Here is a 230,686-nt window from a genome sequence, read left to right on the forward strand (position 1 = left end):
CTGGGGCGGCAGGCGATCGACCCGCCGGGCCAGGCCAAGCCGGACCTGTGGATCATCCAGCAGCTCGCGCAGCAGCTGGGGCTGGACTGGAACTACGGCCACGTGTCGGAAGTGTTCGACGAGATGCGGCACAGCATGCCGAGCATTGCCGGCATCACTTGGGACCGGATGGAGCGCGACAATGCGGTGACGTACCCGTGCATGAAGGAAGGCGACGCCGGCGAGCCGGTGGTGTTCGTCGAGGCGTTCCCGACCGAGAGCGGGCGGGCGCGGTTCGTGCCGGCCGACATCATCCCGGCAGCGGAGCGGCCGGACACCGAGTACCCGATGGTGCTGATCACGGGGCGGCAGCTGGAGCACTGGCATACCGGCAGCATGACGCGGCGGGCGGCGGTGCTGGACGCGCTGGAACCGGACCCGGTGGCGCTGGTGCACCCGCTGGACCTGGCGGGGCTGGGCGGCAAGCCGGGCGACGTGATCACGATTGCGTCGCGGCGGGGCGAGGTGGCGCTGTATGCGCGGGCCGACGAGGGCACGCCGCGGGGCGCGGTGTTCGTGCCGTTCTGCTACTACGAGGCGGCGATCAACCGGCTCACGAATGCGGCGCTGGACCCGTTCGCAAAGATCCCGGAGTTCAAGTACTGCGCGATCCAGGTCACGCTGGGTGGCGAGGTGGCCGAGCAGAGCAGCTATGGCGGCGGGCAGGCCATGCTGAACGCCAGTCACTAGCCCGGATTCGGCCCGACCGGCCCGGGCTAGGGCTGGGCCGAATCCGCCCTGGAAAAACCGTCGTCAGATGACGATGCAGGCGCAGCGCGACTGGCCCCTGCCTTTCGCCGCCATCCAGCTTCGCACTGCGCCCGGGGTATCGCCGTCGGACATGCCAACGTGGCAGAACAGGTCGATCAGGTCGCCTTTGGAAATAAACCCGCCATCGGTCAGTTTTTTATCGAAAGTACGCGCACCGGCAAGGTCTGGTCCCCTGCCTCCCAAGCTCAGCAAAAGACAGCTGGTGATAAGCAAACACAATGCCAATGCTGGTTGATGATGGTTCCACGGCCCGATATCGATGGAATCGGGGAGCATGCTGGACACATGCAAAGCAATAGTCATGGTCATCAGCTTTTCTTTTGGAAGCCGATATTTGACGCCGGAATAAAGGACGTTCAAAAGCGAAAAATAAGCGGGCCGAACGGCTAAGTAATTCGGTTTTGGCCCACGCGCGAGGGGATCCAGAATGTCAAACAGGTGACGGGATAACAGCGCCTGAAAAAATCCTTTCAGGATGCCGGAACGGCTGGCATGGTCGTCGGTCGCCAGCGACGGGAGAATGTCTATTCGATGCGCGATAGGCAGGCGCCTGAATGCATCGCCAAGTTGCGCCAGGCAAAGCGCGACGGCAGCGTCCTGTTCAAAACGATCGAGCGCTTCGGGCGAACCATGCTGCCGGTATTGTTCGATCAGATGCTGCCAGCGTCCTGCGATTACCATGCCGGCGATCACGCCCATCCATGCATTTCCGCTGGCGCCATCGCAAAAGCGTGTCAATTGCCTGTTCGCAGAAACGCCGTCGGCTAACTGCTGCCCACGCTGCGTGGCCATTCTTAAATGATTGCTCGCACGCGTGGCGCCGGGTGACAGGAGGGCAAACTGCAAAAGTCGCGCATTTCCTTCGCCTTCCTTTTGCTGGTCGACGAGGAACTGTTCCCAGCCTCGATGAGAAATCGCATCCGCACAGCTTCGAATAAAGGACGGAAATCGCTTCCACACTGCCTCGCCATCCGCCGTCGCTAGGTCGGCAAGTTCCTGACCAGCCCAAGCCCTGACAAAGGCGCGGTTCTGGTCCGTGCTGTGTTCAAGAACCTGGACCAGGCTGAGAAGATCAGGCCCCGGCAAGCGCGAAAAAATATTGGGCAGGACGTCGGCGGGAAGTGCGTGTAGCTGAAGTCCTGGATGAGCGGGAATCAGCTCGTTCCTGACTGAAATCGTATCGGCTGGAAAAAACATCATTGCCTTTATCGAGACTTGGTTTAACGACCAGTTCAATCCCCGCCTGGCTCATGCAACTAAAAGCTTGTGTATGCGAAGTTGGCCATTAGAAAGGACTGTCCTTGTGTTGGAGCCAGGCTCAGAGCAAGACGCACGGGGTTTTCTCTTGTTGCGCCACCTGGTTGCGGTATGCAAGGTGACCGCCATTCTTAAAATGGGCTTCCGGTGGAATCGTCGCGTTTGGAACGTCATTTTCCGCTTTGGGAGCCGACCTGAAGCACGGGCAGTAGGTAGGGTTCGTTTTTGCGTCCGCTTCCTTGATCACCGCGTGATGGGGCAAGGCCAGGACCTTCCCGGTCATAAACATACTGCTGGAATTGCTTCGACCTTCCGCCATGCGCGCCGATATTTTTCTGGCAGAAGATCCTTGCGCAGATGAACTCGATGTTTCTGGTGATGAATAAGCGCGTTGTTCTCCACGAGTATCCTTGCTTTGAGGTAATGCGCTGTCCATGGTGGAGCCTTTGCCAAAAGTGAGAATGAAGCTAGTGGCCATGCAGTCATTTCAGTTCGACCGCGGCGATTGCAAGAATTGATCGTTATCGATCGCCGAAGCGCGCTATTGAGCGGCGCAGCATGCAGATACGGCTTTTCTCAGCGTCTACCGATTGCAAGCGCCGATGCCTGGAACAGGTTCGCGGTGCGTTCCAGCCGATGTCTGGCTTTATTCTTTGAAATGGCTGCGCGACGAACTGCCGGTCCGAAGGCGAGCATGTCACTTCACTGGCAGACTGAAAACGTCGCAGGTCAGGGTGTTGTCCTGCCCAGGCAAACGATTCAACTGATCGCGCATTTGCCGGCTGCTCTGTTGTCGTCAAGCCACCTGCTGACGGCAATCTCCAAGGTCATTCCGCGGTCCATGCGCGCGTTCAGGGCTTTTACAAAATGGTCGAATTCTTTGCCTGTAATAAAGCGACGTAAAGCCAATGATTTGATGAAACAGGATTGAGCGTCCGGCGTTGCCCTGTTTCCGCAAATCTCGGCAGCCAGCAGGCGAAACACGAAATTGCATGTTCCGAGGGTGCTGTCCTTCCAGGACAGGCAGTCGGGAAAGTTCGACTGCCGTGTTGCATACATCGACACGAAACAGGCGCGTTCGCCGACTGAGGGAGTGAATGTATAAAAGTCGGCCAGGACCGTGTAATAGGCGTCGAGTTCCTTGACGGAATAATCGTCAGGGGCGAAAAGGAAATCCTTATCTTTTACCAGCTTGCCAATATGGGCAATCACCAGCTCTTCGAATGCCAGATGGATGTCGGGCGCATCCCAAGCCGCTGGTCGAATGTTTAAAAGAATCCTTACCTGCGTACTAGTCTCGCATTCCTTAAAGACGGCAGTTAATTTTGTCCATCCCCGCCTCTCGGCAAGCGAGCGGGTATTCGTCGTCGGATTTTTATTGCAACGCGCCACATCGAACATCTCCGTCGCGCCAGTTTGAAAGATAAACTTCCTGGCAGCAGCCCGGCGACGATCGAAGTTGCGGTCCGGTATCAAGTCACCGTAGCTGGTTCTAACAGGCGGCTTTTCATGCGGTTCCGGAAGGGCAGGTATCGTGGGGAGCACAATGTCGTCGGCGGCAAACGCAAAAAGCAGGACTTCGAACAACTGGCGGTCGATTCCCTGGGCTGCCGTTTTATTTAAAAGTGCAAGCCAATTTGCATTGGAAATCCCGGCGCAGCCGTTTCTGAAAAAGGCGGCGAGTCTCTCCAGGGAGTCCTGATACTCGTCCACATTGAAATTGTCGAAAAGGCTGATTGCCTTCGGCATGAGCAAGGTTGCGCTTGCCTGCCTGGCTTCCCTGTTGAGGCGACTGAAAGTCAATAGGTCGGATACCGGCAGCCTGGAGAAAATGTTTGGCAAGACGTCCGGCAGCATCGACGTCAGCGTTGGGGTTTGGGAAGAATGGACCGCGGCGGTTGGATATTGGACGGATTGTGAGCAGCGCACGGCATTTTCCTTGCATCAGGTGGGATCGGGCCTCGGTAACCGCTCGAATTGCCAGGTTGCGCCAGTGTCCGGAAGCTGATTGAAGAGTCTGATTGAACCCGGCGCCGGGCTGCATCCGCTACGCGGGCAGAACATCGGGCAGGGTGCATCCGACGCCAGCTGATCCCGATGATGTACCGGGACTGCCGGCAGGTGGACCACCCGGCGGTGCGGGCCGCCTTGGAGCGGCTCCTGGATTCCCACCAGTCGGATACGCGCGATCACCGTGGCCCCGTGCCCCGCCCGTTAGCTGATGACGCAACGAGATCCGACCAGGTTTTCGGTAATCCACAAGCTGACTGCGTCTTCCAGTCTCATTTCCCGATTGATGCAGTCTTTCATGGTTTCGCTGAAATCTTCGAATTCCAGGTGGCTCAGATAATCCGGTCTGACGTGGGACCAGATTGCATTCGACCATCGGGTACCGCCATTACTGTCGCGAGCGAGATTGGCAAGCGTTTCGTACGCCAACAGGCGAAGCACGAAATTGCAATGCTCCGGCGTGTCATTTTTCCAGTGCCCTGAAACAAGCCCGCCAGCTCGCTTGCCGCATATTTTCTGAAAATAGGTAATGTCGCTTCCCGGCGGAGCAACAGCGCAGGCGTCGGACAACAGCTTGAAATACGCAGCGCAAATGTCTGGCTCCTTCAAAACCCGTGCGCTTATTTCAAAAAAATTATTTGATTCCAACATATTGGCGAGATGGTTGGCGACAAGCCCGTCGAACGCGCGACGGTTGCCTTCCCTGTCCAGCGCCTGCGGTCGCACGGATAAAAGCAGTCTGAGCTGCGAGACAGGAAAAAGAGGCTGGTAAAGTTCGACCAGGTACTGCCACCCGCGGCTGTTTTTCAACTGGACAGGTTGGGCGTCGCCCGGGTTACGCCGCGCTTCCAGGCGCATGAGCTGTTTCATGCCGGCCGCGCAAACGCGCACGACACATCCCCATCCGTTGATGAGCGAAGAATATTTTTTTTGACTTGCAGCAGCAAGCGTATCCGGATGTTTTCTCAGCGCGGCATCCTCTGTCGCCAACGAGAGCAGCAAGGCCTGCAGCAGGAGGGGACTGATGCCGGCGTCGCCGGCACTTTGCAAATACTTCGTCCAGTCTTCTTCAGCAATATGCTGGGCGCCTGCAGAAAGCAGCGCACAGAGCGGCTCCACGAAATCGCCGGCCGGCGTCGGCGTGAGCCTCAGGAGCTCACGCCTGGTAACGTCGCCCAGCTGGGCTCTTACCATATGCTGCATTTGCCCGCTGACGCTAGCCAATGCGAACAGCTCGGATGTCGGCAGGCGGCTGAAGATACTGGGAAGCACGTCATTCGGCAGCATTGCCAGGCCAGGGGCATCGACAGCTGTTTCGGCTGCGTGAAAAAAAGCATTCGCTCGCGAAGCGGAGTTCATAAACGTTCTCGGACAGGGAAAGATGGCTGAGTAACGAACCAGGACAGTGGTTCGAGGCGCGCGGTTGGCTTCCCTTGCCTGTATCCCGCCGCCAACCTTCCTGCCGCCTGCCTGGCGCCCGATGCGGCGGATTTGCGGAAACCCTGCGCCGGGATTCGGAGTTCTCGGCCCGACGGCCGCGCCTTTCCTGCGAATCGTTTACACTCCCGCTTAATTTTCCAGGAGATCGAATGAGCATTACCGTTGAAGCTGTGAAGGCCGCGCTGGCCGCCGTCATCGATCCCAACACCGGCCGCGACCTCGTCAGCGGCAAGTCCGCCAAGAACATCCAGGTCGACGGCAATGACGTCGCCTTCGATGTCGAGCTGGGCTACCCGGCGAAAAGCCAGATCGACCCGATCCGCCGCGCCGCCATCGCCGCCGTGCGCGCGGTCCCCGGCGCCGGCAATGTCAGCGCCAATGTCCACAGCAAGATCGTTGCCCATACCGCGCAGCGCGGCGTGAAGCTGCTGGCGAACGTGAAGAACATCATCGCGGTGGCGTCCGGCAAGGGTGGCGTTGGCAAATCGACCACCGCGGTCAACCTGGCGCTGGCGCTGGCCGCCGAGGGCGCGCAGGTCGGCATCCTCGACGCCGACATCTATGGCCCGTCGCAGCCGATGATGATGGGTATCAACGGCCGCCCGGAATCCACCGACGGCAAGACCATGGAGCCGATGGAAAACCACGGCCTGCAGGTGTCGTCGATCGGTTTCATGATCGACCCGGACGAGCCGATGGTATGGCGCGGCCCCATCGTCACCCAGGCGCTGCAGCAGTTGCTGGAGCAGACCAACTGGCGCGACCTCGACTACCTGATCGTCGACATGCCGCCTGGCACCGGCGACATCCAGCTGACGCTGTCGCAGAAGGTGCCCGTCACCGGCGCCGTCATCGTGACCACGCCGCAGGACATCGCGCTGCTCGACGCCCGCAAGGGCCTGAAGATGTTCGAGAAGGTCGGCATCCCGATCCTGGGCATCGTCGAGAACATGAGCACCCATATCTGCAGCAACTGCGGCCATGCCGAGCCGATTTTCGGCGAAGGCGGCGGGCAGAAGATGTGCGCGGAATATGGCGTCGATTTCCTAGGCGCGCTGCCGCTGACGATGGCGATCCGGGAGCAGACCGACAGCGGCATGCCGACCGTCGTCGCCGACCCGGACGGCAAGGTGGCGGCAATCTACCGCGACATCGCGCGCAAGGTGGCCGTCAAGGTCGCGGAAAAGGCGCGCGACATGTCCGGCAAGTTCCCCAACATCGTCATACGCAACGACTGATCAGATGCACACAGAAGCATTGCGCGTGGGCGTGGTGATGCAGCGGCGGCGGCTCGACAACCGCTGGCAGTCGCACCAGTGGCGTCCGCTGGAAATCGTCGCCGACATCGGCCTGCCGCCGGGCCTGCACTGCCTGCGCGACGACGACGCCGACAGCCGCTGGCTGCATACCGGCTTCGAAGTCGCGCTGTACAGCGACGAGGGCGAGGGCTATCACCTGAATGTCAATGCGCCGGTCCCGTGCTGGTTCATCATGTGGCGCATGGACGAGCGGGACGGCGCCGAATTCGCGCTGCCGAAGTCGGTCACGCTTTCCTATAATGAAGCGGCGCGGCTGATGGATGGCGGCGAGCAGGTCGATACGCTGCCATTGTCCGACGACATGATAGAAAGGGTGGCTGCATTCGCCGCCGAGCACTACCGGCCCGAACCCAAGCGCAAGCGGCGCAAGCCGTCGTTCGAGGGCGGCGCTGCAGTGCAGCAGATGGCGCGCGAGGAAAAAGGCACGCAATGAGCGCAGGCGATTTCTTTAGCCGTTGGTCCAGGCGCAGTGCCCAGGGCGAGCCGGAGGCTGTGCCGACGGACGCGCAAGGCCCTGCCCAGCTCGCCGAACCGGCGCCCGAACTGCCGCCGCCGACGCTCGACGACGTTGCGGCGCTGGGCCACGACGCCGACTTCAGGCGTTTCGTGAAGCCGGGCGTGGACGAGGCGGTGCGGCGCTCGGCAATGAAGAAGCTGTTCACCGATCCCCATTTCAACGTGATGGACGGGCTGGACATTTATATCGGCGACTACAACACCTTCGAGCCGATTCCGCCTGCGATGCTGGCGATGCTGACGCACGCGAAGCAGCTGCTCGACCCGCTGGGCCACCTGCAGCAGCCCGCGATGCGGATGCTGGACCGGATCGAGCAGCTTGCGCCAGCCGCACCGGCGGACGCAGCGGCTGCAAGCGTCGACGACGCAGCGCGCGTCGATGCGGAGGCGGGCGCGCCAACACTGGCCGACAGCCACACAGGCGACGACCCGGCCATCGACGCCAGGCCCGCCGATACACCGATAGACACACCGACAGATACAGATACCCCGGCCGACGACGCCGTCGCCACTTCCAGAGATCCCGCAACACCCGAAGATGACCACACAATTTAAAGTCTGTAACTGCAACCGGACCATGCCGCTGGACGCCCGTTCGGGCGAAGCGCTGGGCGCTGCCCTCGGCACGCAAGCGCTTCCCATCGCCTCCGAGCTGTGCCGCCGCGAAGTCGGCGGCTATCTGGGCGCCATCGACGGCGTCGACGATGTCGTCGTCGCCTGCACCCAGGAACAATCGCTGTTTTCCGAACTGGCCGCCGAGCGCAACTCGGTGGCGCCGCTGCGCTTCGTCAATATCCGCGAAACCGGCGGCTGGGGCAGCGACGCGAAGTCAGCGCTGCCCAAGATGGCCGCGCTGCTGGCCGCGGCCGCTTTGCCGCAGCCGGAGCCGGTGCCCACCGTCAGCTACGAGTCGGGCGGCCACGTGCTGGTCGTCGGCCCGGCCGCGCGCGCGCTGCCGTGGGCGCGGCGGCTGGCCGACCAGCTCGACGTCAGCCTGCTGCTGACCTCGGGCAGCGACCAGCAGATGCTGGAAGAGCGGACCTTCCCGACCTTTTCGGGCAGCCAGATCGAAGTGGACGGCTGGCTGGGCGCCTTCAACGTGCGCTGGCGCCAGGCCAACCCGATCGACCTGGAAGTTTGCACGCGCTGCAACGCCTGCGTCGATGTCTGCCCGGAAGGCGCGATCGACCTGACCTACCAGATCGACATGAGCAAGTGCACGTCGCACCGCGACTGCGTCAAGGCCTGCGGCGCGATCGGCGCCATCAGCTTCGTGCGCGACGATGATGCCCGCGACGGCCGCTTCGACCTCGTTTTCGACCTTTCCGACGCGCCGGTGCTGCGCATGCACCAGCCGCCGCAAGGCTATTTCGCGCCCGGCGCAAGCGAGATGGCGCAGGCCGAGGCGGCGCTGGCGCTGGCGCAGATGGTCGGCGAATTCGAGAAGCCGAAGTTCTTTGCCTACAAGGAAAAGCTGTGCGCCCACGGCCGCAACGGCAAGGTCGGCTGCACCGCCTGCATCGACGTCTGCTCGGCGGAGGCGGTCAGCCACAACGGCAACCTGATCAAGGTCAATCCGCAGCTGTGCGTCGGCTGCGGCGCCTGCACCACCGTGTGCCCGTCCGGCGCGCTGACCTATGCCTACCCGCGGGCGCCTGACAATGCGAAGCGTTTCAAGACGCTGCTGTCGACCTATTTCCAGGCCGGCGGCAAGGCGCCGGCGCTGCTGCTGCACGGCCACGAACGCGGCGCCGAGATGGTCAGCCAGCTCGGTCGGATGGCCCGCGCCGGCGGCCGGCTGCGCGGCATGCCGGCGCGCGTGATCCCGGTCGGCATCCATCATGCGGCGTCCACCGGGCTGGACCTGTGGCTTGCCGCGATTGCCTACGGCGCGACGAACATCGCCATCCTCATCACCGACCAGGAAGCGCCGCAGTACGTGACCGCGCTGGAGGAGCAGATGGCGGTGGCCCAGTCCATCGTCAGCGGGCTCGGCTACCGCGGCGCGCATTTCTCGCTGCTGCGCGCAAGCACGGCGACCGGCCTCGACGCCGGCCTGGCCGCGCTGGCGCCTGCCGAAGCGCCTGCGCGGCGCGCCGGCTTCAACGGCGCAGCCGAAAAGCGCGGGACCCTGGACCTGGCGCTCGACCACCTGCTGAAGGAAGCGCCGCAGCGTCCGGAGCAGATCGCGCTGCCGGCCGGCGCGCTGTATGGCGCCGTCAACGTGAACAAGGCCGCCTGCACGCTGTGCATGTCCTGCGTCGGCGCCTGCCCGGAGTCGGCGCTGATGGACAACGCGAACGCGCCGCAATTGCGTTTCGTCGAAAAGAATTGCGTGCAATGCGGTTTGTGCGAGAAGACTTGCCCGGAAAATGCGATCACGCTGACGCCGCGGCTGCTGCTGACCGAGGAAGCGCGGCTGCCGGTGGTGCTGAACGAAGCGCAGCCTTTCCACTGCGTGCGCTGCAATGCGCCGTTCGGCACGCTGCAGATGATCGAAAACATGGTCTCCAAGCTGTCGCAGCATGGCGCTTTCGCCGGCAACATCAACCGCATCAAGATGTGCGCCGACTGCCGCGTGGTGGACATGATGGAAAACAAGCGGGAAGCGACCATCACCAACCTGACGCGGCCCCAATAGAAGAATGCAACACGAGCACACACGGCAATGACGACAACCCAGACGCTGAAATTCGAAACACCCGACCAGGGCGAGGAAACCGCGCGCGCCGACCTGTACGGCCTGCTGGCGACGCTGTACAGCGCGCCGCCGTCGCAGGACCTGATCGTCACCATCGCCTCCGCCCGCAGCGAGGGCGACGGCGTGCTGCAGCATGCGTGGGCGGAACTGGTCTCCGCCTGCCGCACCGCGCAGGCGGAGGAGGTGCGCGACGAGTATGAAACCCTGTTCATCGGCGTCGGCAAGCCCGAGGTGATGCTGTACGGTTCGTACTACCTGTCGGGCTTCCTGATGGAGAAACCGCTGGCGGCGCTGCGCACGGACCTTGCAAACCTCGGCCTGGAACGCGACGAATCGGTGCCCGAAACCGAGGACCATATTGCAATGCTGTGCGAAGTGATGCGTTATTTAATTGCGTCCAATGATATTGGACAGGATAGCCTTGCGGGCCAGCAGGCATTTTTCGCAAACCACATGCAACCGTGGCTGATCCGGTTGTGCGACGCAATAGACGCGCATCCGTCGGCCCGCTTCTACCGCGCCGTGACGGGGCTTGCGCGCAGCTTCTTCGAGGTGGAGATACAGGCCTTCGACATGGCATGACGCAGGGGCGCAGATCGCGCCGTAACCGGGTGCGAAATCGTTAAGGGTTTCTACTTATGGACGAGGTTGCGCCTTTGCATTTATTGGGTTTCTCCCTACAATGGTGCTAGTTAATAAGCACTATGGCGAAATACCAAAACGAGAACGTCGCCGCTGCTGGCGGACAGCCGCTACAGCAGCAAATTCCTCTCATTCACCGGGACTTACCATGGCAGAACAAACAAAGATCGCACGCAGAAGTTTCTTTGCGGGCGTAGGGCTGGTCGCCGCAGCGGGTGTCGCAGTCAAGCTGGCGCCGTCGGCGGCCGTCGAGGCGCTGTCCGAGCAGCCTGCAGAACCCGAAGGCAAGAGCTACCGCCTGAGCGAACATGTCAAGAAGTACTACCGCACTACCACTATTTGAATTCGAGGTGACTCCATGCTGTTGACCCGCAAAGGCCAGTCCGGCCAGCGTTCGTCCACACGATTTTCGTCCAGCCTGGCCGACACGCTTTCGCGTGCGCTGCCGACGATGGACAGGCGCAAGTTCCTGAAACGCTCCGGCATCGGCGTGGGCGCCGGCATCGCCGCCGCCCAGCTCGGCCTGATCCGCAAGTCGAACGCGGCCGACGGCGCCAAGCCCGGCGCGGCCGGCGGCAAGATCGAGGTGCGGCGCACCGTCTGCTCGCACTGCTCGGTCGGCTGCGCGGTCGATGCGGTCGTCGAGAACGGCGTCTGGGTGCGCCAGGAGCCGGTGTTCGATTCGCCGATCAACCTCGGCGCGCATTGCGCGAAGGGCGCGGCGCTGCGCGAGCATGGCCACGGGGAGTACCGGCTCAAGTATCCGATGAAGCTGGTCAACGGCAAGTACCAGCGCATCAGCTGGGACGCCGCCTACAACGAGATTTCGGCCAAGCTGCTGGAAACCCGCAAGACCAGCGGCCCGGATTCGGTGTTCTGGGTCGGCTCGTCCAAGCACAACAACGAGCAGGCGCAGCTGCTGCGCAAGTTCGTCTCCTTTTTCGGATCGAACAACTGCGACCACCAGGCCCGCATCTGCCACTCGACCACGGTCGCCGGCGTTGCCAATACCTGGGGCTACGGCGCGATGACCAACAGCTACAACGACATGCAGAATTCGAAGGCGGTGATGTATATCGGCTCGAATGCGGCGGAAGCCCACCCGGTGTCGATGCTGCACATGCTGCATGCGAAGGAAAACGGCTGCAAGGTGATCGTCGTCGATCCGCGCTACACCCGCACCGCGGCGAAGTCGGACCAGTACGTGCGCATCCGTTCCGGCACCGACATTCCGTACATCTACGGCATGCTGTACCACATCTTCAAGAACGGCTGGGAAGACAAGAAGTACATCAGTGACCGCGTCTACGGCATGGAAGCGGTCAAAGAGGAAGTGATGAAATGGACGCCGGACCTGGTCGAGGAGGCCTGCGGCGTGCCGGAAGCCGAGGTCTTCAAGGCGGCCCAGACGATGGCGCTGAACAAGCCGTCGACGGTGGTCTGGTGCATGGGCCAGACCCAGCACACGATCGGCAACGCGATCGTCCGCGCATCGTGCATCCTCCAGCTCGCGCTGGGCAACGTCGGCATTTCCGGCGGCGGCACCAACATCTTCCGCGGCCATGACAATGTGCAGGGCGCGACCGACGTCGGCCCCAATCCCGATTCGCTGCCCGGCTACTACGGCCTTGCAACCGGCGCCTGGAAGCACTGGTGCACGGTCTGGGGCGTCGATTACGAATGGGTGAAGAAGCAGTTCGCGTCGCAGGCGATGATGGAGAAGTCCGGCACGACGGTGTCGCGCTGGGTCGACGCGGTGCTCGAAAAGAACGAGATGATCGACCAGGACAGCAATGTCAAGGCGATGGTGTTCTGGGGCCATGCGCCGAACTCGCAGACCCGCGGCCTGGAAATGAAGAAGGCCTTCGACAAGCTCGACCTGCTGGTGGTGATTGACCCGTATCCGTCGGCAACCGCGGCAATGGCGGCGATGAAGGTCGACGGCCAGGAGCTCAACCCGAACCGCGCGGTCTACCTGCTGCCGGCCGCGACGCAGTTCGAGACCTCCGGTTCGGTGACTGCCTCGAACCGCTCGCTGCAGTGGCGCGAGAAGGTCATCGAGCCGCTGTTCGAGTCCCGCACCGACCACATGATCATGTACCAGTTCGCCGAGAAGCTCGGCTTTGCCAAGGAACTGGTCGCGCGCCTGCGGATGGTGCCGGGCAAGGGCGGCATGATGGAGCCGGAGCCGGAATCGATCCTGGAAGAAATCAACCGCGGCACCTGGGCCATCGGCTACAGCGGCCAGTCGCCGACGCGGCTCAAGGCGCACATGCGCAACATGCACCTGTTCGACGTGAAGACGCTGCGCGCCAAGGGCGGCAAGGACGCGGCGACCGGCTATGACATCACCGGCGACTACTTCGGCCTGCCGTGGCCGTGCTTCGGCACGCCGGAGCTGAAGCACCCGGGCTCGCCCAACCTGTATGACACGACGCGCCACGTGATGGACGGCGGCGGCTGCTTCCGCGCCAACTTCGGCGTCGAGCGCGACGGCGTGAGCCTGCTGGCCGAGGACGGTTCCCACTCGGTCGGTTCCGACATCACTACCGGCTATCCGGAATTCGACCATATCCTGCTGAAGAAGCTGGGCTGGTGGGACGACCTGACCGACGCCGAAAAGAAGGCGGCGGAAGGAAAGAACTGGAAGACCGACCTGTCCGGCGGCATACAGCGGGTGGCGATGAAGGTGCACGGCGTGCATCCGTTCGGCAACGCCAAGGCGCGCGCGGTGGTCTGGAACTTCCCGGACCCGGTGCCCAAGCACCGCGAGCCGCTGTACGGCACCCGGCCCGACATGGTCGCCAAGTACCCGACCCATGACGACAAGAAGGCGTTCTGGCGCATGCCGACGCTGTACAAGTCGGTGCAGGACAAGAACGTCGAGCAGAAGCTGTACGAGAAATTCCCCATCATCCTGACCTCGGGCAGGCTGGTCGAGTATGAGGGCGGCGGCGAGGAAACCCGTTCCAACCCGTGGCTGGCCGAGCTGCAGCAGGAAAACTTCGTCGAGATGAACCCGAAGGCGGCGGCGGACCGCGGCATACGCGACGGCGAGTACGTGATCGTTTCCACGCCGACCGGCGCGCGCATCAAGGTCAAGGCCATGGTGACGCCGCGGGTCGGGCCGGACACCGCGTTCATTCCCTTCCATTTCTCGGGCTGGTGGCAGGGCCGCGACATGAAGGAGTACTATCCGGAAGGCGCGGCGCCCATCGTGCGCGGCGAGGCGGTCAACACCGCCACGACCTACGGCTACGACTCGGTGACGATGATGCAGGAAACCAAGACCACGATCTGCAACATCGAGAAGATCGTCGCCTGACGCAGTAGCGAAGCGCGAGAAAAAGAGGACATCAAATGGCAAGAATGAAATTTATCTGCGACGCCGAGCGCTGCATCGAGTGCAACAGCTGCGTCACAGCCTGCAAGAACGAGCATGAAGTGCCCTGGGGCGTGAACCGCCGGCGCGTCGTCACCATCAATGACGGCGTGGTCGGCCAGGAGAAATCGATCTCCGTGGCCTGTATGCACTGCTCGGACGCGCCATGCATGGCGGTCTGCCCGGTCGACTGCTTCTACCGCACCGACGAGGGCGTGGTGCTGCATGACAAGGACATCTGCATCGGCTGCGGCTACTGCTCGTATGCGTGCCCGTTCGGCGCACCGCAGTTTCCGGCCAATGGCGCATTCGGCCTGCGCGGCAAGATGGACAAGTGCACCTTCTGCGCCGGCGGACCGGAAGCCGACGGCTCCAAAGCCGAGTTCGAGAAGTACGGCCGCAACCGCCTGTCCGAGGGCAAGCTGCCGGCCTGCGCCGAAATGTGCTCGACCAAGGCGCTGCTGGGCGGCGATGGCGACGTGGTGGCGGATATCTTCCGCAACCGGGTGCTGCGCCGCGGCAAGGGCAGCGAAGTCTGGGGCTGGGGCACCGCCTACGGCAAGTCGCCGAATGCGGGCGCCGCGCCGCCGGCCGTTGCGCCGCAGGGGAAGAAATCGTGATGCGGCGGCCATTGTCCGTCGTTTCCATCGTCTCCGTCGCGGCGCTGCTGGCGCTGTCGGCCTGCGGCGAGCGCGACCAGACCCTGGCCGCCGGCCGGCACAAGTCGCCGGACGAGCCGTGGCGCGGCGCGCAGAACGCCTTCGTTGCCAAGACCTGGACGCCGACCGACAAGGCCGGCTGGGAAACCCAGCTGCGCCAGCGCGCGCAGACCCAGAACGAGTACAACAAGACCAACTGATGTCGACCCGTGTCGACTGCAGGAGTAGCCCATGAAGAAAATCATCGCCGGCCTGGCGCTGGGCCTGTCGCTGCTGGCGGCAGGCGCCGCCATTGCCGAGATCAAGACACCGGTGCCGGCCGAAGGCATCGTCGTCAGCACGCCGCCGCAGGTGCCGCCCGGCGTCGCATCGGCGCCCAGCCCGGGCTTCCCGGGAATCGAGTCCGACGACATCCTCAAGCAGAACCAGGCGCAGCGGAACGAGGTGCAGCCGGGCAATGCGTCGCCGACCTGGCGGGTAATCAAGGAAGGCACGCATAACTATTCGAGCCTGCCGGCGCTGGAGGCGGGCGTGCTGATCCAGCCCAAGGCGCAGTTTCCCGGCCAGGCCCGCGCGACGACCGCCGGCGAGGCATGGCGCCAGTACCGCAATGGCCCGCTGACGACCTTCGGCGGCTGGCTGCTGATTGCCGCGGTGGTCGGCCTGGCGCTGGCCTATTTCATCGGCGGCAAGATCAGGATGAAGGCCCCGATGACCGGGCGGCTGATCGAACGCTTCACGTCCTTCGAGCGCATCGTCCACTGGACCGTGGCGATCACCTTCGTCACGCTGGCATTCACCGGCATCGCGATCCTGTTCGGCAAATACGTGGTGCTGCCGATCTTCGGGCATACGCTGTTCGGCTGGATTGCCTATGCCGGCAAGAATATCCACAACTTTGTCGGACCGGTGTTCGCGGTTTCCCTGCTGGTGATGTTCGTCACCTATGTGCGCGACAACCTGCCGACGCTGACCGACCTGAAATGGATGACACGGCTGGGCGGGCTGATCGGCAAGGGGCATGCACACGCGGGCCGCTTCAACGGCGGCGAGAAAGTCTGGTTCTGGTTCGGCGTCGTCGTGCTCGGTCTCATCGTCAGCGCGTCCGGCTTCGTGCTCGACATGCTGGTGCCCGGGCTGGTGTACAGCCGCGGTAACATGCAGGTCGCCAACCTGATCCACCTGGTGGCCGCGGTGCTGGTCAGCGCGATGTCGCTGGGCCACATCTATCTCGGCACCATAGGCATGGAAGGCGCGTATGCGGCAATGCGGCACGGCTATGTCGACGATACCTGGGCCAAGGAACATCACGACCTGTGGTACGACGACGTTGCCAGCGGCAAGGTGCCGCGCGTGCGCAGCCCGGAAGGCGCAGCCCGCGTCGGCGCGCCGGTCAAAGCGGTTTAGATTCAAGGAGGCAGTTGGATGAACAAGTTATTGATAGCCGTGCTGGGCATGGCGCTCGCAGGCGGCGCAGCCGCCAAGCTGCCGGCGCCGAGCCCCGAGGCGGCCGCGAAGGCCGAGGAAGCGAAGCAGAAGACCGCGTGGACCGACAAGGTCGCGGCCTACCAGCTGTGCAAGGCGCAGGACCGGGTCGCTGCGGAATACAAGCAGAAGAAGGCCAGCCAGCCGTCGCCGGCCGCGGCTGCCGCACCTGCTGCTGCCCCTGCTAGCGCTGCTGCACCTGTTAGCGCTGCTGAACCCGCTGCGGCCCCTGCCACGGCCGCGGCTGCGCCGGGAACTGCCGCGCCGGCAGCCGCGCCCGCCGCGACTTCGGTTGCCGCTGCGCCGACGATCCCATCCTGCCAGGACCCGGGACCGTACGTCGCCGCGGCCGAGGCTGCCAAGGTCGGGGTCGCCGACTCGCTGCCGGTGCCCGCTGCCGGCAAGCCGCCGACCGCAGCCGAAGCAAAGAAATAGCGCATTGCGCGCTCCGGACATGCCTGGTAACCGCCCGCTGCTCAGCAATGCCGCTGCCCCTCTCACCCATGAAGTCGATATCCTGGACGAGCGCGGCCGGGTGTCGACCATACACATCCCTGCCGAACGGCCGCTGACCGTCTATGTCGACAAGCGAGAGCTGGTCACGCTGATGACGCTGGGCGGCGCGCCCGAGGCGCTGACCCTGGGTTACCTGCGCAACCAGCGACTGGTGAAGTCGCTGGAGGAAATCGAATCGGTGCAGGTGGACTGGGCGGTCGAAGCGGTGGCCGTCAAGACCCGCAACGGCATTGCCAATGTCGAGGAACGCACTGCCAAGCGCGTCGTCACCACCGGCTGCGGCCAGGGCTCGGTGTTCGGCGGCCTGATGGACGAGGTCGACAGCATCGCGCTGGACCCGGACGCGCGGCTCAGGCAGTCGACGCTCTATCGCATCGTCGACACGATCCGCACCCAGCAGTCGATCTACAAGCAGGCCGGCTCGGTGCATGGCTGCGCGCTGTTCTCGGCCGACGGCGACCTGATCCATTTCGTCGAGGACGTCGGCCGCCACAACGCGGTCGACGCCATCGCCGGCAAGATGTGGCTGGACGGCATGGGCGGCGCCGACAAGGTGTTCTATACCACCGGCCGCCTGACGTCCGAGATGGTGATCAAGGGCGCGCAGATGGGCATACCGTTCCTGCTCTCCCGCTCCGGCACCACGCAGATGGGCCACATGGTGGCCGAACGGGTCGGCATGTCGCTGCTGGCGCGCTGCAGCGGCAAGCATTTCCTGCTGCTGACGGGCAAGGAACGGATGGTGTTCGAGCCTGCGCTGCTGGAAGATGCGCGCCGCCTCGCCTGAGCCGCCGCCGCCGCCGATGCAATGCCGCTGATCGAGGCCGTCAAGGAAGCGTTCGCGCTGCTGGTCTCGGGCGACGCAACGCTGTGGCAAATCATCTGGGTGTCGGTCAAGACCACCGTCCTTGCATTGCTGATCGCCACGCCGCTGGCCGTCGGCTGCGGCTATGCAATCGCGTCCCACGCCTTTCCCGGACGCCGCATCGCGATCTGGCTCGCCCAGGTATCGCTGTCGCTTCCCACCGTCCTGATCGGCCTCCTGCTTTACCTGCTGCTGTCGCGCCGCGGCCCGCTGGGCGACCTCGGCTGGCTGTTCTCGCAATCCGGCATCGTCGCCGGGCAGGTGGTCATTGCGCTGCCGGTGCTGGTCGCCTTCACGCTGGCCGCGGTGCAGGCCGCCGATGTGCGCCTGGCGGAGACCGCCATCACGCTGGGCGCGTCGCGCTGGCGGGTGATGCTCACCGTGCTGCATGAAGTGCGCTTCGGCGTGATGGCGGCGGTGATCAACGGCTTCGGGCGGGTGATCTCCGAGGTCGGCTGCGCGATGATGGTGGGCGGGAACATCGCCGGCGAAACCCGCACCATCACCACCGCCATCGCGCTGGAGACCAGCAAGGGCGAATTCGCGCAGGGCATCGCGCTGGGCATCGTGCTGGTCAGCATCGCGCTGGTGATCAACGCCGGCCTGATGCTGCTGCAGGGCGACGCCCACGCGGCGCCGGCGGTGCGATGAGCATGTTGCTGGAAATCGGGGGCCTCACCAAGCGATTCGGCGACCGGCGCCTGTTCGATATCGACCGGCTGGAAATCGAGACCGGCGCCGCCTATGTGCTGACCGGCGCCAACGGCGCGGGCAAGAGCACGCTGCTGCGCATCCTGTGCGGGCTGGAGCGTGCAGAGGTCAGGGGGCTGCGCTTTCTGGGCGAGCCGCTGTCGCTGGCGCCGTATCCGCGCAGCATGCGGGATGCGATCGCCTATGTGCATCAGCATCCGGTGATGTTTTCAACGAGCGTGGCCGACAACATCGGCTATGGCCTGAAGGCTCGCGGCCTGCCGCGCGATGAAATACGAAGCAGGGTAGAGGAAGCGGTGGACTGGGCAGGCATCGGCCATCTGCGCGACAGCCCGCCGCAGACCTTGTCCGGCGGCGAGAAACAACGCGTCGCGCTGGCGCGGGCCAGGGTGCTGCAGCCGCGCTTATTGCTGCTCGATGAGCCTACCGCGAATCTCGACGGACAGGCGCGCGAAGCGGTGATCGCGTTGATACCGACGCTGCTCGACAGCGGCGTCAGCGTGGTGATGGCCTGCCATGACCGTGATCTTATCGGTCTGCCCGGCGTGCGGCGGATGAAGCTGAGAGATGGACGCCTGACCTTGCGTTAGAACGCGAACCCGAGGCGACGCGGAACGAGTGGACGGGTAGGGTCGCCCAGGCATGAAAGTCAACATCGGACGACATAAGGCTGCGCCACCCCGGCCTGACCAGCAGGGGATCAACGCGAACCCGGCCAACCCGGCGTGGCCGATCGCAGGGTGTTCCCCGACCGCACCCGCACCCATCCATACAATTTCTTGCCAGCCCGGACTATTACGACCCAGCATCCCGCGATGACAGCCTTTATCTCCCAAAATAATGCTGCTGATTACGCTGGGCGAATTATTTCCTATATTAATCCTATGTTTTTCTCGATAAACGGTCCATGGGAAGCCACCTGAAAATGGTGCTGAAATGGAAGGCGATAATTAATTCAAATAAATTGCTGGTATCAATAGTCGGGAAAAATTGTTGGGAGCAATTGAATTCTACTGGCTGACCGCCGCCCGCCAACTTTCACTGAAAAACATGCCGAAAGATGATGCGCGATCGGGCGAGTCGCGACGATAAGTTATTTCCATGCCTGGCGAAAGCTTATTTTGCATGGCATGGCGGTAATAATATTATTAAGATAAATTAACAATTATTGGGTGTCCTGCAGTTGGCCGATATTGTTCAAAAAGGCTGTGATTTGTTTCACGGTCTTTTGCAGAACAATTTGTTTTGCAAAAATCCTTGATAGGGAAAATATCATGACTGCATTGGCTAAAAAAGTGCTGGAAATGAAAGACGCTCTGAAAGCAAAGTTGCTGGAAGTCGGTTCTGAGGAGTCGGCATCCTCGGAAGATGCGCCTGATTCTGGTGCAGAATAAGCCTGATTGTTTAGGGTAAGCTAAGCATGGCTATGGTTCCTGCCTTAGGGGGGAACCATACATTGCATGGATGTCGCTCGTGCTGGATCCTCACTTCATTATGGAAACAAGAAAAATATATTCCTAGTCTAGTCATTAGCGCCGCGCTGAATTAAACACAAGATTCGGGAGCTATCATAGTGAAAAAAAAGAATGCTCCGAATTTTCCCCTGCCCGACGCGACCGAATTGATGAGCTACCAGATCGTCAGAATGATTGCACGCGGTAGTTCCTCGTTCGTTTATCTTGCGAAAAACCAGCACGATCAGCTGGTCGCAATCAAGGAATACCTGCCGCATAAACTGTCCCTGCGGAAGGAGGCGCAAATCGATCTCACCATTCCGGCCAAGAATGCTGGCGAATTTCGCCAGTCTTTGAGAACTTTCCTTTCAGAGTATCGCACTCTGTCCCAAGTAACGCATCCCGGGATCGTGCGCCTCATTGATTTCTTTCGTGCGCATAATACTTTTTATCTGGTCACAAATTATGAGCCTGGGTCCTCATTGAAAGACGTTATATCGCGTCGCCTATACAGGAAGTTGGGTTACAAGGAAGATTCTTTACTGCATGCCTACCTTTACTACCGATGCTATAAAAAGAAAATAATTGGCTCTCGCCAGGTTGTTGGAGAGCGCTTGATTAAAAAAATTTTATTTAACGTGATTGATGCGATAAGCATGCTGCACGATCAGGGGTTCCTGTATCTGGACTTAAAGCCCGCAAACATCTATTTACGCCATGATGGCACTCCCTTTCTACTTGATTTCGGTGCGGCCCGGCGTACCCAGGAAAAAAACCGGAGACATTTGAACTGGGTATCCACCCAAGGATTCGCAGCGCCGGAGTTAACACAGCGGCGACTAGCCTGGATGGGGCCATGGACCGATGCTTACGGCATAGGAGCAACAATTTTTGCATGCATGTGCGGCTTTCCACCGCAATCGGCGCATCAACGCGAAACGCATGACAGACTGCCCCAAACCTTCAAACTACTCCGCACCAGGTATTCCAGCGATCTTATTGACCTGCTTGAGTGGTGTCTTCACCTCGATCGTGAACAACGGCCCCAAACGATGGCAGTCCTGCAGCAGCGCTTGCTGGAATGCAGGACCAACCATACACCCACCACGAAAAGAAAACTCGTCCGCCGCTTTTCGCATTGGTTCAGCAAGACAATGAAACCCGGTTCATTGATCGCAAAATTAAAATGAACCCAGGGAAACTGTAAAGATTCCGGCCAGGAGCAGAGTGAAGACGTACTTCAGGACGCGACAACGATGCCATCTGATCCGAGTTTGCACTCGGGCAGCGATCATTTATGGCAGACCCTAAGTTGATTCCTGTTTATGCCAGCAAAGCACCTCGTGAAAGGTCAGGCAGAGAGATGTTTTTTAAAGAAAACAGCGGGCCGTATTCCGGCTGGGTCATTATCCGTACTCTTTTGCCCTATATCCTGATCTATAAAAAAAGCGTGTTGCTCGCGATGTTATGCCTGGTCTGCGTGAAACTGGCCAGCCTGATGATACCCATTACATTCAAGCATATTATCGATTATTTTTACGCTAGGGGATCTCAATCCGCACTGCTGGTCGTGCCCATAACGTTAATTTGTACGTATGGCTTGTTGCGTCTGGCAGTAAATATTTTTGGCGGTATGCGCGACGTTTTATTTGATCACGTCAATAGGGCAACCACCCGTATTGTCGCTTCAAATACATTTCATCATCTGCACACGCTCAGTCTGAATTTTCATCTCAGTCGGCGAAGTGGAGGAATCACGCGCGAAATTAGCTTGGGAATGGCTGGCATTAAAACATCAATGAGTCGTTTTCTGGGTAATATTTTGCCCGTAATCATTGAGATTACCTTGGTGCTTGCCTATCTGGCCTGGCATTACCAGTTCCAGTTTTTTATCATCATATCAGTCAGCATGGCTGCCTATGTCTTGTTTACTGTCGTGGTTACAAATTGGCGCACCCATTATAAACGCCAGCTCAACCTGTTTGATGCGCAGGCAGCAGCATGTGCAGCCGACAGCCTGGTGAATTTTGAAACGGTCAAGTATTTCAATAACGAGATTTATGAAAGGCAGCGTTACGACGCTATTTTGGAAGAGAAAGAAAAGGCTGCAAGTCTGGTCCTGCATTCGTTCAAATTTCTCAGCGCCGGGCAGCAGCTGATCATCGTAGTGGCGATGGTTCTGGTCCTGTGGTATGCCGCGAGCGGTGTTGTTCAACATACCCTGAGCCTGGGTGATTTGGTGTTGATCAACACATTCCTGGCGCAATTGTATGTGCCACTGAGTTCGCTTGGCGTCACCTACCGTGAAATCAAGCAAGGCCTGATCGATCTGGAGAAAATGTACCAGATATTAAATAGCCAGCCCGAGGTGACCGATCATCCTTCGGCTTTTCCCCTGCAGTGCCAAGGGGGAGAAGTTCATTTCAGGCAGGTCGATTTTTCTTATCAGCGGGGTGACAGGAAGATTCTGCATGGAGTTGAATTCACGATTCCTGCCGGTCATACGGTCGCCGTGGTGGGACATAGCGGCGCAGGAAAATCGACGTTGGCAAAACTGTTATTCCGTTTCTACGATGTCGAAAGCGGACAGATTTTAATCGATGGACAAGACATCCGTTCGGTAACGCAAGCTAGCCTGCGGCAAGCCATTGCCATCGTCCCTCAGGACACTGTGCTTTTTAACGACACGATTGCGCACAATATCGCTTATGCCAAGGTGGGAGCAAGTCAGCTTGAAATCGAAACTGCAGCGCGCTCCGCGCATATTCATCAATTTATTGTGAGCCTCCCGCAAGCGTATGAAACCATGGTGGGCGAGCGCGGCTTGAAACTGTCCGGCGGGGAAAAACAGCGTATCGCCATTGCCCGTGCCTTGCTTAAAAATCCCGAAATTTTGATTTTCGACGAAGCGACGTCTTCACTCGATTCCAGGGCAGAGCAGGCGATCCAGCTCGAACTCGACTATCTGGTGCAGAAGAAAACAACCCTGATCATTGCGCATCGGCTGTCCACTGTCATCCATGCCCACCAGATTTTGGTGATGGACCAGGGGCGCATCGTCGAACGCGGAACGCATGCGGAGTTGCTTGCCAGGGGCGAGAGTTACGCCGCATTGTGGTTTGCCCAGCAGAATGGGCGCTATGCCGAACGCGATGTCGTTGCGACCTGAGCGGGCAGGGAAAGGCGCTCCTGGCGCGTTTCAGTTCTCGACGACGGCCTGGCTGCGGTCTTGCGAAATGCTTGCCGTAGCCCGCGCGAAGTGATCAGCGCATGCTTGAGCTGGCTTATGGCGGAAGGCGGCTGTCGGTTGTAATCGAATCCGACAATCCAGGCCGCCTCTATGACGTCCACCGCCTTCGGCCCGTCATCGTTCAGTAGTCCTTCGCCGCGCCAGCGCGACCGTCTCCTTCGCCAGCATCGCATATAACGCGCCCTTGTCCGCATCCCACGCCGTGACCGCCGCCTGCTGCGTCGCCACCGTCGCCATGTCGCCGCGTGCAATCGGGCCTGAAAGGGCCGCCGTGGTTCCAGCGTTAAACGTCTGCTCGACGGTTTTGTTCACCAGCGGCGCCATCATCTGCATCGCGACGGCTTCCGGTATGCCCGCATGGCGATAGGCCTGCAGCGCGACATCGAGCAGGGTCACCAGGTAGTTGCAGGCGAAGACCGCCGCGGCGTGATAGACGGTCTTCGCCGCCGGGTCGATGTCCACCAGTTGCGCGCCGATGCCGGTGAACAGGGGTCGCAGCACGGCAAGCGCGGCCGGGTCGCCTTCGGCGCCGCACCAGGTACCGGCAAACGACTGCGCCACCTGTTCCGGCGATGCGAAGCTGCGTATTGGGTGAATGCTGGCAGTCAGCGCGCCGCGCTCCGCGGCCGCCGCCAGCACCGTGGAGGGAAGGGCGCCGCTACAGTGGAACACGACTGTGCCCGGCCGGATGACGCCGCTTGCCGCCAGCTGTTCGCAGCAGCCGGCGATCTGGTCGTCCGGCGTTGCGATCAGCGTGATATCGGCTGCAAACAGGTCCGCGTAATCATCGACCGGCCGGCCGCCGCCGATGAATGCGCAGGCGGCTTTGGCATTGCCGGCGTTGCGGCTCAGCACGTCGCGGAGTTCGAGGCTGCGATGGCCCTGCCAGAGCCTGCCCAGCGTCTGGGCAAGGTGGCCGCTGCCTATGATGTTGAGAGTTGGCTGCATGTCTTACGGTCGGAAGGGAAGCCGTCGAGTGTAGCACCGGGGCCGCCATGCCTCCGCCCTGATCGCGGCGAACCGCTATCGCATCATGAACTCAGGCGTATGCGCTGTTACCGACCACCTGTTAACGCCGGCGGCGTTTCCCCTCATCCTTCCGTTCTTGCATTCTTTAACTGGCCCAGAAAAATCATGTTCGATGCAGGCAGCGCCACCCGGCCCAAGAGCATTTCGTCGCTAACCGATTCCCACAAATCTTCCCCCACCGGTCCCGTGCCGCCCGCACCGACCACGCAGGCGATGATTATCCAGCAACTGCGCGCGGCCAGCCGTCCCCCGCACGACCGTGCCAGCTACGACTTGCCCGACCTGGCCGCTGCGCAGACTACACGCCTCGCCGAGATCGAAGTCCGTCTGGACGCCGAGAGGGCAGCGTGCCGGTACGAGCCTTCTGAGAAGGCGGTTGAATTGCTCGGCGAGCATCACCGGCTATTACTGATGGCGACAAGAGAAACCGTCCAGGATTTTTTCGATACCGGTCGCTGTCCGGAGGCAGACATTGAACGAAAGGCGCTTGCGCTTTTTCTGCTGAACAACAAGCTCCTCGGGGCGCTGACATGGCTGGTTGCCCAGTCCGACCCGCCCACGCTTGACCTGGGGCATGCCGATCTGCTTGATCAGCATGCGGGAATGATTGCCGAATGGGCCACGTCCCTGCCGTTCATGATCAGGCTCGACCTCTCGGGCAACCGTATCGATGCCGCAGGCGTTCGCTTTCTGGCATCGGCATTGAAGGCAAATACCATTGCAGCGCTCAACCTCGGTGCAAACCCGCTCGGCGCAGAGGGCATGCAGGCTGTTTGCGAAGCAATGCTGGACAATTCAAGCATGCTCTCGCTTGGACTTTCCTCCGTCGGCGCGGGATCTGCCGGCGTGCGGGCAGTCGCTGTCATACTCGGCATCCATCCGTCGCTGAGCACCCTCTCCATCAGCGACATGCGGTTCGATGACGCCGCAGCGGCAATTCTGGCCGACGCGCTGGCGCATAACAAGACACTGGTCAGCGTCGTCATGAGGCACCTCGACGCGTCCGATGCCGGTCTTTCCATGCTGGTCAGCGCGCTGAAAACCAATACCGCATTGAAATCGATGACGATTTTTGGACTGGGATTCGAGCAGCAACGCCTGCCATTGGCGCTCGCGGAAGCGCTGGCGGTTAACCGCACGCTGACGCACTTCGAAGGCAATCTGCAGTCGCTTACGTCCGAGGCCGGCCAGCGGCTAGCCGAGGCGGTCGATCGGAACACGGCACTCCTCGCGTTCGGATGCGGCATGTCCTTCTATGAAAGTAACAAGGAAGCTGCCGTATTCGACAAAAGGATCCAGGACAAGGTCATGGCGAACGGGCTGATCGAAGCGGGCGGGAATGTATTGGCCGACCCTGGGCGCAGGGTCTAGGTGTGGCCAGTCTGGCGTGCGCATGGGGCAGGCCGGATCCACAGCCGCGCGGCTGCGGCTGGGAAGCAGATCGAGGACAAGCTCGGGGCAAATGCATCGATCGAAGCAGCCGGCAAAGCCTAGACCGGCCTTTCACGTCAGCCTGAGTTGCCAGTTGCGATTCTGGACGAAATAGGGCGGTCCATTGCCGGATTCGTAGCGCAGCTAGCGGTCGATGAAAACAGGCCGGCGGCGATGAAGTGCGTGATCCAGGCAGAGCCGCCGGGTTCGCGCATCCCATTTGTACAGGAACAGTAAAGCTTGGCGATCAGCGCATATGCAATCGATAGCAGCATGCGTCTGCGGAACCGCGTAGTAAGCGGGGTCACTTAATGCCCCGCAAATTCATCCAATGCCAGCGCGTTCCACCGCATCTAACCCGACGAAAGCAAGCAATGAGTGATCCAGTCCGTTCCATTTGCCCCACCGGTTATCCCGTTTCCGTTTCCGATGCCAGTTCGTCGTCATCCAGCCTGCGCCTACCGTCGACACCGGTTCCGCCGGATATCAGGCTGCAGCAATTACGCGATTCAGCGCTTCCACCGTGCGACCACCACGAATTTACGCTGCCGGAAACATCCGCTGGCGGCCCTCATTGGCTGGAGCGATACCACGACGTTCCCGCAAGCAGCTATCTCGGCCATCTGATCTATATGGCAAAGCAGGCGCCTAAAACGGTCACCCGGGAACTGGTGCTGGGCTTCCTGAATGATGGACACCGCCCGGTGCTTGCGCGGGAATACAAGGGACTCGCCTTGTTCCTGTTATCGAACCGGCTTTTCGGTGCGTTGACCTGGCTGCTGGTCCATTCCGCTCCCGACACGCTTGTCCTCGACAACTGCAAACTGGGAAATGGCGGCGCGGCAAAGATCGCCGAGTGGCTGACAACCATACCGTTCAAGGTCAGGGTCGACCTGCGCGATAACGAGATCGGTCCACCGGGCGCCGGCCTGCTGGCAAGTGCGCTTGCGGCAAACACGGTCGTCGATCTCAATCTGGGCTTTAACCCGTTGGAAGAGGAAGGCGTGCAGGCGCTTTGCAAGGGGCTCCTTGAAAACACGAGCGTGCTGTCGCTCGACCTGCGCCATGTGGGGGCGAGATCAGCAGGCATGACGGCCATTGCCTATGTTCTGGACAGCCATCCATCACTTTCCATGCTCTGCGTGGACTCGAATGCATTCGATGACGCCACCGCCGCGGTTTTCTCAGTCGCACTTGGCCGGAGCAAGAACCTGGCCGAACTTCAAATCCATCTTTTCGATGCGTCCGACCACGCACTCTCCCTGGTGGGCGCTGCGCTCAAGGTCAATATCGGGCTGAAGTCCCTGTCGATCTCCGGCGCACTCGATGAACCGTACGACCTTCTGGGCCATGCGGTGGCCGATGGGCTGGTGTCCAACCAGACCCTGACGGACTTGGACCTGCCTGCCGATTCCATGTCGGCTGCCGGCTTGAAAAGCCTGGCGACGGCGGTGGAAAGTAATACGGCGTTGAGGCGTATCAGGTTAAATTTGGGCGGTTATGAAAAAACCAGCGAAACCGGGGCAGTCGACCGGCGAATCCGCGACAAGGTGAAGGCCAATGGATTGATCGAAGCCGCCGGGCAGGCATTGAGCGACTTGTCGAAAATGCCTGAATGGCCGGTCCAGGTTCCGGATGAAGTGGGACAGTCGATTGCCGGTTTTATCGCGCGGATTGCCGCTGGCGACAGAAAAAAGGAGGCGATGCGCGCTATCGTCCGGGCGGGTCCATTGGTGTAGCCTGGCCGATACGGATGAGAGCGTAAAAGTCCGTTACGCCTGCACCGTCTCCAGCGCTTCCTGCTGCTCCAGCCATTCCATTTCCAGCTGCTCCAGCGCCTGGGCGCAGGCCGCCTGGTCCGCCAGCAGCGTCCTCAGCGCATCCTTGTTGCCGGCTTCGTAAACGGAGGGATCGGCCAGCCGCGTGTCGAGGTCGGCCTTGCGGGCGGTTGCCGCCTCCATCTGCTGTTCAAGCTTCTTGATCCGGTTCTCGATCGGTTTTCTCAGCGCCGACAGCCGCTGCCTGTCCTGCGCCTCGGCGCGCTTCTGGCCGCGCCGGTTTTCGCCGCCGGCTTCCTTCGGCGCTTCCGCAGCGGCCTCGCGGTTGGCGAGCTTGGTGCGGAACAGCCAGTCGCGGTAGTCGTCGAGGTCGCCGTCGAAGGGCGTCAGGCGGCCGTCGGCGACGATCAGGAATTCGTCGGTGGTCGCGCGCAGCAGGTGCCTGTCATGGGACACGACCAGCAGCGTGCCCTCGAACTGTGCGAGCGCCTCGGTCAGCGCCTCGCGGGTTTCCAGGTCGAGGTGGTTGGTCGGTTCGTCCAGCAGCAGCAGGTTGGGGCGTTGCCAGACGATCAGCGCCAGCGCCAGCCGCGCCTTCTCGCCGCCCGAGAAGGGCGCGATCGGGCTGGTCACCATGTTGCCGGGAAAGTTGAAGCCGCCCAGGAAATTGCGCAGTTCCTGCTCGCGCACATCCGGCGCGATGCGGGCCAGGTGCCACAGCGGCGATTCCTCGTGCCGCAGCATTTCCACCTGGTGCTGTGCAAAATAGCCGATGGCCAGGCCCTTGCCGAAACGGGCATCGCCGGCCAGCGGCTGCAACTCGGCGGCGATGGTCTTGATCAGCGTCGACTTGCCGGCGCCGTTGATGCCCAGCAGGCCGATGCGCTGGCCCGCCTGAAGTGAAAACGTGATTCCGCCGACGATGGTCTTCGTCGTCACCGCATGGGTGTCGGGCTGCTCGATGCGGTAGCCGGCGTCGACGCCATCCATCACCAGCAGCGGGTTGGGGGCATTCTGCGGCTCGCGGAAGTTGAACGAGAACTCGGCGGCGGCGCGCAGCGGCGCAAGCTCGTCCATCTTGGACAGCGCCTTGATCCGGCTCTGCGCCTGGCGCGCCTTGGTGGCCTGGGCCTTGAAGCGGTCGATGTAGGACTGCAGGTGCGCCCGCTCGCGGGTCTGCTTCTCGATCATGCTCTGGGTGAGCACCATCTGCGCGGCGCGCTGGCGCTCGAAGGCCGAGTAGTTGCCTGAATAGCGCTTGAGCTTGCGGTCGTCGATATGCACGATGACATTGACCACGCCGTCGAGGAAGTCGCGGTCATGCGAGATCACCACCAGCGTGCCGGGATAGCGCTTCAACCAGTCTTCCAGCCAGATGATGGCGTCGAGGTCGAGGTGGTTGGTCGGCTCGTCCAGCAGCAGCAGGTCCGACGGGCACATCAGCGCCTGGGCCAGGTTCAGGCGCATGCGCCAGCCGCCGGAAAAGCTGGCGACCGGGTTGCCCATCTGCTCCTGGGTGAAACCCAGTCCGGTCAGCAGCTGCTCGGCGCGGGAGCGCACCGTGTAGGCGTCGGCGTCGGCCAGCGCCGTGTGCAGTTCGGCGATGCGGTGGCCGTTGTCGGCGCCTTCCGGCTCGGCTTCCAGCGCGGCCAGTTCGGCTTCCAGCCGGCGCAGTCCGGCGTCGCCGTCGATCGCGTAGTCGAGCGCGGTGCGGTCCAGCGCCGGGGTTTCCTGGGCGACGTAGGCGACCCGCCAGGAGGACGGAAAGCCGGCGTCGCCCTGGTCGGCATGCAGCTCGCCGCGCAGCAGGCCGAACAGGCTGGACTTGCCGGCGCCGTTGGCGCCGACCAGGCCGACCTTCTCGCCGGGGTTGATGGTCAGGTCGGTATTGTCGAACAGGGGCTTGACGCCCCGCATCAGGCTGACTTGCTGGAAACGGATCATGGCTTGCTTATGGTTGCTGGATGGCGGCGGCTCAGCGCACGCCCAGTTGGCTGGCGGTCACCAGGAACACCATGTCGTCGCCGGCGCTGGTGGACATCCAGGTCAGTTCGAGGTCGGGAAACGCGGCCTCCGCGTGGGCGCGCTCGTTGCCGACTTCCACCACCAGCACGCCGCGCGGCTTCAGCCGGCTGCGCGCGCCGTCTACGATGCGGCGCACCAGGTCCATGCCGTCTTCGCCGCCGGCCAGCGCCATCTGCGGCTCGTGCCGGTACTCGGGCGGCAGCTTGGCCATCGATCCGGCATTCACGTAGGGCGGGTTGCTGACGATCAGGTCGTAGCGCTTTTCCGGGAGCAGCGCGTCATACAGGTCGGACTGCATCAGCGCGATGCGGTCCTGCATCTGGTAGTCGGCGACATTGCGCTGGGCGACCGCCAGCGCGTCGTCCGACAGGTCGAGCGCATCGACATGGGCGGCCTCGAACGCGTCGGCCAGCAGGATGGCGAGGCAGCCCGAGCCGGTGCAGAGCTCCAGCACGTCGCTGACTTCGTCCGGGTCGCTGATGAAAGGCGCGAACTGCTCGGGGACCAGCTCGGCGATGAAGGAGCGCGGCACGATCGCCCGCTCGTCGACATAGAAGCGGTAGCTGCCCAGCCAGGCTTCATGGGTGATATAGGCGGCCGGCACGCGGTCCGCCGCGCGCCGCTCGACCACTTTCAGCAGCGCCGCGACCTCTTCGGGCAGCAGGCGGGCGTCGAGGAAGGGATCGAGCCGGTCCAGCGGCAGCTTCAGCGTGTGCAGCAGCAGGTAGGCGGCTTCGTCGTAGGCATTGGTGCTGCCGTGGCCGAAGAACAGGCCGGCGCCGTTGAAGCGGGTGGTGGCGTAGCGCAGCACATCGCGCAGCGTGGAAAAATAGGTGACGGTCATGGCAGGAATAGGGGTAGGAAGGGCAGCGCCCGGCGGGCGCTGCGTGAACGGGGACCGGAAAGGCGGAGTTTACAGCAGCAGGTTTTCCAGCGTGCGGCGGTAGATGTTTTTCAGCGGGTCGATCGCGGCAACCTCGATGTGCTCGTCGATCTTGTGGATGCTGGCGTTGACCGGGCCGAACTCGATGACCTGTGGGCAGATGGCGGCGATGAAGCGGCCGTCCGACGTGCCGCCGCTGGTCGACAGTTCGGTCGTAATGCCGGTCTCGGCCAGGATCGCGGAAGACAGCGCGTCCGACAGGCTGCCGCGCGGCGTCAGGAAGGGCAGGCCGCCGACCGTCCACTTGAGGTCGTATTCAAGGCCATGGCTGTCGAGAATGGCGCGCACCCGCTGCTGCAGGCCGTCCACCGTGCTCGCGGTGGAAAAGCGGAAATTGAAATCGATGACGACTTCGCCCGGAATGATGTTGGACGCGCCGGTGCCGCCGTGGATGTTGGAAACCTGCCAGGACGTGGGCAGGTAGTATTCGTTGCCCTCGTCCCAGACCGTCGCGGCCAGCTCGGCCAGCGCCGGCGCGACCTGGTGCACCGGGTTGCGGGCCAGCTGCGGATAGGCGATGTGGCCCTGTATGCCCTTGACCGCCAGCTTGCCCGACATGGTGCCGCGGCGGCCGTTCTTGATCATGTCGCCGATCCTGTCGACCGAGGTCGGCTCGCCGACGATGCAGCAGTCCAGCTGTTCGCCGCGCGCCTTGAGCATGTCGCAGACCACCACGGTGCCGTCGGTCGCCGGGCCTTCCTCGTCGCTGGTGATCAGGAAGCCGATCGAACCCTTGTGGCCGGGGTGGGCGGAGGTGAATTCCTCGACCGCGACCACCATCGCCGCGATCGAGGTCTTCATGTCGGCGGCGCCGCGGCCGTACAGCTTGCCGTCGCGCAGCGTTGGCTTGAACGGGTCCGAGGTCCAGGAAGTCAGCGGGCCGGTCGGCACGACGTCGGTATGGCCGGCAAACACCACCAGCGGCTGCGCGTCGCCGCGCCGGGCCCACAGGTTGGTGACGTCCCCCGACTGCACGCTTTCGCAGCGGAAGCCGAGCGGCGCCAGCAGCTCGGCCAGGCGGCGCTGGCAGCCCTTGTCGTCGGGCGTCACGGAAGACAGGGCAATCAGTTCTTCGGTCAGGGCCTGGGTCCTGCCGGCGGTGCGGGTTGGTGTCGATGTCATGGCATGGCCGGGATTACCGGGATGAATGGTGGAGCGCTTCGGTGCGCGATTCTAAACCATGGCAGCGCGGCTGCCGGTTTCAGGCCGCCGCCTGCGCATCGAACAGCTGCGCATACTGCTGCGCCGAGTAGCCGACGTGGCATGCGCCGCCGGTCGCCAGCACCGGCCGCTTGATGACCGACGGCGCGGCCATCATCAGCGCGATGGCGCTGTCGGCGTCGACCACCGCGTCGCGCTGCGCCTGCGGCAGCGCGCGCCAGGTCGTGCCGCGCATGTTGACCAGCGACTCCCATGGCAGGCTGGCCAGCCAGGACGACGCCAGCTCGCGGCTGGCGCCTTCCTTCTTGAAGTCGTGGAAACGGTAGGCGATGTTCCTGTCGGCCAGCCACGCGCGGGCTTTGCGGACGGTGTCGCAGTTGGGTATGCCGTAGAGGGTGGTGTCCATGGATGCGTGCGGCGGCTCAGATGTTGAGCGTGAATTCGGTGAAGGTCGCGCCTTCGTCCTGGGCCGGCTTGTCGGCCGGCTTGGACTCGGCGGCCTGCTCGTTGTTGAGCAGCCAGTACAGGTTGCTGGCGGAATCGGCATGCGCCAGCGCCTCTTCCTGGGTGATCACACCGTCCCGGATCATCAGCATCAGCGCCTGCTCGAAGGTCTGGGAGCCGGCCGACATGCTCTTTTCCACCGCCTCGCGGATCTGGGCAAGCTCGCCCTGTTCGATCAGCTCGGCCACGTGGCGGGTGTTGAGCATGACTTCCACCGCGGCGCGTCGGCCGCCGTCGATGGCCGGAACCAGCCGCTGCGACACGATCGCGCGTATCGTGGCCGCGAGATCGGCGTACAGCGACTGCCGCGTCTCCATCGGGAAGAAGCTGATGATGCGGTTCAGCGCCTGGTAGCTGTTGTTCGCATGCAGCGTCGCGACGACCAGGTGGCCCGACTGCGCATACGAGAGCGCGGCGGCCATCGTGTCGCGGTCGCGGATCTCGCCGATCATGATGCAGTCCGGCGCCTGGCGCAGCGCGTTCTTCAGCGCGATGCCCAGGCTCAGCGCGTCGGTGCCGATCTCGCGCTGGTTGACGATGGAACGCTTGGCGGAAAACAGGAATTCGATCGGGTCTTCCAGCGTCAGGATATGGCCGCTGGACATCGCATTGCGGTAGTCCAGCATCGACGCGATGGTGGTCGACTTGCCGGAGCCGGTCGCGCCGACCACCAGCAGCAGGCCGCGCCGCGCAAGGATCAGTTCGGTCAGCACCGACGGCAGGTTCAGTTCGTCCAGCGGCGGGATCACGTAGGGCACGTAGCGCAGCACCGCCGACACCGATCCGCGCTGGATGAAGGCCGACAGCCGCAGGCGGCCGATGCCGATCGCCTGGATGCCGAGGTTCAGCTCATGCTCGCGCTGAAGCTCGGCCAGCCGTTCGGCCGGCACCACTTCGCTCAGCAGCGCCAGGATGGACGCCTGGTCCATGCGCTGCTGGTTGACTGCGACCAGCTTGCCGCTGATCTTCACCTGGATGGGCGAATTCACCGCGAGGAACAGGTCCGACGCTCCCTTGTCCTTCATCAGCTGGAACAGGCGTTCCATGGCCATAGTCGGCTCCCGCGTTGACGTTATTGGTCGTTCGATGGGGCCCGGCGCGGTCGCGCGCCGGGCCAGGCTGCTTACGCGTCGCGCAGCAGTTCGTTGATGCCGGTCTTGGCGCGGGTCTTGGCGTCGACGCGCTTGACGATGACGGCGCAGTAGAGGCTGTACTTGCCGTCGGCCGACGGCAGGTTGCCCGACACCACGACCGAGCCGGCCGGCACGCGGCCGTAGCTGACTTCGCCGGTCGCGCGGTCATAGATCTTGGTCGACTGGCCGATGTAGACGCCCATCGAGATCACCGAATTTTCCTCGACGATCACGCCTTCGACGATCTCGGAGCGGGCGCCGATGAAGCAGTTGTCCTCGATGATGGTCGGGTTGGCCTGCATCGGCTCCAGCACGCCGCCGATGCCGACGCCGCCGGAAAGGTGCACGTTCTTGCCGATCTGCGCGCAGGAGCCGACCGTGGCCCACGCGTCGACCATGGTGCCTTCGTCGACATAGGCGCCGATGTTCACGTAGGAAGGCATCAGCACCACGTTGCGGGCGATGAAGCTGCCGCGGCGGGCCACGGCCGGCGGCACCACGCGGAAGCCGCCCTTGATGAAGTCCTCTTCGGTGTAGTCGGCGAACTTGGTCGGCACCTTGTCGTAGAACTGCAGGCCGCCGCCGGCCGGCATCACGACGTTGTCCTGCAGCCGGAAGGACAGCAGCACCGCTTTCTTGATCCACTGGTTGACGCTCCAGCTGCCGTCGATCTTCTCGGCCACGCGCAGCGTGCCGGCGTCGAGCTGTTCAAGCACGTGGGCGACGGCGTCGCGCACTTCCGCGGGCGCCGATTTGGAGGAAATGTTGGCGCGGTCTTCCCATGCCTGGTCGAGGAGCTGTTGCAGTTGTTGGGTCATGTTGTCTACTTAGTGGTTATGAGTTTGCACATCGGAGTTTGCACATCGCGGCTTGCGCATCGGCGGCCATTCAGCGGCGGGCGAGCTTGCCGGTGAATTCGACGATGCGGTGCGCGGCTTCCAGGCATTCGTCGACTTCGGCGACCAGCGCCATGCGTATCCGGTTCTGGCCGGGGTTGATGCCATGCGCGTCGCGGGCCAGGTAGCTGCCCGGCAGGACCGTGACATTATATTCGGCGTACAGGCGTTTCGCATATTCAACATCCGAGATGTCGCACAGCTTGTCGACCCTGGCCCAGAGATAGAAACCGGCGTCCGGCAGGTCCACGTCCAGCACCTGCTGCAGCAGGGGCGTGACCTGGCTGAACTTGGCGATGTACTTGGCGCGGTTTTCGACGACATGGCCTTCGTCGTTCCAGGCGGCGATGGACGCGGCCTGCACCGGCGGGCTCATCGCGCCGCCGCTGTAGGTGCGGTACAGCAGGAAGCGCTTCATCAGCGCGGCATCGCCGGCGACGAAGCCCGAACGCATGCCGGGCACGTTGGAACGCTTGGACAGGCTGGAAAACGCGATCAGGTTGCGGAAGTCGGCGCGGCCCAGCTTGTGCGCCGCCTCCAGGCTGCCGAGCGGCGCTTCCGGCTTGAAATAGATTTCGGAATAGCACTCGTCGGCGGCGATGACGAAGCCGTAGCGGTCGGACAGGTCGAACAGCTCCTTCCAGTCGTCCAGCGACAGCACGGCGCCGGTCGGGTTGCCGGGCGAACAGATGTAGAGCAGCTGCACCCGTTTCCATGCGTCCGGCGGCACGCTGGCGAAGTCGGGCGCGAAATTGCGCGCCGGGTCGGAATTAGCGAAATACGGCGTGGCGCCGGCCAGCAGCGCCGCGCCTTCGTAGATCTGGTAGAACGGGTTCGGGCAGATCACCAGCGCGTCGGCGCGCGGGTCGATCACGGCCTGGGCCAGCGCGAACAGCGCCTCGCGCGAGCCATTGACCGGCAGCACCTGCGTCGCCGGATCGATTTTCGGCAGGCCGTAGCGCCGCTCCAGCCAGCCGGCGATCGCGCCGCGCAGCGGGTCGGTCCCCGGCGTGCTCGGGTAGACCGCCAGGCCAGCCAGGTTGCCGGCCAGCGCATCCTTGATGAAATCGGGCGTCGGATGCTTGGGTTCGCCTATGCCCAGGCTGACCGGGCGTTGCGGGCCGGGCTGCACGCCGTTGAGCAGCAGGCGCAGTTTTTCGAATGGATAGGGCTGGAGCTTGTCGAGAAGTGGATTCACGGGAGGCAGAGGTTCTGGGCGAAGGCGCCATTATATTGCCATTCACACCGCCGCTGGCAGCCGGGCCGGCCGCCGCGCCGGCAGGGGTTCAGACCGCCCCGGCCCCGGTGGTATCATCCCGGGCTTGCCGGCAGCGCCCGGCAGCCAGTTTGCAATCAGCTCGTCCGGGAACGTCAGAAAAGTGCGCCTAACCTCCATCAAATTATCCGGCTTCAAGTCCTTCGTCGACCCGACCAACTTCCAGGTGCCCGGCCAGCTGGTCGGCGTGGTCGGGCCGAACGGCTGCGGCAAGTCCAACATCATCGACGCGGTTCGCTGGGTGCTGGGCGAATCGAAAGCGTCCGAGCTGCGCGGCGAATCGATGCAGGACGTGATCTTCAACGGCAGCACCAACCGCAAGCCGGCCGGGCGCGCATCGGTCGAGCTGGTGTTCGACAACGGCGACGCACGGGCCGCCGGGCAGTGGGGCCAGTATGCGGAGATCGCGGTCAAGCGCACGCTGACGCGGGACGGCGCCTCCAGTTATTACATCAACAACCAGGCAGTGCGCCGGCGCGACATCCAGGACATTTTCCTTGGCACCGGCCTCGGTCCGCGCGCCTACGCGATCATCGGCCAGGGCATGATCTCGCGCATCATCGAGGCGCGGCCGGAAGACCTGCGGATTTTCCTGGAGGAAGCGGCCGGCGTGTCGAAGTACAAGGAACGCCGCCGGGAAACCGAGAACCGCCTGCAGGACACCCGCGAGAACCTGACCCGGGTCGACGACATCCTGCGCGAACTGAACGCCAACCTGGAAAAGCTGCAGGCGCAGGCCGCCGTGGCCCGCAAGTTCCACGAGATGCAGGCCGAGCAGGGCGACAAGCAGAAGCTGCTCTGGCTGGTCCGCCGCAACGAGGCCAAGGCCGAGCAGGAGCGGCATTTCCGCGACATCGAGGTCGGCCAGGTAATGCTGGAGGAGCAGACCGCGAAGCTGCGCCACGTCGAGGCCCAGCTGGAGCAGATGCGCCAGGGACATTACGCGGCCGGCGACCGGATGCACCAGGCGCAGGGCCACCTGTACCAGACCAATTCCGAGATCGGCGGGCTGGAGGCGCAGATCCGCTTCGTCATCGAGTCGCGCGGCCGGCTGCAGTCGCAGCTGACCTCGCTGGCCGCCCAGCGCGACCAGTGGCAGCGCCAGCATGACGCGCAGATGGAGGAACTGGCCGAAGCCGGGATCGTGCTGGAAGAGCAGGCCGCCCGGGTCGAGCAGGCCGAACAGGCGGCGCAGCAGCAGGACGACCTGCTGCCCGGGCTGGAGCAGGCCTGGCGCGACGCCCAGGCCAGGAGCGGCGAATCGCGCGCGCAGATCATGCAGGCGCAGCAGCGCATCGAGCTCGAAGCCGCGCAGCAGCGCAATGGGTCGCAGATCCTGTCTGGGCTGGTGTCCCGGCGCGAGCGGCTGGCGCAGGAAAAGAACGGTTTGCAGCTGCCCGATACCACGCACCTTGCCAACCTGCGCGCGCAGACGGAAGAAAAGCAGGCGACGCTGGAAGAAGCCCGCATGCTGCTGGAAGAAGCGCAGGAGCAGCAGCCCGCGCTGGAAGCCGAGCGGCGCGACGCGCAGTCCCGGGTGAATGCGGAAACCGCGGCCAATGCGCAGCTCGAGGCGCGGCTGGCGGCTTTGCGGCAGCTGCAGGAACGGGTGCAGTCGCAAGGCAAGGTGCAGCCTTGGCTGAAGAAGCATGGCCTGGACAGCCTGCCGCGGCTCTGGCAGAAGCTGCAGGTCGAGCCGGGCTGGGAAACCGCGCTCGAATCGGTGCTGCGCGAACGCGCCACCGCGCTCGAGGTCAGCAAGCTGGACTGGACCCAGGGATTCTTCGGCGACGCGCCGCCGGGCAAGATCGCACTGTATACAACCGACGTGGTCGAGGCGCGCAGCGAGCCGGGCCCCGGCCCGAACAATGGCGCTAACAGCGGCCTGAAGCCGGCCCTCAGCCTGCTGCAGATCCGGGACCCCGGCCTGCGCGCGCTGATGCAGGACTGGCTGCACCAAATCTATGTGGTCGACAATGCCGCCGAAGCCTATGCCGGGCGCGAGCGGCTGCCGGTCGGCGCGGCCTTCCTGACCCGCGAAGGCCACCTGGTGGGCCGCGCCAGCGTGCGTTTCCACGCGGCCGACGCCGAACAGGACGGCATGCTGGCGCGGCAGCAGGACATCGAGAACATCGGCCGCCAGCTGCGGGCGCAGCAGATGCTGGCCGAGGAGGCCCGTAGCCGCGCGTCGCGCGCCGAAAGCGCGCTGTCGCAAGGCAGCCAGCGGCTGCAGGAACTGCGCCAGCGCGTCGCCGCGCTGACCCAGAGCGTCCATGCGCTGCAGATCGACCTGCTCAAGCAGACCGAGGTGCAGATGCGCTACGACCAGCGGCATGCGCAGATCGGCGCCGACCTGGCCGAGATCGCCGCGCAGGAAGCCGAGCAGCTGCAGGCCGGCGCCGAGTCCGAGGCGCGGCTGGAGGAACTGGACCTGGATCTCGCCGCATTGCAGGAGCAGCACGAGGCCGGCCAGAACGACTACCAGGAGCGCGAGCAAAGGCTGGCCGACGCCCGCCAGCGGCTGCGCGACCTCGAGCGCGCGGCGCAGGAAGCGCAGTTCGCCGAAAAGTCGCAGCGCAGCCGGATCGACGAGCTGCGGCGGGGCATCGCCACCGCCGCCGAGCAGGTCATGCAGCTGGGCGCGTCGATGCACGCGGGTCAGAGCGAGCTGGCCGGCCTGGACGACCAGGCGGCGCAGGACGGGCTGCAGGAATTGCTGGACCGGCGCGGCCAGCAGGAACGCGCGCTGGCCGACGCCCGGCATGAGCTCGACCAGCTCACGCAGAAGCTGCGGCACCTGGAAGAATCGCGGATGCAGACCGAGCGCAGCCTGCAGCCGCAGCGTGAAAACATCATGGCGCTGCAGCTGAAGGAACAGGCGGCGCGGCTGAACCAGGAACAGTATGCGCAGCACCTGTCCGAGGCCGGCGCCGACGAGGCGGCGCTGTCCGCGCTGCTGGACGGCGACATCCGCCCGTCATGGCTGCAGGGCGAGGTGACCCGGCTGACCAATGCGATCGCCGCGCTCGGCCCGGTCAACCTGGCCGCGCTGGACGAGCTGGAGCAGGCGTCCGAGCGCAAGCATTTCCTGGACGCCCAGACCGCCGACCTGACCGAGGCGATCACGACGCTGGAGGACGCGATCCACCGCATCGACAAGGAAACCCGCGAACTGCTGCAGGATACCTTCGACAAGGTCAACCATCATTTCGGGGAATTGTTCCCGGTGCTGTTCGGCGGCGGCAATGCGCGGCTGATCATGACCGGCGACGAGATCCTGGATGCCGGGGTGCAGGTGATGGCGCAGCCGCCTGGTAAGAAAAATGCCACTATCCATCTGCTGTCCGGCGGCGAAAAGGCGCTGACAGCGACGGCGCTGGTATTTTCGATGTTCCAGCTTAACCCGGCGCCGTTCTGCCTGCTCGACGAGGTCGACGCGCCGCTGGACGATGCGAATACCGAGCGTTTCTGCAAGATGGTGCAGCGGATGTCCTCGCAGACCCAGTTCCTGTTCATCTCGCATAACCGGATCGCGATGGAAATGGCGCAGCAGCTGATCGGCGTGACGATGCAGGAGCAGGGCGTCTCGCGCATCGTGGCCGTCGACATGGAAGCGGCGGCCGGCTTTGCCAGCGAAGCCCGGGCGGCCTGACCAGGCGCGCCGGGCGACCGGCCGCCGGCGGACTACGTCAGTGGGTGCCCATCCACTGCGAACGGGCGAGGATGGCTTTTTTCTGGAAATAGGCGGCGTTCTGCTGCGCTTCCCTGGCCCGCGCCTGTTCGACATCGGCGCAGATCAGGTAATGCGCTTCCGCGCGCTTCCACCACCAGCGCTGCACCAGCGACCGGATCGGGTTCAGGGGCAGCATCGTGAGTTCATGCAGTTTCAGGGACTTGGCATCTGACATGATGTTCTCTCTGGAAGGATTCGCCTGTCTGGGCGGTCATGGGTTGTCTTGTTTATTTTTGGCTGTCCGCAGTGTGTAACGGCATGCGGCCAGAACTTCATTTTATGGTCAAATCGACAAAAAGAATTGATTGGCGTCAATCTTGTCATTCTGTCTTCATAATTTGCGCCAAACCTGCGTTTGGCCGGCAAATTCCGGGAATAAGGCCAGCTTGACAAGTTTACATATGAACACTTACCCTAACGCGGTTGACGCCAGCCGCGAATTCGCGGCACCCCAAACCGCTGTAACGGCACTGGACAAACGCCACAGCCTGTCAACTTTCTGGAACCGATAATGACCCGATCCGATTTTCCCGCCTGGGGCGCTTTACGAGACCGCGAGGCGCCCGCGGCGCTGGCGCCCGTCCGTTCGACCAAGGCAGCTGCATGACCGATTTACAAGCAAGCCTGATCGCCATCGGCATCGCCATCGTGGTCGGTGTCATTTCCTATAACAAGTGGCAGGAGTACAAGACCCGCAAGACGGTCGAGCGCGCGTTCTCCAACGACCAGCATGACGTGCTGATGCACGGCGAGCATGCGCCTGCGCAAGAAAGGCGGGTCGAGCCGGGTTTTGCCGAGCAGGCCGGCCACGCCGAGCCTCCCGGGCATCCCGAGCATCTGCCGCCGGAAGCCGGGGCCGGTCCGCTGCTCGACGATGTGCCGGCGCCGCCGGCGCCCGAACCGACCGCGATGCAGGAAACCGTGCTGCATGCGCCCCGCCTCGACCTGCCGGTCGACCAGCTGATCGACTGCACCATCGCGCTCGGCCTGGAAAGTCCGCTGCGCGGCGACCGCGTCCTCCCGGTCACGCACACGCTGCGCCATGTCGGCAACAAGCCGGTCCATTTCATCGGCCTGGCCGACGACGGCCACTGGGAAGCACTCGCGCATGGCCGCACCTACACGATGCTGCAGGCCGGCATACAGCTGGCCAGCCGCACGTCGGCGCTCAACGAGATCGAGTATTCCGAATTCGTCAGCCGCCTGCGCCAGGTCGCCGACGAGCTCGGCGCCGAGTGCGACGTGCCCGACATGACCCGCATCGTCTCGATCGCGCGCGGCCTGCACCAGTTCGTCGCCGAATACGGCGCACAGCTGAGCGTCAACGTGCAGTCGAACCGGGCGCCATGGCAGATCAGCACGCTGCTGGCGGCGCTGACCCGGCAGGGTTTCGAGCTGCGCCCGGACGGCCGGCTGATCATGCCGGACGGCGACGGCGGCACGCTGTTCTCCATCTCCACCAATGCCGGCGGCGGCGACGAGACCACGTCGCGGCTGACGCTGCTGCTCGATGTCGCGCTGGTCGCCGCGGCCCGAGACGGCTACGGCGCGATGATCTCCTGCGCCAGGTCGCTTGCCACCCGTCTCGACGGCACCGTGGTCGACGACTCCAGCCAGCCGCTGACCGACGACACGCTGGCCGAGATCGCGACCCAGGTGCAGGCTTTCTACGGCGACATGGAAAACTCCGAAATTCCGGCCGGATCGACACGGGCGCTGCGCCTTTTCGCCTGATCGATGTCCAGCGATTCCCCAGCCATTCCGACGGCGGCACTGGAGCGCGCAGCCCAGCTGCGCGCCGAACTCGCCCGGCATAATCACGCCTACTACGTGCTCGACAATCCGACCATCCCGGATGCCGAGTACGACAAGCTGTTCCGCGAACTGCAGGCGCTCGAACAGGCGCACCCGGCGCTCGTCACCAGCGACTCGCCGACGCAGCGGGTCGGCGGCGCGCCGCTGCCGCAGTTCGAGCAGGTGCGCCATTCGCTGCCCATGCTGTCGATCAACAATGGCTTCCGCGACGATGACATCGTCAATTTCGACCGCCGCGTCCGCGAAGGCCTGAAGACCGACGAGCAGGCCGAATATCATTGCGAACTGAAGTTCGACGGCCTCGCCATCAACCTGCGCTATGAAAACGGGCTGCTGGTGAATGCCGCGACCCGCGGCGACGGCGCGACCGGCGAGAACGTGACCTCGAATATCCGCACCGTGCGGGCCATCCCGCTGCGGCTGCAGGGCGACAACCCGCCGGCCGTGATCGACATCCGCGGCGAAGTGCTGATGTTCAAGGCCGACTTCGCGCGGCTGAACGCGCGCCAGCGCGACGCCGGCCAGCGCGAGTTCGCGAACCCGCGCAACGCCGCCGCCGGCAGCCTGCGCCAGCTCGATCCGCGCATCACCGCGCAGCGTTCGCTGCGCTTCTTCGCCTATGGCATCGGCGTGCTGGAAGGCGTGGAGCTGCCGCCGTCGCATTCGGCGCTGCTGGACTGGTACGTTCAGCTCGGCATCCCGGTCGCGGCCGAGCGGCGCATCGCGCATGGCGCGGAGGGGCTGCTGACTTTCTATCGCGACATCGGCCTGCGCCGGGCGCAGCTGCCGTATGAAATCGACGGCGTGGTCTACAAGGTCAACGCGGTCGCGCAGCAGGCCCAGCTGGGCTTCGTCTCGCGGGCGCCGCGCTTCGCGCTGGCGCACAAGTTTCCCGCCGAGGAAGCGATGACCATCGTCCAGGACATCGGCCTGCAGGTCGGCCGCACCGGCGCGATGACCCCGGTGGCCAGGCTGGCGCCGGTGCTGGTCGGCGGCGTCACGGTCACCAATGCGACGCTGCATAACGAGGACGAAGTCCGCCGCAAGGACATCCAGATCGGCGACACCGTCATCGTGCGGCGCGCCGGCGACGTGATCCCGGAAGTCGTTTCCTTCGTGCCGGAGCTGCGCCCGGCCGACGCCCGGCCGTTCGTGATGCCGGCGCTGTGCCCGGTATGCGGCTCGCCCATCGTCCGGCCGGAGGAAGAAGCGGTGGCGCGCTGCTCGGGCGGCTGGGTCAAGTGCCCGGCGCAGCGCAAGGGCGGGCTGCTGCATTTCGTTTCCCGCCGCGCAATGGATATCGAAGGGCTGGGCGACCAGCTGGTGGACCAGATGGTCGAGCGCAATGTCGTGACCACGGCCGCCGACCTGTACCGGCTGGGCCTGGGCTCGCTGGCGACCATGGAGCGCATGGCCGACAAGTCGGCCGCCAACGTGCTGAAGGCCATCGAAAAGTCGAAGTCGACCACGCTGGCGCGCTTCGTCTACGCGTTGGGCATACGGCATGTCGGCGAGTCGACCGCCAAGGAACTGGCCCGTCATTTCGGCGGCATGGACGCGCTGCAGAACGCTGACGAAGCGCAATTGCTCGATGTGCCCGACGTCGGGCCGGTGGTGGCGCGTTCTATACTGCAGTTCATGGCCGACCCGATGAATGTCGAGCTGATCGCGCAGCTGCGCGCCAACGGCGTGCACTGGGAAGAGGGCGCATCCGGCGCGCGTCCCAAGCCGCTGGCGGGCCTCACCTTCGTGCTGACCGGCACGCTGCCCACGCTGACCCGCGACGACGCGGCCGAGCGGATAGAAATGGCTGGCGGCAAGGTCGCCGGCTCGGTATCGAAAAAGACCAGCTATGTCGTCGCCGGAAGCGACGCCGGCAGCAAGCTGGCAAAGGCGGAGACACTGGGCGTTCCTGTCATCGATGAAGCGGCGCTGCTCGACATGCTGCCGCCATCCAACGAAAGCGAGTCATGAGAAAGATTACCAAGGCAGTATTCCCCGTCGCCGGCCTGGGCAGCCGTTTCCTGCCCGCCACCAAGGCGCAGCCCAAGGAAATGCTGCCCATCGTCGACAAGCCGCTGATCCAGTATGCGGTCGAGGAAGCAGTGGCCGCCGGCATCACCGACATGGTCTTCATCACCGGGCGCAACAAGCGCGCGATCGAGGACCATTTTGACAAGGCGTACGAGCTGGAGTCCCAGCTCGAGGCAGCCGGCAAGAAGCAGTTGCTGGACCTGGTCCGCAACGTGATCCCGAAACATATCAACTGCATCTTCATCCGCCAGTCCGAGGCCCTCGGCCTGGGCCACGCGGTGCTGTGCGCCAAGCCGGTGGTCGGCGACGACCCGTTCGCCGTGCTGCTGGCCGACGACTTCATGGACGTGCCGCCCGGCGAAAAGTCGGTGATGGCGCAGATGGTGGACGTCTATGCGCGCGAGGGACTGAGCGTGCTGGCGGTGCAGGACGTGCCGCGCGCGGAGACCCGCCAGTACGGCATCGTCAGCGCCAACGAGTACCAGCCGGACCTCGAGCGGGTCAACGCCATCGTCGAGAAGCCGGACCCGGACAGCGCGCCGTCGACGCTGGCCGTGGTCGGACGCTATGTGCTGACCAACCGGATTTTCGAATGCATCGAAAACCTGGAGAAGGGCACCGGCGGGGAAATCCAGCTGACCGACGGCATCGCCGCGCTGATGCAGCGGGAGTCGGTGCTGGCCTACCGCTACAAGGGCCAGCGCTTCGACTGCGGCTCCAAGCTGGGCTACCTGAAAGCCACCGTGGAAATGGGCCTGCGCCACCCGGAAACCGGCGAAGGACTGGCGCAATACCTGCAGGCAAGGCAATGACGGTCCGCGAGATCCTCAAGATGGGCGACCCGCGGCTGCTGCAGCGGGCCGAACCCGTGACTGAATTCGACACGCCGGCCATGCGCGAACTGATTGCCGACATGTTCGACACGATGCATGCGGCCAACGGCGCCGGGCTGGCGGCGCCGCAGATCGGCGTCAACCTGCAACTGGTGATCTTCGGCTTCAAGCAGAACCAGCGCTACCCGGATGCGCCGCCGGTGCCGGAAACCGTGCTGGTGAACCCGGTGCTGACGCCCCTGTCGCAGGAAACCGCGGAAGACTGGGAAGGCTGCCTGTCGGTGCCAGGGCTGCGCGGCATCGTGCCGCGCTGGACCAGGCTGCGCTACGAGGGCAGCGACCAGTTCGGCGCGCCGATCCGGCGCGAGGTGGAGGGTTTCCACGCGCGCGTGGTCCAGCACGAGTGCGACCACCTGGCCGGCATCCTCTACCCGATGCGGGTGCGGGATTTCACGCGTTTCGGCTATACCGACGTGCTGTTCCCCGGCATGGACGACGCCGACGACTAGAGCGGCGCGGGCAACATTGGCGGCAAAAGCGGCACAAGCATCATAAACGGCGAGAAATGTTTGCTTAAAGCAATAACTCGCCGTCAATCTCGCCGTTCATTGACCAGACCGATACACGACATTCCCAATAGGCATTGGCATGATGCTGCGTCGCAGCATAAACTGGGTCTTTACATGGCATAAACAGCGCCGATAAGGACACTCATGAATCTCGTGTACATACACGGCAACCACGCTACCGCAGACAGTTTCAACTTCATCCGCAGCAGGCTTACCGGCCACAACGACATCCTGCTGGAATACGACAGCAGCCACGGCTTTTATACCAACCACGCCACCATGCTCGAGCGGCTCGAAGGGCTGGACGACGTGTTCTTCGTCGCCCATTCGCTGGGCGGCATCCATGCGCTGCACCTGGCCGACGAACTCGGCAGCCGGGTCGTCGGCGGCGTCACGATGAGCACGCCGTATGGCGGCAGCGAAGCGGCGGAAATGGTCGCCTGCCTGCTGCCGTTCAGCCAGGTGCTGCGGGACATCCGGCCCAGGAGCGCGCCGATCGTCGCAGGCCGCAACATGAGCGTGACCGTGCCGTGGACCAACCTGGTCAGCACCGGCGGCGGCTCGCCGTTCATGCTCGCCGCGAACGACGGCGTGGTGACGCTGGGTTCGATGCGGCACCGCAGCGACATCCAGATGGTCGATATCGATTGCAACCATTTCGAGATCGTGCTGAATCCCGAGGCGGTTGCAGTGATCGAGCGCGAGATCGACGCCGTGCTGCAGGGTCACCCGGTGGCAAGCTGCCTGTGACGATGGCCCGCGCCTGAACCGGGGCGCCGCGGCGCTGACGGCAGGCGCGGCCCGCGCCGTCCCGATCGGAACGCCTAGAACTGCTCGTCCGCGCCCAGGTAGCGCCACTGCCCCTGCGGCAGGTCGCCCAGCGCCACGCCGCCGATGCGCACCCGCTTCAGGCCCAGCACCCGCAGCCCGACCATCTCGCACATCCGGCGGATCTGCCGCTTCCGGCCTTCCTGCAGCACGAAGCGCAGCTGGTCGTCGTTCTGCCAGCGCACCTGCGCCGGCTTGAGCTTCTTGCCGTCCATGGTCATCCCGAAGTTCAGCCGCTTCAGGTCCGCATCCGGCAGCCGTCCCGGCCGCGTGTACTCGACCCGCACCAGGTATTCCTTTTCGACCTTGCCGTCCTCGCCGACCAGCTGCTTCGCGATGCGCCCGTCCTGGGTCAGCACCAGCAGGCCGGTCGAATCGATGTCGAGCCGGCCGGCCGGCACCAGGCTGCGCAGCTGGGTCGGGTGGAAGCGCATCGGCGCACGGTCTTCCTCCCAACGGTTCTCCGGCGTCACCAGAACCACCGCGGGCCGGTATCCGTCCTCGGCCTGGCCGCTGACGAAGCCGATCGGCTTGTGCACCAGCACCGTCACCCGTTTCGACTGCTCGGCGGCGGCCTGGCGCTCCACCGTGACTTTCTGGTGCGGCAGGACCTTGCTGCCGAGTTCGGAGACGACGACGCCGTCGACCCGGACCCAGCCGCGGGCGATCCATTCATCGGCTTCACGGCGGGAGCAGAGGCCCAGTTCGGACATGCGTTTGGACAGGCGTAGCGGTTCGGTCATGACATGAGGCTGGTAGGAATTCGGAGTAGGAGTCAGGCATGCAGCGCATCGAGCAACTCGCGCTCCAGCTGGATCTGGCTGCGCGCATGCTGCAGCACCGGGCCGTCGACCAGGAACACGTCCTCCACCCGTTCGCCGAGCGTCAGGATCTTGGCCGTGTGCAGGTTGACCCGGTACTTTGCCAGCACGCTGGCGATCGAGTACAGCAGGCCGTTGCGGTCGCTGGCCGACACCGACAGCAGGTAATACTGTCCGCGCTCGTCCGGCCGCAGGTCGACGGTCGGCGTGAACGGGAAGGTGCGCGACAGCCGCGACAGCCGGCCCTTGCGCGGCGGCGGCAGCGCGTCGTCGCTCGACAGCGAGCGGCTCAGCTCGTGCTCGATCAGGTTGATGATGTCGCGGTAGTTGTTGGCGAAATTCGGCTCGGTGACGAGGAAGGTGTCGAGCGCATAGCCATTGCGCGTCGTATGGATCTTCGCATCGAGAATGCTGAAGTTCTTGCGCTCGAAGTAGCTGCAGATGCGCATGAAGAGGTCGGGCTGGTCCTTGATGAACACGGTCACCTGCAGGCCTTCGCCGATCGGCGCCAGCCGGCATTTCACCACCGGCGCATCGGCATTGACCCGGTTGTACAGCATGCGCGTCTGCCATGCGATGTCGGATGCGTCATGGCGCAGGAAGTAGGCGACGTCCAGCTGCTGCCACAGCGCGTCATGCGCATGCTCCGGCAGGCCGTACAGCCGCAGCGTCTTCAGCGCCTCGTCCTGCCGGTTCTTCAGCTCGCGGTCGGCCGATGGCGCCTCGCCGCCGAGCACGCGCAGCGTCATCCGGTACAGGTCTTCGAGCAGCTTGCCTTTCCATGCGTTCCATACCTTCGGACTGGTGCCGCGTATGTCGGCGACCGTCAGCAGGTACAGCGCGGTGAGGTGCCGCTCGTCCTTTACCAGCGCGGCGAAATCGCTGATCACGTCGGGATCGGACATGTCCTGCTTCTGCGCCACGTGCGACATCGACAGGTGATGCTCGACCAGGAACACCACCAGCGCGGTGTCCGCGTCCGACAGCGCGTGCTCGCGGCAGAAGCGGCGCGCATCGTCCATGCCCAGCTTCGAGTGGTCGCCGCCGCGGCCCTTGGCAATGTCGTGGAACAGCGCGGCGATGTAGAGCAGCCAGGGCTGCGCGAAGTTGGCCATCAGCTGGCTGCAGAACGGGTACTCGTGCGCATGCTCCGACATCGTGAAGCGGCGCAGGTTGCGGGCCACCATCAGGATGTGCTGGTCCACCGTGTAGACATGGAACAGGTCGTGCTGCATCTGGCCGACGATGCGGCGGAAGTTGGGCAGGTAGCGCCCGAGTATGCTCAGCTGGTTCATCCGCCGCAGCGCATGGGTGATGCCCTCGGGCGCCTGCAGTATCGACAGGAACAGCGCGCGGTTGGCCGGGTCGCGGCGAAAGCCGGCGTCGATGCCGAAGCGCGCATGCCACAGCGCGCGCAGGGTGCGGGCCGTCATGCCGCGCAGCGACGAGCGCTGCTCCATCAGCAGGAACACTTCCAGCATCGCCGACGGCGTGTCGGTGAACAGCTCGTCGCGCACGATGTCGATCAGGCCGTTGACTTCGTTGAAGCGCGGGTTGATGGCGAGCGGGCAGGTCGGCTGCGGGAACAGCTGCGCCTCGATGTTCTGCAGCAGGATGGTGTTGAGCTGGGTCACGGCCTTGGCCGCCCAGTAGTAGCGCTGCATCAGGTATTCGCTGGCGCGGCGGGTCTCGGTGTTCTTGAAGCCGAGCGACTGCGCGATCGGCGTCTGCACGTCGAACACCAGCCTGTCCTCGCGCCGCTTCGCATGGATGTGCAGCCGGATGCGGATGTCCTTGAACGCCCGTTCCTTCTGCGTCAGCTGGCGCGCTTCGGTCGGCGTGATCAGCCCGCGCTCGGCCAGCTTGCGCCAGGAGTCGCCGAGCTGCGCGGCCTTGGCGACCCAAAGGATCACCTGCAGGTCGCGCAGGCCGCCCGGGCTCTCCTTGCAGTTCGGCTCCAGGCTGTACGCGGTGTCCTCGTACTTCGCATGCCGCTGCTGCAGTTCGAGCGTCTTGGCAAGGAAGAAGGCCTGCGGGTCCATCGCCTCGCGGCATTTGACCACCAGCTGGTTGAACAGGCCGCGGCTGCCGGTGACGAGCCGCGCTTCCAGCAGGCTGGTCTGGACCGTGATGTCGGCCGCCGACTCGGACAGGCATTCGTCGATGGTCCGTATGCTGTGGCCGATCTCCAGGCCCAGGTCCCAGAACAGCTGGACGATCTCCTCCAGCTGCGCCTGTTCCTGGGCATTGGGCGGCGCCGGCAGCAGGATCAGCACGTCGACGTCGGAATACGGGAAAAGCTCGCCGCGGCCGTAGCCGCCGACCGCCACCAGCGCGCTGCGCTCGGGCATGCCGTAGTCATGCCAGGCCTGCGACAGGATGCGGTCGACGCATTGCCGCAGCGCCGTCGTCAGGCGCTCCGGCCGGCCATGGCCGGCATAGGCCGCCATTTCATGCTGGCGGGCCGCCTTGAGTTCTTCCTTCAGCGTCAGCGCGAGAGTCGTCATGCGTCAGGCCGTCTCGGTCTGTCCGGCAGGCTTGATGAAGGCCGGCGGCGGCGGCATGCCCGGCGAGACGGTCAGCACCTCGTATCCGGTCTCGGTGACCAGCACCGTGTGCTCCCACTGCGCGGACAGGCTGCGGTCCTTGGTGCGTATGGTCCAGCCGTCGCCCATCTCGCGGATCTCGCGGCGGCCGGCGTTAATCATCGGCTCCACCGTGAAGATCATGCCGGCCTCGAGCTTTTCCAGCGTGCCGGGACGGCCGTAATGCAGCACCTGCGGCTCCTCGTGGAAGACCTTGCCGATGCCATGGCCGCAGAATTCGCGGACCACGCTGTAGCCGGCCTTTTCCGCATGCTGCTGGATCACGTAGCCGATGTCGCCCAGGTGGGCGCCGGGGCGGATCTTCGAGATGCCCAGCCACATGCATTCGTAGGTGATGTCGCCCAGGCGCTTGGCGAGGATGGACGGCTGGCCGGCATAGAACATCCGGCTGGTGTCGCCGTGGTAGCCGTCCTTGATGATGGTGACGTCGATGTTCACCGCGTCGCCGTTCTTCAGCGCCTTGTCGCCCGGTATGCCGTGGCAGATCACGTCGTTGACCGACGTGCAGACGGCCTTCGGATACGGGGTGTAGCCGGGCGGGCAGTAATTGAGCGGCGCCGGGATGCTGTCCTGCACATTCGTCATGTATTCGTGGCAGAGGCGGTCGAGTTCTGCCGTGGTGACGCCGGGCTTGACGAAGGGCGTGATGTAGTCGAGGACTTCGGCGGCCAGGCGGCCGGCGATGCGCATGCCGCGGATATCCTCATCGGACTTGATCGAGATTGACATGGTCGGAGCGTATTCGGAAGAGGTATGCCGCTAGCGGCACGGGGTACACAGGATAGACGAGCGGTAATTATAGTCGAGCCGCAGTCGCTTCGCCGGGCGCGCCGGCAGCCGCACTTGAACCCGTCAGCCCAGATAGGGTAGAATCTCGGGTTAGCTTGATTGCCTTGTATACCGGCAGCAGCCCCAGCGGCGGTGGCGGCGGCACGATAGTCAGGCGAACAACTTTTTAAATCGCGAATCCGGCCCAAAAGGGTGCCCCTGCATAGCATGCCGGGGTCACTGGCCGGATTCCAGACCCAACCCTGGAGCAAACATGTCAGTCACCATGCGTGAAATGCTGGAAGCCGGTATCCATTTCGGCCACCAAACCCGTTTCTGGAACCCCAAGATGGCGCCGTACATCTTCGGTCACCGCAACAAGATTCATATCGTCAACCTGGAAGTCACCCTCGCGAAGTACAACGAGGCGATGAACTACATCCGCAAGCTGTCGGCCAACCGCGGCACCATCCTGATGGTCGGCACCAAGCGCCAGGCCCGCGACCTGGTCGCGCAGGAAGCCCAGCGCGCCGGCGTGCCTTACGTCGACCAGCGCTGGCTCGGCGGCATGCTGACCAACTTCAAGACAATCAAGACCTCGATCAAGCGCCTGAAGGAAATGGAAGGCCAGATCGAAGACGGCTCGGTCGAGAAGCTGTCGAAGAAGGAAGGCCTGATGTTCGCCCGCGAAATGGAAAAGCTGCAAAAGTCCATCGGCGGCATCAAGGACATGGGCGGCGTGCCTGACGCAATCTTCGTCATCGACGTCGGCTACCACAAGGGCGCCATCACCGAAGCCGCCAAGCTGGGCATCCCGGTCATCGGCGTGGTCGACACCAACCACTCGCCGGACGGCGTCGCCTACGTCATTCCAGGCAATGACGACTCGTCGAAAGCCATCGCGCTGTATGCGCGCGGCGTCGCCGATGCGATCCTCGAAGGCCGCAACAGCGCAACCAACGACCTGGTGGAATCCCTCCAGGCCAACGCCGGCGGCGACGAATTCGTCGAAGTCAACGAGCAGGCGTAATCTGCCTCTGCCCGCTGCCAAGGCCGCGGGCGCGAAAAAAAGGGGCAACAGCGGTTCGCCCCTTTTTTTCGAGCCAAATCCACACTAATTTCGATTCCGGCCGTCCACGAGGGCGGCCGACCAGCTAGGAGAACAAGATGGCCACAATTACTGCAGCGATGGTAGGCGAACTGCGCGCGAAGACGGACGCGCCGATGATGGAATGCAAGAAGGCGCTGACCGAAGCCGGCGGCGACCCGGTCAAGGCCGAAGAGATCCTGCGCGTCAAGCTCGGCAGCAAGGCATCCAAGGCATCTTCCCGCGTGACCGCCGAAGGCGTGGTTGCCGCGTACATCAAGGGCAACGTCGGCGCGCTGATCGAAGTCAACTGCGAAACCGACTTCGTCACCAAGAACGACGACTTCCTGAAGCTGGCATCGGACGCAGCCCGCCTGGTCGCCGAAGGCAACCCGGCCGACATCGCCGCACTGGGTGCGCTGGACCTGGACGGCCAGACGCTGGAACAGCAGCGCACCACGCTGGTGGGCCGCATCGGCGAGAACATGTCGTTCCGCCGCTTCAAGCGCTTCGACAACGGCACCAAGCTGGTTTCCTACCTGCACGGCACCCGCATCGGCGTGATGGTCGAGTACGAAGGCGAGCAGGAGCAGGTCGCCAAGGACGTCGCGATGCACATCGCCGCGATGAAGCCGGTGTCGCTGTCGTCCGACGCCGTGCCGGCCGAGCTGATCGAGCGCGAGCGCTCGGTCGCGACGCTGAAGGCTGCCGAGTCGGGCAAGCCGGCGGACATCGCCACCAAGATGGTCGAGGGTTCGGTGCAGAAATTCCTGAAGGAAGTGTCGCTGCTGAACCAGCCGTTCGTGAAGAACGACAAGCAGACCGTCGAGCAGATGCTGAAGGCCAACAACACCACGATCAAGTCTTTCGTGATGTTCATCGTCGGCGAAGGCATCGAGAAGAAGCAGGACGACTTTGCCGCGGAAGTGGCTGCCCAGGTGGCAGCGGCCAAGCAGGCGTAATCGACAGCGGGCCGAAAGGCCCGTTTTTTTAGGGTGCGGCGGCCGACGGCCGCCAGCCCGCGCCCGGACCGTTGCTTCGCCGCTGTAAAATGTCGGACCTGATAGCCATTCCAGCCCATAACTTTCCATGCGGAAGCGGCGCGACGCCGTCGCGCGTTATGTCCCGGAATGGGTATAAAGCAGCATTCCGGGCTGGCAGACAGCCAGCAAGACCGGACCATCACTAGGAGCCTCCTTCATGACCCAACCAGCGTACAAGCGCGTCCTCCTCAAGCTTTCCGGTGAAGCCCTGATGGGCGACGATTCCTACGGCATCAACCGCGCCACCATCGAGCGCATGGTGGCCGACGTCTCCGAAGTCGTCAAAATGGGCGTCGAACTGGCCATCGTCATCGGCGGCGGCAATATCTTCCGCGGCGTCGCCCCCGGTGCGCAGGGCATGGACCGCGCCACCGCCGACTACATGGGCATGCTGGCCACCGTGATGAACTCGCTGGCCCTGGCCGATGCGATGCGCCAGTTCGGCATGGTCGCCCGCGTGATGTCGGCGATCAGCATCGAACAGGTAGTCGAGCCCTATGTGCGCCCAAAGGCGCTGCAATACCTGGAAGAGGGAAAGGTCGTCATCTTTGCCGCGGGCACCGGCAATCCATTCTTCACCACGGACACCGCCGCCGCGTTGCGCGGCTCCGAAATTGGCGCCGAAGTTGTCTTGAAGGCAACCAAGGTTGACGGCGTCTACAGCGCCGACCCGAACAAGGACCCGACGGCCACCCGTTATGCGAGCATCAGCTTCGATGATGCAATCTCGCAGCACCTGCAGGTCATGGACGCCACCGCCTTTGCGCTGTGCCGCGACCAGAAGCTTCCGATCAGGGTATTTTCCATCGTCAAGCCCGGCGCGCTGTCCCGCATCGTGATGGGCGAGGACGAAGGCACCCTGGTCCACGTTTGAAACGAACTCCCAAAAACGGTAATAAAAGGAGAGCAGCATGACTGTCGCCGACGTCAAGAAAACCACAGAACAGAAGATGAACAAGTCGATCGAGACGCTGAAGGCGGACCTGGCCAAGGTCCGCACCGGCCGTGCCCACGCCGGCATCCTCGATCATGTCAAAGTCGATTACTACGGCAACCCGACCCAGCTGAGCCAGGTCGCGAACATCACCCTGATCGACGCCCGCACCATAGGCGTGCAGCCTTGGGAAAAGAAAATGGTGGGCGCCATCGAGAAGGCGATCCGCGAGTCCGACCTGGGCCTCAACCCGGCGACCCAGGGCGAAATAATCCGCGTCCCGACGCCGCCGCTGACCGAAGAGCGCCGCAAGGAAATGGTCAAGCTGGTCAAGACCGAAGCCGAGGATGCGAAGATCGCCGTGCGCAACATCCGCCGCGACGCCAACGAGGGGCTGAAGAAGCTGCTCAAGGACAAGGCGATTTCGGAAGACGACGAGCGCCGTGCGCAGGACGATGTGCAGAAGCTGACCGACCGCTTCGTGGCCGAGATCGACAAGCTGGTTGCAGAGAAAGAAAAGGAAGTGCTGACGGTTTGATCAGGTGCCTCGCATTCTTAGTTTGACAATCGCACATTGATCGTCATAACTTAACACCTGGCAATTCCAATTGAAAAGCAAGCAATGATGCAACCGAGTTCGACCAAAGACGTCCCCGAGGTAAGCGCCGTTCCCCGGCACATCGCCATCATCATGGATGGCAATGGCCGGTGGGCGACCCGGCGTTTCCTGCCGCGCGTTGCCGGCCATGCGAAGGGCGTCGAACGGGTGCGCGACGTGGTCGAGGCCTGCGTCGAGCGCGGGGTCGAATTCCTGACGCTGTTTGCATTCAGCTCGGAAAACTGGCGGCGTCCGGCGGAAGAGGTGTCGGTGCTGATGCGGCTCTTCATGACCGCGCTGGAGCGTGAAATCACGAAGATGCATGTCAACAGCATCCGGCTGAAGGTCGTGGGCGACCTGTCCCGCTTCGATCCCAAGCTGCAGCAGATGATTGCCAATGCCGAACGTCGCACTGCCAACAATACCCGGCTGACGCTCAACATCTGCGCGAACTACGGCGGCCGCTGGGACGTGATGCAGGCCGTCGGCAAGATGGTCGCCGCGCATCCCGGCGCCACCGATTTCAGCGAGGAACAGCTGGCGCCGCACCTGGCGATGGCCTACGCGCCCGAGCCCGACCTGTTCATCCGCACCGGCGGCGAGCAGCGCATTTCCAACTTCATGCTCTGGCAGCTCGCCTATACCGAAATGTATTTCACCGAAACCTACTGGCCCGACTTCACCGGCGCATCGCTGGCCGAGGCCATCCTGTCCTACCAGCAGCGCGAACGCCGCTTCGGCCGCACCAGCGCGCAGCTGGTCGAATCCAAGAAAGCCTCCTGATGCTGCGGACCCGGGTAATTACCGCGCTCATCCTGCTTGCGGTGCTGCTGGGCGTGGTCTGGACCGGCTCGGTGCTGCTGTTCAAGCTGGTGCTCGTCATCTTTTTCGGCGCCGCGCAATGGGAAAGCGCGCGGCTGTTCAAGGGCCGCATGCCGGTGCTCAGCGCCGTCATATGGAGCGCGATCCTGCTGTTCCTGCTGGTGCGGCATCCGCTGGATGCCGCCTATCCGTTCAGCATGCTGTGCGTGGCGATCTGGGCGATCCGGCTCGCGCCGGCGCTGGGCCTGGGCCTGCCGCCGCTGGGCAGCTTTGCCAACACGCTGGTCTCGGTGGTCTACGGCACCGCCGTGCTCGGCTGCTTCGTCGCCATTTCCGCGCTGTACCTGCATTCGCCGCTGTACCTGCTGTCGGTGATGGCGATCGTCTGGATCGCCGACATCGGCGCCTATTTCGCCGGCAAGGCCTTCGGCAAGCGCAAGCTGGCCCCCTCGATCTCTCCCGGCAAGTCATGGGAAGGCGCGATCGGCGGCGCCATCGCCGTCCTCGTGCTGACATCGGCAAGCGTGTTCTGGCCGGCGCTGCAGGATACTTTCGCCACGCACGTGCAGAGCAGCCTCGGCTGGGGCGGCCTGATCGCGGTGATGCTGCTGGTATGCGCCGCCAGCGTGGCCGGCGACCTGTTCGAGTCCATGCTGAAGCGCCGCGCCGGCATGAAGGACAGCAGCAGCCTGCTGCCCGGCCATGGCGGCGTGCTCGACCGCATCGACGCGCTGATCCCGGTGCTGCCCCTCGCCACGCTGATTGCCTACCGCCTCTAGGGCTGGAATCGTTTCAATGCAAAACATCACTATCCTGGGCGCCACCGGCTCGATCGGCGTCTCCACGCTCGACGTCATTTCGCGGCACCCGGACCGCTACCGGGTCTTCGCGCTGACCGCACACACCCGCATCGCCGAACTCGCCGCGCAATGCGAGCGCTTCCGGCCCGAAGTCGCCGTGACCGGCAGCGCCGCCGGCGCGTCCGAGCTGGCCGCCATGCTCAGGCGGGCAGGCGTCCCGACCGAGGTGCTGTGGGGCGAGGCCGCGCTCTGTCAGGTGGCGTCGGACAGCCGCTGCGACACGGTAATGGCCGCCATCGTCGGCGCGGCCGGCCTAGCGCCGTCGCTGGCGGCGGCGCAGGCAGGCAAGAAGGTCTTGTTGGCGAACAAGGAAGCGCTGGTCATGTCCGGCCAGCTGTTCATGACGGCGGTTGCCGACAGCGGCGCGACGCTGCTGCCGATCGACAGCGAACATAATGCGATCTTCCAGTGCCTGCCGCACGATTTCACCCGCGGCACCGGCGCCGACGGCCACGGCATCGCCAAGATCCTGCTAACCGCGTCGGGCGGGCCGTTCCTGGCCCGCGCCGCCGACACGCTTGACAGCGTGACGCCGGAAGAGGCGGTCGCGCATCCGAACTGGGTCATGGGCCGCAAGATCTCGGTCGATTCCGCGACCATGATGAACAAGGGACTGGAAGTAATCGAAGCCGCATGGCTGTTCGGCGCGTCGGCGGCGCAGATCGAGGTGCTGATCCATCCACAAAGCGTGATCCATTCGATGGTGTCCTACGTCGACGGCTCGGTGCTGGCGCAGCTCGGCAATCCGGACATGCGCACGCCGATCGCGCATGCGTTGGCCTACCCGGAGCGCATCGCCTCCGGCGTCGCGCCGCTGGACCTGACCGCCATCGCCCACCTGCGTTTCGAGCGTCCCGACCTGCAGCGGTTTCCCTGTTTGAAACTCGCGTATGATGCGTTGCAGGCAGGGGGCTCCGCGCCGGCGCTGATGAACGCCGCCAACGAGGTCGCCGTCGACGCCTTCCTTAATCGCCAGATCGGATTTCGCATGATAGATCAGCTCATTGCCCGGGTGATGGACACTGTCCCGCACGAACCCGTAACGGAAATGGCCGGATTGCTCGAGCAGGACCGGCGCGCACGCGAAGCCGCGCGGGAGTACCTCAAATCATGATGCTGCTGCAGACGCTGCTTGCGTTCATCGTCGTCCTCGGCGTGCTGGTCGTGGTGCACGAGCTGGGCCACTACTGGGTTGCCCGCTGGTGCAATGTCAAGGTGCTGCGCTTCTCGGTCGGCATGGGCAAGATCGTCTGGTCGCGCCGCTTCGGGCCGGACCAGACCGAATGGGCGGTCTCGCTGCTGCCCCTGGGCGGCTACGTCAAGATGCTCGACGCCCGCGAAGGCAACATGGCCGACGTGTCCGCCGCCGACCTGAAGCGTGAATACACGGTGCAGTCGGTGTGGAAACGCATCGCCATCGTCGCCGCCGGGCCGCTCGCCAACTTCATCCTGGCCATCCTGGTGTTTGCCGGCCTCTTCATGCATGGCATACCCGAGCCGGCGCCGCGCCTGCGGGCGGTGCCGCAGAACAGCGCCGCCTACGACGCCGGCCTGCGCGGCGGCGAACTCGTCACCGCGGTCAACGGCGAGCCGGTGCAGCTCTGGTCGGACCTGCGCTGGACGCTGCTGCAGTCGGCCGTGAACCGTGCGCCTGCCCGCATCGACGTCGAGCGGCCCGACCCGTCCGCCGCGGGCGGCGTCAGCCGTTTCAGCGCGACCCTGCCGACCAACACGCTGTCGGCCTCGGAACTCGAAACCGACTTCATGCCGCGCCTGGGCATCGATCTGGCGCGCCCGCCCGCCACGCTGGGCGCGCTGACGCCGGACGGTCCGGCCGCCCGCGCCGGGCTGCGCAGCGGCGACCTGATACGCGCCATCGACGGCAAGCCGGTGACGGACGGCGGCATGTTCGTCGACATGATCAAGGCCGCGCCCGGAAAGGCGCTGGTCGTGTCGGTGCAGCGCGACGGCCAGCCGCTGGACATCACCGTGGTGCCGCAGCGGGTCGAGGCCAGCGGCGGGGCGACCGGCCGCATCCAGGCCGAAGTGGCGATGTCCCCGGAGATGGTCACCGCCAGCGCGCCGCCGCTGACCGCGATTGCGCGCGGCGCACAGAAAACCTGGGACACCAGCGTGATGACGCTGCGCATGCTGGGCCGGATGCTGATCGGCGAAGCGTCGCTGAAAAACATTACCGGACCGATCACGATTGCCGATTATGCGGGCCAGACCGCGCGCATCGGATGGGTCAGTTACCTGAGCTTTATCGCGTTCATCAGCATCAGTCTGGGGGTCATGAATTTGCTGCCGATACCGGTGTTGGATGGGGGTCTTTTGCTGTATTATTCGCTGGAAGTTTTGACCGGGCGTCCCGTTCCCCCACGCTTTGGCGAACTGGCACAGCGGGCCGGCATCGGCATCCTGATGACCCTGATGATGGTGGCAGTCTTCAACGACATAGTCCGGCTCATCTCCTGAGGCCACGTTCGCGGCCTCGGGGTCACTGCCCCGGTCCGGCTCAGTCTGCTCCGGCGTGCTCATGTCCGTCCGGGCAGTTCAATCAGCTAAACCACAACAACAGCCAATGAAATTACATTCAGAGCGTACTCTCCTGCCTCTTTATTCCCGTCGCCTGATTGCCGCCGCCGCCTTCGCACTCTGCACCGGGTCCGCCCTTGCAGTCGAGCCGTTCACGGTGCGCGACATCCGCGTGGAAGGCATACAGCGCACTGAAGCCGGCACCGTGTTCAACTACCTGCCGGTCAAGGTTGGCGACACATTCACCGACGACAAGGGCGCGTCGGCGATCAAGGCGTTGTACGCGACCGGCTTTTTCAAGGACGTCCGGGTCGAGGCCGAGGGCGACGTGCTGGTCGTGACCGTCGAGGAGCGGCCGGCAATCGGCGCCGTCGAGTTCAGCGGCACCAAGGAGTTCGACAAGGACACGCTGACCAAGGCGCTGAAGGAAATCGGCCTGGGCGAATCCCGCATCTATGACAAGGCGCTGCTGGACCGCGCCGAGCAGGAACTGAAGCGGCAGTACCTGTCGCGCGGCCTGTACGGCGTCCAGATCACGACCACGGTCACGCCGATCGAGCGCAACCGGGTCAACATCAATTTCGCGGTGGACGAGGGCGACGTGTCCCGGATCCGCCAGATCAACATCGTCGGCAACAAGGCTTACTCCGAGAAGGAACTGCGCGACCAGATCAAGCTGAGCACGCCGGGCTGGTTCAGCTGGTACACCAAGTCCGACCAGTATTCGAAGCAGAAGCTGACCGGCGACATCGAGGCGCTGAAGTCGTTCTACCTGAACCGCGGCTATCTCGAAATGCAGGTCGAGTCGACCCAGGTGTCGATCACGCCGGACCGCAAGGACATCTACGTCACCATCAACATCACCGAAGGCGACAAGTACTCGGTGTCCGACGTGAAGCTGGAAGGCGAGATGTTCGGCCGCGAGGACGAATTGAGCCAGCTGGTGACGCTCAAGCCGGGCGACGTGTATTCGGGCGCCAAGCTGACCGAGACCACCAAGAAGATCTCCGAGCGCCTCGGCAATTTCGGCTACGCGTTCGCCAACGTCAATGCCAACCCGCAGATCAACCGCGAGAAGAAGGAAGTCGCGTTCACGATCCTGATCGATCCGGGCAAGCGCGTCTATGTCCGCCGCATCAACATCGGCGGCAACACGCGTACCCGCGACGAAGTGATCCGCCGTGAAATGCGCCAGCTGGAAAGCTCCTGGTACGACGCGTCGAAGATCAAGCTGTCGCGCGACCGCGTCGACCGCCTCGGCTATTTCACCGAGGTCAATGTCGAGACGCCGGAAGTCCAGGGCACGACCGACCAGGTCGACCTGAACATGAACATCGTCGAGAAGCCGACCGGCGCGATCGCGCTGGGCGCGGGATTTTCGAGCAGCGAGAAGGTCACGCTGACCGGCTCGATCCAGCAGGCGAACGCATTCGGCAGCGGCAACACGATCGGGCTGGATGTCAACACCAGCAAGCGGAACCGCACCATCGCGCTGTCGCAGACCAATCCCTATTTCACCGACGACGGCATCAGCCGCAGTTACGAGGCGTTCGTCCGCACCACGCGGCCGCCGCTGGTCAACACCGGCGACTACCGCGTCCGCACGCTGGGCGGCAACGTGCGTTTCGGCGTGCCGTTCTCGGAAGTCGACACGGTGTTCTTCGGCGTCGGCGTGGAGCGCACCGAGGTCGACGTGGACTCGACCAGCCCGCTGGTCTACCGCCAGTATGCAAACGACTTCGGCGACGGCTCGACGGCGCTGACCACGTCCTTCCCGTTCACGGTGGCGTGGCAACGCGACAGCCGCGACAGCGCATTGATCCCGACGACCGGCCGCTACCAGCGCGCCAACTTCGAGCTGTCGACGCTGGGCGACCTGCGTTATTACCGCGCGACGTACCAGCACCAGTACTTCAAGCCTTTCCTCACCACGTCGACGCTCGCGCTGAACGGCGAAATCGATTACGGCCGCTCGTTCGGCGGGCGTCCTTATCCGGTGTTCAAGAATTTCTATGCCGGCGGCATCGGCTCGGTGCGCGGCTACGAAGGGTCGTCGCTGTCCGTCAACCCGGTGCAGGACGTCGACATCACCGGCGGCAATGCGCGCCTGATCCTGAACGCCGAATTGCAATTCCCGTTCCCCGGCACCGGCGTCGACCGCAGCTTGCGCTGGTTCACCTTCGTCGACGCCGGCAACGTCTTCAATACCGTCGCAGGCGAGAAGATCAGCGTCGCCAACATGCGCGCATCGGCCGGCATAGGCATCAGCTGGGTTTCGCCTATCGGCCCTCTGAAGCTGAGCTTCGGCAAGGCGCTGAATGCAAAGGACGCCGATCGCACCCAACCGTTCCAGTTTCAGCTGGGCACCGGCTTCTGATGCGAAGCAGGCATAATGTGACTTTTGAAATGCGGAGAAACCACTTGAAGTTTTCACCAAAACATTCCCTCGCAGCACGTTGCGCCATGCTGTTGACCGCATCCATGCTCTTCGCCGGTTCGGCGCAGGCCCAGGAAGTCAAGGTCGGCTTCGTCAGCACCGAGCGGATCTTCCGCGAAGCGGCGCCCGCCAAGACCGCGAACGCCAAGATCGAACAGGAATTTTCCAAGCGCGACAAGGAATTGCAGGACATGGGCGCCCGGCTGAAAAGCATGGCCGACAAGCTCGACAAGGATGCGCCGGTATTGTCGGAAGTCGACCGCGGCCGCCGCCAGCGCGAGCTGGGCGACCTCGACAAGGACTTCCAGCGCCGCCAGCGCGAGTTCCGCGAAGACCTGAACCAGCGTCGCAACGAAGAGCTGGCCACCGTCCTTGAACGCACCAACCGGGTGATCAAGCAGATCGCCGAAGCCGAGAAATACGACATCGTGTTTCAGGAGGCTGTCTACATCAGCCCGCGCATCGACATCACCGACAAGGTGCTCAAGGCGCTGAACAAATAAGCGGCGTCCGACCCATGGCAATACAGTTGCGGCAGCTCGTCGCGCATCTGGGCGGCGACCTGGTCGGCGACCCGGAGCGGGAAGTCAGCGGCATTGCGCCGCTGGACGCGGCCGGCAGCGCCCATGTCAGCTTCCTGTCCAATCCCCGGCTGCGCGCGCAGGCCGCGGCCAGCGAGGCCGCGGCGATGATCCTGACCAGGGAAGACAGCGAGCGGCTCGGCAGCCAGTATGCCGGCGCGCGCATCCTGGTGGACCGTCCCTATGCATATTTCGCCCGGGCCGCCCAGTGGTTCGCGTCCCAGTCGGCGCTGCCGCGGACGCCGGGCATCCATGCGACCGCCGCGGTCGATCCGGCCGCGCGTGTCGCGGCCAGCGCCGTCATCGGCCCGCACGTGACGGTCGAGGCCGGCGCGGTCGTCGGCGAGCGCTGCGTGATCGACAGCGGCAGCTTCATCGGCCGCGACGCAGTGGTCGGCGACGACACGCATTTTCATGCGCATGTCTGCTTCCACGCGGCCTGCGTGATCGGCGAGCGTGGCATCGTGCATTCCGGCGCGGTCATCGGCGCCGACGGTTTCGGCTTCGCCAATGAGGACGGCGCGTGGATCAAGATTCCGCAGACCGGACGCGTGGTGATCGGCGTGGATGTCGAGATCGGGGCCAACACGACCATCGACCGCGGCGCGCTGGCCGATACCGTCATCGAGGACGGCGTCAAGCTCGACAACCAGATACAGATCGGCCACAACTGCCGGATCGGCGCGCATACCGCGATGGCGGGCTGCGTTGGCGTGGCCGGCAGCGCCATTATCGGCAAGTACTGTACCTTCGGCGGCGCCGCGATGGTGCTTGGGCACCTGACGATCGCGGACCATGTGCATATTTCCTCGGGCAGCATGGTCAGCCGGTCGATACCTCAGGCTGGCCAGTACACCGGCTTCTACCCGCTGGCCACCAACGCCGAGTGGGAAAAATCCGCGGCCATTGTCCGCAATCTAGGCACGATGCGCAGCAGGCTGCGCGAACTCGAGAAGACCGTTGCGGTCCTCAACGCCCAGAATAAAAAAGAAAACTGAAAGAAATCACCATGAACACCCTGGACATCAACCAGATCAAGGAATACCTGCCACACCGTTATCCGCTGCTGCTGGTCGACCGGGTGCTGGATTACGAACTGGGCAAATCCATCGTCGCGATCAAGAACGTGACCGCCAACGAGGAATATTTCAACGGCCATTTCCCGCACAAGCCGGTGATGCCGGGCGTGCTGATGATCGAAGCGCTGGCGCAGTCGGCCGCGCTGCTGGCTTTCCTGACGATGGGCAGGAAGCCCGACAGCACGTCGGTCGTCTATTTCGTCGGCATCGACGCGGCGCGCTTCAAGCGCCCGGTCGGCCCCGGCGACCAGCTGCGGATGGAAGTGGAAATCATCCGTTCGTCGCGCGGCATCTACAAGTTCAAGTCGCGCGGCCTGGTCGACGGCGAGGTCGCGCTGGAAGCCGAACTGATGTGCACGATGCGCAGCAGCACAGACGCCAGCCAGCCCGCGGGACAATAATGGCCCTGATACACCCGACCGCGCTGGTGGACGCCGGGGCCGAACTCGACGCGTCGGTGTCGGTCGGCCCGTACTGCGTCATCGGTCCGAAGGTGCGCATCGGCGCCGGCAGCCGCATTGCCTCGCACGTGGTGATCGAGGGCGACACGACGATAGGGCGCGACAACCTGATTTACCAGTTCTGCTCGCTGGGCGCCGCGCCGCAGGACAAGAAGTATGGCGGCGAGCCGACGCGGCTGGAAATCGGCGACCGCAACACGATACGGGAATTCTGCAGCCTGAACCTCGGCACCGTGCAGGACGCCGGCGTGACCCGGCTGGGCAATGACAACTGGATCCTGGCCTACGTGCACATCGCCCATGACTGCCAGGTGGGCAGCAACACGATCTTTTCCAATAACGCGACGCTGGCCGGCCATGTCCACGTCGGCGACTGGGTGATCATGAGCGGCTTCGCCGCGGTCCACCAGTTCTGCAAGATCGGCGAACACGCGTTCGTCGGCATGAACGCCAGCCTGTCGCAGGACGTGCCGCCGTTCATCCTGGCCGCTGGCATCCCCATTGCCGCGCGCGGCCTCAACATCGAGGGCCTGAAGCGGCGCGGCTTCGCGGCCGATGAAATCGCGGCGCTGCGCAGCGCCTACAAGCTCATCTACAAGTCGGGACTGACGCTGGAAGAAGCCCGGACCGCGCTGGCGGAGCAGCAGGCCGGCCTGCAGGGCAAGGCCGCCGCCCACCTGGTCAGCCTCCGCGACTTCCTGGACAACGCATCCCGTGGCATCGTCCGCTGAGCTGGCGATCGCGCTGGTGGCCGGAGAACCGTCCGGCGACCTGCTCGCGGCGCGCCTGCTGTCGGGCCTGCGTCCGCTGCGTCCGCAGGCCCGCCTGCATGGCATCGGCGGCAAGCGCATGGCCGAGTACGGCTTCGTCAGCGACTGGCCGATGGAAAAACTGGCGGTGCGCGGCCTGTTCGAAGTGCTTGCGCACTACCGTGAAATCAAGGGCATACAGAATGCGCTGTGCGCCCGGCTGCTGGAGGAAAGGCCCGCCGCCTTTATCGGCGTCGATGCGCCCGACTTCAATCTCGGTCTGGAAGCGCGGCTGAAAGAGGCCGGCATTCCCACCATGCATTTCATCAGCCCGTCGATCTGGGCCTGGCGCCGCGGCCGCATCAAGAAAATTGCGCGCGCGGTGTCCCACATGCTGGTGGTGTTCCCGTTCGAGGAAGCGATCTACCGCAGCGCCGGCATACCGGCGACCTATGTCGGCCACCCGCTGGCCGAAGTGATACCGATACAGCCGGACGTGGCGGCGGCCCGCGCCGCGCTGGGACTGGAAGGAACGGCGGCAGTCGTCGCGATCCTGCCGGGCAGCCGGATGTCCGAGCTCAAGTACAACAGCGTCGCCTTTGTCGGCGCCGCGCGGCTGCTGGCCGCGCGGGAGCCCGGCATGCGATTCGTCGCGCCCATGGCCGGCGAGGGCCAGCGCCGTTACTTTGAAAGCCTGCTGGCCGATGCCGGCCTGTCCGACGTGCCGCTGCAGATCATCGACGGCCAGTCGCACACCGCGATGGCCGCCGCCGACGCGGTGCTGGTCGCGTCCGGCACCGCCACGCTGGAAGTGGCGCTGTTCAAGAAGCCGATGGTGATTGCCTATAAAATGCTGGCTGCTTCCTGGCAGCTGATGCGGCACATGGGCTACCAGCCGTGGGTGGGCCTGCCGAACATCCTGGCCCGCGAGTTCCTGGTGCCTGAACTGCTGCAGCATGCGGCGACGCCGGAAGCGATTGCCGACGCGCTGTGGCGGCAGCTGGAAGACGCCAGCGGGCGCCGCCGGCTGACCCAGCGTTTTACCGAGATGCATCATGCGCTGCTGCGGGACACCGCGCGCGTGAGCGCGCAGGCCGTACTCGACATGATCGCCGCCAGACAGGGACGTTTGTAATGAAGACCACAGGCAAAGTGACGCTCGCGCTGGATGACCATGCGGGAGAAATCATTTGCGGCGTCGACGAGGCGGGACGCGGGCCGCTGGCCGGCCCGGTGTTCGCGGCCGCCGTCATCCTCGACCCTGCGCGGCCGATACCCGGCCTGCGCGACTCCAAGAAACTGAGCGCCGCCCGCCGCGACGCGCTGGCGGCGCTGATCCGGCGCGATGCGCTGGCCTGGTCGGTGTCGCAATGCTGCGAGTCCGAAATCGACGAACTCAACATCCTCCACGCGACCATGCTGGCGATGCGGCGGGCCATCGAGGGCCTGCGGCACCAGCCGACGCTGGCGCTGATCGATGGCAACCGCTGCCCGCCGGCGGCGGTGCGCTGCCTGTCCATCGTCGGCGGCGACGACCTGGTGGACGCGATTTCGGCTGCGTCCATCCTGGCCAAGACCGGGCGCGACGCGGTGCTCGTGGACCTGCACGCGACCTATCCGCAATACGGCTTCGACCAGCACAAGGGCTATCCGACCGCGCTGCACCTGGAACGGCTGCAGCAGCACGGCGTCTCGCCGGTGCATCGCCGTTCTTATGCGCCGGTGCGGGCGCTGCTGGACCGCGCGCCATGAGCCTCAAGGCGATTTCTTCGCGCGACAATCCGCTGTACAAGGAGCTGAAGCACCTGGCGACGAGTTCGCAGGCGCGGCGCCGGGCGCAGCGAACGCTGCTCGACGGCGTGCACCTGTGCAGCGCCTACCTGTCCCAGCGCGGCTTGCCGCCGTTGTGCGTGGTCGGCGAAAGCGCGCAGGCCAATCCCGAAGTCGCGGCGGTGCTGGAGCGCTGCGCCGCGACGCAGCGCATCGTCATGCCGGACGCGCTGTTTCATGCGCTGAGCCAGGTCGAGCATGGCATCGACCTGCTGTTCGTGATCGACACGCCGCAGGTGCAGGCCGCGGGCAGGTTGGAGACAAGCGCGGTGCTGCTCGACAACCTGCAGGATCCGGGTAATGTCGGCTCCATATTGCGCAGCGCGGCTGCCGCCGGCGTCGCGGCGGTGTATTGCAGTCCCGGCACCGCATTCGCCTGGTCGCCCAAGGTGCTGCGAGCCGGGATGGGCGCGCATTTCGGGCTGGAGATCCACGAGCAGGCCGACCTGGCGGCGCTCATCGCTTCGGCCAGCATCCCGGTGCTGGCGACCAGCTCCCATGCCGATGCGAGCCTGTACGACGTCGACCTGCGCCAGCCGGTGGCCTGGCTGTTCGGGCATGAAGGGCAGGGCGTCTCGGCCGACCTGCTGGCGCTTGCGACCCAGCGGCTGGCGATTCCGCACCTGGGCGAGATGGAGTCGCTGAACGTCGCCGCCAGCGCGGCGGTCTGCCTGTTCGAGCAGGTGCGGCAGCGGACGGCGGATGCGGCCGCGGTCGCGCGGGCATCGGCGCAAGGCCGCCCGCGCTGAACGACGGTGCGGCGGCTGGTGGATCCGGTTGCCGCCGGTGATACCGCTGGCTGAATGCGCTACGGAAGACGCCTGACGATTAATCTCAAAGCGCGCCTCATACCAATCCCAAGACATAAGGTACCGGATGGGATTGAGGGTGACGATTTCCCAGCGTGGCTTGTAGGGTGTAATAAGCAAAGCGCATTACACCAATGGCCAATCAACGACCTTCCCCTGTTCATGACGAATGGTGTAATGCGCTCCGCTTATTACACCCTACGGTTTTTCATTGCGCCTTTTGACGCTCAGCCATCCGCGCGCACGAAGTCGCCTTCCCCGTTCTGGTCCAGGTATTCAATGCGAACCCGCGCCGCACGGCCGCCACCGTCGGCCCCTGCGTCGAAAATGATCCCGCTGGTTTCAACCGCGTTTTCGCCGGCGGGCTGGAACACGAAGCGGTCGCCGCTCCAGTGGCGCATCGGATAGGCGACCCGTTGCGGGCCCAGCAGCAGCGCCAGGCCGCCGCCATTACCCTGCACCCGGATTTCGCCGTAATAAGGCTGGGTGTAGCGGCCGGTGTAGGCACTGGCCGCACGGGCCGGAAACGGCTGGGCAGGCGGCACGCTGTAGTCGGTCGGGCCCTTGAATTCCGCTGCCATCGCGGCCCGCACGCCATTGCTGAAGAGCGTGAACCAGTCCTTCGAGACCCTGCCATCCAGCGCGTTTTCCATGAAAGTGGTCGCGACTGCTTCCGGCAGGCCCACCGGTGCGCCATTCGTCAGCACCACGATGCCGAGCTGCTGGTCGGGCGCCAGCTGGACGCAGGTCGATGCGCCCAGTGCAAAGGCGCCGGAGTGGCTGTTGCGCCGGCGTCCCTGCGCGTCCTGGTTGGAAATCCAGCCAAGCCCGTAATACTCGGCCCGGCCGCTGGGCGAGTCGGCAGCCGACGCCGTCTCGATCTGTTCAGTCCTGGTTTCCGCAAGTGCCGCGGCCGGCAGCAGGAGCTGTCCATCGAGCACGCCCTGGTTCAGGTGCAGCTGCAGCCAGCGGGCCAGGTCGGCGACGCTGGCGCTGGCGCCGCCTGCCGGCGACTGCGCGTCCGCGTTGCGTTCATAACGGGCGGCAAAGCGGCCGTTTACCTCGACGTGGAGCGCCGCGCGGTTTTCCCGTGCGAGGAAGTCGGCATGCCGGTAGCTTGCGGTGCGCATGCCGGCGGCTTCGAACAGGTAGCGGCCGGCCAGGTCTTCCCAGGACGCGCCGGCGGCAGCGGAGGCGGCGAAGGCGGCGGCGCTCAGGCCGAAATTGGTATAGGCGTACTGCCTGCGGAAGCGGCCGTCGATGGGGAGGTACCTGAGCCGTCGCACAATTTCGCTGCGTTCATAGCCGATATCTTCGAGCAGGTCGCCGGCATGGCCAGCGAGGCCGGAGCGGTGGCAGAACAGGTCGCGCAGCGTGAGCAGGCGGGTGGCGTCGGGATCGCTTAGCCGGAATGTGCGGTCGTGGCGGCTGATCGCATCATCCCAGTGAATGAGGCCGCGGCCGGCAAGCGCGGCCATCACGGTCGAGGCGATCGGCTTGGAGACCGACGCCAGCTGGAACACCGTGTCGCTGTCGACCGCTTCGCGCCGGCCGGCCTTGCGGATGCCATAGCCCTTCAGGTGCAGCACCTGGTCGCGATAAACGACGGCGATGGCCATGCCGGGCACGCCCGAGCTGGCCATTGACTTGGCGGCGTAGGCGTTGAGCTTGCCTACCGCTGCCTGCAGCTGGGATTCGTTCAGGGAAGACTGGTTGTAGCGGCCGCCGCAGGAAAACAGCAGCATGCCGGGCGCTGCCAGCAGCATGCGCCGGCGGGTGGATGAAAAAGATTGCATGGTGATGCTCCAGGCCTGGACTTTCGTCATTCGAAAGGGACGTCGACGAAAGAAACGTCAAGGCTGGGTGGAGCAAATCGCCAGCTTGTTCCAGCGTGGGTCAGGGCAGGTCGGGGCCGCGGTCATGCGGCGCCGGCACGGGCGGCGAGGGTGGCGGCGCCGGCGCCGAGTAGATCAGGCCGGGGGAGACATAGCGCTGGTTCGGCCGGAGGCTGATGCCCGGGCCGCCGCCGCTGGCGTAGTCGAACTCGTAGGTTTCGCCGTCGATCACCGCGTAGCGGAAGATCGTGGTCCCGCCGTAGCTGCCGATCGGGTCGTACAGCCGCTCGGGGCGCGCCGCGCCCGGCTTTCGGCTCGCGCCGGCCTTGCTGGGCGCCGCCCGGTCGATCTCCGACTCGAAATTGCCCAGCGTATCTTTCAATACCCACAGGAAAAAAATCAGGCCAGCCCACAGCACCAGTTCAATCAACACGATGTCCATACCGCCTCCAGACGTCGACTTCCATGGTAGAGGAAATCCGCGCCGGGAAATTGCGCGAGCGCGCATGGCGTGCAAACTGGCTGGAACGAGCGGTCAGTAGGCGCGTTTATCCAGGCGGATTTCCTGCAGGATCATGGTCGCGATCTCCTCGATCGATTTGACGGTGGACGACATCCAGCGTATTCCCTCGCGCCGCATCATCGATTCCGCCTCGTTGACTTCGTAGCGGCAGTTTTCGAGCGCCGCGTACTTGCTGCCCGGGCGACGCTCGTTGCGCACCTCGGCCAGCCGTTCCGGCGTGATCGACAGGCCGAAAATCTTGTTCCTGAACTGGGTCAGGTTGCCCGGCAGCTTGCCGCGCTGGAAATCTTCCGGAATCAGCGGGTAATTCGCCGCCTTGATGCCGTACTGCATCGCCAGGTACAGGCTGGTCGGCGTCTTGCCGGAGCGCGACACGCCCACCAGGATCACGTCGGCCAGCGCCAGGTTCTTGTCGGACTGGCCGTCGTCGTGTGCCAGCGAGAAATTGATCGCCTCGATCCGGTTCTTGTATTCGTCGGAGTCGGCGATATTGTGGCTGCGGCCGATGGTATGGCTGGACTTGATGCCCAGTTCCTGCTCCAGCGGTTCGACGAAGGTGTGGATCAGGTCCATGTGCATGCCGCTGGAGCGCCGCACCACGGCCGACAGGTCGGCCTTGACCAGCGTCGAGAAGACAATGGGCCGCTTGCCGTCGGCGACGCAGGACTCGTTAATCCGGCGCACCGCGTCATACGCCTTTTCCAGGGTGTCGATGAATGGGAGCCGGATCTGGCGGAAGCGCAGCTCGAACTGGGTCAGCACCGAGTGCCCGAATGTCTCGGCCGTGATGCCGGTGCCGTCGGAGACGAAGAAGACCGTGCGTTCGGCTGCCGGAAGGTGGGGAGAGACGATGTCGCGCATGGGAAGTTTGATTGGAATGGTGAATTGTCGATAGGGCAAGGCAAAAATTAAAATGCACCTGTAAAATGCGGCGGATGAATACCGGCCGCATCTGCAGAAGAATACCAAAAACCCCACGATGCGACGGCGCACGCCCCGATTTCCCATCAAACCAGAGGTTGTCATGTCCAATGCAGCAAGCAATGGGGTCTCCCCGGAGGCCACCTACGTAGCATCGTTTGAAGAATTAAGAATGACCGACGTCGACTCGGTCGGCGGCAAGAATGCGTCGCTCGGCGAGATGATCAGCCAGCTCGCTGGCGCCGGCGTTCGTGTGCCGACCGGTTTTGCGACGACCGCACAAGCTTTTCGCGATTTCCTCGCGCATAGCGAAGTCGGCGGGATGTCGCTCGCGCAGCGTATCGAAGAACGGCTGTCCGGGTTGAACATCGATGACGTCCGCTCGCTGGCTGTCGCCGGCGCGGAAATCCGCCAGTGGATCATCGAAACGCCGTTCCAGTCCCGGCTGCAGCAGGAAATCACCGAGTTCTACAAGCGCCTGGTCGCCGATTCGACCGCGGAGATGTCTTTCGCGGTGCGTTCGTCGGCAACCGCCGAAGACTTGCCGGATGCGTCGTTCGCCGGCCAGCAGGAAACCTTCCTGAACGTCGTCGGCATCGACAACATCCTCGAGGCGATGAAGCACGTCTTCGCGTCGCTCTATAACGACCGCGCCATTTCCTACCGGGTTCACAAGGGCTTCACGCATGCGGAAGTCGCGCTGTCGGCCGGCGTGCAGCGCATGGTCCGCTCCGACGTCGGCGCCGCCGGCGTCATGTTCACGATGGACACCGAGTCCGGCTTCCGCGACGTGGTCTTCATCACGTCCAGCTACGGCCTGGGCGAGACCGTTGTGCAGGGCGCGGTCAATCCGGACGAGTTTTACGTCCACAAGCCGATGCTCGCACAGGGCAAGCTTCCCATCATCCGCCGCAACATCGGCTCGAAGATGATCAAGATGGAATTCACTGGCGAGGCGAAGGCCGGCCGCTCGGTGCAGACCGTCGACGTGCCCATCGAAATGCGGAACCGTTACTCGCTGAACGACGAGGAAATCGTCGAGCTGGCGAAATACGCTGTCATCATCGAGAACCACTATGGCCGCCCGATGGACATCGAGTGGGGCAAGGACGGCCGCGACGGCAAGCTGTACATCCTGCAGGCGCGTCCGGAAACCGTGAAGTCGCAGCAGAAGGCGACCGACGTGCAGCAGCGCTACAAGCTCAAGGGCAGCAGCGTGGTGCTGGCAACCGGCCGCGCCATCGGCCAGAAGATCGGCGCCGGCCCTGTCCGCGTGATCACCGACCCGTCGGAAATGGAACGCGTGCAGCCGGGCGACGTACTGGTGGCCGACATGACCGACCCGAACTGGGAGCCGGTGATGAAGCGCGCTTCCGCGATCGTGACCAACCGCGGCGGCCGCACCTGCCACGCGGCGATCATCGCCCGTGAACTGGGCGTGCCGGCGGTCGTCGGCTGCGGCGACGCGACCGACGTGCTGAAGGATGGCACGCTGGTCACCGTTTCCTGCGCCGAGGGCGACGAGGGCCATATCTACGACGGCCTGCTGGAGACGGAAGTCACCGAAGTCATGCGCGGCGAACTGCCGGAAATCCCGGTGAAGATCACGCTCAACGTCGGCAATCCGCAACTGGCCTTCGACTTCCAGTCGGTGCCGAATGCCGGCGTCGGCCTGGCGCGGCTCGAGTTCATCATCAACAACAATATCGGCGTCCATCCGAAAGCCATCCTGGAATATCCGAACATCGACCCGTCGCTGAAGAAGGCGGTCGAGTCGGTGGCCCGCGGCCATGCATCGCCGCGCGCGTTCTACGTGGACAAGCTGGCCGAAGGCGTCGCGACCATTGGTGCGGCATTCTGGCCGAAGCCGGTCATCGTGCGCCTGTCGGACTTCAAGTCCAACGAGTACAAGAAGCTGATCGGCGGTTCGCGCTACGAGCCGGACGAGGAAAACCCGATGCTGGGCTTCCGCGGCGCGGCGCGCTACCTGGCCGAGGATTTCGCCGAATCGTTCCAGATGGAATGCGAGGCGATGAAGCGGGTGCGCGAGGACATGGGGCTGACCAATGTCGAGATCATGGTCCCGTTCGTGCGGACGCTGAAGCAGGCCGAGAAAGTCATCGCGCTGATGGCCAAGAACGGCCTGGTGCGCGGCGAAAACGGCCTGCGGCTGATCATGATGTGCGAGGTGCCGTCCAATGCCATCCTGGCCGATGAATTCCTCGAGCATTTCGACGGCTTCTCGATCGGATCGAACGACCTGACCCAGCTGACCCTGGGCCTGGACCGCGATTCCGGCATGGCGCTGCTGGCCGCCGACTTCGACGAGCGCGATCCGGCGGTGCTGGCCTTGCTGTCGCGGGTCATCCGCGCCTGCCGCGCCAAGGGCAAGTATGTCGGCATCTGCGGCCAGGGGCCGTCCGATCACCCGGACTTTGCGGCGTGGCTGATGGACGAGGGCATCGAGTCGATGTCGCTGAATCCGGATTCGGTGATCGATACCTGGCAGAAACTGGCTGCGCTGAAGAGTTAATCCGGGCCTGGGCCTGGATTGATCCAAAGTTGTCCGTTAATCGGTCAAATAAACCACAGGGCGCATGAAATATATTGCTTTTCATAAACCCCGTGGTTAGACTAGCCAGCAGTTGGACCGGATAACAACCAACAAAAAAGTTTCACGTTGTTTTCTCATGCCCCTGCAACCATATGGTTCGCGGGGGCTTCTTATATCTGCAGGGGGAGAGAAGATGACAAGCTGGATGCTGTGGCTGGCGCTTGCCGGCGCATTGACCATACTGGAACTCTTTTCCGGCACGTTCTACCTTCTGATGATCGCGCTGGGCATGCTGGCCGGCGCGCTGGTCGCCTTCGCCGGCGCCGCCGAGACCGTGCAGCTGCTTACTGCCGCGGCAGTCGGCGCCGCGGCGACCGCGCTGCTCAGGCGCAGCCGCCCGCGGCGCGCCGATGCGGCCAACGATCCCAACATCAACCTCGACATCGGCCAGACGCTGCATGTGCCGCACTGGCATGCCGGGCGCGACACGGCGCGCGTGATGTACCGGGGTGCAATGTGGGACGTGGACCTGGCGCCGGGCGCGGTCGCCAGGCCCGGGGAGTTCGTCATCCGCGAGATCCGCGGCAGCCGTTTAATCGTCAGCAACCAACCGGAATAAGGGCGCACCATGCAACTCACTCTTGGCAGTCTGACCCTCGTTTTCTTCATCCTGGCCGTCGTGTTCGTGATCAAGACCATCAAGGTCGTGCCGCAGCAGCATGCGTGGGTGGTGGAAAGGCTGGGCAAGTACCATGCGATCCTCGGACCGGGCCTCAATATCGTGGTGCCGTTCATCGACCGGGTCGCGTACAAGCACATCCTGAAGGAAATCCCGCTGGATGTGCCGCCGCAGGTCTGCATCACGCGCGACAACACGCAGCTGCAGGTCGACGGCATCCTGTATTTCCAGGTCACCGACCCGATGCGCGCGTCCTACGGCTCATCGAACTACGTGGCCGCGATCACCCAGCTTGCGCAGACCACGCTGCGCTCGGTGATCGGCAAGATGGAGCTAGACAAGACGTTCGAGGAGCGTGACCACATCAACACCTCCATCGTCAATGCGATCGATGAATCGGCGGCGAACTGGGGCGTGAAGGTGCTGCGCTACGAGATCAAGGACCTGACGCCGCCCAAGGAAATCCTGCATGCGATGCAGGCGCAGATTACCGCCGAGCGCGAGAAGCGGGCGCTGATCGCCGCGTCCGAAGGCCGCAAACAGGAGCAGATCAATATCGCCACCGGCGAACGCGAGGCGTCGATCGCCCGCTCCGAAGGCGAGAAGCAGGCCGCGATCAACCGCGCGCAGGGCGAGGCGGCGGCCATCATCGCCATCGCGACGGCGACCGCCGAAGCCTTGCGCCAGACCGGCGCGGCGATCCGCGAGCCGGGCGGCCTGGACGCGGTCAACCTGAAGGTCGCCGAGCGCTATGTCGAGGCATTCTCCAAGCTGGCCAAGACCAACAACTCGCTGATCGTGCCGGGCGACGTCGGCAACCTCGGCGGCATGATCGCCAGCGCAATGCAGATCGTGAAGTCGCAGTCCCGGACGCCGGCGCCGTAGCATGCGCATGGCGCGTTGGGCCGGCCCTGGCCTGACGCAGCGCCTCGCCGCCGCGCATCCGTCCGCGTTGGAACGGCTGCCGCCCGCCGCGCCAGGCGGGATGCCCGGCGGCGCTACGGGCCGGGCGCCTGTTTAACGCGGCGCGCCCAGCCCGCCGCAGCTCGCGCTGATCCAGCGGCCGCTGGTCTGCGCCTTTTCATTGACCGGGTTGCCCTGCACGGTGCCGTTGAAAGTGGTGGTGCCGCTGAAGCGCTCGGCGCTCTCTAGCATGCCTTCCGCGCGCCCGTTGCCGCGCACCTGGCCGCCGCTGCAGCTAATGTCCATCGAGTAGCGGGCGCCGTTGCGCGTCGCGTTGCGGGTTGTGCAGCCCGACTGCTGCTGGTACAGGTCGGGCATGGTGTTCTGCGCGGCCATCTCGGGCGTGATGCAGATCCGCGAACTGGCTGCGCCGTTTTCGATGCGGGGCATGTCGAAGCCGTGCTGCCGCGCCAGGCCGCGCAGCCTTTCCATCTGGTCGGCCGGTATTTGCGGCGCCAGCGCCAGCAGGTCGTTGGTGGCGCTGATTTCCCACAGCCCGGCGCGCGGCGCGACGTCGGCTGCGACAGCCGGGGACAGGTTGGCAATGAGTGCGGCGCTGAGGATCAAGGTCGTGAAACGTAACAATGCAAACTCCTGGTGATCGTTGCGCATGGCGGACATGCGTTCATCGGTTTATCGGCTGCAGGCGGGCGATCCGGCTGTGCCCGCGGTCGCGCCGCATCGGCCGGGAATGGCGGGATTATCCCTGTTCCCAACGCTTCGCCGCTTGCGAATTTCCCGCGGCTTCGGCACGGTGTGAGAGGGCGTATCGCCGGGCCCGGTTCGCGATTCGGCATGCGGGTTTGCGCGCATCGTACATGGTTGCTGGTTTAGAACTGTTGATACAAACAGGACACAAGCCCATGCTAGTATTTACGCCGCTCATAGTCCGGCCGCACCAGGATGGAAGACTCGAATTTCGTTGTACAGGCGCATGCCGCAAACAAGGATAGTTAATGGATTCACGCGTCGACGACACGCCTCGCACTGCTCCCGCCGTTCGAACCACAACCCGAGGTCGCTTCATCGGCGCCATCATCGCGCTGCTGGCGCTGGCCGCGCTTGGCTGGCTGGTCTGGCACCTGACGCACAAGGCGCCGGAAGGAAGCCCGGGCAAGCCGGGCGCCGGCGCCCCGGGTCCCGGCGGTCCGGGCGGCGGCGCGGGTCCCCGCAGTGCGCCGACGACGACGGTCGGCGTCGGCACGGCGGAGCAGGTCGACCTGCCGGTGACGCTCGAAGCGATAGGCACGGTCAATGCGGCGGCGACGGTCACCGTGCGGCCCCAGGTGTCGGGCGTGTTCCGCGAGATCCTGTTCACCGAGGGCCAGATGGTGAAGGCGGGCCAGGTGATGGCCGTTATCGATCCCAGCCAGTTCCAGATGGCGCTGATGCAGGCCACCGGCCAGCGCCAGCGCGACGAGGCGCAGCTGGAGAATGCGCGGCTGACGCTGCAGCGCTACCGCACCCTGCTGTCCCAGGATTCGATCGCCCGCCAGGATGTCGACACCCAGGCCGCGCTGGTCCGCCAGCTCGAAGGCACGGTGGTCGCCGACCGCGCGGTGGAAGGCACGGCCAAGCTCAACCTCGGCTACAGCAGGGTGGTCGCGCCCATCAGCGGGCGGGTCGGCCTGCGCACCGTCGATGTCGGCAACGTCATCGGCCCCAACGATGCGAACGGGATCGCGGTGATCACCCAGGTGTCGCCGATCGACGTCCAGTTCGCCATCCCGCAGGACCGGGTGCCCGAGGTGCAGCAGGGGCTGGGCCAGAGCAGCAAGATGACAGTCGTCGCGCTCGACCGCACCCGCGCCACGGTGCTCGATGAAGGCAAGTTCTATGCGCTGGACAACCAGGTCGATGTGCAGACCGGCACCGTCAAGGCCAAGGCGCGCTTCGCGAATGCGAAACTGGCGCTGTTCCCGAGCCAGTTCGTCAATGTGAAGATGCAGCTGCGCACGATTACCGGCGCCGTCGTGATACCGGTCAATGCGCTGCGCAACAGCAGCAACGGCGACTATGTCTATGTGCTCAACCCGCGCGAACGCACGGTGGCGATGCGCAAGGTGACGCGCGGCCAGGCCAGCGTCGACAAGGTGCAGATCGTCACCGGCCTGCAGCCGGGCGAACGGGTCATCACCGAGGGCGCCGACCGGCTCAAGGACGGCGACAAGGTAACATTGCCGGGCGACCGTCCGGGCGCCGGCGCCAATGGCGGCCGGCGGCAGGGCGCGGGCGGCGAGCACGGCGGCGGCAGGCGTCGCGGCGAGCAGGGCGGGAGCGCGGCCCCAGCGGGCGACGCCGCGCCGGCCGGCGGCGCGACACCGGCTGCCCCGGCCGCATCGTCTGCCCCGGCTTCGCCCGGCGCACCCGCAGCCGCTCCCGCAAGCCCGGCAGGCTCCGCACCGGCGGCCCGTTGATGCCGCGACCTGAAGGCTGCCGCAAATGAGTCCCTCCACGCCTTTCATCCAGCGTCCGGTCGCCACCGCGCTGCTGATGGTCGCCATCGTGCTGGCCGGCTTCATGGGTTTCCGCTTCCTGCCGCTGTCGGCGCTGCCGCAGGTCGACTTCCCGACGATACAGGTGCAGACCCTGTATCCGGGCGCCAGCCCCGAGGTGATGAGCCAGACCGTGACCGCGCCGCTGGAACGCCAGTTCGGCCAGATGTCCGGCCTGCAGCGGATGAGTTCGACCAGCGCGTCCGGCGTGTCCATCATCACGCTGCAATTCGACCTCGGCGAAAAGCTGGACGTGGCCGAGCAGGAAGTGCAGGCGTCGATCAATGCCGGCGCGTCGCTGCTGCCGGCCGACCTGCCGGCGCCGCCGGTCTATGCCAAGGTCAACCCGGCCGATGCGCCGGTGCTGACGCTGGCCATCACGTCCGATTCGCTGCCGCTGACCGAGGTGCAGAACCTGGTCAACACCCGGCTGGCGCTGAAGATCAGCCAGGTCACGGGCGTGGGCCTGGTGTCGCTGTCCGGCGGCCAGCGGCCCGCGGTGCGCATCCAGGCCGACAGCCAGGCGCTGGCGTCCTACGGCCTCGGCCTGGACACGCTGCGCAGCGCGATCACCGCGGCCAACGCGAACAGCGCGAAGGGCAGCTTCGACGGCCCGACCCGCTCGTTCACGATCAATTCCAATGACCAGCTGGTAACCGCGGCCGACTACGCGAGCCTGATCGTCGCCTACCGCAATGGCGCGCCGGTCCGGCTGTCCAGCGTGGCGCGCGTGGTCGACAGCGCGGAGAACATCAAGCTCGGCGCATGGGCCAACATGAAGCCGGCCATCATCCTCAATGTGCAGCGCCAGCCGGGGGCCAATGTGATCGCCACGGTCGACGCCATCAAGGCGCGGCTGCCGGAACTGCAGGCCGGCCTGCCGGCGTCGCTGCGGGTCGACGTGCTGAGCGACCGCACCACCGGCATCCGGGCGTCGGTCAAGCACGTGGAAATCGAACTGCTGCTGGCCGTGGTGCTGGTGGTGCTGGTGATCTTCGCCTTCCTGCACGACATCCGCGCCACCGTCATCGCCAGCGTGGCCGTGCCGATCTCCCTGATCGGCGCCTGCGGCATGATGTACCTGCTCGGCTACAGCCTGAACAACCTGTCGCTGATGGCGCTGACCATCGCCACCGGCTTCGTGGTCGACGACGCCATCGTCATGATCGAGAACATTGCGCGCTACATCGAGGAAGGCGAGACGCCGATGGCGGCGGCGCTGAAGGGCGCGGCGCAGATCGGTTTCACGATCATCTCGCTGACCGTGTCCCTGATCGCGGTGCTGATCCCGCTGCTGTTCATGGGCGACGTGGTCGGCCGGCTGTTCCGCGAGTTCGCGATCACGCTGGCCATCACCATCCTGATCTCCGGCGTGGTGTCGCTGACGCTGGTGCCGATGATGTCGGCGCGCTGGCTCAAGGGCCACGACGCCGGCCGGCGCGACCAGCCGCCCGGACGCATGCAGCAGATGTTCGACCGCGTGATGGTGCGCTACGACCGTTCGCTGCAGTGGGTGCTGGCGCACCAGCCGCTGACGTTGCTGGTGGCGCTGGCGACGCTGGGGCTGACCGTGCTGCTCTACATGCTGATCCCCAAGGGCCTGTTCCCGACGCAGGACACCGGCCAGCTGCAGGCCAGGGTGGAAGCCGCGCAGTCGGTGTCCTACCAGCGCATGAGCGAGCTGCAGCAGGCGGCCGCCGAGGCGATCCTGCAGGACCCTGCCGTGGAAAACCTGGCGTCCTTCGTCGGGGTCGACGCCGCCAACAACACGATGCTGCACACCGGGCGCATGCTGATCAACCTGAAGGGCGACCGCAGCGGCAAGCCGCAGGAAATCATGGCCCGCCTGCGCGACCGGGTTTCCAGGGTCGCCGGCGTCACGCTCTACCTGCAGCCGACCCAGGACCTGACCATCGACGCCGAATCCGGCCCGACCCAGTACCGGCTCTCGCTGGAAGGCGCCAACAGCGCTACCGTCAATGAATGGGCCGGCCGGCTCGCGCAGAAGCTGCAGGCCGTTCCGCAGCTGAGGAATGTCACGTCGGACGCCGGCGCCACGGGCCTCGCAGCGGTGGTCGAGATCGACCGCGACACGGCGTCGCGGCTCGGCATTACCGCGGCGGCGGTGGACGAGGCGCTGTACAGCGCTTTCGGCCAGCGCATCGTCTCCACCATCTTCACCGAGACCAACCAGTACCGGGTCATCCTCGAGGCGCAGCAGGAAGGGCTGACGACGCCGCAGACGCTGGGCGCGCTGCAATTGCGCACCAGCGCCGGCCGGCCGACGCCGCTGTCGGCGGTGGCCCGCATCACCGAGAGGCCGGCGCCGCTGCAGGTGACGCACGTGGCGCAGTATCCGGCGACCACGCTGGGCTTCGACACCGCGCCTGGCGTGTCGCTGGGGCGGGCGGTGGACGCGATACGCGAGGCCGCGCTGGACGTGAAGCTGCCGCCCAGCGTGACCATGACCTTCCTCGGCGCATCCGGCGCCTACCAGGCGTCGCTGACCAACCAGCTGTGGCTGATCCTGGCCGCGGTGGTCTGCGTGTACATCGTGCTGGGGGTGCTGTATGAAAGCTACGTGCATCCGCTGACCATCCTGTCGACGCTGCCGTCGGCCGGCGTCGGCGCGCTGCTGGCGTTGATGATCAGCGGCGAGGACCTCGGCGTGATCGGCATCATCGGCATCATCCTGCTGATCGGCATCGTCAAGAAGAACGCGATCATGATGATCGACTTCGCGATCGACGCCGAACGCAACGACGGCCAGACGCCGCGCAACGCGATCCACCAGGCCGCGATGCTGCGCTTCCGCCCGATCCTGATGACCACGCTGGCCGCGCTGTTCGCGGCGGTGCCGCTGATGCTGGGCTGGGGCGAGGGCGCCGAGCTGCGGCGGCCGCTGGGCCTGGCCATCTTCGGCGGGCTGATCGTCAGCCAGATGCTGACGCTGTACACCACGCCGGTGATCTACCTGGCCTTCGACCGGCTCGGCAGCCGGTTCGGGAACAGGCAGCCCCGTCCCGATACCGAGGGGGCCAGCGCTTGAACCTGTCCGGCCCCTTCGTCCGCCGGCCCATCGCCACGGTGCTGCTGACCATCGGCCTGGCGCTGGCCGGCATCGCCGCCTTCCTGGTGCTGCCGGTGTCGCCGCTGCCGCAGGTCGACTTCCCGGCGATCTCGGTGTCGGCCTCGCTGCCCGGCGCCAGCCCGGAAACCATGGCGACCTCGGTCGCGACGCCGCTCGAGCGGCGGCTGGGCGTGATCGCCGGCGTCACCGAGATGACGTCCAACAGCGGCAACGGCTCGACCCGCATCAGCCTCCAGTTCGACCTGTCGCGCAAGATCGACGCGGCGGCCCGCGAAGTGCAGGCCGCCATCAACGCGTCCCGCGCAGATTTGCCGGCCACGCTGCGCAGCAACCCGACCTACCGCAAGATCAACCCGTCCGACGCGCCGGTGATGATCCTCGCGCTGACCTCGGCGACGCGCACGCCCGGCCAGGTATACGACGACGTCTCCAACATCGTCCAGCAGAAGCTGGCCCAGGTCGAAGGCGTCGGCGACGTCGAGCTCGGCGGCGGCTCGCTGCCGGCGGTGCGGGTCGAACTGCTGCCGTTCGCGTTGAACCGCTACGGCGTGAGCATGGAAGACGTGCGCGCGGCGATCCAGGCCAGCAATGGCAACCGGCCCAAGGGCGCGATCGAGGGCGACGAGCGCCGGCTGCAGATCTATACGAGGTCGTCCGCCGGCGGCGGCCGCACCGCGGCCGACTACCGCGGGCTGGTGGTGGCCTGGCGCAACGGCTCGCCGATACGGCTGTCCGACATTGCCGACGTGGTCGACGGCCAGGAGAACAAGCGCACGCTGGGCCTGTTCAACGGCCTGCCGGCGATCATCGTGGTGATCACGCGCCAGCCCGGCGCGAACGTGATCCAGACCGTCGACAACGTGCGCGCGCTGATCCCCGAACTGCAGGCGCAGCTGCCGGCCGACGTCAAGCTGCAGGTCGCCTCGGACCGGACGACCTCGATCCGGGCGTCGCTGCACGAGATCGAGATGACGCTGATCCTGTCCATCCTGCTGGTGGTGCTGGTGGTCAGCCTGTTCCTGCGCAACCTGCGCGCGACCATCATCCCGGCGGTGGCGACCGTGGTGTCGCTGCTGGGCACCTTCGGCGTCATGTATGCGCTCGGCTTTTCGCTCAACAACCTGAGCCTGATGGCGCTGACCGTGGCGACCGGCTTCGTGGTCGACGACGCCATCGTCGTCCTGGAAAACACCAGCCGCCATATCGAGCAGGGCATGGACCGCTTCAAGGCCGCGCTCCTGGGCGCGCGCGAGGTCGGCTTCACCGTGCTGTCGATCAGCCTGTCGCTGGTGGCGGTGTTCATCCCGCTGCTGTTCATGGGCGGCCAGGTCGGCCGCCTGTTCGGCGAGTTCGCGATGACGCTGTCGGCCGCCGTGATGATCTCGCTGGTGGTGTCGCTGACGACCACACCGATGATGTGCGCGTGGCTGCTCAAGTCGCCCGACCAGCAGAAGCCGCCGGGGCGGGTGTCGCGGCTTCTGGAGCGCGGCTTCGTGGCGACCCAGCGCGCGTACGAGCACAGCCTGGACTGGGCGCTGGCCAGCCGCTGGCTGGTGCTGTTCATCCTGGTCGCGGTGGTCGGCATGAACGTCTACCTGTTCAAGGCCGCGCCCAAGGGCTTCTTCCCGACCCAGGACACCGGCCAGATCAGCGCCGGCATCCGCGCCGACCAGAGCATCTCGTTCGAGGCGATGCAGGCCAAGCTGCGGCAGATCGTCGACATCATCAAGCGCGACCCGGCGGTGGACACGGTGGTCGGCTTTACCGGCGGCAGCCGGGCCGGCGGCGGCTTCATGTTCATCGCGCTGAAGCCTGCCGACCAGCGCACCGAGCGCGGGCAGGCGGTGATTGCCCGTCTGCGGCCCCAACTGGCGCAGATCACCGGCGTGCGCCTGTTCCTCAACCCGGTGCAGGACCTGCGCATGGGCGGGCGCTCCAGCAACTCGACCTACCAGTACACGCTCAAGAGCGACAATGCGAACGACCTCAAGCGCTGGTCGACCCGGCTGGCCGACGCGATGCGCAGGCAGCCTGGCCTGGCCGACATCGACACCGACCAGGAAGAGAATGGCGTGGAAACCTTCGTCACGGTCGACCGCGACAGCGCCGCCCGGCTGGGCGTGAATTCGCGCGATGTCGACAATGCGCTGTACAACAGCTTCGGGCAGCGCCAGGTCGCGACCATCTACGACGAGCTGAACCAGTATCGGGTCATCATGGAAGTCGCGCCCGAATATGCGCGCAGCCCGGAGTCGCTGCGGGATGTCTACGTGCCGGCGCGCGGCGCGGCCGCAACCACGGCGACCGCCGCCACGGCTGCGGCTGCCTCCACCACGTCCACCACGGCAACCGTCGCGGGCGCCGCGACGAGCACCAGCGCCGCCTCGGGCGGCACGGGCACGACCGCCGGCGCGGCGTCGACGACGGCCGCCGCGCCGGTGAACCCGGCGCTGCGCGACCCGGCGAGCGGCCAGGCGCTGAGCACCGCGCCGACCACCATGGTGCCGCTGTCGGCCTTCGCCCGTTTCACCGAGCGCGCGACGGCGACGTCCGTCAGCCACCAGGATGCGGAACTGGCGACGACCATTTCCTACAACCTGGACGAGGGTTTCAGCCTGACGCAGGCGCAGGCGGCGGTGCGCCAGGCCGAAGCCGACATCGGCATGCCGACCAATGTGCGCGGCAGCTTCGAAGGCACCGCCCGCGGTTTCCAGGAAAGCCAGGACAAGCAGCCGATGCTGATCGCCGCAGCGCTCATCGTCATCTATATCGTGCTGGGGGTGCTGTACGAAAGCCTGGTGCACCCGATCACCGTGCTGTCGACGCTGCCGTCGGCCGGCGTCGGCGCCATCATCGCGCTGCTGCTGTTCGGCATGGACTTTTCCATCATCGCGCTGATCGGCGTGTTCCTGCTGATCGGCATCGTCAAGAAGAACGCGATCCTGATCATCGACTTTGCGCTGGAAGCCGAACGTTCGCGCGGGCTGTCGGCAATCGAGGCGGTGCGCGAAGCCTGCCTGCTGCGCTTCCGGCCCATCCTGATGACGACGCTGGCCGCGGCGCTCGGCGCGCTGCCGCTGGCCATCGGCTTCGGCGAAGGCGCCGAACTGCGCCGGCCGCTGGGGATCGCCATCATCGGCGGCCTTGTGGCCAGCCAGGTGCTGACGCTGCTGACGACGCCGGTGGTCTACATCCTCCTCGACAAGCTGCGCCGCCGCTCGCCCGGCGAACAGGCGCTGGCCCGCACCACTGAACCGCTACACACCTGATATCCATGCGCTTATTGAAGAGTTCCGCGTTTCCCCTGCCTGCGTTGCGGCGCAATGTGCTTGCCGTGGCCGTCCTGGCCAGCCTTGGCGCCTGCTCGCTGGCGCCGGTGTACCGGGAGCCGCCGCTGCCGCTGCCGGCCGCGTTCAAGGAAGCCGGCGACTGGGTGCCGGCGACGCCGGCGGACGACGCGCCGCGCGGCCCGTGGTGGAGCGTGTTCAACGACCCGGTGCTCGACGGACTGGCAAACGCGGTGCAGGTGTCGAACCAGAATGTCGCCGCCGCCAGCGCCGCCTATGCGCAGGCGCGCGCGCTGGTGGCGGGCCAGCGCGCAACCCTGGTTCCGGTCGTGTCGCTGGATGCGGGCGCCGACCGCGGCAGCAGCAGTAACAACAGCGCGTCCAGCCTCGGCAGCGGCGCGCGGGTGCGCAACACCTACCAGGCCAGCCTGGGCGCGAGCTGGGAGCCGGACTTGTGGGGCCGGCTGCGCGGCGGCGTCGAGAGCGCATCGTCCAGCGCCGCGGCCAGCCAGGCCGACCTGGCCTCGGCCACGCTGTCGGCCCAGGGCGAACTGGTGGCCAATTACCTGAACCTGCGCGAGACGGACGTCCAGTCCGAGCTGCTGCAGGCCACCATCGCCGGCTACCAGCGGGTGCGGCAGATCACGCAGAACCGCTATGACGCCGGCGTGATCCCGAAGACCGACCTGCTGCAGGCCGAGACCCAGCTGGCCACCGCGCAGGCCGACCAGGTCGGCCTGCAGCGGCAGCGCGCGCAGCTCGAGCATGCGATCGCGGTCCTGGTCGGCAGGACGCCTGCCGACTTCTCGTTGCCGCCGGCCGCCTGGTCGCCCACGGTGCCCGACATTCCGCTGGTGCTGCCGGCCACGCTGCTGCAGCGGCGGCCCGACATCGCCGGCGCCGAACGGCGCGTGGCCGCGGCCAACGCCGAGATCGGCATCGCCCGCGCCGGCTACTTCCCCAGCATCGGCCTGACCGCGTCCTACGGCTACGGCGCGAGCCGGGTCGGCGACCTGTTCAACGCGTCGGCCAGCGCCTGGTCGCTCGGCCTGTCGCTGGCGCAGCGGGTGTTCGACGCCGGCGCCGTCAGCGCCCAGGTCGACGCCGCCCGCGCGGTCCAGGAGCGCACCGCCGCGCAATACCGGCAAACCGTGCTCGTCGCATTCCAGGATGTCGAGGACCAGCTCGCCGCCACCCGCGTGCTGGCGCTGCAGCTGACCTATCGCCGCGCCGCATCGACGGCCGCCGACCAGGTGGAGCAGCAGGTGCTGAACCGCTACCGGGCCGGGCAGGTCAGCTACACCGAGGTGGTCACCGCGCAGGCAACCGCGCTGCAGGCCCGCCGCACGCTGGCGCAGTTGCAGGCGGACCGGCAGGTGGTTGCGGTGGCGCTGATACAGGCGCTGGGAGGCGGGTGGCAGCGGTAGATCGTGGGCTGGCCGGTTTGTCGGGCATGGAACGTGGGAAGTCGCTAGGCCGTTGAAGCCTGTTTCGCGTGGGGCGCCGCGCTGCGGGGCTCTTGCGCTCATGCGTAGTAAGCATGGCGCGTGTCAAGGATGGTTACCTCATCGGGCACAGGCGTCCGACCCGACTACCCAGGTTCACAAGGCGCCATCAAATTCCGTAGGGTGTACGTACGGTGTAATAAGCGAATGTGCATTACACCCCAAGTTGCGAACATGCGATGGTGGCTGATTGCCGAGTGCTGTAATGCGCTTTGCTTATTCCACCCTACGAGCCTGCGAGCCACGCAGACGAAACCGAACGATCGATCCCATCCGGCACGCGATCGCTTGGGATCGGTATGAGCCGCCGGAATTCCAGGCTGTTTTCGGATGGGTGGGCAGCAAGCGAAGATCCTGATGCGGACCGTGGAGCCGCCGGGACGCAGCTGGCTACAGCTCGTTCATCGCGCGCTTGCGGCGTTCCATCATCCGCCAGATGAATGGCGTGAAGATCAGCTGCATCGCCAACTCCATCTTGCCGCCGGGGACCACGATGGTGTTCGCGCGCGACATGAACGAGTCCTTGACCATGTTCAGCAGGTACTGGAAATCGATGCCCTTGGGTTGCGCGAAGCGGATGACGACGAAGCTCTCGTCCGGCGCCGGGATGTCGCGCGCGATGAAGGGGTTGGACGTGTCGACGCAGGGCACCCGCTGGAAGTTGACATGGGTGTGCGTGAATTGCGGGCAGATGTAATTCACGTAGTCAGGCATGCGCCGCAGGATGGTGTCGGTGACCGCCTCGGTCGAATAGCCGCGCTTGGACTTGTCGCGCCACAGTTTCTGTATCCACTCCAGGTTGATCACCGGGACCACGCCGATCAGCAGGTCCGGGTACTGCGCGATGTCGATGTCCTGGTGGATCACGGCGCCATGCAGGCCTTCGTAGAACAGCAGGTCGGTGCCCGGCTCGACCTCTTCCCATTCGGTGAAGGTGCCGGGCTTCCGGCCATACGGCGCGGCCTCGTCCGCGTCATGCAGGTACTTGCGGCGGCGCCCGCTGCCCGTGCTGGCATAGGTGCGAAACAGTCCTTCGAGTTCCGCGAACAGGTTGTTGTCCGGGCCGAAATGACTGAAGTTGCGGTCGCCGTTTTTCTCGGCCTCGATCAGGCGCTCCTTCATTTCCTCGCGGTCGTAGCGGTGGAAGCTGTCGCCCTCGACGATCGCGGCGGTGATGTTCTCGCGTCGGAATATATTCTCGAAGGTGCGGGTGACCGAGGTGGTGCCCGCGCCGGACGAGCCGGTGATGGCGATGATCGGGTAGCGTTCGGACATGTTGCGTCTCCTCTCGTCAGGCCGGCGCACGGAACAGGCTGCGCTCGCAGAACAGCGGCTCCGGCAGTTCCTGCGGCGGCGGCGCGTTGTGGTAGCGCTCGATCAGCTCGACTTCGTGGCGCGAGCCGAAGATCAGGCCGATGCGCTGGTGCAGCGAGGTCGGCGTCACCGACGTCACCGGCTGCCGGCCGGTGCTGGCGCGGCCGCCCGCCTGCTCCATCAGGAAGCCGATCGGGTTGGCTTCGTACAGCAGGCGCAGCCGGCCGGGCACCGCGCTGTTGCGGCTGTCGCGCGGGTAGAGGAACACGCCGCCGCGCATCAGGATGCGGTGGGCGTCCGCCACCATGGAAGCAATCCAGCGCATGTTGAAGTCGCGCCCGCGCGGCCCGGTGCGCCCTGCCAGGCACTCGTTGACATAGCGAGTCACCGGCGGCTCCCAGAAGCGGCTATTGGACGCGTTGATGGCGAACTCGCCGGTGTCCGGCGGCACGCCGAGCCGGGCATGGGTCAGCATGAACTCGCCTAGCTGCGGGCACAGCGTGAAGCCGTTCACGCCATTGCCGACGGTGAGCACCAGCATCGTGGTCGGGCCATAGATCGCATAGCCGGCGGCGACCTGGCGTACGCCGGGCTGCAGGAAGTCGGCCGCTGTCACCGGCCGGTCGTCGTCGGCGCCGCGGAGCACCGAAAAGATGCTGCCGACCGACAGGTTGACGTCGATGTTGGACGAGCCGTCCATCGGGTCGAACACCAGCAGGTAGCGGCCGCGCGGATAGCAGCCGGGGATCTGGTAAGGCTGCTCCATTTCCTCCGAGGCCATGCCGGCAAGGTAGCCGCCCCAGTTGTTGCCTTCGACGAAGATGTCGTTGCTGATCACGTCCAGCTTCTGCTGCAGTTCGCCCTGCACGTTGATGGCGCCGTCGCTGCCCATCGTGCCGCCGAGCGCGCCGGCCGCGACCTTGCGGGCGATGCGCTTGCAGCACAGGGCGACATTGAGCAGCAGGCTGTTGAAGTCGCCGCCTGCTTCGGGAAAGCGGCGGCGTTCCTCGATCAGGAACTGGGTCAGGGTGATGCGCATGTCCGGGTTCATCTGCTGTCTCCACGGGTGGCTTCATTGTCGGGCGGCGCGCCGGCTGGCTTCTCAGCTGGCTTCGAACAGCGTGCCTTCATGCCAGTGCGCCAGCGCATCCAGGTCGACCCAGCGATGGTCGGCGCCGGCGATGTGCTGGCCCATCGTCTGGCCGGGGTCGCCGAGGTGCGGCAGCACCAGCAGCGCGCCGGCGAACGAATGCAGCGCGGTGTAGGCGGTGGGCGTGACGATGGTCGGGATGCCGGCCGCGGTGGCCGCGCGCAGTCCGTGCTCGGAATCCTCGAAGGCCAGGCAGGCGTAAGCCGGCAGCCCCAGTCCGCGCAGCGCCGCGTGGTAGATGTCCGGCGCCGGCTTCTTCTGGGCGACGGTGGCGCCGTCGCAGATCGCCTTGAAGAGCCTGCGCCAGTCCGGGCCGAAAGGCGCGCGCAGCAGCGCGTCGACATTGGCCGGCGTGGTCGTGGTGGCAATGGCCATCGGCATGCCGGCGGCATGGGCTTCCCGGATCAGCCGCAGCATGCCGGGACGCAGCGGCAGCCTGCCGCCCTCGACCTGTTCGGCATAGAGCCGCGTCTTCAGCGCGTGCAGCCGGTCCACCATGGTCCGGGCGCGCATGCTGCGCGCCTCGTCCGGGTCCGCCATGCGCCAGTAATGCATGATGCGCTCCTTGCCGCCGGCCACCTGCAGCAGGCGGGTATAGAGCGCCTCGCTCCAGTACCAGTCCAGGCCGGCCTGCGCGAAGGCGGCGTTGAAGGCGGCCCGATGGGCGTCCTCGGTATCGGCAAGGGTGCCGTCGACATCGAAAATCAGGGCTTGCAGCATGATGGTTTCCCAGGTTGTGTTGGCATACGAAGGCGTCAGGCGGACGACGCCGGCGCGGCGGCCGGCGTGTCGGCGAATACGCGGCTTGCCAGCAGGTCGGCCGCGGTGATGGTGACCAGCGCATCGTCGTCCACCGCCTCCGGGCGATCGAGCAGGCGCGACGCATGCCGCAGCCTGGCCCGGTCCAATGCGTTGCGCATGCTGCGGGCGTTGGCGAAGTGCGGCTGGGCCATGCGCCGTTCGATGTAGCGGTGGAACAGGTCACCGGCCTCGCTGTCGAAGCGGTACTGCATCTGCGCCAGCATCAGCCCGGCGATCGTGGCCAGTTCCTCCACGCCGTAGTCGGGGAAGTCGATATGGTGGGCGATGCGGGACGACATGCCCGGGTTGGACTCGAAGAAGCGGTCCATCCTGTCCTTGTAGCCCGCCAGGATCACGACCAGGTCGTCGCGGTTGTTCTCCATCACCTGCAGCAGGATCTCGATCGCTTCCTGGCCGTAGTCGCGCTCGTTCTCCGGCCGGTACAGGTAATACGCTTCATCGATGAAGAGCACGCCGCCCATGGCCTTCTTCAGGATCTCCCGCGTCTTCGGCGCGGTGTGGCCGATGTACTGGCCGACCAGGTCGTCGCGGGTCACCGCGACCAGGTGGCCGCGCCGCAGGTAGCCGAGCTGGAACAGGATCTGCGCCATGCGCATCGCCACCGTCGTCTTGCCGGTGCCGGGATTGCCGGTGAAGCACATGTGCAGGCTGGGCGCGCCGGCCGCGAATCCGCGTTCCCGGCGCAGCTTGTCCACCAGCAGCAGCGCCGCGATGTCCCGGATGCGCGACTTGACCGGCGCCAGCCCGACCAGCTCGCGGTCCAGCTGCGCCAGCAGCTCGCGTATGCCGGACGCGGCCAGCGCGGTGGCCAGCGTGCTGGCGGCGGCGGGCGGGGACAATTCGGTCACGGACATGGCGGTCGCTCCTACAGGTAACGTGCGCCTTCGGGCCGGGCCTGGGCCGCATAGCTTTCCAGTGTGTAGCGGATCGCGCGGCCCTCCGCTTCCTGCCGCACCAGCCGGAAGCCCGGTTCATGCGCGGGCCGGTTGACGATGAAGGACAGCACCACGCTTTCCACCGTGTGGGTCGAATCGAATGCGGTGACGCGGATGTAATGCGACGGGAAGGTGCGGCGGCAGCTGTCTAGCTCCAGCATGATGGCGGCCGCATCGCGCAGGTCGAACATCGGGTTGCCGAACATGTCCCAGTAGACGTTGCGCGGATGCGGGTCGTCGGTGTATTCGATGCCGACCGCCCAGCCGTTTCGCAGGCAGTAGTCGAGCTGTCTGGCGATCTGCTCGTCGCTCAGGTCCGGCAGGTAGGAAAAGGTGCCTTGGGTAATGCGCATGATGTCCTCGCTGGTGCATTGATGGCTGGCGTCGCGGTTCAGGAAACCGACGCGGTCGGCACGTAGTCCGAGGTGTCGGTCGACGTGTAGTTGAAGCTGATCTCGCCCCAGGTGTCGAGCGCCGCCTTCAGCGGCCTGCACCACCTGGCGGTTTCCTTCAGGATGTCGGCGCCTTCGTTGCGGATGTCGCGGCCCTCGTTGCGCGCCAGCACCATCGCCTCCAGCGCGACGCGGTTCGCGGTGGCGCCAGCCTGTATGCCCTGCGGATGGCCGATGGTGCCGCCGCCGAACTGCAGCACCACGTCGTCGCCGAACAGGTCCAGCAGCTGGTGCATCTGGCCGGCGTGGATGCCGCCGGACGCCACCGGCATGACCTTGCGCAGCGCGCCCCAGTCCTGGTCGAAGTAGATGCCGCGCGGCAGGTCCACCAGGGTCTGGGCGTCGCGGCAGACATGGTAATAACCCTGCACCGTCATCGGGTCGCCTTCGAGCTTGCCGACCGCGGTGCCGGCATGGATATGGTCGACCCCGACCAGCCGCATCCACTTGGCGATCACGCGGAAGGACACGCCATGGTTCTTCTGCCGCGTGTAGGTGCCGTGGCCGGCGCGGTGCAGGTGCAGCAGCATGTCGTTCTGGCGGCACCAGTGGGACATCGACTGGATCGCGGTATAGCCGACCACGAGGTCGACCATCACGATGACCGAGCCCAGGTCCTTCGCGAACTGGGCCCGCCGGTACATCTCTTCCATGGTGCCGGCCGTGATGTTGAGATAGCTGCCCTTGACTTCGCCGGTTGCGGCGGACGCCCTGTTGACCGCGTCCATCACCGACAGGTAGCGGTCGCGCCAGTGCATGAAGGGCTGCGAGTTGATGTTCTCGTCGTCCTTCATGAAATCCAGGCCGCCCCTGAGTCCCTCGTAGACCACGCGGCCGTAGTTGCGGGCCGACAGCCCGAGCTTGGGCTTGGTGGTGGCGCCCAGCAGCGGCCGGCCGAACTTGTCCAGCCGCTCGCGCTCGACCACGATGCCGGTCGGCGGGCCGGCGAAGGTCTTCACATAGGCGACCGGGAACTTCATGTCTTCCAGCCGCGCCGCCTTCAGCGGCTTGAAGCTGAACACGTTGCCGATGATGGACGCGGCGACGTTGGTGATCGAGCCTTCCTCGAACAGCGACAGGTCGTAGGCGACGTAGCAGAAATACTGGTCCGGGTTGTTCGGCACCGGGTCGATGCGGTAGGCCTTGGCGCGGTACATGTCGCAGGCGGTCAGCCGGTCGGTCCAGACCACGGTCCAGGTGGCGGTGGAAGACTCGCCGGCCACCGCGGCGGCCGCCTCGATCGGGTCGACGCCATCCTGCGGCGTGATGCGGAACAGCGCCAGCACATCGGTCTCCTTGGGCTGGTAGTCGCTGTCCCAATAGCCCATCTGCGCGTACTTCAATACGCCGGCCGAATAGCGTTTTTTCTGGTCCGTGATCTGCACCATGTCATTTGCGCCCATTGCCGTCTCCTGTTGGCTTTGCGAGGCTTCACTGTACAAGCGGTATTCGATAAGTTCTAATAAGCCTTTATTGGCCCAGCATCAGGAAAAGCTGATAGGCATTAGCCGAAAACGGATTGCCATGCGCCGCTATACCTTGAGGCAACTCGATACGTTTCTCGAAGTCGTGCGCTGCGGCTCGGTCTCGCGCGCCGCCGAGAAGCTGCACGTGACGCAGCCGGCGGTGTCGATGCAGCTGCGCCAGCTCGAGGACGGCCTCGGCGTGCCGCTGCTGGAGACGGTGGGCCGGCAGGTGCGGCTGACGGCGGCCGGCGTGGAGGTCGAACAGTGCGCGGCGGCCGCCATTGCGCGCCTCAAGGAGCTCGACGACCTGGTGGCCGGGCATCGCGGGCTGAAGCAGGGCAGGGTCGACCTGGCCGTGGTCAGCACGGCGAAATACTTCATGCCCATGCTGCTGGTGCGCTTTCGCGCGATGTTCCCGGAGATCGAGTTCTCGCTGCAGATCCATAACCGGGAAAGCATCATGAAGCTGCTGGCCCGCAACGAGGTCGACCTGATCATCATGGGCCGTGCGCCCGAGGGCATCGACTGCTCCTCGACGGAATTCGCCACCAATCCGATGGGCGTCATCTGCGCGCCCAACCATCCGCTGTCGCGCCGCCGGGGAGCGGCGATCTCGGTGCTGCAGGGACAGCAGTTCGTGGTGCGCGAACCGGGTTCCGGCACGCGCAGCGCGATGGAGGGCCTGTTCGCGGAACACGGCATCAGGCCCGAGATCGTGATGGAAATGCCCAGCAACGAGACCATCAAGCAGGCAGTGATGGCCGGCATGGGCATGTCCTTCCTGTCGCTGCGGACCGTGCGCAACGAGCTTGCGGCCGGGCATCTCGCGCTGGTCGACATCGTCGGCCTGCCGGTCATACGCCACTGGCACGTGACGCACCTGAGCGCGAAGCGGTTGTCGCCGGCCGCGGATGCGTTGAAGCATTTCCTGATCGAGGAAGGCGGCCCGCTGATACGCGCCTGGGCCTGAGCCTGAGCGTGACTCTAAGTCTGCATCGGCAAAGGGCTGCGCCTGCTCACGGCGCATCGAGCGCGTTCCGTTCCAGCCGCAGGTAGAGCTGCTCGACGTTCTTCGCGTGCATGTTGTCGTACTGCACCCAGTGGCGGTAGGCCGGCACCGGCGCGGCGGCCGCCGCTTCGCCGAGGCTGACGCGCCGGTCGTAGGCGGCCGCCACCGCCGGTCCCAGCAGCGCCAGGTAGGCATCCAGCTCCGCCAGCCGCGACGGCACGCTGACCGGCCCTTCGCCCGGGACGATGAGTTCCGCGCCCAGCGCCGTCAGGCTGGACAGCGCCGCGCGCCATTGGCCGAGGTCGGCGTCCCTCGCATCCGGTATGCGATCGAGCGACACCAGGCCGCCGCCGAACAGTGTCCGGCTGCGGCGGTCGTACACCGCGATGGAGCCCGGCGCGGAAGTCGGTCCGTAGTAGAGCAGGTCGATGGTCCTGCCGCCGGCGGTGATAGTGGTCGACTGCGACACGGTCAGGGTCGGGCGCACCACCTCGGTGTCTCTCATTTCCTCCGCGCCCAGCGTGTCGTTGAGCAGCTTCAGGCAGCGCATGCAGCGCGCGGCGATCAGCGCGTCGGTTTCCTGGTGCGCGATGATGGGCACGCCTGCGTTGCGCAGCATGCCGTTGCCGAACAGGAAAGCCGGATTCTGGTGGGTGTTGATGGCCAGCACGACCGGCTTGGACGTGATCCGGCGCAGGTCGTCCAGCAGCTGGCGCGCCTGCCTGGCGCTGGTCCCGGTGTCGATGAGGATCACGCCCTCCGTGCCGACCAGGATGCCGGCATTGCCGACCACGCCGCGGTTGGCGGGCGCGGCCTGCCCGGTGGCGCCGATGACCGCGTACACATCCGGCGCAATCTGCTCCGGTTTCGGAACACCCGCAGCGCGCGCGATGCCGGCGGCGACAACCAGGTTCAGCAGCCAGGCAAGGGATGGCAGCAATCTTGCTAGAACAGATGTCATGCGGAACGATTCCGGTTCATCCGCGATGGCGATGCAGGCAACGCGGGCGATGAGCCCGACATGCGCGACATGCGCCGGCGCGGCCGATGCTTGACCAACAGGAGACCCGATGAAGATTTCACTACCCATTGCAGTGTGGGCCCTTGCAATCCTTGTGCCCGGCATCTCCGCGGCAAACGACTTCCCGACCCAGTCGCGGATGGAGTATGTGCTGGAATGCATGAAGGACCATGACGGCAAGCACGAGTACCTTTACAAGTGTTCATGCGCGGTGGACCGGATTGCCCAGCAGCTGAAGTACAACGACTACCTGGAAGCATCCACCGCGCTGCGCAACCAGTCGCTCAGCGGCGAACGCGGCGCGGAATTCTGCGATCCGCCAGAAATGCGCAGCATGGCCAGGAAGTACAAGAACGTGCAGCAGCAGGCGAACGAAGCCTGCTTCGTCAAATGATGCGGGCAAGGGCGGCATGGCTGGCGGCTTGCGCGCTGGTGATGGCGCTGGGCCTGCTGCTGCCGCCTGCCGCGGCGGCGGCCTCGCCATCATCGCCATCCCCGCCATCGGCGGCAACGCCGCTGAAAACCATCGTGCTGCTCGATTTCGAACTGATCGACACCGGACTGGACCATGCATCCGACGCCGCCCAGCGCGAGCGCCTGCAGATGATCTCCCGGACGCTGCGCGAGGAATTCGCCGAGCGTCACCTGTACAAGGTCCTGGACAGCCAGCCGGCCGCTGCGCTGATTTCGGACCTGGGCGGCCGCTTCAAGCTGTATGACTGCAACGGCTGCGACGTCGACATCGGCAAGGCGCTCGGCGCCGACCGCACGCTGACCGGATGGGTGCAGAAGGTCAGCAACCTGATCCTCAACATCAACATCCAGATCCGCGATGTCCGCTCGGGCGAGATCGTGCTGGCGAGGTCGGTGGACATACGCGGCAATACCGACGCCAGCTGGCTGCGCGGCGTGCGTTACCTGGCGCGCGGCATGGAGGAAGCGCACCAGGGGAACCGCTGAGCCGGCCTGCCGGCAACATCGTTCGGTTCGCCGCTCAGTTCGTGTTGATTTCGCCCGGCCTCACCTGTATCGCCGCCTTGAACGTCAGGTCGTTGGAGTCCACCGCGTCGACCGTCAGCGTTCCCTCCTGCCTCGGCACAAAGGAAAAACGGAAGTTCGGGTTTTCGCTGATCGAGATGTCGGTGTCCGCGCTCATGACCGGCCTGCCGTTATAGGCGACGTCGATATGCCGGACGTAGTGCGGCGGCGCGTAGAGGCGGGACACCTGGTCCATCGCCAGGCCGGACGAATTCGGGTGCCGGATCATCAGCTGCGCCAGCAGCGGCTGGTTCAGCTGCGGCGTGCGCTCCAGCGTGAGCTTCATCCTGCCCAGTCCGGCTGCCGCCGCGGCCGGGTCCTTGCCCGCAGGCGCCGAGCAGCCGCCGGATGCCTTGACGAAACGGCTGGTCATATGCAGGCTGCCATCGCTCAGTTCGGCCACGACGCGGATGCTGGTGTATTCCTCGACCCTGACCCGGGTTTCGATGTCGGCCTGGCCCAGGTCGGACGTCAGGTTGAACACCGCCGCGAGCGGCGCCGGGTTGTTGTCGATGATCAGGTACAGCCGCCTGACGGTGAGCCCGCGGTCCTGCGGCGGCCGGGCGTGGATCGCAACCGGCACGACCGCGGCGTCCTCCGCGCGGACCGGCGTGATGAGTTCGAGCAGCTGTCCCTTGTCCTCGGCAATGGCCCGGTCCTGGAACAGGCCGGGCCGGATCCGCGACCAGTTGTCGGCGGCCGCGGCCGTCGTGGCCGCGGCGGCTGCAAGCACGACGCAGGCTGCCGCGCACGCATGCGCCGCGATCCTGCGCAGCGCCGGAAGCAAGGAAAACGCGGGACGCGTAATCGTCATGCCGTGCCGTTCCGGGTTCGGATCATTGCTCATCAGTTTTCCCATTCGAGTTCCGTATAGGCGGCAGTCACGTTGCGCGGATGGTAGTCGTCGAACAGCAGCCAGTTCGGCCGTTCCGCCTGTGCGGCGTCGGCAACCGCCTGGTCCAGCGTCTTCCTGTCGCGGATCGCCTGGCGCACGTCATGCAGCAATGCCTGCAGGTAGCGTTCCTGGTGACGCAGCGCATCCGGCCACGCGGCGGCGGGCGCGCCGTGGCCCGGGATGGCCAGCCGCACCGGCTGTCCGCGCAGCGTGTCCATGGCCGCCAGCCAGCCCTTGAGGCTGCCGTCCAGCGCCGGCACGCGGCCCTCGAACAGCAGGTCGCCCAGCCACAGGGCGCCGCTCCGGCTGTCCAGCACGGTGACATCGTTGTCGGTGTGCGCGGTCGGCCATGCGCGCAGCTGCAGCAGCCTGTCGCCAAGGTCGATCGACAGCGTCGATTCCACCGTTTTGCCGGGCGTGATCATCGCCGATGCCGACGCGGCCTCGTCGCCCAGCCGGGCCGCCAGCGACTTCCGATACACCGCCTTGCGCGCAAGCATCGCGGCGGCGAGATGCGCATGGCCGATGAAGACCGGGGCATCGGGCGCGAACGCGGCATTGCCGAACACGTGGTCCGGATGCATATGGGTGTTGATCACGTAGCAGACCGGCAGGCTGGTCTTCTGCCGTATCGCCATGCGCAGCCGCTGGCCGTTCGCCAGGCTGCCGCCGGTGTCGATGACGGCGACGCAGCGCCTGCCGACGATGAAGCCGCTGTTGGCGATCGCGCCCTGGTTGCCGGCGTTCATTTCCTGCTGCAGGCCCTGGTGGAAGAACAGGCCGGGCGCAAGCTCGCGCACCGGCAGCGCGGCATGCCCGGCGTCGGCGACAGCCATGCTGCCGCCGCCGACGCCAAGCATCGCCGGCAGCAGCATCAGGATAGGGCGCAGGATGCCGCACATGTTCATGAGGAGCGCTTCCTTTCCATCGTGCATCGACATGCGTGATGCAAGCGCCGCCGCAGCGGACGGTGGCGTAACCGGACAAGGGCTGCAAGCCGCATGCCAGCGGCGCGCGTTCGGCCTATGCCGCCGACGCGCGGTCATTGATACGAAATCGGAACAAGGCGCACGGCGGCCTGTTCATTTCCGGGGACATGTCCACGACGCAAATGCCGGCGTCGGCCAGGCTTCTGCCCCTTGGCGCAAGCGCTCCGGGCCGCCGGCGCGACTGGCATGCTAACTGCTACATGGTTTCCTGCTGGGAGATGCACAGGATCACGAATGAATGGCCGAATTGACCGCAACGTTGATGCAGCGATTTGAAAACGACAGGAGACAGCCATGGTTTCAGATTTAAGACTCAAGCATTTGCTGGTAATGGCGGGTGTGCTGACCGTCACCGGAACTGCGCTGGCTGACGAAGCCCTGCAGCAGGCAATGAAAAGCCCGAAGAACTGGGCGATGCAGGCGGGTAACGACGCCAACCATCGTTACAGCACGCTAAGCCAGATCAACAAGGGCAACGTCAAGAACCTCCAGGTCGCATGGACCTTCTCGACCGGCGTGCTGCGCGGCCATGAGGGCGGGCCGCTGGTCATCGGCGACACCATGTATGTCCATAGCCCGTTCCCGAACAAGGTCTTCGCCCTTAACCTGGAGGACCAGAGCATCAAGTGGAAGTACGAGCCGAAGCAGGACCCGGCGGTGATCCCGGTCATGTGCTGCGACACCGTCAACCGCGGCCTGGCCTTTGGCGACGGCAAGATCATCCTGCAGCAGGCCGACACCACGATGGTCGCGCTCGACATGGCGACCGGCAAGGAAGTCTGGAAGGTCAAGAATGGCGACGCCAAGATCGGCGAGACCAACACCAACACGCCGCACGTGTTCAAGGACAAGGTCCTGACCGGCATCAGCGGCGGCGAGTTCGGCGTGCGCGGCCGCATGACCGCCTACGACCTGAAAACCGGCAAGGAAGTGTGGAAGGGCTACAGCACCGGCCCCGATGCCGAAATGCTGATCGACCCGGACAAGACGATGACCTGGACCGACGGCAAGATGGCGCCGGTCGGCAAGGACTCGTCGATCAAGACCTGGAAGGGAGACCAGTGGAAGATCGGCGGCGGCACCACCTGGGGCTGGTACAGCTATGACCCGGCAGTCAACCTGGTCTACTACGGCACCGGCAATCCCAGCACCTGGAATCCGGCGCAGCGGCCCGGCGACAACAAGTGGTCGATGACCATCTTCGCCCGCGACCTCGACTCCGGCATGGCGAAGTGGGTGTACCAGATGACGCCGCACGACGAATGGGACTTCGACGGCGTCAATGAAATGATCCTGGCCGACATCAAGGTCAAGGGCAAGCCGCGCAAGGCGCTGGTGCATTTCGACCGCAACGGCTTCGCCTACACGATGGACCGGGTCAGCGGCGAACTGCTGGTGGCGGAGAAGTTCGACCCGGTGGTGAACTGGGCCAGCCATGTCGACATGAAGACTGGCCGCCCGGTGGTCCAGGCCAAGTACAGCACCGGCCAGAACGGCGCGGACGTCAACACCAAGGGCGTGTGCCCGGCGGCGCTTGGCACCAAGGACCAGCAGCCGGCATCGTATTCGCCGAAGACCGGCCTGTTCTATGTGCCGACCAACCATGTCTGCATGGACTATGAGCCGTACCAGGTCGACTACACCGCGGGCCAGCCCTTCGTCGGCGCGACGCTGTCGATGTATCCTGCGCCGAACAGCCATGGCGGCATGGGCAACTTCATCGCCTGGGATGCCGGCACCGGCAAGATCGTCTGGTCCAAGCCGGAGCGGTTCTCGGTATGGAGCGGCGCGCTGTCCACGGCCGGCGACGTGAACTTCTACGGCACGCTGGAAGGCTATATCAAGGCTGTCGACAACCAGGGCAAGGAGCTGTGGAAGTTCAAGACCCCGTCCGGCATCATCGGCAATGTCACCACCTGGGAATACAAGGGCAAGCAGTACGTCGGCGTGCTCTCGGGCATAGGCGGCTGGGCCGGCATCGGCATGGCGGCCGGCCTGTCGAAGGACAACGAGGGCCTGGGCGCAGTCGGCGGCTACAAGGACCTGGCGAAGTACACCGAGCTGGGCGGCACGCTGATGGTGTTCGCGCTGCCGGGCAAGTCCTGACCCCGGCATGAAAGGAGCCCGTCCCGCACATGCACGAACAGCGGGGTAGAACCGGCTTCGGGATGCTGCGTCCCGGCGCCGGCACATGATCGCGAGGAGACTCTGATGAGAGGAAGCATCACGATAATTGCAGCATTCCTGTGGGGCCTTGGATGCAGCGCCCAGGCCGCCGACAACGCAGCCAAGGCGCAGGACGCGCCCGCCGGCGGCAAGATCTATACGGTCGTGGACGGCAACAAGGTCGACGGCCTCACGCTGAAGGGATGGAGGACATGGCGCGCGATGGCCTGCGAGCGCTGCCACGGCGCCAACCAGGAAGGCATGGTCGGCCCGTCGCTGGTGGACAGCCTGAAGGTGCTCACCAAGGAACAGTTCAAGACCACGGTGCTGCAGGGGCGCATCGACAAGGGCATGCCCAACTTCAGCGGCTCGCAGCAGGTGGTCGAGAACATCGACAATCTCTATGCCTACCTGAAAGGCCGGTCGGATGGCGCGATCAAGCCGGGCCGTGTCGAGAGCATGGAGAAATGAATCATGTCCTTCGCCGAGAACGGCATTAAAGGCGGCGGCCGCATCCGCATCCGGCTGGGGAGCCTGCTGCAGGCGGCCGCGCTGGCGGCTGCGGCGGCCTTCATGCAGGGCGCGCAGGCGCAGGACGACGGCGGCGCCAAGGTGCTGCGCGTCTGCCAGGATCCGAACAACCTGCCATTCTCCAGCCGCGACGGCCGCGGCCTGGAAAACCGGATCGCCGCGCTGTTCGCCGACAAGCTGGGCTGGAAGCTCGAGCACACCTGGTATCCGCAGCGCATCGGCTTCGTCCGCAACACGCTGCGGGCCAAGGTGCCCGACACCGACCACTACAAGTGCGACCTGATCACCGGCGTGGCGACCGGCTTCGAGCTCGGGTTGACGACCAGGCCGTACTACCGTTCGACCTATGCGCTGGCCTATGTGAAGGGGCGCGGCCTCGACAGCGTGCAGACGCCGGAAGACCTGCTGAAACTCGACCCGGCCGTGCTGCGCAAGCTGAAGATAGGCGCGTTCTCGAAGTCGCCGGCCGTGGACTGGCTTCTGCGGAACGGGCTGATCGACCAGATGGTGCCTTACCAGCACCAGACCGGCGACCCCGACCAGTATCCGGGCCAGATCATTGATCGCGACCTGGTCAACGGCACGGTCGACGTCGCGATGGCATGGGGGCCGATCGTCGGCTATTTCGCGAAGCAGTCGACCGCCAGGCCGATCGCCGTGGTGCCGTTCATGCCGGACAGCAGCGGGCTGAAATACGATTTCAGCATCGCCATGGCGGTGCGGCACGGCGACAAGGCGCTGCGCGACCGCATCGACGGCCTGATCGCCGCCAGCGGTCCGGAAATCAAGGCGCTGCTCGATGAGTACGGCGTGCCGTCCCTGCCGGTCAAGGAAGACTAGACGGAGATACGCGGCCGTCCCCTGGAACCCGGCCGGGCAGGCGAAGCCGCCGGATGTTCAATCTTTCGCAATGGACGCCCGATGATGAGCAATTCAGTTTCCCGCAAAGCGCAGCGCCGCCGGCACGTCGCCTCCGCGGCCTTGCTGTGCGCTTCGATGCTGGCCTGCGTGCCGCCGGCGCTCGCCCAGGAAGTCTCGCAGGCCGAGAAGCTCCTGTTCCAGTCCAACCACCTGCGCAACCTGACCGGCCCGCAGGCGCTGCGCTATCGCTACGTGCACAAGGAGAAGGACGGCGCCGGCTTCAGCGACGCCGTCCAGGTCGACGTCGGCGCCCGGAACAGCGACGGCGGCATCGCCGTGACGGCAAAATTCCTGAGCGGCGAGCGGCAGGTGGCGCTGCCGCCGCTCAGCAGCGCGGAAGGCAATCCGGCCCTGCTGGGTTTCCTGGAGCGGGACATCGCGGAAATGAAGCGCCTGACCGGCGGCTCGACCAATTACTTCCGCAAGCGCATACGGATCGCGTTGGCCGAGGCGGCGAGCGTGGAGCCGGTCTCGCTGGCCTATGACGGGCGCCAGGTGCAGGGCAGGAAGATCGCGATCCAGCCTTACCTGAACGATCCGATGCGCGAGAAGATGCAGAAGTACGTCGGCAAGAATTACGTCTTCCTGCTGAGCGACGAGATTCCGGGCGCCGTCTACGAATTGAAATCCACCGTGCCCGGCGAGCCCAAGGCCAGCGCCGCGCAGGTCGAGGAGACGATGACGCTGGCCGGCGCGAGCGGCGGACCGTGAGCGTCGGCCGCCTGCCTCGCGCCGCGCGCATCAGTCACCCTATGACGAGGCACCGTGAAGATACTGGCCTTCGATCATCACACCGCGCGATATGGCGCCGGAGGCGGCATGCTGTCGTGCGCCGGGTTCCATGCCGACCGCCCGCTGCTCGGCGTGCTGGGCGACCTGTGCCGGCTGCCGGGCGTCGAGGTCACGCTGCTGCGCGCTCCCGGCCTGGCGCGGCTGCAGCTGCCGGACGCGGTGCGCGTCATTCCGTGCGCGCCGGAACGCGCGGCGGAAACCGTCGGCGCCTGCATCGCCGATGCCGACGCGGTGTGGCCGGTCGTACCTGAATCGTACGGCATGCTGGAACTGGCGTCGCGCCACATCCTAGGCTGCGGCAGCCTGCTGCTCGGCTCGCGGCCGGACGCGGTCAGCGTGGCCGCGAGCAAGCACGAGACCGCGCGCGTGCTGAAGGCGGCCGGCATCGCGGTCGTCGACACCTTCCTGCTGCATGACGCGCTGCCTGCCGGCGCCAGCGCCTGGGTCGTCAAGCCGGATGACGGCGCCGGTTGCAGCGAAACCCGGATCTATGCCGACTGCGACGCCGCCCGCCTGGCGACCGGCGAGCGGGACGGCGGCCGGTACGTGATGCAGCCCTACCTCCGCGGCGCGCACCGCAGCATGTCGATGGTGTGCGCCGACGAGCAGGTGCTGCTGATGAGCGTGAACGAGCAGCGCATGGCCGTGTTCGACAATCAGCTGCATTACATGGGCAGCACGGTCAACGGGGTGCGCGAACAGCAGCGGCAGTGCAGGGCGCTGGCGGAACGGGTGATCGGGGCGCTGCCCGGACTCTGGGGCTGCGTCGGCATCGACTTCATCATGACCGAGGACGGGCCGGTGGTGCTCGAGGTGAATCCGCGGGTGACGATGGCGCACGCGGCGCTGCGGCAGTCGACCGGCCATAACCCGGCGCAGCTGCTGCTGGAGCTGTTGCTGGGCAAATCCTGCGCGCCGCTGGAAGCGCGGCGCATCAAGCCCGTCAGCATCGATATCAGCCCGTTTCCGGAACCGCCCGAGAGCCGGCACCGCAATGCGGCTGGCTAGCGCGGCGCAAGGTCAGGCAAGGCCGTGCGCATTGGCCGGCTTCTTGCTGTCGGGCAGATGGATCTCGAGCCGGTCCAGCTTGCGGTACAGCGTGTTGCGGCCCACGCCCAGCTGCCGCGCGACCGTGCTGATGTTCCAGCGCGCCTGCTCCAGCACCTGCAGCAGCGCCTCCCGCTCCGCCTGCTTCAAGGGATTCAGGCAGCTCTCGCCTTCGCCGCGGTGCGCCGATGCGGGCATTGGCGGCTGCGGACTGCTTTTGCGGATCTCCGGCGGCAGGTCCTCGACGTCCAGCACATCGGCGTTGCGCAGCGCGACCATGGTGCGCAGCACATTGCGCAGCTGGCGTATGTTGCCCGGCCACCGGTACTGGTCGAGCACTGCGAGCAGCTCGGGCGTCATCGACAGCGGCCCGCACCCGGCCTGCTCGCGCGAGAGCAGGTGCGCGATCAGCTGCCGGCGGTCGCCCCGCTCGCGCAGCGGCGGCATGGTCAGCGTCAGCCCCTGCAGCCGGTAGTAGAGGTCTTCCCGGAACTCGTGCCGCTCTATCTTTTCCATCAGGTCGCAATGCGTGGCGCTGATGACGCGTATATCGATGCTGACAGGCGTCTCGCCGCCCAGCGGCACCACCTCCCGTTCCTCCAGCACCCGCAGCAGCCGCGCCTGCAGGTGCAGCGGCATGTCGCCGATTTCATCGAGGAACAGCGTCCCGCCGTTCGCCTGGAAAAACTTGCCGCGCTGTCCTTCCTTGCTGGCCCCGGTGAATGCGCCGGGCTTGTAGCCGAACAATTCGCTTTCGATCAGCGACTCCGGTATCGACGAGCAATTGATCGCGACGAAGGCCTGCTGCGCGCGCGGGCCGGACATGTGGATAGCCTTGGCGAACAGTTCCTTGCCGGTGCCGGTCTCGCCGCACAGCAGGATGGCCACGTCGCGGTTCATCACACGGGTCGCGGCCTGCACGTTGTGGCTCATCGCCGCATCGGGGCCGACCTGCAGCTGCTGCAGCGGCGTGCGGCCTTCGCTGTCGGCGTCGGCGTCGCGTGCCGGCTGGCCGCACAGGTGCAGCCTGGGCTGGCTGGGCGCGGTCGCATAGGCGAAGAAGCGGCGGCCGAAGCGCGAGTCGAACACCGGCGCCACCGGGCGGCCGAGCTTGCTGGTGTCGCGGACCAGCGATTCGAAGGACACGTTGAGGAATTCTTCCAGCGCATGCCCGACCACTTCCTGCGCCGCCACGCCCAGCTGCAGCAGCGCGTTGCGCGTGGCGGCCATCACCGTGTCGCTCTCATCCATGACCAGGATGCCCGCGCTCGGCGTGCCGACGAATTCCGCGCGGCTGTGGAAATGGATGAAGCGCTGGCCGGCGTAGGTGTCGAGGAATATCCGGTTCTCTATCGTGTGCACCGACATGTTGACGAGGTCCAGCACGTGCTTGGGCGCGAGATGGGTCTCGCCGGACGCATCCAGCACCGCGAGCACATCGCCGTTGGCGTCGAAGATCGGGGCGGCGGCGCAGATCAGGCCGGTATTGCGGAACAGGAAATGATCGTACTGCTGCACCATGGTCGGCCGCTTCTCCAGCAGCGCCGTGCCCATGCCGTTGGTTCCCTGGTAGCGCTCCGACCAGACTGCGCCCGGCATCATGCCGGTCTTGGACGCGGCATGGGTAAAGCCGGGGTCGCCGAAGAAGTTCATCAGCACGCCGTCGGCGTCGGTGAGCATGATCGCGTAGCCGGACCCGGCAATCTGCTGGAACAGGTTGGCCATCTCGCCCTTGGCCGCGCTCAGCACATGCGCCAGCTTTGCCTGCCGTTCCTGCAGCTCGACCCGCTCGACGATATAGGGCTCGTACACGATGCTCGAATCGAGCGCGTAGTCGCGCATGCACCGTATCCAGGAGTCCGTGATGTAGCCGGGCGCCGACAGCGCCGCGACCGAGATGTTTTCGACGGCAGCCTTGATCCGGCTGCAGTGATGATTGCTGGTGAGCATGTCTGGTCTCCTTAAGCTGATTGTTCAGCCCTTTTTATGATTCCTCTGACAGTGCCCGCGCTCTGGTGGCCCGGTTTTTGCTGCAATTTTGCTATTAATAAGCTTGCAACGGTCCGATCCTGTTGGCTTTGTTCTGTGACCGGCTGGGTGAGAGCTTAGGGCTGCGCTGAATAAGTAAACGGATTCCGACAGAAGAGCGTTATAGAGGGCAATAACAAAGACCGCGGCAACGAATGATGAAGCAGCAGACTCTGGCAATGGCAGCAGACCAAGGCTTTGAACGGCATCGCAAGCCGACCAGGCGCGATGCGTTTCTGGAGACGATGAACCGGGTTGTTCCCTGGGACGCATTGTGCGCGGTCGTCGAGCCGCATTATCCTAAGAAGGGAAATGGGCGACCACCGATCGGGCTGGAGCGTATGCTGCGCATTCATTGCCTGCAGCACTGGTTCAACCTGGCTGATCTGGCGTGCGAGGAAGCGCTGTACGACAGCGCCAGTCTGCGCCGCTTTGCCGGCATTGACCTGGGCAGTGAGCCGGTGCCGGATGCGACCACACTGCTCAAATTCCGCCGCCTGCTGGAGCAGCATAAGCTGGCCGAGCGTTTGTTTGCAGAAGTAGGCCGTGTACTGCAGGGCAGCGGCATGACGCTCAAGACCGGCACGATTGTCGATGCGACGATTATTGCCGCGCCGAGTTCGACCAAGAACGCCGACCGGCAGCGTGATCCCGAGATGCACCAGACCCGGAAAGGCAAGCAGTGGTATTTCGGTATGAAGCTGCATATTGGGGTGGACAGCCAGAGCGGCCTGGCGCACAGCGCTGTGGTGACGCCGGCCAATATCCATGACAAGCACCCGTTGCCCGACCTGCTGCATGGGCAGGAACGACGCGTCTATGGCGACAGCGCCTATACCAGCCAGAAGGGCCTGATCCGTGGCAAGGCACCGAAAGCGAAAGATTTTACAAACGAACGTGTCCGCAAAGCCGGCCAAGTCGATGAAGCTAAGCGCTCAAAGAACCGCAGCAAGTCGAAAATCCGAGCGCGGGTGGAACACGTGTTTGGCGTGGTGAAGCGGCTGTGGGGCTTCTCGAAGGTGCGCTATCGCGGCTTGGCTAAAAATGCCGGCCGGGCCTTTACGGCGCTGGCGTTGGCCAATATTTACCTGGCGCGCCATCGGCTGATGGCACCAGGACGCCCATAGTGGGCAAAGCAGGCTGAAAAGCCTGCAGCAGCCGCCCGTAAGGACGATAGACAGGGCACTGGACCCGTCCTTTTATCCAAATCCTACTTTATAAACTTCGCAAACGGATAAAAGCAGGCTTGTTCAGCGTAGCCTTAGGTCAACTTGGCCGTTTGCGCAAACGACAATTTTCCTGCCGAACTGTTCGATAGACATGACACATCGCAGCATCGTGTTTCGAAATCAGAGCAGTCCCGAGATGTCTGTCCTTTTATGTTGAAGGAGCTTTAAATGGACGTGAGAGCCGCAGTAGCCCACAAGGCGGGCGCCCCGCTGACCATCGAGACGGTCCAGCTGGAAGGGCCGCGGGCGGGGGAGGTGCTGGTCGAGATCAAGGCCACCGGCATCTGCCATACCGATATGTTCACCCTGTCGGGCGACGACCCGGAAGGCCTGTTCCCCGCCATCCTCGGGCATGAAGGGGCGGGCATCGTGGTCGAGGTCGGCAGCGGCGTGACCAGCCTGAAGCCGGGCGACCATGTGATCCCGCTCTATACCCCGGAATGCCGCCAGTGCGAATACTGCCTGTCGCGCAAGACCAACCTGTGCCAGGCCATCCGCAGCACCCAGGGGCGCGGCGTGATGCCGGACGGCAGCAGCCGCTTCAGCCTCGGCGGCACGCAGGTGTTCCATTACATGGGCACGTCGACCTTCGCCAACTACACGGTCGTGCCCGAGATCGCGCTGGCGAAGATCCGCGAGGACGCGCCGTTCGACAAGGTCTGCTATATCGGCTGCGGCGTCACCACCGGCATCGGCGCGGTGATCTATACCGCCAAGGTGGAGCCGGGCTCGACCGTGGTGGTGTTCGGCCTCGGCGGCATCGGGCTCAACGTGATCCAGGGCGCGCGCATGGTGGGCGCCAACATGATCATCGGCGTCGACATCAACCCGGCCCGCGAGGAGCTGGCGCGCAAGTTCGGCATGACCCACTTCGTCAATCCGAAAGAGGTCGAGGGCGACATCGTCCCTTACCTGGTCGACCTCACCCGGGGCGGCGCCGACTATACCTTCGAATGCATAGGCAACGTCAACCTGATGCGCCAGGCGCTGGAGTGCTGCCACAAGGGCTGGGGCAAGAGCACGATCATCGGCGTCGCCGGCGCCGGCCAGGAAATTGCGACCCGCCCGTTCCAGCTCGTCACCGGCCGCGTCTGGCAGGGCTCGGCATTCGGCGGCGCGCGCGGCCGCACCGATGTGCCCAAGATCGTGGAGTGGTACATGGAGGGCAAGATCAATATCGACGACCTGATCACGCACGTGATGCCGCTCGAAAAGATTAACGATGCGTTCGACCTGATGCATGAAGGGAAGTCGATCCGCTCGGTCGTCACGTTCTGAGCGGGCGGCAATCCGGGCCGCGCGTTTGGTGGTGGAAGGGGGCCGGCGGGCGCAGGACGGCCTGCCGGCGCGGACAACGCAGCAAACATAAACCAGGAGGCAACAATGAGCAGTGACGTCAAGATTCATCCCGCGGTCGACAATGGCATCAAGCCGGCGGCGCCCAATTTCGCCGGCGGCAGGCTGACATGCCATTGCGCGCAGAACAAGGTCGAGGTCGAGATCGGCGCGCAGACCGCCCACAACCATGTATGCGGCTGCACCCGCTGCTGGAAGCCAGCCGGCGCGCTGTTCTCGCAGGTGGCGGTGGTCTCCCGCGACAAGGTCAAGGTCGTCGCCAACGAGGACAAGCTGTACATCGTGGACCCCAGCGCGACGATACAGCGGCATGCGTGCAAGGAATGCGGCGTGCACATGTTCGGCCGCATCGAGAACAAGCAGCACCCGTTCTATGGGCTGGACTTCATCCATACCGAGCTGTCGTCGGAGGAGGGCTGGGCCGCGCCCGAGTTCGCGGCCTTCGTCTCGTCCATCATCGAGGCGGGCGCCAATCCCAACAACATGGCCGCGGTGCGCGCGCGGCTCAAGGAACTGGGGCTGGAGCCGTATGACGCGTTGTCGCCAGCCTTGATGGACGCAATCTCGACCCACGTCGCCAAGGCGGCAGGCAAGCTGGCGGCCTGACGCAACGGCCCGGCGCGCCTGCGGCGGCGCCGGGCTTCACGGGCCGACGGCATCGTGCGCAGAGCGTCGCTTGCCCGTCCTTGCGTCTCGCGGCTGCTTCCGCAGCCGCTGCGGGACCGGTTATCTCCGTTTCTTTCCGCTTGTTTCCTTCAGTCAGCCCTGCTTTTCCTACTTGCGATTCGAGTTTTGTCCGACAGACCGGCCCGGCATTAAACCGTAGGATTCCGAATGCGCGCCGCATTGCCGGCGCATCCATTCCGCAATCTTCTCAGACCAGCCAAGGAACCCAGGATGAATGAACCAGGTAGTGTGCCGCCCCAGGAACAGGACCAGCAGCCAGGGTCGCAGCAGCAGATGACGCCGCAGCCGAACACCATCCCTCCCGATTACCAGGGCAGCGGCAAGCTGGCAGGGCGCGTGGCCCTGATCACCGGCGGCGACAGCGGCATCGGTCGCGCGGTGGCCGTCGCCTTCGCCAAGGAAGGCGCGGACGTGGCCGTGGTGTACCTCAACGAACACGAGGATGCGGCCGAGACCCGCCGCCTGGTCGAGCAGGCCGGCCGCAAGTGCGTGCTGATCGCCGGCGATATCGGCAACGAGTCGTTTTGCCAGGAGGCGGTGCAGCAGACCTTGTCCGACCTCGGGCATCTCGAGGTGCTGGTCAATAACGCGGCGGAACAGCATCCGCAGGAGTCCATCCTCGACATCAGCGCCGAGCAGCTGGAGAAGACCTTCCGCACCAACATCTTTTCGATGTTCTACATGGTCAAGGCCGCGCTGCCGCACCTGAAGGAAGACGCGCGCATCATCAACACCACGTCCGTCACCGCATACCGCGGCAGCCCGCAGCTGCTGGATTATTCATCGACCAAGGGCGCCATCGTCGCGTTCACGCGTTCGCTGTCGCAGGCGCTGGCCGAAAAGAAGATCCATGTGAACGGCGTGGCGCCGGGGCCGATCTGGACGCCGCTGATCCCGTCGACCTTCACGCCCGACAAGGTGGAAAGCTTCGGCCAGAGCGTGCCCCTGAAGCGTCCCGGCCAGCCCGAGGAAGTCGCACCGTCCTACGTGTTCCTGGCGTCCGATGGCGGCAGCTACATGACCGGCCAGGTGCTGCACCCGAATGGCGGCGAAATCATCAACGGCTGAGCGGACTCGACGTACCGGGCGGATTCGGCGGGGCCGGCGGCCCGCCGGTCCAGGCGGTGGCGTCGAACTCGAAGGCGGTGTCGTCGAACACCGAGTTGTGGCGCCAGATCACGTGCTGACGGGCCACCACCAGCATCCAGATCTCGGTCTCCGCCGGCTGGCTGGCGGCGAAGGCCGCATGCGCAAGCACGGCCGCGCAGGCGCCCGACTGCGGGTCCCGCACCGATGCATAACGAATCAGCTCGATGCCTTCGGCCCTGGCCGTGCGCGCGATTGCCTGGCAGGCCGCGTAGTCGGCGGGATCGGTCCAGGCCGTGCGCCGGCCGTCGAACGGCGGCAGGCGCAGGTCGATGCCACGGCCGGCGACCGGCGTGCGGAACAGGGTCTGCGGAATAGGGCCGATGCCGTCCAGCGCCGGGCTGTCCATCAGGAAGCGCCAGCGCCAGTAGCCGAGTTCGGCGCATGCGGTGCGGCGTTCGTCGGCGCCGTAGAAGACGCCCGGTTCGGCCGGCCCGCGAAATCGCGAGCCGGACGGCAGTGGCGGATAGCGGAACGGGGTGAAGAGCAGCCAGTGCAGGCGGCGCAGGGACTCGTCCAGCGCTGGCTTTGACTGGTCGAGCAAACTTTCCAGCAAGGCCTGTTCGTCCAGCGTATCGACCAGCACCATGGTCGCGATCTTGTGCTGCGCTTCCACCGCGCGCCACAGGTCGAGCCTGAACGGCGCGGCATGCGCCGCCAGGGTGTCGGCCACCGCCTCAGATCCTGCCACGGTGGGCGTCGACGTAATGCAGCACGCGGACCAGGCCTTCCGCGCTTTCCATCATCGCTAGCGGCGCCTGGCCGAGGCCGAGGTTGTCGGAAGTAAGCCATTTCCTTGCATCGGCATCGTGGCCGACCATGGCGTCCAGCGAGCGGAACAGTCGCACCAGCAGGATGCCGAGTTCCCATTCCTTGCCGCGTTCCGGGCTTAACTGGTAGGTGCCGGCGCAGAGCCGGGAGGCGGTGGCGGTACTCACGCCCAATATGCGGGCCAACGCGTTCTGGCGGATTTCAAGCAGGCTGGCGGCATTGCGCACTGCCTTGCTCAGGGTAGCGCCGGCGTCGGGATGGACTTGCGGCACTGCTGGTCGGTCGGCCACGGCTTTCATTTCCATTCCTTTCTGTTGAAATAATCGTGCGTTTTATTTCTGGAGAAACCTATCATGGGTTGGTCAAGATGTCCAGTGTTTTCCTGGCGTTCACGTTCGCGCCCGATTGCCGGCTCCGGCTGGACAGGGCAACTCATGGTGCCGCCGGTTATAATCGCGGTTTCCCGACGCAACCCCGCACCGTGGACGCAGGACCGAGCCGCAGTGCATCAACTTCCTTCTCGCCATGCTGATTTTGCCGGGCTCCAATGCCCTGTCCGCCTTCCGCGCCCAACGCCTTCTGACCCAGCTACAGGACATCGACCCGGCGATTACCGCCGTCTCCGCCCGCTACCAGCATTTCATCGACAGCGCCCGCACGCTCGGCGACGACGACGTGTCACGGCTCGACGCGCTGCTGACCTACGGCGAGCCGGCTGCCGCAGAGCAGGACGGCGATATCTTCGTCGTGATCCCGCGCTTCGGCACCATTTCGCCGTGGGCCAGCAAGGCGACCGACATCGCGCACAACTGCGGGATGGAGCACATCCACCGGATAGAGCGCGGCGTTTCCTATCGCATCCAGGTGAAGTCCGGCCTGCTGGGCGGCGCGCGCCGGCTGGCGGAAGGCAGCGCCGGGCCGGTGGCAGCCGTGCTGCATGACCGCATGACCGAGATGGTGCTGCGCAGCGCGGACGACGCGGCCGGCCTGTTCCGCGAACTCGCGCCGAAGCCGCTGGCATTCGTCGACCTGGCCGGCGGCAGGGACGCGCTGGAAACGGCCAACACCGAGCTGGGGCTGGCGCTGTCGGACGACGAGATCGACTACCTGCTCGACGCCTTCACCAGGGCAGGCCGCAACCCGACCGACGTCGAACTGATGATGTTCGCGCAGGCCAACAGCGAGCATTGCCGGCACAAGATCTTCAACGCCGACTGGACCATCGACGGCGAAGCGCAGGACAAGTCGCTGTTCGCGATGATCCGCAATACCCACCAGCTGCATCCCGAGGGCACCATCGTCGCCTATAGCGACAATTCCTCGGTGATCGAAGGCGCGAACGTGCAGCGCTTCTATCCGCGCGGCGCGGCCGAGGGCAATGTCTACAAGGCCAGCGAAGAGCTGACCCATATCCTGATGAAGGTGGAAACCCATAACCACCCGACCGCGATCGCACCGTTCCCCGGCGCCTCCACCGGCGCCGGCGGCGAGATCCGCGACGAGGGCGCCACCGGCCGCGGCGCCAAGCCCAAGGCCGGACTGACCGGCTTCACCGTCTCCAACCTGATGCTGACCCATGCGGTGCAGCCCTGGGAAAACGCCCGCGATGCGGCAGAACCGCCGGCCGCCCGCGCGCCGCATGCGCAGGGCGGCATCTACGGCAAGCCGGAGCGCATCGTCTCGCCGCTGCAGATCATGGTCGAAGGCCCGCTCGGCGGCGCCGCATTCAACAACGAGTTCGGCCGGCCCAACCTGGGCGGCTATTTCCGCAGCTACGAGCAGAACGTCGGCGGCACCGTCTACGGCTATCACAAGCCCATCATGATCGCCGGCGGCATCGGCAACATCTCGGCCGCGCATACGAAGAAGGAAGCGCTGCCGGTGGGCAGCCTGCTGGTGCAGCTGGGCGGGCCGGGCATGCGCATCGGCATGGGCGGTAGCGCCGCGTCGTCGATGGCGACCGGCAGCAATACCGCCGACCTCGACTTTGACTCGGTCCAGCGCGGCAACCCGGAAATGGAGCGGCGCGCGCAGGAAGTCATCAACGCCTGCTGGGCGATGGGCGACGCCAATCCCATCCTGTCCATCCACGACGTCGGCGCCGGCGGCCTGTCGAACGCCTTTCCCGAGATTACCAACGACGCCGGCCGTGGCGCGATCTTCGACCTGCGCCGCGTGCCGCTGGAAGAAAGCGGCATGGCGCCCAAGGAAATCTGGAGCAATGAGTCGCAGGAACGTTATGTGATGGCGATTTCCCCGGACTGCCTGGCGCTGTTCCAGTACCTGTGCGAGCGCGAACGCTGCCCGTTCGCGGTCGTCGGCCACGCAACCGAGGAACGCCAGCTGCAGGTGATCGACCCGCAGCATGACAACAAGCCGGTCGACATGCCGATGGACGTGCTGCTCGGCAAGCCGCCGAAGATGCACCGCGACGTCGCCCGCGTCGCCGCCAGCCTGCCGCCGGTGGACCTGACCGGCATCGTGCTGGAGGAAGCGGCTCTGCGCGTGCTGCGCCAGCCTACCGTCGGCGACAAGTCCTTCCTGATCACCATCGGCGACCGCACCGTCGGCGCGACCACCGTGCGCGACCAGATGGTCGGCCCGTGGCAGGTGCCCGTCGCCGATTGCGCGGTCACCACGATGAGCTTCGAAGGCCATGTCGGCGAAGCGATGGCGATGGGCGAGCGCACGCCGCTGGCCGTCATCGACGCGCCGGCTTCGGGCCGCATGGCGGTCGGCGAGGCAATCACCAACATCGCCGCCGCGCCGATCGCGTCGCTGTCCGACGTCAAGCTGTCGGCCAACTGGATGGCCGCCTGCGGCCAGCCCGGCCAGGACGCGGCACTGTTCGACACGGTGAAGGCGGTCGGCATGGAACTGTGCCCGGCGCTGGGCGTCAGCATCCCGGTCGGCAAGGACTCGCTGTCGATGCGCACGACCTGGAAGGAAGCCGACGGCACGGCAAAGTCGGTGACCTCGCCGGTGTCGCTGATCGTCTCGGCCTTCGCCCGCGTGACCGACGTGCGCAAGTCGCTGACGCCGCAGCTGCGCACCGACCTCGGCGACACCGCGCTGATCCTGGTCGACCTCGGCCGCAGCCGCAACCGGATGGGCGGCTCCATCCTCGCGCAGGTGATGCAGCAGGTCGGCAATGACGCGCCGGACCTCGACAGCGCCGACGACCTGAAGGCGTTCTTCGCCGCGATCCAGCGGCTCAACGCCGAAGGCCATCTGCTGGCCTACCACGACCGTTCCGACGGCGGCCTCTACACGACGCTGTGCGAGATGGCCTTTGCCGGACGCACCGGCGTGTCGGTCAACCTCGACATCCTGGCGATGGAGGGCGAGCATGCGTCCGACTGGGGCGACTCGAAGAACTGGGCCAGCCAGGTCGGCGAACGCCGCAATGAAATGACGCTGCGCGCGCTGTTCAGCGAAGAGCTGGGCGCCGTGCTGCAGGTGCGGGCCGACCAGCGCTCGGACGTGATGAACGTGCTGCGCGAATTCAATCTCGGGGCCTGCAGCCACATCATCGGCAAGCTCAACCCGCGGGATGCGATCGAGTTCACCCGCGACGCCAAGGTGATCTACAAGGCGCCGCGCAGCGCGCTGCAGAAGGCATGGAGCGAGACCAGCTGGCGCATCGCCCGGCTGCGCGACAACCCGGCCTGCGCCGACGCCGAGTACAACCGCATCGACGACACCGCCGACCCCGGCATCACGCCCAGGGTGGCATTCGACATGGAGCAGGACGTTGCCGCCCCGTTCATCGCCACCGGCGCGCGGCCGCGCGTGGCCATCCTTCGCGAGCAGGGCGTGAACTCGCACATCGAAACCGCCTACGTGATGCACCAGGCAGGCTTCGACGCGGTCGACGTCCACATGAGCGACCTGATTTCCGGCCGCGCCCGGCTGGCCGACTTCAAGGGCGCCATCGCGGTCGGCGGCTTTTCCTACGGCGACGTGCTGGGGGCGGGCGAGGGCTGGGCCAAGACCATCCTGTTCAACATGCAGCTGGCCGAGCAATTCTCCCTCTTCTTCAACCGCGACGACACCTTTGCGCTGGGCATCTGCAACGGCTGCCAGATGATGAGCAACCTGAAGTCCATCATCCCCGGCGCGCATGCGTGGCCCAAGTTCACCCGCAATCGCTCCGAGCAGTTCGAGGCGCGCTTTGCAATGGTCGAGGTGGCGGACTCGCCGTCGATCTTCTTCCAGGGCATGGCCGGCACGCAGGCGCCGATCGCGGTGGCGCATGGCGAAGGCCATGCCGACTTCACGCAGACCGGCAGCCTGAGCGACGCGCTGGTGGCGATGCGCTTCGTCGACAACCAGGGCGCGCAGACCGAAGCCTATCCGTACAACCCGAACGGCTCGCCGCAGGGCATCACCTCGGTGACCACGCCGGACGGCCGCTTCACGGTGCTGATGCCGCATGCGGAACGCGTGTTCCGCACCGTGCAGCAGTCATGGCACCCCGACGGCTGGGGCGAGCACACGCCGTGGATGCGGATGTTCCGCAATGCGCGGGTGTGGGTCGGGTAGGGACGGGACGCCGGCCCGTTCCGCGCCTGCGCGGTTTATACGGGCTGGGAAACGATATTTCCAGCCGCCAGCAGACGTGCAGCAAGCGCGCCGTTGATCAGGTCCGCCGCCTCGGCGTCGCCGCGCTTCATCGCGTGTCCGAGCGCCGGCTCGGCCGCCGCCCCCGCCTGCAGCAGCATGACGAGCGCCGGGTACTGGCCGGCATGGGCCGCATGGTCTAGCGCGTTCGCGAGCGCGGCGCTGGTGGCGCCGTCGCTGATGCACATCCCGAGCAGGTCGGGATCGCCGCTCACCGCAGCGGCCGCGAGCGCCTGCCCATCCGGGTCGGCGACGGCGCCGGCATTGCGCAGCAGTTGGACGATGCCGGTGTCACCGGCATCGATCGCCTGCACCAGCAGCGTCGCGCCGCATGCGCTGCGGGTGCGCACGTCGATGCCGGCGTCGAGCAGCAGCCCGACCAGCGCTGGCCGGCGCGACCGGATCGCCAGCGCCATGCACTGGAAACGGTCGCCGTCGCGCCAGGCGATGCGGGCCGCCAGCAGCGTCGCGGCCAGCCCGTCGTAACCGGCCTCGCAGGCCAGCGCCAGCAGGTCGATCCGCAGCTCGGCGTCGATCCGTGCGCCATGCCGCTGCACTACGGCGATCGCCGCGGCCTCGAATCCTTGCGGGAAAGCGTCCAGTCGCTGGAGGTTGCTGGCGTCGTCGGCAATCGTGCGCAGCATTACATCCGGCGTTGCAGCGCGGCGACCGCCGGCGCGCCGGTAAAGCGGCTGCAACAGCAGCGTCGCCTGTGCATCATCGAATCCGGGCAGGGCGGCAGGATCAGTAGGCATGTCGGGCGTCCTCGCAGTGCTACGGTCTATTAAAGCCTAGCGGTCGTATTGTCCGCAGGTTTGAGGAACGACAGAATTCCGCCGCGCATGCGCCTTGCAGCGCACGGACTTTGGTTCGGGCGCTGCAAGGCTGCCTGCCTGTTCTCTGATACAGGATGGCAGGCACAGGTTGGCCGGCACGGCGGCTCCGTGCATTCATGCAATTAACGACGCTTCCGTGACTTTCCTGAGGCGCGCATTGCAAAAAGGCCCTGTCTCCTTGCGAAGACAGGGCCTTTGAAGACATCGCCGCGTCGGCGGCAATGGAAAAACCTTACTGGATCTTGGCTTTTTTCTTCAGTTCCTGCTGGTACGCCTGCAGTTTCTGCTGCTGCAGCGACTCGGCGATCTGCGGCTTGACTTCCTCGAAGGTCGGCACTTTTGCCGCACGGGAGTCTTCCAGCTTGATCACGTGGTAGCCGAACTGGGTCTTGACCGGGGTCTCGGTGATGTCGCCCTTTTTCAGCGCGATCATCGCGTCGGAGAACGGCTTGACGAAGGCGGTCGGTGGCGCCCAGTCGAGGTCGCCGCCATTTGCTGCCGAACCCGGGTCCTTGGACTGCTTGGCCAGGTCTTCAAACTTCGCGCCGCCTTTCAGCTTGGCGATGATGGCTTTCGCGTCTTCTTCCTTCTCGACCAGGATGTGGCGGGCGTGGTATTCCTTGTCGCCGGCCTGCGCCTTGAACTTGTCGTACTCGGCTTTCATGTCGGCGTCGCTGACCGGATTCTTTTTCACATAGTCCTGGACCAGTGCGCGGATCACGATCGACTGGCGGGCCATGTCCATCTGGTTTTTCACTTCCGGACTGTTGGTCAGGCCCTGGCGGTCGGCTTCCTGCATCAGGATTTCGCGGTTGACCAGTTCTTCCTTGACCATCGCGCGCAGCTGCGGCGTGTCCTGCTGGCCCTGGGTCGCCATCTGCTTGATCATGGCGTCCGCGCGGGACGAGGGCACCGGCTTGCCGTTCACAACCGCGAGGTTCTGGGCCATGGCGGGCAGGGAGGCGGTTGCGAGTAGAAGAACGAGCAGGCGAGCGGGTTTTAAGGTCATGTCTGTTCCTTGAGTTGGGAAATGAATGGGGAGTTGATCAGTAACGGCGCGGCGCTTAAGTTGCAGCGCCGGCTTCGGCGGGCGTCAGCGCGGTAATGGCGAGTGCGTGGATGTCGGTTTGCATCATGTCCTGCAGCGCATCATACACGAGGCGATGTCTGGCAACCCGGGGTTGCCCTTCAAAGCGCGAGGATACGAGACGTAAGCGGTAATGTCCACCGCCGGATGCCGCGCCGGCATGGCCGGCATGCAGCGCCGACTCGTCCTCGACCTCGCATTCGACCGGCGCCAGGCCGGCCTCCAGCAGGGCCCTGATCCGCGCGATGCGCTGGTTTGGCGGCATCATCCTGGGTCCTTTACATATTTGGAAAGAAACATTGTCTGGGCGACGACGAAGGCGATCATCAGGCCCATGAAGCCGAAGAGCTTGAAATTCACCCAGGTCGACGTCGGGAAGTTGAACGCGATGTACAGGTTGATCACGCCCATTGCTGCGAAGAATGCAGCCCAGGCCAGGTTCAGCCGGGTCCATACCGGGTCGGGCAGGTCGATCTGTCCCTTCATCATCAGCCGGATCAGGTTCTTGTTCATCAGCAGTTGCGCGCCGATCAGCACCACGGCGAAGACCCAGTAGAGCACGGTGGGCTTCCACTTGATGAATGCTTCGTTATGGAAATAGATCGTGGCGCCGCCGAATACGACGATGATCGCCAGCGACACCCACAGCATCGCGTCGACTTTCTTCCTGCGCACCAGCAGGTAACCGATCTGCGCGATCGTGGCGACGATGGCGACCGCAGTCGCCAGCAGGATAGGCGCTTGTTCCGGTCCGACGCTGCCGCCGGAAACCAGGCCGGACAGGTATTCGCCGACCATCGACTGCGCGGCAGCGGTATGACCCTCACCCCATTTGAACACCCCGAAGAACAGGATGACGGGAAACATATCGAACAGAAACTTCATGCGCTCTTTTCCTTATTCCGGTAGCGGGTCGAACCGCAGCGACGCGGAGTTGATGCAATAGCGCAGTCCGGTCGGCGGTGGACCGTCGGGAAAGACATGGCCGAGGTGGGCGTCGCAGACATTGCACAGGATTTCAGTGCGGACCATGCCGTGGCTGCGGTCGACTTTCTCCGCGACGTTCTCCGGGTTGATCGCCTTGAAGTAGCTGGGCCAGCCGCAGCCGGACTCGAACTTGGCGTCGGACTCGAACAGCGGCGTGTTGCAGCAGACACAGGTGTAGATGCCGTGCTCGTGATGGTCCCAGAACTTGCCGGTGAAGGCGCGCTCGGTCGCGGCATGGCGGGTGACCTGGTACTCCATCGGGTCCAGCATCTGACGCCACTCGGCATCGGTTTTCCTGACTTTCTCTGTCATGATTGCCTTTCTTGGTCTCGTTCAGGAGGAACAGCTGACTTCCAGTTCGCTCGCCCAGTCCGGCGGCAGCGCGGCATACTGCTCATTCTCTGGCTGTTCGTCATACGGATGTTCTAGCACGGCAAGCAATTTCTGCACTTCCGAAAAGTCCTTGATCTGGGCTTTTTCGATCGCCTGCTGCGCCAGGTAGTTTCGAAGCACGTATTTGGGGTTCGCCTGGTGCATTGCAAGGCGTCGTTGCATATCGTTACTATTTTCCTGGAGCAACCTGGCGCGATATTGTACTGCCCATTGGTCGAATGCGGCGCGGTCGATGAACAGGTCGCGCACGGCTTCCTCCGACCCCGGCTCGGCGATGCGCAAGTCCCCGAGCCGGCGGAAAAACAGCGTGAAGTCCACGTGGCTTGCCGCCATGATGCCGAACATGTCGTCGAACAGCTTGCCGTCTTCGTCCTGCGTGGTCGCAAGCCCCAGCTTTGCATGCAGCAGCGCATCCATTTTCCCGGCGAATGCCGGCCGGTAGACCGCGAGCGCATCCTTGGCTTCGTCGACGTCGCCGATCAGCGGGAGCAGGGCCTGGCCCAGCGCGTGGCAGTTCCAGTCGCCGATCTGCGGCTGCATGCTGTACGCATAGCGGCCCTGCTGGTCGGTGTGATTGCAGATATGGCGCGGGTCGAAGGCTTCCATGAAGCCGAACGGACCGTAGTCCAGCGTCAGCCCGAGTATCGACATGTTGTCGGTGTTCATCACGCCGTGCATGAAGCCGACCGCCTGCCACCAGGCAATCATCTCGGCGGTGCGTCTCGTGACCTCGGCCAGCAGCGCCTTGTACGGCTGCGGCTGGTCCTTCAGCTCCGGGTAGAAGCGGCCGATCACATAATCGGCAAGCAGCTTCAGCTCATCCTCGCGGCCTTGGTAGAACCAGTGCTCGAAACTGCCGAAACGCACGAAGCTCGGCGCCATCCGGGTTGCCACCGCCGCCGTTTCCGGCGTCTCGCGCATCACGCGCTGGTCCGAGCCGGTGACGCATAACGCGCGGGAACTGGGCACGCCGAGCGCGGCCATCGCTTCCGAGCAGAGGAATTCGCGGATCGACGAACGCAGCACGGCGCGGCCATCGCCCATGCGGGAATACGGCGTCATGCCCGCGCCCTTGAGCTGCAGCTCGAGCTTGCCCGGCGCCGCGGCGCCTGGCGCGTCGATGTCGCCGAGCAGGATCGCGCGGCCGTCGCCGAGCTGGCCCGCCCAGACGCCGAACTGGTGGCCCGAATAGACGGCCGCGAGCGGCTGCGACTGGGCCGGGATGCGGTTGCCGCTGACCGCGTCGATGAATTCCTGGCGGGCGAATTCGGCCGGATCGAGCCCGATCAGGGCGGCCGCTGACGCGCTGCCGCAGACCATGTAGGGCCGCGACAGCGGCGTCGGCTGCAGGCGGGTGTAGAACGACGCGGGCAGCGACGTGTAGGAATTCTCCAGGGGCAATTCATCCAGGGAAAACAGCGGGCGTTGCCGTGTGCTTACATTCATGAAATATCCTTCAAAGGCATTGCCGGATCGGTGGCGGATGCAGGTATGACCGTGGCCGCGGCGCTTGGTGCCGGACGGCGCCTGCGGCCTTCCGGGTAGGCGATCGCGGTGATGGCCGCCGGGTCCTCGATGAAGACCCGGCCGTAGTTGGTCTGTATCAGCCCGTCGTGCTCCCACAGGCGCAGCTGCTTGGCGATGCTCTGGCGCGACTTGCCCAGCAGGTGACCGAGTTCTTCCTGCGTCAGCGGGACCTCGCGGCCGCGCGGGATGACCGCGGCCGACATCGCCGACGGCTGCAGCTGCGCCAGTTCCAGCAGCCGCCGCGCCAGGCGCTGCGCCAGCGGCGCGACCGCCGCTTCCTCGACCAGGTCGAAAGTGGCCCGCAGCCGCAGCGCCAGCATCCGCGCAAACCGCTCGTAAATCGCCGGATGGCGCATCAGCAGCCGGTTGAAGTCGGTCCGCGCGTGGAACAGCAAGATGCTCGGGCCGGACGCGTGGCCGTCATGGGTGCGCGGCAGGCCGTCGAACATCGAGATCTCGCCGAACCAGTTGGGCCGTTCCATCACGGCAATCGTGGTCGTGTGCCCGTCCGCGGTGGCGCGGGTGAAGCGCACCGAGCCGCTGGCGATGGTGTAGAAACCGTCGCAGGCGTCGCCGCGCGCATGGACCAGCTCGCTGTCCGCATAAAGCCGGAGCGAGCCGCAGGCGGCGGCTTCGGCAATCACGTCGTCGGGGAGGTCCGCCAGCCAGGATTCGCGCAGCAGCGCAGCCTTGTCCAGATCGGTTTTCGCGGGAATGGGCATGCAAATGTTAAAGAGTTGACAGTCTGGCGGCGGCGTATGCGACGATACTTGCGGACCACGGCCCCGAAGAACGGCCGAAGCGCGCCCGGAACCCGGTACGCCCCTTATTTTGACAGAGAAGAGAGAGACCGATATGAACGCACCTGAAAAACTGGCATTTCCATCGCTGCGCGAGCGCGTCTCGCCCGAGGAATGGCAGGTCCGCCAGGACCTCGCCGCGTGTTACCGCCTGGTTGCCGACTTCGGCTGGAGCGACCTGGTGTTTACCCATATCACCGCGCGTGTCCCGGGCACCGAGGACCAGTTCCTGATCAATCCCTACGGCCTGATGTTCAACGAGATCACGGCGTCCTCGCTGGTCCGCATCGACCAGCAGGGCACCAAGCTCGATGATTCGCCGTACCCGGTCAATCCGGCGGGCTTCACCATCCATTCCGCGGTGCATGCGGTGCGCCACGATGCGCTCTGCGTGCTGCACACGCATACCGCGAACGGCGTCGCGGTGTCGGCGCAGAAGGGCGGCGTGCTGCCGCTGTCGCAGCAGTCCATCTTCGTGCTGTCGAGCCTCGGCTATCACGACTACGAGGGCGTGGCGCTGAACGAGGAAGAGAAGCCGCGCCTGGTCCAGGACCTGGGCCGCAACAGTTTCCTGATGCTGCGCAACCACGGCCTGCTGACCGTCGGCAAGACCGTGGCCGACGCCTTCCTGAACATGTACACCTTCGAGAACGCCTGCAACATCCAGGTCCGCGCGCAGGCCGGCGGCGGCGAACTGATCCACATTCCGCAGCAGATCATCGACGGCGCGATGGCCCAGTCGAAAGCCGCGACCAAGTCGCTTGGCGGCATGCTGGCCTGGCCCGGCCTGCTGCGCCGCCTCGACAAGGTCGACCCGAGCTGGCGCGACTGATGCGGCCCATTTGAAGCGACAGCAAGAATATTCAGGAGACAAGATGGAAAACACGAACGACTCGATGGAAGCGGTGGCAACTGCGGAAGCCCGCGCCACCTTCCACGACATGCAGGATGGCACCGCGCAGGACTGGGCCATCATTTCGAAGGAATTCCGCGCTTACTCGGCCGTGCTGCCGGACCGCGTGATGGCGCATCTTCGGCTGCTCGACGGCGACTGCGGCGGCTTCCCGGTCGACCGCCTGACCCACAGCCTGCAGACGGCCACCCGCGCGCACCGCGACGGCAAGGACGAGGAATACGTGGTCTGCGCGCTGCTGCATGACATCGGCGACACGCTGGGCAGCTTCAATCACCCGGACATCGCCGCGGCGATCCTGAAACCCTTCGTCAGCGCCGAGAACCTGGCGATGGTCGAGAAGCACGGCGTTTTCCAGGGCTATTACTTTTTCCATCACCTGGGCCTGGACCGCAACCTGCGCGACCAGTTCGCCGGACAGCCGCTTTACGACCGCACGCTGGAATTCTGCGAAAAGTATGACGCGCCGGCCTTCGATCCCGATTACGATACGCTGCCGTTGAGCTTTTTCGAGCCCATGTTGCGGCGCGTGATGGCGAAGCCAAAAAACTCGATCTATCGCAGCGTCACCGAGTGAAGCTGGCGCTGGTCTCCTGTTGACGCGACGCAGCATCGAAAGTGATTGACGGTTTTAGTACGGTCGTACCAGAATCCGTCACATCACGCACAACACAACAGGAGACCAGATGTCGGAGTATCCCCGCAGCCCGTTGATGGGCCAGATGATGAGCCAGCCTCTGCTCATCTCCAGCATCATCAAGCACGCAGACCGTTATTTTGGTAAGAACGAGATCGTCTCGCGTCGCGTAGAAGGGGACATCCACCGTTATACCTATAGCGACTGCCATTCCCGTTCGAAGAAACTCGCCAATGCGTTGCGCGGCCTCGGCGTGCAGATGGGCGACCGGGTCGCCACGATGGCCTGGAACGGCTACCGTCACCTGGAAGCGTATTACGCGGTGTCCGGTTCGGGCGCCGTGCTGCACACGCTGAACCCGCGCCTGTTCCCCGAGCAGATCGCCTACATCACCAACCATGCCGAAGACCAGTACCTGATCTTCGAGCTGACCTTCCTGCCGCTGATCGAGGCGGTGGCGCAGCACTGCAAGACCATCAAGGGCTACATCCTGATGTGCGACCGCGACCGGATGCCGGCGCAGAGCGCGCTTCCCAACCTGATGTGCTACGAAGACCTGATCGACAGCAATTCCGACGATTACGAATGGCCGCTGTTCGACGAGAATTCGGCGTCCAGCCTCTGCTATACGTCGGGCACCACCGGCAACCCGAAGGGCGCGCTGTATTCCCACCGGTCGACGCTGTTGCATTCGTATGCATCGACGATGCCGGATGCGCTGAACGTTTCGGGCCGCGACGCGGTGCTGCCGGTCGTGCCGATGTTCCACGTCAATGCCTGGGGCCTGCCGTATTCGGTGCCGCTGACCGGCGCGAAAATGGTGTTCCCCGGCCCGTCGCTGAACGGCAAGTCGCTCTACGACCTGTTCGAGGCGGAGCAGGTCACCTTCTCGGCCGGCGTCCCGACCGTCTGGCTGGGCCTGCTGAACTACGTCGCGCAAAACAACCTGACCTTCTCGTCCTTCAAGCGCACCGTCATCGGCGGCTCGGCCTGCCCGCCGGCAATGATGAAGACCCTGCGCCACAAGTACGGCATCGAGGTCGTCCATGCATGGGGCATGACCGAGATGTCGCCGCTGGGCACCTGCGCGACGCTGCAGTCGCGTCATCTTGCGCTGCCCGAGGAAGGCCAGCAGGCGATGCTCGAAAAGCAGGGCCACGTGATCTTCGGCGTCGACATGAAGATCGTCGACGACGCCGGCAAGGAGTTGCCGTGGGATGGCAAGACCTATGGCAACCTGCTGGTCAAGGGGCCGTGGGTCATCCAGGACTATTACAAGGGCGAGGGCGGCGATGTGCTCGAGGACGGCTGGTTCCCCACCGGCGACGTCGCCACGATAGACGGCGACGGCTACATGCAGATCACCGACCGCAGCAAGGACGTCATCAAGTCCGGCGGCGAGTGGATAGGCACGATCGACCTCGAGAACATTGCGATGGCGCATCCGGCCGTGCTGCAGGCCGCGTGCATCGGCGTGCTGCATCCGAAGTGGGACGAGCGGCCGCTGCTGGTGGTCGTCAAGCGCCCGGGCATGGACGTCACCCGCGAGGAGCTGCTGGCCTTCTACGAGGGCAAGATCGCGAAGTGGTGGACGCCCGACGACGTCGCCTTCATCGACGCGCTGCCGATAGGCGCGACCGGCAAGGTGCTGAAGAACCGCATCCGCGAGTCCTTCCGCGACCACGTCCTGCCGACTGCCTGAACGCTGCGTCATCACGGTCCCGATAGCTGCCTGCGCAGCATTTTTCTGCGCAGGCGACTAGGTGATTTCCGCAGTCGTATGCTGCTTTACAGCCAGCATCCGCACCGATATAGTCAAACCATAAAAATACTGACAAGGACGAGACAATGAAGCAGCCATGTCGGGCGCATCGCCCACATCCGTACCTACCCTTTCCCTGTTCTGCCGCGCAGCGTTCGCCCCGTCCGCGGATATAAGGACACGCGCTCATGTCCGCCGGCTATGTTCCCATTCCCCGCCGGCCCAGCGCCCACCTAAAGCCTGCATGGCAGCGGAGTCCTGCCGTGAGATACAACGCCGCAGCGTGCCGCACGAGCGCGCACGCCGCCTGTAAATGCACTTGCAACAGGGGATAAAGATGGAATTCACGATATTCACGCTGCTTAACGGCCTGGCCTACGGGCTGCTGCTCTTCATGCTGTCATCCGGCCTGACGCTGATCTTCAGCATGATGGGCGTGCTCAATTTTGCGCACGCAAGCTTCTACATGCTGGGCGCCTACTTTGCCTACACGATCAGCGCCAAGATCGGCTTCTGGCCGGCGCTGGTGATCGCGCCATTGCTGGTCGGCGTCGTCGGCGCGCTAGTAGAGCGCTACGGGCTGCGCACCGTGCACAAGTTCGGCCACATGCCCGAGCTGCTGTTCACGTTCGGCCTGTCCTATGTGATCGTCGAGGTGGTCCAGCTGATCTGGGGCCGCGCCGCGGTGCGCTACCCGATACCGGCCGAGATGGACGGGCCGCTGTTCACGCTCTACACCACCACCTTCCCGATGTATCGCGGCTTCATGATGTTCATCGCGCTGCTGATGCTGGTGTCGATCTACCTGGTCCTCACCCGGACCCGGATCGGGCTGGTGATCCAGGCCGCGCTGACCCATCCGGACGCGGTCGAGGCGCTGGGCCACAACGTGCCGCGCGTCTTCATGCTGGTGTTCGGCGGCGGCTGCGCGCTGGCCGGGCTTGCCGGCGTCATCGGCGGCAATGCCTTCGTCACCGAGCCGGGCATGGCGGCGACAGTGGGCAGCATCATCTTCGTGGTCGTGGTGGTCGGCGGCATGGGCTCGCTGGCCGGCGCGCTGGTGGCCTCGCTGCTGATCGGGCTGCTGCAGACCTTCGCGGTAGCGCTCGACTATTCGCTGCTGAGCGTGTTCTCCGGCTTCGGCCTCAACGTCGGACCCGACACGCTGGGCTTCTCGGTGCTGAACCTGACGATTGCGCAGACCGCACCCATCCTGCCGTACCTGCTGCTGGTGCTGATACTGATATTCCGGCCCAAGGGCCTGATGGGAACGAGGGAAGGATGAATACCATGCAAAGCTCCACTACTTCCGCAACCACGTCCACGATGCGCTTCGCGCCGATCAACCTGGGCCGCTGGCTGGTCTGGTCCGTGTTTGTCGTCCTGCTGGTCGTCGCGCCGCTGATCTTCAACAAGGGCGCCGCGCTGTCCATCCTGTGCCAGATGGGCACCGTGATGATCTTCGGCCTGTCGTACAACATGCTGCTGGGACAGGGCGGCATGCTGTCCTTCGGCCACGCGGTGTACTCCGGCCTCGGCGCCTATTTCGCGATCCATGCGATGAACCTTGCCAGCGGCGGCAGCCTGCCGATCCCGGTGTCCCTGATCCCGCTGGTCGGCGGCATCTTCGGGGCCGTGTTCGGCGTGCTGTTCGGCTACGTGACCACGAAGAAGTCGGGGACCACGTTCTCGATGATCACGCTGGGCATCGTTGAACTGGTCTTTGCATGCTCGCTGATGTTCCCGGCCTTTTTCGGCGGCGAGGGCGGCATCTCGACCAACCGCGTGATGGGCCAGCCGGTGCTGGGCATCACCTACGGGCCACAGATCCAGGTGTACTACCTGATCGCGTTCTGGCTCTTCATCAGCACCGTCGGCATGTACGCGTTCACGCAGACGCCGCTGGGCCGCATCATCAACGCGGTGCGCGACAACCCGGAGCGGGTCGAGTTCATCGGCTACAACACGCAGTGGGTGCGTTACCTGACGCTGATCCTGTCGGCATTCTTCGCCGGCATCTCGGGCGGGCTGGCGGCCATCAACTTCGAGATCGTCACCGCGGAAAACGTCAGCGCGGTGCGTTCTGGCGCGATCCTGCTGTTCACCTTCATCGGCGGCGTCGGCTTCTTCTTCGGCCCGCTGATCGGCGCCGTGGTGGGCGTGTTCCTGACGGTGCTGCTGTCGGACTTCACCAAGGCCTGGCAGCTCTACCTGGGCGTGTTCTTCATCATCATCGTGATGTACGCGCCGGGCGGCATCGCCAGCCTGCTGATGATGAATGTGCGGCTGATGGTCTATAAACGCTTCGCCAGGGTCTGGCCGCGGCTGCTGTCGATGGTAGTTGCGACGCTGATCGCCTGCGTCGGCGCGGTGATGATCATCGAGATGCTGTACCACCTGACGCTGGAGTCCGCCAACGGCACGATGATGCGGCTGTTCGGCATGCAGGTCGACGCCGCCGGCATCGGCGGCTGGCTGATTGCGCTGGCGCTGGTTGCGGTCGGTCTCTTCCTGTTCGTGCGCGCACGGCCGGCGTTCCGGCACACATGGGATGAAGCCAACCTGGAGATCGAGGAAATGATTCGCAAGGAGCATGCATGAGCGCGTATTCGGTGGAACTGAAGGAAGTGCGCAAGAGTTTCGGCAAGTCCGAGATCATTCGCGGCGCCACGCTGCAGGTGCCCAGGGGCGAGCGCTACGCCATCATCGGGCCGAACGGCGCCGGCAAGTCGACGCTGTTCAACCTGATCTCCGGCCGCTTCGGCGTGAGCTCGGGCGACATCCTGCTCAATGGCAAGAGCATACGGGGCATGAAGCCGTTCGAGATCAATCGCAGCGGGCTGTCGCGCAGCTTCCAGATCACCAACATCTTTCACCGCCTGACCGTGTATGAAAACCTGCGCTGCGCGGTGCTCTGGTCGCTCGGCTACAAGTACTCGTTCTGGCACCGGCTGAACGGCCTGCGCGATGCGCACGAGCGGGCCGAAGCGGTGATGGAGCAGATCGGCCTGCGCCGCCGCCGCAACACCTCCGCCGGACTGCTGACCTATGCCGAGCAGCGGGCGCTGGAGATCGGCATCACGATCGCCGGCGGCGCCGACGTCATCCTGCTCGACGAGCCGACCGCCGGCATGAGCCGCTCCGAGTCGGACAACGCGGTCGAGCTGATCCGCCGCGTGACGGTGGGCAAGACGCTGCTGATGGTCGAACATGACATGAGCGTGGTGTTCGGCCTCGCCGACAAGATCGCGGTGGTGGTGTATGGCGAAGTGATCGCCTGCGACACGCCGGCCAATATTCGCGGCAATGCGAAGGTCCAGGAAGCATATCTCGGCGGACACGCGCCGGCGGAGGCACACGCATGAGCAAGGCAATGCTGGAAATCAGGGACCTGCACGCTTACTACGGCAAGAGCCATGTGCTGCATGGCGTCGACCTGACGGTGGCGGAGGGCGAGATCGTGAGCCTGCTGGGGCGCAACGGCGTGGGCCGTTCCACCACCGTCAAGGCGACCATGGGCCAGGTGCAGGCGACCGGCTCCATCAAGTTCAAGGGCGAGGAGATCATCGGCGAAAAGGCATTCCAGATCGCTTACCGCGGGCTCGGCTACGTGCCGGAAAACCGGGACATCTTCCCGACGCTGACGGTCGAGCAGAACCTGATCCTGGGCGAGAAGAAGGGCAAGAAATCGCGCTGGTCGCTGGACGACATGTACCAGCTGTTCCCGCGCCTGAAGGAGCGCCAGAACACGGCGGCCGGCGTCCTGTCCGGCGGCGAGCAGCAGATGCTGACCCTGTGCCGCACGCTGATGGGCGACCCGGACCTGATCATGATCGACGAGCCGACCGAGGGGCTGGCGCCGAAGATCGTCGACCTGGTGGCCGACTACCTGAAAACCCTGAAGGAGCGCGGTATCTCGGTGCTGCTGGTGGAGCAGAAGCTCGCCATTGCGCTGGAAATCTCGCAGCGGGTCTACGTGATGGGGCATGGCTCCATCGTGTTCGAGGGCACGCCGGACGACCTGCGGGCCAATGCCGCTGTGCGGCGGGAATGGCTGGAGGTGTGATCGTCTGAAACAGGTGGGGAAGGAGGCAGGGAAACCGGTTGGCATTTAATTGAAAGTCGCTAAAATCAATTTGCGTTACCAGTGGTCAGTGCAGTTCCATAATCCTAAACGGAGACATAAATGGCTATCAAACTACGCTCGCTTGTCCTTGCAACCGTTGCCGCCGCCTGCCTGCCCGCGTCGGCGCTGGCAGAAAACGTAAAAATCGCTTTCATCGACCCGCTGTCCGGGCCGTTCGCGCCGGTCGGACAGGGCATCCTGTATAGCTGGCAAATGATCGCCGACCAGGCCAACAAGGAAAAATGGTCTCCCGGGAACACCTTCGAGGTAGTCGGCTTCGACAACAAGGCCAGCCCGCAGGAGTCGCTGTCGCAACTCAAGAGCGCGATCGACCAGGGCTACCGTTATGTCACGCAGGGAAATGGCTCCGCCGCCGCCGCCGCGCTGCTGGACGCGATCAACAAGCACAATGAACGCAATCCCGGCAAGGAAGTGGTCTACATCAATTACGCGGCGGTCGACCCCGACCTGACCAACAGCAAGTGCAGCTTCTGGCAGTTCCGCATCGACGCCAACTCGGACATGAAGATGGAGGCGATGACCACCTTCATGGCGAAGAAGCCCGAGATCAAGAAGGTCTACATCATCGGCCAGAACTACTCGTTCGGCCACCAGGTGACCCGCGCGGCCAAGGATTACCTGAAGCGCAAGCGCCCGGACGTGCAGATCGTCGGCGACGACCTGCATCCGATCGGCCAGGTCAAGGACTTCGCCCCGTATATCGCCAAGATCAAGGCGTCCGGCGCGGACACGGTGGTGACCGGCAACTGGGGCGCGGACCTCGCGCTGCTGATCAAGGCCGCCAAGGATGCCGACCTGAAGGCCGACTTCTACACCTACTACGGTTCCACCACCGGGGTGCCGACGGCGATGGGCGCGGCCGGCGCCGACCGGGTCAAGTATGTCGGCTACTGGAACGTCAATAACGAGGGCTTCGTCGGCAAGGAGATCGTCGAGGGCTTCAAGAAGAAATACAACGACGACTATTACGCGATGGCGACCTACACCGGCATCGCGATGCTGGCCAAGGCCTTCAACGAGGTCAAGACCACCGACCCGGTCAAGGTGGCGTTCGCGATGGAAGGCATGAAGGTCAAGAGCCTGAACGGCGAGGTCGAGATGCGCAAGGCCGACCACCAGTTGCAGCAGCCGCTGTACATCGCCACCTGGACCAAGGTCAACGGCAAGGACGTGAAATACGACCAGGAAAACACCGGCTATGGCTGGAAGACGGACCAGAAGATCGACGCCTTCGTCGCTGCGCAGCCGACCTCCTGCCAGATGAAGCGTCCTTCCGGGCAATAAAACGGTCGACGCCAGCGCCGGCAGCGATGCCGGCGCTGTTTTTTTTCATTTGAAATAATACGATCGTTCTATTCTGCGGTATAGTTTGGCACTGTGTTTTTTGCACGATTTACGGATCATCGCGACATCTCCGGGCGCATACCAGATCAACACAGGCTTCATCAATTTAAAAGGAAGAGACATGACTGCCGAATATCAAGTCAATGGCGCTGTTGCCGTCATTACCCTTGCCAACCCTCCCGTCAACGGACTCGGTCTGTCCACCCGCAAGGGCATCGTCGACGGCGTCAACAAGGCCATGAACGACCCGGCGGTAAAGGCAGTGGTCATCACCGGCGCCGGCAAGGCATTCTCCGGCGGCGCCGACATCAAGGAATTCAACACGCCGGCAGCGATGGCCGAGCCGACGCTGCACACGGTGATCCGCGTCGTCGAGAATGCGGAAAAGCCGGTCGTCGCCGCGATCCACAGCGTCGCCATGGGCGGCGGACTGGAACTGGCTCTGGGCTGCCATTACCGGGTCGCGGTGCCGGGCGCGCAGATCGCGCTGCCGGAAGTCAAGCTGGGCATCCTGCCGGGCGCAGGCGGCACGCAGCGGCTGCCGCGCGTGGTCGGGCTCGAGATGGCGCTGAACATGATCGTCTCCGGCACCCCGGTGCCGTCGGAAAAGCTGGCCAAGACCAAGCTGTTCGACCAGATGATAGACGGCGACCTGATGCAGGGCGCGATCGCTTTCGCCAACAAGGTGGCAGACGCGCGTCCGCTGCCCAAGGTGCGCAACATCCGCATCGACTATCCGAACTACGAAGGCTTCCTGCAGTTCTCCCGCAACACGGTCAAGGCCATGGCCGGCCCGTTCCCGGCGCCTCTCAAGTGCGTCGAGGCAGTCGCCGCCGCGGTCACCCAGAAGTTCGATGAAGGCATCCGGATCGAGCGCGAGCTGTTCCTGGAACTGGTGCAGACCAACGAGTCCAAGGCGCTGCGCCATGCGTTCTTCGCCGAGCGCGCCGCCAGCAAGATCCCGGACGTGCCGGAAGACACCCCGAAGCGCGAGATCAAGTCGGTTGCCGTGATCGGCGCCGGCACCATGGGCGGCGGCATCGCGATGAACTTCGCCAATGCCGGCATCCCGGTCAAGATCCTGGAAATGAAGCAGGAAGCGCTCGACAAGGGCCTGGCGACCATCCGCAAGAACTACGAAAACACGATGAAGAAGGGCAAGCTGACGCAGGAGAAGTTCGACCAGCGCGTCGGCCTGATCACCGGCACCCTGTCGTACGAGGAAATCGGCCAGTGCGACATCGTCGTCGAAGCCGTGTTCGAGGACATGGGCGTCAAGGAAACCGTGTTCAAGAAGCTCGACGAAGTGATGAAGCCCGGCGCGATCCTGGCGTCGAACACCTCGACGCTGGACGTGGACAAGATTGCCGCGTTCACCAAGCGTCCCCAGGACGTGATCGGCCTGCATTTCTTCAGCCCGGCGAACGTGATGCGCCTGCTGGAAATCGTGCGCGGCGCGAAGACCGGCAAGGATGTGCTGGCGACCTCGATGGCGCTGTCCAAGAAGATCAAGAAGACCGGCGTCGTTTCGGGCGTCTGCGACGGCTTCATCGGCAACCGCATGATAGAGCAGTACAGCCGCCAGGCCGGCTTCCTGCTGGAAGAGGGCTGCACGCCCGAGCAGGTGGACAAGGCCGTCGAGAAGTTCGGCTTCGCGATGGGACCGTTCCGCATGGGCGACCTGGCCGGCAACGATATCGGCTGGTATATCCGCAAGCGCCGCTATGTCGAGAAGCCAGAAGTAACGTATTCGAAGACCGCCGACCTGCTGTGCGAGATGGGTCGTTTCGGCCAGAAGACCAGCGCCGGCTGGTATGACTACAAGCCGGGCGACCGCAAGGCCTACCCGTCGCAGATGGTCAACGACATGATCGTCAAGCACTCGGCCGACCTTGGCATCGAGCGCCGCAAGGTCAGCGATGAGGAAATCGTCGAGCGGCTGGTGTATGCGCTGGTGAACGAAGGCGCGCGCATCCTGGAAGAGGGCATTGCGATGCGGGCGTCCGACATCGACATGGTCTACCTGACCGGCTACGGCTTCCCGGTCTTCCGCGGCGGCCCGATGTTCTACGCCGACACGGTCGGCCTGCCGAACGTCGTGATGGCGATGCAGAAATATGCGCGCGGCAGCCATGCCGAGGCATGGACCCCGGCGCCGCTGCTCAAGCGCCTGGCTGACGAAGGCAAGACCTTCAACTAGGTTTCGGCCGCATCAGGAAAATCCCGCAGCCTTTCCAGGCTGCGGGATTTTTTTCGCGCTTCGATTGTCTTTCCTTCGATCGTGTCGCGCGGGGCGGTTTGCCTGCATGAAACGCACCCCAGTCCGGCCACGGCCGGTGTACCATACCGTTTTTTCCGTGCAGCCAGCCTGATGAGTTTTCCGCCTTTTACGCCGCCCCGCCTGCGCCTTCCATTAATGGGCTTGCTGCCCCTGCTCCTGGCCGCACTGGGCGCAGCGCCCGCGCATGCCGACGACGCAGCCGACATCGCCCGCCTGGCCCAGAGCGGCAAGGGCGACGAAGCGCTCAAGCGCATCGACGCAATCCTGAGCCGGCAGCCCGCCGACGTGCAGATGCGCTTCATGAAGGGCGTGATGCTGTCCGAGTCGCGCCCGACGGAAGCGATTGCCATTTTTGCCAGGCTGACCCGGGACTACCCGAAGCTGCCGGAACCCTATAACAACCTCGCCGTGCTGTATGCGGCCGCCGGGCAGTACGACAAGGCGAAAGCCGCGCTCGACCGGGCCATCCGCACCAGTCCCGCCTATGCGACCGCGTTCGAGAACCTCGGCGACGTCCACGCCCGGCTGGCGAGCCAGGCCTACGACAAGGCGCTGCAGGTGCAGCCTGTTCCCGGAACGCCGGCGCCGGTCGCGCGGCTGGCCCTGGTGCGCAGCCTCGGCGTGCCGGCCGGCCAGGCGCCGTCGGTCGCGGTAGCGCCGCTGCCGCCGCAGAAACCGGGCGCACCGGCGCCGGTGGTCGTCGCCGCGCTGACGCCGGCGGCGCCAGCCGAGCCGGTCAAGCCGAAGGCGGCCCCCGAGGCGCCCAAGCCTGTCGTCGCGGACGCGGCGAAGACGGTGGCGGCCGAAGCGCCCAAGCCGGTCGTGGCGGCAGCGCCCAGGCCGGTTGCAGTCGAAGCGCCCAAGCCGGTCGTCACGGCAGCTGCCAAGCCGGCGGCGCCGGAACCGGCGAAGCCGGCCACGGTCGCGGAAGCGCCCAAGGCTGCGAAGCCGGCAGCCGCAGCGCAAGCCGAACCGAAAGCGCCGCCGGCCCGTACCGAATTGGCGAAGGCAGCCCCGGCGCCAGCTGATTCCCGCGCGGTCCGGCTGGTCAAGGCAGACAAGCCGGACCCGAAAGCCCGCGCCGCGCAGGAAGCGGCAGTCGAGAAGGAATCCGTGCTGAATGCGGTCGAAAGCTGGGCCCGGGCCTGGAGCGCGCAGGACGTGCCCGCCTATCTCGCCCATTACGCGCTCGATTTCAACCCGCCCGGCAGCCAGACCCGCAAGGCCTGGATCGAGGAAAGGCAGGCGCGCATCGCCGGCAAGGGCCGGATCAAGGTCAGCATCGACGCGCCGCAGGTCAGCACCGAAGGCAACACGGCCACGGTGCGTTTCCGCCAGAGCTATATTTCCGACCGCCTCAGCGCCAGCAGCCGCAAGACGCTTGAGCTCGAGCGCCAGCGCGGCAAGTGGCTGATCAAGCAGGAACGCACGGGCTGATGGCGCTTCGCATACGACAACTGGCGGTCATGCGCACGCTGGTCGGCACGCTGCTGGCCGGCGCCGTCACGCTGGCCGCGGCTGCGCCCGGCCGGCCCGCGCCGGACCCGGATCAGATGCTGATCGAGGTCTACAAGGACCTCGGCGCCCGCCACCTGCGCGATGCGCTCGCCCGCGCCGACAAGCTGGTCGCGGCCTATCCCAATTTCCAGCTGGGCCACCTGATACGCGGCGACCTGCTGCTGATGCAGACGCACGAGGTCGACCGCTTCGGCGCGGTCGACGGCGCGGCGCCGCAGGCGCTGGCGGACCTTCGCCACGAGGCGGTGGCGCGGATGAAAGCCCTGCTGGAGCGGCCCGATCCGGCCAGGGTGCCGCGCGCGGTGCTGCAGCTGCGGCCGGACCAGAAGAAGGTGCTGGTGGTCGACGCCCACCGCTCCCGGCTCTATGTCTACGAGAACCGCCAGGGGGAAATGCATTTCCTGCGCGACTTCTACATCAGCCAGGGCAAGCTGGGCGTGAACAAGGAAAAAGAGGGCGACCAGAAGACCCCGCTCGGCGTCTATTACATCACCGGCAGGCTGGCAGGCCGGCGCCTTCCCGACCTGTACGGCGTGGGCGCGCTGCCCATCAGCTATCCGAACGAATGGGACAAGCTGCATGGCCGCGCCGGATCGGGCATCTGGCTGCACGGGACGCCGGCGCGCAATTACAGCCGGCCGCCGCTGTCGTCGGACGGCTGCGTGGTGCTGACCAATCCCGACCTGCGCGACGTGTACGGCAGCGTCGAGGTCGGGAAGACGCCGGTGGTGATCGCCAGCGAAGCCGATTTCGTCACGCGCAAGCAGGTTGCCGACGAACGCGCGCAGGCGCAGTCGATGGTGGAAGGCTGGCGCGCCGCCTTGCAGGACCCGGACCCGCAGAAGCTGCGGGCGCAATACTCGTCCCGTTTCCGGACCGAGCAGGGCGAAGAGCTGGACGACTGGCTGGCCCGCCAGCGCAAGTCGACCGAGGGGCTGGTGAAGCCGGCGATGGCCCTGCGCGCGCTGAGCCTGTTCCGCTATCCGGGCCGCGACGAAGTGCTGGTCGCGACCTTCACGGTCGACGCGGTCGCCGGCGCGAAGCGGGTATCGAGCCGCAAGCGCCAGTACTGGACCCGCGAGGGCGGCGCCTGGAAAGTGCTGTCCGAGAGCAGCTGGCAGGGCTGAGCCCGCCGCCGGTCAACCACCATGACTTACTAGAATAAAGAGAGTGCGATGGCGCGCAGCGATTTTTCCTTTTTCCATACCCTCAGGGTGCGCTGGGCCGAGGTCGACATGCAGGCCATCGTCTTCAACGGCCATTACCTGACCTATTTCGATGTCGCGTTCACCGAGTACTGGCGCGCCACCGGGCTGCCCGACGTGGTGCAGCAGGCCGCCGCCGGCCAGGAAATGTTCGCCCGCAAGGCCACCGTCGAATACCACGCGCCGGCGCGCTTCGACGACATGCTGGACATCGGCGTGCGCTGCGCGGCGCTGGGCCGCAGCTCGATGCGCTACCTGCTCGAGATCCATCGCAACGGCGAACTGCTGGTCTCCGGCGAACTGGTCTATGTGTATGCGGACGCAGCGGCCCGCAAGGGCGTGGCGGTGCCGGAAGACTGGCGGGCAAGGCTATGCGCGCTGGAATCGCTTGCGCCGTCGGTCCAATGAGCGTCACCGTCCTTACCGGCTCCTGGGCCAGCCTGGGCGACGCGGCCAGCGGGATCAGGCACGAGGTCTTCGTCAGGGAGCAGAACGTGCCGGTCGAGCTGGAGATGGACGCGTTCGACGCCGTCTCCATCCATGCGCTCGCGCTGGACGGCGAGACGGCGCTGGGCACCGGCCGCCTGCTGCCGGACGGCCATATCGGCCGCATGGCGGTGCGGCGCGAGGCGCGCGGCGCCGGGGTCGGCAGCCTGCTGCTGCAGGCGCTGATGCAGGCGGCGCAGCGGCGGGGCGACGCCGCGGTGGTGCTCAACGCCCAGCTGACCGCCCGCGGTTTCTACGAGCGGCACGGTTTTGCGCCCGAGGGCGCGGTATTCATGGACGCCGGGATCGAGCACATCGCAATGCGCCGTGCATTCGTTCCTGGATGACCGGCGCCTCGCCTTCCACCGCATCGGCAAGCTGTTCGTAGAGCTGCGCGCTGCCGTCCTGCAATAGCTGCACGACCGTCGAGCAGCGGGTGCCGTAACCCGGCGACTCGATGAAGACCGGCGACAGCGTCCGTTCCCATTCGATCGGGATGCCGGTCTGCGGCAGCCTGCAGTCGTTGGCGCGGGTGGTGTCGCTGAGCATGTCGAAGTAGGCGTCCGCCGGCGCGCCGGTGCACATCAGGCTGGCGAACTCGGCCTTGCTGCGCACCACCTTGGGCCATGGCGTGTCGAGAAACGCGTTCGATATGCCGTAGATGCCATGCGGCAGCGGCAGGCCGTTGCGCGGGTCCTCGGTCTCGGCATTGGTGTACCAGATCAGCTCGACGCCGTCGCAGACCAGCAGGTTGAAGCCGTTGAACCGGCCGGCGTCCGCCGCGATTGCTTCTATATAGTCGGCGGCCGAGTCGCTGCCGGTCAGGAAGTCGGTCACCAGCCCGCCGCGGGACGGCGCGTCGCTGCGCTGGCGCAGCGGATCGCGGACATTGGTCAGCGCCGCGAATTTTCCGCCGCGGGTGATGCCCAGCCAGGTGCCGTTGCCGCGCAGGTCCCGGCCTGCATAGACCTCGGGATGGTCGGGCCACCAGTGGGCGGGCAGCGCCGGCCGATCGTAGAACTCGTCCCGGTTCGCGGCCGCCAGCAGGGAAAGGCCGGGGATGACCTGCCATGCAAAAACGATCAGGCACATGCTTGAAATTCCACAAAGATTTCGGTGTGGCGCGGGCCGTCGGTCAGCGCTGCGAGGCCGCTTTCACCGACCGCCTGCGCCAGCGCGGCCTCGAAGCCGTCCGGGATAGCCGGGTAGACTTCCATCCAGGTCTGCCTGCCATCCTGTTCGCCGGGCCGGCGGCGCAGCGTCGCCGCCACCCGGTGGCTGGCGCAAAGGCGCGACTGCATCGCCGTGACCCTGGCGCCAAGCTCGGCGGCCGACGCCGCGTCCACCCTGTAATAGATATACAGGTCCATGTCAGGTCGGGTCGATCAATGCATAGGGCAGCGTGCCGATCTGCAGCAGCGGGCCGTCGGCCGACCCGAGGTGTATCGTCGCGCCTTCGTCCAGCACCGCGGTCTTGAGTTCGACCAGGCAATGGGTCTGGTCGCCGCTGGCTTCGGCATTCACGATCTGTCCGCACGGCTGCGCGGTGTCGGTGCTTGCGTAGACTTCGGCGCCGGGCGTCACGCCGGTCGCATTGACCACGGCCGGCAGCATGCGCCGCTTCAGCTTGCCCAGATACTGGCTGCGGGCGACGATCTCCTGGCCCGGATAGCAGCCTTTCCTGAAATTGACGCCGCCCAGCACTTCGTAGTTGATCATCTGCGGCACGAACTGCTCCTGGGTCGCCTGGACGACCATCGGCATCGCGGCACGGATGTCGAGCAGGCGCCAGGCCTGTGCGCCGGCCGGCTGCAGCGTCTGCACGAGCTGCGGCCAGGCCTGCTGCGCCTGTTCCGGCGACGTCAGCCACTGGAAGCGCGATATCTCGTCCGCATCGGGCAGGCGGATCAGCGTGCCGGCGTCCGCATGGGCCACGCCATACGCGGTCGAAGGCGGCGCGGGGAACCACGGTGCCAGCGCGGCAACAGCTGCCGGACCGGCCAGGCCGAGCGCCACGACGGCGTCGCTGACATCGGCCAGCCTGGCCTTGGCCCGCATGATGAACATCTGGAGCCGCTTCTGCACGGCTGGCTGTATTTCACGCGGCAGCTGCAGGAAGATCGCGTCGGCCGACTTCCACACCATCATGGTCGCCAGCAGCCTGCCCTTGGGCGTGCAGTAGCCGGCCAGCCGGGCTTCGGCCGTGCCCAGCTTCTCGACATCGTTGGTCAGCTGGTTATGCAGGAAGCCCGCGGCGTCGTCGCCGGTAGCCGACATCAGGCCCAGGTGCGTCAATGGCGCGACGAAGTTGCTGGCCGGGGCCGCCACGTCGTGGAAACCGATCACCTCGGGCGTGGTCGATGCAGAAAGCCGGCCGCCCTGTGCGTCCAGGAAGTCGAGCCAGGGAGTAGTGGTTGCGCTCATCGTATTAGTGGAATGGAAGTTCCAGCGATTATCATGACGGCTCGATTATAGTGGCGTCAGAAAATCGCGTTCGATAGACACGGATTTGAACAGGCGGAGTGTGGTGAAAAAGTTTCTATCAGGAATAATTATTCTCGCGGTCGCGTTCGCCGCGGGCTTCTTCTATTGGTCCATGCAACCCATCGTCAAGGCGGGCGGCGAGGCGATTCCATTCACTGTCACGGCGGGCAGCGGCGTCCGGGGCGCGGCAGAGGAAGTCGCCAAGTCAGGCGTGCCGGTGCAGCCCGTGTTGCTGGAAGCGCTGGCGCGGCTGACCGGAAACGGCGGCCGGATCAAGGCCGGCAGCTATGAGCTGGAACCCGGCACGACGCCGCAGCGCCTGGTCCAGCAGCTGGTGCGTGGGGAGTTTGCGCAGCACTCCCTGGTCGTGATCGAGGGCTGGACCTTTCGCCAGATGCGGCAGGCGGTGGCCGACAATGCGGCGCTGAAGCATGACACGGTCGCCCTGTCCGACGCCGAGCTGCTTGCCAGGGTGGCGCCCGACTACCAGCAGGCGGAAGGCCTGTTCTTCCCGGACACCTACCTGTTCGCCAAGGGTGCGAGCGACCTGCAGATCTACAAGCGGGCGCATGCGGTGATGCGGAAGAAGCTGGAGGAGGGCTGGGCCAACCGCGCGCCCGACCTGCCTTACAAGGCGCCCTATGAAGCGCTGGTGATGGCGTCCATCGTGGAAAAGGAAACCGGGCAGAAGGCCGACCGCGAGCTGATCGCCGGCGTCTTCGTCAACCGGCTGCGCAAGGGCATGCTGCTGCAGACCGACCCGACGGTCATCTACGGCATGGGCGAGCGCTACCAGGGCAATATCCGCAAGCGCGACCTGCAGACCGACACGCCTTATAACACCTATACCCGGGCCGGGCTGCCGCCGACGCCGATCGCACTTCCTGGCGCCGCAGCGCTCGCGGCCGCGCTGAATCCGGCCCGCACCGAGGCGCTGTATTTCGTCGCACGGGGCGACGGCAGCAGCCATTTCTCGGGCAGCCTCAACGAGCACAACCAGGCCGTCAACAAATACCAACGTTAAATCAACTCCCAGGAACCATGAAGCCGGGCAAATTCATTACCTTCGAAGGCATCGACGGCGCGGGCAAGTCGACGCACATTTCCTTTGTCGCCAGCCTGTTGCATGACCGTGGACACACGGTGCTCACCACGCGCGAACCTGGCGGCACACCGCTGGGCGAAAAGCTGCGCGCCTTGCTGCTGCACGAAAAAATGCATCTTGAAACCGAGGCGCTGCTGATGTTCGCAGCCCGCCGGGAACACCTGGCGCAGGTGATCGAGCCGGCGCTGAAGCGGGGAGACTGGGTCATTTCCGACCGTTTCACCGACGCGACGTTCGCCTACCAGGGAGGTGGCAGGAAGCTGGACCGGCGGAAACTGGAAGCGCTGGAGCGGTGGGTGCATCCGGATCTGCAGCCGGACCTGACGCTGCTGTTCGATGTGCCGCTGGAGGTAGCGCGCTCCCGGCTGGAGAAATCGCGTGACCTGGACCGGTTCGAACAAGAGCAGGCGGCATTCTTCGCGGCGACGCAGGCTGAGTACCTGCGCCGCGCGTCAGAGTTTCCGGAGCGCTTCCGCGTGATTGATTCTTCGAAGCCGATAAGCGATGTAAATCAAGGACTTGTAAGATTATTCGAAGAGTTTTAATTAAGTCGAAGAGGAGTTTATAACTCATTGATTTAATTGAATAATTTTAAACATCTAAAGTGCTTTATTAAGATGCGTATTTTTGCAACTATCCAATGAGCCACCCCTTACTGCCGTGGCAGCCAGCAAGCTGGGCCCAGGTCATGCAGCTTCGTGGCCGTTTCCCCCACGCATTGCTGCTGCACGGGCCGGAGGGCATAGGCAAGACCCGATTCGGGGAGCGGCTCGCGCAGGCGCTGCTTTGCGAACAGCCGTTGGCGGATGGCCAGCCGTGCGACGTTTGCCTGGCCTGCGGCTGGTTTGCCCAATATGCCCATCCCGACTACCGGCGCGTCCGCCCGGAAAATCTCGAGGAAGCGGCAGGCGACGAAGCCGAGGCCGAAGCGGCCAAGCCGGCAAAGGCCGGGAAGACCGCGTCCAAGGAGATCCGCATCGAGCAGATCCGGGCGCTGGGCGACTTCATGAACGTCTCTACCCATAGGCGCGGGCGCCGCGTGGTGTTGCTGCATCCGGCCGAGGCGCTCAATTCGGTCGCATCGAATGCATTGCTGAAAACCCTGGAAGAACCGCCGCCGGACACGGTGTTCATCCTGGTCAGCAACAATATCGACCGGCTGCTGCCGACCATCCTTTCGCGTTGCCGCAAGGTGCCGATGGGCTTGCCCGATGCCGACCAGTCCCTGGCATGGCTGAAGGCGCAGGGCGTGCCGGACGCGGAAAGCTGGCTCGCCGAGCAGGGTGGCGCGCCGCTGGCTGCATTGACCGAGGCTGAGAGTGGCTCCAGGGAAGCGATCGATGCGCTGCTGGCCCACCTGGCGAATCCGGCCGCCGATACGGCGCTCAAAACGGCCGACCTGCTGCAGAAGACCGCGCCGGCCGACGTGACTTCCTGGCTGCAGCGCTGGCTTTATGACCTGTTTTCAGTCAAGTTTTCTGGAAAGATCCGTTATTATCCAAAGTACCGCCGGGAAATAGATGCGTTGGCATCGCGCGCCGATGCCCGCCAATTGCTGGCGGTGCTGAAGCAGGTGACTGACCGGCGGGCGATTGCAGACCATCCGCTGTCGGCGAAATTATTCATCGAAGACATGTTGCTGGATTACTCCACCGTTTTTGCTTAGGACCGCCATGGCAGAAATCAGCGGCGCCTCGCCGCCCCGTCCGACCGTGCTGTCGCTTGCCGTCAAGGAAAAATCGGCGCTGTATGCGGCTTACATGCCTTTCGTGGCAAATGGCGGCATTTTTGTCCCGACCAGCCGCGTCCACGCGCTCGGCGACGAAATCTACCTGATCCTGTCGCTAATGGAAGATGCGAGCAAGTACCCGATTGCCGGCAAGGTGGTCTGGGTGACGCCGGCCGGCGCGCACAATAACAAGGTGCAGGGCGTGGGCGTGCATTTTCCCGCCGACGAAAGCGGCCAGCGGGTGCGCCAGCGCATCGAGGAAATCCTCGGCGCGGCCATCAGTTCGTCACGCGCGACGCACACGCTGTAAAGCCGGCGTCGCGGCAGTGGGCCCGGGCGACCCGCACGGGCAAGGCCGCCGGCCATTGCGTACAATGGCGGCCTATGTACATCGATTCCCATTGCCATATCAATTTTCCGGAGCTGGCTGAAAACATGCCGGCCATTCTCGGCCGGATGGCGGAGAACAAGGTCACGCACGCGCTCTGCGTCTCCGTCGACCTGCCGGATTTCCCGCAGGTGCTGGCGCTGGCCGAACAGCATGACAACATCTTCGCATCGGTCGGGGTGCATCCCGATTATCCGGACACGGCGGAGCCGACGGTCGCCGACCTGGTCCGGCTCGCGGATCACCCGAAAATCGTTGCGATCGGCGAGACCGGCCTCGATTATTTCCGGCTCGAAGGCGACCTCGAATGGCAGCGGGAACGTTTCCGCACGCACATCCGCGCATCGCAGGCGACCGGCAAGCCGCTGATCATCCATACCCGCGCGGCAGCCGACGACACCTTGCGCATCATGCGCGAGGAAGGCGCCAGTTCGGGGGTGATGCATTGCTTCACCGAGTCGCTGGCGGTTGCCGAGGCGGCCATCGAACTGGGCTTCTACATCTCCTTTTCCGGCATCGTCACCTTCAAGAGCGCCCGCGACCTGCAGGCCGTGGCCCGGGCGATACCGCTGGAGCGCATGCTGATCGAGACCGATTCGCCCTACCTGGCGCCGGTGCCGTTCCGCGGCCGCACCAACGAGCCGAGCTATGTGCGCCATGTCGCCGAATACATCGCGACGCTGCGCGGCGAGCCGCTGGAGCGCATCGCGCAGCAGACCAGCGACAACTTTTTCAACCTTTTCCGGATGGCCCGTTCCCATGCATGACTTCGATGAAATATCGTCCATCGCCAGCCCGATGCGTCGCCTGACGCTGCAGGCGGTCGCGGCGGCGGGGCTGGCGCTGTGCCTGCCGGAACTGGCTTTCGCCGGCGCCTACGACGACTGGTTCAAGGCAATCAAGCTGGACCTCGACCAGCAGGTCAGGAACCTGCTCCGGCGCGGCATCGACCCGAACACCGTTGACGAGGAGCGTGGCGACACCGCCATCATCCTCGCCGCGCGCGAGGGGTCGGCCAAGGTCTTCGACATCCTGCTGCAGAACAAGGATGTGAAGCTAGACGCCCGCTCCCGCAACGGCGACACCGCGCTGATGCTGGCCGCCTACAAGGGCAACCTGGCCGCGGTGCGGGCCCTGCTGGACCGGGGCGCCGAGCCGAACCAGACCGGCTGGACCGCGCTCCACTATGCGGCGACCGTCGGAAACAACGACATCGTCCAGTTGCTGCTGGACCGCTCCGCCTACATCGACGCGGAGTCGCCGAACCAGACCACGCCGATCATGATGGCAGCGCGGGGCGGGCACATCCTGACCGTCAAGCTGCTGCTCGACGAAGGCGCGGACGTGACGCTGAAGAACGGCGCCAACATGACGGCGCTCGATTTCGCCAGGGAAGGCGGTTTCAAGGATATCGTCGAAGGGCTGACCTACCGGCTGAAAAAGGCCGGCAAGCTCTAATCGCCGTATTCCCGTTGCAATCCGGCCATAGCCTGTTCCAGACGCGGTTCGACATCCGCGCATCGCCGTGCCCGTCCGCATCCGCGTCCGGTGGGTTCACAATCCCGGCCGCCGGCTGCGCGCCAGGTATTCGACGCCTTCGAACAAACCCTGCGTCGCGAGCGCCAGCACCGCTGCCGGGATCGCGCCGGCCAGCAGCATCTGGTGATCGTTCAGCGCCAGGCCCACGGCGATCCGCTCGCCATAGCCGCCGGCGCCGATGAAGGCGGCGATCGTGGCCGTGCCGACGCTCATGATGGCCGCGGTCTTGACGCCGGCCAGGATCACCGGGAGCGCCAGCGGCAGCTCGATCAGCAGCAGCGTATCCCGGCGCTCCAGCCCCAGCGCCAGCGCCGCCTGCCGGATGCCCGGCGGCACCTGCAGCAGGCCGGTGCAGGTATTTCGCACAACCGGCAGCAGCGCATACAGCGACAGCGCGATGAGCGCCGGCCCCGTGCCTATCGTGCCGAGCAGCGAGATCAGGATTGCGAGCAGCGCCAGCGACGGTATGGTCTGCAACACGCCGCACAGCCCCAGCACGACCTGCCGCAGGCGTGGCGCAAAGGCGGCCAGCATGCCCAGCGGCACCCCGGCCAGGGTTGCCGCGCCGACCGACACCAGGACCAGGAACAGGTGCTGCCAGGTCAGCGTGCCGAGGCGGTCCAGCAGCTTCGCGGCCAGCCCCGACCGCGCAGCCGGGCTCTCGGGCGCGCCGTGCAGGAATGCCTGCGCCGCCTGCGCGAAGCTGCGTCCCTCCAGTTCGACTGCCGCATTCAGCGCGATCATCCGCTGCTGGCTGATTTTCCCCTCCAGCCCGAGCAGCGCCTGCCATGCCGCCGGGAAGCGGGCCGGCAGGTCCAGCCGGTACAGAAGCACCGCGTCGTAACGCGGGAAATACTGCCGGTCGTCCTGCAGCACGCGCAGTCGCATGCGGTCGATCCGGGCGTCGGTCGTATAGATGTCCATCGCGTCGATCTGGGATGCCGCGATCGCGTCATACGCCAGGCCGTGGTCCAGGCTCTGCGGCCGGTTGCGCAGGCCGTAGCGCTGCGCCAGGCCCGGCCAGCCGTCGGCGCGTCCGAGGAATTCATGCGACAGGCCGAGGCGCAGCGCCGGATGGGCGGCGAGGTCGCCCAGCGTCCGGATGCCCAGCCGGGCCGCATCGGCATCGCGCATCGCCAGCGCATAGCTGTTGTCGAAGCCGAGCGGCGCGGCCGCGCCCAGCCCCAGGGCGGCCAGCCCGGGCCGGATGCTTTCCAGCGACGCGGCGCCGTCGAGATGCAGGATTTCCTGCGCTATCGTCCCCAGGTATTCCGGGTAGACGTCGATGCTGCCCGACTTCAGCGCTTCCAGCACGATGGCGGTATTGCCCAGCCCCTGCCGATGCACCGCCGGGCCCTGGGTCGCCGCGGTGGCGGTCAGGATCTCGCCCAGCACATAGGATTCGGTGAAACGCTTGGAGCCGACCTTCAGCGTGTCGGCGCCGGCGGCGGCGAGCCAGCACATCAGCAGCGCGGCGAGGACGAACGGTCTGAAACCCATGTTGCTCCTGGTATAAGAAATTCGACCCTAGCTTAACCGGATTCGGCGAAGACGACGCCGCGGGCCATCTGGTACAGTGCCGCCATGAGCAAAATGACCTTGGATCGCATGCTGCAGTCGCAGGGCTTCGGCAGCCGGAAATGGTGCCGGCAACTGGTGGAAGACGGGGAAGTCACGGTCAACGGCGTAGCGGTCGACGATTACCGGATGACGGTCGACACCGAAGGGCTGGCATTCACCGTGTTCGACGAGGAATGGACCTACCGCGCGCATGTCTATATCGCACTGAACAAGCCGCCCGACATTGAATGTTCGCGCAAGCCCAGCCACCGGCCCGGCGTGCTGACGCTGCTGCCCGAGCAATTCACCTGGCGCGACGTGCAGCCGGTCGGCCGGCTGGACCATGACACGACCGGCCTGCTGCTGATGTCGGACGACGGCGCCTTCATCCACGCGCAGTCGTCGCCGCGGCGGCATGTGCCCAAGGTCTATGTCGCCACGACCCACGAACCGGTGACCGACGAACTCGTCGCCCGCCTGCGCGAGGGCGTCAAGCTGCACGATGAAAACGAGACGCTCGCCGCCCAGCGCTGCGAGAGGCTGGCGCCGCACGAGCTGGAGATCGTGCTCGAGCAGGGCAAGTATCACCAGGTCAAGCGCATGCTGGCCGCGGCCGGCAACCATTGCTCGGCGCTGCGCCGCACCGCGATCGGCGGCCTGACGCTGGCTTCGCTCGAACTCGACGAAGGCGAATGGCGCTACCTCGACGACGCGCAGATGTCGCTGCTGGTGCCGGAGGCGGCCGCGTGACCGAGCCGATACGCCTGGCGCGCCGGGTGGCGCAGCAGACCGGCTGTTCCCGCAGCGACGCCCAGCAATATGTCGAGGGCGGCTGGGTGCTGGTCGACGGGGAAACCTGCGAGGAGCCCGGCCGGCGCATCGGGCCGGAGCAGGTGGTCAGCCTGGCGCCCGGCGCGAAGGCGGAGCCGGCCCCGGCTGTCACCATCCTGTTCCACAAGCCGGCGGATCTGGCGACCGGTCCCGCCGGGAGCCCGGACAGCGCGCTGATCGTGCCATTGCTGCTGCCGGAACAGCGGAGCGCGACCGACCGCTCCGGTATCAGGCCGCTTAAAAAGCACCTGGCAGGTCTGACGCTGACCGATGGGCTGGAAACGATCGCGAGCGGGCTGCTGGTGCTGACGCAGGACTGGCGCGTCGCGCGCCGCCTGGTCGACGACGCCAGCCGGGTCGAGCAGGAATTCATCGTCGAGACCGCCGCGCCGGTCACGCCATGGCAGCTGGCGCTGCTGAACCAGGGCACGCGCTTCAACGGCAAGCAGATCGAGGATATCAAGGCCAGCTGCCAGAGCGAATGCCGGCTGCGGTTTGCGCTGAAGACGCCGCCCCGCGGGCTCATCGAGCATCTGTGCATGCAGGCCGGGCTGCAGATGCTGGGAATGCGCCGGATCAGGATAGGCCGCGTGCCGCTTGCCGGGCTTCCGGTGGGGCAGTGGGCTTTTTTGCGGCCCGACCACAAATTCTGAGCCGCCCGGCCGCCTGATCGGGCCAAGCGGTTAGCGGCTAGCGGTTAATTCTTGCCGGCGATTTCAGATCCGTCAGCCAGCATCAGTGGCGCGGGCGGCATCGGTGCAAGGGTCTGGGCCAGCATCGCCGGATTCGCCATGCAGTAATCGAACATCGCTTTCGGCAGGCACCGGGCAGGCATTTCGCCGTTCGGCAGCAGGGTGATGAACAACAGGTCCTGCTTCTGCTGCAGCTGCTGGTAAGCGGAACTCAGCATGGCCCAGACCTGCTCCAGCGTCAGGTCGTCCATCCAGTCGCGGCCTTCAATGCGCAATGCGTACTGGTTGCCGGGATCGATATTTTGCATTTCCATGGTTTCCTTGCCTGATTGGTGAAGACGGTCCCTGCCAGCAGACCAGCGACCGAGCGACCGCGGAACCCGGGGCGCACAGGCCGGATGACTGGATGGTCCGCCTGTTAGTGCTTGTTAGGCTGCGCCAGTTCGCCGTGGCGCGGAGACGCGGCCGGGGCCGGCTTCGCCCGCACCAGTCGGCCGGCCAGGTAGTCGTCGCGGCACTGGCCGCGCCTGACCTTGCCGCTCGACGTTTTCGGCAGCGCGCCCGGCGCCAGCAGCAGCACCTCGTCGACCGCCAGGCCATGCACCCGCCTGATGGCGCTGCGGATGGCGGCTTCGACGTGCGGCCACTTTTCCCGGCAACGCAGCATTTCCCGCTTCAGCTCGCAGGCGACGACCAGCCGCGGACGCCCGGCCACGTCGGCAGTGAACACGGTCGCGCAGGAAGGACGCAGCGCGGCATGGCTGCGTTCGGCCTGCAGCTCCAGCTCGTGCGCCGCATGATCGATGCCGCCCAGCCGGACCCGGTCGGCCAGCCTGCCCAGCACGTAGAGCTGCCCGTCGCACAGCAGGCCGGCGTCCCCGGTTCGCAGGTAGGCGCCGTCGCCGCCGCCATCCTGCAGGCGGGCGCCGAACTGCGCTTCGGTCAGCCGCGGCGCATTCCAGTACCCGAGGCCGATGCTGGCGCACTGAAGCCAGATTTCGCCGATATCCCCTTGAGCGACCTCGCGACGGGTCAGCGGGTTCACGATCAGCAGCCTGCAGTCGATATGCGGTCTGCCGCAACTGACCAATGGCTGAACCAGCCCGGCGATGCCTGCGGCCAGGCGGGCGGGCGCATGTCCGGCCGGGCCGCCGGTCACGTGGCGCCCGGCCTCGCTGAGGCTGTAGCAAGGCGCGAGCGCGCCGGGATGCAGCCCATAAGGCTGCAGAAGTTCCAGGAGCCGTGCGATGGTTCCCGCCCTGACCGGCTCCCCGGTGCAGAAGCAGACATCCAGGCAGGACAGGTCCAGCGGCGCAGGCTGGCCGCATTCGAGTGCGCGCGCGACCATGTCGAACATGAAATTGGGTCCGCCGGCGGTGGTGATGCGCAGTTGCCCGATCAGCCGCAGCCACCGTTCCGGCCGCTGCACGAACTGGGCGGGCGTCATCAGGTAGACCGGCACGTCGGCCGCAAGCGGGTGGATGACGCCAAGCATCAGGCCGGTCTCGTGGAACAGCGGCAGCGTCAGCAGGGTCGCGCTATGCGCGCCGTGGCCGAACGAGGCATGCACCGCGTCGCTGGCGGCCAGCAGGCTGCGCTGGCTGTGGACCACGCCGCGCGGATCGCCGCCCGTGCCGGACGTGTACTGGATCAGCGCCGGCCGGTCGGCGTCCGCAACGTCCCGGTCCCAGCGTCGCGGCGCGTCGCCCGCCGCCGGCCGGCCATGGCGCATGTCGATGAGCGGCAGGCTGTTTTCCATCTCCATCTCCAGCACGGCGTCGCTGTCGGTCAGCATTGCCGCGGCGCCGGAATGGGCGGCAAGGAAAGCGATGCGTTCTTCCAGCGCCGCCCGCCGCGGCGGCGCGGCGGGCACCGCCAGCGTGCTGGACAGCAGGCAGGCGTAGATGCCGACGATGAAGAAAAAGTGGGTCTTGCAGGCCAGCACCACCGGCTTGCCCGGCAGTTCCATGATCTGCAGCGACACCGCCAGGCTGATCGCTTCCTGCAGCAATTGCGAATAGCTAAGCTTGATCTCGCTCGCCGGATCGTCGCCGATGAAATGGTAGGCTGCATCGTCGGGTTGGGACGCCGCGCGGTCGACGAGGATGGCGACCAGGCTGCGCGATGGCGTATCGCCGGTTGCAGGATACATAGGCAGGTTCTCCCGTTTGGATGAGCGGCAGAACGTACGTGGATGCAACCTTATCCCACAACAATAATTATCGCTTTCTAATATTGCTGAGGCGTACACCGGCAACGGTGCGGGCCGCCAGCACCTGAACGAGGATGAACATGGCTTACAAACTTTTCTACTGGCCCGGCATACAGGGACGCGGCGAATTCGTCCGGCTGGCGCTGGAAGACGCCGGCGCGGCCTACGAGGATGTCGGCCGCAGCCAGGGCGAGGCGGCGCTGATGGCGGCGATGAAGAAACTCGATCCGGTGCACCGGCCGTTCGCGCCGCCTTTCCTGCAGGACGGCGACGTGCTGGTCGGCCAGACCGCCAACATCCTTTACTGCCTGGGGCCGAAGCTGGACCTGGCGCCGGCGGACGAAGCAGGGCGCCTGTGGGTCAACCAGCTGCAGCTGACCATCGCCGACATGGTGGCCGAGGCGCATGACACCCACCACCCGGTGGCCAGCGGGCTTTATTACGACGACCAGAAAGCCGAGGCGCTGCGGCGCGCCAGGGACTTCACCGAAAATCGCATCCCGAAATTCCTGTCCTACTTCGAAGAAATACTGGCGAACAATCCCGGCGGCGCCGGCTGCCTGGCCGGCGCGTCCGCCAGCTATGCCGACCTGTCGCTGTTCCAGCTGGTCGAGGGACTGCGCTATGCATTCCCGAAAGCGATGGCGCGGATGGCGCGGAGCCTGCCGCAGGTCACGGCGCTGTGCGACGCGGTGTCGCGCCGGCCCGGCATCGCCGCCTACCTGAAGTCGCCGCGCCGCCAGCCGTTCAACGAGGAGGGCATCTTCCGGCACTACCCGGAACTCGACGCCGACCACGAAGCGCCGCAGCGCTTCGCCAACCCTACTTGATGACCCGGTAGCACGGGATGTACTGCTTGCCGGGCAGCTTCATCCGGTGCTGCTCGACGAAGGCGGTCAGCAGCGCATCCATCGGCTCCATGATGTCGGGGTCGCCATGGATCTCGAAGTGGCCGTACTGCTCGATCGCGCGTATGCCCTGTTCCTTCACGTTGCCCGCGACCACGCCGGAAAACGCGCGACGCAGGTCCGCCGCCAGCAGGTGCGGCGGCTGGTTCTTCTGCAGACGCAGGTTGCGCATGTTTTCATGCGACGGCATGAAAGGCTTCTGGAACTCGTGGTCGATCTTCAGCGTCCAGTTGAAATAGTACGCATCGGTCCTGGCCTTGCGGAACTCGCGGACGCGGCGCATGCCGGCGTCCATCGTCTTGGCCACCTGGACCGGGTCGTCGATGATGATCTGGTAGCGCTTCTGCGCATCGGCGCCGAGAGTGAGGCCGATGAACGCGTCGATCTGCGTGAAATAATCCGCGGCGCTCTGCGGGCCGGTGAAGACCAGCGGGAACGGCTGGTCCGCATTGTCCGGGTGCAGCAGGATGCCCAGGATGTAGAGGATTTCCTCGGCGGTGCCGGCGCCGCCCGGGAACACCACGATGCCATGCCCGGCGCGCACGAAAGCCTCGAGCCGCTTTTCGATGTCGGGCAGGATCACCAGGTCGTTGACGATCGGGTTCGGCGACTCGGCCGCGATGATGCCGGGCTCCGAAATGCCCAGGTAGCGGCCGTTGGCGATGCGCTGCTTCGCATGCCCGATGGTCGCGCCCTTCATCGGCCCCTTCATCGCGCCGGGGCCGCAGCCGGTGCAGATGTCCAGCCCGCGCAGGCCGAGCTCATAGCCGACCTTCTTCGAATACTCGTATTCGATGCGGGAAATCGAATGGCCGCCCCAGCAGACGATCAGGTTGGGATTGGTCATCGGGCGCAGCACGCCGGCATTGCGCAGGATGTGGAACACCGCATCGGTGACGCCGCCCGACGTCGCGAGGTCGAAATTGACGTTGCCGTTGACTTCGTCCGAGATGAACAGCACGTCGCGCAACACGGCGAACAGGTGCTCGTGGATGCCGCGGATCATCTTGTCGTCGACGAAGGCGCTGGCGGGCGCGCCCTTGATGTCGAGCTTGATGCCGCGTTCGCGCTCGATGATGTCGATGTCGAATGACGGGTAGCGTTCCAGCAGTTCCTTACCGTCATCGAGGTAGTTGCCGCAGTTGAGCACGGCCAGCGAGCAGTTGCGGAACACCTGGTGCAGGCCGCCGTGGCTGTTGTCCAGCAGCTTGTGGATTTCAGCCTTGGACAGGACTTCGAGATGGCCTTCGGGAGAAATTTGCGTGTCGACGACTTTGTATTCCATGGGTGGGGGTTTCCGTATTTGAAGATCATCATGTGCGCCGGCAGGAACCGGCCTGTTGCCGGGCTGGCAGCGCATCACAGGCATCATACTCCGCCCGGTTTCAGCCCGGTTGCGCCAGCGCCGATATGCGCCTGGCTCGGTCGGACATCGACGAATCGGGCGTTTCTGGCATAAGATGCGGCTCATTCCCGTTTAACATTTGACAAGCATGCCAGACACCGCGCTGTACAACACCGAAGAAATCCTCCGCCTGCTGCAACTCAAGGAGACCGGCCCCGACGTTTTCCGCGGCGAGAGCCACTTCATGGGCAGCCCCAACGTTTTTGGCGGCCAGGTGCTCGGGCAGTCGCTGTATGCGGCCGTGCGCACGGTCGACGGCCGCCGCCCGCATTCGATGCATGCGATGTTCCTGCTGGCCGGCAATCACCGGCTGCCGATCGACTACGAAGTCGAACGTGTCCGCGACGGCGGCAGCTTCAGCACCCGGCGCGTCGTGGCGCTGCAGGAAGGCAAGCGGATATTCGTCATGTCGGCGTCCTTCCAGGCCGAGGAAACCGGCCTGTCGCACCAGAAGTCGATGCCCGACGACACCGACCCGGAAACGCTCGAACCCGGCGTGCCGCGCTGGAAGGAATTGGCGGCGGGAAGGACACGCGGTTTCCAGCCGGTGCCGGTCGATTTCCGTTCGCGCCATCAGGGCGACCTGTTCAGCACCCACACCACCGAGCCGACCAAGCAGGTATGGACCCGCGCGCCGATGCGCATGGACAACGATCCGCTGATGCACGAGGCGCTGTTCGCCTACGTGTCGGATTACGGCCTGCTGTGGACCGCGCTGCAGCCGCATGGCATACGCATGGGCGACCCGCGGCTGCAGATCGCCAGCCTGGATCACACCATCTGGTTCCACCGTCCGCTGCGCATGGACGACTGGCTGCGCTTCGAGATGGAAAGTCCGAACGCGTCCGGCGGCCGCGGCCTCTGCCTCGCGCACGTGTACGACAGCAAGGACGTGCTGGTGGCGACGCTGGCGCAGGAAGGGCTGATACGGCTGCGGCAGGGCGCGGCCGGCTGAGCCGCGGCGTCGCTGCTTCTCCCATTTTCGCTATTTCATTCCGACCAAGGAGGAAAGTCCCATGTCCATGCAGCCTTTCATCGCCATTTCGCCGCACGAGCGCGACCTCGGCGGCTTTTCGGTGCGGCGGCTTTTGCCCTCGGCTGCGCGGCGAACGGTGGGTCCGTTCGTGTTCTTCGACCACATGGGGCCGGCCGACTTCGCGCCAGGCCATGGCATCGACGTCAGGCCGCATCCGCATATCGGGCTGGCGACGGTGACCTACCTGTTCGAAGGCGCGATCCAGCACCGGGATTCGCTGGGCACGGTGCAGACGATCACCGCGGGCGACGTCAACTGGATGACGGCCGGCCGCGGCATCGTGCATTCGGAACGTTCGCCGGCCGATCTCAGGCAGAGCGGCTACCGGATGGAGGGCCTGCAGACCTGGGTGGCGCTGCCGCGCGACCAGGAACGCTGCGAGCCGGCGTTCGTCCATCACCCGGCCGCGACGCTGCCGGTGATCGAGATGCCGGGCATCACGATGCGGCTGATCGCCGGCAGCGCGTTCGGCCAGACGTCGCCGGTCGCGGTGGCGTCGAGCATGTTCTACATCGCCGTCGAGATGGAAGCCGGCGCCAGCTTCGTGCTGCCCGACGAATACGAGGAGCGCGCCGTCTACGTGCTGTCCGGCGACATCAACATCAACACCGGCCGGCTGGGCGCGGCGTCGATGGCGGTGCTCAACGCCGCCGAGCCGGTGACGCTGTCCGCGCATGCGCCGACCCGGCTGATGCTGCTGGGCGGCGCGCCGCTGGACGGCGAGCGCTTCCTGTGGTGGAACTTCGTCGCCAGCGACCGGGCCGCCATCGACGAGGCGAGCGAACGCTGGCAGGCGGGCGGCTTCGACCCGGTGCCCGGCGAGACCGAATTCATTCCGCTGCCGGACCGGCCGAAAGCGCCGGAGCCGTTCAGCTGAAACCGAAGCTGCCGCCGGGACATGCGCCACCGTCGCCGGGTGTCCGGTCCGCCGGCCTGTCAGTAGCCGGCGCCGGGCGCCTGCCGCCGGCGCAGCCGGGTCACCACCAGCCAGATCAGCGCCAGCCATGCGAGCCCTTCGCACACCCCGGCGAGCACGTCGGTCAGGTAATGGGCGCCGAGATAGAGCCGGCTGAAGGTGACCAGCGCGACGATGGCGCCACAGACCATGACGCTGACCAGCCGCCATTGCCAGCGGTCGACCCGGTGGGCCACGTAGGCTGCGAGCAGGCCGTACAGCATCGTGCTGTAGGCCGCATGGCCGCTCGGGAAACTGTAGGTCGCCAGCACCACCAGCGGCTCGTCGAATACCGGCCTGCTGCGTTCGAACAGGTTCTTCAGCAGCACGTTCAGGATCATCCCCGCCGGCATCGTCAGCAGCACGGCCAGCAGCCAGTAATGGTCGCGCTTGAGCGCCAGGTAGATCGCCATTCCCGCCGCCAGCACCGCGATGCCGGCAGGCGCATGCATCTGCGTCACGGCCAGCAGCGCATCGGTCAACGCCGGCGATGCCTGGCCATGCAGCCAGTGCGCGAGCCGGATGTCCAGCGCGGCGGCCGGCCCGCGCGTCACCACCTGGTACGCCAGCAGCACGAAGGCGATGGCGGACAATACGAAGATCGTGATGCCCAGCCTTGCCTGCAGACGCGACGCCCCCAGCCTGACCTGCTCGCGATGGCGGGCATGAAAGTGGGAATGGGCCGATGCGGGCGGCTGTTTGACGTCGTCGTTCATGGCGGGAAATTGGGACAGTATCGCCGACGCGCCGAATCGCGCGCGGGCACAGGCGCTCTGGTAATGCGCGCGCGCAAAGGTGTCCCGAAGGCATCACCGCGGGGGCGGTCGCAGCGTTTTTTCGTGGTACGCTCAACTGCCGTCCGGCGGGCCTGTCGCGTCCGGTTTCATCGACCCGCCCTTCCATCAATCTGATCCTCGCATCCATGTCCAGCAGTTACCATTCCAAGGCCGAGTTCGAACAAGAAATACAGGGCCGGCTCGGCCTTGTGCCCAACCTGTACCAGTCTGCGCCGGCGGCGCCCGAAGTCCTGCAACGCTTCTGGAGCGAAGGCGTCGAGGCCTACCTGGACAATCCGCTGCCGTCGCTGTTCAAGGAAAGGCTGGTCGTCTATCTCTCGTGCATCGCCGGCGTTCGTTACTGCGCGGTGCGCCATGCCGGTTACCTGCTGGGCGGCGACCATGGCCGGCCGGCCGGCGACAGCGCGGCCGCGCCGCAGGGCATGCCGCAGCTGATCGCGCTGCTGCGCTATCCGCCGCCGACGTCTTCCTATCTGCAGGCCGCGCTGCAGCTGCTGCTGGCAACGCCGGCGGCGCTGTCCAGCCTGCCGCCGGCTGGCGATCCGCTCGAGCAGGCGATATTCATCGCCTGCGGCGCAATCCATCTCGACGCCGGCGGCAACCAGCCGGCGCGCGACGCGCTTGCGCACCTGATGGGCAGGCAGCTCAGCGAGCATGCGTTCGCGCTGATGGCCCATGTCGCCAAGCTGCATTTCTGGGTGCGGCTGCACGAGGAAATCGCGATCGAGCCGGACATGCGCGCGCTGCTGGACAGTCAGCCCGAGCTGGCGCAGCTGCTGCGGCAGGAAGCGCTGCCGCGGCGGCGGCAGGACAGCGCCATGACGGCGCCGGCGCTGCCCGCATCCGAAACGCCTCCATCTTCCCCATCCTCCCCATCGCCCCAGGTGACGCAGTCGCCGGACCGTCGCGACGCCGAGCACCAGCGCTTCCTGTCGCTGTTCAGCCACGAACTGCGCAACCCGATCGCCGCGATCAGCGCGGTGTCGGACATGTTCCAGGTGGTCGGCATGTCCGACGACAGGCTGCGCAGCGCCAGCAACATCCTGCACAGGCAGGTCCAGGCGCTGGGCCAGACGCTGGAAGGCATGGTCGACCTGTCGGCGCTGATGTACGGACAGGTCCAGCTGGCATCCGCGCGGGTCGTGGTCGACGACATGATCAATGGCGTGCTGCGCAACCTGGCGCCGCGGCTGGAGGAAAAAGGCATCGCGGTCGAGCGGCAGACCGACGACCCGCGCGCCGCCGTGACCGGCGACTCCCGGCGCCTGGCGCAGCTCATCGAAAGCCTGGTGCTGAACGGGCTGAAAATAAGTCGCTCGCCGCAGCCGCTGCGCATCGCCGTCAGCATCCAGGCGCAGCAGGTCAGCGTCGCCGTGACCGACCATGGGCCGGGCTTCACGGTGTCGCCCTTTCCCGAGAAGGGCGCGCCCGACGGCCAGGGCAAGGTGCCGGTCGCATTGATGACCGTGCGGGCCATCGCCGAACTGCATCACGGCAGCGTGCGTGCCGAAAGCGCCGGGCCGGGAAAGGGGTCGACGATATTCGTGACGCTGCCGCTCGCCGCCGGCGACGCGCCGGCGCGCCAGGCCGACGCATTGTCCGCGCCCAGCCAGCCGCGCCTGCGGGTGCTGGCGATCGAGGACAACCGCGACTTCGCGCAGCTGTTCAGGCACATGCTGGAAATCATGGGCTGCGACCTCGACATCACCACCGACGCGCGTTCCGGGCTGGCGCGGGCGCATGCGCGGCTGCCCGAGCTGATCTTCTGCGACATCGGCCTGCCCGGCGACATGGACGGCTTCGCGTTCGCGCGCGCAGTGCGGGCCGACCCGGCGCTCGCGCATATCCCGCTGGTGGCCGTGTCCGGCTATAACAGCCCGGCCGACGTCCAGAGGGCGCTGGAGGCGGGCTTCAACCGGGTGTGCGGCAAGCCGGTCAAGTTCGCCGACATCAGCGAGGCGCTGGCGACCTTCGGGATCAAGCGTCCAGGCGCGGCCTGAGGCCGGGCAGGGGCAGCATCGGGAGCGGCATCGGGCGGCCGAAAATCTTGTCAGGACCGATAAAGTTTTGCGAACGACCGTACTTAATTATGCTATTCTCGCTGCACAAGAAAAGTCGTCCCGTAATTGATTCTTACCGGCGCGATAAACGCCGCACCCCGAATTTCATTCCATCTAGGAGACCCTTATGACTGACGCCGTCATCGTTTCGACCGCCCGCACCGCCCTCGCCAAATCGTGGAAGGGCGCATTCAACATGACGCACGGCGCCACCCTGGGCGGCCATGCGCTTGCCGCTGCCATCCAGCGCGCCGGCATTGAATCCGGCGAAGTCGAGGACGTGCTGATCGGCTGCGCCACGCCCGAAGGCGCCACCGGCAGCAACATCGCCCGCCAGATCGCCATCCGCGGCGGCTGCCCGGTCACCACCGCCGGCATGACCATCAACCGTTTCTGCTCTTCCGGACTGCAGACCATCGCCACCGCGGCGCAGCGAGTGATCGCCGGCGAAGGCGACGTCTATGCCGCCGGCGGCGTCGAGTCGATCTCCTGCGTGCAGCAGGAAGCCAACAAGCACATGATCGTCGAGACCTGGCTGAAGGAGCACAAGCCCGAGATCTACTGGCCGATGCTGCAGACCGCCGAGAATGTCGCCAAGCGCTACAACATCAGCAAGGAGCGCCAGGACGAATACGGCGTTCGCAGCCAGCAGCGCGCTTTCGCCGCGATGAACGAAGGCAAGTTCAACGACGAGATCGCGCCGATGACCACCATCATGGGCGTGGCCGACAAGGCCTCGGGCATGCTGATGACCCGTGAAGTCACGATCTCGGCCGACGAAGGCATCCGCGGCGACACCACGCTCGAAGGCGTGTCCAAGATCCGCACCGCGGTGCCGGGCGGCGTCGTGACCGCCGGTAACGCCAGCCAGTTTTCCGACGGCGCATCGGTGGCCATCGTGATGAACAGCAAGCTTGCCGAGCAGCGCGGCCTGACCCCGCTGGGCATCTTCCGCGGCTTTGCCATCGCCGGCTGCGAGCCGGACGAAATGGGCATCGGTCCGGTGTTCGCGATTCCGAAGCTGCTGAAGAAGGCCGGCCTCAAGGTCGAGGACATCGACCTGTGGGAGCTCAACGAGGCATTCGCGGTCCAGGTGCTGTACTGCGCCGACAAGCTGGGCATCCCGATGGACCGCCTCAACGTCAACGGCGGCGCGATCGCCGTCGGCCACCCGTACGGCGTGTCGGGCGCGCGCCTGACCGGCCATGCGCTGATCGAAGGCAAGCGCCGCGGCGCGAAGCTGGTCGTGGTCACGATGTGCATCGGCGGCGGCCAGGGCGCAGCGGGCCTGTTCGAAGTCGTTTAATTAAGTAGCCTTACTCCAGGCGGCGGGCGCCATGCCCGCCGCCGCGCCGCCTCATCTCATCAACAGGTTCGCGCCGGCGACGCTGGCGCGACGGAGACCAGCATGCAATCCAAACTTCTTTCCCGCCGCGACCTCGACTTCCTGCTGTACGAATGGCTGAACGTCGAATCGCTGACGTCGCGTCCCCGTTATGCCGACCATAGCCGCGAGACCTTCAACGCCGCGATGGACACCTGCGAGCAGATCGCAACCGACCTGTTCGCGCCGCATAACAAGAAGAGCGACCAGCATGAGCCGCATTTCGACGGCGAGCGGGTCGACATGATCCCCGAAGTCGGCGCTGCGCTGAAGGTGTTCTGCGAAGCTGGCCTGATGGCCGCCGGCCAGGACTTCGACCGCGGCGGCATGCAGCTGCCCTGCGTGGTCGAGAAAGCGGGCTTCGCCTATTTCAAGGCGGCCAACGTCGGCACGTCGTCCTATCCCTTCCTGACCATAGGCAATGCCAACACGCTGCTGAAATGCGGCACGCCCGAGCAGATCAAGACCTTCGTCGAGCCGATGCTGGAAGGCCGTTTCTTCGGCACCATGTGCCTGTCCGAACCGCAGGCGGGCTCGAGCCTGTCCGACATCGTCACCCGCGCCGAGCCGCAGGAAGACGGCACGTTCCGCATCACCGGCAACAAGATGTGGATTTCGGCCGGCGAGCACGAGCTGGCCGAAAACATTGTGCACCTGGTGCTGGCCAAGGTGCCCGGCCCCGACGGCAAGCTGATCCCGGGCGTCAAGGGCATCTCGCTGTTCATCGTGCCGAAGAAGCTGGTCAACGATGACGGCAGCCTGGGCGAGCGCAACGACGTCGTGCTGGCCGGCCTGAACCACAAGATGGGCTATCGCGGCACCACCAACTGCCTGCTCAACTTCGGCGAGGGCAAGTTCAGGCCGCAGGGCCGGGCCGGCGCCATCGGCTACCTGGTCGGCGAGGTCCACAAGGGCCTGGCCAACATGTTCCACATGATGAACGAGGCACGCATCGGCGTCGGCCTCGGCGCCGTGGTGCTCGGCTATACCGGCTACCTGCATGCGCTCGACTATGCGCGCAACCGTCCGCAGGGCCGGCACCCGATGAACAAGGACCCGTCGAAGCCGCAGCTGAGGATCGTCGAGCATACCGACGTCAAGCGCATGCTGCTGGCGCAGAAATCCTATGTCGAGGGCGGCCTGGCGCTGGCGCTGTACTGCTCGCTGCTGGTCGACGAGCAGCGCACCGGCACCGACCCGGAAGCGGTGAAGGAAGCGACGCTGCTGCTGGACGTGCTCACGCCCATCGTCAAGTCCTGGCCGTCGCAGTGGTGCCTGGAGGCGAACAACCTCGCGATCCAGGTGCATGGCGGCTACGGCTATACCCGCGAATACAACGTCGAGCAGTTCTACCGCGACAACCGGCTCAACCCGATCCACGAAGGCACCCACGGCATACAGGGCCTGGACCTGCTGGGCCGCAAGGTGATCATGCAGGACGGCGCGGCATTCAAGGCGTATGCGAAAGCCGTCCGGCGCAGCGTCGAGCGCGGCCTGGCGATCCAGTCGCTGGCGGCCGATGCGCATGCGCTGGACGCGGCATTGCAGCGCATCGAGGCCGTGACCGCGGTGCTGTACGCGGCCGGCGACATGAACAAGACGCTGGCCAACGCGTCGGTCTACCTGGAAGCCTTCGGCCACACGGTGCTGGCCTGGATCTGGCTCGAGCAGGCGATGGTAGCCACCGGCAAGGAAGGTCACGACGCCGACTTCTACCGCGGCAAGCTGCAGGCGGCGACCTATTTCTTCAAATGGGAACTGCCCAAGGTGCACCAGCAGCTGGACCTGCTGGAAACCGTCGACACCACCACGCTGGACATGCAGGACGCATGGTTCTGAACGTCGGGGGAAAAAAGCCATGCTGAAGCACATCGTGATGTGGAAACTGAAAGAGACGGCCGAAGGCGCGGACCGCGCCGCCAACGCCGTCAGGATGAAGGAGTTGCTGGACGCCTGCGACGGACTGGTGCCGGGCATGCTGAAGCTGGAAGTGGCCATCGCCGAACCTGGCCTGGAAGCGACCTACGACATCGTGCTGTACACCGAGTTCGCGGACAAGGCCGCGCTCGACGCCTACCAGGAACATCCGCAGCATGTCGCCCTCAAGCCCTTTGTCCTCGCGGTGCGCGAGGCGCGGCAATGCATGGATTACATCGTCTGACAGTGCAAGCCGGCGCGGACCGGACCGGTCCGCGCAAATCGACACAACCCAACGCCGATTAACACAAGCGGATACGCCGGCCGCGGCCGGCATCGAATATAAACTAGGAGACTCATCATGCGCACGTCCCAACAACTGTTCGACCTCAAGGGCAAGACCGCCCTGATCACCGGCGGCTCGCGCGGCCTCGGCCTGCAGATCGCCGAAGCGCTGGGCGAGCAGGGCGCGACCCTGGTGCTGTCGTCGCGCAAGCAGGCCGACCTCGACGAAGCGGTGGCGCACCTGAAGTCGCGCGGCATCGAGGCTACCGCGATCGCGGCGGACGTGTCGCAGGAAGCCGCGATCAACGGCCTGGTGCAGGAAGCGATGAAGCGCCTCGGCCATATCGACATACTGGTCAACAATGCGGGCGCCACCTGGGGCGCGCCGGCGGAAAGCCATCCGGCCGAAGCCTGGGACAAGGTGATGAACCTGAACATCCGCAGCATCTTCCTGCTGTCGCAGGCAGTCGGCCGCGAGTCGATGATTCCACGCAAGTATGGCCGCATCGTCAATGTCGCGTCGATCGCCGGCCTGTCCGGCAACGGCCCGGAGTCGATGCAGACCATCGCCTACAACACGTCCAAGGGCGCGGTGGTCAACTTCACCCGCACGCTGGCCGGCGAATGGGGCCGCCACGGCATCACGGTCAACGCGATCGCCCCGGGCTTCTTCCCGTCCAAGATGACCCGCGGCCTGCTCGAGCAGCGCGGCGAGGAAAACATCGCCCGCCGCGCGCCGCTGCAGCGCATCGGCGACGACGAGGACCTGAAGGGCGCGGCGCTGCTGTTCGCGTCCGACGCCGGCAAGCACATCACCGGCCAGATCCTCGCGGTCGACGGCGGCGTCTCGGCGGTGCACTGATGCAGTCGACGGTTCCCGCGCTGCAGCCATTCCCGACCGAGATACCGTTCCTGCACGACCTCGGCGTCGACTTCCTCGGCATGGCCGACGGCCGCGCCGAAGTCGCGCTGACCTTGCAGCCGCGCCACATGAACAGCTGGCACGTGACCCACGGCGGCGTCGTCATGACGCTGCTCGACGTGGTGATGTCGATGGCCGGCCGGTCGCTGGACCCGGACGCGCGCGGCGGCGTCACCATCGAGATGAAGACCAGTTTCATGGAGCCGGGCGGCCGCGCCGGCGGGCGCATCGTCGCCCGCGGCCATGCCTTCCACCGCTCCCGCACCATGTGTTTCTGCGACGGCGAATTGTGGGATGGCGACCGCCTGGTGGCGAAGGCCATGGGCACGTTCAAGTACCTCAAGCGCACCGACGCCGGACCCCGCATCGAGCAGGGCTGACCGGCTTAACGTTCCATATCACCCAGGAGATTTTATGAGCACCTACAAGAAGATCGTTCTCGCATCGCGCCCGCAGGGGCAGGTCAGCCCCGACAATTTCCGGCTGGAAGAGGCGCAGGTGCCTGCCATCGGCGATGGCCAGATCCTGGTGCGCAACCATTACCTGTCGCTCGACCCGTACATGCGCATGCGCATGGAGGACGTGAAAAGCTACGCCGCGCCGCAGGAAATCGGCGCGGTGATGGTGGGCGGGACCGTCGGCGAAGTCGTCGAGTCGAAGAATCCGAAGTTCGCGGTCGGCGACAAGATCGTCGGCATGATGGGCTGGGCCGAGATGGGCGTGTCCGACGGCGTCGGCCTGCGCCGCGTGAAGGACGGCCCGATCCCGCTGTCGGCCTACCTCGGCTCGGTCGGCATGCCCGGCATGACCGCCTGGTACGGCCTGACCCAGATCATGCAGCCCAAGGCCGGCGAGACCATCGTCGTCTCGGCCGCGAGCGGCGCGGTCGGCAGCGTCGTCGGCCAGCTGGCGCGGGAGCGCGGCTGCCGCGCGGTCGGCATTGCCGGCGGCCCGGAAAAGTGCGCGTACGTGGTCAACGAGCTGGGCTTCAACGCCTGCATCGACTACAAGGCCGGCAACCTGCAGGCCGACCTGAAGGCGGCGACGCCGGACGGCATCGACGCGATCTTCGAGAACGTCGGCGGCGAGATCTTCGACGCCTGCGTCGCGCGGATGAACCCATTCGGCCGCATCGCGCTGTGCGGCCTGATCGCCGGCTACGACGGCGAGCCGATGGTGCTGAACAACCTGCGCAATTTCCTGACGATGCGGCTGTCGATGCGCGGCTTCATCGTTTCCGAGCACCCGGAGTTCTGGCCGCAGGGACTGCAGGAACTGGGCGAGCTGGTCGCGTCCGGCAAGCTCAAGTTCCGCGAATCGGTGGCCGAGGGCCTGGCCGCCGCGCCGGAAGCCTTCATCGGCCTGCTCAAGGGCAGGAACTTCGGCAAGCAGCTGGTCAAGCTGGTCTGAACGGGGCGCACATGAGCGACATCATCCTGCACCATTACCCGACTTCGCCGTTCGCCGAAAAGGTCCGGCGCGTGCTGGCCTACAAGAAGCTGCCGTGGAAGTCGGTGACGATCCCGGCCGTGATGCCCAAGCCTGACCTGACCGCGCTGACTGGCGGCTACCGCCGCACGCCGGTGCTGCAGGTCGGCGCCGACATCTACTGCGACACCGCGATCATCTGCGACGTGCTCGAGCGCATCGCGCCCGAGCCGTCGCTGTATCCGGCGCCGGTGGCCGGCCAGGCGCGGCTGCTGGCGCAGTGGGCCGACAGCACGCTGTTCTGGACCGTTATTCCCTATGTGTTCCAGCCCGCCGGCGCGCAGGACATCCTGGGCCACCTGAAGCCGGAGGAGATGCAGGTCTTCGGCGCCGACCGCGCCGCGATGCGCGGCAATGCGCCGCGCATGCATCCGTCCGACGCCGCGGCCGCGCTGCCGCAATACCTGCGCTGGCTGGACGACATGCTGGCCGGCGGTTCGCCGTTCCTGCTAGGCGCGCATGCCAGCATCGCCGACTTTTCGGTCTATCATTGCCTGTGGTTCCTGGCGCGGGCCAAGGCGCTGGCCGTGATCCTGGACCAGACGCCGCGGCTGCTGGCCTGGATGCGGACCATGGCGGCGTTCGAGCACGGCGCGCCGGAGGTGATTGGCGCCGAGGACGCGCTGGCAGTCGCGCGCTCGTCCACGCCCGCGCCGGCAAGCGGCCCGTTCGTCGACAGCCACGGCATCGCCGCCGGCGCGCAGGTCACGGTGACGCCCGCCGACTATGCGCTGGACCCGGTCGCCGGCGAGCTGGTGATGGCCAGCGAGCGGGAATATGCGATACGCCGCAGCGACGACCGGGCCGGCGCCGTGGTCGTGCATTTCCCGCGCATCGGCTACCAGCTGCGCGCCGCCGTCTAGCGACGGCATGCAGCGGCAACGACAATGACAATGACAACGACAGGCATCATCAAGGAGACAGCATGAAGACATTTGAAAACAAGGTTGCCGTCATCACCGGCGCGGCCAGCGGCTTCGGCCGCGAATTCGCCAACATCGGCGCCCGCCTCGGCATGAAGCTGGTGCTGGCCGACGTCCAGCAGGACGCGCTGGAAAAGGCCCGCGACGAACTGCTGCAGCAGGGCGCGCAGGTCACCGCGCTGCGCTGCGACGTGCGGCACGCGGCCGACGTGCAGGCGCTGGCCGACGAGGCGATGCGCGCATTCGGCGCGGTGCACCTGCTGTTCAACAATGCCGGCGTCGGCGCCGGCGGCCTGGTCTGGGAAAACACCCAGGCCGACTGGGAATGGGTGCTGGGCGTGAACCTCTGGGGCGTGATCCACGGCGTGCGCATTTTCACGCCGCTGATGCTGGAATGCGCGAAGAAGGATGCCGACTACCAGGGGCATATCGTCAATACCGCGTCGATGGCCGGCCTGCTGAACGCGCCGACCATGGGCATCTACAACGTCTCCAAGCATGCGGTGGTGTCGCTGTCGGAGTCGCTCTACCAGGACCTGAAACTGGTCGAGGCGCCGATCAGCGCGTCGGTGCTGTGCCCTTACTTCGTGCCGACCGGCATCTCGGCCTCGCACCGCAACCGTCCGGACGACCTGAAGCAGGACACGCCGGCCACCGCCAGCCAGCGGGCCGCGCAGGCCATGTCGGACAAGGCGGTCGGCTCCGGCAAGGTGTCGGCGGTGCAGGTGGCCGAATGGACCTTCGACGCGATCCGCGACGACCGCTTCTACATCTATTCGCATCCTGGCGCGCTGGGCAATGTGCAGCACCGGATGGAGGAGATCGTCACCCAGCAGAACCCGGGCGACCCGTATGCAGCCGCGCCGCATATCCGCGACATGCTGCGTGAAAAGCTGAAAGGCTGATCGAGCCGGGCCGGTTTCCATCCATTTTCGAGGAGTCGCGATGTCTGCTGCAATCAAGGACGGCCAGTTCGCCAGCCTGCCGAACGGCACCCGCCTGCATTACGCCAGCGCCGGCGAGCGCGGCAAGCCGCTAATGCTGTTTGTCCATGGTTTCCCGGAGTTCTGGTACGAGTGGCATGAACAGCTCGCCGAATTCGGGCAGGACTACTATGCGGTGGCGCCCGACCTGCGCGGTTTCAACCTGTCGGACATGCCGTCCGACCCGGCCCAGTACAAGCCCAGGATGATCATCGACGACCTGCGCCTGCTGGTCGCCGAGCTGGGCTACGAGCAATGCGTGATGGTCGCGCATGACTGGGGCGGCGCGATTGCCTGGAGCCTGGCGCTGGCGCTGCCCAAGCTGCTGACGAACCTGGTGATCGTCAATGCGCCGCATCCCTACCTGTTCATGAAGGCGCTGGCGCATGACCCGGCGCAGCAGGCGGCCAGCGGCTACATGAACTGGCTGCGCTCGGAAGGCTCGGAGCAGGCGCTGGCCAAGGACGGCTTCGCGATGATGGAAGGCTTCCTGACCGGCATGGGCAAGTCGCCGGCGCCCTGGTTCGCCGGCGACACGCGCGACAGGTATCACGCATGCTGGTCGCGCGGCCTGACCGGCGGCACCAACTACTACCGCGCCTCGCCGCTGCATCCGCCCACCGCGGAAAACCCCGGCCCGCTCAGGCTGGAAACGCAGATGAAGCCCGAAGACTTCACGGTCAGGGTGCCGGCCATGGTGATCTGGGGCGAGAACGACATGGCGCTGCCGAAGAGCCTGCTCGATGGCCTGGAAGAGGTCGTGCCCGGCGCGCGCCTGGAGCGCATACCGGAAGGCACGCACTGGGTGATCCACGAGCAGCCGCAGCGCATCAACGGGCTGATCCGATCCTTCGTGGGCTGACCGGCGGAGACCGCGATGACTGCAACCGCTACTACTGAAACGACGGCCGGCGTGCTGGACAGGCAGGCGCTGGTCGACCGGTTCGACCTGTCGGCGCTGACGCCGGACTTCTACCGGGACCCGTATCCCTGGTATCACGCATTGCGCGAACTGCAGCCGGTCAAGCGGATGCAGAACGGCAGCTACTTCCTGACCCGCTACGACGACGTGATGGCCGTCTACAAGAACCCGAAGGTGTTCAGCTCCGACAAGCACGCGGAGTTCGGGCCGAAGTATGGCGACACGCCGCTGTTTCGCCACCATACGACCAGCCTGGTGTTCAACGACCCGCCGCTGCACACCCGCGTGCGGCGCCTGATCGCGGGCGCGCTGACGCCGCGTGCGATCGCCGGGATGGAAGCGGGGCTGGTGACGCTGGTGGCGCAGTTGCTGGACCGGATCGAGGCGAAAGGCGACGCCGACCTGATCGAGGACTTCGCGTCGGCGATACCGATCGAGGTCATCGGCAACCTGCTGGCGGTGCCGCATGACGAGCGCGCGCCGCTGCGGGACTGGTCGCTGGCCATACTCGGCGCGCTGGAGCCGGTGCTGACGCCGCAGGCCGCCGGGCGCGGCAATGCGGCGGTCACCGAATTCAGCGCCTACCTGGAAGACCTGATCGCCCGCCGCCGGCGCGCGCCCGGCGACCCGGCGCATGACGTGCTGACGCGGCTGATCGAGGGCGAGGAGGGCGGCGAACGTCTGACGCCGGCCGAGCTGCTGCACAACTGCATCTTCCTGCTCAACGCCGGCCATGAAACCACCACCAACCTGATCGGCAACGGCCTGGTCGCGCTGCATGACAATCCCGCGCAGAAATCGCGCCTGCTGGCGGACCCGGAGCTGATCCGGCCCGCCATCGAGGAAGTGCTGCGCTACGAAAGCTCGAATCAGCTCGGCAACCGCATCACGACCGAGACTGTCGAGATCGGCGGCGTGCTGATGCCGCCGCAGACGCAGGTCACCGTCTGCATCGGCGCCGCCAACCGCGACCCGGCGCAGTTTCCCGACCCCGACCGCTTCGACATCGGCCGCACGCCCAATCGCCATGTCGCGTTCGCATCCGGCATACACCAGTGCGCCGGGATGAACCTGGCGCGGCTGGAGGGCCGCATCGCGCTGTCGGCTTTCCTGGCGCGCTTTCCCGATTTTGCGCTGGCCGGCCCGCCGGTGCGCGGCGGCCGCGCCAGGTTTCGTGGCTTTCTTGAAATACCCGCCCGCATCCGTTGATCGCGGGCGGCGCCTGACGCGTTCCCGCCGCGGGACGCGGCTTGCCCGCGATGCCGGCGGGCATGCAGCGCACGGGGTGCCGAAGAAAGGCCAGCCGATTGCCTAACTCCAGCCCGATGACATTCCGCCGCGCGCCCGTGCTGGCCGTGCTGCCGGCGCTGCTGGCGCTCGTGCTCGGGCTGGCTGCCACGGCCGCCCTGTTTCTCTGGACCCGGAGCCAGGAGCAGGAGCTGGAGCACGTCTTCTTCGAGCGGCGGGCCAACTTCCGCATCATGACCGTGCGCCAGGGCCTGGAGGAACTGGTCGAGACGCTCAACGACATCAACCGCGCGGTGTCGACATTCCAGCCGGTCAGCGCCGCGCAGTTCCATGCCTTCGTCCAGCCGTTCGCCAAGGGCGAACCCTATCCAAGCGCGATCGCCCTGTGCCGGGTGGTGACGCAGGCGCAAAGGTCGGACTACGAAGCCCGCATGCAGCAGTCCATACCCGGCTTCTCGATCACCGAACTGCTGGATGGGTCCATGCATCCGGCGCCGGTACGCGACGCCTACATTGCGGTCGAGTACCTGGAGCCGGGCGCGATCGAAGGCGTGGCCGCGGTCGGCTTCGACACGCTGTCGGTGCCCAGCCTCAAGCAGGCGATGGAACGCTCGGCCGTCACCGGCGCCACGTCGGCCGCCACGCTGTTCCGCTACCCCGACCTGCCGAACGTCCGTCCGCGTTTTGTGCTGGTCAAGCCGGTCTACCGGCCCGGCGCGGACATTGCCACGGGGGAGGCCCGCAAGGATGCCGTGATCGCTTACACCACCATCGGCATGCCGGCTGAAAAAACCATTGCCGGGATACTCGACGCATCCGGCATGCTGCGCATGCCCGGGGTGTGGATCTCGGTCCACATGGGCGAGGAGGGCGCGGACAGGCTGGCCTACGCGGACCCGGTCGAGGCCCAGTCCGGCCGCGGCGCCGGCTGGCCCTGGCCTGCCCGGAACGAGATGCGCATGCAGTCCCAGCAGTTCGAGGTGGCCGGGCTGAACTGGCGGGTGGAGGTCCGCGGGCAGGCGCTGGGCGCGGGGCCGGCCAGGCAGACCGGGTCGCTGCTGGTGGCCCTGTTCGGTGCGATCATCAGCATGATGGCGGCGTTCTACCTGTGGGCGATGGCGTCACGCAACTGGCGCGTGCGCCAGCTCGTGTCCGAGCGCACGGCTGCGCTGCATGCGGCCAACGATAGGCTGAATGCCGATATCGCGGCCCGCGAGCGGGTCGAGGGCGTGCTGCGCCGGACCGACCGGACATTGAAGAATGCGCAGCGCATCGCGCACGTCGGCAGCTGGGAGATCGACCTCGACAGCGGCGCGCACCACTGGTCCGACGAATGCTTCCGCATCTTCGGCCTGCCGGCCAGCGCCGACGGCGTGCCGTCGCTGGCCGCGCTGCCGCCGGCGACCCGCGCAATGTGGGACGCGATCCGCGACCGCCTGCTTTCGGACGGCGTCGACAGCGGGGAGCAGCGCATCGTGCGTCCGGACGGCAGCGTCCGCCACCTGATGCTGCACGCCGAACTTGCCGGCGACGCGGCGCAGGGACGCACCGCGGCCGGATCGGTCCTCGACATCAGCGAATTCAAGCGGGTGGAAACCGAGCTGCGGCAGTCGCAGGCCTCGCTGCGCGAACTGGGCGGGCACCAGGAACGCATCAAGGAGAACGAACGCAAGCGTATCGCCCGCGAGATCCACGACGAGCTGGGCGGGCTGCTCACGGGCATCAAGGCCTATGTGTCGGTCGCCAGCAGCCGGGTCGGCAGCGATGCGGCCGCCGCGCCGCTGCTGGCCGAGGCGATGGCCCAGACCGACACCGCGCTCGACACCGTGCGGCGCGTGATCGCCGACCTGCGCCCGAGCGTGCTGGACCAGCTCGGCGTCTGGGAAGCGATCGAATGGCTGGCGAGCCAGCTCGAGGCGCAGACCGGCGTCGCCTGCCACTGCACGATCGCGCCCGACCTGCCGCCGCCCGGGCCGGACGGCAGCGCGATGCTTTTTCGCATCGCGCAGGAAGCGCTGACCAATATTGCGCGGCATGCGAACGCCACGTCGGTCGAAATTTCCGCGCGCCGCGAGGACGACGACCTGCTACTGGAAGTCACCGACGACGGTGTCGGCATCGCCTTCGAAAAGTTGTCGGAACACTCGACCTGGGGGCTGCGCGGCATGCGGGAAAGGGCGCATTACCTTGGCGGCAGCCTCCATGTCGGCAATGCGCCGGCCGGTGGAACCTTGGTATCTCTACGCTTGCCACTGCTGGTGAAGTTAGCCGAAGAAACCCGGTAGTTCTGTCACTTTTAGTGAAAATAGCCAACATTTGTAGTTGATCCCCTACATTAAATACAGCGTTCACCGATAGCGTCGTCCCGCGGTCTTTTGGATACTTTGTGCTCGGCAGCAATCACTCTTGAAAAATTTAGCGGTGCTGCCTACTTCCAGGAGAGATAAAGATGACGAGCGAACAGCGTGTGAGCGGGCCGGCGGGCCTCTGGTTTTCCATCAAGATCGACAGCGAGGAATTCGTCGCACTGCTTGCCGCCGACGCGCTGGAACGCCTGCTTCACAATTCCGGCGCGCCGGTCGAGCCGCGCAGCGCCTACAAGCGGAATCGCAAGGTGATCGACGCGCTCGCCCGGCAAAAATTTCTCGACGGCTGCCCGCGGCCGATCAGGGTGGTGGCGGCGGACCTGAACTAGATCCTGCCCTATCCGCGCCCGGTCAGGCGCGATTCGCCGGTTTCGCCGGTATCGCGATGACGCGGTCGTCGGTTGCCACGAACACCCTGTCGCCCGGTCCCGGCGTTACCGGGTGGCCGCCGGTGAAGCTGCCGAAGGATGGCAGCATGCCGCTTTCCGGACCGAACATGAAGCAGGGCAGCCGCAGCGCGTCGGCGCGGGTCGCGAGCCGGTAGACCGGGTGGACATGACCTGCCAGCACGTAGCCGTCCGGGTGCGCCTGCGGATGGTGCGCGAACAGCAGCGGGCCGATCTTCCACGGTTCGTCGACCACCTCGATGCGCAGCGCGGCGGGCGGGTCGCCGGCATGCTTGTCATGGTTGCCGCGCACCAGCACCAGGTCCAGGCCGCTGCGCCGCTCCCGCCAGGCCGAGAGCGCGGCAACCGTCGCCGCCGCATGCGCATGGCGGGCATGCAGGAAGTCGCCGAGAAACAGGATGTTCGTTGCCTGGCAGGCGTCGACCAGCGCGTCGAGCGCCTGCAGGTTCTCGGTCGTTGTGCCGCGCGGCACCGGGATGCCGCCCGCGCGAAACGACGCCGCCTTGCCGAAATGGATGTCGGCAATCGCCAGCATCTGCCGCGCCGGCCAGTACAGCGCGCGCTGCGGCAGCATCAGCAGCCTTTCGCCTGCCACTTCGATTTCCAGCGCGCCGTCAGCCATGGCGTTTCCCCGGCAGCGCCGCCGCGTTTTCAAGCTCGCGCACCATCCGCGCGACGCGGTCGGACAATTTCTCGGTGCTCAGCTTTTCCCTGAAACGTTCCACCATCAGCGGGAACGCGAAGGGCGTCGCCCGCGGCACTTCGTGGAACGTCAGCGTGCGGCCGCGCATTTCAGCCAGCGTCTCTCGCAGCCGCGACAGCTCCAGCTCCTGTTCCAGCACTTCGCGCTGCGCCTGCGTCAGCAGCAGGTTGCCGGCGTCGTGCTTGCGGAAGACTTCGTAGAACAGGCTGGACGACGCCTGTAGCTGGCGGCTGCTTTTCTTCTGGTGCGGGTAGCCCTGGAACAGCAGCCCGGAAATCCGCGCGATCTCCCGGAAGCGGCGCTGCGCCAGTTCCGCCGCATTCAGGCTGGCCAGCACGTCCTCCAGCAGGTTGTCGTCGGAAAACAGATCGTGCATCGGTGCGGCCGGACGCTGCACCAGCCCCGCGAAGTCCACCTCGTCCGGGCACAGCAGTTCCAGCCCGTAGTCATTGACCGCGATCGAAAATGTCGCCGGACGCTGGCGCGCGATGCGGTAAGCCAGCAGTGAGCCGAGGCCGAGATGCACCGAGCGGCCGGCGAACGGGTAGAGGAACAGGTGCCAGCCTTCGCGGCTCCTCATCGATTCCAGCACGAGGACGCGCGCGGTGGGCAGGCTGGACCAGCGCTGCTGGAGTTCCAGCAGCGGCTGTATGGTCCGCATTTCCGGCCCCGGGTAGCGGCCGGCCGCGGCATCCTCGAGGCAGGCCAGCGCCGCATGCGCGAGTTCGGACGACATCGGCATCTTGCCGCCCTGCCAGCGCGGGACTGCGCCCTTGCGGCCACTGGCGCGGCGCACATAGGCGGTCATCTCGTTGATGCGGATGAACTCGAGCACGCGGCCGCCGAACAGGAAATTGTCGCCCTTGGCCAGCCGCGAGATGAAGGACTCCTCGACCGCGCCCAGCTTCGCGCCGGACAGGAACTTCACCTGTATCGTCGCATCGGCGACGATGGTGCCGATGTTCATCCGGTGCCGCCGCGCCAGCGTCGCGTCCGGCACCCGGTAGACGCCTTCCTCGTCCGGCAGCACGCGCCGGTATTCGGGATAGACCGCCAGGCTCTGGCCGCCGCGGGCGACGAAGTCCAGCGCCCATTGCCATTCGTCCTCGCCCAGCGCGCGGTAGGACCAGGCGCTGCGGACCTCGCGATACAGTTCGTCGGAGCGGAAGCCGCCGCCCAGCGCCATCGTCACCATGTGCTGCACCAGCACGTCCAGCGGCTTGCTGGGCGGCACGCGGGCCTCGACCTGGCGTTCCTTCAGGGCCCGCCGCGCGCCGGCCGCTTCCAGCAGCTCCAGGCTGTTGGTCGGCACCAGCGTGACCCGCGAACGGCGGCCGGGCGAGTGGCCGCTGCGCCCGGCGCGCTGCAGCAGCCGGGCGATGCCCTTGCAGCTGCCGATCTGCAGCACCCGCTCGACCGGCGCGAAGTCGACGCCGAGGTCCAGGCTGGACGTGCAGACCACCGCTTTCAGGCTGCCGTCCTTGATGCTCAGTTCCACCCAGTCGCGCACGCCCTTGTCGAGCGAGCCGTGGTGCAGCGCGATCAGCCCGGCCCAGTCCGGCCGTTCGGCCAGCAGGTTCTGGTACCAGATCTCCGACTGCGAACGGGTGTTGGTGAAGACCAGCGTCGACGGGCTGGCGTCGATCTCCGCGATCACCGCCTTCAGCATCGGGATGCCGAGATGGCCGCCCCACGGGAAACGGCCGATGTTCTTCGGCAGCAGCGTGTCGACCTCGATGTCCTTGTCGTTCGCGCCTTCAACCAGAACGCCCTGTCCCTCGCCCAGCAGCGCATCCTGCGCGACCTGCAGGTTGCCGATGGTCGCCGACAGCCCCCAGACCACCAGTTCCGGCCGCCACAGCCGCAGCCGCGCCAACGCCAGCTGCGTCTGCACGCCGCGCTTGCTGCCCAGCAGCTCGTGCCATTCATCGACGATGACCGCATCCAGGTGCCTGAACCGGGTATGCGCGTCGGCTGCCGACAGCAGCAGCGTCAGGCTTTCCGGCGTCGTCACCAGCACCGACGGCAGGTTGCGGGTCTGGCGCGCGCGTTCGGCCGAGCCGGTGTCGCCGGTGCGCAGGCCGCCGGTCCAGCCCGGCAGCAGCGCAGATGCCGGCGTCTCAAGCGCCTTCATCGTGTCGGCGGCCAGCGCCCGCATCGGCGTGATCCACAGCACCCGCAGGCCGGCGCCGGGCGCCGACTGGCCGCGCATGCCGCGCAGCAGCGCCGCCATCCACAGCGCATAGGTCTTGCCCGCGCCGGTTGCCGCATGCAGCAGGCCGGACTCGCCGCGCTGGAAGGCTTTCCAGACCTTGCGCTGGAACGGGAACGGCTTCCAGCCGCGTTCGGCGAACCAGGCGTCGACCGCTTCCTCGGGACGCAGCAGGTCGCCGGCTTCTTCGACCCGTGCGGCGCCGCGCGCGGCCTTCACGGCAGCATGCCCTGCAGCGTCGCCAGCGTGTCGGCCTCGTCGATTTTCTTGTCGTCGCGGATGCGCAGCATCCGCGGGAAGCGCACCGCGATGCCGGCCTTGTGGCGGCTGGAACGCGCAATGCCCTCGAAGCCGATCTCGAACACCATGGTGGGCTTTACGCTGCGCACCGGGCCAAACTTCTCGGTCGTGGTGCGGCGGATCGCCGCGTCGACCACGGCGATCTCGGCATCGGTCAGGCCGGAATACGCCTTGGCGAACGGCACCAGCTTGCGGCCGCCCTCCGGGTCGTCGTCCCAGACCGCAAAGGTGTAGTCGGTGTAGAGCGACGCCCGCCGGCCGTGGCCGGCCTGCGCATAGATCAGCACCGCGTCGATGCTGTAGGGGTCGATCTTCCACTTCCACCAGGTGCCGACGTCGCGCGTGCGGCCGACGCCGTACTGCGCATCGGCGCCCTTGACCATCATGCCCTCGACCGCGCGCGAGCGGGACGACTCGCGCAGCTCGGCCAGCGCATCCCAGTCGGACGCCTCGACCAGCGGCGACAGCACCAGCTGCGGCGACGCGACCGATGCGACCAGCGCTTCCAGGCGCCTGCGCCGCTCGCGCTGCGGCAGGCGGCGCAGGTCCTCGCCATCCTGCTCCAGCAGGTCGTAGGCGATCAGCGCCGCCGGCAGCTCCTGCATCATCTTCGCGGACAGCGTCTTGCGGCCGATGCGCTTCTGCAGGTCGGCGAACAGCGCCGGCGCGCCGTCCTGCCAGATCAGCACTTCGCCGTCGACCACCGTGCCTTCCGGCAGCGGCACCGCGCTGATCTCCGGGAAGCGGTCGGTGATCAGGTCCTCGCCGCGCGACCAGAGCCAGCTCTGGCCGCCGCGGCTGACCAGCTGCGCACGGATGCCGTCGTACTTCCATTCGACCATCCAGTCGGCGATGGGTCCGAGCGTGGCGGCGGGGTCGGTCTGCAGCGCATGGGCGAGGAAGAACGGGTAGGGCTGGCCGCCGCGCAGCTCGTGCTCGGCATCCGACTGCGGCGCGATCAGCTGCGCATAGCGCTCGGCGCTGGGCCGCACGCGGCCGTCTATCCAGCCCATCAGCCGCTGCGCCACCAGCTTGGCGTCGACGCCGGCGACCTCGCCCAGCGCGCGGGTCACCAGGAGCCGCGACACGCCGACCCGGAAGCCGCCGCCGATCAGCTTCATCAGCAGGAAGCGCTCGCGCCAGGCGGTTTCCTCCCACAGCGCAAACAGCGCGGTGCGTATGGTCTCGGGCGTGGCGCCGCGCAGCGGCAGGATGCGTTCGTCCATCCATACCGCCAGGCCGACATCGCTCTCGCTGGTCGGCGGCGGCAGGATGTGCGCAATGGTCTCGGCCAGGTCGCCGACCGCGTCATAGCATTCGTCGAACAGCCAGTCGTCCAGCGCCGCCCGCTCGATTGCATACTGGCGCAGCAATTTGGTCGGCACCGCCTGCCGCGGCTTGCCGCCAGCCAGGAAGTAGACCGCCCAGGCGGCGTCGGCCGGGCGGGCGCTGGCGAAATAGGCCTGCAGCGTCGCCAGCTTGCGGTTGGTCGCGGTGGTCGAATCCAGTTCGGTATAAAGGCGGGCAAATTCACGCATGGGCAGCCGGCTCCTTGCTCGCCTTCGCGTCGTCGGCCTTGACGTCCTCCCTGTCGTCGTCGCCGTATTCGGTGTTGAAGGCGCCGGCTTCCAAGCCGTTCTGCTGCAGCCAGCGCACCATGACCCCGATCTGGCCGTGGGTGACGATGACGCGGCTGGCCTCGGTCGCGCCGATGGCCGACATCAGCCCCGGCCAGTCGGCATGGTCGGACAGGATGAAGCCGCGGTCGACCGCCCGGCGCCGGCGCGCGCCGCGCAGCTGCATCCAGCCGCTGGCGAAGGCGTCGCTGTAGTCGCCGAAGCGGCGTATCCAGCTGCTGCCGCCGGCCGATGGCGGCGCAAGGATCAGCGCATTGCGAAACGCCGCCTTGCCGCCGGTGGCCTCGGTCACCAGCAGCGTCTCCGGCAGGTCGACGCCGCTTGCGCGGTAGGCGCGGTTCAGCGGCTCCACCGCGCCGTGGCAGAAAATCGGGCCGATGCTCGGGTCCAGCCCGGACAGGATGCGCTGCGCCTTGCCGAACGAATAGCAGTACAGCACGCTGGCGCGGCCTTCCTCCGCATTGGCCCGCCACCAGTCATTGATCTCGCCATACACCTCCGCCTGCGGCTGCCAGCGGTAGATGGGCAGGCCGAACGTGGACTCGGTGATGAAGGTGTCGCAGCGCACCGGCTCGAAGGCCGCACAGGTGGCGTCCGGCTCGACCTTGTAGTCGCCGGACGCGACCCAGACTTCGCCCTTGTACTCCATCCGCACCTGGGCCGAGCCGAGCACGTGGCCGGCAGGATGCAGCGAAATCGTCACGCCGTTGTGGACCACGGTGTCGCCATAGGCCAGCGTGTCGAGATCGATCTCGCCGAGGCGGGCGCGCAGCACGTTTTCCCCGGCTTCGGTGGCCAGGTACTTGCCGTGGCCCACGCGCGCATGGTCGGCATGCGCATGGGTGATGACGGCCCGTTCCACCGCCCGCCACGGGTCGATGTAGAACTGCCCGGGCACGCAATAAAGCCCTTCCTTCCTTGCCACCACCATGTCCGGCATGCGTCGCTCCCTATGCTTGTCTGGGAAGCATGATAGGGGTGAAACAGGCATGGTCAAACAGCGGCACGGGGGGAAGTGGCGCCCGCTTGATTGGAAACAAGCGGGCGCAGGCGAAGGTCCCTGGAGCCGGTCAGGGCAGTGCCTGATGCATCGGAAAGGCTGCGCCGGATTGGCCGTCTCCAGTCAGTCCTAGCGCGGATTGCCTGGATGTGGCAATCGATGATGTTTTCCCGGTAGCCCGGCAATATGAGTGCGATGGCGCGCTGGCCAGCCGAATTCATGGCCGGTGAGCGCTTAAACGATGTGCATCGACCGCCTCCATAGGCGCTGGGTGTCATGGGCATGGTCGAAGCCGACGTCTACATGACTGCCCCCGTGTCTGGCAGCCGGAACTGCGGCTGCCTTCCCGCGACCCATGCGCTGCAACAGCGTACCTTACCCCTGTCGTTAACCCGGAGAACGCCATGCGATTCCGCTTCATCACCTTCATCATCCTCATCGCTCCTGCCTTGCTGACCTCCCATCACGCCCGCGCCGACACCGGTTCCGATGGCTACCTTTGCTGCAACCTGCGCACCGACGGCAGATGGATCAGCGACATCAATTACATCGAGGACGGCAAGACCCTGATCCCGGCAGGCACGCCGGTCAAGGTGACCGGCCAGGGCAGGCAGCGCATCTACATCGAGGTGCTGGGCGGCCGGCAGGCGCTGGGCAACGACTACAGCCGCAACCTCGGCCTCGATGCCTTCGCATCCCGCTATATCGTCCGGGAAGACCCGTCACTGAAGCTGGCCACTTATCCCGAAAACATCCGCGCCGCCATCGCCGGCGCCCGCCTGACGCCGGGCATGACGCGCGAGCAGGTATTCATGGCGGTCGGCTATCCGGTGAGCAGCGAGAACCCCAGCCTCGCGGCCGCCACGCTGCGATTCTGGACCAGCAGCTTCGCCGAATTCCGGGTCAGCTTCGATGCCGGGGGACTGGTGACCGATGTGTCAGCCGACCCGGAAACGCGCAAGCTGGTGGTGTACGCGCCCTGACCGGATGGTTGCCCGGGGACGGCAGCTGCCTTGCCGCCGGCGTGGGTGAACCGGCACCGGAAATTCCCGGGAAAACCGTTGTTCCGGCATGCCCACGGATAAAATGCGAGAATATCGCCCCTTCGCGCCGCACGGCGCCATCCATCCAACCCATCGGAATTCACGTTTTGACTTACAGCGTCAAGGAAATTTTTTACACGCTCCAGGGCGAAGGCGCGCGCGCCGGACGGCCGGCGGTGTTCTGCCGCTTTTCCGGCTGCAACCTGTGGACCGGCCGCGAAAGCGACCGGTCGACCGCCGTCTGCCAGTTCTGCGACACCGACTTCGTCGGCACCGACGGCGAGCGCGGCGGCAAGTACCGTTCCGCGGCCGAACTTGCCGGCCTGATCGACAGCCTGTGGCCGGCCAGCCATGCGGCCAGCAAGTACGTGGTCTTTACCGGCGGCGAACCGCTGCTGCAGCTCGACGAGGCGCTGATCGCGGCCATGCATGAACGCGGCTTCGAGATCGCCATCGAGACCAACGGCACCCTCGCCGTGCCGCCGGGCGTGGACTGGATCTGCGTCAGCCCCAAGGCCGGTTCCTTCCTCAACGTGGAACAAGGCAGCGAGCTCAAGGTGGTGATTCCGCAGGCCGGCCAGAACCTCGCCGACTATGAAGGGCTGTCGTTCGAGCATTTCTACCTGCAGGCGATGGACGGCCCCGATGCGGCGGCCAACATCCGGCTCGCCATCGAAACCTGCAAAAGCAACCCGAAGTGGAAGCTGAGCCTGCAGACGCACAAACTATTACAGATACCCTAGGCACGCATGCTGACCATTACCCGCAAGCTGGAGTTCGACGCCGGCCACCGCATCCCCGACCACAAGAGCCAGTGCCGCAACCTGCACGGGCATCGCTATACGCTGGAAATCACGTTGCTGGGCAATGTGATCGATGAAAAAGGCAGTTCCGACAACGGCATGATCATGGACTTTTCCGACGTCAAGGCGCTGGCGAAGGAACACCTGGTCGACGTCTGGGACCATGCCTTCCTGGTCTATCGGGAGGACACCGCGGTGCTCGCCTTCCTCGACAGCCTGCCAGGCCACAAGACCGTGATCATCGACCGTATTCCCACCGTGGAAAACCTGGCGCAGACCGCGTTCGCGATCCTGAAGGCGGTATTTCATGACCGCTACGGCACCGGCCTGAAACTGCACAAGCTGGTGCTGCACGAGACGCCCAACTGCTGGGCGGAAATCACCGCGGACTGAGCATGACGGACGACGCCTATTACATGGAGCAGGCCATCGCCCAGGCGCGCCGGGCCGAAGCGCTGGGCGAAGTGCCGGTGGGCGCGGTGGTGGTGAAGGACGGCGTCATCATCGCCACCGGCTATAACCATCCGATCGGCACGCATGATCCGACCGCGCATGCGGAGATCATGGCGCTGCGGGCCGCGGCAGCCGTGCTCGGCAACTACCGGCTGCCGGGATGCACGCTGTATGTGACGCTGGAACCCTGCGCAATGTGTTCCGGTGCGATGATGCATGCGCGGCTGGAGAGGGTCGTGTTCGGCGCAAGCGACCCGAAGACGGGCGCCTGCGGCTCGGTGTTGAACCTGTTCGACGAGCCCAGGCTGAATCACCATGCCGCGCTGCAGGGCGGGGTGCTGGCCGAGCAATGCGGCGGCTTGCTGCGGGAGTTCTTTGCGATGCGGCGGCAGATGGCGGCGCGGCGGCGGCTGGCGCAAGCCGCCGGACCCGCCGATGTGGAAACGGCGCAGGAGGGGAATGCATGAATACAGCATCACTGACACCGTCGGCAGCGCCGGGACGCTCGGCGTTAGCGGGAACCACCGTCGCCATCGTGTCGCCGGGCGGCTATGCGCCGGACGAGGCCGGCCTGCAGAGGGCGCTCGGCAGGCTCGAAGCGCAGGGCTGCATCGTGCGCAACTACTACCGGCACGACGCCCGCCATCATCGTTTCGGCGCGACAGACGACGAGCGCATCGCCCAGCTGCATGACGCCGCGCGCGACCCGGAGGTCGAGGTCGTGATCGCGCTTCGCGGCGGCTACGGCATGTCGCGGCTGCTGCCGCGGCTGGACTTCGCGATGCTCGCGCAAAGCCGCAAGCTGTTTGTCGGCCACAGCGACATCACCGCGCTGCACATGGGTCTGCTGCGCCATGGCGCCATCAGCTTCGCCGGTCCGATGATCTGCGACGACTTCACCCGGGAAGAAGCCAGCGACTACACGATGGGCGCCTTCCAGGACTGCCTGACGCATGCAGAATGCGAAGTCGCGGGCATCGTGCCGGAATCGCTGGACGATAACCCGGCCGTGGATTGCCGGGGCATGCTCTGGGGCGGCAACCTCAGCATGCTGACGCACCTGATGGGCACCTCTTATCTGCCGGCGGTCGACGGCGGCATCCTGTTCGTCGAGGACGTCAACGAGCATCCTTACCGGGTCGAACGCATGCTGTTGCAGCTGCTTCACAGCGGCGTGCTGGCCCGCCAGAAGGCGCTTGTGCTGGGCGACTTCGCGAACTATCGCCTCAGCGATTACGACAATGGTTACGACTTCAACGCGATGCTGGTCTGGCTGAGGCGCGAACTGCCGATCCCGGTTGTCAACGGGCTGCCGTTCGGCCATATCCGCGACAAGGCGACGCTGCCGGTCGGCGCCGACGCGCATCTGCAGTCCGATGCGCGCAACATGCGACTTCGACTGCGGGCTTATCCGTTTATCGGGCAAGGTGATTAATTTCCGTACCGGAATGTTCCAAATTTGAATCAGGCCCGCCGTTCCTATCTCGATACTCTTTACGTTCACCCGATGAACTGTAGGATCATTCGCGACCTTCTTGAGCACCGAGAAGTTTGATGCACCGTCGCCCACGCCGGGCATGAAAGGGGAGAGCGGATGAGCAGCGATAACCTGGTCATTGAACATCTCAGGGCGATACGCACCGGGATTGCAGCCGTGAAGACGGACACGATAGGCATCCGCCGGCGGCTCGGCAGCATCGACAATTCGGTCGTCGACATGCGGCGCAGCGTCGTGCATCTCTCCGACGACATGGCGCACCAGCAACTAACGATGGACAAGCTGCTGGACCGCGTCCAGCGGTTCGAAAAACGCCTCGACCTCCGATAAGCGGCATGGTTACCGTTCATTAATGCCTGCGTCCCAGGCGCAGGCGTTTTTTTTTGCCGGTTGCGGCCGTTAATGGCGCCACCCGGAACGGATGGGCCTGCACGCCATGGTAAAATCACCGGTTATTCAATCGATGCCTTAAGGATTTTCCCGTGCTTTCCACCGCCAATATCACGATGCAGTTCGGCCCCAAGCCGCTGTTTGAAAACATTTCCGTCAAGTTCGGCGAAGGCAACCGTTACGGCCTGATCGGCGCGAACGGCTGCGGCAAGTCCACTTTCATGAAGATCCTCGGCGGCGACCTCGAGCCGAGCACCGGCAACGTGATGCTCGACCAGAACGAGCGCCTGGGCAAATTGCGCCAGGACCAGTTCGCATTCGAGGAAATGCGGGTGCTGGACGTGGTGATGATGGGCCACGTCGAAATGTGGCAGGCAATGAGCGAGCGCGATGCGATCTACGCGAACCCCGACGCCACCGACGACGACTACATGAAGGCCGCGGACCTCGAGGCGAAATTCGCCGAGTTCGACGGCTACACCGCCGAGGCGCGCGCCGGCGAACTGCTGCTGGGCGTCGGCGTGCCGATCGAGCAGCACCAGGGACCGATGAGCAACGTCGCCCCCGGCTGGAAGCTGCGGGTACTGCTGGCGCAGGCGCTGTTCTCCAACCCGGACATCCTGCTGCTCGACGAGCCGACCAACAACCTTGACATCAACACGATCCGCTGGCTCGAAGACGTGCTGAATCAGCGCAATTCGACGATGATCATCATTTCCCATGATCGTCACTTCCTGAACCAGGTCTGCACGCACATGGCCGACATGGACTACGGCACGCTGAAGGTCTATCCGGGCAACTACGACGACTACATGCTGGCCTCGTCGCAGGCGCGGGCGCAGCAGATGTCCGCCAATGCGAAGGCCAAGGAAAAGGTCGCCGAGCTGCAGGACTTCGTGCGCCGCTTCTCCGCCAACAAGTCGAAGGCGCGGCAGGCAACGTCCCGCGCCAAGCAGATCGAGAAGATCAAGGTGGACGACATCAAGCCATCCAGCCGCGCCAATCCTTTCGTGCGCTTCGACGGCGAGAAGAAGCTGCACCGGCTGGCGGTGGAAGTGCAGGGCATCACCAAGGCCTTCGACCGCACGCTGTTCAAGAACTTCAGCATCAGCGTCGAGGCCGGCGAGAAGATTGCGATCATCGGCGCCAATGGCGCCGGCAAGACCACGCTGCTGCGCTGTATCGGCGGCGAAGAACTGTGCGGCCTGGCGCCCGACGGCGGCAACGTGAAGTGGGCGGAGAACGCCAATCCCGGCTACATGCCGCAGGATCCGACCGACGAATTCGCCACTGACCGCACGCTGACCGACTGGATCGACCAGTGGACCAAGGAAGGCGACGATGATCAGGCAGTCCGCTCGATCCTGGGCCGCCTGCTGTTTGGCGGCGACGACGTGAAGAAGCCGGTCCGCGTGCTGTCCGGCGGCGAGAAGGGCCGCATGATGTATGGCAAGCTGATGCTGGGACGCCATAACGTGCTGCTGATGGACGAACCGACCAACCATATGGACATGGAGTCGATCGAGTCGCTGAACATCGCGCTGGAGAAATATGCGGGTACGCTGATCTTCGTCTCGCATGACCGCGAGTTCGTGTCGTCGCTGGCCAACCGCATCCTCGAGGTGAAGGAAGACGGCATCGTCGACTTCCAGGGCAATTACGAGGAATACCTGGCAAGCCAGGGCATCGAGTAAGTTGCATCCGGCAGGCGCCGGCACGCCCGGCGCCTGCATCTTCCCGAGATTCTCCCGGCAGTCCACCAAGCACGGCAGGCGAACGAGGCCAACAGGCCAACACAAGAATGCCGCGAACTGGCAGAATCCCGCTTCTCCCTGTTGTCGCTATCCTCTATGAAATCCTTCGCAAGAATCGCAGCCCTGCTGCTCGCCGCGCTGCTCGTCATCGTGGCCGCCACGTTTTTCTGGTACCGCAGCGCCACCCAGCCGCAGGTCAGCGGCAAGCTGCAGATGAACGGGCTGCAGGAGGCGGTGGACATCGTGCGTGACGCGGAAGGCATTCCGCACATTTATGCAAAATCCGCTCACGACGCCTTTTTCGCGCTGGGCGTGACCCATGCGCAAGACCGGCTCTGGCAGATGGAAATGAACCGGCGCATCGCCGCCGGCCGCATGGCCGAGGTGCTGGGGCCGGCAGCGCTCGACACCGACAGGTTCCTGCGCACGCTCGGCGTCCGGCGCAATGCCGAGGCCATCGTGCGCAACCTGGCGCCGGACGCTCGCGCCGCGCTTGATGCCTATGCCGAAGGCGTCAACCGTTATCTCGAACAGCGCTCCGGCCCCTTGCCGCCGGAATTCCTTCTGACCGGCGCGCTCGCCCCGGCGCCGTGGGAGCCGGCCGACTCCATCGCCTGGCAGACCATGATGGCATGGGACCTGAGCGCAAACTGGACCCAGGAACTGCTGCGCATGCGGCTGGCGCAGCGCATGGACATGGCGCATATCCAGGCTTTCCTGCCGCCGTATCCGGGCGACGCCCCTTTGCATACGCAGGACTACACCAGCCTGTACAGGTCGCTGGCCGGCACCGCGGCGCAGCTTGAGAAGGTGTCCCGCATCGCGCCGCCTTCGCTGGTGGAAGGCATGGGATCGAACAACTGGGTGCTGGGCAGCCGTCGCAGCGCAACCGGCAAGCCGCTGCTTGCGAACGATCCACACCTCGGCCTGAGCGCGCCGGCGCTTTGGTATTTCGCCCATCTGTCCGCGCCCGGCCTCAACGTGATCGGCGCGACGCTGCCGGGCGTGCCGGCGGACACCCTTGGCCATAACGACCAGATAGCCTGGGGCCTGACGAATACCGCGCCCGATGTGCAGGACCTGTTCATCGAGCAAATCAACCCGGACAACGCAGCCCAGTACCGCACGCCTGATGGCTGGGCTGCGTTCGACCACCGCACCGAAACTATCCGCGTGAAAGGGCAGGCGGATGTGCAGCTGACCGTGCGGGAAACCCGCCATGGCCCGGTCATTACCGGCGCATTGCCGCTGGCGGACCGCGCGCCGGTCGATGCGCGCACGCACGTGATCGCATTCGCCTGGACCGCATTGCGGCCCGACGACTTGACCTACCAGGCCAGCCTGCGGCTGAACAGGGCGCGGGACTGGGAGCAGTTCCTGGCGGCGATGCGGGACTTCAGCGCGCCGCAGCAGAATGTGGTCTATGCGGATGTGGCCGGCAACGTCGGCTTCATCGCGCCGGCACGGGTGCCGGTGCGGCGCCGGGACAATGACCTGAAGGGCCTGGCGCCAGCGCCGGGGTGGGATGCGCGCTACGACTGGACCGGCTTCATCCCGTTCGACGACCTGCCGCGCGAGTACAATCCGCTGTCGCAGCAGATCGTCACGGCCAACCAGAAGATTGTCGGCCCGGCCTATTCGCATTTCATCACCAGCGAATGGACCTTGCCGTACCGGGCGCAGCGCATCGCCAGCCTGCTCGAAGCAAAACCGCTGCATGACATGGATAGCTTTGCAACTATCCAGAAAGATGATTTCTCGCTGGCCGCGCGCGAGCTGCTGCCGCTGCTCGCGCGTACTGCGCCGAAATCCGACCAGGCCCGCAATGCGCTCGCAGCGCTGAAGCAATGGGACGGGAAGATGGATGCGGCCAGGTTCGAGCCGCTGGTCTACAACGCCTGGATGCGGGAGTTGTCGCGACAGCTGTTCGCCGCGCCGCTGGGCGAATCGCTGATGAAGGATTACTGGGAGCAGCGCAATATCCATCAGCCGACTGCCGAGGCATTGCGCACGATGGACACGGGCAACCTGTGGTGCAGCGGCGCGTCAGCCGGCAATGGCCTGCCGCGATGCACCGAAGTCCTGAGCGCATCGCTCGATAGCGCGCTGGCGGACTTGCGCACGCGTTACGGTGATGACATGCAGGCATGGAAATGGGGCAAGGCGCACGAAGCGCTGTCGGAGCATCGGCCGTTTTCGAAAGTGCCGTCGCTTGCCAAGTATTTTGACATCCGCTTGCCGTCGCCCGGCGACACCTACACGGTGAACGTCGGGCGGCACAACCTCCGGGATGAGGCTGCCCCGTTCACCAACCATCATGCGGCCAGCCTGCGCGCTCTATACGACCTGTCCAACCTTGAAAACTCGCGCTTCATCCACTCGACCGGGCAGTCGGGGAACGTGTTTTCGCCGCTATACAGCAACTATGCGCAGCGCTGGATCGACGTGGCCTACCTGCCAATGCGCACCGTGCGTGCCGAAGTGGAGAAGGGCATGCTCGGCACGCTGGCCCTGACGCCCTGATATAGCAGCGCTTCCGACGCAGCGCCTACGCCTTCGGCTTTTTCTCCTGCGTGGCTGCGGCATGCGGGTTGACCGAGATTTCCTGATCCATCAACGCCGACAGATCGTTCATCAAGGCCTCGGTGCTCAGGGTGAAGGGCAGCCTGGCCGGTTCGGCGCTGCGGGTGGCCTCCGGGCCCGGAGCGTGATCGCCCTGGGCGCGGATTTCCTGAACGTCTTCGTCTGCCAGGGCTTCCAGTCCCGTCTTGCATGCCGTTTCCAGCGCGCCCAGGCTGGCCCGAAGGCTCGCGCATTTCGCATTCCGGATGGCGTCCGGCGTCTCCAGCAGATTCCCGCACGCTTCCACGGCTTGCAGTATTTCCGTCAGCGCCTCCTTGATATGGCCGTTGTATTCGAGGCCGAAGGTGAAGTCAGCCAGAGCGAGCTTGGCCTGGAGCGCTATGTAAGCACTTTCGAACGCTTCTTTCGGCAGCGCAGCTTGCGCATCGGGCTCTCGGACCGCGCTGCCAGGCGAGTTGCCGGTAAACCGCACGGAATCGGATGACGATGCAAATAAGTAAGCATTTGCCGCTTCCCGGAAAGCGGCTTTGGCGATAGACAGTTCTGCGCTGATCATGACGATGAAAACCGGCGTGTGCGCATTCAGGAAAGACGTTTCATCCGTGTCGAACAGGCGTGTCTGTGCAATGCCATTCGCCTGAAGGCCGGCATCGAAATCCTGGAAGCTGAAGTCATCGGCTTTATCCGACGGGCTGACGGCCGGCTGGTGCGCCGGCGTACCGGGTGAAGCAACAGCGTTTCCGCGCAGGCTGGCCTCTTGGGAAGCGGTGGATGGCTCGCTGCTCTGAGGAAACGCCAATACCGGGATGGATGGAACGCTGCCGCTACTGCTGCTGATAAGAGGCACGCTGCCGCTGCTGATGGCCCGGCGGGGCGACAGTGTCAGCCCGCCCTGTGCCGGATGTCCGGCCCGGTCCCTGAACACCGGCTGGATCCAGGATCCGGTGCGCGCCTGGGTCGCCGTCCGCTCCTTACTCGCCGCCTGCGGGCTGCCAGGTTCAGTGCGATCGTCGATCATCGTACTGCGCGGCGACGTTGGCGGCGACCCGGTTTCGGATCGCCGTGGTGAAAGCCCCGCTGCGGCGCGCAGGTCCTGGACCGGGCGGGGCGACTTGACCATGCGTGGTGAACCTGGCGACGTCTGCATTGCGGAAATCCTGCGTTGCTTGGAAGAGCGCACTTCGGCATGCGTGCGCTCCTCCATGCTGGACGTGGACCGCTTGCGGGATTCCTGCTTGGACCTGCTGTGTTTTTCCTTCACCCGGATCGTCGAAGACCGGGAGGGCAAAGCAGGCTCGTCTACCGGCACTGGCAGCCCGGTGACAGTGCGCAAGTCCAGGCTGAGATCCAGTATCGACTGCCCACCCGGGCGCGAGTGCAGGCCAGGCACCGCCGATGTTGCGGCGGCGACGTTTGAACTTGGCGGGGTCGCACCGGTCGCGGCGGTGGAAACCGGCGTCGCGCCCGTTGCCTTTGTTGGCTTTGCTGTGCTCAATGCGATCGATAAACCGGATGCGGACGAGGACGTGGACGTGGACTTCGGGGTATCGGGGATCATGCTTTGCTTCTCCTTGGTTTTCGGCCAGGCGCCTGGCGCCTGGACATGAATCGGATTGGATGCTGCTGCGCCGGCTGCAGCAGGAAATCAGCTATCGGCTATCGGCTATCAGCTATCAGGTATCGGTGTCGGTATGCTTTTCCCCGCGCACCGGGCTGGCCAACCCGCTCGACGCCCTGCTGCGCGTTGGGGAAGCGACCGCGTCCGCTGCGGGCCTATCCGCCGCCGGACCTGCAGGTTCCGATGCAGAACCTGCCCTGCTGCGTGGACTGCGCGGATCGCTTCCAGCATCGGCTTCGGGTTTCTTGCTGTTGCGTCCTTCACTGCTTCTTGTAAACAGTGCCTTCAACTTCCGTCCGGCCGTGTTGTTTGGCGATCTTGCTTTCTCACGGTCTTTCTCGTTTTTCCGGTCGGACGGCTTCCTGCCTGGCGACGCCGGCCTGCTGCTGTCCGGCGACCGGCTGTCGCCGGGCGTGGGCACGACCGCAGGCCGCTCTGGGCTCGACACGGAGCGTGCTCGGGTCTCGCTTGCGAGGAGACCGGTGCTGTCATGCGCATCGGTACTTGACGATGACGTTTCCGTTGCGGCCTCGGCGCCGCCCCAGTGCCTGCATGCGGACGCCAGGCTCGCCAGCGTCGACCGTACCTTCGGCTGTGAAGCATTGAAGGCCAACGGCTTGCTTGCGCCCGGCGCGGCGTGGCTGTCGGTAAAATGTTGCAGCCTGCCCAGCGCGAGCGTCAGTTCAGCCGTCATCCTGTCCTGGTCGCCGGCGGCGGCTGCCAGTTTGGCGTCCTGCAGGTGTTTGACGAACAGCGAGAAGGCGGTCTTTGCACCGGACACGGTGGACGACGCAGTGCTCCCGGGCGCAGGCAGCATTGCGAGTTCCTTCATGATCAGCGCTACGTCGGACTGTATCAACTTCTGCATGTCGGCCGCGACGCCGGTCAGTCGTCGGGCCTGCTCGTCCTGGAAGCGGGGCGGCGTGGCAACGGGCCGCGCCACGCCGCGCAGTACGGCTTCCGCTTCCAGCACCTCGGCGTCCTCGATGCTCGCGAATTCGAATGAAGGAAACTGTCCGCGATCCAGCCAGGCTTCCCGGCGGTCTGCCGCTTCCGCTTCCGGTTTCGATCCGGACACGGACGCCGGTTCCGTCACGACGGCGGCCGGTCGGGAAAATACCGCTGCTGCGCCGCCGGAGGCCATCGCTGCCTGCTGCGCGTCTACCGAACCTGCGTCCGCTCGCTTGCCGCCTTCACGGTGTGTGTGGTCACTGCACAAGGAATCTGAAGGGCGTTCGCCCAACCCTGCTCTTTTCATGTTCCTGCCTATATTCCGGAAATTTGATCAGTACGGCACGCATGAACCGACGGCCTGCGTGGCGAGGCCGGGACTTGCGTGTCCGTTCCCTGCGCGTTACTGGTGTTCGGATACGGCCAAACTGGCGCTCGGTTCCGCCTGCGGTGGCGGTGGCATGCCGTCCGCAGCCACTGGCGGTATCGCGCCGCTGGAGGTTTTCGAGCCGAACACCGGAGGCGCTGTGAAGAGCTGGCTTGCCGGGCGCGGCCGGCGTTGGGGGCCGGGCAGGCGGTGCTTGCGCGGCTGCGGCGAGTTCGGGCTTGTGGCATGCTGTTGCGCATGCTGGTCGTCACGGTCGCGCACGGGCGAGGCGGTCGACGCTGCAGCGGTGCCGGTAGGGACAGGCGCCACGGACGTTGCCGCTGTGACCTGTGCGCCGGTGGAAAGGGCCGCGCCTGACGTGCCGGAGTTCGTCGTAGAGGTGGTCGTAGTCGCCGCAGTCGATGTCGATGTCTGCGCATCTTCGCTCGCGGCTTCCTCGGTGCATGACGTAGACGGATTATCCCCTGGCGACGCAGGCTGGTAGCGCGGCGACGAACCCGGACCGGGCGACCGCGGCGACTGCGGCGAGAACGTCCCGGTTTTCCTGCGTTTTGCGGATGCTCCCGTCATCGGCGGGCTGTCCGGGTGGTTCTGCGACCGCTTCTTCTTGTCCTGGGCTGGCGAAAGCTGTTCGTCCGGTTTCGCTTTTTCCAGGGCCATGGCCTGAACCATCATCTTGGTCAGTCCCTTGCCCAGTTCGGCGCAGGCATCGTGGAGTTCCTCGCGCCTGGCCGTCGACAGCGTGTCGTCAGGCACGTCGTCGATGTCCCCCAGGAGCCTGACCTGGCCGGCCTTCGCCGCTTCCAGCCGCGACGCGCAATCCCTGCGTGTTGAGGGTGTGAACGATCTCTCCGCGTCGAGTACGGCCTTCCTGATCAGGTCGAGCTGCGATGCAAAGTTCTCGAGCAGCTTCCTGCCTTCAATGCCGGCGTCACCGACCTTCAGGAGCGTTCGCATCTGCCTGAAAACAGGGTCGGCGTTATAGAAGTCGTGCATGCGCAGCGGCACGGCGTAGGCGCTTTTCGATTCCGGCCTCGGGGAAGTGACCTTGACGCGCGGCGCTTTCGACGGGGATGCGCTGCGCTCGGCTGGGCGACCGGCAGCGCCGGTCTGGACCGCGCTTGCGGCGGAGCCTGATGCGGCGTTTGGACTTGATTGCATTCTTGCTCCTGATGATTAAAAGACGTGCAGTCGGCCAGGCTGCGACGCGTATCGATCGTGAATCGATGTGCGATGAAATTGCAGCAAGGACAAAGCGGCAGGCTTTGTAACCCGCCCCCCGGACCAGTTCCGGCAGGCAGGTTTGCATCAGGAGGAGCGGCAGGCGCAGGCGGCGGGCGCCGCCTGCGGCCAGGCAGGGTTCAGGCGTGGGCGGTCAGGGAAAGCGGGTAAGGCTGGTCGGCCGCAAGCAGGCGCTCGGCCTGCGCCGCCGGCACGCCCGCGGAAAAGAAATAGCCTTGTCCCATCCGGCAGCCGAGCCGGCGCAGCACGGTGATCTGCTCGGCGGTTTCCACGCCCTCGGCGATCGTGTCCAGGTCCAGCAGCTGCGCCAGCGTCAGGATCATCTGGACAATGCCCGCATCGTTGTTGTCGAGCCCGAGGCCGCGGGCGAATGCACGATCGATCTTCAGCACGTCGATCGGCAGCCGCTGCAGGTAGGCCAGCGACGAATAGCCGGTGCCGAAGTCGTCCAGCGCCAGCCGCACGCCGAGGCTTTTCAGCCTGGACAGGTTTTCTATCGTCTGCTGCGGATTGGCCATCGCCGACGATTCCGTCAGTTCGAGTTCGATGCAATTCGCCGCCACGCCGGTCCTGACCAGGATCTGCGCGACTTCGCCGATGAACGATGAATGCATCAGCTGCCGCATCGAGACGTTGACGCCCAGCGTCACCGGCGTCTGGCGCGGGTAGGCCTGGTGCCATTTCTTCAGCTGTATGCAGGCCTGTTCGAGCGCCCACAGGCCGATCGGCACCACCATGCCCGACCTTTCGGCGATCGGGATGAAGTCGTCCGGCTTGATCTCGCCATATTGCGGGCTGTTCCAGCGCAGCAGCAGCTCGAATCCGCACAGCCGGCCGTCGGCCAGCGCGACCTGCGGCTGGTACACCAGCGTGAGTTCCTTGCGTTCCAGCGCAAAGCGCAGCGCCACGTCCATCTGCGCCCGGCGCGTGGCCCATACCTGCAGTTCGGCATTGAACGCCTCGACCCGGTTGCGTCCGCGCTCCTTGGCCTGGTACATCGCCGCATCGGCATCCCGTATCAGTTCCGACGGCGTGCGGTGCGAGGGCAGCAGCTTGGCGATGCCGATGCTGCCATGCAGTTTCACCACGATGTCGTCGATGACCACGGGCCGGTCCAGCGCGCTCAGCAGGCGCGAGGCGCGCTCGCGGGCCGCATCCATGCCGGCATGGGTCAGGATCACGAATTCGTCGCCGCCGAAGCGCGAGACCATGTCCTCGGGCGGCAGCTCGTAGCGGATGCGGCGGGCCACTTCCATCAGGCAGCGGTCGCCGGTATCGTGGCCGTGGGTGTCGTTCACGCTCTTGAAGAAGTCGAGATCGAAGTACAGCACCGCGATCTGCGGCGGCGGCACGCCTTCGGGCAGGATCAGGTCAGCGATCATCTTGAGCATGAAGCGGCGGTTCGGCAGGCCGGTAAGCGAGTCGTGCATGGCCAGGTGCTCCAGCCGCATCTCGTATTCCTTGCTGTCGGTTACGTCCCGCACGATGGCCAGCATGCCGGACGCCGCGCCGCTGCTGTCGCGCAGCGGGTACTTGAACGTGCGATACCAGCGTTCCACTTCCCCGTCGCGCATGTCCTGCACCTCGAGGTTTTCCACCGCGACGCCGCTGCGGATCACATGCATGTCCTGCAGGTGCATCCGGCGCGCGGTCTCGGGCAGCACCGGATGTCGGCCGTCCTCGCCGCCGGCCCCAGGCAGTTCCTCGGTGGTCTTGCCGTGCAGCTCCGCGTCGGAAGCATAGCCGTAGTGCTTCTGGAAGCTTGCATTGGTGATCGTGAAGCGGCCGTTGCTGTCTTTCGCGTAGATCATCGACGGATTCAGGTCGAGCACGGTGCGCAGCAGCGCATGTTCCTCGGTCAGCTTGCGCTCGGCCTCGACACGGGCGCTGATGTCCTCGATGCTGAAAACCAGGCCGCCGATGGCCGGATCATGCAGCATGTTGTAGCCGCGTATCTCCAGCCATACCCAGTGGCCTTCGCGGTGGCGGATGCGCAGCTTCATCGACAGGCTGGCGCCGGCCTTGCGCCGCAGCAGCTGCAGGTTGGCATTGCGGCGCGGCAGGTCTTCCGGGTGGATGGCCGGGGCGGCCCCCGCCAGCATTTCCTGCTCGGAATAGCCGAGCACATCGGTGATGGCCGGGTTGATATAGGTGGTCCTGAACCGCCTGTCGGTGATCATGAACACATGCCGGGCCGCCCGAGCGATCACGTTGAAGCGGCGCTCGTTCATCAGCGCCTGTTCCAGCGACGCCTGGTTCGCCGCCATGGCTTTCGACAGCGACGCCGAGAGCAGCCCGGCGAACAGGGTGACAAAGAATCCGGGCAGCCAGTCCTCCGGCTGCCCGCCGGTGGCCACGCTGGTCAGCGCGCCGGCGACCGCGACGGCCAGGATGACCGCCAGCGCCAGCGACCCTTGCAGCTCAAGCGCGAATACGCTTGCGAGGCCGATCCACCAGGGCAGCGGCGCGATCGGCAACTGCGACTGGAGCGAAAGCATGCCGATGGCGGCGCCCGCGGCCAGCAGTTCCAGCAGCACATGCCGGCGCCCCAGCAAGTGCAGTCCAGGCCTGGCGAAGCGGATCAGCGCGACCACCGCCAGCGCCGCCACCACGAACAGCGAGACCTTGACCGAGCGGGTCGAGCCGGGCTTGTCCATCCACCACAGCAGGCATATCTCCAGGAGCAGGCTTGCATAGAGGAAGAGGGACGCGAGCCGGAAAATTTCCGGTCCGGTATAGGCGCCGCCGGCACGTACCAGCGGCAGCTTCATGGCGCCACGGGCCTGACCCGGGCAGCCGCTTCCTTCGCATGCGTCCGTGCGGTCTCGACATCGCCTGCCGCCGCCAGCGCCACACCCATGCGGCGACGCGCGAACGACTGCGGCTTGCCGAACAGGCGGATGTCGACGCCGGGCATGCTCAACGCGTCCGCCAGGCCGTCGAATGCGATCCCGGCGGCTTCCAGGCCGCCGTAGATCACGGCGGACGCGGCGGGCGAGCGCAGCGTCGTGTCGACGGGCAAGCCGAGGATCGCGCGCGCATGCAGCTCGAATTCATTTTGCGCCTGGCTGGCCATCGTCACCATGCCGGTGTCATGCGGCCGCGGGCTGACTTCGGAAAACCAGACCATGTCGCCGCGCACGAAAAGCTCGACGCCGAACAGGCCGGTGCCGCCGAGGTTCCCAGTGACCTTGCGGGCGATGTCGCGCGCGCGCTCCAGCGCGAGCGTCGGCATCGGATGCGGCTGCCACGACTCGACATAGTCGCCCTGCACCTGCACGTGGCCGATCGGTTCGCAGAAATGGGTGTCGATCCGGCCATCCGCATTGCGCGCGCGCACGGTCAGCAGCGTGATCTCGTAGTCGAAGTCGATGAATCCCTCGACGATCACGCGGCCGGCATCGACCCGGCTGCCGGCGGCCGCCGCGCTCCACGCGCTCTCGACGTCCTGCGGTCCGTCCAGCTTCGACTGGCCCTTGCCGGAAGACGACATGACAGGCTTGACGATGCACGGAAAGCCGATCTCGCCGCAGGCCGCGCGCAAGGCGTCGAGGCTGTCGGCGAACCGGTAGGGCGAACTGGGCAGGCCGAGTTCCTCGGCGGCCAGCCGGCGGATGCCTTCCCGGTTCATCGTCAGCCAGGCGGCGCGCGCCGTGGGGATGACGGTGGCCTGCCCGGCTTTTTCGAGTTCGACCAGCGTGGCCGTAGCGATCGCCTCGATTTCGGGGACGACCAGGTGAGGCTGCTCGGCTGCGATCAGCGCCGCAAGCGCGGCGCCGTCGGTCATGTCGATCACGTGGGACCGGTGCGCGACCTGCTGGCCGGGCGCATTTTCATAGCGGTCGACAGCGATCGTTTCGACGCCCAGGCGCTGGAGAGCGATGATCACTTCCTTGCCCAGTTCGCCTGATCCCAGCAGCATGACGCGGGTCGCCGTGGATGACAAAGGTGTGCCTATGCGTACTGGACTGTTCATTTTGTGTTCTGAGGGGGAAAGTAGGAAGAAAATTACCAATGCGACAATATGGAAAGGTAGCAGATTTTGACATGCATCGTGCCAGCAGACTGGATCGAACGCAAAAAAACCGCCGGCTCTGGCCGGCGGTTTTCAGGGTGAGGGTGGAACGGGGTCAGTCGTCGGCGTAAATGTCACGGTCCTTGGTTTCCCGGACGAACAGCAGGCCGATGACGAATGTCGCCAGCGCAATGATGATCGGGTACCAGAGGCCGTAGTAGATGTCGCCCTTGTAAGCGACCAGCGCGAACGCGGTGGTGGGCAGCAGGCCGCCGAACCAGCCGTTGCCGATGTGGTAGGGCAGGGACATCGACGTGTAGCGGATGCGCGTCGGGAACATTTCAACCAGCATCGCGGCGATCGGGCCATAGACCATGGTGACGTACAGCACCAGGATGGTCAGCAGCAGCAGCACCATCGGCTTGTTGATCTGCGCCGGGTCGGCCTTGGTCGGGTAGCCGGCGGCCTTGATCGCATCGCCCAGTTCCTTCTTGAAAGCCGCATCCCTGGCGGCCAGTTCTTCCTTCGGCGTCGTGCTGGCATCGTAGCCGTTGATCAGCTTGTCGCCGACCTTGATGGTCGCCACCGATCCCGGGGCGCCGGCGACGTTGGTGTAAGCGACCGACGCATTGGCCAGCAGCGTGCGGGCGATGTCGCAGGAGGACGTGAATTTCTTGGTGCCGGTCGGGTTGAACAGGAACTGGCACTTGGCCGGGTCGGCGGTGACGACCACCGGCGCATTCTTCAACGCGGTTTCCAGCGCCGGGTTTGCATAGTGCGTCAGCGCCGAGAAGATCGGGAAGTAGGTCAGCGCGGCGATCAGGCAGCCGCCGAGGATGATGGGCTTGCGGCCGATCTTGTCGGACAGCGAGCCGAACACGATGAAGAACGGCGTGCCGATCACCAGTGCGGCGGCGATGAACAGGTTGGCTGCGGCGCCGTCGACTTTCAGCGTCTGGGTCAGGAAGAACAGCGCATAGAACTGGCCGGTGTACCAGACCACTGCCTGGCCGGCGGTCAGGCCGATCAGGGCCAGGATCACGATCTTCAGGTTGCCCCATTTCGCGAACGCTTCCGACAGCGGCGCCTTGGAGACCTTGCCTTCGGCCTTCATCTTGGCGAAGGCGGGCGACTCGTTCATCGACAGGCGGATCCAGACCGACACGGCCAGCAGGAACACGGACACCAGGAAGGGAACGCGCCAGCCCCAGGCGGCGAATGCGTCCTCGCCGATCGCGGTGCGGGTGCCGAGGATGACCATCAGCGACAGGAACAGGCCGAGCGTCGCGGTCGTCTGGATCCATGACGTGAAGAAGCCGCGCTTGCCTTCCGGCGCATGCTCGGCCACGTAGGTCGCCGCGCCGCCGTATTCGCCGCCCAGCGCGAGGCCCTGCAGGATGCGCAGGACGATCAGGATGATGGGGGCGGCGACGCCGATCGAATTGTAGTTGGGCAGCAGGCCGACGATGAAGGTCGACGCGCCCATGATGACGATGGTGACGAGGAAGGTGTACTTGCGGCCGATCATGTCGCCGAGGCGGCCGAAGACCAGCGCGCCGAACGGACGCACGATGAAGCCGGCGGCGAAGGCGAGCAGCGCGAAGATGAAGGCGGTGTTGGGGTCGGTGCCGGCAAAGAACTGCTTGGCGATGATGGCGGCCAGCGAGCCGTAGAGATAGAAGTCGTACCACTCGAATACCGTGCCCAGCGAGGACGCAAAGATAACCTTGCGTTCCTCCTTGGTCATGCTGCCCGATGCGGCGGTCTGTACAGTGCCCATGATGTCTCCGTTAGATTTGGTTTTGTTTCGCAACCCATGATTCGTGCTGCTGTTGCCGAGTGTAGGGAGCTTTGCTTACTGGAGGCTTGCTTGAAACTTACGGGAAACTTACGTGGGCGGGGCGGGTGCGCGGCATGGCGCCGGGAAAGCCGGGAAAGGAGGCGGAGGGAGCGGGTGGAAAGGCAGGGCTTACGTCAATAGACCAGCCGGACAGGCAGGAGCACGATGCTTGCGGTGCGCACCTGCCGCCGTACAAGCCGTTTTGAAAATTTTGCCGGTAAAACCGGGCGGCTTACCCGCCCGTAGGTTTGAGGCCTGCGGTTAGTGCAGCCAGCGGCCGGCATCCATGCGCGGCGTTGCAGGCACTTCCTGCGGCGCTTGCTCGGGCATGACTTCCGGCCCGGTCGGCGAATCGGGCATGATCGGATCCTGGGACGGCGGCGGCATTTCCGGCTGCGGCGTGCTGCCAGGCTCGATCTCGGGCTGCGGCGACGGGACGTTGGGAACTTCCGGCGGAATCTGGCCCGGCTCCTGGTGCAGGCGCAGTATGGGCTGGCGGGGTTGAAACATAGGTCTCCTGGATCAAGATGGGGAAAATGGAAATCAGGCGCGGAGCGCCCGCGTTTTTGCCAACGCCAGGTTCTTAGCATTTTTTGCGCCAACCCGATGCGGCGAGATCCGCGTCCCGGCATGCGGATTGCACGGATCCTTCCCGAACTTACTCTGAAAGCAAGCGATGAGCGATGCATTACACGTGGTCTGCCCCCACTGCAATACCGTCAACCGCGTGCCGTCCGCGCGGCTGGCGATGCAACCGGACTGCGGCAAGTGCGGCCGCCCGGTGTTCACCGGCCATCCGGCCGAGCTCGATGCGCCCGGTTTTGAAAAACAGGTAGGCCGCAGCGACATCCCCGTGCTGGTCGACTTCTGGGCGCCGTGGTGCGGGCCATGCCGCGCGATGGCGCCGGCCTATGAACAGGCCGCCAGCCAGCTGGAGCCGGCGATGCGGGTTGTCAAGCTCAATACCGAGGAGGCGCAGGAACTCGCCGCGCGGCATGGAATACGCAGCATCCCGACGCTGGCGCTGTTCCAGAACGGCCGCGAGGTCGCGCGCCAGGCCGGCGCGATGGACGCCGGCAGCATCGTCGCCTGGGCGCGCCGGCATGCGGCGCGCTGAGCGCCGCGGCTAGAGGAAGCGGTCGAGGATTTTCCTGCTCTGGCGGTCCAGTCCCTGCAGGTCGCGCAACAGGAAATGGATGCCGTGGCTGTCGGATATCAGCAGCGTGTCCTGGCCGATGCGCCGTATGTCCTCCTCGCCGCGCAGCACGAAGCTGGTGTCGCCGCGGTCGGTGCCGACCTGCCAGGTCGACGGCGTCGCATAGCTGGAGACCGAGCGGATCGCGTGGATGACGGGCATGAATTCCCGGCCCTGCAACTCTTCCTCGATCAGGCTGCGCAGCGCTGGCGGCAGGTCGGCCAGCGACGGTATCCACGCGACCTCGCGGCCGTCGCCGGTCATCAGCGAAACGCCTTCGTCCGGCGCCTGTATCGGGAAGGCGCGCACCGGGGCGACGCCGGCATGGCGTTCGCCGTCGGCCGTGGTCAGCACCAGCTTGCCGTACGGGTCGCGCGCGAGGTCGATCTGGGCAGCATCCATCGTCATTCCTTTTCCAATCTGTCGTCGAGGTCGCGGTCGACGTTGCGTGCCTGCGCCTGGTACAGCCGGTAGTACGCACCCTGCTGCGCCATCAGTTCCTCGTGCGGTCCCTGCTCGACCACCTGGCCGCGGTCCATCACCACCAGCCGGTCGGCGCGCTGCAGCGTCGACAGCCGGTGCGCGATCGCGATCGTGGTGCGGCCCTTGACCAGGTTGTCGAGCGCCTTCTGGATTTCCTTTTCCGTTTCCGAGTCCACCGACGAGGTTGCTTCGTCCAGGATCAGGATGCGCGGGTCGATCAGCAGCGCACGGGCAATCGAGATGCGCTGGCGTTCGCCGCCGGACAGGCCCTGGCCACGCTCGCCGACCATCGAGTCGTAGCCGTGCGACAGCCGCAGGATGAATTCATGTGCATGGGCGGCCCGGGCAGCCGCCATGATTTCGGCGCGCGTGGCGTCCGGCTTGCCATAGGCGATGTTCTCGGCGATCGTGCCGAAGAACAGGAAGGGTTCCTGCAGCACCAGGCCGATGTGGCGCCGGTAATCCGCCACCGCGAACGAGCGGATGTCCACGCCGTCCAGCCGTATCGATCCTTCGGCCACGTCGTAGAAGCGGCAGATCAGGTTGACCAGCGTGCTCTTGCCGGAGCCGCTGTGCCCGACCAGGCCGATCATTTCGCCCGGCTGTATCGTCAGGCTGACACCGCGGTTCACGGCGCGGTTGCCGTAGCGGAAGCCGACGTCGCGCACCTCGATGCGTCCTTCGACGCGGTCGAGCTTTACCGGCTGCGCCGGGTCCGGGACGCTGGAAACATGGTCGAGGATGTCGAAGATGCGCTTGGCCGCCGACGCCGACTTCTGCGTGACCGAGACGATGCGGCTCATCGAATCGAGCCGCGAATAGAAACGGCTGATGTAGGCCAGGAAGGCGGTCAGCGTGCCGACCGTGATGTCGCCGCGCGAGACCTGCCAGATGCCGAAGGCCCAGACCACCAGCAGGCCCAGCTCGGTCATCAGCGACACGGTCGGCGAAAACAGCGACCAGATCCGGTTGATGCGGTCGTTGACGGCCAGGTTGTGCCGGTTGGCCGTCCGGAAGCGGGCGGCTTCACGTTTTTCCTGCGCAAACGCCTTGACCACGCGGATGCCGGGTATGGTGTCCGCCAGCACGTTGGTGACCTCGCCCCAGACCCGGTCGATCTTCTCGAAGCCGGTGCGGAGGCGGTCGCGCACCACGTGGATCAGCCAGACGATGATGGGCAGCGGCACCAGCGTGACCAGCGCCAGCCACGGGTTGATGGAAAACAGGATGGCCGACGTCATCAGGATCATCAGCACGTCGGTCGCGAAATCGAGCAGGTGCAGCGACAGGAACACGCAGATGCGGTCGCTCTCGCTGCCGATGCGGGCCATCAGGTCGCCGGTCCGCTTGCCGCCGAAATACTCGAGCGACAGCCGCAGCAGGTGTTCGTAGGTCGACGTGCGCAGGTCCGCGCCGATGCGCTCGGACACCAGCGCGAGGATATAGGTCTTGGCCCAGGTCAGCCCCCACGCCAGCAGCGCCGCGCCGAGCAGGCCCAGCAGGTAGAGCGCGACCAGCCCGGTGTCGATCTGCTGCCCGTTCTGGTACGGGATCAGCACATTGTCCATCAGCGGCATGGTCAGGTAGGGCGGCACCAGGCTGGCGGCCGTGCCCAGCAGGGTCAGCAGGAAGCCGGCAAGCAGCTGCCCGCGGTAGGGCCGGGCGAAGCGCCAGAGACGGAACAGCGTCCATGTCGACGGCGGCGTGTGGATTACCTTGGTGCAGACCGGGCAGACATCCTGGTCGGGCTCCAGCGGCGCCTTGCAGCTCGGGCAGACGGTCTGGTCGTCGACCTCGGCGGGCGTGCCGTCGAAGTGGCTTTGCAGCCGCGACTGGAACTGATCGATCACCCGCATTGCCAAAAGGTTCATGCCCAGCGTGAAGTGCCAGGCCGCCAGCCGGCGTTCCGGCAGCATCAGTTCAAGGCGGCCGACACCCGCGTGGTCGTGGTGTTCCAGCGTCATGCCGGGCAGGAAAGGGTAGTCGCTCCATTCATTTTCCCCCGGGGCGCGGGCCAGCACGCGCCGTTCCGTCAACACCACGATGCCGTCGGAAAAATGGTGCTGTGCATCAAGGTCAACCGTAATCCAGGTAACAACGTTCTCCCCTGCGGCAAGGCGTTTCCGGACTGCGTCGCGCCATACGTCGGGCAGGTCGCCGGCAGCGCTCTCCGGCAGAAGTGAAACTGTTGTCATCGTGCAGCGGACTCCAGGCCTGGCAGATTGCGCAGGCTGTTTTGTTAAAAAAAGTAAGGAGACTTGTCTCGTTCGGCTCGGGTGGCAATATAACCGATCCTGAGAGGTGTATGGCTTGAAGGCAATATTGCGTTATGCTCGCAGTCGACCTGGCGCCAGGCGCCGGAGTGAAAGTATACCGCCTTCCTGGACCCGTGGCTGCGGCGGCAGATTGCCTGCAGCAGCCGATCTTACCGAGCACTGCGACGGGGCGCCCGTCGAAGAAGCAAACAATGATGAAAAAGAAAGACATCGTATTTCGCCGCGTGACCCATCTGCGTGGCCCAAATATCTGGACGTACCGGCCAGTGATCGAAGCCTGGGTGGATATCGGTGCGCTCGAGGATTTTCCGTCGAACACCATACCCGGCCTCTATGAACGGCTGACCGCCTGGCTGCCGTCGCTGGTCGAGCACCGCTGCGGCGTCGGCGAGCGCGGCGGTTTCCTGGAGCGGCTGCGCGAAGGCACCTGGGCCGCGCACATCCTGGAGCACGTCGTGCTGGAGATGCAGAGCCTGGCGGGCATGCCTACCGGTTTCGGCAAGGCGCGGGAAACCTCGGAAAGCGGCGTCTACAAGGTGGCTTTCCGTACCCGGCAGGAACAGGTCGGCCGCGCGGCGCTGCAGTCGGCGCGGGAACTGCTGATGGCGGCGATCGAGGACCGGCCCTACGATGTCGAGGCGGCGATCGCCGGCCTGCGCGACATGGTCGACAGCATCTGCCTCGGCCCGAGCACCGCGCACATCGTCGACGCGGCGACCGAGCGCCGGATTCCGTCGATCCGCCTGAATGACGGCAACCTGGTCCAGCTGGGCTACGGCGAGCGGCAACGCCGCATCTGGACCGCCGAGACCGACCGCACCAGCGCGATTGCCGAAGGCATCTCCCGCGACAAGGACCTGACCAAGTCGCTGCTGCAAAGCTGCGGCGTGCCGGTGCCGCAGGGCCGCCTGGTCGACAGCGCGGCCGACGCCTGGGACGCCGCCGAGGACATCGGCCTGCCGGTCGCCGTCAAGCCCTACGACGGCAACCACGGCCGGGGCGTATCCCTGGACCTGACCAACCGCGAGCAGGTCGAGGCCGCATTCGACCTCGCCAACCGCGAAGGCAACGGCGTGATCGTCGAGCAGTCGATCTCCGGCGTCGAACACCGGCTGCTGGTCGTCGGCAAGCGCGTGGTGGCCGCCGCGGCGGGTGAAACCACCAGCGTGACCGGCGACGGCCGCGCCAGCATTGCCGAACTGATCGAATCCCAGGTCAACAGCGACCCGCGGCGCGGCGAGGACGAGGCGTTCCCGCTGGATGTGCTGCGGCTGGTCGACGGCGACGAACTGTCGCTGCAACTGGCGCGCCAGGGCCGCAGCGGCGCCACCGTGCCGGCGGCCGGCGAGAAAATCGAGCTGCAGCGCAACGGCAACGTCGCCTTCGACGTGACCGACCGGGTGCATCCGGACACCGCCGCGCTGGCCAGCCTGGCTGCGCGCGTGGTCGGGCTGGACATTGCCGGGATCGACCTCGTGGTCGAGGATATCAGCCGTCCGCTGTCCGAACAGCGGGGCGCGATCATCGAAGTCAATGCCGGGCCGGGGCTGCTGGCGCACATGAAGCCTGCCAGCGGCCAGCCGCAGCCGGTGGGCGCCGCGATCGTCGACCATCTGTTTGGCGGCAGCGATCATGCCCGCATCCCCATCGTTGGCGTCACCGGCAACCGCGACACCAGCCGCATCGCCCGCCTGATTGGAAAAATCCTGTGCGCAAGCCATCGCCACGTGGGCGTGGCCTGCGCTGACGGCCTGTTCCTGAATAACCGCCAGATCCGCAGCGACGATTGCGCGACCTGGGAAGCCGGCCAGAGCCTGCTGATCAACCGCTCGGTGCAGGCGGCCGTCATGGAAAACGGCAGCCGGACCATCCTGGGCGAAGGCCTTTCCTATGACCGCTGCGCGGTGGGCATCGTCACCGACGTGTCCGGGCTGGAAGCGCTGGCCGATTTCGATATCCGCAACCGCGACCAGCTCTACAACGTCGTGCGCACCCAGGTCGATGTCGTGCTGCCCGATGGCGTCGCCGTGCTCAATGCGGCAGACCATCAGGTGGTCGAAATGGCCGAGCTGTGCGACGGCGACGTGATTTTCTACGCGCCGACCGCGTCGCTGCAGGTAATCGCCGCGCATCGCGACGATGGCGGCCGCGCCGTGTTCGCCCGCGATGGCGACATCGTGCTGGCGAGCGGAACGAATGAAACCGCGGTGCTGCATGGCGCGCTGGCGCTTGCCGGCCCGGCCGTGCCGGCCGAAAGCGTGCTGGCCGCCGTGGCAAGCGCATGGGCGATGCAGGTCCCGACCGAACTTATTTGCGCGGGTTTGCGTACCTTCGGGTCGGAAGCGTCGCGGGCGGAATCGGCACGCGTGAAGCACTGAGCCCGGCGCCGCCGGACTGGTGTTTAACATCAGACAGGACAACGATTTATGGAAGTTTCAAGAATCCGGGCTTTGCGTGGACCCAACCTCTGGAGCCATCACACCGCCATCGAGGCAGTCATCCACTGCGCGCCGCATGAGTGCGCGATTGCCGACATGCCAGGCTTCGAAGCCCGACTGCGGGAGCGTTTTCCGTGCCTGGCGCCGCTGCAGCCCAGCGGCCACCGGGACGCGGTCTCGATGGCGCATGTCGTCGAACTGGTGACCCTCGGGCTGCAGGCGCATGCAGGCTGCCCGGTCACGTTCAGCCGCACGACACCCACGACCGAGGCAGGCATCTTCCAGGTCGTGGTCGAATATTCGGAAGAGGAAGTCGGCCGCCAGGCGTTCGACGTGGCAATCGCGCTGTGCGAAGCGGCCCGCAATGCGGAAGATTTCGACATCGTCGCCGCGCTGGCCCAGCTGCGCGAACTCGACGAGGATGTTCGGCTAGGCCCCAGCACCGGCTCCATCGTCGATGCCGCCGCGGCGCGCAATATCCCGTTCCGGCGCATGACCGGGGGCAGCATGGTGATGTTCGGCTGGGGCAGCAGGCAGCGCCGCATCCAGGCAGCCGAGATGGACCGCACCAGCGCGATCGCCGAGGCCATTGCGCAGGACAAGGAACTGACCAAGAAGCTGCTTGCAGCAGCCGGCGTGCCGGTTCCCCGCGGCGGCATCGCCTGCGACCCGGAAGCGGCATGGACGCTTGCGCAGCAGATCGGCCTGCCGGTCGTGGCCAAGCCCAAGGACGGCAACCAGGGCAAGGGCGTGACGGTCAATATCGACAGCCGCGAAAGCCTGCTGGCCGCGTTCACGGCGGCCCAGTCCTATGGCGACGAAGTCATCATCGAGCGCTACCTTGCGGGCGATGATTTTCGGCTGCTGGTGGTCGGCAACAAGCTGGTTGCCGCCGCCCGCCGCGATCCGCCGCAGGTCGTCGGCGACGGCGAGCACACGGTGCGCCAGCTGGTGGACATGATCAATAGCGACCCGCGCCGCGGCAGCGGCCATTCGACTTCGCTGACCCGCATCCGCTTCGACGACATCGCGCTGGCGCGGCTCGCGCAGCAGGGCTACGAGGCCGGGTCGGTGCCGGCGCGCGGACAGCGCGTCATCCTGCGCAACAACGCTAACCTGTCCACCGGCGGCACCGCGACCGACGTGACCGACGACGTGCATCCGGCCGTGGCGGCCTGCGCGGTCGAGGCGGCGCGCATGGTGGGGCTCGACATCTGCGGCGTCGACATGGTGTGCGACAGCGTGCTCAAACCGATCGAGGAACAGGGTGGCGGCATCGTCGAAGTCAATGCGGCGCCCGGCCTGCGCATGCACCTGACGCCGTCCTACGGCAAGCCGCGCGCAGTGGGCGAAAGCATCATCGACGACATGTTCCCGGCTGGCGAAGATGGCCGCATCCCGGTCATCGCCGTCACCGGCACCAACGGCAAGACCACCACCGTGCGGCTGATCGCGCACCTGCTCGGCAAGGCCGGGCTGCGCGTCGGCATGACCAACACCGACGGCGTGTATATCGAAGGACGGCGTATCGACAGCGGCGACTGCAGCGGCCCGAAGAGCGCCCGCAACGTGCTGATGCATCCGGATGTCGATGCGGCGGTGTTCGAGACTGCCCGCGGCGGCGTGTTGCGCGAGGGCCTGGCCTTCGACCGCTGCCAGGTGGCCGTGGTCACGAACATCGGCAGCGGCGACCACCTTGGCCTGAACTACATCACCACGGTGGAAGACCTGGCGGTGCTCAAGCGCGTGATCGTCCAGAATGTCGCGAGCAGCGGCATGGCGGTGCTGAACGCGGCGGATCCCATCGTCGCGTCAATGGCGGAAAACTGCCCGGGGCAGGTGACGTATTTTGCGGAGGACCGGCATCATCCGCTGATGACCATGCACAGGGCGCAGGGTTTGCGCGTGGTGTTCATCGATGGCCATGACCTGGTCGCCGCCGAGGGCGCGATGGAGCAGCGGATTGCGCTGACCGACATCACCATCACCCGCGGCGGCAGCATCGGCTTCCAGGTGGAAAACGTGATGGCCTCGGTGGCGGCCGCCTGGGCGACCGGGCTGGAATGGGACGTGATCCGGGCCGGCCTGCGGACATTCTCCAATGACAGCGACAATGCGCCCGGCCGCTTCAATATCTTCAATTACCGGGGCGCTACCGTGATCGCCGACTATGGCCACAATCCCGATGCGATGCTGGCGCTCGTGCGCGCGGTCGGCACGCTGCCCGCCCGCCGCCGCTCGGTGGTGATCAGCGGGGCAGGGGACAGGCGCGATGACGATATCCGCCAGCAGACCCGCATCCTCGGCGACATGTTCGACGACGTGCTGTTGTACCAGGACCAGTGCCAGCGCGGCCGCGAGGACGGGGAGGTCATCGCCTTGCTGCGCGAGGGGCTGGAAGGCGCGCGGCGGACCAGCGACATCGAGGAGATACGCGGCGAGTTCAAGGCGATCGACACCGCGATGAGCAAGCTCGACGCAGGCGACCTGTGCCTGATCCTGGTAGACCAGATCGATGAAGCGCTCGCGCATATCGCGGGCAAGCTGGCGGAAGCCGCCTAGCGGAGGAATCGCCTGCTGCTGACGAACGCGGGAACAAGGCCAGTGGAGACACTGGCCTTTTTTGTGCGTGAGCGGTTAGCGTTGCCTGGGGTGAGCTTCGAGAAAGGCGGATCTGAGCTACGCAGGGCCGAACGAAGCGGCATCAATCCACCTTGGCACGATGTACGCTGTAAATCATAAAAATGCAACTATCCAATGCAATACTACTCCTAACAATAAACCTTAAAACCGCAATCAAAAAAAGGGAAGCTTGTAGCCAGTTAGCGAAAGAGGGGATGACCTTTTAGGTTTTTATTCGAAAAGTATCAGTGGTTCGAGATCGTGAAGGGCGGCTCAAATAATTAACGAGTTTAAGTATGTGTGAGCATGAGTTGAATTCCGGATTCACCGGGATATATCTGAAAATTCAAACACTTAATTGCGTCGTTTATTGATTTGTCGCGTGCAGATGCTCGCTTGATTCAATATAATTTGAAGGGGTTGGAAGTACATTTATGTGACCATTTTCGTTCTGCCACGGGATTTAATCGCTTACGATGAAAAACTCTCTTTTTGATACAAGTGATTTCTGGGCAACGGACCCGATGACGCCGTTCAAGGAATTCATCGCGTCTTCCGAATTCGTCGAACTGGGTCGGCGGGTGCCGGCTTTCCGCGACCCTGGCAAGGCAGTCCAGCCCTTGCGGCCGGTGACGATCCAGGTCTACACGTTGATGTTCGGAAAATTCCATCGCTGGATGCGGGATCACGGCAAGACCCTTTACACCGTGAACGACGACGACATCCTGCAATTCCTGAATTCCCGCGCCCTGGACGAGAGCGGAACCGGCGAACAGCTGAAAAGCACGATCCGCGTGAAATATGTCCGCATGCTCGAACGCGTGTTCCAGCACCTGGAAGTCGCGCCGAATCCGGCCCAGAGCACTGCATTCCAGATCTACAAGACTGCAGGCGCGAGCGGCAAGGATCTCGACATGGTGGTGATGGATACAGCGCAGCAGCAGGCTTTCATGCAGGCGCTCCCGGTTGCCAACGATACGCCGGCAGGCTGGAAACGCCGCCGCGACAGGGCGATGCAGGCGCTGATGCTGGGTGCGGGCCTGACCGTGGCCGAGGCGATGCACGCGAAGACCCGCGACCTTGGCAGCGTGGATAACACCGGGTCCTTGCCGGTCACGGTCAATCCGGAATCCAGTCACAGCACGACGCGCGAGCACCGGACCCTGTTGCGGCCGTTCGCCGTGCCGGAAGTGATGCAGTGGCTGGAGGAACGGAGAAAGCTGGATATTCCTGGCCAGCTGCTGTTTCCGGCATCGCTGGCAACCGGCAAGCCGCTCGACAAGGCCACCGTTTATCGCCAGGTCAAGAAAACCTTTGCCCGGGCCGGCCTGGAAATGCCGCGACAGGGTGGACGCACGCTGCGCAACACCTTCGCGGTCCGCGAGCTGGAAAGCGAGTCCGTGGAACTCGTTGGGGAGTTGCTGGGGTTGGAACGGCGGAGCTCTACCGAATACTACCTGGATGCCGCACGCAAGAAGGCCAGGCCGCAGAGCTTGTCCTGATATCGATGGCAGCTGAAATTAAGAATCGAACGGCTGCATTGCTGCAGTCGTTCGATTGCTTTTGGAGGCCAGGCAGTTGGGCAGGCCGGGGCGGACCTGGGAAACCAGGGCTGATAAATCCTGCAGGATTATCCTGGTTCCAGACCTAATTTAACATAATACAAATTATAAGCAGTTTTGATGCAGGGAAAGCACGGCGCCGAAATGGTGCTCGCCGTGCATGAACCGGACGCCTACTTTGCCGTCCCAGTGCCGCTGCCAGTCGTGCCGCTTGCCGTGCCGCCCGAGGACGTTCCGCTTGTTCCCGCGCCTGCGCCTGTCGTGCCGCTCTGGCTGCTCGTCCCGCTCGCCGCCGGGGTTCCGCTCGATCCGCCGCCACGGTTGCAGCCGCCAAGCACCAAAACCAATGCAACCGCAGAAAGTGCGACACGAACGCCTGTTGAAGATGTGTTCATCATTCTTCCTTTCCTGTGAGTTGAATTTCCACAACCACGCGAAACGACGACGTTTCGGGCAGCATGGTTGTTAGACATAGATATTTTTTGACGTGCGCTGTTCCGATAAATCATTTGGCTTGCATCAGGAGCACTGATATCCATCAACACCGTTAACCGCTCGCCCCGCTTCGGTTCAGCGAGACGCGGTGGCTAGATGCAATTAATTCTTGAACTGTTTATCGAAGCATCGTTTCGTCTGCTGCTCAATGAGGGACTAACCGAGACTTTCCCAGCGACATGTTGCGCAATGAACGTGCGTGCACGGGCGTTTAAAGTGTTTTTCGGCCACCGATCCCAATGTTCGTAGGGATTGCCCTTCTAGACCATTTGCAAAGGCGTTAAAACGGCTAGCACCGACAGGATTGGATTTTCGATGCAATTCCGCCGATCAAACAGCGCCGAATGCGTATCTAGCTAATCTCGTATTGCGGATTGGGAAAATAATGGCCTGGATCGTCACCTCGGAAGGCTCGAATTAAGCGAGTACGGAAGATTAATTGGCGGCGCTTGGGCCTAGAGCAAGGCAGACCATGGAGTTCACTCCGCCGTCTGATGTTTCCTCACATTTTGCACTTCTAAAAACTGCTCGATCCGACCGCCAGCGCTGAAAGCTGGTTGGGATTCTAATATTCGTTCATTGAAACTGGATAATTGCAATTTACGGCACGTGAAAGGCTACGTAGCCGGGATAACTGCCAATGCCCAAGCCAGTTTAGGGAACGAACGGCAGCGTGTTTTGCAGGAATTCTGCAGAGCACAGCACATAAGCCGACACTGCACAGAACACTGTGGGCACAAGAGCAATAACGCCTGACTGGTATTTACGCATGATGGTTCCCCTATTCGATGATGGAAGAATAGGCGAAGCACCGAATAGTTGATATCAGACAACCTCCTGTCCTATTGTAGGAAAACCGGCAAAATGCAGGTGATGCTTGCCGCTAGAATGCCCGCCCCTTTCGCCATGCCTCGGTGGCGCCAACCAGCGCGGCCGAATTGCCCGGTTCGCTTGCCGAGTGGCCGGCATCCGGCACCATGACCAGCCGCGAACCTGGCCAGGCCCTGTGCAGCTGATAGGCCACTGAAGGCGGGCAGATCATGTCATAGCGACCCTGGACGATGCATGCCGGCAGGTGCCGGATCCGGTCCAGGTTCGCAAGCAACTGCCCGTCCTCAAGAAAGCCCGCATGCACGAAGTAATGTGCTTCGAGTCGGCCTATGCTCAGGCTGAGCGCATCGGCAGCCAGGTCGGCAACCGCTTCCTCGTTAGGACGAAGGAAGGCGCAGCGGCCTTCGTAGGTGCTCCAGCTGCGCGCCGCACGCAGCGCGGCTGGCTTGTCCGTGCCGAACAGCTTCCGTGCATATGCCTGCAAGAGCCCTTCCCCTTCCTCTTTCCCTTCAGCTTCCGCCGCGCCGGCCCGGAAATCGGCATGCGCTTCCGGGAAGAACTGGCCCATCCCATCCATGAACCAGTCGATTTCCGCCTGGGTGCAAAGGAAGATGCCGCGCAGGATGAAGCCCGTACAGCGTTGCGGGTAAGCCTGCCCGTAGGCAAGCGCGAGCGTCGATCCCCACGAACCGCCGAATACCAGCCAGCGCGATATGCCCAGCATCTCGCGCAGCTTCTCGATATCGTCGACCAGCAGCGGCGTCGTGTTGTCGCGCACTTCGCCATGGGGCGTGGATTGTCCGGCGCCGCGCTGGTCGAACAGGACGATGCGGTAATGGGAAGGATCGAAAAACTGCCGGTGCCGCGGCGACAAGCCGCCACCTGGCCCGCCGTGAAGAAACAGCACCGCCTCGCCGTCAGGATTGCCGCACTCTTCCCAGTAAAGCGTATGGAGATCGTCGACCGCGAGGAAACCGGTGCGGTAAGGCGCGATCGGAGGGAAAAGCGGTGCGGGTTCAACGATCGCGCTGGCCGTCGGCGGCAGGCTGGTATCTCGGACAGTCGTCATGGTCTGTAACAGTCGGTCAAGTGGGTTGTTTTGCAGGCCGCGCATGGCCTCGTTTCGGTTAATATCCACGCTTTGATTCCAAGGATACAGAAGTAGTCCGCCGCTGGTGCGGGCCGGCCGGTGGATTGCAGCAGGTCCGTCCTGGTACCCGTCCCCGCCCTGCCCGCCTGGCTGCCAGCCGCATGCCTGGCAAGCGTCTACTTCATCGCAACTCTGGTATGCACATCGCTGTTCTAAACTGGTTTGGTTGGTCCCTGTTGTGGCTTCTGCCGCTCCTGGTGCGTTTCATCGGCGGTCTGCTCGGACATGGTCCGGGCATAGGCGGACGCGGCACCATACGCCTCTGGCTGGGCTCGCTGCTGATGCTGGTGGCCAGCAGCGCCATTGAAGGCGCTTTGCGCAGTTCAGGTGGTAATTTATTCGGAAGCTGGATAGATGCAAAATTAAGTAGTACGCTTGGCACGGCCGGCAGCGTGCTGGTCGTCGCCGGCGCGGTTGCGCTAAGCCTCTACTGGATGTTCAAGCGTGTCGCCGATACCGACGACGACGCGGAGCCGGCGCCAGCCCGGGCCGCTCCTGCGGAACCGCTTTCGCATCCGCGCCGCACCCTGTCCGCAGCGCCTCCGCCGCTGCGCGCAAACCCGGGCAGCCTGCGTGCTGCCACGACCCCGCCGCCGCGTCGCCAGCCGTCGTGGCGCTTGCCCAAGCCCATCCCTTCGCAGGAAACGGTGGCGGGAAGGCGCCATCCGTCGCCGCTCGTCCCGGCCGAAAAAAGCGAAGGCCGGAGCGCTGCCCGCGCCCCCAGCGCCTGGGACGCCGTCGAGAGCCTCCGGCCTACCGACGCGATGCTGGCCCGTGCGCAGGCACGCGAGGAAGCGGCCCGACGGGAACGCGAACTGCGCAAGCAGCGCGAGCAGCAGGACAACCCTGCCCGCTTCCATGGCGCGGCCGGGACGCCGGCTTGCCATCCACCTGCTCCGCCTGCGGTGGTTCCCGCCATGCCGGCTGCGCCGCCCTTCGCGCCCGAGGTCATCGACAGCAGCGAGTTCCTTCCCCCCGGCTTCATGATCGAGCCGGAGCCGATGCCCTGGCGGGCCGATACAGCGCCGGAAGAAGAAATCCCGGTCATCGACAGCAGCGATATCTTCTTCGGCGTCGACTCCGCGCCCGAGCCGACCTATGCGGCCCAGCCGCGCAGCGATGCGCCGCCGGCATCGTCGCGCCCTTCCCCACCCGCGCCGTCCGCACAGCCTATTCCTCCGGCGCGCCCGGCGTCGCACTGGATGCCCCTGCCCGGGCTGAGCCTGCTCGACGCGGGAGATGGCGGCAGCTTCGACATACCGCAGCATGAGCTCGACCAGACCGGTCAATTGATCGAGCAGCGCCTGAAGGAATTCAAGGTGCCGGTCACCGTGCTGGGCGCGGGCGCCGGCCCGGTGATTACCCGCTACGAGGTGGAACCGGCGATCGGCGTGCGCGGCGCGCAGATCGTCGGCCTGATGAAGGACCTGGCGCGGGCGCTCGGCCTGACCTCGATCCGGGTGGTGGAAACCATCCCCGGCAAGACCTGCATGGGACTGGAGCTGCCCAACCTGCGGCGGCAGATGATACGGCTGTCGGAAATCCTGGAGTCGGATGCATACCGCGGCTCGCCGTCCAACGTCACGATCGCGCTGGGCAAGGACATCACCGGCAAGCCGGTGGTAACCGACCTGGCGCGCGCGCCGCACATGCTGGTGGCGGGCACCACCGGCTCCGGCAAGTCGGTGGCGATCAACGCGATGATCCTGTCGCTGCTGTACAAGTCGACGCCGGACGACGTGCGGCTCATCATGATCGACCCGAAAATGCTGGAGCTGTCGGTCTACGACGGCATCGCGCACCTTCTGGCGCCGGTGGTCACCGACATGAAGCTGGCCGCCAACGCGCTGTCCTGGTGCGTCGCCGAGATGGACCGGCGCTACCGGCTGATGTCGGCGCTGGGCGTGCGCAACCTGGCCGGCTACAACCAGAAGATCCGCGACGCCGCCGCGGCCGGCCGCAAGGTGTCCAACCCGTTCTCGCTGACGCCCGATGCGCCGGAGCCGCTGGAGCCGCTGCCGATGATCGTGGTGATCATCGACGAGCTGGCCGACCTGATGATGGTCGCCGGCAAGAAGATCGAGGAACTGATCGCGCGGCTCGCGCAGAAGGCCCGCGCGGCGGGCATCCACCTGATCCTCGCGACCCAGCGGCCGTCGGTCGACGTGATCACCGGCCTGATCAAGGCGAACATCCCGACCCGGGTCGCGTTCCAGGTCTCGTCCAAGATTGATTCCCGCACCGTGCTCGACCAGATGGGCGCGGAGGCGCTCCTCGGCCACGGCGACATGCTGTTCCTGCCGCCGGGTTCCGGCTACCCACAGCGCGTGCATGGCGCCTTCGTGTCGGACCAGGAAGTGCACCGGGTGGTGGAATACCTGAAGCAGTTCGGCGAGCCGGATTACGAGGAAGCGGTGCTGGCAGGGCCGGCCTCGAACGAGGAAGCCGGCGACGCGCCCCCGGCCGATGCCGATGCGGAAGCCGACCCGCTGTACGACGAAGCCGTCGCCTTCGTCATCCGCACCCGCAAGGCGTCGATCTCGTCGGTCCAGCGGCAGCTGCGCGTCGGCTACAACCGGGCGGCCCGGCTGGTCGAGCAGATGGAGACGGCGGGCATCCTGTCGGCAATGGCCAGCAACGGCAGCCGGGATGTGCTGGCGCCGCCGGGAAGCGACTAGGCGCCGGCGGGGCTTATACCCGCTGTTCCGATGACAGCGCCTGCTGGAACCAGGCGCAGAACGCCCGGGTGCGCTTCGCGCTGTCGCTTGCGTCGGCTGCCTGCAGCATCCTGTCGCCGACCACGCCGCTGATTGCCGCCTTGACCCTTTGCTGCGCCGCCGGGGGTTGGGCGCTGAACCAGGACTGCACTTTGGTTTGTGTTTTGGCGGACAGGCAGGCAAGCTGCCTTTCCGGCGGAAGCAGGTGTCCGGCCTCGAAAGTGGATTTCTGGTCCGGCGACACCACCTGCCGATGCCCATTCAGATACGGGCCTGCATGGCTGACGACCTGTCCGGCCAATAATGGCGAATGATCCATGGCCGCGATGCTGTCGAGCGCCGCCAGGACGAAGAAGTCAGCGTGCGCTGCGATCGCCTCCTGGACGGAACCGGTTACCTCGTACATCAGCTTGTCGCTGATGCTCCCGCACAATCGGCCATCGCCGCTCAATTGATTGCGCAATGCCTGCCGGCCCATCCGGTCCAGCGGGTCCATCGCCTTCCGTATCGCCTGGCTCACGACTTCTTCCGCGCCCGCCGAAATCGACTGCGCAGCCGACAGCGCCTGATTGAGCGCCTTGACCTGGCTGTCGGTAACTGCAGCGGGCGTACTGCGGGCAGCGTTGCGGACGAAGGGCGCGAGCGCGCTGCCTATCCGGATAGCGGAAACGCGGGATTTTATCCAGTCGCCGATCTGCGTCAGGGTTCGCTGGTAGAGGCTGGTCTTGTGATAGGTGGTGGTTCTGGCCTGCGCACGCGCGGCTTGCGCGGGACGATTCGGCTTGAGGATGGGTTCGGCGTAAGGCAGGCTAGGCTTATTGACGCGAACGCCTTCTACATACGTCTGGTAGTTCATCATTGCTCCGGTCTGAAAGTTGATCGCATCACTGGACGTGTCGACCGGGGGTGAGTACTTATCTTTCCGGAAAGGGTTCTTCGAAAGCGTGATCGCACCGCGATGCAATGAAAATGCCTAGTTCTCCAGCCGCCGCAATGCTTCCGCCACATCTTCGCGGAACTGCGCAAGCTTCTGCTGCGACTGCTCGACCGGCACGAACGCGGTCCACAGCATGTCCGTCAACTGGCCGGCGGTAGTCGCTATATCCGGCTTGTTGCGGTTCACCATGTAGTCCCAGAGCACGTGTTCCATGGAACCGTAGACCATGTCCCGCAGCAGCGGCAGCGGCATGTCCTGGCGGACTTCGCCGGAGCGCTGGGCGGCGGCCAGCACCTTCATCAGCGGCGCGGTATAGCGACGCTTGAGTTCGGCGATCAGGCCGGCAAAATCGGCGTCGGCGCTGCGGCCTTCGGACAGCACCAGCTTGCACATGCCGGTGCCGTCCTGCATCAGCGTGACCAGGTGCTTGTGGACGACGAAATGGAGCTGCGCGCGGGTGCCTTCGACCATAGGCACTTCCTGCTCCAGCACCAGCGAGATCTCGTCATACCAGCCCTTGATCACCTGCATGCACAGGTCGCGCTTGCTGGTGAAGTAGGAAAACACCGTGGCTTCGGAAATGCCGGCCTGCCGGGCGATGTCGAGCGTGGTGGCGTTTTCATAGCCGTTCTCGGAAAACACCTGGCGCGCGACACCGAGGATTTCCTTCACGCGCCGCTCCGAGCGTGCGCCCAGGACTTCGCGCTTCCTCACCGGCCTGGCCAGGGTGCTCACGCCGCTACGCCTGGAAGGACAGCAGCTGCACGCCCTCTTCCACCTGGTCGCCGGTGGCGTAGAGCAGTTCCAGCACGACGCCGTCGCGCGGTGCGGTGATCGTGTGCTCCATCTTCATCGCCTCCATGATCAGCAGCGGCGTGCCCTTGACCACCGCGTCATCCTTGCCGACCAGGATGGCGACGATCTTGCCCGGCATCGGCGCGGTCAGGCGGCCGCCTTCATCCTCGGCCTCGCCGGCATGCAGCAGCGGGTCGATGTAGCGCAGACGCGCATGCCGCTCGCCGGCGAACACATGCACTTCCTCGCCGTCGATCACCACGGCGCCGCGCACCAGACGGCCGTCGACGCGGATCGCATAGTCGGTGCCTTCGTGCCGCACCAGCGTCGCCTGCCCGGACGCATCGCCCTGCGCCAGCATCCAGCCCTGCGCCTGGTAGCACACGGCCATGTCGAGCGGCGCTTCGCGGTCGATGAAATGAAAGCGGCGGCGCAGCGGCATGTTCATGCGCCAGCCATCGGTGCGTGCCCAGGGGTCGCCGGCCTTCGCCGCCGCCCCGTAGCGCGGTTCGGTCAGCACCAGCGCCACCGAGGCCAGCGCCAGCTCATCGAAGCTGGCCGGCTGCGGCGCCGGGAACAGCACATCCTGGTTGCGTTCGATCAGGCCGGTGTCGAGGTCGGCGGTGGCGAACGCGCGGCTTTGCACCAGGCGCTTCAGGAAAGCGATATTGGTGGTCAGGCCGACCACCTGGTAATGCGTCAGCGCGGCCGCCATCTGCGCCAGCGCTTCCTCGCGGTCGCGGCCCCAGACGATGAGCTTGGCGATCATCGGGTCATAGAATGGCGAGATCGCATCGCCGGCGCGCACGCCGCTGTCGATGCGCACCGGCGCCGGATGGGCCGGGTTGTCGCCCAGCGTGAAGGTCGCCGCGTCCGGCATGCGCAAATGGCGCAGGCGGCCTATCGACGGCAGGAAGTTGTTGTCCGGGTTCTCGGCATAGATGCGGGCCTCGAGCGCATGGCCGTGGATGGCCAGTTCGTCCTGCCGCAGCGGCAATGCCTCGCCGCTGGCCACCCGCAGCTGCCATTCGACCAGGTCCTGTCCGGTGATCATTTCCGTCACCGGGTGCTCGACCTGGAGCCGGGTGTTCATCTCCATGAAGTAGAACGAGCCGTCCTGGTTGGCGATGAATTCGACGGTGCCGGCGCCGACGTAGCCGACCGCCCTGGCCGCCGCCACCGCCGCCTCGCCCATCGCGCGCCGGCGCTCGGCGGTCATGCCGGGCGCCGGCGCCTCCTCCAGCACCTTCTGGTGGCGGCGCTGCACCGAGCAGTCGCGCTCGAACAGGTAGACGCAGTTGCCGTGGGTATCGGCGAAGACCTGGATCTCGATATGCCGCGGCCGGGTCAGGTATTTTTCCAGCAGCACCTTGTCGTCGCCGAAGCTACTGATCGCCTCGCGCTTGCAGGAAGCCAGCGCGGCCTTGAAGTCGGCGCTGTGCTCGACGATGCGCATGCCCTTGCCGCCGCCGCCGGCGCTGGCCTTGAGCAGCACCGGGTAGCCGATGCGGTCGGCCTGGACCTGCAGGAATTCCGCGTCCTGCTCGTCGCCGTGATAACCGGGCACCAGCGGCACGCCGGCCTTTTCCATCAGGGTTTTCGCGGCGGACTTGGAGCCCATCGCCTCGATGGCCGAGGCCGGCGGGCCGATGAAGGCGATGCCGGCGTCGGCGCAGGCCTGCGCGAAGCCGGCGTTCTCCGACAGGAATCCGTAGCCCGGATGCACCGCCTGCGCGCCGCTCGCCAGCGCGGCGGCAATGATCTTGTCGGCGCGCAGGTAGCTTTCCTTGGCCGCCGCCGGCCCGACCGGCACCGATTCGTCGCACAGCGCGACATGGCGGGCGTCGACGTCCGCGTCGGAATACACCGCGACGGTTTTCACGCCCATGCGGCGGGCAGTGGCCGCGACGCGGCAGGCAATCTCGCCGCGGTTGGCGATCAGGATTTTCGTAAACATGCGTTCTCCATTATTTTGGCTGGCGCCGGCAGTCGCCGGCGCCGGTGCGCGTCAGGTGCGCCGTCCGGCGATCTGTCGAATGCGGTGTCAGATGAGCCATGACGGCTTGCGTTTTTCGAGGAAGGACTTCACGCCTTCCTTCCCCTGGTCCGACGCCCGGATGTCGGCGATGCGCGCCACCGTGTCGTCGACCAGCGCATCCGTCAGCGGCTGGTCCGTCATGTCATGCACGAGGCGCTTGGCCTCGGCCACCGCGTTCGGGCTGGCGGCCGTCAGCGCGGACACCAGCGCCTGCACCGTCGAGTCGAGCGCATCGGCGGCGACCGCCTGGTGCACCAGGCCCAGCCGCGCTGCCTCGATCGCCGAAAACCGCTCGGCGGTCAGGAAGTAGCGCCGCGCCGCCTGCGCGCCCATCGCCCGGATCACATAGGGCGAAATCGTGGCCGGGATCAGGCCCAGCTTCACTTCCGACAGGCAGAAATGCGCGCCCTCGGCCGCCACCACGATGTCGGCGGCCGCCGCCAGCCCCATGCCGCCCGCATAGCAGTCGCCCTGCACCCGGGCCACCACCGGCTTGGCGCAGTCGTGGATCGCGCGCAGCATCGCGGCCAGCCCGGCGGCGTCGGCCAGGTTTTCCTCGCGGCTGTAGCCGGCCATCTTCTTCATCCAGTTCAGGTCGGCGCCGGCGCAGAAGGCCGGGCCGCGTGCGGCCAGCACGACCGCGCGCACCTGCGGGTCGCCGTCGAGCGCCCTGAACACCTTGGTGATCTCGGCGATCGTGGTCTCGTTGAACGCATTGCGCACGTCGGGACGGTTCAGCCACACGGTGGCGAGCGCGCCGTCGCGGACGACTTCCAGGGTCTGGTAAGCGGTATCTTGCATGTCGTCTCCCTACATCCGGAACAGGCCGAACTTCGTGTCCGCCACCGGCGCGTTCAGCGCGGCCGACAGCCCCAGCCCGAGCACCATGCGGGTGTCGGCCGGGTCGATCACGCCGTCGTCCCAGAGCCGGGCGCTGGCGAAATACGGATGCCCCTGGTGTTCGTACTGTTCCTTGATCGGCGCCTTGAACGCGTTTTCCTCGTCGGCGCTCCAGCTGCCGCCGCGGCCCTCGATGCCGTCGCGCTTCACCGTCGCCAGCACGCTGGCCGCCTGCTCGCCGCCCATCACCGAGATGCGGGCATTGGGCCACATCCACAGGAAGCGCGGCGAAAACGCGCGGCCGCACATGCCGTAGTTGCCGGCGCCGAAGCTGCCGCCGATGATGACCGTGAACTTCGGCACGGCCGCGGTGGCGACCGCGGTCACCATCTTCGCGCCGTTGCGGGCGATGCCCTCGTTCTCATACTTGCGACCGACCATGAAGCCGGTGATGTTCTGCAGGAAGACCAGTGGGATCTTGCGCTGGCAGCACAGTTCGATGAAATGCGTGCCTTTCAGCGCCGATTCGGAAAACAGGATGCCGTTGTTGGCGACGATGCCGACCGGCATGCCGAAGATATGCGCGAAGCCGCAGACCAGCGTGGTGCCGTAGCGGGCCTTGAATTCCTGGAACACGCTGCCGTCGACGATGCGGGCGATCACCTCGCGCACGTCGAACGGCTTGCGGGTGTCGGCCGGGATCACGCCGTACAGCTCCTCGGCCGGATACTTGGGTTCGGCGACGTCGCGCATCAGCACGTCGGCCGCCTTCTGCCGGTTCAGGTTGGCGACGATGGCGCGGGCCATCGCCAGCGCATGCATGTCATCCTGCGCCAGATGGTCGACCACGCCGGACAGTCGGGTATGCACGTCGCCGCCGCCGAGGTCCTCGGCGCTGACCACCTCGCCGGTGGCCGCCTTCACCAACGGCGGGCCGCCGAGGAAGATGGTGCCCTGCTCCTTGACGATGATGGACTCGTCGCTCATCGCCGGCACATAGGCGCCGCCGGCGGTGCAGGAACCCATCACGACGGCGACCTGCGGGATGCCCTCGGCCGACATGTTGGCCTGGTTGTAGAAGATGCGGCCGAAGTGGTCGCGGTCGGGGAACACGTCATCCTGGTTGGGCAGGTTGGCGCCGCCGGAGTCGACCAGGTAGATGCACGGCAGCTTGTTCTGCATCGCGATTTCCTGCGCCCGCAGGTGCTTCTTCACCGTCATCGGGTAATAGGTGCCGCCCTTCACCGTCGCGTCATTGCAGACGATCACGCATTCGAGGCCGGCCACGCGGCCGATGCCGGTGATGATGCCGGCCGACGGCGCCGCATCGTCATACATGTCGTAGGCCGCAAGCTGCGAGAATTCCAGGAAAGGCGTGCCGGGGTCCAGCAGCATCTGCACCCGGTCGCGCGGCAGCAGCTTGCCGCGCGCTGTGTGCTTGTCGCGGGCGCCCTGGCCGCCGCCCAGCGCGATGGCCGCGACCTTCTGTTTCAGGTCGTCGACCACGGCGCGCATCGCCTCCGCGTTGGCCTTGAAGTCGTCGGAGCGGGGATTCAGTTTCGATTCAATGATATTCATCGCCGGCCGCCCTTACCTGGTCTCGCCGAACAGCTCGCGGCCGATCAGCATCCGGCGGATCTCGCTCGTTCCCGCGCCGATTTCATACAGCTTGGCGTCGCGCCACAGCCTGCCCACCGGGTATTCGTTGATATAGCCGTTGCCGCCCAGCGCCTGTATCGCCTCGCCGGCCATCCAGGTCGCCTTTTCGGCGGAGTAAAGGATCGCGCCGGCCGCATCCTTGCGCAGCGCGCGCACCGCTTCCGGCGTCTTCGCGCGGTCGCAGGCCTGGCCGACCGCGTAGACATAGGCGCGGCAGGCCATCATCGTCGAATACATGTCCGCGAGCTTGCCCTGCATCAGCTGGAACTCGCCGATCGGCTGGCCGAACTGCTTGCGTTCATGCACATAGGGCACCACCGCATCCATGCAGGCCTGCATGATGCCCAGCGGTCCGCCGGACAGCACGGTGCGCTCGTAATCCAGCCCGGACATCAGCACATTGACGCCGCGGCCCAGTCCGCCCAGCACGTTTTCCGCCGGCACCTCGCAATCCTGGAACACCAGTTCGCCTGTATGCGAGCCGCGCATGCCCAGCTTGTCGAGCTTCTGCGCGACCGAAAATCCCTTGAAACTCTTTTCGATCAGGAAAGCCGTCATGCCGCGCGCGCCGGCTTCGATGTCGTTCTTCGCGTAGACCACCAGCACGTCGGCGTCCGGGCCGTTGGTGATCCACATCTTGGTGCCGTTGAGCACCCAGCGGTCGCCCTTCCATTCGGCGCGCAGCTTCATCGACACGACGTCGGAACCGGCGTTCGGCTCCGACATCGCCAGCGCGCCGACATGCTCGCCGGAGACCAGCTTGGGCAGGTACTTCGCCTTCTGTTCGTCGGTGCCGTTGCGGCGGATCTGGTTGACGCAGAGGTTGGAATGCGCGCCGTAGGACAGGCCGACCGACGCCGAAGCGCGGGAAATTTCCTCCATTGCGACGATGTGCGCGAGATAGCCCATCGCGGTGCCGCCGTATTCCTCGTCGACGGTGACGCCGAGCAGGCCGAGGTCGCCCATCTTTTTCCAGAGGTCCATCGGAAACTGGTCGCTGCGGTCGATTTCGGCAGCGCGCGGCGCGATTTCGGCCTGGGCGAACTGCTGCACGGTGTCGCGCAGCGCGGCGATGTCCTCGCCATGGTCAAAAGTAAGGCCGGGGAGATTGATGAAGGAATTTGCCATGACGTCCTTGTGGTTGGATTGGAAAGAGCCGCGGTGCAAGGGAACCGCCTGCCACCGAATTTAATTCGACCTGAGTATAGCTCACTAAAACTCGGGGTGTCACAAAATTAATAGGAAAGTTTCGCTTGAAGGTGCATACTTTCCGCTCTAGAATCAGCGCTGAACAAATTGAGCTTTACTCAATCTACACGGCAACCCTGGCCGGCTGCCGACAAAAACGGAGACTTCCATGCAACAGCAACCCAGTTACGTCCATGGCGCGCATCACGTGCCGCTGACCGGCAAGACCATAGGCGCTTACCTCGACGACATCGCGCTGCGCCATGCGGAGCAGGATGCGCTGGTGGTCGTGCACCAGAACGTGCGCTGGACCTACCGCGAGTTCAGCGAACGCGTCAACCGCCTGGCCGCCGGCTTGCTGAAGCTGGGACTGGCGCCCGGCGACCGGATCGGCATCTGGTCGCAGAACTGCGCCGAATGGGTGCTCACGCAATTCGCCACCGCCAAGGCCGGACTGGTGATGGTGAACATCAACCCCGCTTACCGCCGCGCCGAACTCGAGTACGTGCTGGACAAGGTGCAATGCAGCGCGCTGATCCTGGCGCCCAGCTTCAAGAGCAGCGACTACATCGGCATGCTGCAGGACGTGGTGCCGGAACTGGCGAAAAGCAAACCCGGCAAGCTGCATGCGCCGCGCCTGCCGCAGCTGCGGCACGTGATACGTCTGGGCGGCGAGGAGACGCCGGGCATGCATCGCTTCGATGCGGTGCTGGAGTCCGCCACGGCCGCGGACCTGGCCGAACTGGAGGAGCTTGCGGCGACGCTGCAGTTCGACGACGCGGTGAATATCCAGTTCACGTCCGGCACCACGGGCGCGCCCAAGGGCGCGACGCTGACGCATCACAACATCCTCAACAACGGCTTCTTCATTGGCGAGGCGATGCGCCTGACCGAGCGCGACCGGCTGTGCATACCGGTGCCGCTGTACCACTGCTTCGGCATGGTGCTGGGCAACCTGGCCTGCGTCACCCACGGCGCGACCATGGTGTATCCGGGCGAGGGTTTCGACCCGAAAGCCGTGCTGGACACGGTGCAGGCGGAAAAATGCACCGGGCTGCACGGCGTGCCGACCATGTTCATCGCGATCCTCGACCATCCCGACTTTGCGAGCTACGACCTGTCCGGCCTGCGCACCGGCATCATGGCCGGCTCGCCCTGCCCGATCGAGGTGATGAACCGGGTGATCAGCCAGATGCACATGAAGGAGATCACAATCGCCTATGGCATGACGGAGACCTCGCCGGTCAGCTTCCAGAGTTCGGTCGAAGACCCGGTGTCGCTGCGGGTGTCGACGGTGGGCCGGGTGCATCCGCACCTGGAAGTGAAGATCGTCGACGCCGACGGCCGCATCGTGCCGCGCGGCCATAAAGGCGAGCTGCTCACGCGCGGCTATTCGGTGATGCTGGGCTACTGGGGCGACGAGGAAAAGACCCGCGAGGCGATCGACCCGGCGCGCTGGATGCACACCGGCGACCTTGCCGTGATCGACGACGACGGCTTCTGCAGCATCGTCGGCCGCTCCAAGGACATGGTGATACGCGGCGGCGAGAACATCTATCCGCGCGAAGTCGAGGAATACCTGTACCGGCATCCGAAGGTGCTCGACGTGCAGTGCGTCGGCGTGCCGGATGCGAAGTATGGCGAGGAACTGTGCGCCTGCATCATCCTGCGGCCCGGCACGCAGGCGGATGCGGACGAGATCCGGGCGTTCTGCAACGGCCAGATCGCGCACTACAAGGTGCCGCGCTATATCCGCTTCGTCGACAGCTTCCCGATGACGGTGACCGGCAAGATACAGAAATACCTGCTCAAGCAGCAGGTGACGACCGAGCTGGGTCTGGCGACCGGGAATTAAAGGTTAAGGATCGTGTTTAACGGCTGGCTTTTAACGGCCGCCGTGAATGGTCGGTTTAAATGGCCGCCCTGAATGGCATTAATGGCGAGAGCGTCTTCCGCTATCGCCATTAATTGGAGGATGCCATCAAGGACCTGCCGGCTGAAGCAACGAGCCGGCCGGCGCCATGCGCCTAGAGTTCGTCCTCGGCCGTGACTTCACCGGCCCGCTTCTGGCTTTCCTGCCTGTGCCCCTGGGTTTTGCCCTTGATCTTCTGGACCTGGCGATCCAGCTTGTCCATCATCATGTCGATGGCGGCGTACAGGTTCTCGGCATAGCACTCGGCGTGGATGACATCGCCCTTGATGCGCAGGTTGGCTTCCGCGCGCTGCCGCTTTTCCTTCTCCGCCGGCGCCTCGACGCCGAGCACCACTGCTACATCGATGACCTGGTCAAAGTGGCTGATGACCCGCTCCAGCTTGGTTTCGACGTACTCCCGGATGGCTGGGGTAAGCTCGACGTGGTGTCCCGTGATCAAAATATTCATTCAATTCTCCTTTTCCAATCTGGAATCGATCAGAGTTTGAAGTGGATAAATGGTTCAGCTAGCTGGACAGGTGATTGATCGGATGCAAATAAGCTTGCTGCGATGGAAGCAGCCGGGCCGCAATGCTCGCATCATGGTCGGTCGCCACGCTTGCGCGCCTTGCCTGCCCGCCCTGCCTACCCGCCGAGTTTGCTCAGCACAAAGGCGGCGAGGAAGCCGGTGACGGTTATGAGCCCCGCAAAGTTGTGCGCCACCTCGAACGCCTCCGGAATCATCGTATCGGCCAGCATCGCCAGTATCGCACCGGCGGCCACCGCGGTGGTGGCCGCGATCACTTCATCCGAAAATCCCTGGAACACCGTGTAGCCGACCAGCGCGGCGATGCCGGACGTCAATGCGATGCCGGCCCAGATGCCGAAGATATAGCCCGCGCTGCGCCCGGCCTTCTTCATGCCTGCCGCGCTGGACAGCCCTTCCGGTATGTTGGACAGAAAGATCGCGATCACCGCGACCCGGCTGACGGCGCCGCCGTTGAGCATGCTCAGGCCAATGACGATGGATTCCGGCACGCCGTCAAGCAGCGCGCCGACCGCGATCGCCAGGCCGCTGCCCGCGTGCTCCTGCTCCGACGGCTGGTGACCGCCCGAGCGTTTCCGGTGCTTGGCGCCCCGCTTTTCCAGCAGCCAGTTGACCGCCGTATAGACCGTCGCGCCGCCGAGGAAACCGATGGCGGTGGAATCGAAGCCGCCTTGGCGGAAGGCCTCGTCCATCAGCTCGAAGGACAGCGCCGAGATCAGCACGCCGCTGCCGAATGCCATGACGCCGGCGATCAGCCGCTGCGGCACATGCACGAAGTAGGCGAAGGCCGCGCCGATCAGCAGCGCGCCGCCGGCCACCAGCCCCCAGAAGCCGGCCAGGGCCCACATCGGGACAGCGCTCATCGGCGCCGCACTAGGAAGCCTGCTGCAGCCGCACCGCCGGCGTGATCTGGCGCGGGTCGGTGCGCAGCTCCAAGAGCGCCGCCTTGCCGCTGGCGCGGGCGCGCTCGAAGGCGGCGGCGAAGTCCGCGGTGTCTTCCACCAGCTCGCCGTAGGCGCCGAACGAATGGGCCAGCGCTACGAAGTCCGGGTTGTGGATCGCCGTCGCGCTGATCCGCCCCGGGAAGCGTTTTTCCTGGTGCATGCGTATCGTGCCGTACATGCCGTTGTTGACGACGATGACGATGCAGCCCGCGCCGTACTGCATCGCGGTGGCCAGTTCCTGCGGATACATCAGGAAACAGCCGTCGCCGGCCAGGCAGACCACGTCCTGTTCCGGGTGCCGCAGCTTGGCCGCGATCGCGGCGGGAAAACCGTAGCCCATCGCGCCGCAGGTCGGCGCGAGTTGCGTGCGGCCTTGCCGGTAGCGATAGAAGCGGTGCAGCCAGACGCTGTAATTCCCGGCGCCGTTGCAGAGGATGGCGCCGTCCGGCAGCGTGCCGTCCAGCATGTTGATCACCGGCCCCATGTCGACGCCCTGGTAATCGGCTGCCGCCGCGGGCACCGCGGTGAAAGCCTCGTAGTCCGCATGCGCCGACGCGGTCCACGCCGCCCAGACCGCGTCCTGCGGCGGCGGCAGGCTTTTCAGCATCGCCGCCGCGTGGCCGACGCCGGCGTTGATCGCCAGGTCGGCCTGGTAGACCCGGCCCAGCTCATTCGCATCGGCATGGATGTGCACCAGCTTCTGCGCCGGCTTCGGCACGGCCAGGTGGACATAGCCGTCGGTGGTGATGTCGCCCAGCCGGGTGCCGACCGCGATCACCAGGTCCGCCTGGCGGACCCGCTCGGCAAGCTTCGGGTTGATGCCCAGGCTCATGTGGCCGGCGTATTGGGCGTCGCGGTTGTCGAACAGGTCCTGGCGGCGGAATGCGCAGGCGACCGGCAGGTTCCAGGCACGGGCGAAGGCGGCGAAATCCGCGCGCGCCTGCCCGCTCCAGTTGGCGCCGCCGACGATCACCAGCGGCTGCCTGGCTTCCGCCAGCGCGGCGGCCAGCGCCTCGGCGTCGCCCGGAGCCGGTGCGCTGGCCGACGGCCGGTATGCCGGCGCGTCGGCAACGACCGTCGAGCCGTCCAGCACGTCTTCCGGCAGCGCCAGCACGACCGGCCCCGGCCGGCCCGAGGTGGCGACATGGAAGGCGCGCGCGACCAGTTCCGGGATGCGGTCGATGTCGTCGATCTCGGCGACCCACTTGGCGAGCGGGCCGAACATCTGCACATAGTCGACTTCCTGGAATGCCTCGCGGCCGCGGTGCTCGCGGGCGACCTGGCCGATGAAGAGGATCATCGGCGTCGAATCCTGGAACGCGATATGCACGCCGATGCTGGCATGCGTGGCGCCGGGTCCGCGGGTGACGAAGCAGATGCCGGGCCGGCCGGTCAGCTTGCCGTCGGCCTCGGCCATGTTGGCGGCCGCGCCTTCGTGCTTGCTGACGATGGTGTCGATCTCGGGCGTGTCATGCAGCGCGTCCAGCACGTCGAGGTAGCTTTCGCCGGGAACGCAGAACAGGCGGTCGGTGCCATGCTTGCGCAGCGCGTCCACCAGGATGCGGCCGCCGCTGCGGGCAGTGCTTTCGGTCTTGTTGTCTCGGTCGGTCAGGGTCTTTGAGTTCATCGAAATCGTCACTATTGGTTTTATGGATTCGTCCCCGGTCGCGGGGCCCGGCACCGCGCATTACACCATAGGGTGCTTGAAAATGCCCGAACCGGATGCAGTTACCGCCCCAGTGACCGCTGACCGGACGCGACAATGAAATCCGTTCTCGCCGGCGATCTCGCCGAACGCCGGCGATTTCCGCCAGATCAAGTCGCATTCGTCCGGCTTCTGACATAATCCCCCGCTTGTCGCAATCAAAGGAAGAGTCAATGAATAAGCCCAACCAGGACCGGCCAGGCGCCCGTCCATCGTTCTTTAATCGTGTATCGCTCGCCTTCAGCGCTTTTTTCCGGATTGTGGGCAATCCGGATTACGCGGAACGTATCGACAGGATGCCCGAGGGCGCCGAAGCGCCGGCCCGTCCTGCCGCCCAGCCCGAGGCGAAGCCGGCGCTGCGCATCCTGAAGGAATCCTCGCCCGACGCCGCGCTGCAGCTGCTGGGCATCCTGCAGCGCGACGCGCGCCTGATCGATTTTGCGCAGGAAGACCTGTCCGGCTACAGCGACGCCGACATCGGCGCCGCCGCCCGCGTGGTGCATGAAGGCTGCCGCAAGGTGCTGCGCGAACATTTCATGATCGAACCCGTGCTGCGCGAAAGCGAGGGCAGCCCGATCGCCGTGAGTCCCGGCTTCGACGCCGCCGCGATCCGGCTGACCGGCAACGTGGTCGGCACCGCGCCGTTCAACGGCGTGGTCGGCCACCGCGGCTGGCGCGCGACCGACGTCCACCTGCCCAAGGTCGCCGACGGCCACAACGTGCACGTGCTGGCCCCGGCGGAGGTGGAGCTGTGACTGCGGCGCGCTACAGCATCGGCATCGACCTCGGCACCACCCACAGCGCGCTGGCCTGGGTCGACACCAGCGCGTCCGACGGCGAGAAGACCAGCAACGGCGTGCTGCCGATGCCGCAGCTGACCGGCCCCGGCGCGGTCGAGGCGCTGCCGCTGCTGCCGTCCTTCCTCTACCTGCCTCATGCCGACGAACTGCCGCCCGGCGCGCTGGCCCTGCCCTGGACCGACAGCCTGCCGTACGCGGTCGGCGAATTCGCGCGCAGCCGCGGCGCGGGCACGCCGATCCGGCTGGTGTCCAGCGCCAAGAGCTGGCTGTCGCATCCCGGCGTGGACCGGCGCGCGGCCATCCTGCCGGTCGACGCGCCGCCCGACCTGGCGAAAGTCTCGCCGGTCGATGCATCGATCCGCTATCTCGACCACCTGAAGCAGGCGTGGAACAACGCCCACCCGGACGCGCCGTTCGACCAGCAGGATGTGACCGTCACCATCCCGGCCTCGTTCGACCCGGCCGCCCGCGAGCTGACCGCCGAGGCCGCGCGCGCGGCCGGCTACGACAGCCTGACGCTGCTGGAAGAACCGCAGGCGGCGCTCTACAGCTGGATACAGGGCAGCGGCGGCAACTGGCGCAAGGAAGTGCGGACCGGCGACATCATCCTGGTGGTGGACGTCGGCGGCGGCACCAGCGACTTTTCGCTGATCGCGGTGCTGGAGCGCGAAGGCAACCTGGAACTGCACCGGGTGGCGGTGGGCGACCATATCCTGCTCGGCGGCGACAACATGGACCTGACGCTGGCCTACGGCATGGCGCAGAAGCTGGCTGCCAACGGCACCCGGCTCGACCCGTGGCAGATGCGCTCGCTGACCCATGCCTGCCGCGCGGCCAAGGAAAGCCTGCTGTCGGACGCCGCGCTCGAATCGGTGCCGGTGGTCATCCCCAGCCGCGGCTCCAAGCTGATCGGCGGCGCGATCCGCGCAGACCTCAGCCGCGAGGACGTGGCCGCCACCATCCTCGAAGGCTTCTTTCCGCAGGTCGACGCGTCGGCCCGCCCGGCTGCGCGCACCCGCGCCGGCCTGACGCAGATCGGCCTGCCGTTCGCGCAGGACGCGGCCATCACCCGCCACCTGGCCGCCTTCCTCGGCCGCCAGCAGGGCGCGACCGCCGAGCTGGACGGATTCGTCGAGCAGCATCCCGGCGCGACCTTCCTGCACCCGACCGCCGTGCTGTTCAACGGCGGCATCTTCAAGTCGGACCTGCTGGCCTCGCGCACGCTGGAGACGGTCAACCGCTGGCTCGCGGCGGAAAACGCGCCGCCAGCGCGGCTGCTGGCCGGCGCTGACCTCGACCTCGCCGTTGCGCGCGGCGCCGCCTATTACGGCCACGTGCGGCGCGGACGCGGCGTCCGCATCCGCGGCGGCACGGCTGCCGCCTACTATGTCGCCGTCGAATCGGCGATGCCCGCAATCCCCGGCATGGCGCCGCCGATCCAGGCGTTGTGCGTCGCGCCGTTCGGCATGGAAGAAGGCGCCGAGGCTGCGGTGCTGGACCAGGAATTCGGCCTGGTGGTCGGCGAGCCGGTGCATTTCCGTTTCTTCGGCTCGACCGTGCGGCGCCAGGACGGCGTCGGCACGCTGCTCGACTTCTGGCAGGATGACGAACTGCAGGAGCTCGACGAGATCCAGGCGACGCTCCCGGCCGATGGCCGCCAGCCCGGCCAGGTGGTCGAGGTCCGGCTGCAGTCGCGCGTCAGCGAGACCGGCACGCTGGAGCTGGCCGCCGTGCCGCGCGACGGCAGCGCACGCTGGAATGTCGAGTTCGACGTGCGCGGCGCCGTTCCCGGTTAAGCAATGGCCCGCTATGTGGTCGGCATCGACCTCGGCACGACCAACACCGTCGTCGCCTATGCGGCGCCGGGCGATGCGTCGGTGCGGGTGTTCGAGGTCGAGCAGCTCGTCGCGCCCGGCGAAGTGCGGGCCGAAGCCCTGCTGCCATCGCTGCGCTACCAGCCCGCGCCCGGCGAGTTCGCGCCCGGCGCACTGCGCCTGCCGTGGAGCGCCGGCGACGAGCCGGCCATCGTCGGCGCGCTGGCGCGGCGGCTCGGCGCCCAAGTGCCGGGCCGGCTGGTGTCCAGCGCCAAGAGCTGGCTGTCGCATGCGGCGGTGGACCGCAGCGCGCCCATCCTGCCCTGGGGCGCGCCGGACGACGTCGAGAAAGTCTCGCCGCTGGCGGCCAGCGCCGGCTATCTTGCCCATGTGAGGCACGCCTGGAATGCCCGCTTCCCGGCGCATCCGCTGGAAAAGCAGGACCTGGTGCTCACCATCCCGGCCTCGTTCGACGAGGGCGCGCGGGCGCTGACCGTCGAGGCGGCGCGGATGGCCGGCCTGCCGCGCCTGCACCTGGTCGAGGAACCGCAGGCGGCGCTGCATGACTGGCTGTACCGGCACCGGGCGTCGCTGGCGGCCGGGCTTGCCGGCAGCCGGCTGATCCTGGTGGCCGACGTCGGCGGCGGCACCACCGACTTCAGCCTGATCAGCGTCCGGCTCGAGAACGGCGAACCGGCGCTGGAGCGCATCGGCGTCGGCCAGCACCTGATGCTGGGCGGCGACAACATGGACCTGGTGCTGGCCCACCTGGCGGAGTCGCGGCTGCAGCCGGCGCAGGCCGGCCAGGCGCCGCAGAAACTGTCGGCGAGCCGCCTGTCCCAGCTGATGGAGCGCTGCCGCGCGGCCAAGGAACAGTTGCTGGCGGCCGATGCGCCGGAACGCGCGCCGGTGACGCTGCTGGGCGGCGGCAGCCGTCTGGTCGGCGCCAGCCGCACCGTCGAACTGGGCCGCGACGAGGTCAGGACGATGCTGGTCGATGGCTTCCTCCCGGCCGTCGGCCTGGCGGAGAAAAGCAAGCCGCGCCGCGCCGGCCTGGTCGAGTTCGGCCTGCCGTATGCGAGCGACCCGGCCATCACCCGCCACCTGGCCAGTTTCCTGCAGCAGCATGCGGACGACAGCGGCGCGCCGGCGATGCCGGACACGCTGCTGCTGAACGGCGGCGTGTTCCGCGCCTCGGCATTGTCGGAACGGCTGCGGCAGGTGCTCGAAGGCTGGCGCGGCGCGCCGCTGCGCCTGCTTGAAAACGACGACCCGGACGTCGCGGTCGCACGCGGCGCGGTCGCCTACGGGCTATCGCGCAGCGGCGCGGCGCCGCGCATCGCCGGCGGCGCGGCCCGGAGCTATTTCCTGGCGCTCGAAGGCGGCGACGCGGCCGACACCGGCGTCTGCATCCTGCCGCGCGGCAGCCAGCCGGGACAGGAACTGCTGCTGGAAGACCGGGCCTTCGCGCTGCGCGTCGGCCAGCCGGTGCGTTTTCACCTGGCGTCGTCGACCGGGGCCGGCAATGCCGGGCAGCTGGTCGACCTGGCAGACATCGGCGCGCTGCGGCTGCCGCCGCTGGCGGCGGTGCTGCCGGCCGGCGAGGCTGGCGGCAAGGGTGAGATCGAGGTGCGGCTGGCCAGCATGCTGACCGAGGTCGGCACGCTGCAGGTCGCCTGCGTCGCCGCGAAGAATCCGGCGCAGCGCTGGCAGCTCGAATTCCAGCTGCGCGGCGCGGAAGCCGCGGCCGACAGCGCGGAGGCCAGGCTGCCTGTGCGTTTTCCGCAGGCGGTGGAAGCGATCGAACGCGTGTTTTTGCTGCGCGGCCAGAAGCTGGCGCCGAAGGACGTCCGGCAGCTGCGGCTGCAGCTGGAAAAGCTGCTGGGCAGCCGCGAGCGCTGGGACCTGCCGCTGCTGCGCAAGCTGTTCGACACGCTGTGGAAAGCCGCGCGCGGCCGCCGCCGTTCGGCCGACCATGAACGGCTGTGGCTGAACCTGGCCGGCTACTGCCTGCGGCCCGGCACCGGCTATCCGCTCGACGACTGGCGCATCGAACAGCTATGGACGATATTCCCGGACGGCGTGCAGCACCGCGGCGACAGCCAGGCCTGCGCGGAATGGTGGACGCTGTGGCGGCGCGCCGCCGGCGGCCTGCCGGCGGAAGCCCAGCTGCGGCTGCTCGAGGACTTCGCCTTCAATGTCCAGGCGGATGAAAAGGAACGCCGCCAGCGGCCCCAGAACCTGCCGCCGGGCGGGCTGGACGACATGCTGCGGCTGGCAGCGTCGCTTGAACGGATCCCGGGCAGCTACAAGGTGGAGATCGGCGACTGGATGCTGGAGCAGTTGCAGGCGTTACCGGACCAGCGGCTGATGCTGTGGGCGCTGGGCCGGGTCGGTGCGCGGATGCCGCTGCAGGGCAGCGCGCATGAAGTCGCGCCGGCCGAGGCCGCGGAGCGCTGGGTTGCCTGGCTGCTGACGCTGGACTGGCGGCGCATCGAACCGGCCGCCTTCGCCGCCGCGAATATCGCCCGCATGACCGGCGACCGCAGCCGCGACCTCGACCCGGCGTTGCGGCAGCAGGTGGCGGCCCGACTGCGCGAAGCCCGCGCCGCGCCCGCATGGAGCGCGATGGTGCTGGAACTGGTGCAGCTCGACGAGGCCGACGAGCAGCGGGTGCTCGGAGATTCCCTGCCGCCCGGCCTCAAGCTGCTGCCATAGCGGTTCGCCCCATATCGCTCCCGGTCTGCCACGCGCCATGACACCTCGTAGGGTGTAACAAGCGAGAGCGCATTACACCCTGCGAGCCTGCGAGCCGCGCAGACGAAGACCGGTTTTCAACCCTTCGCGACGGCCCATGCGAGGCAGGCCCAGGCTGCCAGCCAGGCCAGGCCGCCCAGCGGCGTGATCGCGCCGAGCCAGCGCACGCCGGTCAGGCTCAGCAGGTACAGGCTGCCGGAAAACAGCAGCGTGCCGGCAATGAACAGCCAGCCCGCCGCATTCGCCGCGCCGCCCGGCCAGCGGCCGATGATCCAGGCCGTGGCAATCAGCGCGAACGCATGGTACATCTGGTAGCGGACGCCGACCTCGAACACGGCCAGCAGGTCGGGAGCGAGCCGGGACTTGAGCGCATGCGCGCCGAATGCGCCGCCGGCGACACCGATGAAAGCCGAGATCGCGCCGGCAATGATGAAGAGTTTTTCCATCCGCGCATTATAGGGAAGCCTGGCTCGAAGGCGCGGGCCGTTTCCGGGGCTTTCCGCCCGGCGGGACAAAAAGCCGTCGGTCCGATCCCCAGAACAAATCTGCGCTGCTGCGATCTGACATCGAACAGATGAAATTCACCGCCGCGCCTTACGGCCTGGCAAAAGGAGGAATGTCGCATGGAGAACGATGCAGGCGCCGAAGCCTGGTACACCCTGTCGGGCGATGTGAACGATTCGATGGTGCGTCGGGTGTTCGACGCCAGCGCGCAGATGGCGCAGGAAGGCGTGCAGGTGGCGCACCTGCTGCTGCACTCGCACGGCGGCTATATCAGCGACGGCCTGTGCCTGTACAACGTGCTGTCGGCGTCGCCCGTGCGCTTCGTGATGTACAACGCCGGCGTGGTCGCGTCGATCGCGGTCACGCTCTTCCTCGCGGGCCAGCAGCGCTACGCATCGGAAACGGCGCGCTTCATGATCCACAAGTCGCATGCGTCGCCCAACGCCGGCATCGGTGCCGATGAACTCGCGGTCGTGGTCGAGGGACTGCGGGCCGACGACCATCGCACCGAGTCCGTGCTGCGCAAGTTCCTGCGGCTTACGCCTGAACAGCTGCTGGTGCATGCGCGCACGGACCTGCACCTGACGGCCCGCGACGCGCTGGCCGCGGGCCTGATCGACGAGATCCGCGACTTCAGCCCACGGCCCGGCGCACGCCTGATCAACATCTGACAGCCTTCCCGCCTCGGGCGGCTGCCGGCTGAGCGCGCGCCGCGCCCGCCGGTTTATTTGCCGGCGGTATCGACCTCGGCTTGCGCGCCGTCGGCCCCGCCGGCTTGCGCCGCACGGCCCCGGTTGGCGCTGTTCTTCCGGCTCATGCTGCCGGCGCGCCGCGCTTCTTCCGAAGTGAACTCATGCGCATTGCCGCTCAGGTGTGCGGCACGACCGCCTGCGCTGGCAATCGCGCGCTGCTGGTTCGGGTCCATGGACGCAAAGCCGCGACGGCTGGTGCGCTCGCCCTGTTTGCCCTGTTCCTTAACGTCCTGCTTGGTGGAGGCCATGATCGATTTCCTTTCAATGCGGTTAAGCGGATGCCGGATGCCGCAGTTAGCAAAAGGCAATGCGCCGGCATAAGCTCATCCTAGCCAACAGCGCTGCAACTCTCTATAGGACGATAGCCCGGCCGTGTGTCAGAAATGCGCACCATGACCGTTATTCCGGTGCTCTGAAGACATGCCCCGGGCTTACGCGTCCTTCCGGACGAGCAGTGCCAGCTTGATACGGTGCAAGGCTTTAAGCAGAACTGTTGCGCAAAGCGCCATCCCGCCCCGTTTGTTTGAACTCCGTGCCGCATACCTTTCTAACAGGCATGCGCTGCGCCGGCATGCATCATGCGCCGGCCACTTTTCAAACGGTTTTCAGGAGATTCATATGAACAAGCCATCCATCGCTATCCTGGTTTCATCGCTGCTGCTTGCTGGCAGCGCCCTGGCGCAGGTCAACCCGACGACGCCAACCGACCGCTCCGGCCACGGCGCGCATTCGGACGCGACGAAAAAAGGCCCGAGCGGCATCGCGCGCGACGGCGACACGCCGTCGGTCAACCGCCGCAGCGACGCAACGGGCTCGCCCGGCGCCACTGCGAACAGCGACCGCCTGTCGGCGCCATCCGGAAGTTCGAGTTCGGGTGCGACCGGCAGCGGCCTCGGCAGCGGCGGTCTCGAAGGCGGCGCCAGCCGGCAACCCGGCACGGGCCTGAAGTCATCCGGCAGCGCCGGATCGGCCGCCGGCAGCGGCGCGTCGAATGCGGCAGGTTCGGGCGGCATGGGCGGCGGCGCCACCGGCGGAACGATGCGCTAGGCATCACGAGAGTGACAAACCGCGCTGCTGATGGCGCGGTTTTTTTTGTCTGTTGTTAAATGAATGGTTCTCTGGATAGTTGCATTTAACCGGTAAACGCAAGGGATAACAGCTACAGGCCGTTATCCCTCGGTGTTTTTGGATTGGTCTGCGTAACTCCTGCTGGCAGGATCTAATTGTTTCCTCCGGTGCGCAGGCAGTAATCGCCGCCGTTGCCCTGTTGCCTGCGTTAGTTCCTGCCAGCGGCGCACACCGCGCAGCCAGCCCGCCCCCGCTAGGCCGGCGTCTCCCGCGCCGGCGTGCTCACGCCGGCCGCAAGCGCGCCGTCCATGGTCGCAATGTGCAGCATGAACCAGCCCGGCAGCATCGCGACAAGGTCGCGCCCGGCGGCGAGGTCGCCGGCCATCACCTGCCGCGCGACATGATGCAGCCCGCCCAGCATCCGCGCATGCTGTTCCCGGTGGCCATGCAGGCCCGAAAAGGCGGTCCGCTCCATCAGCGCCTCCTCCTCGCGGAAGTCGCGTTCGACGCGCGCGACGAAGCCGGTGTAACGGTCCGCGAACTGTGCATCCTGCTCATCTTCCAGCGCCGCCAGTTCGCTGAGCAGTTCGCGGTGGCAGGCGTCCACCGCGTCCACCCCCACGCTGAGCTGCGGCGACCAGTAGCGCCCTGCCCGCGCGGCGTCCTCATCGCTCATCGGAACACCATCACCGGCAGCATCGTGTGCGCCAGCACCTTCTGGGTCTCGCTGCCGACAAACAGCCGGTTGATGCCCTTGCGGCCGTGGGACGCCATGAAGATCGCGTCGCAGCCGAGATCCTTGGCGGTATTGGTGATTTCCTCGTAGGGGCTGAAAGACAGCGCGACCCGGGCGTCGCACTGGACGCCGGCGGCGCTGGCGAGTTCGGCAACCTCGGTCACGAAGCGCCGCGCATTGTCCTGCATTTCCTTCTCATAGCGGCTCTGGTCGGGCAGATAGGTCGACTCCGCCAGCGCCGAGTATGGATAGGGTTCGGCCACAGACAGTGCGGTGATCCGTGCGCCCACGGCAGCGGCAAACTCGACGGCGGCCTTGGCTGCCTTGGCAGACAGCGGCGAGCCGTCGGTTGGAACCAGCAGATGCTTGAACATGTTGATCTCCTATGGGAAACGATGGCCCGGTGGCCCCGGATTGAAAGCAAGGCCATGCTAGAACCCCGCCCCCGGCGCTCCCTTGAGCTACATCAAAATTCGCCGGGTCGCATTCCGGCCCGCTGCGGGGGCTTCATTAATTCCGCGGATGGCCGTAAATACCCCATCAGCAGCCCGCTGCCACTGGACACAGCGACACTCGAATGGCTAAAAGAAGAGTCGAAATTCCTGCGATGATCGCCGCCATCCGGCGGATACCGCCGCTCGCCCTGATCGTTTTCATCAGCTGCAGCCTGCTGATCGGGCTGGTATGGAGCATCGAGGCCGCGCGCTCGACCAACCGCCATGCGCTGGCCAACGCCGCCGCGCAGCGCCAGGCGCAGGCGCTGTCGCGCGCCTATGCCGAGCAGCTGCGCCGCGGCATCGGCGAACTGGACCAGATCACCCTCACCCTCAAGTATTACTGGGAACACACCCGCGGCAGCGTGTCGCTCGAGGACCAGGCCGAGCACGGGATGTACCCGAAGTCGGACGGACTGTATGTGCTCATCGTCGACAGCAAGGGCGATACGGTTTCCGGCACGCTTCCGGCGCGCGTGGCCGTGTCGGACCGCGAGTATTTCCGCGTGCACCAGGCGGGCCGGGCGTCCGGGCTGTATATCTCGGAGCCGTACATCGGACGGACCACGGGCAAGCAGGTCCTCGCATTCTCGCGCGCGCTCCGGAAACCCGACGGCAGCTTCGACGGCGTGGTGATGGTCGCGGTCGAGGCGCCGTATCTCGCCGCCTTCTATGACCGGTCCAGCCTGGGCGAGCAGGACTTCATCGCGGTGCACCGGGCCGACGGCGAGTTCCTGGCGGCCAAGGTCGGCGGCACCCTGGACGGCAACAACGCGCGCCTCTTCCCGGCGCCGCCGCGCTTCGACCAGGCTTCCGGCCTGAAGGCGCTCGACGCCAGCCAGTTTGCCGACGGCGCCGCCCGGCTGGTCGCCTGGCAGCGGCTGTCGGGCTACCCGCTGACCGCAACGGTGGGCCTCGCGGCGGCCGATATCCAGGCCGGCGCCGACGATGCGTCGGACCATGCCCGCCAGACCGCGCTGGGCGTCACCGCGCTGCTGGCCGTCGCCGGCTTCTGCGGCATCGTCGCGTCGCTGCGCGCGGCCGAACGGGCCAGGCGCGAGGCACGCGTGAAGGACACCTACCGGCTCGCCACCGATAGCGCCCGCGAGGGTTTCTTCATGATCCGCAGCATCGCCGACGAGCATGGCGAGATCGTCGATTTCGTGGTCCAGGACTGCAACGAGCGCGGCGCGGCCTTCGTCGGCTTCGGCCGCGACGAGCTGCTGGGCATGCGCTTCCGCGAGCTGTACCGCGGCGCCGCGCTGTCCAAGGTGATGGGCATCTTCCGCCTGGCGATGGACACCGGCTTCCACGAGGATGAATTCATGGCCCGGCGCGACCGCGGCGGGCGTCCGCTCTGGCTGCAGCGCAAGCTGGTGCGCTCGGAGGATGCGCTGGCGATGACGGTGCGCGACATCTCCGACGCCAAGGCGCATGCGCAGGCGCTGGCGCGCCTGGCCTGCGAGGATGCGCTGACCACGCTGCATAACCGCCACTGGCTGATGCAGACGATGCCGCAGTCGCTGGAAGCGGCCCGCGCCGGCGGGCGCCAGCTGGCGCTGCTGTTCTTCGACCTCGACGACTTCAAGAACGTCAACAACACGCTGGGCCATGCGGCCGGCGACGACCTGCTGCGGCTGACCGCGCTGCGGCTGCGCGCGGCGCTGCGCCCGGGCGACCATGCGGTGCGCCTCGGCGGCGACGAGTTCACGGTGGTCCTCGAACAGGTCGACAGCGTCGACGACGTGGCCCGGATCACCGAGCGCGTGATCGCCGCGCTCGGCGAACCATTTGTGCTGTCCGACGGCAGCCGCCATGAAGTCCATGCGTCGATCGGCATCAGCATGTTCCCGGACGACGGCAACGACGCGGACACGCTGCTCAAGCATGCGGACATCGCGATGTATGCGGTCAAGGCCGGCGGCAAGGGCCAGTACCGCTTCTACCAGCCGGCGCTGTCGGCCAGCCTGGTGCAGCGGCTGGCGCTGGAGCAGGCGCTGCGGGACGCGGTCGACGAAGACCAGTTCGTGCTGCACTACCAGCCGCGGGTCGACGCCGTGACCGGCGAGCTGCGCAGCATGGAGGCGCTGGTGCGCTGGCAGCATCCGCTGCGCGGCCTGGTCGGCCCGCTGGAATTCATCGGCGTGGCCGAGTCCATGGGCCTGATCGAGGCGCTGGGATGCCAGGTGGCCGACAAGGTGTGCCGGCAGCTGCGCGCATGGCAGGCCGACGGCCTGCCGCTGGTGCCCGTGTCGATCAACGTGTCGGCCCGGCAGTTCAACCACGGCGACGTGCCGGGCATGATCGCCCGCTGCATGTCCCGCCACGGCGTGCCGGCGTCGCTGCTGGAAGTCGAGCTGACAGAGTCCTGCATGCTGGCCACCGACCGCCCCGTGGCCGACGAGCTGACCGCGCTGAAGGCGCTCGGCATCAAGCTGCTGGTGGACGACTTCGGCACCGGCTATTCGTCGCTGTCGCAGCTGCAGCAGCTGGACCTGGATGTGCTGAAAGTGGACCGCGCGTTTACCGCGCAGCTGCGCAACGGCCGCGAAGGCATGGCGTTTTTCCGGGCCATCGTGTCGATGGCGCACGTGCTGCGCATGAGCGTGGTCGCGGAAGGCGTCGAGAATGCCGAGGAGCTGGCGATACTGCAGGACCTCGGATGCGACGAGGTCCAGGGCTATTACGTGTCGCGGCCGCTGCCGGCCGCGGCGGCGGCCCGGCTGCTGCGCGCCGGCAGCCTGTTCCCGGCGTTGCTGCAGAGCGCCTGATCAGTCGGATCAGTCGACCTTGGCGCCGGAAGCCTTGACGACCGCCGCATATTTCTTCAGTTCGGCCTGGATCAGCGCGCCGAACTGCTCGGGCGAGGTCGGCGACGGTTCCGCACCCAGCTTGGCCATGCGCTCGCGCACGTCGGCCGACTGCAGCGCATGCCGTATTTCCGCGTTCAGCTTCTCGACGATGGGCGCCGGCGTCTTCGCCGGCGCAAGCACACCGAACCAGGTATTGATGTCGAAACCGGCCAGTCCGTAATCCCGGCCGGCCTCGGCCACGGTGGGCAGCTCCGGCACCGACTCGGCGCGCCTGGCGGTCGTCACCGCCAGCGCCTTGAGCTTGCCGGCGCGGATGTTCTGGCTGGCCGACGCCAGGTTGTCGAACATCAGGTCGGTCTGTCCGGCCAGCAGCCCGAGCTGGGCCGGCGCTGCGCCCGCATACGGGATATGGACCATGCTGACCTTCGCCATCGACTTGAACAGCTCGCCGGCCAGGTGGCCGGCGCTGCCGTTGCCGCCGGACGCGAAATTGAGCTGGGCCGGGTGCGCCTTCGCATACCGGACTAGGTCGGGCAGCGTGGCGATGTTGTGGCGGGCGGCGATCTCGGTGTTAATCACCAGCACGTTGGGCACGCTGGCCACCAGCGACACCGGCGCAAAGTCGCGCACCGGGTCGTAGGGCATCTTGGCGAACAGCGTCGGGTTGATCGCATGGGTCGCCACCGCGCCCATCACGATGGTGTACCCGTCAGGCGGTGACTTCGCGACCATGTCCGCGCCCAGGTTGCCGCCGGCGCCCGGCCGGTTGTCCACGATCACCTGCTGGCCCAGGCCTTCCCGCATTTTCTCGGCCAGCATGCGCGCGATCGCGTCGAGCGGGCCGCCCGGCGGGTAAGGCACGACGAAGCGGATCAGCCGGGTCGGGTACGCCTGGCCCTGGGGCGTGGACTGCGATTGTGATTGGGACTGGGCCTGCGCCAGCGGCGCGGCCGAAATCAGGAAGGTTGCGGCCAGGCCGCATAGCAGTGAACGACGCAGTTTCATGGTTGTTTTTCTGGTTGGGATGGCCGCCATTCTAGCAAGCGCCGCAGGTCTGCACCCTCCTTCGCGGCGCAGTGCCGTTGCATGCGGGGGAGCGCCAGCGCAGCGCTCGTTACCCGGCGGGCCGGTGACCGGCCTTGCCGCAGCCAGCGTCGTTTGCATCGCCGCCACAGCCGCGCCCTTAAGGCTGGCTTAAGTCTGCTTCCTTATCATCTCCTTAACCAAAGCATCAACGCACCCAACCGTTAAACCAACAACGCACCGAAAGGATAAGACAATGAAAAGCACCAAAGTCACTTCCGCCCTTGTCGCCGCCGGCATACTCGCCAGTTCGGTCGCCGCGGCTGCAGGCTGGAATCCGTCCGAATGGCTGTCCAGGCCGGCACAGCAGGTTGCCGCCGCGCCGGCAGCGGCCAGCGCCGCGCCGAGCGCGCCAATTGCCGCAATGACCGCACCGAATTACCGCGCCATCGTCCAGCGCTACGGCCCGGCGGTGGTCGGCATCAACACCGAGGGCATGGTCAAGGCCTCGGCGCGCGGCATGCCCCAGGTCGACGAGGACGACCCGTTCTACCAGTTCTTCCGCGGCATGCCGGGCATGCAGGGCAAGCCCAACGGCGGCAATGCGCCGCGCGCGCTGGTGCACGGCCAGGGCTCGGGCTTCATCGTCGGCGCCGATGGCATCATTTTGACCAACGCGCACGTGGTCCGCGACGCCCAGGAAGTCACCGTCAAGCTGCAGGACCGCCGCGAATACAAGGCCAAGGTGCTGGGCAGCGACCCGGCCACCGACGTCGCCGTGCTGAAGATCGACGCGCATAACCTGCCGGTGGTCAACCTCGGCAATCCGAAACAGCTGGCGGTGGGCGACTACGTGCTGGCCATCGGCGCGCCATTCGGCTTCGAGCAGAGCGCCACGTCGGGAATCGTCAGCGCCAAGGGGCGCAGCCTGCCGGGCGACGGCTACGTGCCCTTCATCCAGACCGACGTCGCGGTCAATCCCGGCAACTCGGGCGGCCCGCTGTTCGACGCCGGCGGTGCGGTCGTCGGCATCAATTCGCAGATCTACAGCCAGACCGGCGGCTACATGGGCCTGTCCTTTGCGATACCGATCGACGTCGCGCTGTCGGTCAAGGACCAGATCGTCGCCACCGGCAAGGTCAGCCGCGCCCAGCTGGGCGTGACGGTGCAGGAGCTGAACCAGTCGCTGGCCGATTCGTTCAAGCTGCCGCAGCCGGAAGGCGCACTGGTCGCCAGCCTGGTGCCGGGCGGCGCGGCGGCCAAGGCCGGCCTGCAGCCGGGCGACGTGATCCTGGCCTATAACGGCCAGCCGATCACTGCTTCCGGCGACTTGCCGGCGCTGGTCGGCATGGCCAAGCCGGGCGACCGCGCCAGCATCGACATCTGGCGCAATGGCAAGAAGGAAACCCTGAGCGCCACCCTG

At 65.5% G+C, this 230,686-nt stretch carries 195 protein-coding genes and 1 pseudogene (1 of these 196 cut by a window edge); 121 read left to right on the forward strand and 75 right to left on the reverse strand.

The window, feature by feature from the left end; genetic code table 11:
* Positions 1-729: molybdopterin oxidoreductase family protein (locus QOL82_RS03260; RefSeq protein ID WP_283440812.1), on the forward strand; the 729-nt coding region annotated here is incomplete at its 5' end.
* Between the two features lie 63 nt (positions 730-792).
* On the opposite strand, the gene QOL82_RS03265 is transcribed toward QOL82_RS03260, so the two are convergent.
* The 4 genes from QOL82_RS03265 to QOL82_RS03280 form a co-directional block, all read right to left on the reverse strand.
* The gene (locus tag QOL82_RS03265) at positions 793-2,010 is read right to left on the reverse strand and encodes an F-box protein (protein ID WP_283440813.1); all 1,218 of its coding nucleotides are present in this window, start codon (positions 2,008-2,010) and stop codon (positions 793-795) included.
* 118 nt (positions 2,011-2,128) lie between these two features.
* A complete protein-coding gene (locus QOL82_RS03270; protein WP_283440814.1) occupies positions 2,129-2,545 on the reverse strand; it encodes a hypothetical protein in 417 nt (138 codons plus the stop codon).
* A 281-nt stretch (positions 2,546-2,826) separates the two neighbouring features.
* Positions 2,827-3,996 (reverse strand): F-box protein, encoded by a 1,170-nt coding sequence (locus QOL82_RS03275; RefSeq protein WP_283440815.1) that lies wholly within the window; start codon positions 3,994-3,996, stop codon positions 2,827-2,829.
* A 285-nt stretch (positions 3,997-4,281) separates the two neighbouring features.
* A complete protein-coding gene (locus QOL82_RS03280; protein WP_283440816.1) occupies positions 4,282-5,436 on the reverse strand; it encodes an F-box protein in 1,155 nt (384 codons plus the stop codon).
* Between the two features lie 230 nt (positions 5,437-5,666).
* Here QOL82_RS03280 and apbC point away from each other — a divergent pair, with 230 nt between their 5' ends.
* From apbC to QOL82_RS03360, 16 genes are all read left to right on the forward strand, one after another.
* The gene (gene apbC, locus QOL82_RS03285) at positions 5,667-6,755 is read left to right on the forward strand and encodes an iron-sulfur cluster carrier protein ApbC (RefSeq protein ID WP_283440817.1); all 1,089 of its coding nucleotides are present in this window, start codon (positions 5,667-5,669) and stop codon (positions 6,753-6,755) included.
* A 4-nt stretch (positions 6,756-6,759) separates the two neighbouring features.
* The gene (locus tag QOL82_RS03290) at positions 6,760-7,269 is read left to right on the forward strand and encodes a DUF3305 domain-containing protein (protein ID WP_283440818.1); all 510 of its coding nucleotides are present in this window, start codon (positions 6,760-6,762) and stop codon (positions 7,267-7,269) included.
* Positions 7,266-7,907, forward strand: a complete 642-nt coding sequence (locus QOL82_RS03295) for a DUF3306 domain-containing protein (RefSeq protein ID WP_283440819.1) — start codon at positions 7,266-7,268, stop codon at positions 7,905-7,907. Before QOL82_RS03290 ends, QOL82_RS03295 begins: the two co-directional genes overlap by 4 nt.
* A complete protein-coding gene (locus QOL82_RS03300; protein ID WP_283440820.1) occupies positions 7,891-9,993 on the forward strand; it encodes a 4Fe-4S binding protein in 2,103 nt (700 codons plus the stop codon). The genes QOL82_RS03295 and QOL82_RS03300 overlap by 17 nt, the downstream gene beginning before the upstream one ends.
* A gap of 27 nt (positions 9,994-10,020) precedes the next feature.
* Entirely contained in the window at positions 10,021-10,635 is a 615-nt protein-coding gene (locus tag QOL82_RS03305; protein ID WP_283440821.1) for a TorD/DmsD family molecular chaperone, read from the forward strand.
* Positions 10,636-10,843: 208 nt separating this feature from the next.
* Positions 10,844-11,038 (forward strand): hypothetical protein, encoded by a 195-nt coding sequence (locus tag QOL82_RS03310; protein WP_283440822.1) that lies wholly within the window; start codon positions 10,844-10,846, stop codon positions 11,036-11,038.
* Positions 11,039-11,053: 15 nt separating this feature from the next.
* Positions 11,054-14,020 carry a formate dehydrogenase subunit alpha gene (locus QOL82_RS03315; protein WP_283440823.1) on the forward strand — a complete coding sequence of 989 codons (2,967 nt, stop codon included), beginning with the start codon at positions 11,054-11,056 and terminating at the stop codon, positions 14,018-14,020.
* A 35-nt stretch (positions 14,021-14,055) separates the two neighbouring features.
* On the forward strand, positions 14,056-14,697 hold the full coding sequence (fdh3B, locus tag QOL82_RS03320; RefSeq protein WP_283440824.1) for a formate dehydrogenase FDH3 subunit beta: 642 nt from the start codon (positions 14,056-14,058) through the stop codon (positions 14,695-14,697).
* The gene (locus QOL82_RS03325) at positions 14,697-14,936 is read left to right on the forward strand and encodes a hypothetical protein (RefSeq protein ID WP_283440825.1); all 240 of its coding nucleotides are present in this window, start codon (positions 14,697-14,699) and stop codon (positions 14,934-14,936) included. The genes fdh3B and QOL82_RS03325 overlap by 1 nt, the downstream gene beginning before the upstream one ends.
* 31 nt (positions 14,937-14,967) lie before the next feature.
* Entirely contained in the window at positions 14,968-16,143 is a 1,176-nt protein-coding gene (locus tag QOL82_RS03330; protein WP_283440826.1) for a formate dehydrogenase subunit gamma, read from the forward strand.
* 18 nt (positions 16,144-16,161) lie between these two features.
* The gene (locus QOL82_RS03335; RefSeq protein WP_283440827.1) at positions 16,162-16,656 is read left to right on the forward strand and encodes a hypothetical protein; all 495 of its coding nucleotides are present in this window, start codon (positions 16,162-16,164) and stop codon (positions 16,654-16,656) included.
* A 19-nt stretch (positions 16,657-16,675) separates the two neighbouring features.
* Positions 16,676-17,524, forward strand: coding sequence for a formate dehydrogenase accessory sulfurtransferase FdhD (locus QOL82_RS03340; protein WP_283440828.1), 849 nt, complete (start codon positions 16,676-16,678; stop codon positions 17,522-17,524).
* A gap of 21 nt (positions 17,525-17,545) precedes the next feature.
* Positions 17,546-18,253, forward strand: a complete 708-nt coding sequence (locus tag QOL82_RS03345) for an ABC transporter permease (protein WP_283440829.1) — start codon at positions 17,546-17,548, stop codon at positions 18,251-18,253.
* Positions 18,250-18,903 carry an energy-coupling factor ABC transporter ATP-binding protein gene (locus tag QOL82_RS03350; RefSeq protein ID WP_283440830.1) on the forward strand — a complete coding sequence of 218 codons (654 nt, stop codon included), beginning with the start codon at positions 18,250-18,252 and terminating at the stop codon, positions 18,901-18,903. The genes QOL82_RS03345 and QOL82_RS03350 overlap by 4 nt, the downstream gene beginning before the upstream one ends.
* 983 nt (positions 18,904-19,886) lie before the next feature.
* Entirely contained in the window at positions 19,887-20,957 is a 1,071-nt protein-coding gene (locus QOL82_RS03355; RefSeq protein ID WP_283440831.1) for a serine/threonine protein kinase, read from the forward strand.
* Between the two features lie 107 nt (positions 20,958-21,064).
* Positions 21,065-22,936 carry an ABCB family ABC transporter ATP-binding protein/permease gene (locus QOL82_RS03360; protein ID WP_283440832.1) on the forward strand — a complete coding sequence of 624 codons (1,872 nt, stop codon included), beginning with the start codon at positions 21,065-21,067 and terminating at the stop codon, positions 22,934-22,936.
* Between the two features lie 195 nt (positions 22,937-23,131).
* Here QOL82_RS03360 and QOL82_RS03365 read toward each other — a convergent pair whose 3' ends face one another.
* A complete protein-coding gene (locus tag QOL82_RS03365) occupies positions 23,132-23,965 on the reverse strand; it encodes a Rossmann-like and DUF2520 domain-containing protein (protein ID WP_283440833.1) in 834 nt (277 codons plus the stop codon).
* 186 nt (positions 23,966-24,151) lie between these two features.
* Here QOL82_RS03365 and QOL82_RS03370 point away from each other — a divergent pair, with 186 nt between their 5' ends.
* Both QOL82_RS03370 and QOL82_RS03375 read left to right on the forward strand, forming a co-directional pair.
* Positions 24,152-25,417 (forward strand): leucine-rich repeat domain-containing protein, encoded by a 1,266-nt coding sequence (locus QOL82_RS03370; RefSeq protein WP_283440834.1) that lies wholly within the window; start codon positions 24,152-24,154, stop codon positions 25,415-25,417.
* Between the two features lie 434 nt (positions 25,418-25,851).
* Positions 25,852-27,216, forward strand: a complete 1,365-nt coding sequence (locus QOL82_RS03375; RefSeq protein ID WP_283440835.1) for a leucine-rich repeat domain-containing protein — start codon at positions 25,852-25,854, stop codon at positions 27,214-27,216.
* 33 nt (positions 27,217-27,249) lie between these two features.
* Here QOL82_RS03375 and QOL82_RS03380 read toward each other — a convergent pair whose 3' ends face one another.
* From QOL82_RS03380 to dapC, 7 genes are all read right to left on the reverse strand, one after another.
* Positions 27,250-29,199 (reverse strand): ATP-binding cassette domain-containing protein, encoded by a 1,950-nt coding sequence (locus QOL82_RS03380; protein ID WP_283440836.1) that lies wholly within the window; start codon positions 29,197-29,199, stop codon positions 27,250-27,252.
* 31 nt (positions 29,200-29,230) lie between these two features.
* Positions 29,231-30,124 carry a 50S ribosomal protein L3 N(5)-glutamine methyltransferase gene (prmB, locus tag QOL82_RS03385; protein ID WP_283440837.1) on the reverse strand — a complete coding sequence of 298 codons (894 nt, stop codon included), beginning with the start codon at positions 30,122-30,124 and terminating at the stop codon, positions 29,231-29,233.
* A gap of 69 nt (positions 30,125-30,193) precedes the next feature.
* Complete coding sequence (dapE, locus tag QOL82_RS03390) at positions 30,194-31,345, reverse strand: succinyl-diaminopimelate desuccinylase (protein ID WP_283440838.1); 1,152 nt, start codon at positions 31,343-31,345, stop codon at positions 30,194-30,196.
* 79 nt (positions 31,346-31,424) lie between these two features.
* On the reverse strand, positions 31,425-31,790 hold the full coding sequence (locus QOL82_RS03395; protein ID WP_283440839.1) for an ArsC family reductase: 366 nt from the start codon (positions 31,788-31,790) through the stop codon (positions 31,425-31,427).
* 16 nt (positions 31,791-31,806) lie between these two features.
* Positions 31,807-32,940: a PilT/PilU family type 4a pilus ATPase gene (locus tag QOL82_RS03400; RefSeq protein WP_283440840.1), complete on the reverse strand. Its 1,134-nt coding sequence runs from the start codon at positions 32,938-32,940 to the stop codon at positions 31,807-31,809.
* A gap of 71 nt (positions 32,941-33,011) precedes the next feature.
* A complete protein-coding gene (gene dapD / locus QOL82_RS03405; RefSeq protein ID WP_283440841.1) occupies positions 33,012-33,839 on the reverse strand; it encodes a 2,3,4,5-tetrahydropyridine-2,6-dicarboxylate N-succinyltransferase in 828 nt (275 codons plus the stop codon).
* Positions 33,840-33,909: 70 nt separating this feature from the next.
* Entirely contained in the window at positions 33,910-35,115 is a 1,206-nt protein-coding gene (dapC, locus tag QOL82_RS03410) for a succinyldiaminopimelate transaminase (protein ID WP_283440842.1), read from the reverse strand.
* Positions 35,116-35,296: 181 nt separating this feature from the next.
* Here dapC and smc point away from each other — a divergent pair, with 181 nt between their 5' ends.
* Positions 35,297-38,845: a chromosome segregation protein SMC gene (smc, locus tag QOL82_RS03415; RefSeq protein ID WP_283440843.1), complete on the forward strand. Its 3,549-nt coding sequence runs from the start codon at positions 35,297-35,299 to the stop codon at positions 38,843-38,845.
* Positions 38,846-38,882: 37 nt separating this feature from the next.
* On the opposite strand, the gene QOL82_RS03420 is transcribed toward smc, so the two are convergent.
* Entirely contained in the window at positions 38,883-39,101 is a 219-nt protein-coding gene (locus tag QOL82_RS03420) for a hypothetical protein (RefSeq protein WP_283440844.1), read from the reverse strand.
* 428 nt (positions 39,102-39,529) lie between these two features.
* Between QOL82_RS03420 and QOL82_RS03425 the strand changes: the two genes are divergently transcribed.
* The 5 genes from QOL82_RS03425 (at position 39,530) to QOL82_RS03445 (ending at position 44,927) form a co-directional block, all read left to right on the forward strand.
* Entirely contained in the window at positions 39,530-40,660 is a 1,131-nt protein-coding gene (locus QOL82_RS03425) for a cell division protein ZipA C-terminal FtsZ-binding domain-containing protein (RefSeq protein ID WP_283440845.1), read from the forward strand.
* Between the two features lie 3 nt (positions 40,661-40,663).
* Complete coding sequence (gene ligA, locus QOL82_RS03430) at positions 40,664-42,715, forward strand: NAD-dependent DNA ligase LigA (RefSeq protein WP_283440846.1); 2,052 nt, start codon at positions 40,664-40,666, stop codon at positions 42,713-42,715.
* Complete coding sequence (galU, locus tag QOL82_RS03435; RefSeq protein WP_283440847.1) at positions 42,712-43,587, forward strand: UTP--glucose-1-phosphate uridylyltransferase GalU; 876 nt, start codon at positions 42,712-42,714, stop codon at positions 43,585-43,587. The genes ligA and galU overlap by 4 nt, the downstream gene beginning before the upstream one ends.
* Positions 43,584-44,117 carry a peptide deformylase gene (def, locus tag QOL82_RS03440; RefSeq protein WP_283440848.1) on the forward strand — a complete coding sequence of 178 codons (534 nt, stop codon included), beginning with the start codon at positions 43,584-43,586 and terminating at the stop codon, positions 44,115-44,117. The genes galU and def overlap by 4 nt, the downstream gene beginning before the upstream one ends.
* A gap of 204 nt (positions 44,118-44,321) precedes the next feature.
* Entirely contained in the window at positions 44,322-44,927 is a 606-nt protein-coding gene (locus QOL82_RS03445) for an alpha/beta fold hydrolase (RefSeq protein WP_283440849.1), read from the forward strand.
* A 74-nt stretch (positions 44,928-45,001) separates the two neighbouring features.
* Here QOL82_RS03445 and QOL82_RS03450 read toward each other — a convergent pair whose 3' ends face one another.
* From QOL82_RS03450 to map, 3 genes and pseudogenes are all read right to left on the reverse strand, one after another.
* Positions 45,002-45,748 (reverse strand): pseudouridine synthase, encoded by a 747-nt coding sequence (locus QOL82_RS03450; RefSeq protein WP_283440850.1) that lies wholly within the window; start codon positions 45,746-45,748, stop codon positions 45,002-45,004.
* 32 nt (positions 45,749-45,780) lie between these two features.
* Positions 45,781-48,333 (reverse strand): [protein-PII] uridylyltransferase, encoded by a 2,553-nt coding sequence (locus QOL82_RS03455; RefSeq protein ID WP_283440851.1) that lies wholly within the window; start codon positions 48,331-48,333, stop codon positions 45,781-45,783.
* 3 nt (positions 48,334-48,336) lie between these two features.
* Positions 48,337-49,170, reverse strand: a pseudogene (gene map / locus QOL82_RS03460) (type I methionyl aminopeptidase); the annotation flags it as partial.
* A 304-nt stretch (positions 49,171-49,474) separates the two neighbouring features.
* On the opposite strand from map, the gene rpsB reads away from it, so the two are divergent.
* From rpsB to QOL82_RS03540, 16 genes are all read left to right on the forward strand, one after another.
* Positions 49,475-50,230, forward strand: a complete 756-nt coding sequence (rpsB, locus tag QOL82_RS03465; RefSeq protein WP_283440852.1) for a 30S ribosomal protein S2 — start codon at positions 49,475-49,477, stop codon at positions 50,228-50,230.
* 137 nt (positions 50,231-50,367) lie between these two features.
* A complete protein-coding gene (tsf, locus tag QOL82_RS03470; RefSeq protein ID WP_283440853.1) occupies positions 50,368-51,249 on the forward strand; it encodes a translation elongation factor Ts in 882 nt (293 codons plus the stop codon).
* Between the two features lie 238 nt (positions 51,250-51,487).
* A complete protein-coding gene (gene pyrH / locus QOL82_RS03475; RefSeq protein ID WP_283440854.1) occupies positions 51,488-52,204 on the forward strand; it encodes a UMP kinase in 717 nt (238 codons plus the stop codon).
* 37 nt (positions 52,205-52,241) lie between these two features.
* A complete protein-coding gene (gene frr, locus QOL82_RS03480; protein ID WP_283440855.1) occupies positions 52,242-52,802 on the forward strand; it encodes a ribosome recycling factor in 561 nt (186 codons plus the stop codon).
* An 84-nt stretch (positions 52,803-52,886) separates the two neighbouring features.
* Positions 52,887-53,645: a polyprenyl diphosphate synthase gene (uppS, locus tag QOL82_RS03485; RefSeq protein WP_283440856.1), complete on the forward strand. Its 759-nt coding sequence runs from the start codon at positions 52,887-52,889 to the stop codon at positions 53,643-53,645.
* Entirely contained in the window at positions 53,645-54,463 is an 819-nt protein-coding gene (locus QOL82_RS03490) for a phosphatidate cytidylyltransferase (protein ID WP_283440857.1), read from the forward strand. Before uppS ends, QOL82_RS03490 begins: the two co-directional genes overlap by 1 nt.
* Positions 54,464-54,479: 16 nt before the next feature.
* The gene (gene ispC / locus QOL82_RS03495) at positions 54,480-55,658 is read left to right on the forward strand and encodes a 1-deoxy-D-xylulose-5-phosphate reductoisomerase (RefSeq protein ID WP_283440858.1); all 1,179 of its coding nucleotides are present in this window, start codon (positions 54,480-54,482) and stop codon (positions 55,656-55,658) included.
* A complete protein-coding gene (gene rseP / locus QOL82_RS03500; protein WP_283440859.1) occupies positions 55,655-57,022 on the forward strand; it encodes an RIP metalloprotease RseP in 1,368 nt (455 codons plus the stop codon). The genes ispC and rseP overlap by 4 nt, the downstream gene beginning before the upstream one ends.
* 106 nt (positions 57,023-57,128) lie before the next feature.
* Positions 57,129-59,459 (forward strand): outer membrane protein assembly factor BamA, encoded by a 2,331-nt coding sequence (gene bamA / locus QOL82_RS03505; RefSeq protein ID WP_283440860.1) that lies wholly within the window; start codon positions 57,129-57,131, stop codon positions 59,457-59,459.
* 86 nt (positions 59,460-59,545) lie between these two features.
* A complete protein-coding gene (locus QOL82_RS03510) occupies positions 59,546-60,022 on the forward strand; it encodes an OmpH/Skp family outer membrane protein (RefSeq protein WP_283440861.1) in 477 nt (158 codons plus the stop codon).
* A gap of 14 nt (positions 60,023-60,036) precedes the next feature.
* The gene (gene lpxD / locus QOL82_RS03515; protein WP_283440862.1) at positions 60,037-61,098 is read left to right on the forward strand and encodes a UDP-3-O-(3-hydroxymyristoyl)glucosamine N-acyltransferase; all 1,062 of its coding nucleotides are present in this window, start codon (positions 60,037-60,039) and stop codon (positions 61,096-61,098) included.
* Positions 61,099-61,109: 11 nt separating this feature from the next.
* Positions 61,110-61,580: a 3-hydroxyacyl-ACP dehydratase FabZ gene (fabZ, locus tag QOL82_RS03520; protein WP_283440863.1), complete on the forward strand. Its 471-nt coding sequence runs from the start codon at positions 61,110-61,112 to the stop codon at positions 61,578-61,580.
* Entirely contained in the window at positions 61,580-62,371 is a 792-nt protein-coding gene (lpxA, locus tag QOL82_RS03525) for an acyl-ACP--UDP-N-acetylglucosamine O-acyltransferase (protein WP_283440864.1), read from the forward strand. Before fabZ ends, lpxA begins: the two co-directional genes overlap by 1 nt.
* Positions 62,355-63,524: a lipid-A-disaccharide synthase gene (lpxB, locus tag QOL82_RS03530; RefSeq protein WP_283440865.1), complete on the forward strand. Its 1,170-nt coding sequence runs from the start codon at positions 62,355-62,357 to the stop codon at positions 63,522-63,524. Before lpxA ends, lpxB begins: the two co-directional genes overlap by 17 nt.
* Positions 63,524-64,141 carry a ribonuclease HII gene (gene rnhB / locus QOL82_RS03535; RefSeq protein ID WP_283440866.1) on the forward strand — a complete coding sequence of 206 codons (618 nt, stop codon included), beginning with the start codon at positions 63,524-63,526 and terminating at the stop codon, positions 64,139-64,141. The genes lpxB and rnhB overlap by 1 nt, the downstream gene beginning before the upstream one ends.
* A complete protein-coding gene (locus QOL82_RS03540; RefSeq protein ID WP_283440867.1) occupies positions 64,138-64,968 on the forward strand; it encodes a TrmH family RNA methyltransferase in 831 nt (276 codons plus the stop codon). Before rnhB ends, QOL82_RS03540 begins: the two co-directional genes overlap by 4 nt.
* Positions 64,969-65,255: 287 nt before the next feature.
* On the opposite strand, the gene QOL82_RS03545 is transcribed toward QOL82_RS03540, so the two are convergent.
* From QOL82_RS03545 to ppsR, 3 genes are all read right to left on the reverse strand, one after another.
* A complete protein-coding gene (locus QOL82_RS03545; RefSeq protein WP_283440868.1) occupies positions 65,256-66,824 on the reverse strand; it encodes a serine hydrolase in 1,569 nt (522 codons plus the stop codon).
* Positions 66,825-66,924: 100 nt separating this feature from the next.
* Positions 66,925-67,305 (reverse strand): hypothetical protein, encoded by a 381-nt coding sequence (locus QOL82_RS03550; RefSeq protein ID WP_283440869.1) that lies wholly within the window; start codon positions 67,303-67,305, stop codon positions 66,925-66,927.
* A 93-nt stretch (positions 67,306-67,398) separates the two neighbouring features.
* The gene (ppsR, locus tag QOL82_RS03555) at positions 67,399-68,247 is read right to left on the reverse strand and encodes a posphoenolpyruvate synthetase regulatory kinase/phosphorylase PpsR (protein WP_283440870.1); all 849 of its coding nucleotides are present in this window, start codon (positions 68,245-68,247) and stop codon (positions 67,399-67,401) included.
* Positions 68,248-68,410: 163 nt separating this feature from the next.
* On the opposite strand from ppsR, the gene ppsA reads away from it, so the two are divergent.
* From ppsA to QOL82_RS03570, 3 genes are all read left to right on the forward strand, one after another.
* Positions 68,411-70,840 (forward strand): phosphoenolpyruvate synthase, encoded by a 2,430-nt coding sequence (gene ppsA, locus QOL82_RS03560; RefSeq protein ID WP_283440871.1) that lies wholly within the window; start codon positions 68,411-68,413, stop codon positions 70,838-70,840.
* Positions 70,841-71,054: 214 nt separating this feature from the next.
* Entirely contained in the window at positions 71,055-71,480 is a 426-nt protein-coding gene (locus tag QOL82_RS03565; protein ID WP_283440872.1) for an NfeD family protein, read from the forward strand.
* Between the two features lie 9 nt (positions 71,481-71,489).
* Entirely contained in the window at positions 71,490-72,425 is a 936-nt protein-coding gene (locus tag QOL82_RS03570) for an SPFH domain-containing protein (protein ID WP_283440873.1), read from the forward strand.
* Positions 72,426-72,557: 132 nt separating this feature from the next.
* On the opposite strand, the gene QOL82_RS03575 is transcribed toward QOL82_RS03570, so the two are convergent.
* Positions 72,558-73,124, reverse strand: coding sequence for a DUF3617 domain-containing protein (locus tag QOL82_RS03575; RefSeq protein ID WP_283440874.1), 567 nt, complete (start codon positions 73,122-73,124; stop codon positions 72,558-72,560).
* A gap of 335 nt (positions 73,125-73,459) precedes the next feature.
* On the opposite strand from QOL82_RS03575, the gene QOL82_RS03580 reads away from it, so the two are divergent.
* From QOL82_RS03580 to QOL82_RS03595, 4 genes are read left to right on the forward strand one after another with little or no spacing between them, the layout of a single operon-like run.
* Positions 73,460-74,920 carry an efflux RND transporter periplasmic adaptor subunit gene (locus QOL82_RS03580; protein ID WP_283440875.1) on the forward strand — a complete coding sequence of 487 codons (1,461 nt, stop codon included), beginning with the start codon at positions 73,460-73,462 and terminating at the stop codon, positions 74,918-74,920.
* A gap of 25 nt (positions 74,921-74,945) precedes the next feature.
* The gene (locus tag QOL82_RS03585) at positions 74,946-78,047 is read left to right on the forward strand and encodes an efflux RND transporter permease subunit (RefSeq protein ID WP_283440876.1); all 3,102 of its coding nucleotides are present in this window, start codon (positions 74,946-74,948) and stop codon (positions 78,045-78,047) included.
* Positions 78,044-81,358 carry an efflux RND transporter permease subunit gene (locus QOL82_RS03590; RefSeq protein WP_283440877.1) on the forward strand — a complete coding sequence of 1,105 codons (3,315 nt, stop codon included), beginning with the start codon at positions 78,044-78,046 and terminating at the stop codon, positions 81,356-81,358. The genes QOL82_RS03585 and QOL82_RS03590 overlap by 4 nt, the downstream gene beginning before the upstream one ends.
* A gap of 5 nt (positions 81,359-81,363) precedes the next feature.
* Positions 81,364-82,803, forward strand: a complete 1,440-nt coding sequence (locus QOL82_RS03595; protein ID WP_283440878.1) for an efflux transporter outer membrane subunit — start codon at positions 81,364-81,366, stop codon at positions 82,801-82,803.
* Positions 82,804-83,271: 468 nt separating this feature from the next.
* On the opposite strand, the gene QOL82_RS03600 is transcribed toward QOL82_RS03595, so the two are convergent.
* Genes QOL82_RS03600 through QOL82_RS03625 form a run of 6 tightly spaced genes read right to left on the reverse strand, consistent with a single transcriptional unit; the run spans position 83,272 to position 88,957 of the window.
* Positions 83,272-84,156 carry a phosphoribulokinase gene (locus QOL82_RS03600; protein WP_283440879.1) on the reverse strand — a complete coding sequence of 295 codons (885 nt, stop codon included), beginning with the start codon at positions 84,154-84,156 and terminating at the stop codon, positions 83,272-83,274.
* 16 nt (positions 84,157-84,172) lie between these two features.
* A complete protein-coding gene (locus QOL82_RS03605; protein WP_283440880.1) occupies positions 84,173-85,246 on the reverse strand; it encodes a class 1 fructose-bisphosphatase in 1,074 nt (357 codons plus the stop codon).
* Between the two features lie 51 nt (positions 85,247-85,297).
* Positions 85,298-86,062 carry an HAD family hydrolase gene (locus QOL82_RS03610; RefSeq protein WP_283441261.1) on the reverse strand — a complete coding sequence of 255 codons (765 nt, stop codon included), beginning with the start codon at positions 86,060-86,062 and terminating at the stop codon, positions 85,298-85,300.
* A gap of 38 nt (positions 86,063-86,100) precedes the next feature.
* On the reverse strand, positions 86,101-87,021 hold the full coding sequence (gene cbbX / locus QOL82_RS03615) for a CbbX protein (RefSeq protein ID WP_283440881.1): 921 nt from the start codon (positions 87,019-87,021) through the stop codon (positions 86,101-86,103).
* Positions 87,022-87,032: 11 nt separating this feature from the next.
* Positions 87,033-87,455 carry a ribulose bisphosphate carboxylase small subunit gene (locus QOL82_RS03620; RefSeq protein ID WP_283440882.1) on the reverse strand — a complete coding sequence of 141 codons (423 nt, stop codon included), beginning with the start codon at positions 87,453-87,455 and terminating at the stop codon, positions 87,033-87,035.
* 38 nt (positions 87,456-87,493) lie between these two features.
* On the reverse strand, positions 87,494-88,957 hold the full coding sequence (locus QOL82_RS03625; RefSeq protein WP_283440883.1) for a form I ribulose bisphosphate carboxylase large subunit: 1,464 nt from the start codon (positions 88,955-88,957) through the stop codon (positions 87,494-87,496).
* A gap of 121 nt (positions 88,958-89,078) precedes the next feature.
* On the opposite strand from QOL82_RS03625, the gene QOL82_RS03630 reads away from it, so the two are divergent.
* A complete protein-coding gene (locus tag QOL82_RS03630; RefSeq protein ID WP_283440884.1) occupies positions 89,079-89,990 on the forward strand; it encodes a LysR family transcriptional regulator in 912 nt (303 codons plus the stop codon).
* A 46-nt stretch (positions 89,991-90,036) separates the two neighbouring features.
* Here QOL82_RS03630 and QOL82_RS03635 read toward each other — a convergent pair whose 3' ends face one another.
* Entirely contained in the window at positions 90,037-90,990 is a 954-nt protein-coding gene (locus QOL82_RS03635; protein ID WP_283440885.1) for an MBL fold metallo-hydrolase, read from the reverse strand.
* Positions 90,991-91,099: 109 nt separating this feature from the next.
* Between QOL82_RS03635 and QOL82_RS03640 the strand changes: the two genes are divergently transcribed.
* Both QOL82_RS03640 and QOL82_RS03645 read left to right on the forward strand, forming a co-directional pair.
* A complete protein-coding gene (locus tag QOL82_RS03640; protein ID WP_283440886.1) occupies positions 91,100-91,444 on the forward strand; it encodes a hypothetical protein in 345 nt (114 codons plus the stop codon).
* Positions 91,441-92,010, forward strand: coding sequence for a DUF3280 domain-containing protein (locus QOL82_RS03645; protein ID WP_283440887.1), 570 nt, complete (start codon positions 91,441-91,443; stop codon positions 92,008-92,010). Before QOL82_RS03640 ends, QOL82_RS03645 begins: the two co-directional genes overlap by 4 nt.
* A 34-nt stretch (positions 92,011-92,044) precedes the next feature.
* Here QOL82_RS03645 and QOL82_RS03650 read toward each other — a convergent pair whose 3' ends face one another.
* On the reverse strand, positions 92,045-92,935 hold the full coding sequence (locus QOL82_RS03650; protein ID WP_283440888.1) for a quinoprotein dehydrogenase-associated SoxYZ-like carrier: 891 nt from the start codon (positions 92,933-92,935) through the stop codon (positions 92,045-92,047).
* Positions 92,935-93,891: a quinoprotein relay system zinc metallohydrolase 2 gene (locus QOL82_RS03655; protein ID WP_283440889.1), complete on the reverse strand. Its 957-nt coding sequence runs from the start codon at positions 93,889-93,891 to the stop codon at positions 92,935-92,937. Before QOL82_RS03655 ends, QOL82_RS03650 begins: the two co-directional genes overlap by 1 nt.
* 375 nt (positions 93,892-94,266) lie before the next feature.
* On the opposite strand from QOL82_RS03655, the gene thdT reads away from it, so the two are divergent.
* The 5 genes from thdT (at position 94,267) to QOL82_RS03680 (ending at position 99,390) form a co-directional block, all read left to right on the forward strand.
* Positions 94,267-96,078, forward strand: a complete 1,812-nt coding sequence (gene thdT / locus QOL82_RS03660) for a thiol dehydrotransferase (RefSeq protein ID WP_283440890.1) — start codon at positions 94,267-94,269, stop codon at positions 96,076-96,078.
* 105 nt (positions 96,079-96,183) lie between these two features.
* Positions 96,184-96,609 (forward strand): c-type cytochrome, encoded by a 426-nt coding sequence (locus QOL82_RS03665; protein WP_283440891.1) that lies wholly within the window; start codon positions 96,184-96,186, stop codon positions 96,607-96,609.
* Positions 96,610-96,612: 3 nt separating this feature from the next.
* Complete coding sequence (locus QOL82_RS03670) at positions 96,613-97,509, forward strand: quinoprotein dehydrogenase-associated putative ABC transporter substrate-binding protein (protein ID WP_283440892.1); 897 nt, start codon at positions 96,613-96,615, stop codon at positions 97,507-97,509.
* Between the two features lie 81 nt (positions 97,510-97,590).
* Positions 97,591-98,301 carry a hypothetical protein gene (locus tag QOL82_RS03675; RefSeq protein WP_283440893.1) on the forward strand — a complete coding sequence of 237 codons (711 nt, stop codon included), beginning with the start codon at positions 97,591-97,593 and terminating at the stop codon, positions 98,299-98,301.
* Positions 98,302-98,355: 54 nt separating this feature from the next.
* Entirely contained in the window at positions 98,356-99,390 is a 1,035-nt protein-coding gene (locus tag QOL82_RS03680) for an ATP-grasp domain-containing protein (protein WP_283440894.1), read from the forward strand.
* Positions 99,391-99,402: 12 nt separating this feature from the next.
* On the opposite strand, the gene QOL82_RS03685 is transcribed toward QOL82_RS03680, so the two are convergent.
* Entirely contained in the window at positions 99,403-101,379 is a 1,977-nt protein-coding gene (locus QOL82_RS03685; protein ID WP_283440895.1) for a sigma-54-dependent Fis family transcriptional regulator, read from the reverse strand.
* Positions 101,380-101,615: 236 nt separating this feature from the next.
* Here QOL82_RS03685 and QOL82_RS03690 point away from each other — a divergent pair, with 236 nt between their 5' ends.
* The 4 genes from QOL82_RS03690 (at position 101,616) to QOL82_RS03705 (ending at position 105,797) form a co-directional block, all read left to right on the forward strand.
* Positions 101,616-102,584 (forward strand): IS5 family transposase, encoded by a 969-nt coding sequence (locus QOL82_RS03690; RefSeq protein WP_283441262.1) that lies wholly within the window; start codon positions 101,616-101,618, stop codon positions 102,582-102,584.
* A 270-nt stretch (positions 102,585-102,854) separates the two neighbouring features.
* Positions 102,855-103,964 carry an S-(hydroxymethyl)glutathione dehydrogenase/class III alcohol dehydrogenase gene (locus QOL82_RS03695; RefSeq protein ID WP_283440896.1) on the forward strand — a complete coding sequence of 370 codons (1,110 nt, stop codon included), beginning with the start codon at positions 102,855-102,857 and terminating at the stop codon, positions 103,962-103,964.
* Positions 103,965-104,069: 105 nt separating this feature from the next.
* Positions 104,070-104,648 (forward strand): S-(hydroxymethyl)glutathione synthase, encoded by a 579-nt coding sequence (gene gfa, locus QOL82_RS03700; protein WP_283440897.1) that lies wholly within the window; start codon positions 104,070-104,072, stop codon positions 104,646-104,648.
* Positions 104,649-104,939: 291 nt separating this feature from the next.
* A complete protein-coding gene (locus tag QOL82_RS03705) occupies positions 104,940-105,797 on the forward strand; it encodes an SDR family oxidoreductase (RefSeq protein ID WP_283440898.1) in 858 nt (285 codons plus the stop codon).
* Here QOL82_RS03705 and QOL82_RS03710 read toward each other — a convergent pair.
* Together QOL82_RS03710 and QOL82_RS03715 are read right to left on the reverse strand one after the other, a co-directional pair.
* Positions 105,787-106,566 carry an RES family NAD+ phosphorylase gene (locus tag QOL82_RS03710; protein ID WP_430438430.1) on the reverse strand — a complete coding sequence of 260 codons (780 nt, stop codon included), beginning with the start codon at positions 106,564-106,566 and terminating at the stop codon, positions 105,787-105,789. The two genes, QOL82_RS03705 and QOL82_RS03710, sit on opposite strands and share 11 nt — an antisense overlap.
* Entirely contained in the window at positions 106,553-106,951 is a 399-nt protein-coding gene (locus QOL82_RS03715; RefSeq protein WP_283440899.1) for an MbcA/ParS/Xre antitoxin family protein, read from the reverse strand. Before QOL82_RS03715 ends, QOL82_RS03710 begins: the two co-directional genes overlap by 14 nt.
* A gap of 220 nt (positions 106,952-107,171) precedes the next feature.
* Between QOL82_RS03715 and purL the strand changes: the two genes are divergently transcribed.
* The gene (purL, locus tag QOL82_RS03720) at positions 107,172-111,191 is read left to right on the forward strand and encodes a phosphoribosylformylglycinamidine synthase (protein WP_283440900.1); all 4,020 of its coding nucleotides are present in this window, start codon (positions 107,172-107,174) and stop codon (positions 111,189-111,191) included.
* A gap of 35 nt (positions 111,192-111,226) precedes the next feature.
* Here purL and QOL82_RS03725 read toward each other — a convergent pair whose 3' ends face one another.
* From QOL82_RS03725 to QOL82_RS03755, 7 genes are all read right to left on the reverse strand, one after another.
* A complete protein-coding gene (locus QOL82_RS03725; RefSeq protein ID WP_283440901.1) occupies positions 111,227-112,024 on the reverse strand; it encodes an ankyrin repeat domain-containing protein in 798 nt (265 codons plus the stop codon).
* 313 nt (positions 112,025-112,337) lie between these two features.
* On the reverse strand, positions 112,338-113,114 hold the full coding sequence (locus QOL82_RS03730; protein WP_283440902.1) for a foldase protein PrsA: 777 nt from the start codon (positions 113,112-113,114) through the stop codon (positions 112,338-112,340).
* A 55-nt stretch (positions 113,115-113,169) separates the two neighbouring features.
* The gene (locus QOL82_RS03735; RefSeq protein WP_283440903.1) at positions 113,170-113,460 is read right to left on the reverse strand and encodes a BolA family protein; all 291 of its coding nucleotides are present in this window, start codon (positions 113,458-113,460) and stop codon (positions 113,170-113,172) included.
* Positions 113,457-114,077: a septation protein A gene (locus QOL82_RS03740; protein ID WP_283440904.1), complete on the reverse strand. Its 621-nt coding sequence runs from the start codon at positions 114,075-114,077 to the stop codon at positions 113,457-113,459. Before QOL82_RS03740 ends, QOL82_RS03735 begins: the two co-directional genes overlap by 4 nt.
* 12 nt (positions 114,078-114,089) lie before the next feature.
* Positions 114,090-114,491, reverse strand: a complete 402-nt coding sequence (gene msrB / locus QOL82_RS03745) for a peptide-methionine (R)-S-oxide reductase MsrB (protein WP_283440905.1) — start codon at positions 114,489-114,491, stop codon at positions 114,090-114,092.
* A 21-nt stretch (positions 114,492-114,512) separates the two neighbouring features.
* Positions 114,513-116,018: a protein adenylyltransferase SelO gene (locus QOL82_RS03750; RefSeq protein ID WP_283440906.1), complete on the reverse strand. Its 1,506-nt coding sequence runs from the start codon at positions 116,016-116,018 to the stop codon at positions 114,513-114,515.
* Entirely contained in the window at positions 116,015-116,821 is an 807-nt protein-coding gene (locus QOL82_RS03755; RefSeq protein ID WP_283440907.1) for a Crp/Fnr family transcriptional regulator, read from the reverse strand. The genes QOL82_RS03750 and QOL82_RS03755 overlap by 4 nt, the downstream gene beginning before the upstream one ends.
* A 133-nt stretch (positions 116,822-116,954) precedes the next feature.
* Here QOL82_RS03755 and QOL82_RS03760 point away from each other — a divergent pair, with 133 nt between their 5' ends.
* The 13 genes from QOL82_RS03760 to QOL82_RS03820 all read left to right on the forward strand — a co-directional run bounded on the left by QOL82_RS03760 (position 116,955) and on the right by QOL82_RS03820 (position 131,539).
* Positions 116,955-117,731, forward strand: a complete 777-nt coding sequence (locus QOL82_RS03760; RefSeq protein ID WP_283440908.1) for a class II aldolase/adducin family protein — start codon at positions 116,955-116,957, stop codon at positions 117,729-117,731.
* Between the two features lie 64 nt (positions 117,732-117,795).
* Positions 117,796-118,389: an HD domain-containing protein gene (locus QOL82_RS03765; RefSeq protein ID WP_283441264.1), complete on the forward strand. Its 594-nt coding sequence runs from the start codon at positions 117,796-117,798 to the stop codon at positions 118,387-118,389.
* Between the two features lie 109 nt (positions 118,390-118,498).
* Positions 118,499-120,151, forward strand: a complete 1,653-nt coding sequence (locus QOL82_RS03770; protein WP_283440909.1) for a 3-(methylthio)propionyl-CoA ligase — start codon at positions 118,499-118,501, stop codon at positions 120,149-120,151.
* Between the two features lie 397 nt (positions 120,152-120,548).
* The gene (locus tag QOL82_RS03775) at positions 120,549-121,496 is read left to right on the forward strand and encodes a branched-chain amino acid ABC transporter permease (protein ID WP_283440910.1); all 948 of its coding nucleotides are present in this window, start codon (positions 120,549-120,551) and stop codon (positions 121,494-121,496) included.
* Positions 121,493-122,812 carry a branched-chain amino acid ABC transporter permease gene (locus tag QOL82_RS03780; RefSeq protein WP_430438431.1) on the forward strand — a complete coding sequence of 440 codons (1,320 nt, stop codon included), beginning with the start codon at positions 121,493-121,495 and terminating at the stop codon, positions 122,810-122,812. The genes QOL82_RS03775 and QOL82_RS03780 overlap by 4 nt, the downstream gene beginning before the upstream one ends.
* Positions 122,809-123,576 (forward strand): ABC transporter ATP-binding protein, encoded by a 768-nt coding sequence (locus QOL82_RS03785; protein WP_283440911.1) that lies wholly within the window; start codon positions 122,809-122,811, stop codon positions 123,574-123,576. Before QOL82_RS03780 ends, QOL82_RS03785 begins: the two co-directional genes overlap by 4 nt.
* Positions 123,573-124,277, forward strand: coding sequence for an ABC transporter ATP-binding protein (locus QOL82_RS03790; protein ID WP_283440912.1), 705 nt, complete (start codon positions 123,573-123,575; stop codon positions 124,275-124,277). Before QOL82_RS03785 ends, QOL82_RS03790 begins: the two co-directional genes overlap by 4 nt.
* A 120-nt stretch (positions 124,278-124,397) precedes the next feature.
* On the forward strand, positions 124,398-125,642 hold the full coding sequence (locus QOL82_RS03795) for a branched-chain amino acid ABC transporter substrate-binding protein (RefSeq protein ID WP_283440913.1): 1,245 nt from the start codon (positions 124,398-124,400) through the stop codon (positions 125,640-125,642).
* A 181-nt stretch (positions 125,643-125,823) separates the two neighbouring features.
* On the forward strand, positions 125,824-127,902 hold the full coding sequence (locus QOL82_RS03800; RefSeq protein WP_283440914.1) for a 3-hydroxyacyl-CoA dehydrogenase NAD-binding domain-containing protein: 2,079 nt from the start codon (positions 125,824-125,826) through the stop codon (positions 127,900-127,902).
* 171 nt (positions 127,903-128,073) lie between these two features.
* Positions 128,074-129,420: a L,D-transpeptidase Cds6 family protein gene (locus tag QOL82_RS03805; RefSeq protein ID WP_283440915.1), complete on the forward strand. Its 1,347-nt coding sequence runs from the start codon at positions 128,074-128,076 to the stop codon at positions 129,418-129,420.
* A complete protein-coding gene (locus QOL82_RS03810) occupies positions 129,420-130,628 on the forward strand; it encodes a L,D-transpeptidase family protein (RefSeq protein ID WP_283440916.1) in 1,209 nt (402 codons plus the stop codon). The genes QOL82_RS03805 and QOL82_RS03810 overlap by 1 nt, the downstream gene beginning before the upstream one ends.
* Before the next feature lie 48 nt (positions 130,629-130,676).
* Positions 130,677-131,114 carry an acyl-CoA thioesterase gene (locus QOL82_RS03815; protein WP_283440917.1) on the forward strand — a complete coding sequence of 146 codons (438 nt, stop codon included), beginning with the start codon at positions 130,677-130,679 and terminating at the stop codon, positions 131,112-131,114.
* Positions 131,111-131,539, forward strand: a complete 429-nt coding sequence (locus tag QOL82_RS03820) for a GNAT family N-acetyltransferase (RefSeq protein WP_283440918.1) — start codon at positions 131,111-131,113, stop codon at positions 131,537-131,539. Before QOL82_RS03815 ends, QOL82_RS03820 begins: the two co-directional genes overlap by 4 nt.
* Here the strand turns inward: QOL82_RS03820 and QOL82_RS03825 are convergent.
* Genes QOL82_RS03825 through ygfZ form a run of 3 tightly spaced genes read right to left on the reverse strand, consistent with a single transcriptional unit; the run spans position 131,484 to position 133,616 of the window.
* On the reverse strand, positions 131,484-132,284 hold the full coding sequence (locus tag QOL82_RS03825; protein WP_283440919.1) for an NRDE family protein: 801 nt from the start codon (positions 132,282-132,284) through the stop codon (positions 131,484-131,486). The two genes, QOL82_RS03820 and QOL82_RS03825, sit on opposite strands and share 56 nt — an antisense overlap.
* Positions 132,275-132,562, reverse strand: a complete 288-nt coding sequence (locus QOL82_RS03830) for a DUF4936 family protein (RefSeq protein ID WP_283440920.1) — start codon at positions 132,560-132,562, stop codon at positions 132,275-132,277. The genes QOL82_RS03825 and QOL82_RS03830 overlap by 10 nt, the downstream gene beginning before the upstream one ends.
* 1 nt (position 132,563) lies before the next feature.
* Positions 132,564-133,616 (reverse strand): CAF17-like 4Fe-4S cluster assembly/insertion protein YgfZ, encoded by a 1,053-nt coding sequence (gene ygfZ, locus QOL82_RS03835; protein ID WP_283440921.1) that lies wholly within the window; start codon positions 133,614-133,616, stop codon positions 132,564-132,566.
* A gap of 103 nt (positions 133,617-133,719) precedes the next feature.
* Here ygfZ and mltG point away from each other — a divergent pair, with 103 nt between their 5' ends.
* The 6 genes from mltG (at position 133,720) to QOL82_RS03865 (ending at position 138,356) form a co-directional block, all read left to right on the forward strand.
* Positions 133,720-134,700, forward strand: coding sequence for an endolytic transglycosylase MltG (mltG, locus tag QOL82_RS03840; RefSeq protein WP_283440922.1), 981 nt, complete (start codon positions 133,720-133,722; stop codon positions 134,698-134,700).
* Between the two features lie 17 nt (positions 134,701-134,717).
* Positions 134,718-135,326, forward strand: a complete 609-nt coding sequence (tmk, locus tag QOL82_RS03845; protein WP_283440923.1) for a dTMP kinase — start codon at positions 134,718-134,720, stop codon at positions 135,324-135,326.
* Between the two features lie 95 nt (positions 135,327-135,421).
* Positions 135,422-136,447, forward strand: a complete 1,026-nt coding sequence (locus QOL82_RS03850) for a DNA polymerase III subunit delta' (RefSeq protein WP_283440924.1) — start codon at positions 135,422-135,424, stop codon at positions 136,445-136,447.
* Positions 136,448-136,454: 7 nt separating this feature from the next.
* Positions 136,455-136,820 carry a PilZ domain-containing protein gene (locus QOL82_RS03855; protein ID WP_283440925.1) on the forward strand — a complete coding sequence of 122 codons (366 nt, stop codon included), beginning with the start codon at positions 136,455-136,457 and terminating at the stop codon, positions 136,818-136,820.
* A 74-nt stretch (positions 136,821-136,894) separates the two neighbouring features.
* Complete coding sequence (locus tag QOL82_RS03860; protein ID WP_283440926.1) at positions 136,895-137,665, forward strand: TatD family hydrolase; 771 nt, start codon at positions 136,895-136,897, stop codon at positions 137,663-137,665.
* A complete protein-coding gene (locus QOL82_RS03865; protein WP_283440927.1) occupies positions 137,658-138,356 on the forward strand; it encodes an ankyrin repeat domain-containing protein in 699 nt (232 codons plus the stop codon). The genes QOL82_RS03860 and QOL82_RS03865 overlap by 8 nt, the downstream gene beginning before the upstream one ends.
* A 96-nt stretch (positions 138,357-138,452) precedes the next feature.
* Here the strand turns inward: QOL82_RS03865 and QOL82_RS03870 are convergent, their stop codons facing one another.
* Positions 138,453-139,937: a glycine betaine ABC transporter substrate-binding protein gene (locus QOL82_RS03870; RefSeq protein ID WP_430438432.1), complete on the reverse strand. Its 1,485-nt coding sequence runs from the start codon at positions 139,935-139,937 to the stop codon at positions 138,453-138,455.
* 84 nt (positions 139,938-140,021) lie between these two features.
* On the opposite strand from QOL82_RS03870, the gene QOL82_RS03875 reads away from it, so the two are divergent.
* Positions 140,022-140,747, forward strand: a complete 726-nt coding sequence (locus QOL82_RS03875) for a pseudouridine synthase (protein WP_283440928.1) — start codon at positions 140,022-140,024, stop codon at positions 140,745-140,747.
* The gene (locus QOL82_RS03880; protein ID WP_283440929.1) at positions 140,744-141,481 is read left to right on the forward strand and encodes an RNA pseudouridine synthase; all 738 of its coding nucleotides are present in this window, start codon (positions 140,744-140,746) and stop codon (positions 141,479-141,481) included. The genes QOL82_RS03875 and QOL82_RS03880 overlap by 4 nt, the downstream gene beginning before the upstream one ends.
* Before the next feature lie 44 nt (positions 141,482-141,525).
* On the opposite strand, the gene QOL82_RS03885 is transcribed toward QOL82_RS03880, so the two are convergent.
* Positions 141,526-141,834, reverse strand: a complete 309-nt coding sequence (locus tag QOL82_RS03885) for a hypothetical protein (RefSeq protein ID WP_283440930.1) — start codon at positions 141,832-141,834, stop codon at positions 141,526-141,528.
* A 104-nt stretch (positions 141,835-141,938) separates the two neighbouring features.
* A complete protein-coding gene (locus tag QOL82_RS03890; RefSeq protein WP_283440931.1) occupies positions 141,939-143,672 on the reverse strand; it encodes an AMP-binding protein in 1,734 nt (577 codons plus the stop codon).
* Positions 143,673-143,812: 140 nt separating this feature from the next.
* Between QOL82_RS03890 and QOL82_RS03895 the strand changes: the two genes are divergently transcribed.
* The gene (locus QOL82_RS03895) at positions 143,813-144,562 is read left to right on the forward strand and encodes a glutathione S-transferase (RefSeq protein WP_283440932.1); all 750 of its coding nucleotides are present in this window, start codon (positions 143,813-143,815) and stop codon (positions 144,560-144,562) included.
* Here the strand turns inward: QOL82_RS03895 and ppnN are convergent.
* A complete protein-coding gene (ppnN, locus tag QOL82_RS03900; RefSeq protein WP_283440933.1) occupies positions 144,555-145,925 on the reverse strand; it encodes a nucleotide 5'-monophosphate nucleosidase PpnN in 1,371 nt (456 codons plus the stop codon). The genes QOL82_RS03895 and ppnN overlap by 8 nt on opposite strands.
* 208 nt (positions 145,926-146,133) lie before the next feature.
* Here ppnN and QOL82_RS03905 point away from each other — a divergent pair, with 208 nt between their 5' ends.
* Positions 146,134-147,000: an acyl-CoA thioesterase gene (locus tag QOL82_RS03905; protein WP_283440934.1), complete on the forward strand. Its 867-nt coding sequence runs from the start codon at positions 146,134-146,136 to the stop codon at positions 146,998-147,000.
* A 67-nt stretch (positions 147,001-147,067) separates the two neighbouring features.
* The gene (locus QOL82_RS03910; protein ID WP_283441267.1) at positions 147,068-147,958 is read left to right on the forward strand and encodes a pirin family protein; all 891 of its coding nucleotides are present in this window, start codon (positions 147,068-147,070) and stop codon (positions 147,956-147,958) included.
* 59 nt (positions 147,959-148,017) lie between these two features.
* Here QOL82_RS03910 and QOL82_RS03915 read toward each other — a convergent pair whose 3' ends face one another.
* On the reverse strand, positions 148,018-148,752 hold the full coding sequence (locus QOL82_RS03915) for a phosphatase PAP2 family protein (protein WP_283440935.1): 735 nt from the start codon (positions 148,750-148,752) through the stop codon (positions 148,018-148,020).
* A 206-nt stretch (positions 148,753-148,958) separates the two neighbouring features.
* Between QOL82_RS03915 and QOL82_RS03920 the strand changes: the two genes are divergently transcribed.
* The 13 genes from QOL82_RS03920 to QOL82_RS03980 all read left to right on the forward strand — a co-directional run bounded on the left by QOL82_RS03920 (position 148,959) and on the right by QOL82_RS03980 (position 163,660).
* Positions 148,959-150,833, forward strand: a complete 1,875-nt coding sequence (locus QOL82_RS03920) for a hybrid sensor histidine kinase/response regulator (RefSeq protein ID WP_283440936.1) — start codon at positions 148,959-148,961, stop codon at positions 150,831-150,833.
* A gap of 187 nt (positions 150,834-151,020) precedes the next feature.
* Positions 151,021-152,199, forward strand: a complete 1,179-nt coding sequence (locus QOL82_RS03925) for an acetyl-CoA C-acyltransferase (RefSeq protein ID WP_283440937.1) — start codon at positions 151,021-151,023, stop codon at positions 152,197-152,199.
* Between the two features lie 102 nt (positions 152,200-152,301).
* Positions 152,302-154,116: an acyl-CoA dehydrogenase gene (locus QOL82_RS03930; protein WP_283440938.1), complete on the forward strand. Its 1,815-nt coding sequence runs from the start codon at positions 152,302-152,304 to the stop codon at positions 154,114-154,116.
* A gap of 19 nt (positions 154,117-154,135) precedes the next feature.
* Entirely contained in the window at positions 154,136-154,438 is a 303-nt protein-coding gene (locus QOL82_RS03935; protein WP_283440939.1) for a Dabb family protein, read from the forward strand.
* 117 nt (positions 154,439-154,555) lie between these two features.
* The gene (locus QOL82_RS03940) at positions 154,556-155,341 is read left to right on the forward strand and encodes an SDR family oxidoreductase (RefSeq protein ID WP_283440940.1); all 786 of its coding nucleotides are present in this window, start codon (positions 154,556-154,558) and stop codon (positions 155,339-155,341) included.
* Positions 155,341-155,781 carry a PaaI family thioesterase gene (locus QOL82_RS03945; RefSeq protein WP_283440941.1) on the forward strand — a complete coding sequence of 147 codons (441 nt, stop codon included), beginning with the start codon at positions 155,341-155,343 and terminating at the stop codon, positions 155,779-155,781. The genes QOL82_RS03940 and QOL82_RS03945 overlap by 1 nt, the downstream gene beginning before the upstream one ends.
* A gap of 34 nt (positions 155,782-155,815) precedes the next feature.
* On the forward strand, positions 155,816-156,811 hold the full coding sequence (locus QOL82_RS03950) for an NADP-dependent oxidoreductase (protein ID WP_283440942.1): 996 nt from the start codon (positions 155,816-155,818) through the stop codon (positions 156,809-156,811).
* Between the two features lie 11 nt (positions 156,812-156,822).
* Positions 156,823-157,752 carry a glutathione S-transferase family protein gene (locus QOL82_RS03955; protein ID WP_283440943.1) on the forward strand — a complete coding sequence of 310 codons (930 nt, stop codon included), beginning with the start codon at positions 156,823-156,825 and terminating at the stop codon, positions 157,750-157,752.
* A gap of 62 nt (positions 157,753-157,814) precedes the next feature.
* Positions 157,815-158,717 carry an SDR family oxidoreductase gene (locus QOL82_RS03960; RefSeq protein ID WP_283440944.1) on the forward strand — a complete coding sequence of 301 codons (903 nt, stop codon included), beginning with the start codon at positions 157,815-157,817 and terminating at the stop codon, positions 158,715-158,717.
* A gap of 40 nt (positions 158,718-158,757) precedes the next feature.
* Positions 158,758-159,657 carry an alpha/beta fold hydrolase gene (locus tag QOL82_RS03965; protein ID WP_283440945.1) on the forward strand — a complete coding sequence of 300 codons (900 nt, stop codon included), beginning with the start codon at positions 158,758-158,760 and terminating at the stop codon, positions 159,655-159,657.
* A 15-nt stretch (positions 159,658-159,672) separates the two neighbouring features.
* Entirely contained in the window at positions 159,673-160,926 is a 1,254-nt protein-coding gene (locus tag QOL82_RS03970) for a cytochrome P450 (protein WP_283440946.1), read from the forward strand.
* Between the two features lie 98 nt (positions 160,927-161,024).
* Positions 161,025-163,250, forward strand: a complete 2,226-nt coding sequence (locus QOL82_RS03975; RefSeq protein ID WP_283440947.1) for a sensor histidine kinase — start codon at positions 161,025-161,027, stop codon at positions 163,248-163,250.
* 164 nt (positions 163,251-163,414) lie between these two features.
* A complete protein-coding gene (locus tag QOL82_RS03980) occupies positions 163,415-163,660 on the forward strand; it encodes a hypothetical protein (protein ID WP_283440948.1) in 246 nt (81 codons plus the stop codon).
* Between the two features lie 22 nt (positions 163,661-163,682).
* On the opposite strand, the gene pdeM is transcribed toward QOL82_RS03980, so the two are convergent.
* Genes pdeM through QOL82_RS04000 form a run of 4 tightly spaced genes read right to left on the reverse strand, consistent with a single transcriptional unit; the run spans position 163,683 to position 169,530 of the window.
* Positions 163,683-164,360 (reverse strand): ligase-associated DNA damage response endonuclease PdeM, encoded by a 678-nt coding sequence (pdeM, locus tag QOL82_RS03985; protein ID WP_283440949.1) that lies wholly within the window; start codon positions 164,358-164,360, stop codon positions 163,683-163,685.
* Entirely contained in the window at positions 164,353-166,827 is a 2,475-nt protein-coding gene (locus tag QOL82_RS03990; protein ID WP_430438441.1) for a ligase-associated DNA damage response DEXH box helicase, read from the reverse strand. Before QOL82_RS03990 ends, pdeM begins: the two co-directional genes overlap by 8 nt.
* A 41-nt stretch (positions 166,828-166,868) precedes the next feature.
* Complete coding sequence (locus QOL82_RS03995) at positions 166,869-168,491, reverse strand: ATP-dependent DNA ligase (RefSeq protein WP_283440950.1); 1,623 nt, start codon at positions 168,489-168,491, stop codon at positions 166,869-166,871.
* A complete protein-coding gene (locus QOL82_RS04000; protein ID WP_283440951.1) occupies positions 168,484-169,530 on the reverse strand; it encodes a ligase-associated DNA damage response exonuclease in 1,047 nt (348 codons plus the stop codon). Before QOL82_RS04000 ends, QOL82_RS03995 begins: the two co-directional genes overlap by 8 nt.
* A 464-nt stretch (positions 169,531-169,994) precedes the next feature.
* Here QOL82_RS04000 and QOL82_RS04005 point away from each other — a divergent pair, with 464 nt between their 5' ends.
* The 8 genes from QOL82_RS04005 (at position 169,995) to QOL82_RS04040 (ending at position 178,054) form a co-directional block, all read left to right on the forward strand.
* Positions 169,995-170,573 carry a hypothetical protein gene (locus tag QOL82_RS04005; protein WP_283440952.1) on the forward strand — a complete coding sequence of 193 codons (579 nt, stop codon included), beginning with the start codon at positions 169,995-169,997 and terminating at the stop codon, positions 170,571-170,573.
* A 167-nt stretch (positions 170,574-170,740) separates the two neighbouring features.
* Positions 170,741-171,376 (forward strand): 7-carboxy-7-deazaguanine synthase, encoded by a 636-nt coding sequence (gene queE / locus QOL82_RS04010; protein ID WP_283440953.1) that lies wholly within the window; start codon positions 170,741-170,743, stop codon positions 171,374-171,376.
* 6 nt (positions 171,377-171,382) lie between these two features.
* Entirely contained in the window at positions 171,383-171,829 is a 447-nt protein-coding gene (queD, locus tag QOL82_RS04015; protein ID WP_283440954.1) for a 6-carboxytetrahydropterin synthase QueD, read from the forward strand.
* A gap of 2 nt (positions 171,830-171,831) precedes the next feature.
* Positions 171,832-172,356 carry a tRNA adenosine(34) deaminase TadA gene (tadA, locus tag QOL82_RS04020; RefSeq protein ID WP_283440955.1) on the forward strand — a complete coding sequence of 175 codons (525 nt, stop codon included), beginning with the start codon at positions 171,832-171,834 and terminating at the stop codon, positions 172,354-172,356.
* Positions 172,353-173,324, forward strand: coding sequence for a muramoyltetrapeptide carboxypeptidase (ldcA, locus tag QOL82_RS04025; RefSeq protein WP_283440956.1), 972 nt, complete (start codon positions 172,353-172,355; stop codon positions 173,322-173,324). The genes tadA and ldcA overlap by 4 nt, the downstream gene beginning before the upstream one ends.
* Before the next feature lie 159 nt (positions 173,325-173,483).
* Positions 173,484-173,717: a hypothetical protein gene (locus QOL82_RS04030; RefSeq protein ID WP_283440957.1), complete on the forward strand. Its 234-nt coding sequence runs from the start codon at positions 173,484-173,486 to the stop codon at positions 173,715-173,717.
* Between the two features lie 152 nt (positions 173,718-173,869).
* Complete coding sequence (locus QOL82_RS04035) at positions 173,870-175,471, forward strand: ABC-F family ATPase (protein ID WP_283440958.1); 1,602 nt, start codon at positions 173,870-173,872, stop codon at positions 175,469-175,471.
* 156 nt (positions 175,472-175,627) lie between these two features.
* Positions 175,628-178,054: a penicillin acylase family protein gene (locus QOL82_RS04040; protein WP_283440959.1), complete on the forward strand. Its 2,427-nt coding sequence runs from the start codon at positions 175,628-175,630 to the stop codon at positions 178,052-178,054.
* 25 nt (positions 178,055-178,079) lie between these two features.
* On the opposite strand, the gene QOL82_RS04045 is transcribed toward QOL82_RS04040, so the two are convergent.
* On the reverse strand, positions 178,080-179,132 hold the full coding sequence (locus tag QOL82_RS04045) for a hypothetical protein (RefSeq protein ID WP_283440960.1): 1,053 nt from the start codon (positions 179,130-179,132) through the stop codon (positions 178,080-178,082).
* 100 nt (positions 179,133-179,232) lie between these two features.
* Here QOL82_RS04045 and QOL82_RS04050 point away from each other — a divergent pair, with 100 nt between their 5' ends.
* Positions 179,233-179,721 (forward strand): hypothetical protein, encoded by a 489-nt coding sequence (locus QOL82_RS04050; RefSeq protein WP_283440961.1) that lies wholly within the window; start codon positions 179,233-179,235, stop codon positions 179,719-179,721.
* Positions 179,722-179,787: 66 nt separating this feature from the next.
* Here QOL82_RS04050 and QOL82_RS04055 read toward each other — a convergent pair whose 3' ends face one another.
* The 6 genes from QOL82_RS04055 to QOL82_RS04080 all read right to left on the reverse strand — a co-directional run bounded on the left by QOL82_RS04055 (position 179,788) and on the right by QOL82_RS04080 (position 188,678).
* On the reverse strand, positions 179,788-180,975 hold the full coding sequence (locus QOL82_RS04055; protein ID WP_283440962.1) for a hypothetical protein: 1,188 nt from the start codon (positions 180,973-180,975) through the stop codon (positions 179,788-179,790).
* Between the two features lie 111 nt (positions 180,976-181,086).
* The gene (locus QOL82_RS04060; protein WP_283440963.1) at positions 181,087-182,232 is read right to left on the reverse strand and encodes a hypothetical protein; all 1,146 of its coding nucleotides are present in this window, start codon (positions 182,230-182,232) and stop codon (positions 181,087-181,089) included.
* A gap of 200 nt (positions 182,233-182,432) precedes the next feature.
* Positions 182,433-185,084, reverse strand: a complete 2,652-nt coding sequence (locus QOL82_RS04065; protein ID WP_283440964.1) for a putative bifunctional diguanylate cyclase/phosphodiesterase — start codon at positions 185,082-185,084, stop codon at positions 182,433-182,435.
* The gene (gene purT, locus QOL82_RS04070) at positions 185,081-186,289 is read right to left on the reverse strand and encodes a formate-dependent phosphoribosylglycinamide formyltransferase (RefSeq protein ID WP_283440965.1); all 1,209 of its coding nucleotides are present in this window, start codon (positions 186,287-186,289) and stop codon (positions 185,081-185,083) included. The genes QOL82_RS04065 and purT overlap by 4 nt, the downstream gene beginning before the upstream one ends.
* Before the next feature lie 154 nt (positions 186,290-186,443).
* Entirely contained in the window at positions 186,444-188,108 is a 1,665-nt protein-coding gene (locus QOL82_RS04075) for an MFS transporter (protein WP_283440966.1), read from the reverse strand.
* A gap of 321 nt (positions 188,109-188,429) precedes the next feature.
* Entirely contained in the window at positions 188,430-188,678 is a 249-nt protein-coding gene (locus QOL82_RS04080; protein WP_283440967.1) for a hypothetical protein, read from the reverse strand.
* A gap of 166 nt (positions 188,679-188,844) precedes the next feature.
* Here QOL82_RS04080 and trxC point away from each other — a divergent pair, with 166 nt between their 5' ends.
* Positions 188,845-189,285, forward strand: coding sequence for a thioredoxin TrxC (gene trxC, locus QOL82_RS04085; protein WP_283440968.1), 441 nt, complete (start codon positions 188,845-188,847; stop codon positions 189,283-189,285).
* Between the two features lie 9 nt (positions 189,286-189,294).
* Here trxC and QOL82_RS04090 read toward each other — a convergent pair whose 3' ends face one another.
* Both QOL82_RS04090 and QOL82_RS04095 read right to left on the reverse strand, forming a co-directional pair.
* A complete protein-coding gene (locus QOL82_RS04090) occupies positions 189,295-189,765 on the reverse strand; it encodes a cyanophycin metabolism-associated DUF1854 family protein (RefSeq protein ID WP_430438442.1) in 471 nt (156 codons plus the stop codon).
* Positions 189,766-189,767: 2 nt separating this feature from the next.
* Positions 189,768-192,041 carry a cyanophycin metabolism-associated ABC transporter gene (locus QOL82_RS04095; protein ID WP_283440970.1) on the reverse strand — a complete coding sequence of 758 codons (2,274 nt, stop codon included), beginning with the start codon at positions 192,039-192,041 and terminating at the stop codon, positions 189,768-189,770.
* A gap of 275 nt (positions 192,042-192,316) precedes the next feature.
* Here QOL82_RS04095 and QOL82_RS04100 point away from each other — a divergent pair, with 275 nt between their 5' ends.
* From QOL82_RS04100 to QOL82_RS04115, 4 genes are all read left to right on the forward strand, one after another.
* Positions 192,317-194,500, forward strand: a complete 2,184-nt coding sequence (locus tag QOL82_RS04100) for a cyanophycin synthetase (RefSeq protein WP_430438443.1) — start codon at positions 192,317-192,319, stop codon at positions 194,498-194,500.
* A 48-nt stretch (positions 194,501-194,548) separates the two neighbouring features.
* Positions 194,549-197,122 carry a cyanophycin synthetase gene (gene cphA / locus QOL82_RS04105; protein WP_283440972.1) on the forward strand — a complete coding sequence of 858 codons (2,574 nt, stop codon included), beginning with the start codon at positions 194,549-194,551 and terminating at the stop codon, positions 197,120-197,122.
* Between the two features lie 536 nt (positions 197,123-197,658).
* Positions 197,659-198,684, forward strand: coding sequence for a tyrosine-type recombinase/integrase (locus QOL82_RS04110; protein WP_283440973.1), 1,026 nt, complete (start codon positions 197,659-197,661; stop codon positions 198,682-198,684).
* Between the two features lie 180 nt (positions 198,685-198,864).
* On the forward strand, positions 198,865-199,158 hold the full coding sequence (locus QOL82_RS04115; protein ID WP_283440974.1) for a hypothetical protein: 294 nt from the start codon (positions 198,865-198,867) through the stop codon (positions 199,156-199,158).
* 964 nt (positions 199,159-200,122) lie between these two features.
* On the opposite strand, the gene pip is transcribed toward QOL82_RS04115, so the two are convergent.
* Entirely contained in the window at positions 200,123-201,139 is a 1,017-nt protein-coding gene (pip, locus tag QOL82_RS04120; protein ID WP_283440975.1) for a prolyl aminopeptidase, read from the reverse strand.
* A 182-nt stretch (positions 201,140-201,321) separates the two neighbouring features.
* Between pip and QOL82_RS04125 the strand changes: the two genes are divergently transcribed.
* A complete protein-coding gene (locus tag QOL82_RS04125; RefSeq protein WP_430438433.1) occupies positions 201,322-203,898 on the forward strand; it encodes a DNA translocase FtsK in 2,577 nt (858 codons plus the stop codon).
* A gap of 13 nt (positions 203,899-203,911) precedes the next feature.
* On the opposite strand, the gene QOL82_RS04130 is transcribed toward QOL82_RS04125, so the two are convergent.
* The 6 genes from QOL82_RS04130 to QOL82_RS04155 form a co-directional block, all read right to left on the reverse strand.
* Positions 203,912-204,793 (reverse strand): hypothetical protein, encoded by an 882-nt coding sequence (locus QOL82_RS04130; protein WP_283440977.1) that lies wholly within the window; start codon positions 204,791-204,793, stop codon positions 203,912-203,914.
* Positions 204,794-204,910: 117 nt separating this feature from the next.
* Positions 204,911-205,609: a TetR/AcrR family transcriptional regulator gene (locus QOL82_RS04135; protein ID WP_283440978.1), complete on the reverse strand. Its 699-nt coding sequence runs from the start codon at positions 205,607-205,609 to the stop codon at positions 204,911-204,913.
* Positions 205,610-205,613: 4 nt separating this feature from the next.
* Positions 205,614-207,626: an acetyl/propionyl/methylcrotonyl-CoA carboxylase subunit alpha gene (locus tag QOL82_RS04140; protein WP_283440979.1), complete on the reverse strand. Its 2,013-nt coding sequence runs from the start codon at positions 207,624-207,626 to the stop codon at positions 205,614-205,616.
* A gap of 87 nt (positions 207,627-207,713) precedes the next feature.
* On the reverse strand, positions 207,714-208,508 hold the full coding sequence (locus QOL82_RS04145; RefSeq protein ID WP_283440980.1) for an enoyl-CoA hydratase/isomerase family protein: 795 nt from the start codon (positions 208,506-208,508) through the stop codon (positions 207,714-207,716).
* Between the two features lie 9 nt (positions 208,509-208,517).
* On the reverse strand, positions 208,518-210,125 hold the full coding sequence (locus QOL82_RS04150) for a carboxyl transferase domain-containing protein (RefSeq protein ID WP_283440981.1): 1,608 nt from the start codon (positions 210,123-210,125) through the stop codon (positions 208,518-208,520).
* A 12-nt stretch (positions 210,126-210,137) separates the two neighbouring features.
* On the reverse strand, positions 210,138-211,334 hold the full coding sequence (locus QOL82_RS04155) for an isovaleryl-CoA dehydrogenase (RefSeq protein WP_283440982.1): 1,197 nt from the start codon (positions 211,332-211,334) through the stop codon (positions 210,138-210,140).
* A gap of 229 nt (positions 211,335-211,563) precedes the next feature.
* On the opposite strand from QOL82_RS04155, the gene QOL82_RS04160 reads away from it, so the two are divergent.
* A complete protein-coding gene (locus QOL82_RS04160) occupies positions 211,564-213,249 on the forward strand; it encodes an AMP-binding protein (RefSeq protein WP_283440983.1) in 1,686 nt (561 codons plus the stop codon).
* A 172-nt stretch (positions 213,250-213,421) separates the two neighbouring features.
* On the opposite strand, the gene hpf is transcribed toward QOL82_RS04160, so the two are convergent.
* The 3 genes from hpf to QOL82_RS04175 all read right to left on the reverse strand — a co-directional run bounded on the left by hpf (position 213,422) and on the right by QOL82_RS04175 (position 216,424).
* A complete protein-coding gene (gene hpf / locus QOL82_RS04165) occupies positions 213,422-213,775 on the reverse strand; it encodes a ribosome hibernation-promoting factor, HPF/YfiA family (RefSeq protein WP_283440984.1) in 354 nt (117 codons plus the stop codon).
* A 176-nt stretch (positions 213,776-213,951) separates the two neighbouring features.
* Positions 213,952-214,716, reverse strand: coding sequence for a ZIP family metal transporter (locus QOL82_RS04170; RefSeq protein WP_283440985.1), 765 nt, complete (start codon positions 214,714-214,716; stop codon positions 213,952-213,954).
* Positions 214,717-214,726: 10 nt separating this feature from the next.
* Entirely contained in the window at positions 214,727-216,424 is a 1,698-nt protein-coding gene (locus tag QOL82_RS04175) for a thiamine pyrophosphate-binding protein (RefSeq protein WP_283440986.1), read from the reverse strand.
* A 251-nt stretch (positions 216,425-216,675) separates the two neighbouring features.
* Here QOL82_RS04175 and QOL82_RS04180 point away from each other — a divergent pair, with 251 nt between their 5' ends.
* From QOL82_RS04180 to QOL82_RS04190, 3 genes are read left to right on the forward strand one after another with little or no spacing between them, the layout of a single operon-like run.
* Positions 216,676-217,257: a DUF2760 domain-containing protein gene (locus tag QOL82_RS04180; RefSeq protein WP_283440987.1), complete on the forward strand. Its 582-nt coding sequence runs from the start codon at positions 216,676-216,678 to the stop codon at positions 217,255-217,257.
* Positions 217,254-219,098, forward strand: coding sequence for an Hsp70 family protein (locus QOL82_RS04185; protein ID WP_283440988.1), 1,845 nt, complete (start codon positions 217,254-217,256; stop codon positions 219,096-219,098). Before QOL82_RS04180 ends, QOL82_RS04185 begins: the two co-directional genes overlap by 4 nt.
* Before the next feature lie 3 nt (positions 219,099-219,101).
* Positions 219,102-221,834 carry an Hsp70 family protein gene (locus tag QOL82_RS04190; protein ID WP_283440989.1) on the forward strand — a complete coding sequence of 911 codons (2,733 nt, stop codon included), beginning with the start codon at positions 219,102-219,104 and terminating at the stop codon, positions 221,832-221,834.
* A gap of 116 nt (positions 221,835-221,950) precedes the next feature.
* On the opposite strand, the gene QOL82_RS04195 is transcribed toward QOL82_RS04190, so the two are convergent.
* Entirely contained in the window at positions 221,951-222,319 is a 369-nt protein-coding gene (locus QOL82_RS04195) for a DUF423 domain-containing protein (protein ID WP_283440990.1), read from the reverse strand.
* Between the two features lie 177 nt (positions 222,320-222,496).
* Here QOL82_RS04195 and QOL82_RS04200 point away from each other — a divergent pair, with 177 nt between their 5' ends.
* Positions 222,497-223,048 carry an ATP-dependent Clp protease proteolytic subunit gene (locus tag QOL82_RS04200; RefSeq protein ID WP_283440991.1) on the forward strand — a complete coding sequence of 184 codons (552 nt, stop codon included), beginning with the start codon at positions 222,497-222,499 and terminating at the stop codon, positions 223,046-223,048.
* A gap of 53 nt (positions 223,049-223,101) precedes the next feature.
* On the opposite strand, the gene QOL82_RS04205 is transcribed toward QOL82_RS04200, so the two are convergent.
* Positions 223,102-223,377, reverse strand: a complete 276-nt coding sequence (locus QOL82_RS04205; protein ID WP_283440992.1) for a KGG domain-containing protein — start codon at positions 223,375-223,377, stop codon at positions 223,102-223,104.
* 370 nt (positions 223,378-223,747) lie between these two features.
* Here QOL82_RS04205 and QOL82_RS04210 point away from each other — a divergent pair, with 370 nt between their 5' ends.
* Complete coding sequence (locus tag QOL82_RS04210; RefSeq protein ID WP_283440993.1) at positions 223,748-224,176, forward strand: hypothetical protein; 429 nt, start codon at positions 223,748-223,750, stop codon at positions 224,174-224,176.
* A gap of 274 nt (positions 224,177-224,450) precedes the next feature.
* Here the strand turns inward: QOL82_RS04210 and QOL82_RS04215 are convergent, their stop codons facing one another.
* A complete protein-coding gene (locus tag QOL82_RS04215) occupies positions 224,451-224,873 on the reverse strand; it encodes a bacteriohemerythrin (protein ID WP_283440994.1) in 423 nt (140 codons plus the stop codon).
* A complete protein-coding gene (locus QOL82_RS04220) occupies positions 224,870-225,307 on the reverse strand; it encodes a universal stress protein (protein WP_283440995.1) in 438 nt (145 codons plus the stop codon). Before QOL82_RS04220 ends, QOL82_RS04215 begins: the two co-directional genes overlap by 4 nt.
* A gap of 203 nt (positions 225,308-225,510) precedes the next feature.
* Between QOL82_RS04220 and QOL82_RS04225 the strand changes: the two genes are divergently transcribed.
* Positions 225,511-228,198, forward strand: a complete 2,688-nt coding sequence (locus QOL82_RS04225) for a bifunctional diguanylate cyclase/phosphodiesterase (protein ID WP_283440996.1) — start codon at positions 225,511-225,513, stop codon at positions 228,196-228,198.
* A gap of 9 nt (positions 228,199-228,207) precedes the next feature.
* Here QOL82_RS04225 and QOL82_RS04230 read toward each other — a convergent pair whose 3' ends face one another.
* On the reverse strand, positions 228,208-229,245 hold the full coding sequence (locus tag QOL82_RS04230; protein ID WP_283440997.1) for a tripartite tricarboxylate transporter substrate binding protein: 1,038 nt from the start codon (positions 229,243-229,245) through the stop codon (positions 228,208-228,210).
* A gap of 274 nt (positions 229,246-229,519) precedes the next feature.
* On the opposite strand from QOL82_RS04230, the gene QOL82_RS04235 reads away from it, so the two are divergent.
* On the forward strand, positions 229,520-230,686 hold the 5' portion of the coding sequence (locus tag QOL82_RS04235; protein ID WP_283440998.1) for a DegQ family serine endoprotease. It continues 318 nt past the right edge of the window; the window shows 1,167 of its 1,485 coding nt (coding positions 1-1,167); the start codon lies at positions 229,520-229,522; its stop codon lies beyond the right edge, outside the window.

It is taken from the genome of Noviherbaspirillum suwonense, assembly GCF_900182955.1.
GTDB lineage: Bacteria > Pseudomonadota > Gammaproteobacteria > Burkholderiales > Burkholderiaceae_D > Noviherbaspirillum_A > Noviherbaspirillum_A suwonense.

Coding starts and splice junctions, on each gene's coding strand:
- cbbX (WP_283440881.1), bottom strand. CDS start 87,021: ATGTCCGTGACCGAATTGTCCCCGCCCGCCGCCGCCAGCACGCTGGCC.
- QOL82_RS03600 (WP_283440879.1), bottom strand. CDS start 84,156: ATGTCCGAACGCTACCCGATCATCGCCATCACCGGCTCGTCCGGCGCG.
- QOL82_RS03400 (WP_283440840.1), bottom strand. CDS start 32,940: ATGGCCATGGAACGCCTGTTCCAGCTGATGAAGGACAAGGGAGCGTCG.
- pdeM (WP_283440949.1), bottom strand. CDS start 164,360: ATGGCTGACGGCGCGCTGGAAATCGAAGTGGCAGGCGAAAGGCTGCTG.
- QOL82_RS03765 (WP_283441264.1), top strand. CDS start 117,796: ATGGAAGCGGTGGCAACTGCGGAAGCCCGCGCCACCTTCCACGACATG.
- QOL82_RS03595 (WP_283440878.1), top strand. CDS start 81,364: ATGCGCTTATTGAAGAGTTCCGCGTTTCCCCTGCCTGCGTTGCGGCGC.
- QOL82_RS04145 (WP_283440980.1), bottom strand. CDS start 208,508: ATGCAAGATACCGCTTACCAGACCCTGGAAGTCGTCCGCGACGGCGCG.
- QOL82_RS04225 (WP_283440996.1), top strand. CDS start 225,511: ATGGCTAAAAGAAGAGTCGAAATTCCTGCGATGATCGCCGCCATCCGG.
- QOL82_RS03640 (WP_283440886.1), top strand. CDS start 91,100: ATGAAGATTTCACTACCCATTGCAGTGTGGGCCCTTGCAATCCTTGTG.
- QOL82_RS03760 (WP_283440908.1), top strand. CDS start 116,955: ATGAACGCACCTGAAAAACTGGCATTTCCATCGCTGCGCGAGCGCGTC.
- QOL82_RS03510 (WP_283440861.1), top strand. CDS start 59,546: ATGCTGTTGACCGCATCCATGCTCTTCGCCGGTTCGGCGCAGGCCCAG.
- QOL82_RS03670 (WP_283440892.1), top strand. CDS start 96,613: ATGTCCTTCGCCGAGAACGGCATTAAAGGCGGCGGCCGCATCCGCATC.
- QOL82_RS03905 (WP_283440934.1), top strand. CDS start 146,134: ATGCCAGACACCGCGCTGTACAACACCGAAGAAATCCTCCGCCTGCTG.
- QOL82_RS03650 (WP_283440888.1), bottom strand. CDS start 92,935: ATGAGCAATGATCCGAACCCGGAACGGCACGGCATGACGATTACGCGT.
- QOL82_RS04155 (WP_283440982.1), bottom strand. CDS start 211,334: ATGGCAAATTCCTTCATCAATCTCCCCGGCCTTACTTTTGACCATGGC.
- prmB (WP_283440837.1), bottom strand. CDS start 30,124: ATGACCGTCACCTATTTTTCCACGCTGCGCGATGTGCTGCGCTACGCC.
- pyrH (WP_283440854.1), top strand. CDS start 51,488: ATGACCCAACCAGCGTACAAGCGCGTCCTCCTCAAGCTTTCCGGTGAA.
- QOL82_RS03375 (WP_283440835.1), top strand. CDS start 25,852: ATGAGTGATCCAGTCCGTTCCATTTGCCCCACCGGTTATCCCGTTTCC.
- QOL82_RS03955 (WP_283440943.1), top strand. CDS start 156,823: ATGAGCGACATCATCCTGCACCATTACCCGACTTCGCCGTTCGCCGAA.
- rpsB (WP_283440852.1), top strand. CDS start 49,475: ATGTCAGTCACCATGCGTGAAATGCTGGAAGCCGGTATCCATTTCGGC.
- fdh3B (WP_283440824.1), top strand. CDS start 14,056: ATGGCAAGAATGAAATTTATCTGCGACGCCGAGCGCTGCATCGAGTGC.
- QOL82_RS03305 (WP_283440821.1), top strand. CDS start 10,021: ATGACGACAACCCAGACGCTGAAATTCGAAACACCCGACCAGGGCGAG.
- tadA (WP_283440955.1), top strand. CDS start 171,832: ATGACGGACGACGCCTATTACATGGAGCAGGCCATCGCCCAGGCGCGC.
- QOL82_RS04215 (WP_283440994.1), bottom strand. CDS start 224,873: ATGAGCGATGAGGACGCCGCGCGGGCAGGGCGCTACTGGTCGCCGCAG.
- QOL82_RS04080 (WP_283440967.1), bottom strand. CDS start 188,678: ATGTTTCAACCCCGCCAGCCCATACTGCGCCTGCACCAGGAGCCGGGC.
- ldcA (WP_283440956.1), top strand. CDS start 172,353: ATGAATACAGCATCACTGACACCGTCGGCAGCGCCGGGACGCTCGGCG.
- dapD (WP_283440841.1), bottom strand. CDS start 33,839: ATGACCCAACAACTGCAACAGCTCCTCGACCAGGCATGGGAAGACCGC.
- rnhB (WP_283440866.1), top strand. CDS start 63,524: ATGAAGACCACAGGCAAAGTGACGCTCGCGCTGGATGACCATGCGGGA.
- QOL82_RS03645 (WP_283440887.1), top strand. CDS start 91,441: ATGATGCGGGCAAGGGCGGCATGGCTGGCGGCTTGCGCGCTGGTGATG.
- QOL82_RS03750 (WP_283440906.1), bottom strand. CDS start 116,018: ATGAATGTAAGCACACGGCAACGCCCGCTGTTTTCCCTGGATGAATTG.
- QOL82_RS03945 (WP_283440941.1), top strand. CDS start 155,341: ATGCAGTCGACGGTTCCCGCGCTGCAGCCATTCCCGACCGAGATACCG.
- QOL82_RS03445 (WP_283440849.1), top strand. CDS start 44,322: ATGAATCTCGTGTACATACACGGCAACCACGCTACCGCAGACAGTTTC.
- QOL82_RS03770 (WP_283440909.1), top strand. CDS start 118,499: ATGTCGGAGTATCCCCGCAGCCCGTTGATGGGCCAGATGATGAGCCAG.
- QOL82_RS04190 (WP_283440989.1), top strand. CDS start 219,102: ATGGCCCGCTATGTGGTCGGCATCGACCTCGGCACGACCAACACCGTC.
- QOL82_RS03755 (WP_283440907.1), bottom strand. CDS start 116,821: ATGCCCATTCCCGCGAAAACCGATCTGGACAAGGCTGCGCTGCTGCGC.
- QOL82_RS03860 (WP_283440926.1), top strand. CDS start 136,895: ATGTACATCGATTCCCATTGCCATATCAATTTTCCGGAGCTGGCTGAA.
- QOL82_RS03675 (WP_283440893.1), top strand. CDS start 97,591: ATGATGAGCAATTCAGTTTCCCGCAAAGCGCAGCGCCGCCGGCACGTC.
- QOL82_RS03740 (WP_283440904.1), bottom strand. CDS start 114,077: ATGAAGTTTCTGTTCGATATGTTTCCCGTCATCCTGTTCTTCGGGGTG.
- QOL82_RS04195 (WP_283440990.1), bottom strand. CDS start 222,319: ATGGAAAAACTCTTCATCATTGCCGGCGCGATCTCGGCTTTCATCGGT.
- QOL82_RS03715 (WP_283440899.1), bottom strand. CDS start 106,951: ATGGAAATGAAAGCCGTGGCCGACCGACCAGCAGTGCCGCAAGTCCAT.
- QOL82_RS03890 (WP_283440931.1), bottom strand. CDS start 143,672: ATGTATCCTGCAACCGGCGATACGCCATCGCGCAGCCTGGTCGCCATC.
- QOL82_RS03665 (WP_283440891.1), top strand. CDS start 96,184: ATGAGAGGAAGCATCACGATAATTGCAGCATTCCTGTGGGGCCTTGGA.
- QOL82_RS03970 (WP_283440946.1), top strand. CDS start 159,673: ATGACTGCAACCGCTACTACTGAAACGACGGCCGGCGTGCTGGACAGG.
- QOL82_RS03395 (WP_283440839.1), bottom strand. CDS start 31,790: ATGGACACCACCCTCTACGGCATACCCAACTGCGACACCGTCCGCAAA.
- apbC (WP_283440817.1), top strand. CDS start 5,667: ATGAGCATTACCGTTGAAGCTGTGAAGGCCGCGCTGGCCGCCGTCATC.
- QOL82_RS04100 (WP_430438443.1), top strand. CDS start 192,317: ATGAAAAAGAAAGACATCGTATTTCGCCGCGTGACCCATCTGCGTGGC.
- bamA (WP_283440860.1), top strand. CDS start 57,129: ATGAAATTACATTCAGAGCGTACTCTCCTGCCTCTTTATTCCCGTCGC.
- QOL82_RS04030 (WP_283440957.1), top strand. CDS start 173,484: ATGAGCAGCGATAACCTGGTCATTGAACATCTCAGGGCGATACGCACC.
- purL (WP_283440900.1), top strand. CDS start 107,172: ATGCTGATTTTGCCGGGCTCCAATGCCCTGTCCGCCTTCCGCGCCCAA.
- QOL82_RS03820 (WP_283440918.1), top strand. CDS start 131,111: ATGAGCGTCACCGTCCTTACCGGCTCCTGGGCCAGCCTGGGCGACGCG.
- QOL82_RS03685 (WP_283440895.1), bottom strand. CDS start 101,379: ATGCTCACCAGCAATCATCACTGCAGCCGGATCAAGGCTGCCGTCGAA.
- QOL82_RS03540 (WP_283440867.1), top strand. CDS start 64,138: ATGAGCCTCAAGGCGATTTCTTCGCGCGACAATCCGCTGTACAAGGAG.
- QOL82_RS03885 (WP_283440930.1), bottom strand. CDS start 141,834: ATGGAAATGCAAAATATCGATCCCGGCAACCAGTACGCATTGCGCATT.
- QOL82_RS03310 (WP_283440822.1), top strand. CDS start 10,844: ATGGCAGAACAAACAAAGATCGCACGCAGAAGTTTCTTTGCGGGCGTA.
- QOL82_RS03565 (WP_283440872.1), top strand. CDS start 71,055: ATGACAAGCTGGATGCTGTGGCTGGCGCTTGCCGGCGCATTGACCATA.
- rseP (WP_283440859.1), top strand. CDS start 55,655: ATGATGCTGCTGCAGACGCTGCTTGCGTTCATCGTCGTCCTCGGCGTG.
- QOL82_RS04200 (WP_283440991.1), top strand. CDS start 222,497: ATGGAGAACGATGCAGGCGCCGAAGCCTGGTACACCCTGTCGGGCGAT.
- QOL82_RS04050 (WP_283440961.1), top strand. CDS start 179,233: ATGCGTGGTGAACCTGGCGACGTCTGCATTGCGGAAATCCTGCGTTGC.
- QOL82_RS03785 (WP_283440911.1), top strand. CDS start 122,809: ATGAGCGCGTATTCGGTGGAACTGAAGGAAGTGCGCAAGAGTTTCGGC.
- QOL82_RS03620 (WP_283440882.1), bottom strand. CDS start 87,455: ATGCGCATTACCCAAGGCACCTTTTCCTACCTGCCGGACCTGAGCGAC.
- uppS (WP_283440856.1), top strand. CDS start 52,887: ATGATGCAACCGAGTTCGACCAAAGACGTCCCCGAGGTAAGCGCCGTT.
- QOL82_RS03800 (WP_283440914.1), top strand. CDS start 125,824: ATGACTGCCGAATATCAAGTCAATGGCGCTGTTGCCGTCATTACCCTT.
- QOL82_RS03605 (WP_283440880.1), bottom strand. CDS start 85,246: ATGAACCCGGACATGCGCATCACCCTGACCCAGTTCCTGATCGAGGAA.
- QOL82_RS04075 (WP_283440966.1), bottom strand. CDS start 188,108: ATGGGCACTGTACAGACCGCCGCATCGGGCAGCATGACCAAGGAGGAA.
- QOL82_RS03830 (WP_283440920.1), bottom strand. CDS start 132,562: ATGGACCTGTATATCTATTACAGGGTGGACGCGGCGTCGGCCGCCGAG.
- QOL82_RS03370 (WP_283440834.1), top strand. CDS start 24,152: ATGTTCGATGCAGGCAGCGCCACCCGGCCCAAGAGCATTTCGTCGCTA.
- QOL82_RS04150 (WP_283440981.1), bottom strand. CDS start 210,125: ATGAATATCATTGAATCGAAACTGAATCCCCGCTCCGACGACTTCAAG.
- QOL82_RS03450 (WP_283440850.1), bottom strand. CDS start 45,748: ATGACCGAACCGCTACGCCTGTCCAAACGCATGTCCGAACTGGGCCTC.
- QOL82_RS03855 (WP_283440925.1), top strand. CDS start 136,455: ATGGCAGAAATCAGCGGCGCCTCGCCGCCCCGTCCGACCGTGCTGTCG.
- QOL82_RS04205 (WP_283440992.1), bottom strand. CDS start 223,377: ATGGCCTCCACCAAGCAGGACGTTAAGGAACAGGGCAAACAGGGCGAG.
- QOL82_RS03280 (WP_283440816.1), bottom strand. CDS start 5,436: ATGAACTCCGCTTCGCGAGCGAATGCTTTTTTTCACGCAGCCGAAACA.
- QOL82_RS03730 (WP_283440902.1), bottom strand. CDS start 113,114: ATGACCTTAAAACCCGCTCGCCTGCTCGTTCTTCTACTCGCAACCGCC.
- QOL82_RS03865 (WP_283440927.1), top strand. CDS start 137,658: ATGCATGACTTCGATGAAATATCGTCCATCGCCAGCCCGATGCGTCGC.
- QOL82_RS03690 (WP_283441262.1), top strand. CDS start 101,616: ATGAAGCAGCAGACTCTGGCAATGGCAGCAGACCAAGGCTTTGAACGG.
- QOL82_RS03550 (WP_283440869.1), bottom strand. CDS start 67,305: ATGGACATCGTGTTGATTGAACTGGTGCTGTGGGCTGGCCTGATTTTT.
- QOL82_RS03920 (WP_283440936.1), top strand. CDS start 148,959: ATGTCCAGCAGTTACCATTCCAAGGCCGAGTTCGAACAAGAAATACAG.
- QOL82_RS04210 (WP_283440993.1), top strand. CDS start 223,748: ATGAACAAGCCATCCATCGCTATCCTGGTTTCATCGCTGCTGCTTGCT.
- QOL82_RS03925 (WP_283440937.1), top strand. CDS start 151,021: ATGACTGACGCCGTCATCGTTTCGACCGCCCGCACCGCCCTCGCCAAA.
- def (WP_283440848.1), top strand. CDS start 43,584: ATGACGGTCCGCGAGATCCTCAAGATGGGCGACCCGCGGCTGCTGCAG.
- QOL82_RS03580 (WP_283440875.1), top strand. CDS start 73,460: ATGGATTCACGCGTCGACGACACGCCTCGCACTGCTCCCGCCGTTCGA.
- QOL82_RS04140 (WP_283440979.1), bottom strand. CDS start 207,626: ATGTTTACGAAAATCCTGATCGCCAACCGCGGCGAGATTGCCTGCCGC.
- QOL82_RS03575 (WP_283440874.1), bottom strand. CDS start 73,124: ATGTCCGCCATGCGCAACGATCACCAGGAGTTTGCATTGTTACGTTTC.
- dapE (WP_283440838.1), bottom strand. CDS start 31,345: ATGACATCGACACCAACCCGCACCGCCGGCAGGACCCAGGCCCTGACC.
- QOL82_RS03915 (WP_283440935.1), bottom strand. CDS start 148,752: ATGAACGACGACGTCAAACAGCCGCCCGCATCGGCCCATTCCCACTTT.
- ispC (WP_283440858.1), top strand. CDS start 54,480: ATGCAAAACATCACTATCCTGGGCGCCACCGGCTCGATCGGCGTCTCC.
- QOL82_RS04115 (WP_283440974.1), top strand. CDS start 198,865: ATGCAGGGAAAGCACGGCGCCGAAATGGTGCTCGCCGTGCATGAACCG.
- QOL82_RS04000 (WP_283440951.1), bottom strand. CDS start 169,530: ATGCCGGACATGGTGGTGGCAAGGAAGGAAGGGCTTTATTGCGTGCCC.
- lpxD (WP_283440862.1), top strand. CDS start 60,037: ATGGCAATACAGTTGCGGCAGCTCGTCGCGCATCTGGGCGGCGACCTG.
- QOL82_RS03490 (WP_283440857.1), top strand. CDS start 53,645: ATGCTGCGGACCCGGGTAATTACCGCGCTCATCCTGCTTGCGGTGCTG.
- galU (WP_283440847.1), top strand. CDS start 42,712: ATGAGAAAGATTACCAAGGCAGTATTCCCCGTCGCCGGCCTGGGCAGC.
- QOL82_RS04220 (WP_283440995.1), bottom strand. CDS start 225,307: ATGTTCAAGCATCTGCTGGTTCCAACCGACGGCTCGCCGCTGTCTGCC.
- QOL82_RS03825 (WP_283440919.1), bottom strand. CDS start 132,284: ATGTGCCTGATCGTTTTTGCATGGCAGGTCATCCCCGGCCTTTCCCTG.
- trxC (WP_283440968.1), top strand. CDS start 188,845: ATGAGCGATGCATTACACGTGGTCTGCCCCCACTGCAATACCGTCAAC.
- QOL82_RS03780 (WP_430438431.1), top strand. CDS start 121,493: ATGAATACCATGCAAAGCTCCACTACTTCCGCAACCACGTCCACGATG.
- QOL82_RS03360 (WP_283440832.1), top strand. CDS start 21,065: ATGGCAGACCCTAAGTTGATTCCTGTTTATGCCAGCAAAGCACCTCGT.
- QOL82_RS03420 (WP_283440844.1), bottom strand. CDS start 39,101: ATGTCAGATGCCAAGTCCCTGAAACTGCATGAACTCACGATGCTGCCC.
- QOL82_RS04095 (WP_283440970.1), bottom strand. CDS start 192,041: ATGACAACAGTTTCACTTCTGCCGGAGAGCGCTGCCGGCGACCTGCCC.
- QOL82_RS03810 (WP_283440916.1), top strand. CDS start 129,420: ATGGCGCTTCGCATACGACAACTGGCGGTCATGCGCACGCTGGTCGGC.
- QOL82_RS03850 (WP_283440924.1), top strand. CDS start 135,422: ATGAGCCACCCCTTACTGCCGTGGCAGCCAGCAAGCTGGGCCCAGGTC.
- QOL82_RS03795 (WP_283440913.1), top strand. CDS start 124,398: ATGGCTATCAAACTACGCTCGCTTGTCCTTGCAACCGTTGCCGCCGCC.
- QOL82_RS03790 (WP_283440912.1), top strand. CDS start 123,573: ATGAGCAAGGCAATGCTGGAAATCAGGGACCTGCACGCTTACTACGGC.
- QOL82_RS03330 (WP_283440826.1), top strand. CDS start 14,968: ATGAAGAAAATCATCGCCGGCCTGGCGCTGGGCCTGTCGCTGCTGGCG.
- QOL82_RS03425 (WP_283440845.1), top strand. CDS start 39,530: ATGACCGATTTACAAGCAAGCCTGATCGCCATCGGCATCGCCATCGTG.
- QOL82_RS03265 (WP_283440813.1), bottom strand. CDS start 2,010: ATGATGTTTTTTCCAGCCGATACGATTTCAGTCAGGAACGAGCTGATT.
- QOL82_RS03570 (WP_283440873.1), top strand. CDS start 71,490: ATGCAACTCACTCTTGGCAGTCTGACCCTCGTTTTCTTCATCCTGGCC.
- ligA (WP_283440846.1), top strand. CDS start 40,664: ATGTCCAGCGATTCCCCAGCCATTCCGACGGCGGCACTGGAGCGCGCA.
- QOL82_RS04045 (WP_283440960.1), bottom strand. CDS start 179,132: ATGATCGACGATCGCACTGAACCTGGCAGCCCGCAGGCGGCGAGTAAG.
- QOL82_RS03910 (WP_283441267.1), top strand. CDS start 147,068: ATGCAGCCTTTCATCGCCATTTCGCCGCACGAGCGCGACCTCGGCGGC.
- QOL82_RS04125 (WP_430438433.1), top strand. CDS start 201,322: ATGCCTGGCAAGCGTCTACTTCATCGCAACTCTGGTATGCACATCGCT.
- QOL82_RS03655 (WP_283440889.1), bottom strand. CDS start 93,891: ATGAACATGTGCGGCATCCTGCGCCCTATCCTGATGCTGCTGCCGGCG.
- QOL82_RS04110 (WP_283440973.1), top strand. CDS start 197,659: ATGAAAAACTCTCTTTTTGATACAAGTGATTTCTGGGCAACGGACCCG.
- QOL82_RS03350 (WP_283440830.1), top strand. CDS start 18,250: ATGAGCATGTTGCTGGAAATCGGGGGCCTCACCAAGCGATTCGGCGAC.
- hpf (WP_283440984.1), bottom strand. CDS start 213,775: ATGAATATTTTGATCACGGGACACCACGTCGAGCTTACCCCAGCCATC.
- QOL82_RS03815 (WP_283440917.1), top strand. CDS start 130,677: ATGGCGCGCAGCGATTTTTCCTTTTTCCATACCCTCAGGGTGCGCTGG.
- pip (WP_283440975.1), bottom strand. CDS start 201,139: ATGACGACTGTCCGAGATACCAGCCTGCCGCCGACGGCCAGCGCGATC.
- QOL82_RS03870 (WP_430438432.1), bottom strand. CDS start 139,937: ATGGGTTTCAGACCGTTCGTCCTCGCCGCGCTGCTGATGTGCTGGCTC.
- QOL82_RS04130 (WP_283440977.1), bottom strand. CDS start 204,793: ATGAACTACCAGACGTATGTAGAAGGCGTTCGCGTCAATAAGCCTAGC.
- QOL82_RS03340 (WP_283440828.1), top strand. CDS start 16,676: ATGCCTGGTAACCGCCCGCTGCTCAGCAATGCCGCTGCCCCTCTCACC.
- QOL82_RS03345 (WP_283440829.1), top strand. CDS start 17,546: ATGCCGCTGATCGAGGCCGTCAAGGAAGCGTTCGCGCTGCTGGTCTCG.
- QOL82_RS03455 (WP_283440851.1), bottom strand. CDS start 48,333: ATGACGACTCTCGCGCTGACGCTGAAGGAAGAACTCAAGGCGGCCCGC.
- QOL82_RS03705 (WP_283440898.1), top strand. CDS start 104,940: ATGAATGAACCAGGTAGTGTGCCGCCCCAGGAACAGGACCAGCAGCCA.
- purT (WP_283440965.1), bottom strand. CDS start 186,289: ATGAACAGTCCAGTACGCATAGGCACACCTTTGTCATCCACGGCGACC.
- QOL82_RS04040 (WP_283440959.1), top strand. CDS start 175,628: ATGAAATCCTTCGCAAGAATCGCAGCCCTGCTGCTCGCCGCGCTGCTC.
- ppsR (WP_283440870.1), bottom strand. CDS start 68,247: ATGCGCGACATCGTCTCTCCCCACCTTCCGGCAGCCGAACGCACGGTC.
- QOL82_RS03585 (WP_283440876.1), top strand. CDS start 74,946: ATGAGTCCCTCCACGCCTTTCATCCAGCGTCCGGTCGCCACCGCGCTG.
- ygfZ (WP_283440921.1), bottom strand. CDS start 133,616: ATGAGCGCAACCACTACTCCCTGGCTCGACTTCCTGGACGCACAGGGC.
- QOL82_RS03380 (WP_283440836.1), bottom strand. CDS start 29,199: ATGATCCGTTTCCAGCAAGTCAGCCTGATGCGGGGCGTCAAGCCCCTG.
- QOL82_RS04180 (WP_283440987.1), top strand. CDS start 216,676: ATGAATAAGCCCAACCAGGACCGGCCAGGCGCCCGTCCATCGTTCTTT.
- QOL82_RS03775 (WP_283440910.1), top strand. CDS start 120,549: ATGGAATTCACGATATTCACGCTGCTTAACGGCCTGGCCTACGGGCTG.
- QOL82_RS03545 (WP_283440868.1), bottom strand. CDS start 66,824: ATGCAATCTTTTTCATCCACCCGCCGGCGCATGCTGCTGGCAGCGCCC.
- QOL82_RS03725 (WP_283440901.1), bottom strand. CDS start 112,024: ATGCCTACTGATCCTGCCGCCCTGCCCGGATTCGATGATGCACAGGCG.
- tsf (WP_283440853.1), top strand. CDS start 50,368: ATGGCCACAATTACTGCAGCGATGGTAGGCGAACTGCGCGCGAAGACG.
- QOL82_RS03980 (WP_283440948.1), top strand. CDS start 163,415: ATGACGAGCGAACAGCGTGTGAGCGGGCCGGCGGGCCTCTGGTTTTCC.
- QOL82_RS03270 (WP_283440814.1), bottom strand. CDS start 2,545: ATGGCCACTAGCTTCATTCTCACTTTTGGCAAAGGCTCCACCATGGAC.
- QOL82_RS04005 (WP_283440952.1), top strand. CDS start 169,995: ATGCGATTCCGCTTCATCACCTTCATCATCCTCATCGCTCCTGCCTTG.
- fabZ (WP_283440863.1), top strand. CDS start 61,110: ATGAACACCCTGGACATCAACCAGATCAAGGAATACCTGCCACACCGT.
- QOL82_RS03950 (WP_283440942.1), top strand. CDS start 155,816: ATGAGCACCTACAAGAAGATCGTTCTCGCATCGCGCCCGCAGGGGCAG.
- QOL82_RS03630 (WP_283440884.1), top strand. CDS start 89,079: ATGCGCCGCTATACCTTGAGGCAACTCGATACGTTTCTCGAAGTCGTG.
- QOL82_RS03295 (WP_283440819.1), top strand. CDS start 7,266: ATGAGCGCAGGCGATTTCTTTAGCCGTTGGTCCAGGCGCAGTGCCCAG.
- QOL82_RS04065 (WP_283440964.1), bottom strand. CDS start 185,084: ATGAAGCTGCCGCTGGTACGTGCCGGCGGCGCCTATACCGGACCGGAA.
- QOL82_RS03965 (WP_283440945.1), top strand. CDS start 158,758: ATGTCTGCTGCAATCAAGGACGGCCAGTTCGCCAGCCTGCCGAACGGC.
- tmk (WP_283440923.1), top strand. CDS start 134,718: ATGAAGCCGGGCAAATTCATTACCTTCGAAGGCATCGACGGCGCGGGC.
- QOL82_RS04230 (WP_283440997.1), bottom strand. CDS start 229,245: ATGAAACTGCGTCGTTCACTGCTATGCGGCCTGGCCGCAACCTTCCTG.
- QOL82_RS03930 (WP_283440938.1), top strand. CDS start 152,302: ATGCAATCCAAACTTCTTTCCCGCCGCGACCTCGACTTCCTGCTGTAC.
- QOL82_RS03315 (WP_283440823.1), top strand. CDS start 11,054: ATGCTGTTGACCCGCAAAGGCCAGTCCGGCCAGCGTTCGTCCACACGA.
- QOL82_RS03300 (WP_283440820.1), top strand. CDS start 7,891: ATGACCACACAATTTAAAGTCTGTAACTGCAACCGGACCATGCCGCTG.
- QOL82_RS03335 (WP_283440827.1), top strand. CDS start 16,162: ATGAACAAGTTATTGATAGCCGTGCTGGGCATGGCGCTCGCAGGCGGC.
- QOL82_RS03735 (WP_283440903.1), bottom strand. CDS start 113,460: ATGATGCCGCCAAACCAGCGCATCGCGCGGATCAGGGCCCTGCTGGAG.
- QOL82_RS03960 (WP_283440944.1), top strand. CDS start 157,815: ATGAAGACATTTGAAAACAAGGTTGCCGTCATCACCGGCGCGGCCAGC.
- thdT (WP_283440890.1), top strand. CDS start 94,267: ATGGTTTCAGATTTAAGACTCAAGCATTTGCTGGTAATGGCGGGTGTG.
- QOL82_RS03895 (WP_283440932.1), top strand. CDS start 143,813: ATGGCTTACAAACTTTTCTACTGGCCCGGCATACAGGGACGCGGCGAA.
- QOL82_RS03635 (WP_283440885.1), bottom strand. CDS start 90,990: ATGACATCTGTTCTAGCAAGATTGCTGCCATCCCTTGCCTGGCTGCTG.
- cphA (WP_283440972.1), top strand. CDS start 194,549: ATGGAAGTTTCAAGAATCCGGGCTTTGCGTGGACCCAACCTCTGGAGC.
- QOL82_RS04175 (WP_283440986.1), bottom strand. CDS start 216,424: ATGAACTCAAAGACCCTGACCGACCGAGACAACAAGACCGAAAGCACT.
- QOL82_RS03625 (WP_283440883.1), bottom strand. CDS start 88,957: ATGGGCGCAAATGACATGGTGCAGATCACGGACCAGAAAAAACGCTAT.
- queD (WP_283440954.1), top strand. CDS start 171,383: ATGCTGACCATTACCCGCAAGCTGGAGTTCGACGCCGGCCACCGCATC.
- msrB (WP_283440905.1), bottom strand. CDS start 114,491: ATGACAGAGAAAGTCAGGAAAACCGATGCCGAGTGGCGTCAGATGCTG.
- frr (WP_283440855.1), top strand. CDS start 52,242: ATGACTGTCGCCGACGTCAAGAAAACCACAGAACAGAAGATGAACAAG.
- QOL82_RS03805 (WP_283440915.1), top strand. CDS start 128,074: ATGAGTTTTCCGCCTTTTACGCCGCCCCGCCTGCGCCTTCCATTAATG.
- lpxA (WP_283440864.1), top strand. CDS start 61,580: ATGGCCCTGATACACCCGACCGCGCTGGTGGACGCCGGGGCCGAACTC.
- QOL82_RS04170 (WP_283440985.1), bottom strand. CDS start 214,716: ATGAGCGCTGTCCCGATGTGGGCCCTGGCCGGCTTCTGGGGGCTGGTG.
- QOL82_RS03995 (WP_283440950.1), bottom strand. CDS start 168,491: ATGCGTGAATTTGCCCGCCTTTATACCGAACTGGATTCGACCACCGCG.
- ppnN (WP_283440933.1), bottom strand. CDS start 145,925: ATGGAATACAAAGTCGTCGACACGCAAATTTCTCCCGAAGGCCATCTC.
- QOL82_RS04090 (WP_430438442.1), bottom strand. CDS start 189,765: ATGGATGCTGCCCAGATCGACCTCGCGCGCGACCCGTACGGCAAGCTG.
- QOL82_RS03935 (WP_283440939.1), top strand. CDS start 154,136: ATGCTGAAGCACATCGTGATGTGGAAACTGAAAGAGACGGCCGAAGGC.
- QOL82_RS03875 (WP_283440928.1), top strand. CDS start 140,022: ATGAGCAAAATGACCTTGGATCGCATGCTGCAGTCGCAGGGCTTCGGC.
- QOL82_RS03325 (WP_283440825.1), top strand. CDS start 14,697: ATGCGGCGGCCATTGTCCGTCGTTTCCATCGTCTCCGTCGCGGCGCTG.
- QOL82_RS04060 (WP_283440963.1), bottom strand. CDS start 182,232: ATGCAATCAAGTCCAAACGCCGCATCAGGCTCCGCCGCAAGCGCGGTC.
- QOL82_RS03365 (WP_283440833.1), bottom strand. CDS start 23,965: ATGCAGCCAACTCTCAACATCATAGGCAGCGGCCACCTTGCCCAGACG.
- QOL82_RS04160 (WP_283440983.1), top strand. CDS start 211,564: ATGCAACAGCAACCCAGTTACGTCCATGGCGCGCATCACGTGCCGCTG.
- QOL82_RS03290 (WP_283440818.1), top strand. CDS start 6,760: ATGCACACAGAAGCATTGCGCGTGGGCGTGGTGATGCAGCGGCGGCGG.
- QOL82_RS03695 (WP_283440896.1), top strand. CDS start 102,855: ATGGACGTGAGAGCCGCAGTAGCCCACAAGGCGGGCGCCCCGCTGACC.
- gfa (WP_283440897.1), top strand. CDS start 104,070: ATGAGCAGTGACGTCAAGATTCATCCCGCGGTCGACAATGGCATCAAG.
- ppsA (WP_283440871.1), top strand. CDS start 68,411: ATGTCCAATGCAGCAAGCAATGGGGTCTCCCCGGAGGCCACCTACGTA.
- QOL82_RS03940 (WP_283440940.1), top strand. CDS start 154,556: ATGCGCACGTCCCAACAACTGTTCGACCTCAAGGGCAAGACCGCCCTG.